We start from the raw sequence: 230,686 nt of genomic DNA on the forward strand, positions 1-230,686 counted from the left end.
ACGAACCAGTGATTGAAGTTGGCCCGTTCAATACTCCGGGCGGAGTTGTTCCGCATCGCGTTGTCGCTCTGCTCGAGGTTGAGGGCGCCGGAGATTACCTGCCTCCATATTCGGGCAACCTCGACATCATGACTGCTGCAGCCTTGCGCGTCGGCGAAGCGATTTCGATTCACAAGTCAGGAGCCAACGCATGAGCACGCCAACTACACACCGCGACTTCCGTCTGATTGACTCAACCCTGCGCGATGGCTCGCACGCTATTAGTCACCAGTACACCGAAGACGATGTCATCAGCATTGTGAAAGGCCTAGACGCAGCAGGCGTTGAAGTCATTGAGATCGCTCACGGTGACGGCCTGGGTGGTTCTAGCTTCAACTATGGCTTCTCCAAGGTTGATGAAAAGTTGCTGATTGCGCGTGCCTGCGAAGCCACGACGAACGCAGAAATCGCGTGCTTGCTGCTGCCAGGCATTGGCATCGCCGATGACCTTCGCGAAGTGAAGGAACTTGGTGTCAATGTTGCACGCATCGCGGTGCACTGCACTGAAGCAGATATCACTGAACAGCACATCAAGGTTGCGAAGAAGCTCGAGATGGAAGCCATCGGTTTCTTGATGATGTCGCACATGAGTACCCCAGAGGATCTCGTGAAGCAGGCTCTGTTGATGCAGTCGTACGGCGCAGACACGCTGTACATCGCCGATTCAGCAGGCGCGATGACCACTGAAGATGTTCGTCGTCGAGTCAATGCACTCGTAAGTGCCCTTGAGATCCCTGTGGGTGTACACGCACATAACAACCTTTCCATGGCAGTTGCGAACTCGATTGCTGCTTATGAAGAAGGTGCCAAGAACCTTGATGGCACGAGTGCTGGGCTTGGCGCTGGCGCGGGTAACTGCCCAACTGAAATCTTGGCTGCGGTGAGTACCAAATACGGCATTGAAACCGGTGTGAATCCACTGGCGCTGATGGATCTGGCTGAAGAAATCGTTCGTCCAATGATGCCGCGCCAGCAAGTCATTGACCGTGCTGGTCTCATCCTTGGCTATGCCGGCGTGTACGGCTCGTTCCTCCTGCACTCGCAGAAAGCCGCAGAGCGCTATGGAGTCAGTCAGGCCGAGATCCTGTTAGAGCTTGGCCGCCGCAAGGTTGTTGGCGGTCAGGAAGACATGATCATCGATGTTGCGCTCGAACTTGCTCGTGCGCATGCTGCCCAAGAAGGTCAGTAACCGTAAAGGAGCGGTGTATGAGTGATCTAGATCCGCTAGTCAGACTTCTGGCGATTGAAGACATTCGTGTGCTGCGGGCCCAGTATTGGCGCTTTGTCGATACCAAGGCATGGGAAGAATTCGGGGAGCTCTTCACTCCAACCTGCTATTTCACTAATCACGAATCCAATTACACATTCGCTGGCAACGATCAGATGCGAGATCAAATTCGCGGGATTCTTGGTGAAGTGTTTACCTTCCATGCTGGCCATCAAAGTGAAATAACAATTCTTGACGAAACCCATGCAAGCGGTATTTGGGCAATCAGCGATTACCTGGTGTTCCCCGAGCATGTTGAGTATCCAGCGGACCCGGAAATCAAAACCATACGAAGTGTCGGTTATTACTTTGATACCTACGAAAAAGTCGATGACCGCTGGTTATTCGCGGGCATCGACTTTCATCGCATGCGTACTGACAAGCAGTAGATGTAACTGGCTGGTTAGAGACCCAACGCCTTTGCTTTAGCGGCAGTGAACTCATCATCGGTGAGGATTCCCTGCTTGTGTAGCTCAGCAAGCTGGGCAACCTTGGCAAGGGAATCATCTTCAGCTGGAGCGGCTACTGCATCTGGTGCGGCAGCGCCTGTTGCTGCTTGTTGTTCTGCAACCTTTTCGTTGTAAGCCAATGCTTGGCGTTGTGCAACGCGACCTGACACAGCTGTTGCGGTGCCGGAAATCACTGCTGTGCGTGCTGCTACTCGTAGAAGACCCATGATCGTTCCCTTCGTAAATGTCGTGTGTAATTAACGTGCGAGGATTTGCTCTGCTGCTGCAGCAGGAATTCGAATCTGATCGATCACTACAGCATCTGCTTCGCGGATTGCATCGACAAACTTCGAAGCCCAGGTGTTCTCGTAGGCAACGGCTAGAGCTGAGCTATTCACAGGGATGTCTTCAGCAATTTCATCTGCATCATCCAGACCCAGTGCGCCAGGTGAGGCAATTGTGACACCGGCTACTGCAGCACCTAACTGCTCATCGAAATCATGGAACTCAAGCGCAGTAGTCACTCCATCGGCATCTTTCATGATGAACAGGAGATCAAGAATGTGAATGGTTCCGGAATCAACGAGCTCAATGATCGCCGGGGCAATTTTGCCGCTGAACTTATTGCCAGGAAAACCGATAATGATGACGTCTACGGGGCCCATGGAATTCCTCACAGTGGTGATGGTTGGCAGGCGAACTGTTCAGCACTGCACGATGAAATGACTGTAACCCGTGGGTCGATGGCCCCGGAAATGCGGGACAGGGCACCAAATGGTGCATTGGGGTGAGTAACGGGACTCGAACCCGCGACATTCGCGACCACAACGCGACGCTCTACCAGCTGAGCTATACCCACCATGAAGCCAGCCGAAGCCACCCTCACCCGCTTGCGCGGAGCACTAATACTAGCGGCAGGGTTGATGGCCCCAAATCCGGCTCAGATCTGGTTGCTGACGTCAGCCGTGATCGACCACATGCCGTTGGCCGATCTCCTTTGCGGCAGCAGTCTCTAGCCCAGGAGCTGGGATGAATACCGCTTCGCGGTAATAGCGCAGTTCAGCGATTGACTCACGAATGTCACCCAGGGCTCGGTGGTTGCCATGCTTTTCTGGCATGGAGAAGTAGGTGCGCGGATACCACCGGCGGACCAGTTCTTTGATGCTGGAAACGTCAACGAGTCGGTAGTGCAAGTAATCATCAAGTTCTGGCATGTATTTGGTGAGGAAGCCTCGATCGGTATACACACTTGAGCCAGCCAACGGCGCTTTCTTGGGTTCGGGCACATGCTGCATCACATAAGCCAGCACCTGAGCCTGTGCATCTTCCAGTGCAATGCCGTTGGGAATTTCAGTGATCAAATCCGATTCAGTGTGCATGTTGACCACAAAGTCATCCATTTGTTCAAGCGCTGCATCGCTGCACTTGATAACCAAGCTAATGCCGGCGTCAAGTTCATTGAGTTCGCCATCAGTAACGATTGCTGCAATTTCAACGAGCTCATCCTTTTCAGGATAAAGCCCAGTCATTTCGCAATCTATCCACACCAAGCGGTCACTGTTAGCCATGTGCTCAGGGTAGTGGAGTGGTGTTACGCAGCGTCGTCCTCATGTGCTTCTTCTGTCACGACGACCACAGGCACTGTTGCTCGGTGCAACACACTGTGGCTCACGGAACCAATAATTGATCCCACGACAGCACCGTGACCTCGAGTGCCCATCACAATCGCGGCTGCTTCAGGTTCTGCACTCAAAATGGCATTTGCGGGCGTAGTGCGAATAACTCGCGTTTCCAACGTGACATCTGGGTAGCGTGCTTCGTAGCCAGCGAGCAGTTCAGCAGCAAGGCGAACCTCTGTGTTGGCAATATCGCCAATTTGAATGGGCACTGGCGTGTTTGGCATCACGATGAGATCAAACGACGGAACATCCCAAGCGTGTACTGCAAGAACACGAAGGTGATGTCGGCTTGCGTAGTCAAAGGCGAAATCAACAGCAGCATGTGACGCTGCACTGCCGTCAACCCCAACCACAACAGCAGTGGCATCGATCACGCGATCATCGCGGATGACGGCAACGGGGCAGTCAGCATGGGTAACCAGCTGCTGACTGACTGAGCCAAGGAGGAGTTCCTTGAAACCTCCATGCCCACGTGATCCAACGACGATCAATGCAGCGCTTTCAGATGCAGCAAGCAGAATCCCGGTAGGTGAGCCCACTTGTACGAGGGTTTGAATATCAGCCGATGGCAAGGTTGCAGCAAACGCGTCGAGCGATGTTTGCGCGCTCGTACGAATCTCATCGAGCGCGTCCAGCGAAATCGGTGCGCTAGGCCCCCAAGCACCGCTGCTGCTCATCGGTGGAACGGTGGCATGGATCACGGTGAGCCCTAGTCCACGGGTCTGGGCTTCACGTGCAGCCCATCGCGCAGCACCCAGTGACGGTTCGCTTCCATCGAAACCTACGACGACCCGATTGTGGAACATTGTGATGACCTCCATGAAGCAGTGTTTCAGTTCCTGAACAACCCCGCGAGGGGAACTAGGCCCCTTTGGTGGGGACTAATGACCTCATCTTGCCGCTTCGTTAGCCTTCTCGTATGGCAGATCTCGTGTATCGCCCACTTGTTTTCACAGCCAAGGGGCTTTTCAAATCCCTTGGCCTGAAATTCGACATCGTTGGCCAAGAGAACATCCCGACAACCGGCGGTGCAGTGCTCGCTATTAATCACATCAGTTTTCTGGACTATGCCTTTGCTGGTCTTCCAGCAGATCGTGCCGGGCACCGCCGGGTGCGCTTCATGGCTAAAGATGGAATTTTTAAGAACCCAGTCGCTGGCCCGTTGATGCGATCAATGGGGCATATCTCTGTGAATCGGGATGCGGGCTCTGATGCATTTCGACAGGGTGTGCGCGCGCTTAAAGATGGAGAGCTGCTCGGCGTTTTTCCCGAAGGCACGATGAGTCGGTCCTTTGAATTAATTTCATTCAAAAGTGGCGCGGTGCGCATGGCTGCGATGGCCCAGGTGCCGATCATTCCGATGACTGTTTTTGGCGGCCAGAGAATTCTTGGGTACGGGCATAAAGATCTTTCGCGAGGCAAAACAATCGGTATCACCATTGGTGCGCCAATTCAGGTGGAAAAGCGTGCAGATGTCCATACCGAGACCGATCATTTGAAGTCAGTGATGGGCTCGCTCTTGGATGAAACGATAGAAAGGTATCCAAGAAATTCAACTGACGACTTGTGGTGGTTGCCGCCTCGCTTTGGCGGTACTGCTCCAACGGTTGAAGAGTTACGCAATAAACGCTCGCACTCGTCCGATACTGCTGAGGACAACGACTAGTCTGACTACAGGCGTAGAGGGGGCTGTATGAGTAAGAGCACCACGAATTTCATGTTGTCCATCGTGGCTCCGCTTGTGTTCATCGCAATCATTTTGACCGCGGACACAATTGAAGGACCGAAAACGGCGTACGTCGGCGTTCTCGCAGTCGTGCCAATGTTCGCGGCTGTGTTCGGCACGATTTGGACCACGGCGATTATTTCGCTGATCACTGTGTTGTCTGCCTGGGCTTTCGGGCACTTTGCCAGTGATGGAAATGTTCAAGCTCAGACTGTTCGATTGATCATCATCTCGATTGTCGGACTCCTCGCAATCTACGCAGTGCGCCTGCGCATGATCAGGGAAAAGGCCTTGGTCGCAGCTCTCCAGGAAGCCGCGTTCGCATCTCAGATGCGCGAGTTAGCTGACACGGATCAGCTCACGGAGTTGCTGAATCGTCGAGGTCTGTTGTCTCGATTAGAACGTGAGTCCGCACGAGATAGAACCTTGATCATTATTGATCTCGATAATCTCAAAAAAGTGAATGATGAGCATGGCCATTTAGTTGGCGACAGTTACATCAAAGCTATTGCCGGGCGTTTAGCTGGATCCATTAGCAAGACTGATTTTGTTGGTCGTTGGGGTGGCGACGAATTTCTCGTAGTAGTCAATGCCGCCGCCGACGAAGCAGAGCGCATCATGGCGCGACTACAAAATGTCGTGACAAGAGCGGACATCACCACTGATTCGCTCAAGATTCCGGCTTCCTTTTCGGCAGGGGCTGCGCTCTGGAATCCTGGCGAGTCCATTGATGATGCATTGCGCCGTGCAGATGCGGCTCTGTATTCAGCAAAATCCCAAGGACGCAACACGGTGGTCTTCGCCAATTCGCTGTAAGCGATCCTTTCGAGAATTCCTTGTGAATGTGTAGCGCAAATGCGGTGGGGACCGTACGGTCAGCAGGTGACCAATTTCGCCCCATCTGTCCCGGCTGACTTCCCTCGCACCTTAAGCGCACTTGTGGCCAGCGGCTACCAGTCGCGCACGGTAAAGCAAGAGATGCAAGCAAACTTGCTGACTCGCCTTCGCGAAGGGGTGCCGAGCCTGCCAGGAATTGTGGGCTTTGAAGACACCGTGATCCCTCAGGTTGAGCGCTCGATCCTGGCTGGCCATGACTTGGTGTTGTTAGGTGAGCGTGGCCAGGGCAAGACTCGTTTGATCCGCACGTTGACCCAACTCCTTGATGAGTGGATTCCCGTTGTTGAGGGCTGTGAAATCAATGATGACCCGCTAGAGCCAATTTGTGCTGGATGTCGTCGCAAGGCAGCTGAGCTCGGTGATGACCTGCCCGTGTCTTGGCGTCATCGCAGTCAGCGCTTTGGTGAGAAGCTGGCAACACCTGACACCTCGGTTGCTGACCTCATTGGTGACGTTGATCCGGTCAAGGTTGCTGAAGGTCGCAGCCTTGGTGATCCAGAGACTGTGCACTACGGGTTAGTGCCTCGCACGAACCGCGGCATCTTCGCAATGAACGAACTTCCTGACTTGGCAGAGCGCATTCAAGTTGCGCTTCTGAATGTTTTGGAAGAGCGCGACATTCAGGTCCGCGGTTATAACCTGCGTTTGCCGCTGGATTTGCTCGTTGTTGCAAGCGCAAACCCTGAGGACTACACGAACCGCGGTCGCATTATTACGCCGTTAAAGGATCGCTTCGGTGCTGAGATTCGCACCCACTATCCGCTGCTCCTTGATGATGAAATCGATTTGATTCGCCAAGAAGCCAATGTGCAAGCTGTGATCCCTGACCACATGTATGACGTTGTCGCTCGATTCACTACTGAAGTTCGCACGTCCTCCTCCATTGATCAACGCAGTGGTGTTTCAGCACGCTTTGCTATTGCGTGCACTGAAGCGCTGTCGGGCGCAGCTCTACGTCGTTCAGCAATTACCGGCGAAAAGGATCCTGTCGCTCGCATCGGCGATCTCATGGGTGTTGTTCCAACCTTGCGCGGCAAGGTTGAGTTTGATGTCAGTGAAGAGGGTCGCGAGCAGGAACTCTTAATTCATCTTGCACGTAAAGCAACAGCAGAAACGTGGCGTCAGTTGCTCGGCGGTAATGACATTCGCCCCGTGTTGACTTCGCTTGTTGAATGGTTTGACGAAGGCAATACCTTGCAAACCGGCGACATCACGCCTGGCGCATCCCTGCTTGGCGAGCTGGGTCAGTTCGAGGGTCTTGGCAAATTAATGCAGACCGTGGAACCTGAATTAGCCGAATCCTCGGGCCTTGCGGCAGCATGTGTGGAGTTTGCCATTGAAGGACTATGGCTAACCCGACGGATTGATAAGGACGCAGTTGATGGGGTCATTCGCTACGGAGCCTCATGAGTCGATTTCAATATGGGTCCTTCCATGACGGCCCAGATCCCTTAGCTGCCCCAGTTGATGCTGGCGGTGGTGTGGATGAGATTGGCCGACGTCTCCTTGACGGGCAGTCATTAACCGATGCCTTTCGCAACATGTTTCGCGATGGATTGAATAATCGTGATGGTTTGCGCGACATGTTCCGCAAAGCCCAGCAGCGTCGCAAAGAGTTAGAAAACTCAGGTCGCATGGATGGTCTGCTCACCGACTTGCGTCAGTTACTGGATGACGCGCTTACCCAAGAACGCGCGGCGCTCTTTCCGGATCCGTCAGATGATGCACGTTTTCGTGAAGCGATGCTTGACACAGTTCCTGATGAAATCGGTCGCGCAGTTCAGCAACTTTCGAATTACGACTGGCAGTCACCGCAAGCCAAGCAATCCTTTGATCAACTCAAAGATCGCCTGCAGCGAGATGTTCTAGATCAGCAGTTTAAAAACATGACGCAGAGTATGAAGCAGATGAATACTCCTGAATCTAAAGCTGCGATGAAGGAAATGATGCAAGACCTCAACGCCATGCTGGAAAAGCATCGGCGAGGAGAAGATGCAACAGATGATTACGAAGCCTTTAAAGAAAAGCACAAGGATTTCTTCCCAGATGCGCCAGAAACTCTGTCGGAATTTATTGATGAGCTAGCGCGTCAAGCTGCTGCGATGCAGCGCATGATGGATTCACTCAGCCCTGAGCAACGTGCCGAGCTTGCTGAAGCAATGGCAGAGGCATTGGCGGACATGGGCTTACAGGATGAGATGTCACGTTTGCAGGAGAACCTTCAAACCATGCGTCCTGAATTCTCCTGGTCTGGGCAACAGCGCATGGGTGGGGATGAGCCGCTGGGCTTGCCTGATGCAACACAAGCACTTGCCGAATTGGCTGATCTCGAATCGATCATGGATCAGCTTTCCGATAGTGATGCTCGAGCCAATCTCGATAATATTGATGAAGCGGCTGTGGCCCGTGCCTTAGGTCGTCAGGCTGTTGATGATCTGCGTGCCATGCGTGAGATCCAAAAACAGTTGGAAGATGAAGGTTTCCTGCAACGCGATGGCGATCGCCTGGAACTCACACCAAAAGCTGTGCGACGTATTGGTCAGACAGCATTGCGCGAAGTTTTTTCTTCGCTCGATGCTTCATCAAGAGGTGACCACAGTGTGCATCGCACAGGTGCGGCGGGTGAGATCACCGGGATGACTAGGCCTTGGCAGTTTGGTGACGAGCAACCCATCGATGTGGTGAAGACGGTTCGCAATGCAGTGAATCGCAAAATAATGAGCAATTCTGCGACTCTTTCTCTTTCTGCAGAGGATTTTGAAGTTCACGAAACAGAAACGCGAACACGTGCAGCGGTGGCGCTGTTAATAGATCAGTCCTTTTCGATGGTGATGAGTGATACCTGGCGTTCAGCTAAAACGATGGCGCTCGCCTTACATGCGCTTGCACAAACTGCGTATCCACTTGATGCGCTAGAAATCATCTCCTTCGCCAACATTGCACAAGTGGTGAAGCCACATGAGTTACCTGATTTGGAAGCCAGCTACATCCAAGGCACAAATTTGCATCATGCATTGATGCTGGCTGGTCGATTCCTTGATAAACACCATGGTGCTCAGCGAGTAGTCATGGTTGTGACCGATGGTGAGCCAACGGCTCACATTGATGACGAGGGTTACTCGAATTTCAGTTGGCCGCCAAGTGATGAAACGATTGCCCTCACCGTGGCTCAGGTGGATCTCATGACTTGTCGTCGAGTTCCCATTTCTTGGTTCAGGCTTGGTGATGACCCGAGTTTGGAACGTTTCTTGGATCAAATGGCTCGACGCAATGGTGGGCGAGTGTTGGCCTCGTCAGGCGAGCGACTTGGCGACTATGTCGTGAGTGACTACGTGCGCGCACGCGGTGCCAGGTAGTTCTGGTAATTGTCCGGATACTGACTACTGTGTTCATGTGACCACAATTCAGCCACTTCCAGATCGCATTGAACGCTTTACGTTGCTCTCTCAAGCACTCGTTGCAAACCCTTCTTGGGATGAGCTCACAAGGCTATTAGCCTTGCGAATATTCGACTTTTGGGGTTGCGAGGAAGTGCTGTTGTACGGCATGGACCCACGTGGGACGCTTCAATTGAAGTCTTCATACGGTGTTGTCGACACCGGCCGTGTTGCTGAAGTTGCGCTTGAAAATAACCCGGAATTGGCTTCTGTCCTGTCCTTTGGCCGGACAACATGGGTCGTGGATGCAAGCGAGGGTGATGAGCTCGTTCCTGCAGTATTAGGAACGCATCACAAAGGTGGCGTGGTGATCGCGCCACTCAATCGCGTCAATATTCCCGAATACGTGCTTATCGTCACGTTCAAGGAGGCGCTGCCAGAAAACCCCGCAAGTGCGCCGTTCATGTCCTCGATCGTCAGTCTGCTCGAATTGCGAGTAGCGATGGCCAAGGGATCCAATGCTCGTAAAACTTTGGTGAGTGCGCCAGAAGGCGAAGTCGAATTCACTGAACGTCAACAGCGAATCTTGGAACGCATGCAAGATGGCAAGACAAATAAGTCGATTGCTCGCGAACTTGGTTTCAGTGAATCAACAATTCGTCAAGAGACGTTGCGCTTGTATCGCAGCCTCGGTGTGAACTCACGCGAAGATGCAGTAATCGCAGCGCGAGTCAAAGGATTATTGGATCCGCAAGCAGGTTAAAGGGTTGGCTAGTTAAAGGCCCGATAGGTCACGTAGATCGAAACACCAATGAGTACAGCCTGAAGTAGGCGGGTGGCGGCTTTCGGCGACAGTCTTCGCAGGAGTTTGCTACCAATAGGTGCGCCGATCAATCCACCTACACCCAAAACGAGCCCTGTAGTCCAATGAATATCTGCGTTATTAATGACGTGCCCTAGGAGCGCGGCACCGCTGGAAAACATAATCACCGCAAGTGACACGCGTGCTGCAACTTTGATCGGCGTATTGAGCCAAAGAATTTGCAGCGGCACTGTGATGAGTCCGCCTCCGATTCCAAAGAGTCCAGCGAGAAATCCGCCAGAGCCGCCTGTCACGGCGATTTGTCCGACGGATGCATCATTGGTCTGCTGGTCATGTTCTTCAGCCGCTGCGCCTGTACGTCGATTTGTCAGGATGACGTTGATGATGTTGAGCGTTGCAAAACCTAGAAGTAACGCAGCATCTGGAAGGTGGTGGGCTACCCAGGCGCCAACCGGCGCAATCACGATGGCAGGGATGCCGATCATGATGGCTCTGCGCCATGGCACCTGGCGAGCTAGCGCATTGGTGATGGTTGCGGAGGTTGCAGTCACAAAGACACCGATATTGCTGGTTGCAACTGCGGCTACGGGGGTCAGGCCGCTGACCATCAAAATGGGTACAAAGAGCATGCCGCCGCCGCCGCCGGTGGACCCGGCAAGAACTCCTGCTGCAACCGCTACGAGGAATTCCAAGGCAAGCTGCATGTGAGTAAAACTAGTGGGTCGCCAGCTGGGCACTCCTAGGGCATAAACCGGCCAGATTTCTTTGAAAATTCCCCAAGTTTTTTTGCTGAGAACAAGATTCTTAGAAATAAGAACGGTATTCTCAGTCCATGGCTACCGATACCAAGCACCCCTTTACTCCCGAAGAACTGCAGCGACTGACGGTTTGGATGGACTCAGTCAACCGACCAGGCGCCGGGGAAACTCCAGAACTCACCAAGATTTCAGGTGGTTCCCAAAACGAGTTGTATCTCGTTGATCGAGGCGGTGAGCGCCTCGTGATGCGCATTCCACCACGCAACTCAGGCCGCGCTGATGGCATCAAGCGCGAGATGACCTTCCTTGCTTCGCTCAAGGGAACAGATGTTCCTCATGGCGAGCTCGTTGTTGGTTGCGAAGACGCTGACGTTTTGGGGATTCCGTTTTATTTGATGAAGCAGATCATTGGTTGGTCTCCGGCTGGCGGCGATGGTTGGCCAGAGCCGTATAAGTCTGACTTGAGTTTGCGTCCAGCACTCGCGTACGCATTAGTCGAGGGCTGCGCACTGCTGGCCAAGGTTGATTGGAAGGCACAAGGCCTTGAAGGTTTTGGTCGTCCAGACAACTTCCATGATCGCCAGGTCAGTCGGTGGATTTCCTTCCTTGATGGTTACAAGTTCCGTGACCTGCCAGGCCTTGAAGAAGCAACCGCCTGGCTCGATAAGAACAAGCCACGTTCATGGGAGCCCGGCATCATGCACGGCGATTACCAATTCGCCAACATCATGTTCACCAATGATGTGCCGGCAAAACTTGCTGCCGTTGTCGACTGGGAAATGACCACCATCGGTGATCCACTGCTTGACCTTGCATGGGCCCTTGGATCACTTGCTCCAGATGCAGCTGATTCCAAGTACATGCGTTATCTCGATGTCACGGGAATGCCACCGCTAGAGGATCTTCTTGCGCATTACGAAAAGATCAGCGGACGCAGTACCCAAGACTTCCCTTACTACCTCGTGCTTGCACGTTGGAAGTTAGCGATTGTTCTCGAGATGTCTTATGCACGCATTGTGAAAAATAACATCGACAATGCGGCGCTTGCCTCATTTGGTCCACTGGTGTTGGAACTCATGAGTAAGGCAGCTGAGCTCGCAGCAACCATGCCGGATGGTGTGAAGTGAGCAGCTACCTTGACAACTTGTTTAGCCTAAAAGACAAAGTCATTGTCATTACCGGCGGAAGCCGTGGCCTTGGTAAGGAAATGGCGTACGGCTGTGCGCAAGCCGGTGCTCATCTTGTAATTGCGTCGCGCAAAATCGAAAACTGCGAAACCGTAGCCAACGACATCGCCGAAAAATATGGCGTTGAAACAATGGCTTATGCACTTCATGTTGGCCGCTGGGATGCGATTGAGCCGTTTGTTGATGCAGTGTACGAACGCTTTGGTCGCGTCGATGTGTTGATCAACAACGCAGGTATGTCACCTGTGTACGAAAAGAATTCAGATGTCACTGAGCAGATGTTCGACAGCGTGATGAACCTCAACTTCAAGGGGCCGTATCACCTCACGGCACTCATGGGTGAGCGGATGGCAGCTGCTGGCCGCGGTTCCATCATCAACGTGAGCTCATCAGGTTCAATTCGCCCTTCACCAACAATCATTCCTTACGCTGGTGCGAAGTACGCCTTGAACACCATGACTGAAGGGTTTGCAAAAGCCTTTGGCCCGGCTGTTCGAGTGAACACCCTGATGTCAGGCACGATGATGACGGACATTTCTAAAGCATGGGATGTTCCATCCATGACCGCAGGAATGCAGAACACCACCTCACTCAAGCGCATTGGCGAACCGCACGAAATTGTTGGTGCGGCCATCTATTTGGCTTCTGATGCTTCGACTTACACCTCGTGCGCGACCATTCGCGTCGATGGTGGCATGTACTAAATCAGCGAGAACGCACAGACTTCACACATCACACAAGGAGAATGACATGGCAATTGATTTCGAGGTCGATCCAGACTTCCAAGAACTTCTTGACTGGACCAAAGAGTTCGTCAATACCAAGATTAAAAAAGTTGACCTACTTTGGCCGCATGACATTTACAAGGACATGACTCCGCAGCAGGCCGCGATCATTAACCCGCTGAAGCAAGAAGTGCGCGATAAGAAGTTGTGGGCTTGTCACCTTGGGCCAGATCTCGGTGGTCAGGGCTATGGACAGCTGAAGCTGGCCCTCCTGAATGAAATTCTTGGAACCTCACGTTGGGCTCCACGTATTTTTGGTACCCAGGCACCTGATACGGGAAACGCAGAAATTCTTGCTCACTACGGAACTGATGAGCAGAAGGCCGAATACCTCAAGCCACTACTTGAAGGTGACATCGTTTCCTGTTTCTCAATGACAGAACCACAAGGTGGCGCTGACCCAGGTGTATTCACCACCCGTGCAGTGAAAGACGGCGACGACTGGGTTATCAACGGCCGCAAGGTGTGGTCATCAAATGCTCGCTGGGCCAAGTTCTTCATTGTCATGGCTGTCACTGATCCTGATGCTCCTGTAGTGAGTCGCATGACCATGTTTGTGGTGCCAGCAGACACACCAGGCATCAACATTCAATACAACTTCGGCATGGCTGGCGAAGGTCCAGACGATGTATCTGAAGCATTGATCAAGTACGAAAATGTTCGCGTTCCGCAGTCAGCAATCCTGGGCGGTGTTGGTCAAGCATTTGCTGTTGCTCAGACTCGCTTGGGTGGTGGCCGTGTGCACCATGCAATGCGCACCGTGGGTAACTGCCAGAAGGCACTCGACATGATGGCCGAGCGTGCACTTTCCCGCTACACCAAGGGGACCTTGCTTGCGGAGAAGGAATCAGTGCAGCAGATGATTGCTGATACCTACATCGAGTTGCAGTCATTTCGACTGTTGGTTCTTCACTGCGCTTGGAAGATCGACAAGCTCAATGATTACAAGAAGGTCCGCATGGACATTGCAGCGATCAAGGTGCAAACCTCACGAGTAATGACTGAAATTGGTATTCGTGCAGTGCATCTTCACGGTGCTATTGGCACTTCGCATGAACTGCCGCTAATGGGCTTCTTGAACTCCGGCATTGTGCTTGGTTTGGCAGATGGTCCAACTGAAGTTCATCAAGTGACCGTTGCTCGCCAGTTGCTGCGTCAGTACAAAGGAACCGACAGCGTGTGGCCTTCGGAATTGATTCCAAATCTCAAGGCTGAAGCTGAACTGGAACTCCTCGGAGAAGTCTTCACACAGACCGTTCCTGAAAACTAACAATGAATTGATGTAAGCGTTCGCTCATGAGCGGGTGGAATGTGTGAACATTCCACCCGCTCATTGCTTTCTTCAATACCATTCGCGTATGCGTGCATTGGTCTGTGAGCAATATGGTCCGCCATCAAGTTTGGTACTCAAAGAGCTACCGGATCCTGTTGCCGGCCCAGATGATGCGGTGGTTGCGGTTCGTGCAGCGGGGATTAATTTCCCCGACTTACTGATCATTGAAAATCTGTATCAAGTTTCCATTCCTACGCCGTTCATCCCTGGCAGTGAGTTTGCTGGTGTTGTACTTTCAGTTGGCTCAAACGTCACGAATGTTCAACCCGGTGACTTAGTGATGGGTGGATCCTTCGTTGGCTGTTTTGCTGAACAAATTTCAGTGAAGGCGTCATCACTCAAACCGATACCAACAGGGCTCAGCCTGCATCAGGCCGCTGCTTTTAGTGTTACCTATCGCACCGCCTACCACGCCCTTGTCACCATCGGTGAACTCAAGGCAGGGGACTGGGTAGTTGTGCTTGGTGCTGCTGGTGGTGTGGGTACAGCAAGTGTGGATATCGCTACACGTTTGGGCGCGAAAGTAATTGCAGTTGCTTCTAGCGACGAGCGCCTGCGTGTATGTGAAGAACTCGGCGCTGTCGCCGGCATCAACTACACCAAAGAGAATCTCAAGGATCGCATCAAATCAATTACCGGCTCAGGTGCTGATCTGATCATCGACCCAGTTGGCGGAAGTTACGCCGAAGAGTCATTTCGCGCGATTGCCTGGGGTGGGCGCTTTGTTGTGGTGGGATTCGCCGATGGTGAGATTCCAAAGATTCCTTTGAATTTGCCGTTGTTGAAAGGTGGCATCATCAAGGGTTTTGAAATCCGCACTGTTGCTGAGCATTTGCCTCAAGAGGTCGCTGAAGGCGACGCAAAACTTGATGAGATGACTCAAGGTGGATTAGCGCCGCATATCTCCAAAGTCTTTAGGCTTGAAGATGCCAGAGAAGCTCTGGAATTTATTGCAACACGTCAGTCAACCGGCAAAGTGCTTATTTGCCCGTAAAGAGTTCAAGGCACTCATCGGGAAAGTCGAGCATGAGGTGATGTCCTCCACCTTCAATTGCAATCACATCCACATCAGTGGTCGCGATTTCAACAAAGTAATCAGCCTTATCTTTACCGGACACTGGGCTATCTGTGCCGTAGACGAATGTGACTGGCTGTTTGATCAACGGCACTCGTGAGTTGATGTATTCGTCATACGGCTCAGTGATAGTGCTCCAGTCATGACGCCATGACCACCCCTGATCACGCTCCACTACTGAATATTCAGCAACAGGCAAGAGCACATCCATGCCAGGTTCAGGCTGGGCCGGAACTAAGCGAAAGCGAGCAAGTGCATCTTCCTTTGTTGCGTAGTACTTAGGAGTGAGAAGTGGCTTGCGATCTGAATACATCGCAATTTCTTCAGGGGAGCGGATATTGCCATCAATCATGATGAGTTCACGTACAAGTTCTGGATTATTTGCTGTTAACGCCAAAGCTACGCGCGACCCCATACTGTGGCCGGCAACCAGTGCTGGTTCGTTGCATTCCGTTCGCAAAATTTCAGCGAGCTCATTTGCCCAGATCTCAACGGTGTATCGCTCGCGGTGATCACTGAAACCGTGGCCGGTGAGATCAACGGTGATGACGCGCCAATCCTTTTGCAAGGCATCGAACATTCGATAGAACCAAAGTTGATGCGCGCCTGCGCCATGTACGAGTAAAAGATCACGGGTGCCCTGGCCATTAACGGCGTAGCGCACAGTTGCTCCTTCGACCACAACGCTGCGGTCTAGTTCATAGTTCGTCATTGAGTTGTGTTGATTCCTCGTAAGCAAAAGTCAACGAGGCGATCGCTGTCTTCTTGGGTTGGGCTGGTGTGTGCGTTCATATGGGTGCGCATGGTTCCCATGGATGTTTCTCGGATGAGCGCTGCGTCGCGCACTGGATCGGAACTGCCGAGTTGTGTCAAAGGTTCGATGAGCAAATCTTGCAAGGCGATCGTTGCTTCCTGGGATTGCGAATCAATGCCACCGCTATTCACCGCAAAAATTTCAGCGACGGCTGCGCCTTGTCGAGCTGCAATTTGGTGCGTGGCTTGTGTCAAAATTCCGCGAATCCATAGGTCAATCTTTTTGGCAGGATCGTCGACCTTGGACATGCGATGGTCCAGATATGCGTGTACTCGGCGCAGGCCGCGGGCCATGACGGCCTGCATGAGATCGTCTTTACCGTTGAAATATCGGTAGAAAGCTTGGTTCGAAGTTCCAGCTTCAGCCACGATGTCTGCGACTCGAGGGGCGGATGGAGCAGAAAGCTCGGCAACCTTGAGAGCGGCATCCAAAATGGCTTCAACATCGCGCACGGCATCGTCGCGCAGTGGCTTCAGGGCCCGATCAACCGCTTGTTCTACGGGATCATCAGCAGCGGTGGACACTGCCCAATTATGGGGCATTTGGGAGCAGTTCGGACGGGAATAGATTTGCCCTTGAGATAGTTGAATGATAAACTACTTTCAACGAAAGGACCTCCCATGGCCGCCATCACCGCAGATCCCCTGACCCTTCCACGCCTTGCTGTTGCATCCCCAGTGGCTGAGCAGCGTCAGGTCAAAACTGTTGTCACCGCACCCCAGGCCTTTGAGGGCGAAGGCTTCCCGGTGAAGCGTGCCTTTTTTGGTCTCAGTCAGGCTGACCTTGACCCGTTCATTCACATGGATCAAATGGGTGAAGTTGAATACGCGCCAGGTGAACCAAAAGGCACTCCATGGCACCCACACCGTGGCTTTGAAACCTTCACCTATCTCATTGATGGCCAGTTCATTCACCAAGATTCCAATGGCGGTGGCGGACTCATCCTTGATGGCGGTACGCAGTACATGACAGCCGGCAATGGCCTTTTGCATATTGAAACTCCGCCAGCTGCGCTCGTAGAAGCTGGAGGGTTGTTCCACGGATTGCAGTTGTGGATCAACTTGCCCCGCGCGAAAAAGCGCATTGATCCGCAATACCAAGATCTTCAGGGCAAGGATTCAGCGCTGATTACCAGTGCTGATGGTGGGGCAATTCTTCGTGTGCTTGCTGGTGAAGTTGCTGGTCACAAAGGCCCAGGTATTTCACACACGCCGCTATCGATCGCTCACCTCACCCTTGCACCTGGTGCGCAGATTGATATTCCATGGAGCCCAACGTTCAACTCGATCGTCTACGCACTTGCAGGTCAAGGCACTGTTGGCTTAGAGCAGCGCCCATTGCATTCAGGTCAAACTGCAGTGATGGTTTACGGAGATACCTTGCGCATCACGGCCAGTGAAACTCAGGAATCACGTTCACCAAACTTTGAACTCTTCATCATTGGTGGTGAACCACTTCGTGAGCCTGTGGTTGCATACGGTCCATTTGTGATGAGCACCAAAGAAGAAATCGTCGAAGCCTTCGAAGATTTCCAAGCTGGCAAGTTGGGTGTCATTCCCGCAAACGCGATTCAGCCTCACCGGGCTTAGCGATGAATCAAGTAGAACTTCTCAAGCCTTGGGAAGTCGCGCTTGGGCCAGATGAAGGCTTGCCGGTTCGTCGAACGTTGCCCACCCGCCGTCGTTCACTCATTGGTGGATGGTGCTTCATTGACCATTTCGGCCCGCAGGAAGTCAGCCTTGGAAAAGGTATGCAGGTTGGCCCGCATCCGCATACGCAGTTACAAACGGCAAGTTGGTTGTTTTCCGGCGTTATTGAACATCGCGATAGTGCCGGAAATGTTGCAGTAGTGCGACCAGGCGAACTCAATCTCATGACTGCGGGCAAAGGCATTAGTCATTCGGAGCGTTCCTTGCCGGAGAGCAGTGAACTTCATGGGGTTCAGTTGTGGGTTGCTTTGCCGAGCACAGCGCGATTCGCTAATCCGGGGTTCGAACATTTCATTCCGGATGTCACTGCGTTTACTGGTGGAACTGCGCAGGTGTTCTTGGGGGAGTTGCTCGGTTCGAAATCACCGGTTGCCACTCATTCGCCGCTAGTTGGTGCTGAATTGCGAGTCGATTCAGGAACATCTATTGAGTTAGCGGTCAATCCAACTCATGAGCATGGCCTGCTTGTGGATCGCGGTGATGTTGCATTGAACGGTGAAGCCGTGCCAGTACATCATCTTGGTTATCTAGCACCCGGATATTTAACTGTAACGATTACTGCTGAGAGTGATGCACGGTTGTTACTCATCGGCGGTGAACCACTGGGTGAAGAAATCGTGATGTGGTGGAACTTCATTGGTCGAAGCCATGAAGAGATCGTTGAATATCACCGATTGTGGCAAGCAGAAAACATGAACTTCACGACGCAGCCTGCGGATCATCCATTTTTTGGTTGGCCAAAAGGAGAAGGTCAGGAACCAATCTTGGCTCCTGACCTTCCACCCGTACGTTTAAAAACTCGCAGCTAGTTACTTCTTCTTGCCCGCTAGGAAAACCTTTGCGCCAGGAAGCTGAGCCTTTGGTAAGCCGAGCACGTGCTGCGCGATGATCGTGCGGAAAACCTCAACAGTTCCCCCATAGGTAGCAGTTCCTTGAGCAAAGCGATGTGCGTATTCAATATCGCCGATACCGATGGACCCTTCAGTATTCATGGGAAGAAGCCCCACTGTTCCCACGAGATCTTGAAGTTGTGCGGCGTTTTTCACCAGAACGTCGGATGCTTTAACGCGACCCATGGGGCCTGGTGTGCTGATGCCAGCTTCGTAATCAACCATTGCGGCACCTAGGCGTTCGCGAACACGAATGTCTTTCGCGAGCAGTTCGCCATCGGCGTTTGTGTTTTTATTCGCCCAGGTCGCAACTTCATTCATTGAGGCGCCAAGAACCCGACACATGCCGGTTCCCACTGACACGTCAGTCAGGCCACCATTCATGTCAAGCCCAATGCTGTGTTCTTCATCAAGGGGACCATGGAGAACCGTCCAGCCATTATTTTCCCCACCTACGCGCATGGAGTCACTCACCTGAACATCTTCGTAATACACGATGTTGGTGCGCTCACCACTGAAGGTGCGAATGGCTTGAATGGTGACGCCCTCTGATTTCAAGGGCACCAAAAACATGGTGATGCCCTTGTGCTTTGGTGCTTCTGGATCAGTGCGGGTAATCAAGAAGGTGTAAGTAGAGATATGTGCACCAGTTGTCCACATCTTGGAACCGTTGATGGTCCACATGTCGCCATCGCGAACAGCCCGAACTTTCGCGTTGGCGATATCAGATCCACCATCTGGCTCTGAGTAGCCAAGGCACATCACAGCTCGGCCAGCTGCGCATTCTTTAAGGATGGGATCGGCAATAACAGGATCCATGTATTTGCGTACTGCGGCCATCGGGAGAGATGACGTTCCTTGCATCATCATCACTCGTGCATCTTGACGAATGAGTTCCAGTTCCATGATGCGCTTTTGCACTGGGCTGAAGCCGGCGCCGCCTTGTTCAACGGGTAGTTCTGGATAAAGCCAGCCACGTGCACCAAGGGCTTCATACACCTTGGGGTTGAATCCACTACCTGTTTCATGTTCAAGTTGGAATACGTCGGGGGTGAAAATTTCAGCGAGGAAGCTGCGAATCTCCTGCTGCAAGGCGCGGTCTTCTGCACTGAGTTCTACGAGTCCGAAATCCATGGGAGTCTCCTTTTCTTATTCGTAAACTACTTGACCGAAGCCAAGACGCTGTCGCCAATAGATGCCAAATGTGCACTTGGATCGCCGGCAATTGAGCCCCAACCCTTTGCGCGTAGGAAGTACATGCTGATGTCGTTTTCGACAGTGAAGCCAAGGCCGCCTTGTAGGTGTGCTGCTTGTTGCGTGCCATGGGTTGCGGTGTTTGACGCATAGACAAGTGCAATGGCAGGAAGTTCTGGTCGTTCGTTAGGAGCAAAGTCCAGGTACCACGCAGCCTTGCGAGCGATATTGCGGGCACCTGCAATGTTCGTAGCGATATCAGTGAGCGGAAATGCCACGCCTTGCAGAGTTGCAATGAGCACGCCCATGGTTTCGCGGGTCTTCGTGAACTCCACCGTGAGTCCAAGTGCGTATTCAGTAATGCCTACGAGTGCAGCCGCCGTAAGCACCATGCGTTCATCATGTGCGCGGGTATAGATGCGATGAGCTTCAGTTCCAGTTGCAATGACTGTGCGCTGAGTGACTGAATCGAAATCCCACCAAGCAAGCGGGGTTGAACCTTGATTAGCAACATGGGCAAACGGGGTGTCTGCGCTCAACAACACGAGATTGTCGCCGACTAGAGCGATCACATCGCGAGCAATTGCTCCCGCAGGAACCAATTGCTTTGCACCGGCAACAACAGGAGCACTAGCCAGAGCAATGATGCGAGAGCCATCTGCGGCACCAGCAAGAACTTCTGCAACCGCATCATTTTCGGCTGCTGCAAGAGCTCGGGACGCAACGATGTGCTCGATGAACGGCACAGGTGCGATTGCTCGGCCAAACTCTTCAGCAACAAGTTCAAGTTCAACCATGCCGGCACCATCGCCGCCTGCAGATTCAGGCAGCCCCATGGTGGTGGTGCCCATTTCTACGAGGCGATCCCACAATCCTTGATCAAACCCAAGTGGTTGCGATGCGCGCACGAGCGAGGTTGGGCACTGATCGGAAAAGAAATCACCAAAGGCAACGAGCACCTCTTGGCTGACTTCTTCCAGGGTGTAGTCATTTCGGCGTAGTTCAACAAGATCCACGAAAATCCTCCATCAGTACTCGCCCCCAATTGTGGTGGACGGATGGCCTATGTGCGTGTGGTTTGCAAAAGGCGCAGGGCAAGGATCTCAATGAGCGCTGATTCCGCAAAGAGTGGGGTCGTTGATTTCAGGCTAAGGGATTGCGCTGCAGCGCTCACTTGATCGGCCAAGACGCCAGGGAAGAGGGTGAAGGTTGCCATGTGTGGCGCAAGCCCGGTTCGAGCCTGAAGTTCCAGCGCAGCGGTCTTCAAGAATTCACCAGACTCGGATGCCGCCGCAGCGACAACTTCGCGGCCAGTGGCCTGCATCCAGGCGGCAACTAAATCTCGCATTGCATCTTGGGCCTGCTGGCTTCGCCCACTGGCCCAAGCCACGACCACTGGTGCAGCGTCGGGAATTTGGGCATCAAGAGCTAAAGCCAGGGATAGATCTAGGCCCACGGTTTCACCAACGGTGATGGCCAGGCGACTGTCACGCTCAGCGGTGGTAACCGCGGCGGGAATGTCACGAAGTGCATGCGCAGCATTACTCAAAAGCAAAGGAAGCACGACAACTTCTTGGAGTGACCCAGCATCGCGTTCTCGACCAATTGCAGCGGTGAGTGTTGGCCAGTTGTGATCAAGATAAGCGGCTCGAACAATTGGACCATTGAGAGAAGTTTCAAGACGGGTTGCAACATCTTCAACAGCTGTGCTTGATCTTGGATCAGGGCTGCCGTGCGCCAGCAGAACTACTAAAGGCGACATGATCTATTGAATGCTGTTGGTGAATGATGGTTCGGCAGCAAGAAGATGAGGAACGGTCACAACATCTCCAATGACGATTACCGCTGGGTTAGTAACTCCAACATCAGAGGCAATCGCGGCAATTGATTCCAAAGTTCCAACAGTTACGCGTTGTTGAGGCGTCGAAGCTTTTTCAATCAAGGCGACAGGTGTGGACGATGACTTTCCGCCAGCAATCAATCCAGTAGCGAGTGCAGGAAGGGTTGCAACGCCCATTAACACCACGAGTGTGAGATCAACTTGAGCCAGAGCAGTGAGATCGTTGAGTTGATGGCCTGTGATCACTGCATAGCCGTTGGCCAAGCCTCGGTGAGTGACGGGAATTCCTGCAGATGCTGGGCCTGCAACTGCCGAGCTAATGCCTGGAACCACATCAACACTGACACCAGCATCTATGCACGCTTGCACTTCTTCTGATCCGCGACCAAACACAAAAGGATCGCCGCCCTTAAGTCGAACGACGCGCTTACCAAGCAGGGCACGATCAACAATCACGGCGTTGATTTCATCTTGATTCAGCGTGTGATGCCCTGGGCGCTTTCCGGCTTCGATGAGTTCAACATCTGGAGCCAAGGTTTCAAGAAGCGAGGTTGGTCCAAGGCGATCGAATACAACAACATCAGCTTTCGCCAGTTCGCGTCGCCCGCGAACAGTGATGAGTTCTGGGTCTCCTGGGCCGCCGCCAATGAGCACAACATGACCTTGGGTTGCGCGCACGCGACGAATTGGGAGCGCACCAACGGTGAGTTGGTCAGCAATTGCATCGCGAATTGCCGCTGCGCGGCGCGGATCAGCATTGGCAGTGACGGCAACAGTGACATCGTCAACACGTGTGGACGCAGGAGTCCAAGCTTGTGAGAGCAACGCTTGATCAGCACGAATGCACCACGTGCCTTGGGCATCCGCCTCAGCGGCGACGAGTTCATTCACATCGGCGAGGTTTGTTGTTGCATGCACCAGCCAAGCTCCAACGAGGTCGCCGGTTTCGAATGCACGACGATGCAGTTCTACTTGATGAACTTGTGCAAGTTCTTCAATGCGCTGATTGATCACAGGGGAGATCACCACAATGTGTGCGCCGGCTTCAATCAGAGACGTGATGCGTCGTGCTGCAACTGTTCCTGCACCAACCACCACAACACGCTTACCTGCGAGGTTGAGCGAAATTGGGTAACTACTCACGTGTGCAACCCGCATTCGGTCTTTTCCTTGCCAGCCCAACGACCTGAGCGAGGATCTGCGCCAACTTCAACGCGAGCAGTGCAAGGAGCGCAACCAATGGATGGGTATCCGGCGTACATCAGTGGATTAACAGGTACGTCATTTTCCAATGTGTAGCGAAGCAGATCCTCATCAGTCCAATTAAGGATTGGTGAAATCTTCAGAACACCACGCTTTTCGTCGAATTCAACAACTGGAACGTCTTCACGATGAGGAGCTGCTGCAATGCGTAGCCCTGTAATCCAAGCTTCGTAGCCCACAAGTGACTCTTCCATTGGCTCGACCTTGCGAAGTTTGCAGCAAAGATCTGGGTCGCGATCCCAAAGATTTTCACCGTACAACTCATCTTGTTCCTGCAAACTCATCACTGGGGTGATGGTGAGCAAGTTGATGTTGGTGCGAGCAACAAGATCATCGCGTGTTGTCAGTGTTTCTGGGAAGTGGTAGCCAGTATCGAGGAAGACAACCGGAATCTCAGGTGCAGTTGCGGCAATGAGATGTGAAATTGTGGTGTTGGCCATTGCTTGGGTTGCAACGACGCGACCAGCAAATGAATCAGCTGCCCAGCGAATTACTTCAGCCGCATCCGCGCCCTGCAAGCCGGCAGTCGCGTAACGCGCAACTGCTTGCAGAACTCGTGCATCGCTGCGCTGGGCAATGCTCATCGAATTGCCTCGTCATCCGCGCGAAGTGCCCATGTGCTGAACGCTTCATCGTTTTCGCGTTCTGCGACAAAGCGGCTAAACACGCGCTCGACATAGTCAGGAAGGTCATTTGCAGGAAGACGCAAGCCCTTCACTGTGCGACCAAAGCCTGATTCTTGACCCAGGCGTCCACCAAGGTGAATCTGGAAACCTTCAACATCGTTGCCATCGGCATCTAGCGCGCGAATGCCCTTAAGGCCAATGTCAGCAACCTGAATGCGTGCGCATGAGTTCGGGCAACCATTCACATGTACGGCAAGGGGCAAAGTGTTTTCTGGGAAACGAGCTTCAAGCTCGCCAACAAGTGCCGTTGCGCGGTCCTTGGTGTTCGTGATTGCCAACTTGCAGAACTCCACGCCAGTGCAAGCCATCGTTGAGCGACGGAAGGCTGACGGGTAGACCTCAAGACCGATACCTGAAAGACCGGTTGCAAGCGCATCAACATTTTCCGATGCAACATTGAGCACCACGATCTTCTGGTCTGCGGTGAGATGCACTCGATCTGAACCTGCAGCTTCTGCAAGATCTGCAAGAGCAAGTAAACGCTCACCAGACAGACGACCAACAGTTGGCGCAGCACCAACATAATTGCGCCCGTCTTTTTGTGGAAAGACGCCAACGTGATCGCGCATTCCGGTTGCAGCAGGGGCTGGACCGTCAGTGAGCTTGCGGCCGAGGTATTCAGACTCGAGGACTTCACGAAACTTCTCTGCGCCCCAGTCAGAAACCAGGAACTTCAAGCGGGCTTTGGTGCGAAGGCGGCGGTAACCGTAATCGCGGAAAATCTTGACAGTTGCGTGCCACACATCTGGAACTTCTTCGAGTGATACCCAAGCGCCAAGGCGAACCGCAAGGTGAGGGTTTGTAGAAAGTCCGCCACCAACCCAGACGTCAAAGCCTGGGCCATGTTCTGGGTGAACGACACCAACGAAAGAGATGTCGTTGATTTCATGCGCAACATCCAGGCGCGGTGAACCACTGATTGCACTCTTGAACTTGCGAGGCAGGTTTGCAAGTTCTGGATCGAGCAGGAAGCGATTCAAGATTGCTTCGATTGCTGGAGTGCCATCGATGATTTCGTCGACTGCTACGCCTGCAACGGGCGAACCCAAGATCACGCGCGGGACGTCACCACAGGCTTGCGCACTTGAGAGACCTACGGATTCCAAGCGGCGCCAAATTTCTGGCACATCTTCAATGCGAATCCAGTGAAGTTGAATGTTTTGACGATCAGTGACATCTGCAGTGTTCTGCGCGAATTCAACTGAGATGTTTGCGATGGTGCGCAGTTGTTCAAGGGTCAGACGGCCACCGTCTGAGCGAACGCGCATCAAGAAGTTGGAGTCTTCCAGATCTTCTGGCTCTAGTTGTGCAGTGCGTCCGCCATCGATTCCTGGCTTGCGCTGGGTGTACAGACCCCACCAGCGAAGGCGGCCGCGAAGGTCGTCGCTTGGAATGGAATCAAAGCCCTGCTTGGAATAGATGGTTTCGACGCGCTCACGAACAGCCAGGCCATCACCCTCTTGCTTCATCTCCTCATTTGGGTTGAGAGGAGAGTTGCCATCAACAGCCCACTGGCCATGGGATTTGGCCGGACGGGTCGGACCGGTGGTGGTGGTCATGGCATTCCTTCGTGGGGTTGGTGGTGCGCAGGGGAACAGGCTCGACAGTAATTCGCACCTGTCAGGACTGTCTACGACAAACCCGACACATGCGAAGCCTTTGCATGAGGGCGACGTACGCTGAATCCATGAGAACAACGTTGAATATGAATGGCCGGATTGCAGCAACCTTGGTCGCGGTCGTGGGCCTCACCTTGAGCCTTGGGGCAGTGGCGGCATCGGCGGCATCGCCAGCGCCACTTAAAGGCACGCAATGGACTGTGGTGACCTACCCAAGTGCCACTGGCCAGCAAACTCCCGGCACCACCGGGGCAAGTGCGGCCACCTTGAATTTTCGCGCAGGCGGCACGATCAACGGATTCACCGGATGTAACACCTTTAACGGCACGTATCGCCAGTCCGGATCATCGCTGACCTTGGAACTTGGGCCGATGACCATGAAGGCATGTGTTGGACCGATCTCAGTTCAAGAAGCCGCAATCATGAAAAACTTCCCGAAGGTGAAGTCATTTGTGAATACCGGCAATCTCACGTTGAAAGATGCCAAAGGCAAAACTCTCTTTGTGTACAAGACCACAGCAGTTGGTTTGCCAGGCACGTCGTGGCAAGCAACAGGTGTAAATAACGGCAAGCAGGCGGTTGTTGGCGATGGAAACGTTGCAATGATCACTGCAGCGTTCAGCGCAGATGGAAAACTCACAGGTAAGGGGGGTTGCAATAACTACACAACGACCTACACCTTGACTGGCAAAACTGGAATCAAGATTGCGCCAGCTGGCGCGACCATGATGATGTGCCAACCTGAATCGGTGATGGCCACTGAATCCCAGTACTTCGCTGCATTGGCAAAGGCTGTGACCTATGTTCGTGAAGGCGGCAAGCTGACATTGCGCGATGCTGCTGGTGCAATTCAGGTGACTTACGTTTCGCAGTAGTGCGCGATTCAATCGGGACATAAGTAAGGCAGTAAATAAGTCAGGCCGGGCAAATTCCTTGAATCGCCCGGCCTCACTCTTTACTTATTCAATGGGTTAGTCCTTGAAATGTCCAAGTGCTAATCCGTTGCTGTTCATCAACACATTCCAGTTTTCATTGCTGTGCATCCAATTGAAGTTCGTGCGTGGTGGATTGAGCAGGCTTGGAGCAATAGCTGTGCCAGCTGGGAAAGTGGCTGTCACGGCAACCTTGTAGTCACTCTTTGCTTTATCAAGCAATGTTTGGGCCGTTGCTCGAGTTGTATTCAATTGTGTTTGTGCTGCGGCCTTTGCTGTTGTTAGTGCTGCGGTGAATGCTGCAGCCGCCTGATCGCGAGCTGCCTTAGCCGCGACAGTGTCGGTGTTGGTGTCTTTTGCAAATTGATACGCATCCTCACCAATGGCAAGCGCCACACTTGGCGCACTCATCGCTGCGAGTAGATCGCCTTGAATTTTCACTACTGCTGAGCGCAGTGTTTGATTTATTGGTGCAACTATTGTCAAGTAGTTCTTGCGTGCCCCGGAAATTGCCGTGAACTGCCCTGGTGACAGTTTGATCCGTGCAGACACGAAACCTGAACTATGTGACGAGTTTCCTGAGTTGCCATTGCCTTTGCCTCGACCATGATCATCAGCAAATGCGCTCGTCGCCGCTAAAGGAATTGAAATCGCGATTGATGCAACTGCCGCAGTTGCAATAGCGCGTGTTGTCTTGTTCATGTGATCCCTACTTTCTTATTTGCCCCTCAGCTGCAGTGTGTGACGGGTTGTCTTTACCTGAAACCAAGAAATGGCAAAGTCGAGGTAAAGCGAAGGAATCGAATTTCCAGATCATGAGGAAACCTTCACATTCACAGGCGTTTCACATGATTGTGCGAGATCACTCCCAAAGTGGCTCAACACACTTCGGCCTAAGAGTTTCCTACCGAGAGTGAGCTGAAATGCACGTTTGGAAAATTGCGGCAAGCGCGATGGTTGTGACAGGAGTAGTAGCCACTGGGGTAATCGCTTCACTTCCTGCTAGTGCGGCGCCGGGTGATTCACGAACCTTTGGCGTGCGCTGCGCATTTAGTCACACGAACACCACTGATGCGATTGTTATGCCAGGTATGAGAAACATGAGTCATCAACATGAATTCTTCGGTAACATCACGACTAACGAACTCACTTCTGGTGCAACGCTGCTCGCAGGTTCAACGACCTGCGACGATTCCAATGACCGTTCGGCATATTGGGTTCCTGCGCTCTTCAATAACGGAACTCGTGTAGCCCCTGTCGCAATGAGCGTGAGGTACGACTCAACAAATGCAGGATCGACCACCGCATTTCCTGTTGGCTTCAAGGCTGTGTCAGGTCGCACCAACCAAACTGCTGCATGGGGTTGTGGTGCACCTGGCGTAGAGCCGACCTTCAGTGCTGACGTGGCAAATGTTCCAACCTGCGCAGGTGAGCAGCATTTAATTGCTCAAGTAACGTTCCCAAATTGTTGGGATGGCACCAGTGTGGATAGCGCGAATCACATGGCTCCTCTGGTGTTTGCAACCCAAAATTCAAATGGCTCGTTGACGTGCCCAAGTGACCATGCAGTGGCTGTTCCCAAGGTGGTGCTGCAGGTTCACTATCCCCGTTCAGTGGTGGGTGGGGCAGCGGTCACATTGGCAAGTGGTGCTGCATCAACCTTGCACGGCGACATGTTTGAAGCCTGGAGTGGCTCAAGCCTCACCAATCGGCTTCGCGTTCCTCGAGTAGATGCGCCTGCTGATCAGCGGCCAACTCCTCGGCCCGCAGATCAGCGTCCGATGCCAGGTGCAGGTGGGCAACGTCCAATGCCTATGGCAGGTGACCTTCGCCCGGCACCGGCTCCTGCAGGACAGAGCCCAGCCCCTCGTCCGGCTTTGCGCATCGCCTAGTCAAATGCGTCACACAAAGGCGGCAGTTCCTCACGAGGACTGCCCCCTTTGTGAGTGATAGATATGAATTACGAAAATTCATTGACGAGAGGGGCAGCGCGGCCTAAGTTTTGGCCATCCCCTGCATGAGCCCAAGGAGCCCCGATGAGTCACATCACGCCACCGGTATTTGATGCCGATCAGCACATGTACGAAGCAGCCGATGCGCTGACCCGTTACTTGCCTGAGCAGTACCAGTCCGCAATTCAGTTTGTCACGATTGGCCGCGCTACTCGCATCGCTGTCAATGGTCGGATCACGGAATACATTCCAAACCCAACCTTTGACCGTGTTGCTCGTCCGGGTGCTCATGAGGCGTTCTACGCAGCTCAGAACCCAGAAGGTCTATCCCTCAAGGAAATGACCGGCCGTGGTATCGATGCAATGCCAGAAATGCGTGACCCAGAGTCACGCGCAAAGCTCCTTGATCAGCAGGGTGTAACGGCGACCTTTAACTTCCCAACCTTGGCGAACTTGGTTGAGACCAGTGCTGCTGAAGATTACGAACTCACGGGCGCTGTTATTCACGCATTGAACCAGTGGATGGCCGAGCAGTGGACCTATAACTACAAGGATCGCGTGTTCTCAACACCCGTAATCACCTGTGGAACTGTGGAAGGCGCACTCAAGGAATTTGAGTACGTGATGTCCAAGGGCGTCAAGATGATCGTGATGAAGCCAGCACCAGTGTTTGGACCAAAGGGATGGCGTTCACCAGCACTTCCAGAGTTTGATCCATTCTGGCGCGAGGTTGAAGCATCAGGAATTCCTGTTGCCTTCCATGGCAGCCAGCCACCGTTGGATAGTTATGTTGATACGTGGGAGCCTCGTACCTCGAACAACTTCATGGGCATGGGCACGTTCCGTCGTGTAGTGCTTGGTCACCGTGAAATGTCAGACATGGTCGCCAGCCTCATCTGCCACGGCACCTTCACTCGCTTCCCTAACCTCAAGGTGATGAGTGTGGAAAACGGCAGTGACTGGATCAAGCCACTCTTTGATGACCTCACCACCATCTACAAGAAGATGCCACAGGGCTTCGAAGAACATCCACACGATGCCTTCCGACGCAATATGTGGGTCAGCCCATTCTGGGAAGGCAAGGTCAACGACCTCATCGATCTCGTTGGTAAAGATCGCGTGCTCTACGGCTCAGACTGGCCACACCCAGAAGGCCTTGAAGAACCTAACGGCATCTACAAGTATTCAGATCCGATGACTGATGACGTGACCTATGACTTCATGGGTGACAACGCTCGTCGTTTGATGGGTATGCCAGTGGTCAACCCAAAGGGTGATTACCTCAAGGTGTAGCTCAACGTAAATAAGGCCCGACTCTCGTTGAGAGTCGGGCCTTATTCGTTTCAGACAACGGGCGCAGCAAGGAACCTCTTATCCGCGCGGATCTCCAGGAATTTGCACATTGGTGAAGCGCATTGGTGCACCGAAGGTGTCATGTGGATCTGCGATCAGGGTGTGTTCGTCACGAGCGATGATCGCAATGTTCTTTGACGCTAGGAATGCCTCTGCTCGATCAAGATCAAGTACCTTCCAGGTAACCGCATGGCACATGTCGCCATTGCGTGAAAGATCTTGACCAGCGATTGAATCCGGTTCAAGTGGCTGAGCAATTTCAACAATGGTGTTTTCGCCCACGAGCACATACACATTGCGTGTTCCGGTGAGATCTGAAGTCGACTCGTGCAGAAGCTTGCCTTGCAACACATTGGTGAACAGGTTCGTCGCCTTGTCGATGTCGGCAACAACAACGGTCGCGTAGGCCATGCGAACAAGCCCGAGTGGATATTGCTCCCAGGCTAAATCGTTGAAGTCGGGGGAGAAGCGTGGATCAGTCGGAATGATGTGTGGGAAGAACTCCAGTTGCGTATGTGTATCGCGTGGGTGAGTAAAGAGTGAGCCAGCTGAAGGGCGTTCAGGTAGTGGCACGCCACCATCGGTGACGACTCGAACGCCGAGATCTGTCATCTGCTGCCATGCGGCGCCTACATCGTCGAGATACCAAGCAAGTGAATGCCAGTGACGACCAAAGCGGGAGTAGAATCGGCCAACAGGCATTTCTTCGGCACCAGGAACCTTGCTTGCCGCCATTGGTTCGATGATGGCATCACCAATCACAATCAGTGAAGCATCGCGCTTTTCAATTTCCGAATAAGCATTGTCCATAATGCCGCGGATTGGCTGAAAGATTTCGTCATACCAAGCATCGAGCTCGGCTAGATCATCTGAAATATGGATGATGTGAAAGAGCTTGCCGATTGTGAATGTCATCGTGATTCTCCCGTGCGGCTAGTGGCCTAAGCGATGCATCGGAAGATACCCATAACTCGCCTATGTGAGCAGGGAAACGAAAAAACCCAAAAAGAATTGTGAGGCGAGTAAAGACTGAAGCTGGTGAGAACGTTCTAAATCTCACTTAAGCGCGAAACAACGCGTGAAGCAAAGCGTTCCACCCATGCTGCCGGGTCTGGAGCAGGTGGAGATACCCATACCTGATCAACACCCATTGCTGCGTAAGCCTCCATTTGCGTAAGGAAGGCATCAACATCAGGATCTTGACCTGGTGCTCCAGTGGTAATGGTTTTGTGCACAGTTGCTGGATCTCGCCCGATATCTTCGCAATGTTGATTCAACACATTGATCTTGTGCTCAACTTCTGCTTGATCGAAAGCAAAGAGGTTGCATGAGTCTGCGTACTGAGCGACTAAACGCAAGGTTTTCTTTTCCCCTCCGCCGCCAATCAGAATTGGTGGGCGTGGTTGCTGAATCGGTTGTGGAACGCAAATGGTTTCAGTGAGTTGATAGTGCTTGCCGTTATAAGGCCCATCGTTTTCGCTCCACATTTGCAAACAAATCTGGAGTGTCTCTTCTAGTCGTTCAAAGCGTTCAGCCACTGGAGGAAATGGAACACCGAGCCCTAGGTGTTCACGTTCATACCAAGCCGCGCCAATACCAAGTTGCGCTCGACCTTGTGACAAGACATCGAGAGTGGTGACAGTTTTGGCGAGTAGGCCTGGGTGGCGGTAGGTCACACCAGTGACGAGTAAGCCAAGAGTGATAGTGCTGGTGTGTGCGGCAAGAAATCCCAAGGTGGTGTAACCCTCGAGCATGGGATCTTGAGCAGTTGCAAGTTGTTCCATCTGGAACCAGTGATCCATTACTGTGAAAACCGAGCAACCGCCAGCTTCAGCGGCGCGTGCAGTTGCTGCGATCGTTGATGCCATGGCTGCTGAGCCGCCTGGCAAGGTGAAGTTTGGGTTGTGGATCGCGAGTTTCATGTTGCAAGACTAGGTTCGAATGGGAAGCCGGAGGGCGCAATTACTGAAGTTCTCGCACGAGATCACCGAGATTGAGGCTTTTCCAATTCTCAATCAGGTTGGTCATGGTGTGCAGCATGACTCGGGAGGTATATAAATCCCGGAAAATTGGGTCGCGCGGTCCAGAAACAGCATCGATATCTTCAATATCGCGGGCGATGGCCACAGGTGCGGCCATGGAGATTCCGAAGTTGGTGGCCAAGGAGAGGCGAACATGCAGACTCAACTCTTCAGGGGAGATTTGGTCGTCGCCCTGGGCGTTAAATTCTTGAACAAAGGCCGCAAGGATTTCATCGAGATTTTCAGCCCAGACCTTTGGATCTGCGCACCCAAGGGCACCGCTCACTACTTGAGTAAAAGGCAGGACTCCACAGTTGGCCCAGTCAATGAAGCCGCAGTCAAGCGAGCCATCAGGAAGACGTTCAAACCAGCAGTTGTCGATGTTGCCATTCCAATGAGCAAAGGCAACAAACTTGGGGCGGCCGCTTTGCAGAATTTCTTGAATGCGATCACGCGCAAGAAATCCATCAGCCACAAATGCTAAGAAGTCTTCGCGTAGCCCTGCATCTTGGAAATGCGTGGGAAAGAGTTTTGGGTAACGCTCAATGAAATCGAACATGCGGTGAGCGCGCTGCATCGTTTGCTCATCGGAAACCTGCGAACGAAATTGTGCTGCGCCAGCTTCAGCATCGGCAAAGAGTTCATCGAACTCGGGTGAAAGTTTCCCTGCACGATGCGCGCCTGAAAGTCGGCCCATGCTGGCAAAGATTGCGCGGTAGTGATCAACAGCATCAGCATCGTCCATGAGGTAGTCCATGCACTTTGGGTGCGGAACTTCAACATTGCCTTCGCCATAGGGAATGAGTTCGGTAATTAGAAGGCCAGTTTCAGAAACGGGTTCGAGATCGCCAAACATTAAGAGCGGAACGTTCACTGGGAAATCAGGGGAGCGCGAGAGCAGTGCAAAGTTCACTTCAGAAAGCATCATGTGTTTCGCGCTATCCCATAAAGCGTTGTCGAAGTTGCGCGAGAACTTCACGAAGAGACGCTCAGGAAGTTTTGGATCGGGCTTTTCGTATGAAACGGTCAAGCGAAGCTTCTTGCCACTGCCACCATCAAAGAATTCTGCGGAATCAATGATCTCCACCACACGATTGTTCTCAGCAAGTTGGCCTGACGCGCGAAAGGCGTAGGTGAGGAACTCGGTGCCGCCTTCAAGGAGTGCCTCTGGATCGGCCGGGATTGACAGGCCGAAGTTATCGCCAACTACCCAGGATTCCTGCGTGGCTTCATTTTCAGCTGCCACGGGTGAATTCACTGGGACACGTTATCAATGTGTGTTGTGCGTGACCTGAACATTGTGAAAAGCGCGCCCGGAGGGACTCGAACCCCCAACCGACTGGGTAGAAACCAGGAGCTCTATCCGTTGAGCTACGGGCGCCAGTGCTACTTACTGTCTGGCTGCTCTCGCAGCAACATCAGCAGCACGCGCAATTATTGCAAGATCATCATCGGTGTGAGCAGCCGATACAAACCACGCTTCATACGCTGAAGGTGGCAACCACGCGCCGTTTTCCAGCATGGCATGGAAGAAGCGCCCGAACGCTGCGGTGTCTTGGGTCTTGGCATCGTCGTAGGTGTGCACTGGCTTGTCGGTGAAGAAGAAACTGAAGAGATTGCCAGCGCGCTGAGGTTGATTGGCAACCCCGTGCTTGGTGAGCGCATCAGCAATGATCGTGAACACTTGATCTGCCATCGCATCTAGGTGCATGTAGACATCTGGGGTGCAGTTGCGCAGTGTTGCAAGGCCCGCAGTGGTCGCAACAGGGTTTCCGCTGAGTGTGCCTGCTTGATACACAGGGCCAGCTGGCGCAAGAAGATCCATGATCTCTGCATTACCAGCTACAGCAGCAAGCGGCATTCCGCCACCAATCACCTTGCCGTAGGTAAACAGATCAGGAGCCCAACCTTCACGAGTTCCTTCAATGCCCCACCAGCCATCAGCTGAAACGCGGAAGCCGGTCATCACTTCATCAAAAATGAAGACAGATCCGTATTGCTTGCACAGTTCACTAATTCGCTTGTTGAAACCAGGTGGTGGCGGAACAACGCCCATGTTTGCTGGAATAGCTTCTGTGATCACTGCAGCGATTTCATTACCTCGCTGAGCAAAAACTTCTTCAAGGGCTTTCACGTCGCCATAAGCGAGGGTGATGGTGTCTTTCGCCGCGCCTTCGGTTACGCCAGGGGAGTCAGGAAGACCAAGGGTTGCAACACCAGATCCAGCAGCAACCAACATTGAATCCGCGTGACCGTGATAGCAACCCGCAAACTTCACAATGACATCGCGCTTGCTCTTTGCGCGAGCGATACGAAGAGCAGTCATCACTGCTTCAGTTCCTGAATTGGTGAAGCGCACCTTTTCAACGGCATTCACTCGACTCACAATTGCTTCTGCGAGTTCAACTTCTGGCGGGCAGGGAGCACCAAATGAAAATGAGTTCATTGCAACGTTTGCTACATCAGAAACAACATCTGGGTGAGCGTGACCGAGGATTGCTGGACCCCATGCGCCAACGAGATCAACGTATTCATTGCCATCAACGTCAGTAATACGTGAGCCCTTGGCTTTGGCAACGTAGGGAGGCTTGCCACCAACAGAGCGGAAAGCGCGAACCGGAGAACTTACGCCTCCTGGGATAACGGCTTGGGCACGCTCGAACCAACGTTCTGATTTATTCACAAGGTTTACCGATTCAGCAAGTGAGCAACTTCCGTTGCCCAGTAGGTGGCGATGATGTCAGCGCCTGCGCGCTTCACTGATGTGAGAGTTTCAAGAATTGCGCGTTCGCGATCAAGCATGCCCGCGGCTGCTGCGGCTTCAATCATTGATGATTCGCCAGAAACCACGTAGGCCGCAACGGGAACATCAACTTCGCCACTTACTCGGGCGATGACATCTAGGTAGGGAAGACCTGGCTTGACCATCACGATGTCTGCGCCTTCAGCGACATCAAGACGTACTTCGCGAATTGCTTCCATAACATTGCCTGGATCTTGTTGATACGACTTGCGATCCCCTTCGAGGGAAGATTCAACGGCGTCGCGGAATGGTCCGTAAAACGCTGACGCGTATTTAGCAGCGTAAGCAAGAAGAACCGTGTCGATATTGCCTTCAGCATCAAGGGCTGAGCGCACTGCGCCAACTTGCCCGTCCATCATGCCGCTCAAACCAAGAATGTCCGCGCCTGCATCAGCAAGGGTGATGGCCATGCGTTGGTATTGCGCCAAAGTTGCGTCGTTGTCAACGTTGCCGTGGGCGTCGAGCACACCACAGTGGCCATGGGTGGTGAATTCATCAAGGCAAAGGTCCGCAATCACTGGAAGTGAATCGCCAACTTCAGCTTTAGTCCAACGAATTGCGTCAGCCAAGATGCTGTCGTGCGCACAAGCTGCCTCGCCATTGGCATCTTTATTGGCAGGAACCCCGAAAATCATGACTGAGCCAACGCCAGCATTCGCTGCTTCATTGACTGCGGCTTTGAGGGAGCTCTGAGTGTGCTGAACCACGCCTGGCATGGATCCAATGGCAATCGGTTCGCTCGCGCCTTCACGCACGAATACAGGCAGGATCAGATTTGCTGGATCAAGATGAACCTGACGCACCAAGCGACGCATGCCTTCAGTGCGACGCAGGCGGCGCGGGCGCTCGTGGATGTTCATAGTGGAATCAGCCTAGACCCCGGGGATCGTGGCCAAATCTGCTCGGGGGTTGGGGCAGCAGGTGCCAGAGCACAGGCCAGCAGGGGTGCTTCGGGTAGTGCCGTCATAGAGGGCGTCTTCCACCACATCCGCCAATGCCGCTACGAAATCCTTATCAATCCCTGGGGTGGGGATGCGCACGAACATCAGGTTGGCTTCTTCGGCGGTGGCCATTGCCTCGTTATCAAGATCCCAGATGACTTCCATGTGATCGCTGATGAATCCGATGGGCACGACCACCACTGCTGTGGTTTCCCCTGCGGCACCGAGCTCGCGGATCACGTCATTGATGTCTGGTTCGAGCCAAGGATCTGTAGGGCGGCCACTGCGTGATTGGAAGACCAATCGATGAGGTGGCTTCATCAACGTGCTGATGTTCACCATTTTCATCATGTCGTTCATGACTTCTTCATGTTGACGGACGTATTCGCCAGGTTCAACGAATGGTTCCGGGCCTGACTTCAATGCAGAGTCAGTAGGAATGGAATGCGTAGTGAAAAGAATCTGAATTGCCGGCTCAAGGTGATTTTCTGAAATAAGAAACTTCAATGCATCAATAAGCACGCTTGCTGGCTTCGTGCGAAATCCAAGGCGATTGCCGTATGGGTGCGCCATTGAAATGTTGATATCACTAGAAGTTTCAGTGAGGGCCTTTGCGATGTTCTCGCGATATTGGCGACACCCGCTGTATGAGGAATACGCACTTGTGCCGATGGCCAATACGTTGGTGCGTTCATCGGCTTGCATGTCGTTGATTGCGTCTACGAAGTACGGCTTCCAGTTGCGATTACCAAAATAGATCGGAAGGTTGACGCCGCGATCCTTTAATTCATGTCGAAGTTCATCGATCAAATCAAGGTTTTGTTGATTGATAGGGCTCACGCCCCCAAAGCGAAAGTAATGCTGTCCAACAACCTCTAGGCGTTCTCGCGGAATGTTGCGACCTGCAGTGACATTTTCTAAGAAAGGAATGACGTCGTCAGGGCCTTCTGGCCCACCAAATGATGCAAGCAGAATCGCGTCGTAGGTCATTGCAGGCTGGCAACCCAAGTAGCCGCATCAACACGGCGACCGGTGAAGAAAGGAATCTCTTCGCGAACATGCAGGCGAGCCTTTGCTGAACGCAAGGTGCGCATCATGTCTACGATTTCGTCAAGGTCATCTGATTCAAGAGCAAGAAGCCATTCGTAGTCACCAAGCGCAAACGCGGCAACAGTGTTGGAAAGAATCCCACCAAAATCACGGCCCATCATTCCGTGCTCGAACAGCATTTCGCGGCGCTCATCTTCAGGGAGCAAGTACCACTCGTATGAGCGCACGAATGGATAGACCGAGATCCAATCCTTTGGTTCCTTGCCGAGCATGAATGAAGGTACGTGTGACTTATTGAATTCAGCTGGGCGATGCATACCCATGCCTGACCATGTCATTTCCAACGATTGACCAAGTTGAGACTGACGAAGTTCGCGAAGTGCTTGCTGAATGGCATCTGCTGTTGGCGCATGCAGCCAAGTCATCACATCTGAATCGGCGCGTAGCCCTGAAATGTCATAAAGACCGCGCACGGTGATGTCACGGGATGCCCAGCTTTCAAGCAAGGTGTTGAACTCTGCAAGAGCAGACTCTTCTGGGCGGTAGATGCGCTTGAACGCGGTCCAGCAGGTGTAGCGAATGGTTTCATTTGCCTCGCGTGCTGTGAGCTTTGGTTTAGATGCAATGCGGACATCAGAAGTAGTCATGGGGCTAGTTTCTCACTTCGTTCATAGTGGCGCGCGCTTGGCTAATGGTGCCAGCCAAACCGTTGCCGGCAAGACCTGCAATTGCTAAAGAAAGGCCTTTGGTTTGGGCTTCGGCAGCCTTGAGGGCTGAAACCTTGGCTCGATGCCCAACACGAGGGTGAACAAGTGAACCAGTCCAACGCGCAGCGTGCGTGGTTTCGAAGGCCGGAAGAGATGCCCCCAAGAGAAGTTCAAGATCTGCATGGGCGATCGTTGGCAGATCTTCGATCCTTTCCTTAATCACGCCATCACGACCATAGGAAAGTCGAACCACATGACGGCCAGGACCATAGGCCTGGCGAATCCATTCCCATTTCGCTGATGCGTGCGTGATCGCCTTGGCTTGGATCTTGGGAGTGCTTGGTGCGATAAGAGCACCGGAGCCCAGCGGGTCTTCATCCAGAAGTGGTGTTGAGACAACTGCGGCGAATACAACGACGTCACCACCAGTGATCCGTGAGAGCGGCTCTTGAATTGCGGGAATTGATGACAACACCGGCGCTGCTGCGTGTGCAGCAAGGGCAACAACGGCATGTTCCGTTTCAAATGCTTCCGATTTTGTCGTGATCGTCCATGTTGCTCCGCTAGCACTGACATCACTCACTGGCGTATTGACGATCAATTCAACATTCATGTGTTCTAGATCGGCAACTAGGGCATCGATGAGTTGTGACATCCCACCAACAAGTCCGTTCACTGCGGCACCGGGTACTCCTGAGGCTGCGCGAATTGCTGCAGCAGCATTTGCAAGTCCGCCGTGTTTTTGTGTTGCCGCTGTAATGCCCGGCATCAGCGCTTCTGCTTCAGCAAGATCAGGGTGCAATGCATGTACGCCGCCTACAACTGGCGTAGTGATGTAATCAGTTACTTCGTCACCTAGACGCGAGCGCACAAGTGCACCAAGAGTGAGTTCGGGATCCCAGTTCGTTGGTACCGGTTGTGCGTCAAGTTCGGCAGCACGCTGAGCAGCTTCTTTACCAATGATCGCCACGATGTCATCAGCAAGGGGATTTGTGGGAATTCCCAAGAGTGCATGCGGCATCGGGAAGGTTCCTTGGGGAACAACTAGGCGTGAATCAGATCGACGAGGTGCAATCACTTGATCGCCAAGGCCGAGCTCTTTGATCAGATCAAGAGTTTCTGGCCGAGCGATTGCAAAGGCTTCAGCGCCAACATCGACGGTCACGCCACCGAGTGTTAATCCCTGAATTGCACCACCGAATCGATCGCTCGCTTCAATGAGGCATACAGATTTTCCTTGAGTTGCCGCTGTGCGCGCAGCAACAAGACCGCTTATTCCGCCGCCAACAATCACGACATCAAAGCGACGAGCCAAGGTTCTAGCCTTCCTCGTGAACGAGAGCAACCATGCGAGTTAATACATCTGGATCAGTTTCAGGTGGAACGCCATGGCCAAGGTTGACCACGTGGCCAGGCGCGCTCAAGCCGCGTTGCAATACATCGCGAACATTGGCTTCCAACGCTTCCCACGGGCCACTGAGAAGTTCAGGATCAATGTTTCCCTGCAACGGTGTTGTTCCACCGAGCATCTCGTTTGCAACATCAAGAGGGGTGAATTGATCAACACCAACCACGGTTGCACCAACATCGCGCATTGCAACAAGCAAGTGACCAGTCTTGGTTCCAAAGTGGACTCGTGGAACAGGAAGGTCATCAACCATGCTCATTACCGCAGCGGAATGTGGTGCAACAAATTCCGTGTACTCATCAAGTGTGAGTGCGCCAGCCCATGAGTCAAAAAGTTGAAGTGCGCTGGCCCCAGCGATTGCCTGTGTGCGTAAAAACGTTCCAGTGACACGAGAAACCCATGCGAGCAATGCATGCCATGTTTCTGGCTCATCACGCATCAGTGCTTTTGTATGCAGATATTCGCGCGAGGGTCGGCCTTCAACTAAATATGAAGCCAACGTGAATGGGGCACCCGCAAAACCAATCAAAGGAGTGGTGTCGAGTTCTGCAGTAACGATTCCCACAGTTTCAATGATTGGCGCGAGTGCTGCTGGATCGAGTTCAGGAAGATTGCGCACTTGCTCGGCAGTGCGAATTGCTTCGCCCATCACTGGGCCAACGCCAGCAACAATGTCGACATCAATGCCGGCAAGCTTCAGTGGAATCACGATGTCGCTAAAGAAAATTGCTGCGTCAACCTTGTGGCGGCGAACGGGTTGCAAGGTGATCTCTGCGGCCATGTCTGGCCGAAGGCAGGAATCCAGCATTGCGGTGCCTTCGCGTAGCGCACGGTATTCAGGTAGTGAACGACCGGCTTGACGCATCATCCAGATCGGACGCGTGGCTGGTCGCCCGCCGCGGTAGGCCGTAATTAATGGTGAGTTCGCGGTGCGCCCAGAAATGAGCGGATGCTCCAAGGGAAGGGCGTCGAGGGAAGTCATGGCATCAACTTAGTTGCGGGCACGCTTGCGAATCACACAGGTGAGGCGAGCAGTGCAAGTGAGGTTGCCCTCGTCATCGGTAATGACGATGCCGTAGGTGGCGGTGCTACTGCCCTCGTGGATTGGGGTAGCCACAGCATGGACAGATCCGGTTCGGACCGCTTTGTGGTGGGTGCAGTTGAGCTCAAGTCCAAGGGAAACGCCATCTGAGCCAGCGTGCATCCCCCCTGCAATGGAGCCCACGGTCTCAGCAAGGGCGGCATTGGCGCCTCCGTGAAGGAGGCCGTACGGCTGAAGGTTGCCCATGACTGGCATCGAGGCCTTCACGCAACCTGGCTCCACGTGGGTAATGACCATACCCATGCTTTCCATCAAGGTGCCGTCTATCTGCGGGTAGGGCAACTCTGGTGCGGTCATGGCGCAAGTCTAGATCGTGAGGGAAAGTCGGCTTGAATGTCCACATCTAGGTCATGGGTCACACTTCCCGCACCGCGGGCGCGCTTGAGGCCAATTCACCGTAGAATCCGGACATGGTCATGGTGATGCTTGGTGCAAGCCACCATGACGTCACCCTTGATGAAGTCAGTCGCTTGGCATTAGCCACCGAAGGGTTGGCTCCTCGATTAACCGCTGCTAGTGCGGACATCAAAGGCGCAGTCGTTCTCTCCACGTGCAATCGCTTTGAAATCTATCTCGACCTCGAGCGCTTTCATGATGCAGTTGAACTCACGACATCTTCTGTTGCTCAAGCCGCTGGGCTTGATTCAGGTTTCGTTGTCGACGCGATGCGCGTCGTGGTTGGCACTGCCGTTGGTCAGCACCTCTTCTCCGTTGCCTCTGGTCTTGAGTCCATGGTCGTTGGCGAAGATGAGATCGCCGGCCAGGTGCGCCAAGCATTGGCGACGGCGCAAACTGAAGGCACAACGTCCCCAAGCCTTGAACGCTTAATGCAACGTGCACTAGCAACTTCGAAGTCAGTAACCAGCTCTACGGGCTTGGGCGCTGCTGGGCGTTCAATCGTCAGTGTTGGTCTTGATGTTGCTGAGCAGCGTTATGGGTCTGTTGCTGGTCGCCGTGCTCTTGTGCTTGGCACAGGTTCGTATGCTCGGGTTGTTACCGCTGCTCTACAAAAGCGTGGTTGTGTTGACATTCAGGTGTACTCATCATCTGGACGTGCAAATCAATTTGCACAAAATCGAGAAGTCTCGCCAGTCGGCCCTGAAGGATTGGTCGCCGCAGTTGCGAGTGCAGACATCATCGCTGCGTGCAGCGGGTCTGCCGAGTACTTGATCAATCGTGAATTGATGGAACGCGCACATGTCCTTCGCGATAAGACTGCTCACCCAGTTGTACCAATCATTGACTTAGCACTTTCGCCAGATATTGATCCCGATGTCACAACTTGCGAATGTGCGGATGTGATTAATCTTGAAGTGATTCGAGAATTTGCTCCGCGTGAACATTCATCGGCAATTCTTGAAGCTCAGGACATCGTGCTTCAAGCTGTCTCGGAGTTTGAGCTCTCAGAGTCAGGCCGCACCGCTGACCATGCTGTTGTCGCGATGCGCCAACACGTGATGTCGATCATCAATGAAGAGTTGGAACGCATCAGTACTCGCGTTGATGCAGAAACCGCAGAAGAAGTAGCGCGAGCACTCCACCGCGTTTCAAATTCCATCTTGCACACGCCATCGGTTCGTGCTCAGGAACTTGCACGCACAGGTGAGTTCGCTGACTACCAAAAGGCAATCCACACGCTCTTTGGTATTGAACTCGATGCCCGCGGCTAATCCGATTCGACTCGGCACGCGCGCCAGCCTTCTTGCTCGAACCCAATCAGCAACAGTGGGTAATGCGCTTGCTGCAATTACTCATCGCGAGTGGGAAGAAATCCTTATTCGCACTCCTGGTGATGACACCACGACTTCGCTGAACCAACCTGGTAACCCAGGTTTGTTTGTTTCAACCTTGCGTCGCGCACTCATTGCTGGTGAAGTGGACGTGATCGTGCATTCATTCAAAGACTTACCAAGCGCACCTGAACCTGGCATCACGCTTGCAGCCGTGCCGCTTCGCGAGGATCCGCGCGACGTGTTGGTGTGTCGTGATGATTTGACCTTCGCAACCTTGCCACATGGTGCAAAGGTTGGCACGAGCTCGCCGCGTCGCGCTGCAATGTTGTTGGCGCAACGCCCAGACCTTCAGATCGAACCGATTCGCGGCAATATCGACACCCGCATGCGCAAAGCAATTGACGGCGACGTTGATGCGGTGGTATTGGCCTACGCCGGCATTGCGCGCATTGGTCGGACGGAAATGATCAGCGAGATTCTTGATCCGCTAGAAGTAGTGCCTGCACCAGCTCAGGGCGCTCTTGCAATTGAATGTCGCTCAGGCGATGAGTTAGAAAGCTTCATAGCTCAACTACAAGATCCAGTCTCGCGCATCACCACTGCAGCAGAACGCGAAGTCCTGGTTGGTATCAATGCTGAATGCACCACAGCAATCGGCGCCTATGCAACCTTTGATGGTGCGCAGTTGGTGCTCACTGCAGAACTCTTTGATCGTGACGAACGGTCGAGAGTGCATCTGCGTGAATCACTGGCAGTAACCGATGTGATGCAAGCCAGAGCGATGGGCTTGCGTGCGGCGGCGGAGCTCCTTCGACCGAGTGAACATAAGCCCGTGTTGTTAGTGCGCGCGAGTGATAACGAAGCTGATGCGTCAGCGTTGAAGTCGCTGGGTATTTCGTCAATCACTGACTCCTATTTACACATGACTCAATCTGCATCGAGTGTTGATGCGAATCGCATGCTCGCCCAGTTGCGTGTCGGAGTCGATTGGTTTGTTGTGACGTCGCAAGTGGCGATACCAAGTTGGGCCAATTTGGTTGGTCGAGATGAACTTGCAACAGCATTCAAGGATGCAACTCAACGCGGCATGAAAATCGCAGTGGTTGGTGCAAAAACAGCCGAAACAGTTCGTGCACTCGGCGTTGACGTTGATCTCATTCCGCGCGAACCATCCGCTGCCGGCTTACTTAAGGAAATGCCTGACGGTGTTGGTTCAATTCTTTTTCCGCACGGCAGTATCGCCATGCGTGCACTTCCTGATGGCTTAAGTGCTAGTGGTGCAACAGTTCACGAAGGTGTTGTGTACGAAACAACAGTTGTCGCGCATGTGCCTGTATCGACTTTGTTGCTCGAACAAGATCACATCGGCGCGCTGATTCTGCGCTCACCAAGTGCTGCACGCGCTGTGCATCAGAAATATGGCAGCGCTCCGCAAGTTCCTGTCGTCGTTTCCGGGCCAACAACAGCCGCTGCTGCAACTGAACTGGGTTTTCACGTCGCTGCGATCTCGGACTCGCCGGCTGCCGAAGACATGGCCGCAGCCATTCATCACGCTTTGAATTCATAAGTTATCCACCGAGTCCGATTTTCCCGGATCTCATCCACAGATTCATTTTGCCCATAGCGATGGGTTCACCCTTTCTCGCACAGTTGCGCCATCGAGAACACACTCGGTTCGCACCTTGGAGGATGTATGCACGACATAACTTTGACGGTTGTTGGCAACGTAGTCAGCGATGTCTCACTTCGATTCAGTTCAGCAGGTGATCCGGTCGCCTCGTTCCGCATCGCTTGCACCCCACGTCGCTTTGATCGCACCACGGATCGGTGGATCGATAGCGATACGCATTACTTTGGCGTGAGCTGCTGGCGCGATATGGCACAAAACGTCGTTCAATCGGTTACCAAGGGGATGCCGGTGGTGGTGCACGGACGCTTGCGATCCCGTGAAGTGGAACGTGCTTGTGGCGATGCCAGCCACAAGATTCGTTACCAAGATATTGAAGCTCGCTCCGTTGGGCCAGACCTGACGCGGGGCGTTGCAGCCTTCACTCGAGTGAAGCGGCAGTCAGTAGTGGAAAGCGAAGAGCGACTCATTGCTGATCTGCAGGGCGCAGCCTTGGCACTTGCCGAGGTCGATGACATCCCGGAGGGCGTCGACCCGGAAACCGGTGAGTTGCTAGAGGACTACGCCCGAATCGCGGCAGATCAGATGGAATCCATCCCCGTTGGAGTCTGATCAATCTGCCCAAAACTCGGCCATAACCGCTGGGCCGTTAGGCTCACCGGTTATGGCCGAGTTCATTTACACCCTCAGTAAGGCACGCAAAGCACACGGCGACAAGGTTGTGCTTGACGATGTGACCCTCTCGTTTCTCCCTGGCGCCAAGATCGGCGTGGTGGGCCCAAACGGTGCTGGTAAGTCCAGCTTGCTGAAGATCATGGCCGGCATGGACGACGTTTCCAATGGCGAAGCCAAGCTCCACGAGGGATTCACCGTGGGTTTCCTCCAGCAGGAACCAAAGCTCGATGAAACCAAAACAGTCCTAGAAAACGTGCAAGACGGTGTTGCCGAAACCAAGGGCATGGTTGATCGCTTCAATGCGATCTCCGCTGAAATGTCGAACCCAGACGCAGATTTCGATGCACTCCTTGCTGAAATGGGTCAGCTCCAAGAAGCTATTGATCACCGCAATGCTTGGGATCTCGATGCTCAGCTTGAACAAGCCATGGATGCACTTCGCTGCCCAGCGCCAGATTCAGAAATCGGCGTGCTTTCTGGTGGCGAGAAGCGTCGCGTGGCGCTCTGCCAGCTCTTGCTTCGTCAGCCTGATCTCCTACTACTCGACGAACCAACCAACCACCTTGACGCTGAGAGTGTGAACTGGCTGGAACAGCACCTTGAGAAGTACCCAGGCACCGTGATCGCGATTACCCACGATAGGTACTTCCTGGACAATGTTGCGCAATGGATTTTGGAACTCGACCGCGGTCGCGCCTTCCCGTACGAAGGTAACTACTCCACATACCTCGATACCAAGGCAACCCGTTTGAAGGTTGAAGGTGCCAAGGACCTGAAGCTGCAAAAGCGTTTGACCGACGAACTTTCTTGGGTTCGTTCGAATGCCAAGGCTCGTCAGACAAAGAGCCGTGCTCGTCTTGGCCGCTACGAGGAAATGGCAGCAGAAGCCGACAAGGCACGCAAGCTCGACATGGAAGAAATTCAGATTCCACCTGGCCCGCGCTTGGGTTCAGTTGTTGTTGAGGCCAAGAACCTGACGAAAGCCTTCGGCGATCGCATTCTTATTGATGATCTTTCCTTCACACTTCCACGCAACGGCATTGTTGGTGTGATCGGACCTAACGGTGTTGGTAAGACCACGCTCTTCAAGATGATCGTGGATGCTGCAACTGGTGGCACCGACGTTGATGAGAAGCCAACGAGTGGTGAACTTAAGGTTGGTGACACCGTCAAGCTTTCATACGTTGATCAGAACCGTGGCGGTTTGGATCCAGAAAAGAATGTCTGGGAAGTTGTTTCTGACGGTCTTGACTGGATCAAGGTCGGAAACGTTGAAATGCCTTCCCGTGCCTATGTCTCGGTGTTCGGTTTCAAGGGCCCAGATCAGCAAAAGCCATCACGCGTACTTTCCGGTGGTGAGCGCAACCGCTTGAACCTCGCGCTCACGCTGAAAATGGGTGGCAACCTGTTGCTGCTTGACGAACCAACGAACGACCTCGATGTTGAAACCTTGGGTTCTTTGGAAAACGCACTCCTTGAGTTCCCTGGATGTGCTGTTATTACCTCGCACGATCGCTGGTTCTTGGATCGCATCGCTACGCACATTCTCGCGTACGAAGGTGATTCACAGTGGTTCTGGTACGAAGGAAACTTCGAGAGCTACGAGAAGAACAAGATCGAGCGTCTAGGTGCAGAAGCGGCTCGTCCGCATCGTGCGACCTACCGCAAACTCACACGAGGATAAACATGACTGTTGTTCGAATGATGATGCAACGACGCATTGCTGATCTTGATGGCCAGGGCCATGTCAACAATGTGAAGTACAGCGAGTACATCCAAGAGGCGCGGGTGAACCTAAAGAATGTGCTTCTTGGCGACCTTGCACCTGGGTTCTCACAGGTTGTTGCAAAGATGGAAATCAACTACAAGGTGTCACTGCTTCATGGCTATGAGCCAGTGCCACTTGATGCTTGGGTTTCCCGCATTGGAAACAGCTCATACGACATTTCCTATGTGCTGTATGACGAGCAAGGGCGCGTTTCGCTCACCGCAGTGGGAACCATGGTGTCAACGGGCAACGGTGGTTCGCGCCCTATTCCAGAAGATGTTCGAGCAATTCTCGAATCACATCTGGAAGCTCCTGCGAAGTAATTCCTTACTTCGCGCGCAGCCACACCGCAGTTTCTCCACCGATCACTACATGTTGACCATCTGAGGTGTCGAGTACTGCAACGGCATCACCTGAAGTCGCAAGCACTTCAGTGCCCAAATTTGCGGGTAAATGAACGAGGTCATCGCCAAGATTGATGACGGAAACAACCGCAGTTGCAGTTTCGCCTCGTTGGAAGGCTAAGACTTCTGGATTTCGTGCATCAAGCCACTGCAATGGGCCCTCACCCAAACTTGGTTCGGCTTTACGTAACGCAAGCGTGCGGCGATAAAAGTTCAAGGTTGAATCTGGATCATCGCTTTGTTGCGCAACCGTCAGCTCAGCCCAATGTGCAGGGAGCGGCAGCCAAGATTCACCATTTGCGCTGAACCCAAAACTTGATGAGCTGGCATCCCAAGGAAGTGGCACGCGGCAGCCATCGCGCTTGCCATCAGTACCGCCACTGCGTAGCCAAGCGGGATCTTGGCGCACTTCAGGAGCCAGATCTGTGACTTCCTCAAGTCCGAGTTCTTCACCTTGATAGATGTACGCAGAACCTGGAAGCGAAAGCGCAAACAAGGTTGCAGCGCGCGCCCGAGCAAGTCCGCGCTCAAGGTCTGGTTCACCATCGACAATCGGTGCTAAGCGAGTGCGATGCCGAATCACATCGTGATTGGACAGCACCCACGTTGGGGGAGCGCCGACCTTTGCGTGCGTCGCAATTGTCTGGTCAATCACTTCATGCATCTTTATTGCATCCCACCCAGCTTGCAGGTAGTTGAAGTTGAAGCAGGTATGCAATTCATCATTGCGTAAATAGAGCGAGAGACGCTCTTCTGTTGCCACCCATGCTTCACCGCAGAAGACTCGCTTGTCGGGGTACTCGTCAGCGATTTCGCGCCAACCTCGGTACACCTCATGCACGCTGTCTTGATCCCAGTAGGGGCGCAATAATTCAAAATCAGGATTTGATTGATCAAGAACAACATCAGGGAGCGCAGGATCTTTGCGCAGGCCATGCGCAACATCGATGCGGAAGCCATCAACACCAAGGTCAAACCAGAAGCGCAAAATTGAATGGAACTCTTCAATGACTTCAGGGTTTTCCCAGTTCAGGTCAGGCTGTGATGTATCGAAGATGTGCAAGTACCAATATCCAGTTGATTTTCCCGCATATTCAAGCTGAGTCCAGCCGGCTCCGTGAAAGACACTTGTCCAGTTATTCGGCGGTAACTCTCGGTTGGCACCCTTGCCTTCTCGAATCATGTAGCGATCCCATGAGGGTGAGCCGGGAGGGTCATTCAATACTTCTTGGAACCACGCATGATCAACGCTCGTGTGGTTAGGAACTAAGTCAAAGAAAACTTTGAGGTTTCGCGCATGTGCTTGATCAAGCATTTCTTTCACTTCATCAACGGTGCCCAAGCGTGGATCAATGACTCGGTAGTCAGCTACGTCATAACCGCCATCATGTAGAGGTGATGCGTAAAACGGTGAAATCCACAAGGCGTCAATGTTGAGTGACTGCAAGTAATCCAAGCGGCTGATGATTCCTTGAACATCACCCATGCCATCGCCATCTGCATCCACAAACGAGCGAGGATAAATCTGATAAATGACGGCGTCACGCCACCAGTTGGGATTGTTCATCTCAATCCTTAGCTTTCAAAGGGTGATGGGCGATCGTCATAAATGTTTTGCATGCCAAATGCTGCAGCAACGAAGTACTGCCAGAGTTCTTCTTCATGCGCAGCGGGAAGTTTTTGTTCAACAAGTGAATCGTGCATCAGGCTCAGCCAGCGATCACGCGCAATGGAATCAACAGGAAATGGCGCATGGCGCATGCGCAATCGTGGATGACCGCGTTCGTCACTATAGGTTTTTGGTCCGCCCCAATATTGCTCGAGGAACATCAACAGGCGCTGTTCTGCTGGTCCAAGGTCATCTTCGGGGTACATCGGACGCAGGATTTGATCCCGAGCCACGCGCTCGTAGAAGGCGTGAACCAAACTCTGAAAGAACGCAGCACCACCGAAGAGTTCATACGGAGTGGGCGCTGTGCTCATTGCCTTATTGTGCCTGATTCCTCTGTAAACGTTTGCGCCTGCTCCACGATTCGTCTGGCCATGGGTGGAAAGACAAAGGCATGGAATGGGGCAACAGCCCACCAATAACTGTGGCCCGCGAGTCCGCGAGGCCAAAACACCGCCCGTTGATGGAGGACCGAACCGCCATTGGCTCCAGGTTCCACCCGAAACTCAAGCCAGGCCTTTCCTGGCATTTTCATTTCTGCACGTAAGCGGAGAAGCGATGGGTAGGTGCGTTCTTCAACGCGCCAGAAATCGACCGGTTCACCAACGAGCAAAGTGTTGGGATCGCGGCGTCCTCGACGTAAGCCCACCCCACCAATGGCTTTGTCAAAGACTCCACGCACCCACCACAGGAAGTTGGCCGCATACCAACCGTTGTCACCACCAATGCGCTCGACAGCGTGCCAAAGTTCCTCAGGTGTAGCGGTTGATTCCACAACGCGAACGTCGTTGTAGAGAGTTCCGCCTGACCACGATGGATCAGTAGGTAGCGGCTCACTGGGTGTTCCGCTCAGTGATGCACCACTCCATCGAGTAGTAACTTTCGCATCACGAATTCGAGTGAGTGCTCGTCCGACAGCATCCGCAAAGGTCAACAACCCGCCTTCGGGATCAGGGATGTACTGCTTAATGTCGTCATTAGTGCACACCGCGGGATGGCGTAATGAACGCACGAGTGGGCGAGCAATTGATCGTGGAACAGGTGTGACCAGATTGATCCAGTGGCTAGATAACTGAGGCGAGAGCAAGTTGATCGGCAAGATGATGCGGCGGCGAAGACCAGCTACTTTGGCGTAGGTCTGCATCATGCCTTGATAGGTCATCACATCAGGTCCGCCGATATCGAAGGCCCGACTGACTTCAGGTGGAAGCGCTGCGCTTTCTACTAGGTATCGCAAGACATCGCGAATCGCGATGGGTTGAGTTTTCGTGCGCACCCAGCGAGGTGTGATCATTGCTGGCAAGCGTTCAGTCAGGTAGCGCAACATTTCAAATGACGCCGATCCTGAACCAATAATGACTGCAGCTCGTAATTCGATCATCGGTACTCCGCTATCGCGCAGAGTTTGACCAACATGAACCCGCGATCGCATATGCGGTGACATGTCGGCTTCATCAAGAACTGGTGCGAGTCCGCCGAGATAAATGAGTTTGCCCACGCGTTGTTGTTTGGCGGCGTCGGCAAAAACTTTGGCCATCGCAACTTCGCTCGCTTCAAGATCAGGACCTTGTTGCAAGGAATGTAAAAGGTAGTAAGCAACATCAACATCGTTCAGTGCGGTATTGACTGCATCAGGATCTAAGGCATCGCCCGTAACAATTTCAACCTGTTCGCTCCAAGGAATATCTCGAAGTTTTTCAGGTGACCGCGCCAGCACTCGGACTTCATAGCCTTTGGCAAGAAGTTCAGGAATCAGGCGCCCGCCCACGTAACCAGTTGCACCGGTCACCAGGCAGCGAGTCATGTGTGAAGACTATGCGCTACTCCGCTGCTCCTTGCATGCCCGTCCATTTGGCCATGAAAGCAAGAGTCTCGGCCGACTCTTCAATGGACTTGCTCATTGAGCGAGCTCCGTGGCCAACGTTACCTTCAGTGCGCAGCAGGATCGGGCGTTCGCCAGCAGTCGCATGTTGAAGGGCGGCAACCATTTTGCGTCCGTGCATTGGATCTGTGCGAGTGTCATTGTCGAACACGGCAATCATGGTGGCTGGATAGTCCGAGCCTTCTTTAACGCAGTGATACGGCGAGTAGTTGATGAGCCAATTGAATTGTTCGGCATCATCGGGATTGCCGTACTCCACGGTCCAGGTCGGGCCAAGTTCAGAGGTGACATAGCGAATCATGTCGAGCAACGGAGCTACACAGACCACGGCATTGAAGAGCTGTGGTTGTTGAGTCATTGCTGCGCCGACAAGGAGCCCTCCATTTGAGCCGCCATAAATGGCAAGTTGCTCAGGGGTTGTCCAACCTTCATTTGCCAGGTATTGCGCAGCAGCGTGGAAATCGTCATACACGTTCTGCTTCTTATCGAGCATGCCATCGCGATGCCACTCTTCGCCTTCTTCGCCACCGCCGCGTAAACAGGCAACAGCCCACACGCCTCCGGCTTCAACCCACGCAAGCGTTGCGGCTGAATAGCCAGGAGTCATCGGAATACCAAAGCCGCCATAGCCATAGAGCACCGTTGGGCGAGGTCGATCGGGAACTTCAGTCGGCGCAACAATGAACATGCGCACTTCAGTGCCATCTTTTGACTTGTAGGTCACGAGTGATGAGTGCACCTTTGGCACTTCAACTGCTCCCGGAGGCGCTGCATACAACGTGACCTCGCGCGTGCGAGCGTCGTATTGATACACGTGTGGCACGGTTGCGTGATCGGTGTAAACAAACCAAATGACCGGGCCGCCGTTGATGTGCTCAACTGGGCCGCTAGTGGCTCCGGCTCCTGGTAGCGGCACGTTTTCAATGAAGGTGCCATCGTCGGCACGATGAATGGCAAGTTCGCCAACGCCATGGCGGGTCTTGGCAACCATCATTACTGGAAACTCAAGTTCATCGCCATCAAGAATGGCGAATGAGTCAAACACAGCATCAGGATCTTCTGGAATGAGATCGGTCCAAGATGAAAGATCAGTTGGATCAGCTACTGCAAGCTTGGCTCGTGGTGCATCTCGGTCCGTGGTCACAAAAATGCGGCCGTCGCGCGCAAAGGAAAGTGAGGTCTGTGCATCAACGTCGCCTTGCACCAAAGTGAAGGCCGGATTTTCTGGATCTGATTGAGAAAGGTCTGCAACCCAAAGGTCATTTCGCGGTTCGGTGCCTTCTGATGCTGTTACTTCAAGCCATCGACCATCAAGGCTCACATGAACGCCGTAGTAGTTGGTCATATTCATGCCGGCACCAAAAACCAAGATGTCTTCATTGGTTCCAACGTGATGCAAGTACACGCGACGATGGAAATTTTGTTCTGACTCTGGCAGGAGTTCAGGTGCAATGCGGCGCACGTAATAGAACGCCTCGCCTCCAACTAACCATGCAATTGGTGAGAAGCGGCAACGATCAAGTGGGCCGTCAATAGTTTCTCCCGTGGCTACATCCATCACGTAAAGCACTGACTCTTCTGTACCGCCTTCGGAAATCTGGTACGCCAGACGATCTCCTTCCTTGGATGGCTGCCAACTATCCAGCGTGGTTAAGCCATCTGGGTCCAGGGCCATTGGGTCAATGAGTACTCGCTTGATGCCGTTTTCAAGTACGAGCAACGAAGCAAATTGCTCACCGGGATTACGGCGCATAAAGAAGGTGCGATCGCCGCGGTAATACGGAGGTGAAATCGTTCCCGCGCCCAACAGTTTTTGCATGCGATCGGCAAAGCCATCGCGGGTTGTCCAGGTTTCGCGCTCGGCATTCATGAGGATGCCTTGCTCGGCAACCCACGCAGAGGTCTCGGCGCTATCGGCGGTTTCTAGCCAGCGATAAGGGTCGGCAACCTGGGTGCCGTGGTAGTTGTCGGCAACAGTTGAACGGATGGCATTTGGGTACTTGGGCGTCGTCACGGACTCACCATAGGCTGCTCCCGTGGCGAAGTTGCATGACCTCACGGCACTTGAGCAAGGAGAGGCGATTGCCCGCCGCGAAATTTCAGCGCTTGAGCTCACCAATCACTACCTTGACCGAGCCGACCAGTTCGATGCGACCGTAGGAGCCTTTGCTCTGCGCACGCCAGATGAAGCGCGCGAGCAGGCTGCTGCGGCAGATTTTGAGCGCGATCGAGTAGGCCTCTCGCTGCTGCATGGAGTAGTGATTCCGCCCAAGGATTTGAACGCCTGGGCTGGGGTGCAATGTCGGTTGGGTTCTGCGGCGTATCACTTCATTCCAGATGCTGACGATCATGTGGTGATCCGGATGAAGGAAGCGGGATTCGTCTTCACTGGAAAAACCAACACTCCTGAGTTGGGCTTGCCTTCGTACACCGAGCCTGACGTGGCCCCACCTGCTCGGTCACCCTTTGCTCTTGCGCGTACTGCAGGTGGATCAAGCGGCGGCGCGGCATCCGCAGTTGCCTCAGGGCTTGCAGCCGCTGCCGTGGGATCAGATGGTGGTGGATCAATTCGTATCCCGGCAAGTTGTTGCGGCCTAGTGGGAATCAAGCCAAGCCGGGGTCGAGTATCTAACGGGCCAAGTGGTGAAAGCGTTGGCGAACTTGGAGTGCAAGGGCCGCTGGCCCGCACAGTTGCCGATGCAGCTGCGATTCTCGATGTCCTGAGTGTGCCGTTTGTGGGCGATGAGCTTCGGGCACCGATGTTGGCCCGGGGAAGTTCCTTTCTCTCGGCTGCCGGTGGCGAGGTTCAACGATTGCGGATCGGAAGATTTGCAAAGCCCATCATTGCTCATTGTTCGGTAGATGCCGAAGTGCTGCATGGGTATGAGGCAACATCGCAATTGCTTGAATCCCTTGGTCACGAAGTAATCGACATGGAAGTGCCTTTTCCTTCAGATATTTTTTCGTATTTTGAAATTCTGTGGAGTTCACTTACCGCAGCCATTGAGTTTGAAGATGAGCAATTCGCGCAATTGCGGCCACTCACCACCTGGTTGTATGAGAAGGGTCAGCAGGTATCCGGTGTGCAGCTGGCGCGCACGGTTACACAATTGCGAACCATCGCTCGCACCTCTATTCAGCACATGAGTATGTTCGATGTGATTCTCACACCGACGCTTGCTCAATTGCCTCCGGCAATCGGTGCAATGCGAAATGATGCCGATCCTGAAGCTGATTTCCTTGCACAGTGTGAATTCACTCCATTTACGTCACCTTTTAATATGACTGGTCAGCCAGCAATTTCCTTGCCTTTACATTGGAGCAATGAAGGCATTCCTATTGGAATGCAATTCATTGGTAGACCCTTTGATGAATTCACCTTGATTGCGTTAGCCGCTCAACTTGAGCAAGCACAGCCTTGGAATGACCGACATCCGGAAATGTGGTGAGGAACAGCAATGTCTGAACTCTTAATGACTCCAGAGCTCGTGCAACTGGCTGATGCATGCGGTGTTGCAACGCAGTATTGGGGTCAGGCAGGTGAACGGGTAGTCATCGCTCCGGAAACTTTGCATGCGGTGTTGGGATCACTTGGCTATGACACCAGTTCAGCAAGCGCGATCAACGCATCGCTTGACGGAGTGCGCACTCGCGACTGGCGCCGCATGTTGCCTGCATTCACGGTTGGAGTGCAAGGTCAGGAACGTCGATTGTGGGTGCATGTGACACATGGCGATCCCGTCAGTGTCTGGGTTGAAGCTGAAGATGGATTCCGTACTGATTTGGCGCAGATGGACTACTGGGTTGAGCCCGTTGAGATTGAGGGCGCACTTATTGGTGAGGCGAGTTTCGCGATTCCCGCCGATCTTCCCGTTGGTTATTACTCGATTCACGCTTCGTCATTGGATCGAACTGCTACTGCTCAGATGGCAATGACTCCGGCGCGCTTGCATCCTGAAGTCATCGCAGGGGAGCGCCAGTGGGGATTTATGGAACAGCTCTATGCAACACGTTCACGCAACTCGTGGGGTTTAGGTGATCTTCACGATTGTGCTGATGTTGCGACCTGGAGTGCAAAGGATTTCGGCGCAGGTTTCTTGCTGATCAATCCATTGCACGCGGCTGCACCGACGAAACCAATGGCCCCGTCTCCGTACCTTCCAGTTTCTCGGCGTTTTTCCAATCCGATCTATCTACGTATTGAAGATCTTCCGGAGTATGCGGAAGCCGGCAAGAAAATCCGCAAGCGTATTGAGGAATTGGCCAAACCCCTACGTGCGATGAATTCCAGTGCGGAGCTGCTTGATCGCGATGCAGTGTGGGCAGCAAAGCGCGCGGCACTTGAAATGTTGTTCGCCGAAGGGCTCACCAAGAAGCGGGCTCAGGAATTTGCGAACTACTGCCAGCGTGAAGGTCAAGGGTTAGTGAACTTCGCGATCTGGTCAACGCTGTGCGACGTGTATGGCAGTAACGGATCAACGTGGCCGTCGGAATTTCACGAGGTAACGAATCCTGCGATTGCACAATTCGCAGCTTCACGGTCCATAGACGTTCAATTTCATATGTGGATGCAGTTTGTTGTTGATGAGCAACTCGCGCGCACCCAAACGGCCGCGAAATCAGCGGGCATGGCGATTGGCATCATGCTTGATCTGGCAGTTGGCGTTCACCCCGAAGGTTCGGATGCTTGGTCGCTGCGCAATGTACTTGCGCAAAATATTGGTGTCGGTGCTCCTCCGGATATGTACAACCAACTTGGTCAGAATTGGCATCAGCCGCCTTGGCATCCAGTTTCATTGGCGGAAGCTGCTTACCTCCCTTACCGAGAATTACTGCGCGCAATGATGCGGAACGCTGGTGGGTTGCGCATCGATCACGTATTGGGACTCTTTCGCATGTGGTGGGTGCCGAGTGGCATGCAAGCCGATAAAGGAACGTTCGTGCGCTTTGATTTCGAAGCGATGATCGGGTTGCTCGTACTCGAAGCGCATCGCGCGGGTGTGCTCGTGATCGGTGAAGATCTGGGAACAGTTGAGCCTTGGGTCCAAGATGTTTTGCGAGAGCGTGGAATTCTAGGTACGTCAGTGCTCTGGTTTGAAAGTGGCGACGATGGTTGCGCACTTGCACCCGAACATTGGCGCAAGGAAGTGCTCGCAAGTGTCACTGTTCATGACTTGCCACCTACTGCAGGTTTCTTAAGAGATGAGCATGTGCGCATCCGTCACGAACTTGGGTTACTAACCCGCTCGGAAGATGCCGAGCGCACGGATGCAAAATCTGAGCGTGACGATTGGGTGAACATCCTGCGAGATCGCCAGTGGTTGGGCCAGGAAAATCAGGCGATTTCTGAAGTGGAGCTGGACGAAGTGGCACTTGCCTTGCATCGAGCCTTAGGCGCATCTCCAGCCAGACTCGTCGGCATTTCATTACCTGACGTGATCGGTGATCGTCGCGCTCAAAACCAACCAGGTACTGATCAGGAGTACCCAAATTGGCGCGTTCCGATGACGAACGCAACAGGTGAAGTGATGTTGATAGAAGACCTGCAAGCCAAAAGTGCACAGGCGCAGGCCTTCGTCAACGCATTGTCAACGCAGTGAAGTAATCAGTTATGCACGATCGCGTGCTTGCGCACGAATCGAACGTTCAACACCATCGCGGCCTTCACTGACCAAACGTCGACCAGCTGGTCCCAGATCGTTTGCAGCCGCGCTTGCGAGCAACTCGTCAGTGAGTCGAAGTGTTTCTGCATCCGCAAGCAAGAACGGATACAAGCCAACAGTGAGTTCCTGAGCAATTTCGTGTGTGCGATCGCGCCACATGCGCGCGATCTCAACAAAGTACTTTTCCCGGAAGTTCACAAGGAGTTCGCGCTGCTCAGGTTGTACAAATCCAGCCAACGTGGCGCCAATGAGCGCGTTTGGCAGATCAGTGCGCTCGAAGAGATCGTTCCAAGCGATGTTTTTTGCTTCCAGTTCTGGGCGAGCAGCAAGAGCATGTGCAGCATGCCGGCGCCCGGTGGCAGTGTCATCGCTCTTGAGTTCGGTTTCAACTGCCGCATCACCCAGTTTTCCTGTAGTGACAAGCCGATCGAGCATGAACCAACGAAGATCGGTATCAACGGCGAGCCCTTGCCACACGATTGATCCATCAAGGAGACCGGCAACCACTGCCAAGTCAGCATCTGAACGCGCAGCACCAATAAACGAACGCGTAAATGCGAGTTGATGATCGCTTCCGGCAACTGCAGTTTGCGCCGATTCGCGTGTTGCTGCGGCTAGGCGATCGTTGTATTCATTGCGGTGATCAGCGCTGGCGTATTGATCAATCGCACTCTTGAGCTGACGAAGCACGCCTTGCACAACACCGATATCTGATTCCGTTGCGGTTCCGCTGAGCACCAGCGCGAGGTAATCGCCAGTTGAAACTTCAGCATCGCGTGTCATGTCCCAAGCCGCGCCCCAGATCACAGCACGAGCAAGTGAGTCATCCATGTCGCCGAGATGAGCAACTGCGGTAGCCCATGAACGTTCATCGAGACGAATCTTGGCGAAAGTGAGGTCACCATCATTCAGCAGCAATAAATCTGGCTGCTTCACGCCAACGAGTGCATCAATGGCGGTTGTTGCACCAGAAATATCAACTTCTAAGCGATCGCGAAGCACGAGGCGACCGTTGTTGAGGTCATACAAGCCGATGCCGAGGCGATGTGATCGCAAGGTTGGCGCGATGCCAGCTGGTGAGCTTGGTGGTTCTTGCTCGACGACGACGCTCGTGAAGTTTCCCGAAGCATCAACAGTGATGAGTGGACGCAGCAAGTTCACGCCGCTGGTGCGTAGCCATTCATCAGTCCATGATGAAAGATCGCGCCCCGACGTTGCTTCAAGTTCTACGAGCAAATCAGGGAGTTGCGTGTTCTTCCACGCGTGCTTGACGAAGTACTGCTGTAAGCCCGCCAAGAATTCAGCTTCACCAACCCACGCCACCAATTGACGCAAGGCTGAAGCGCCCTTTGCGTAGGTGATGCCGTCAAAGTTCACGCGAACTGAATCAAGGTCGACCATGTCGGCAGCAATCGGGTGCGTTGAAGGCAACTGGTCTTGGCGATAGGCCCAAGCCTTGCGCTGGTTAGCAAATGTTGTCCAGGCATCGTTGTAACGAGTGGCGTGAACATTTGCGTAGTGAGCAGCCCATTCGGCGAAGGATTCATTGAGCCAAAGGTCATCCCACCAGGTCATGGTCACTAAATCGCCAAACCACATGTGTGCCATCTCGTGCAAAATCGTGTTGGCGCGTTGTTCATAGGCCGCATCAGTTACACGTGATCGGAAGATGAGATCTTCCAGGAACGTTACGCAGCCTGCGTTTTCCATTGCACCTGCATTGAACTCTGGAACAAAGAGCTGGTCGTACTTTCCAAATGGGTAACCCACTTTGAACTGCTCTTCAAAGAATGCAAAACCTTGTTTCGTGATGAGCAAAATGTCATCAGAGTCCAAGTACTGCGAAAGGGACTGGCGGCAGAACACGCCAAGCGGGTAGGTGCCATAGGCGCCTTCGTACACATCCTCAACCTTGAAGTACGGGCCAGCAACTAGTGCGGTGATGTAAGTAGACATGCGTGGAGCAGCAGCAAATTCCCAACGAGCAACGCCTTCTCGCACAGGAGTTGGCTCAGGGCTCGTGCTGTTGGAAACCACCTGCCAATGTGCTGGTGCTGTGACGCGTAATTCAAAGGTTGCTTTGAGGTCTGGCTGTTCAAAACATGCATACATACGGCGAGCATCTGCTGATTCAAACTGGGTGTAGAGGTAGGTCTCGTTATCCACTGGATCAACAAAGCGATGAAGGCCTTCGCCAGTGTTCATGTAATCGCCAAGAGCGGCGACAACCACAGTGTTTTCTGCCTGCAGATTTGGCAGGTGAATACGAGCACCGTCAACGGCAGTTTCGAGATCAAGGGCTACGCCATTGAGTTCAACAGCTTTCACGTTGGCGATGTGATCAAGCCACGTAGATGATCCTGGAGTGCGGCAAGCGAAGGTCGCCGTTGTGGTCACTTCGAAGGTCTCGCCCCTGCCAGTGAGGTCAAGATCAACCACGTAGCTGTGGGAGTCGATGACCTTCGCGCGGTCGGCTGCTTCTGCTCGGGTGAGGTTCTCGTTGTTCGCCATATGCGGATCCTGCCACCTAGAGATGTCGGCTCGGTTACGGTGTCTGGCGTGAGTACCCCTGTTGATTTTTGGATGGACCCTTTAAGCCCGTGGGCTTGGGTCAGTGCCCGATGGCTCGAAGAAGTCCAGACCATGCGAGATATCAAGGTGAATTGGCATGTGATGTGCCTAGACATCTTGCATGAGAACGATGAAGTGCCACTGGCGCAGGATTTCCGTGCCTGGATGAAGAACACCTGGTTGCCTGCTCGCGCAGTGGAAGCGGCCCGTGCGCAACAAGGTGATGAAGCAGCTCGTGCACTCCTGTTTGCCATTGGACGGATGAGCAACGTTGATCGCAATCGCGATCTGCCGGGCGTCATTGCAGCAGCCGTTGCCGAATGTGGTCTGCCGGAAAATGTGGTGCAAGCATCCATGACCAACGAATTTGACGCTGCAGTGCGAGCAAGTCACGAAGCGGGCATGGCTTTAGGTGGCAAAGATGTCGGCACGCCAATCCTGGCAATCCCTGGCCCTGACGGGACGCCTGTTGGTCTCTTTGGCCCAGTTGTCACACCGACGCCACGGGGCGATGCGGCGGGTCGACTCTGGGATGGCGTCCTCTTACTGGCTCAAACCCCAGGCTTCTATGAACTCAAGAAAGAACGAACGGCGAAGGTCTGGTGCGACTGATGAAGGCGACTTTTTGGTTTGATCCGATGTGCCCATGGGCCTGGATCACCTCGCGCTGGGTTCTCGAAGTAGAGAAGGTTCGCGATGTTCAGGTGAACTGGCAAGTGATGTCACTCGGCGTGCTCAATGAAAACAACGACGTACCTGCTGAATATGCAGAACTCATCAAGCGGACCTGGCGCCCAGTGCGCGTGCTGCATGCAGCGGCGCAACAACAAGGCGAGCAGGTGTTGTTGCCGCTCTACACCGCCATGGGTAACCGATTCCATCTAGAAAAGCAAAAAGATGTGGACGTGGTTATTGCCGCCGCACTTGCTGAGGTTGGACTGGATGCAAGTCTGGCTGCGGCAGCTGACAGCACTGATTTCGATGAGCTGGTTCGTGCAAGTCATGCGAATGCTGTTGCGATGTCGGGCAAGGGTGTGGGAACGCCGGTTATTGCCATTGATGATCTTGAAGGTAACTCTGTTGGTTTCTTTGGCCCGATCATGACGCCAATTCCCCGCGGTGAAGCCGCTGGAAAAATGTGGGATGGCTTCGTTCTTGTTGCGCAGGTTCCTGGTGTCGTTGAAATTAAGCGCACCCGATTCGACGGGCCAAAGGTCGATTAGTCGAACTCACGCCCAGATTGTTGGAAGGTTTCCTTTTACCGGCCAACGATCGGCTACTCCATTAGCGATGCGTAAGGCGCCAGCTAAAGCAGCGAGTGCATCAAGTGCGTCATCAACTGGAACGTCACTGGGGGCTTGCTTCATGAGCAGCGCACATGAAGTGCCCAGAGTTGTGAGCCATGGGTCAAGCGCGCGCATGCGAGCACCTGCGCCTGCAGCGCTCTTCTTAGAGGGAAGTACTGAGCCTTCAAGGGCAGCGAACACCAATTCCGGGAAAACCTCGTATAGGCGCTTATCGGGAAGTAACGCATTGACAGCAAGCACACGCTCAGCCAACGCCATTGCTTGACGGGAAACGCCTTTACCCGTGAGTTCGATGCTTAAGGCTTGAACTTCATCATTGGGTGCCGCAAAACCAAGCTCAAGGACGGCCTTGGGTGGAGTCATAAACACTCGTGAACCAGCCTTGCCCATTGCGGACTTAGCTTCAACATCACATATGCGCCACCCTTTGATTGCAAGGTGGATGGGAATGTCGATGCCGATGACATCTAAGCCGTCGAGTTCTTGGGGTAAATCATGAATGCCACATGTGCGCCACACAATGTGGTTGTCGCGCAAAATAGCGATGACCCAACCTTTGGCATAGCCATCAATGCCGGCCAGAGATTGGGTCATGCGTAGATCATTGCAGTGAAGTGAAGGTCTTGTAGCAGCTACTCAACAGGTTGAAGCTCTTCAGGATGTTCATGGCCGACCAGTGGCGAGAGTTTGACTTCCTTTAAGAAGAGCGCGAGCACGAATGCTGCGACCATGAAGGGGAATGCCACGATGAAGATGTGGCTCAATGCGCCGGCGTAAGCAACGAGCACGATGTCATGAAGTTTCGCCGGCAGTGACGCGATAGTTGAGACCGCATTGGTCATCGCGGCGACATCAACATTGGAGCCACCTGGGATTGCTGCTTCGATGTTCTTCGTTAACTGTGAAGTCATCACCGCACCAAAGATTGCAGTGCCCAACGTGCCGCCAATGGAACGGAAGAAGGTGCTTCCGCTGATGGCAGTACCTACTTCACGTACGTGCACTGAGTTCTGCACAGCAAGCATGAGCACCTGCATCGTTGAACCCATACCCAAGCCAAGAATGAAAAGGCCCAGAGCGATGTACCAGTACGGCGTATCAACGGCGATGCGACTCAAAATCAACATTGCGCTCGCTGCAGCAAAGGTTCCAAATATCGGGAAGGCTTTGTAGCGACCCAGCTTGGAAGTTAAGCGCCCAACAACAAACGATGCTGATGCCATACCGGCCATCATGGGAATCATCTTGAGCCCTGCCTGTGTTGGTGTCACTCCTTGCACAATCTGCAAGAACACCGGCATGAAGATGATCGCGCCAAACATCGCTAGTCCCACGAGGAAACTGATGGCACTTGCGACGGTGAAGATCGGGTTCTTGAAAAGTGACATTGGCAGGATTGGTTCAGTGGCGAAAAACTCTCGCCAGACAAAGCCACCGAGCAACATCAATGAACCTGCGATCATCGAAAGAATCGTGGTTGAACCCCATTCGAACTTATGGCCGCCCCATTCAACGACCAACAGCAGCAAGCTGACGCCAGAAACCATCAGTACGGCACCTAGGTAATCAATCTTGTGTTTGACGCGTTCGGTTGGGACGTTGAACACTGCAGAGATAACGAAGAGTGCAACGATGCCAAACGGAATGTTGATGTAAAAGATCCAACGCCAGTTGAGCGACTGAACAAAGAAACCACCAAGAAGTGGACCCGCAACGCTAGAAAATGCAAACACAGCAGTGAAAAGACCTGTGTAACGGCCGCGCTCGCGTGGGGGAATGACATCGGCGATGCTCGCCATTGCCAGCACCATGATGCCGCCGCCACCCAAGCCTTGAATTCCGCGCGAAACGATTAACCATTCCATGCTGTGGGAGAAGCCAGCGAGGAACGACCCGGCGAGGAAGACAGAAATTGCAATCTGCAACATGATCTTGCGGCCATAAAGGTCAGAGATCTTTCCCCAAATAGGTGTTGAAGCTGTGGAGGCAAGAAGGTACGCAGTGACCACCCATGAAAGCGAACTCAAGCCATTGAGATCACTCACAATTTGGGGGAGTGCAACTGAAACAATTGTTTGATCAATTGCTGCAAGGAACATCGCAAGCATCAACGCGATCATGATCCAGCGCAAACGTGCACCGGTGATGCGATCTTCTGCTGGTGCGCCTTCTGCGATCAGTGCTGCTTCTGGATCAGGTGCAAGACCTGGGTCTAGGTCTTGCTCAGTGTTACTCATGCGTGCTCCGATTCATTCAGGGTTCGATCAAAATCATGAACAAATTTGGCAAGAAGTTCGCCGAAGGTGATGCGTTCCGTTTCTGACCAGTCTTGTGTTACTTGTGCAAAGTTTTCGGTGCGAATTCGCACTCGTTCGTGTAGGAGTGCCAAGCCGCCATCAGTAATGGCAACCCATTGCACTCGACGATCATGTTCATCTGTGGTTTTCGTTACCAGGGCGTCATCAACCATGGAACAGATATGTCGACTCACGGTGGATGGGTCGAGCTGGAGGTAGTGAGAAATATCTGCCGAGCGCATTGGGCCTTCCAGAGCCAGCTTGCTCAGCATTGCGCTGACCGTGGCTTGTTCCTTGGCGCCAGGGCTCACGCGCTTGGCGGTCATGATGAGTTGGATCAAGCCCACAGATATGAGTGAGGCCGACGAATCACCTGCAGCCTGGGTAAAAAGCGCTGTTGAGCGCTCCAACATTGAGATAGTTGGTTGCGTCATGCAACTAACTTTACATTCGTGCGTGGCCCAAAAGAAATGAGGGCCTGACGCAGGGGTGTTATGCACGGCAATACAGCCAAGAAGTGCGGTGGAGCGGGTGACCGGGATCGAACCGGCATGACCAGCTTGGAAGGCTGGGGCTCTACCATTGAGCTACACCCGCGTGACCAGCCAAAGCTGGACTGGGAAAGTGTAACGACTCCCAGGTGGAGCGCGAACATTCGTCCCGATTGGGGCGAAATTGGCCCTGGGTTAGGGGATCCAACTCGCGTCCTCTATGCTCAGATGTCCGCATTTACCGGGGTGTAGCGTAGTGGCTAGCGCGTCTGCTTTGGGAGCAGAAGACCGCAGGTTCGAGTCCTGTCACCCCGACCAATACCCCGTGCTTTCAGCACGGGGTTATTAATTCCCAACAACCAGGAGTAACCGCTGTGAAGAGCACTGTTGAGACCCTCTCGCCTACCCGAGTCAAGCTCACCATTAAAGTTCCTTTCGATGAGCTCAAGCCAGCGTTCGATGAGGCCTACGCCGCAATCGGCAAGCAGGTCAGCATCCCTGGTTTCCGTAAGGGCAAAGTGCCAGCTCGCGTTCTCGAGCAGCGGGTAGGTCGCGGCGCAGTTATCGACGAAGCGGTCAACAATGCAGTCCCGCAGCATTACGAAGATGCACTTCGCGAGCACAAGGTTGTTCCCGTTGCTCGTCCAGAAATTGACGTAACGGAACTCAAGGATGGCGAAACTCTCTCGTTCACCGCTGAAGTTGATGTTCGCCCAGAGTTTGATCTTCCAGCTTTTGACTCAGTCAAGGTTGAGGTTGCAAACGCAACTCCAACTGATGAAGACATTGAAACTCAGCTCACATCACTGCGCACCCGCTTTGCATCGTTGAAGGATGTAGAGCGCGAAGCGGTTGATGGCGACGTGCTTTTGGTCGACATTGCGGGTGAAACCCCAGAGGGTGACACAGTTGAAGATCTCGTAGGAAACGCACTTTCCTATGAGCTTGGCACCGATGGCATGCTCCCTGGCTTTGACGACGCAGTGCGCGGCGCGAAGAAGGATGGCGAAATCACCTTCACCTTCACCCCACAAAATGGTGACTGGACCGGCATTGAGCTCGTTGTTCACGTCAAGGTGCAGTCGGTACGCGAGCGTGAACTTCCAGAACTCAATGATGACTTTGCTCAGTTGGCCTCGGAGTTCGACACGGTTGCCGAACTTCGTGCAGACGTTGCTGAGCGCCTGGTGAAGATGAAGAAGCTTGAGCAGGCTGGCGAAGCGCGCGAGAAGACCCATGAAGCCCTCTTGGCCTTGATTGATATTCCACTTCCAGAGAGCGTGATCACTGCTGAAGTTGACGATCACTTCTCCGATGGCCACGGCGGTGACGATGCGCACCGCAGCGAAGTTGAAGAGCAGGCACGTACGGGTCTGAAGAGTCAGTTCATTCTTGACAAGATCGCTGAAGCTGAAGAAATCTCGGTTGGCGAATCAGAGCTTTCAGCATGGTTGATGCAGAACGCACCTCGCTATGGCATGGCACCTGATCAATTCGCGCAAGCGTTGGTTCAGGCCAACCAGGTTCCAATGGCGATCCAAGACATTCGCCGAGGCAAGGCACTTGCTGCGGCAATGAAGCAGGTCACCGTGGTTGATGCTGATGGCAATGCTGTTGACCTTGAGGCCTTGGAAGCAGAACTCAACGAAGGTTTCACTGACGCTGAGTAGTTTTCACATGTTTTCGTTACGTGGGTGTCGCCTGATGGCGGCACCCACGTTTCATTTCATTTGGCTAGCGGCGAACACGAGGCCATCTAGGGAAGTTCTGCCCCCCTTCACGGGTTAGGGTCAGAACAGTTCCCTTCAGGAGGTTCGCGTGAGTAACAGTTTCTCTGCACCGACCAGCCCATTCATGGCAGGTGGCGGTGGCATGACAGGTTTCGGCGACATGCTCGATGAGCGGTTGCTTCGTGAACGCATCATCTGGCTCGAAGGTGAAGTGCGCGATGAAAACTCAAACCGCATCGCAAAGCAGCTGCAGGTGCTTGCGGCTGAAGATCCAGAACGCGACATCACGCTCTACATCAACTCCCCAGGTGGATCAGTCACCGCGGGCATGGTCATTTACGACACCATGCAGTTGATTCCCAATGATGTTGCGACCATCTCCATGGGCCTTGCCGCATCAATGGGTCAGTTCCTGCTGTGTGCAGGCGCAAAGGGCAAGCGATACGCAACACCAAACACGCGCATCATGATGCACCAGCCACTTGGCGGTATCGGTGGCACCGCGTCTGACATCAAGATTCAAGCTGAGCAAATGTTGTTGCTCAAGAAGCGCCTTGCTCAGTTGATTGCTGATCACAGTGGCCAAGATCTTGCAACGATCGAAGCTGATTCTGATCGTGATCGCTGGTTCATGCCAGAAGAAGCAAAGGCTTATGGCCTCATTGACCACGTGTACACCTCTGCTGCTGATGCGCCTGCATCATCGAAGAAGAGCGCAAAGGGAGAAGACAAGTGAACTACCTAAATCCCCAAAGCCGTTACATCCTTCCTGAGTTTCGTGAGAAGCACGCCAATGGTGAACGCGTTCACAACCCGTACACCAAGTTGTTTGAAGAGCGCATCATTTTCTTGGGTGTGCAAATTGATGACGCATCTGCTGACGATGTCATGGCGCAGTTGCTGTGCTTGGAGTCCATGGATCCAGATCGCGATATTCAGATCTACATCAACTCACCTGGTGGCTCATATACCGCGATGACCGCGATTTACGACACCATGCAATTTGTGAAGCCACAGATTCAGACCGTCTGTTTGGGTCAAGCAGCCTCAGCGGCGTCGGTGATCTTGGCAGCAGGAACGCCAGGTAAGCGTTTTGCGCTTCCACACGCACGCGTGTTGATCCATCAGCCGTATACCGAAGGTGGCGGTCAGGGTTCAGACATCGAAATTCAGGCCAATGAAATTCTTCGCATGCGCGCAGAGATGGAAGGCCTGTTAGCTCACCACACAGGCCGCACGCCTGAGCAGGTAGCCAAAGACATTGATCGCGACAAGATCCTGACTGCGGCTGATGCCAAGGAATACGGTCTGATCGATCAGGTCATCGCGTCACGTAAGGCCTAAATCGCCACAACCTGCACATGGGTTGCAGCCCACTGCGTGTTATTTCTGCGCAAAGGGCTTCAGCAAGGTAGCGTCAGCGTGGTTGGATCGCGAACTTCTGAAAGGGCATAGGCGTGGCACGCATTGGCGAGAGCGGAGACCTGCTCAAGTGTTCTTTCTGTGGAAAGAGCCAGAAGCAGGTTAAAAAGCTCATCGCTGGTCCAGGCGTCTATATCTGTGACGAATGCATTGATCTATGCAATGAGATCATCGAAGAAGAATTTAGCGAAGCCGTTGAACTTGGCCTTGGTGAACTTCCTAAGCCACGCGACATCTTTGAATTCCTGGATCAGTACGTCATCGGCCAAGAGGTTGCTAAGAAAGCGCTTTCTGTAGCGGTGTACAACCACTACAAGCGTGTGCAAGCTGGCGAGAATGCTAAAGATGATGCTATTGAATTAGCAAAATCCAATATTTTGTTGCTTGGCCCAACTGGTTCAGGCAAGACCCTTCTTGCTCAAACGCTTGCACGCATGTTGAACGTCCCGTTTGCGATTGCTGATGCAACTGCGCTTACTGAAGCTGGTTATGTCGGTGAGGATGTTGAAAACATTCTGCTGAAGTTGATTCAGGCTGCCGACTATGACGTCAAGAAGGCTGAAACCGGCATCATTTATATTGACGAAATCGACAAGGTTGCTCGCAAGAGTGAAAACCCGTCAATCACCCGCGACGTTTCAGGTGAAGGTGTTCAGCAAGCGCTATTGAAAATCATCGAAGGCACCACAGCTTCAGTTCCACCACAGGGTGGTCGCAAGCATCCGCATCAAGAGTTCATTCAGATCGACACCACAAATGTGTTGTTCATTGTTGGCGGAGCTTTTGCTGGACTCGACAAAATCATCGAACAGCGCCTTGGTAAGAAGTCCTTGGGCTTCACCTTTGATCACTTAGGTGAAGAGCGCTCAGATGTTGATGCCAATGATCTTGACATCTACAGCCATGTGATGCCAGAAGACATGTTGAAGTTCGGCATGATCCCTGAATTTATTGGCCGCCTTCCAGTGTTCACTGCAGTAAACAAGCTTGATCGTGCAGCGCTTGTGGCGGTGTTGAGTGAGCCAAAGAACGCGCTCGTCAAGCAGTACATGAAGCTCTTTGATCTCGATGATGTTGAACTTGAGTTCACGCCAGCAGCACTTGATGAAATTGCTGATCAAGCATTGGCTCGTGGCACTGGTGCTCGTGGGCTGCGCGCAATCTTGGAAGAAGTGTTGCTGCATGTGATGTATGACGTGCCTAGCCGTACCGACATCGGCAAGGTCATCATTACTGATGCAGTGGTGCGCGAAAATGCGAACCCAACATTGGTGCCTCGCGAAGAAGAGCGCGAAGAAAAGTCAGCGTAATTTTGACGTGAGCTTGGCCTGATTTACCTGTTCGGACATATCGATTGATGTCCGAACATGGCCAATAAAAGTCGTCCCTCGATCACCAGACATTGCTACCTTGGCGGGTGTCGCCTTGTAGTTGCTCTGGGATTTCTGGGGGGCATTCCAGAGCAGCTACAAGGCGATTGAACTATTGCTCAACAGGTGCAAGAACCACTGATACTTCGATGTGTTCGGCAGAAGCAAAGTTCAAGGATTCAATCGAGCCGGCAGCCTGAAGATCCTTGGCGGCAAGTTTCAAGCGACCCACAACTTGATCGTTAGCAGCGATCGTTGCTGTTTCAATAGCTGCACGCATGCTTACTTTCGCATCAGACTTCGACTTTCGAATCTGTGAGAGTGCTTCAGCAATATCAGCAACCATGGCTGCATCGCCATCACCAGCAAGCCTTGCCAGTGCAGCGGCATCTGGCCAAGGTGAACGGTGAATGGTGCCCTCTTGCCACCAGCTCCACACCTCTTCGGTGACAAACGGCAGGAATGGTGCAAAGAGCTTCAGGAGCGCATCAAGGGTGGTTGCCAAAGCTGCCTTGGCAGACGCTGCACCAGCAACATCAGTCTCGCTATATGCACGAACCTTTACGAGCTCCACGTAGTCATCTGTGAAATTCCAGAAGAAGCTCTCAGCAACTTCTAGCGCGCGTGCATAGTTGAAATCTTCGAAGGCATTGGTTGCCTGCTCAACAGTCTTGGCTAATTGCGCCAACAACGCTTTGTCGACGGCTTCGGTAATCGCAGCATCATTTTGAGTCGCATGTAAACCAAGCACGAACTTGCTTGCATTCAAAATCTTGATCGCAAGACGGCGACCAATCTTCATTTGGCCAACATCAAACGCAGTGTCAGTGCCTGGTCGGCCTGATGCAGCCCAGTAGCGAACGGCATCCGCGCTGTATTCATCAAGCAAGCCCATAGGTGTCACCACGTTGCCCTTTGACTTGCTCATCTTCTTGCGATCTGGATCAAGGATCCAGCCAGAGATGGCAGCGTTCAAGAACGGCAATCGATTGTCTTCCAAATGACTACGCACCACGGTGCTGAACAGCCAAGTGCGAATAATTTCGTGAGCCTGTGGGCGCACATCCACTGGTGAAACCCGAGCCCAAAGGTCTGGATCGCGCTCCCAACCACCGGCAATCTGTGGGGTGAGCGAAGAGGTAGCCCAGGTATCCATGACATCCGGATCACCCATAAAGCCACCAGGTGCATTGCGCTGATCTTCAGCGAAGCCAGCGGGCACATCAGTGCTTGGGTCGATAGGCAGATCAGCTTCCTGCGGCATCATGATTTCGTCGTAGATTGGATTGCCTTCTGCATCCAAGCGATACCAGAGTGGAATAGGCACACCAAAGAAACGCTGACGCGAAATCAGCCAGTCACCGTTGAGGCCCTCAACCCAGTTTTCATAACGCACCTTCATGTGCGCTGGGTGCCACTTGAGTTCGCTGCCCCGAGCAACAAGATCAGCGCGAAGCTTTGGATCGCGACCACCATTGGTGATGTACCACTGGCGAGTGGTGACGATTTCCAGAGGCTTATCGCCCTTTTCAAAGAACTTCACTGGGTGAGTGATCTCGCGTGGTTCGCCAACAATGTCGCCATTTTCATTCAAGCGAGAAACGATGCGTTCCTTGGCTGTGTGACTCGTTGCGCCAGCAATGTGTTCGTATTGCGCGATTGCTGACTCAGTCGCAATCCATTCAGGAACTTCACCAATGATGCGGCCGTCCCAGCCAATGATTGGTCGTGTTGGCAGTTGAAGTTCACGCCACCAGATCACGTCAGTAAGGTCGCCGAACGTACAAATCATCGCAATGCCCGAACCCTTTTCAGGATCAGCAAGTGTGTGAGCCAGAACTGGCACTTCAACTTCAAACAGTGGTGTGGTGACCGTGGTGCCGAAAAGTGGTTGGTAGCGCTCATCATCTGGGTGCGCAACCAAAGCAACACACGCAGCAAGTAATTCAGGTCGAGTGGTCTCAATGAAGACCTTCTCTTGTGGGTTTGCTGTGGTTGGGAAGCCAATGCGGTGGTACGCACCTGGGCGTTCGCGGTCTTCGAGTTCAGCTTGAGCAACTGCTGTGCGGAAGGTGACGTCCCACAACGTTGGCGCTTCTGCTTGGTAGGCCTCGCCGCGCTTTAAGTTACGAAGGAAGGCAAGCTGACTAACCTGCTGTGAATTGCGCCCAATGGTTTGGTAAGTGTGCGACCAGTCGATTGACAACCCAAGGCGACGCCACAGATCCTCAAACACAACCTCATCTTCAACGGTGAGCTGCTCACATAGTTCAATGAAGTTCTTGCGGCTGATCGGAATTTGCTGCTTGGCATCTGGAGTTGCTGGGGGAGTGAAGTCTGGGTCGTACGGAAGGCTTGGATCGCAACGAACGCCATAGAAGTTCTGCACGCGGCGTTCTGTTGGCAGGCCGTTGTCATCCCATCCCATCGGGTAGAAGACCTCAAACCCGCGCATGCGCTTATAGCGAGCCATGCAGTCGGTGTGGGTGTACGAAAACACGTGACCAACGTGGAGGGATCCACTCACGGTTGGTGGAGGGGTATCGATGGAGAAAACCTGCTCGCGGGTCTTGGTGCGATCGAAGGTGTAGTGACCTTGGCTATCCCAGACGCCGGCCCATCGATTCTCAATGCCGTCGAGGGTGGGCTTTTCAGGTACGCGGGTGCCGGTCATGGTGGGCAATCTTATTAGCGACCCAAGGCTCCATAGACTGCTACGTCGTGAGCCGTTCCAGTGAAGCAGAGTCCAGTGCCCTAAGTGAGGTCTGGCGAAACCTGCTGGGTCGGTGGCCAGAAAGTCAGCTTGAGCCCTCGCTTTCTCGCATCGCCTCACTGACCACGCTCTTGGGTGACCCACAAACCGCCTACCCTGTGATTCACGTGACGGGCACGAATGGCAAAACCTCGACTGCTCGAATGATCGAAATCATGCTGCGCTCTTATGGGCTTCGCACTGGTTTATTCACCTCGCCGCATTTGATTGATCCACGTGAGCGAATCTGCCTTGATGGTGAGCCAGTCGATGCAGATCGCTTCTTACATGTCTGGAACGACGTTGCTCCATATATCGACATGGTTGATTCCAATTCCCTTGCTGATGGTGGCCCACAACTCTCATTCTTTGAAGTGATGACTGCTTTGGCGTTCGCCACCTTTGCTGATGCGCCTGTAGATGTTGCGATCATTGAAGTTGGCATGGGTGGATCGTGGGATGCCACGAATGTGGCTCATGGCCAAGTTTGTGTGATTACTCCAATTGCCCTTGATCACCAAAACTATCTAGGTGACACCATCGAAGAGATCGCTGCCGAAAAAGCTGGCATCATCAAGCCTGACTCCTATGCAGTTCTTGCTGGTCAGGATGAAGCAGCAGCAGCGATTTTGAGCGCGCGTGTTGCTGAAGTTGGTGCGATTGCCTTCCGTGAGGGCGTTGATTTTGGTGTCGTTGATCGCCAGATTGCAGTGGGCGGACAAATGCTGAGTTTGCTTGGTATTGGTGGGCAAATTGACCAGGTATTCGTACCCCTGTTTGGTGAACATCAGGCGCGCAATGCTGCAGTTGCCTTGTGTGCAGTTGAAGCATTTATGGGTGCAGGCAAGCCGCCAGTTGAAGATGATGTGATTCGTGCTGGCTTAGATCAAGTAACTTCACCGGGGCGTTTGGAGATTGTGCGTCGCACGCCAACAGTTGTTGTTGATGCTGCACACAACCCAGCTGGTGCTGTGGCGCTTGCGCATGCGCTCGAGGATTCATTTGAATTCGCAACGTTGATCGGCATCATCGGTGTACTTGAAGATAAAGATCCCATGCATTTCTTGATTCCTCTGGAACCAATCCTTTCGACAGTCATCATTACTGAGCCGACCTCACCGCGCGCAATGTCAGCCGATGCATTGGCATTGATCGCGAATGAAGTTTTTGGTGAGGATCGTGTTCAGGTTGCAGAGAATCTTTCGGAAGCCTTAGATCGCGCGGTAACCCTTGCTGAAGCCGACGCTGTGTACGGCGGTGGCGGAGTGCTTGTCACAGGTTCTGTCGTTCTGGTTGGTGAAGCAAAGCAGTTGATGCAAAAAGGAAGGCGGCATCCTCAGTGAAGGTGCTTTGTTCAGCAACATTGAGTCTTGAAGCCATCGTGGTGTTCTTGGGCGTAGTAGTCGCCGGAACCAATGGCGATCACAGCAATACCGGGTTGATTTTCACTCTTGGATTCACTCTGATGGTTGTGCTCTTCTTGGCAGTGGGAACTCTGCGTCGCCCATGGGGATTGACCTTTGGTTGGCTTTTGCAAATTCCGGTACTGGCCCTTGGTTTCCTCGTGCCGCTCATGTTCGTGATGGGTGGGATTTTTGTGGTGCTTTGGTACGTGGCCATTCATCAAGGCAGTCGTATGGACCTACTCAAGGCCGAGAGGGCAACCCAAAATCCACCGGTAGGCTAGAACTTCATCAATTTCTTGAATAAGGAGCAACATGTCTGAGCGCACCCTGGTGTTGGTTAAGCCTGATGGCGTCGCACGTGGTCTTGTCGGTGAAGTACTCGCTCGCATCGAGCGTAAGGGCTTCAAGATTGTTGCTCTTGAAATGCGGACCTTGCCAAAGGAAATTGCAGAAGCTCACTATGGCGAGCACGCTGACAAGCCATTTTTCAAGAACTTGGTTGATTTCATCACCGGCGGACCGCTTGTTGCCGCAGTGATCGAAGGCGAAGCTGCCATCGTTCAGTGGCGCAACATGATGGGTGCAACAAACCCAGCAGCCGCCAACCCAGGCACCATTCGCGGTGACCTGGCTACTGAAATGCAAGAGAACGTGACCCACGGTTCAGATTCACCTGAATCTGCAGCACGCGAAATTGCGCTCTTCTTCCCAGGTCTATAAATCATGCGTCCCTCCGTGCTTGGACTTGGTTTAGGTACAACGGTTGGCGGAGTTGTTGGTGCCAAAGCGCGTGGGGCAACTCTCGTGCCGTGGCCAACAAAGGTGCGAGATGCATTTCCCAGCGCGCTTGGTGGATTAACCGGAACGCTCTCGGGCGTTGGTGTTGATCTGTTGATTGCTGCAGCTCGCCGCCCGCAACGCATTCCCGCAGCACTTGTTGCTACAGCAGGAATTTTCGCTGTTGCTGGCGTTGCTGGAAAGTATGCAGCGGGCAACGTATTTGCTGGTCTCGCTGATAAAAGTCGCGCGCTTGATCCAGGTTTCGCGGATGCACCTGCTGATCCATTGGTTACAGGATCTGCCGCGTCGGCTGTTCCACATCAGACCCTTGGTCGAGAAGGTGCACGTTTCGTAGGAACGGTGACTTCTGCCGAAGATGTGGAATTCGTAACTGGAAACGCTCGTGTGATCGAACCTGTGCGCGTATTTATTGGTGTGGATTCTGCACCAACAGTTGCCGAGCGCGTTCAGCTCGCGATGGAAGAGCTGCATCGCACTGGGGCCTTTGATCGCGCGAATCTTTTGATTCAGGCACCTGCTGGTTCGGGGTATGCCAACAGCACTCCTGTCGATGTGTTGGAAATCTTGACTCATGGTGATGCGGCATCCGTTGCTATTGGTTATGGATTGCTCCCGTCATTCTTGTCATTGGGCAAGGTCGCGATCGCATCACAAACCCAGCGCGAACTTCTTGATGCGATCGTTGCTGAGCTGCGTGATCGACCAACCAAACCTCGCTTGCTGCTGTATGGCGAAAGCCTGGGCGCCAAGGTGCAAGAAGCCGCTGTTCCTGCGGGTCTGCTTGATCTCGATGCGTATGGGATCGCTCAAGCGTTGTGGGTCGGCACCCCAGGCGGCAAGGTTGCAGATGAGTTCCATGCACGTTGCGCGGATTCTTCCATCACCGTCGACAATCCATCACAAATACCTACAGACCTGACAAATCGCCCACGCGTGTGGTTCTTGGAGCATGACGGCGATCCTGTGGTGCGTTTTCGCCCTGAATTGCTCAATGAGTGCCCATTTTGGCTTAAGCCAAATAAGCCTCGAGGCCGCAATATCCCCGAAGAGATGACGTGGAAGCCGGTCGTGACTTGGGCGCAGGTGCTCGTAGACGTGCTCTATGCCACCGATGTGAAGCCAGGGGATTTCAAAAGCCTTGGTCACGATTATCGGGCCGATCTTGGTGCCGTGGTCACCGCCGCATATGCCCTTGACGCCTCACCGGAGGTGGCCGATCGCCTCGAAACTCGCCTGCGCGAGCTCGAAGTAGCTCGGGCAGCCCGGATTGACGGTGCTGCCTAATCACGGGCAGGTGCGTAAGATAGGCAATTCGACCACTTTGGAAAGGGCCACTTCCCCATGGCTTCAGCTTCGTCTTCGTTCGTCGGCCGCGATATGGCCGTCGACCTAGGCACGGCCAATACCTTGGTCTACGTGCGCGGTCGCGGAATTGTGCTCAATGAGCCTTCCGTTGTAGCGATCAACAATCACACTGGCGGCATCTTGGCTGTTGGCTCCGAGGCCAAGCGCATGATCGGTCGCACCCCGGGCAATATCGTGGCGATTCGGCCACTCAAAGATGGCGTGATTGCAGACTTCGACACCACTGAGCGCATGCTTCGTTACTTCATTCAAAAGGTGCATCGTCGTCGTCATTTGGCTAAGCCGCGTCTGATTATTTGCGTTCCGTCAGGTATCACTGGTGTTGAACAACGTGCGGTGAAAGATGCCGGTTACGCAGCTGGTGCGCGCAAAGTGTTCATCATTGAAGAGCCAATGGCCGCGGCAATTGGCGCGGGCCTGCCCGTGCACGAACCAACGGGCAACATGGTTGTTGATATTGGTGGCGGTACTTCTGAAGTTGCTGTGATTTCCCTTGGCGGCATTGTCACGAGTTTGTCCGCGCGCGTTGGCGGCGACGAGCTTGATAACGCCATCATCAATTATGTAAAGCGTGAGTACTCATTGATGCTGGGTGAGCGCACCGCTGAAGAAATCAAAATGGCAATTGGCTCTGCTTTCCCTATGCCAGATGAACCACATGCAGAAATTCGTGGTCGAGATTTGATTACAGGTTTGCCTCGCACCATCGTGGTGTCTGCTGAAGAAATTCGTCGAGCAATCGACGAACCAGTCAACGCGATTGTTGCTGCTGTGAAAGCAACCCTTGACCGCACACCACCTGAGCTTTCCGGTGATATCATGGACCGCGGCATTGTGCTCACTGGTGGTGGCGCTCTCCTTCGTGGCCTCGATGAGCGGTTGCGACATGAAACAGGCATGCCAATTCTTATCGCAGACCGTCCATTGGATTGCGTTGCGCTTGGTTCAGGTAAGTGCGTTGAGGAATTCGACGCCTTGCAAGCAGTTCTCGTTTCCGAGCCACGGCGATAGGGCGGCTGGTCAATAGACCTGCCGTGCATTCACGATGTTTCAGCGCCGCGCTCGAGTGGTCATCGCCGTACTCATTGTGATCAGTTTGACCTTCGCAATCCTTGATTTGCGCGGCGGGAAAGGTCCGTTTGCAACGTTCCGTTCCGTCGTGGGCACAGCGCTTGGCGGTATTGAACGCGCTGGAGCAACCGTGTTTTCTCCAGTGCTCGCTATAGGCGACTGGTGGGGAACTTGGGGTGATCAGCGCGAAAAAATCAGCGAGTTGCAAGCGCAAAATCAGGCGCTGAGTGATTTGGTTCGTCGCAGTGCCGAAGATCGTGCTCGTGCAAATGCACTTGATGGATTACTTCGTGTTGCAGGCGCGGGTCGCTACCGCATCACACCAGCTGAAGTGATCGCTGTTGGACCAGAACAAGAATTTAGTTGGACAGTCACCATCGATATTGGCACGCAAGATGGCATTGAGCGTGACATGTCAGTAATAAATGCAGATGGACTCGTTGGTCGAGTATCGGCAGTACATCGCACGACATCCACGGTCATGCTGATCGTTGATCCGTCGATGTCCGTTGGTGCCCGTATCGCCGGCAGCCAAGAGGTCGGCATTCTTTCTGGAACTGGCGACCAGAACTCACTGGAATTTCAGATGTTGGATCCTTTAGCTGACGTAGAAATCGGTGCAGCATTGGTCACGTTTGGTTCTAAGAACGGTAAGCCTTACGCCCCGGGTATTCCGATCGGCGAAGTAACTGAAGTGCGTGGCACTGCAGGTCAGCTCACACGTGTAGCAACGATCAAACCATTCGCACGAATGTCTGCATTAAGCGTTGTTGGTGTCGTGGTGCGTCCGCCACGTACTGATCCACGTGATTCTGTTCTGCCTGATCGCCCAAAGTCGCCAACTCCTACGCCAACTCCTACGCCGTCATCTTCTCGAGGCGCGGGTTGGTCAGATGTCACTCCGGCTCCTTCGCCAAAGGCATCCTGATGTGGGCGCGCCAAGTCATCATTTTGGTGGTGACATTCTTCGTTGCCTTTCTCTTTCAAAATGCGTTTCTTGGTCGCTTGGGATTGCCAGGATCCACTCCGGATTTGATCCTGGTTTCGGTGATTGCAGTTGCTCTGGCCTACGGCTGGGAAGTCGGCATGATGTACGGCTTCGCTGCAGGCATTTTGGTGGACCTTGCGCCATCAACTGAAGGTGTGATCGGGGTCAATGCTCTGCTGTTTATGGCAGCCGCATTCTTTGCAGGTCGACTTCTTGACCCACGTGATCGCACCGTGCCGCTCCTGATTGGCCTGACAGCAGGCACTGTTGGTGCAGTGATCCTGGCTCGAGGCGTCATCGATTCGGTGCTTGGGCAACCCACCGTGGTGTGGGGGAATATGGCGGGGCTGATTCTCAGCGGTGCCATCTATGCCGGGTTTTTAGCTCCCATTGTCGTGATGCCTTTGGTGTGGGTGGTGAAGAAGTTCACTCCTGAGGTTGCAAAGTGATGATCATAGGGAGCGTCAATGGAACCGCGGTGACCTGCGATGAGTCACAGTTCCAAGGAAACCAGTGCCAAGTGAATGGAGGCTGCAGTGCGTGACCGCTCAATGCTGCGTCTCATGGTGCTCGGCGTCTTGGTTTTCTCATTGGTGATCACATTATTTGCTCGACTTTTCTATATTTCAGTTATGGAAGCCGCCGAGTATTCCTCGGCATCGGCGAATAACTCTGTGCGAGAAATCGTTCGACCTGCCGTTCGTGGGCTGATCCTTGATCAAGCTGGTCGGCCTATCGTTTCCAACCGCACAACGCTGGAAGTAACTGTTGATCGTGTGACCTTGTCACGCGAAAAAGATGATGGTGAAGCAGTCTTGAATCGATTGGCTCTATTGCTGAATACCCCAGTTGAAAAAATCAAGGACCGGCTGAAAACCTGTGGCACTGAGGGCGCCAAATCACCCCCTGTGTGTTGGAACGGATCTGCTTATCAACCAGTGCCCGTCGCGAACGGCATTGATACGCAAACTGCAATCAACATCATGGAGCGTTCGACCGACTTCACTGGTGTGAGTGCTCAACTGCATGCCAATCGCATTTATCCCGCACCTTTTGGTGTGAATGCCGCACACATTCTTGGTTATCTTGGGCCAGTTACTGAGTCCCAGCTTGAGGCTCAAGGAAGATCAGATGCTTATGACCGACTTCGGCGGACAGACGTCGTTGGTCGATCGGGTCTAGAGGCTCAATACGACGACACCCTTCGTGGCAAGCCAGAGGTGACATCACTGGCAATTGACACGTCGGGAAATGTCACCGAAAAACTCGGTGACAACGCCGCAACGCCAGGTAATTATTTGGTCTCGACTATTGATGCACGGCTGCAAGCTGTTGTTGAGTCTCAATTGGTAAATGCCGTGCAGCGGGCTCGATCGCAAGGCTATCCAGGTAAGTCGGGTGCGGCTGTGGTCATAGATGTGACTAATGGAAATGTTCTGGCGATGGCCAGTTACCCAACATACGATCCAGCAATTTGGGTAGGCGGAGTCACGAGCAAGCAGTACAACGAATTGAAGCGATCTGATTCGTTGTCTTCGAACGCTATTCAGGGAACGTTTGCGCCAGGTTCTACCTACAAGGTGGTGAGTACCGCGGCTGCTGGTGCGTCCAACATGAATCTTGGTGGGTATTACGGATGCCCAGAGCAATACAAGGCTGGTAATCAGACCTTCCGTAACTTCGAATCTAAAGGCTACGGAACAATTTCACTTGCGCGGGCACTTGAAGTGTCGTGCAACACCGTCTTCTATAGCATCGCTGACACCATGTGGAAGCGCGGTGGTGGATTGGATGCTGATCGCACTGCACCAGACCCAATCGCGAACATGGCGAAGTCCTTTGGTCTTGGTACAAAAACGGGTGTCGATCTGCCAGGTGAATCAAACGGACGTGTGGCAAGCCGATTGTTCAAGGCTGAAAACTGGGATGCCAAGAAAGACAGTTGGTGCGCGAATGCACTTGATGGATATTCAGAAACCCGAAAGACCAACCCAAAGCTTGCTGATTTCTACACCGCGCTTGATAAGGAAAACTGTGCTGACGGTTTCCGTTGGCGTGAGGGCGACGCACTGAATGCTGCTATCGGCCAGGGTGACACCGCTGTCACCCCATTGCAGATGGCCATGGTCTATTCGGCGATTGCAAACGGCGGCACTGTCTATCAACCTCAGGTGGTGAAAGGAATAGTTGGGCCTGAAGGCAAAGTTATTGAATCCTTCAAGCCAGTGGTGAAGTCAACTGTCGCAGCGCCGAAATCAACCATCGCGTTTTTGCAGCGCGCACTACCGGGTGTGACCTTGCGTGGTTCAGGTGAAACGCCATTCGCTGGCTTCCCACTTGCACAGATTCCAGTGGCTTCGAAAACAGGCTCAGCGCAGGTCACGGGTAACAAGGTTTCGACATCATGGTTCGCATCATTTGCACCAGCGAATAATCCGAAGTACGCGGTAGTGATGATGGTGACCGAAGGTGGCACGGGTTCGAAAACATCCGGGCCAAGCGTGCGAAAAATTTATGAAGCGCTGTTTGGAGTGAACGGAAAATCAGTGAACCCAGCAAAGAGCGTCTTGGTTGGTGGCGCTCCGAAGCTTGAACTCCCTAAGGTTCGAACAGACGGCACACCAGTTGCGCCTAAGGGTAAGAATTCGGGAGTGCGCGGATGAGTTTCCTTTCGACCATGAGGTCTAGTGATCAGCGCTCCTTTCCATCTCGCCAAGGTGGCGATTACCTTCGCGACCTTGACTGGGTGCTGCTTGCAGCGGCGGGTGCCGCCACTGTCTTGGGATCACTATTGGTGTGGTCTGCTAGCAAGGCTGATTTAGCGTCACCAACTGATCCTCAGTCGTATCTCAAGAAGCACTTGATCAACGTGGTTCTTGCCCTCATCTTGGGATTCATCGCTTCACGCTTAGAACACAGATGGCTGCGCGCTTACACGCCAGTAATTTATATCGTCTCTGTATTTACGTTGCTGCTCCCATTCGTTCCAGGTCTTGGCACAAAAATCGCGGGAGCTCGAGCCTGGATTCAGCTGCCAGGCGGCTTCACGATTCAACCCTCTGAATTTATGAAAATTGCCGTCATCTTGATGATGGCTGTGATTTTGGCGGAGAAAGATCGAGCGAATGAAGAACCAAAAGATAAAGATGTTCGTTTAGCACTCATCGTTGCAGTTATCCCGCTGCTCATTATTTTGTTGCAGAACGACACGGGCAGTGTGTTAATCCTGGGCTCGGTCACCTTGGCGGTGATTGCCGTCAGTGGTGCGCGAACGAAGTGGGTCGCGGGCCTTTTAGTCAGCACCGTGGTTGGCATTCTGTTAGCCATTCAGCTGGGCCTGCTCAAGCAATACCAAGTAGATCGACTGACCTCATTTATCAATCCGACCGCTGATGCCGGATCTATCGCCTACAACTCAACTCAGGCGCGCATCGCGATAGGTGGCGGCGGCTGGTTTGGGTTTGGGTTATTCCATGGCCCACAAACCCAAGGGCGCTTTGTCCCCGTGAATGAAAGTGACTTCATTTTCACAGTTGCTGGCGAAGAGCTGGGGTTCATCGGTGCTGCCATTTTGATTCTGTTGCTTACCATCGTGCTATGGCGGGCGGTGGTGATCGCGATGAAGGCTGACGACATGTATGGCCGATTGGTGGCAACCGGCATCGTGGCTTGGCTTGCCTTCCAGATGTTTGAAAACATTGGCATGGCCCTGGGCATCATGCCGATCACAGGAGTTCCGTTGCCCTTTGTCTCGGCCGGAGGCACGTCGATGATGGCCACCTGGATAGCCATTGGGCTGTTGGAGAACATTCGTCTCCACAGCCAGCAGCAATTGCCTTAAATGAAAGGCAAGTAGACTTCCCAAGTGACTGTCATGGATGCGCGTGTAAAAGGTGCTTCGATCTTCAATGAGATTGAAGCGCTCCTGCCTATGGTGTCCAAGCCAATTCAGTACGTTGGCGGCGAACTCAATGCAGTAGTCAAGCCGTGGGAATCAACTGATGTTCGCTGGGCGATCATGTATCCCGATGCCTACGAGGTTGGTGCACCCAATCAAGGTGTCCAGATCCTCTACGAAGTGATTAACGAGCTTCCAAATGCATTAGCTGAACGCACGTACTCCATCTGGCCAGATCTAGAAAAGCTCATGCGCGAAGCGGGCGTTCCACAGTTCACTGTTGATGCGCATCGATCCGTCGGCGATTTCGATCTTTTCGGACTGTCATTTTCAACCGAGCTTGGCTACACCAACATGCTCACGGCAATTGACCTTGCTGGTATCCCTGTGTATGCCAAAGATCGCACTATTGATCATCCAGTCGTGATTGCCGGCGGTCACGCCGCTTTCAACCCTGAACCCATTGCAGATTTCATTGACGCAGCAGTGATTGGTGACGGAGAAGAAGCCGTCCTTAAGCTCACTGAGTTAGTGCAGCAGTGGAAAAACGATGGTCAGCCAGGTGGGCGCGATGGCTTGTTGCTTTCAATTGCCACGTCAGGTGTTGCCTACGTTCCCAAGTTTTATGACGTTTCATATTTGCCAGACGGTCGAATCCAGCGAGTAGTGCCAACGAATCCTGATGTGCCATGGCGCGTTGCCAAGCACACACTCATGGACCTTGATGCGTGGCCATACCCAAAGGCGCCACTCGTTCCGCTTGCTGAAACTGTGCATGAGCGCATGAGCGTGGAAATCTTCCGTGGATGTACTCGCGGTTGCCGCTTTTGCCAGGCAGGCATGATCACTCGTCCAGTGCGCGAGCGCAGCATCTCGACAGTCGCTGAAATGATTGACAACGGTTTGTGTAAAACCGGCTACCAAGAAATTGGTTTGCTTTCGCTCTCAAGTGCGGATCACTCTGAAATTGCAGAGATGTCAAAGGCTTTGGCTGACCGCTACGAAGGCGATCAAACCTCGCTTTCCTTGCCAAGTACCCGTGTTGATGCATTCAATATTGATCTCGCAAATGAACTTTCTCGCAATGGTCGCCGAAGTGGTCTGACTTTCGCACCTGAAGGTGGCAGTGAGCGCATGCGTAATGTCATCAATAAGCAGGTCACTGAAGAAGATCTCATTCGCACGGTTTCTACTGCTTATGGAGCGGGTTGGCGCCAGGTGAAGTTGTACTTCATGTGTGGTCTGCCGACAGAAACAGACGAAGATGTTCTACAGATTGCAGCGCTTGCTCGCGAAGTTATCCGTGCAGGCCGCGAGGCTGCAGGCACGAAAGACATCCGTTGCACGATTTCCATTGGTGGCTTCATTCCAAAACCACACACGCCTTTCCAATGGGCTGCACAACTTGATCATGAAACAACCGATGCGCGCCTTCGTAAATTAAAGGATGCAATTCGCGCTGATAAGCAATTCGGCAAGGCAATTGGCATGCGTTACCACGATGGAAAGCCTGGAATCGTTGAAGGTTTGCTTTCACGAGGGGATCGCCGCGTTGGCAAAGTGATTCATCAGGCGTGGCTAGATGGTGCACGTTTTGATGGCTGGAGCGAACACTTCTCCTATGACCGTTGGATGAGTGCCGCTGAAGTGGCCTTCGCTGACGAGAGTGTTGATGTTGATTGGTTCACGACCCGTGAACGTCAACAAACTGAAGTGTTGCCTTGGGATCACATTGATTCTGGCCTGGATTCCGAATGGCTTTGGGAAGACTGGCAGGCAGCTATTGCAGAAACTGGGGTTGGCGATTGCCGCTGGACTCCGTGCACGGATTGTGGCGTTTGCGATCAAATGGGTACTGACATTCAAGTTGGTCCAACTGGCATCACTGAACTACCGATGCCAATCGTGCGCCCAAGCGTGGTGAACTAAGTGGCACGTACCGCTCCGGTGCGCGACTTCGCACCAACCGTTCAAAAGCTGCGTCTGAAATACGCCAAGCGCGGTCGTTTACGTTTTTCTTCACATCGCGATTTTCAACGAGCCTTTGAACGTGCCTTGCGTCGCGCAAATGTGCCCATTGCATTCAGCACAGGTTTCTCTCCCCACCCAAAGGTTTCGTACAACAACGCTGCTCCGACTGGAACGGCAAGTGAGGCTGAGTACATCGAGATTGGTGTGACGGTCCAGTGCGATCCCGATCGAATCCGCCTGGCCCTTGATGAAGCCTTGCCGCCTGGCCTAGACATCGTGGATGCAGTGGTGTCAAACACGCCCGACTTCGCTGCTCGATTAGAGGCCAGCCAGTGGCGCCTGGAATTCCCCGGTGTGGGGCAAGAAGAGCTCGCCAAGGTGGTTGAACTGTTCATGTCGCAAGGTGAAGTCCTCGTAGAACGCCTCATGAAAACCGGAATTCGCACCTTTGATGCCCGCTCAGCGGTCGTATTTGCGCAAGTCCTGGATCACGAGGCGACTCCTGGCGATCCAGAGTGTGCGATACTCACCTTGGTTGTTCGGCATAGCACTCCCGCTGTACGACCTGACGATGTTCTTGCCGCGCTGCGGCGAGTGGCTGACCTCGTGCCGCCCACCCCTGTAAGGGTGACCCGGCTGGCGCAGGGACCACTTGCCCCCGATGGCCAAGGCGTAGGAGACCCCTTCGCCCTTGACCGCGGTTAGCGAGAGCCAAGAGCCCCATGGCTTTGTGTGTCGCCCTCGGGTGGACACACCTGATTGGCGAATTGCATTTGCCACCGAAGGAGACTCGACCCAATGGTCGACAACGAAAACCCCAATTCCACTGATTCAGACACCCCTGCTCCACGTACTCGCCGCCGGGCCGCCAGCCGTCCCGCTGGCCCACCGGTTGAGGTTGAGGCCGTTATTGAACAGGCGCCTGCCAAGGCACCAACGAAGAAGGCAGCACGCGCTCCACGCAAGACCAAGGCTCAAGCAGCACAGGCTGACCTTGAGCAGGCCGCAGAACAGGTAACAGAGCAGGCTGCTGAACAGGCTCCAGCAAAGGTAACGAAGGGTGGCCGCGCGCCAATCGCCGCTGCCTTTGTCGCACCAGTGTTTATCGCTCCCGAGCCAGTCCAGGCCCAAGAAGGCGAAAAGCCCAAGAAGTCGTCCAATAACCGTCGCGGCAAGGCCAAGCCTGCTGAAGTCAGTGCCGAAGAGGCCGCTGAATCAACCGCAACTGAGGGTGATTCAGCTGATGAGGCCAACGCTGATGGCGATGAACTTGGCCAAGATGGTCAGCCACGTCGTCGTCGCCGTCGCGGTGGCCGCGGTCGTCGTAAGCGCACGGGTGAAGGCAATGACGAGTCAACTGAAGAGTCAGACACGAGCGACGAAGCAGGCGCGGAGTCTGAAGAAGATGCTGATGCAGTTGAAGGCGAAACCGAAGAGCAGGCGGCCTCTCGCCGTCGTCGTCGTCGCCGTCGTCGCGGAAATGATGATCTTGAGCCTTCGCCTGACGATCCACCTAACACTGTGGTCAAGGTGCGTGAACCGCGTGCCAAGGGTGACGATGTTTCTTCAATGCGCGGTTCAACGCGCCTTGAAGCAAAGAAGCAGCGTCGACGTGAAGGTCGCGAAGCTGGCCGCCGCCGTCCACCAATTTTGACTGAGTCTGAATTCCTGGCACGTCGCGAAGCCGTGAATCGTGTGATGGTTGTTCGTCAAAATGGCGATCGCACCCAGATTGCAGTTCTTGAAGATGGCGTTCTCGTTGAACATTACGTCACGCGCGGTTCATCAGGTTCACTCGTCGGCAACGTCTACTTGGGTCGCGTACAAAACGTGCTGCCAAGCATGGAAGCTGCGTTTGTTGACATTGGTCGCGGTCGTAACGCGGTGCTGTATGCAGGCGAAGTGAACTGGGATGCAGCAGGCCTAGAAGGTCAACCAAAGCGCATTGAACTTGCCATGAAGTCGGGCGATCCAGTGCTTGTGCAGGTCACCAAGGATCCTGTTGGTCAAAAGGGTGCGCGCCTGACAAGTCAGATTTCCTTGCCTGGTCGTTTCTTGGTGTACGTGCCAGACGGTTCGATGACCGGCATTAGTCGCAAGCTTCCTGACACCGAACGCTCACGCCTCAAAAGCATCTTGAAGCGAGTTATGCCAGAAGAAGCCGGCGTGATCGTTCGCACCGCTGCTGAAGGCGCTCCAGAAGAAGCGCTTGTGCAAGATGTTGAGCGTTTGAAGGCTCAATGGGCTGACATCAGTACGCGCACGGAAAACGCAACACCGCCTACTTTGCTTTACGGAGAACCTGATCTTGCGATCAAGGTTGTTCGTGACATCTTCAATGAAGATGTGAACAAAATGGTGGTTGCTGGTGGCGATGCTTGGGCAACCTTGCAGGAATATGTCACTGCAGTAGCACCTGATCTTGCTGATCGCCTTGAGCATCACGTTGGTAACACTGATGTCTTTGCTGAGTACCGCATCGATGAGCAGCTCGCAAAGGCACTTGATCGCAAGGTCTGGTTGCCTTCAGGTGGCTCGCTTGTGATTGACCGCACTGAAGCAATGACTGTGGTTGACGTCAACACCGGCAAGTTCACTGGTCAAGGTGGCAACCTCGAGCAAACAGTGACCAGTAACAACCTTGAAGCAGCTGAAGAAATCGTTCGTCAGCTTCGCCTTCGCGACATCGGCGGCATCATCGTCGTTGACTTCATCGACATGGTGTTGGAAAGCAACCGAGATTTGGTGCTTCGTCGACTTGTCGAATGTTTAGGTCGCGATCGCACTAAGCATCAAGTTGCGGAAGTCACCAGCCTTGGCTTAGTTCAGATGACCCGTAAGCGCATTGGTTCAGGTTTGATTGAGTCGTTCTCAACGAACTGCGAAACCTGTAATGGTCGCGGTATCAAGGTGAACCTACATGAGCATGATCACCTTGAATCACCAAAGAGCCGTCGCCCTGCAAATGCTGTCGATCCAGCAGATGTTGCAGCGCGTACTGTTGCACCTATGGAACCTGAAGAAGATGTGACAAACGAAGCAATTGAAGCAATCAAGGCTGAAGCACATGCTGAAGCCGCTGCTGATGAAGCTGCGTATGAAGAAGTTGCCCATGCAGTTGCAGTAGATAGCGACTCCGCGGACGCGTAATGACATCGACTGAACGCGAACTCCTTATTGACAATGTCAATGGAGTTCGCGTTTTGTCATTGAACAGACCTGAACGACTCAACGCGTTTACTGCACAGGCGTATTTCGGTCTAGCAGCAGCACTCGAAGAAGCTGCCGTTGATGACACTGTCGAAGTGGTGTTACTCAAGGGTGAAGGGCGCGCGTATTGCGCAGGTGTTGATCTGTTTGCTTTGGGTGAAACTGACAGTGGCGAGTTCAGTCGCGGAATTAAGACTGTGGTGCTGGCGCTCGCAAACTTCCCAAAGCCCATCGTTGCTGCGGTGCACGGTGCAATCGTGGGCTTTGGCGCCACGATGCTCTTGCACGTTGACATCGTGCTGACGGCTGATGACGCCCGTTGGCGCTTTCCTTTCACTGAGCTTGGCACCGGGCCAGAGGCGGGCAGTTCCTACATGTTGCCCAAGATCGTGGGGGAGCGCCGAGCAGCGGAACTGTTGATGACCTCACGCTGGGTCAGTGGCCAAGAGGCTGCTGAGCTGGGTTTGGCAACTGATGCCGTGCCAGCTGATCAGGTCCATCAGATGGGCCTGCTGGTGGCACAAAAGCTCACCAGCCTCAAAGGAGCGGCCTTAGTGGAGACCAAGGCCCTCATGCGCCTTGGTTGGGCCCAGGAAATCGCGGGAGCCATTGATCGAGAGACCAAAACTGCTGGGGAAATAGGCCGCAAACTTGGTGGGGGCGGCTTTGCATGGGGCGCTCGTTAGGGGCCAGTTTGACCCATTGAGTGCCTCTTGCGTACTCTTAGGACCCGGACATTTGTGTCCGCGTGTGTTTCAGGTTCGAAACCGCAGAATTACGAGGTAGGAGTACGTGGTGTACGCGATTGTGCGCGCTGGCGGCCGTCAGGAAAAGGTCGCAGTTGGCGACGTTGTAGTGCTGGACCGGGTAGCCGGAGCTCCAGGCACCTCTGTTGCATTGCCTTGCTTGCTTATGGTTGATGGCACCTCGGTGACCACCGATTCCGCAGCTCTTGCCAAGATCAAGGTTTCGGCCGAGATCATTGAGCACAAGCGCGGGCCAAAGATCGACATTTTGAAGTACAAGAACAAGACCGGTTACCGCCGTCGTCAGGGCCACCGTCAGGAGCTCACTGCCGTCAAGGTCACCGAAATCGCGACCGGGAAGTAGTGAACTTAAATGGCATCCAAAAAGGGCGTATCCAGTACCCGTAACGGCCGCGACTCCAACTCACAGCGTCTTGGTGTCAAGCGCTTTGGTGGGCAAGAAGTCAACGCAGGCGAGATCATCGTTCGCCAGCGCGGCACCCACTTCCACCCGGGCAACAATGTTGGCCGCGGCAAGGACGACACGTTGTTTGCACTTTCAGCAGGCCGCGTTGAGTTCGGTTCACATCGCGGTCGTCGCGTCGTGAACATCCTGGCGCAGTAGTTTCGCACTTCGCGCAGTACCAATCTTCGAACGAGGCGAGCTACGGCTCGCCTCGTTTGTCTTTGGCCCCACCGGGTCACATACGTAAGGATCAGTTATGACCACCTTCGTCGATCGCGTGCAGTTGTACGCGCAGGCGGGCGATGGTGGCAATGGCTGCGCATCGATTCTGCGTGAGAAGTTCAAGCCCCTTGGCGGCCCAGATGGCGGTAACGGTGGCAAGGGTGGCGACATCATTCTTGAAGTCGACCCACAGGTCACCACGCTTCTTGAGTTCCATCACCGTCCGCATCAAAAAGCTACCAACGGCAAACCAGGCGCGGGTAACAACCGCCATGGTGCCCAAGGTAAAGACGTAGTCCTCAAGGTCCCATCCGGCACGGTTGTCACGACCCAAAGCGGCAAGATTCTTGCTGACCTCGTGGGCGCTGGAATGTCATACGTGTTGGCCCAAGGCGGTCGCGGTGGTCTTGGTAACGCAGCGTTGGCGAGCCCTCGTCGCAAGGCTCCAGGTTTTGCGTTGATTGGCGAACCAGGCGATAACCGCGATGTTGTTCTTGAACTGAAAACAGTTGCTGACGTTGCTCTCGTGGGTTTCCCAAGTGCCGGTAAGTCCAGCATGATCGCGGCTTTGAGCGCTGCGCGCCCAAAGATTGCCGACTACCCATTCACCACCTTGGTGCCAAACCTTGGTGTCGTCACCGCTGGCGACACCATCTTCACTGTTGCTGACGTTCCAGGTTTGATTCCGGGTGCAAGTCAGGGCAAGGGTCTTGGTCTGGAATTCCTGCGTCACGTCGAACGCTGCAGCGTGTTGGTGCACGTTCTTGATGCAGCAACCTTGGAACCAGGTCGCGATCCTCTTGATGATCTTGATGCCATTGAAAAGGAACTTGAGCTCTATGGCGGCCTTGCTGATCGGCCACGCATTGTGGCAATCAACAAGATCGATATTCCTGATGGGCGAACGATGGCCGAGCTCGTTCGGCCAAGTTTGGTTGGACGCGGTTATCAGGTGTACGAAGTGTCTGCTGCAACCCACGAGGGTTTGCGTGAATTGACCTATGCAATGGCAGTGCTCGTTGCGAAGGCACGTGCAGCAGTGGTGCATGAAATTGCTCCACGCATTGTGATTTCTCCACGCGCGGTCAACGAAGAAGAATTCACCGTGGTGCAAGAGATCGACGGCTTCCGCGTACGCGGCGCACGCCCTGAACGTTGGGTTCGCCAAACTGACTTCAGCAATGATGAAGCTGTCGGCTACTTGGGCGATCGCCTGGCTCGTTTGGGAGTTGAGGCTGAGCTCATTGAGCAGGGCGCAAAGCCTGGTACGGCAGTCATGATCGGTTCCGAAGAAAACGCGGTTGTGTTCGATTGGCACCCATCAATCCAGGCCAATACTCGTTCAGAAGCTTCGCCACGTGGCACCGATGTGCGTGTACATCTGGGCGAACGTCAACGCAATGAGGACAATAGCGTTTATGACGACTGAGGTACGAGGTGCGATTGCTTCGGCGTCGCGCATTGTCGTCAAGGTGGGGTCGTCATCACTGACCCGCCGTGATGGTGGCATCAACGAAGAAGCGATTACCAATCTTGTAGCTCAATTAGCCAAGCGGCGTTCGCTTGGTCATCAAGTTGTTCTCGTATCCAGCGGATCCATTGCTGCAGGTTTTCCAGTACTTGGATTAACTTCGCGTCCTCGTGATCTTGCAACACAGCAAGCATCAGCCAGCGTGGGTCAGGGCATGTTGATTGCTCAATATTCAACTGCATTTGCCGAGTTTGGTCTGACGGTGGGGCAGGTGTTGCTGACAGCTGAAGATGTCACACGTCGTGCGCATTACGGCAATGCTCAGCGCACACTGTTCCGCTTACTTGAACTTGGTGTTGTGCCAATCGTGAACGAAAACGACACCGTTGCAACGGAAGAAATTCGGGTAGGCGATAACGATCGCCTCGCGGCTCTCGTTGCGCATGTGGTGCAAGCTGATGCGCTGGTGCTCTTGTCAGATGTTGACGGTTTGTATGACGGGCCGCCTTCGCAAGGTGGAGCGAAACTTATTTCGTCGGTGAAATCACCAGCAGATCTCCAGAGCCTGACCATTGGTGGTACTGGAGATGCCGGCATTGGCTCTGGCGGAATGTCTTCAAAGGTGGAAGCAGCGAGCATTGCTACCTCGGCTGGAATTCCGGTGTTGCTTACCTCGGCCGCGCTTGTTGAGCAGGCACTGGGTGAGGCCCAAGTAGGCACCGCATTCGCCCCAACCGGTGAGCGTTCATCAACGCGATTGTTGTGGTTGGCGCACGCCACCACAGGAACCGGGCGACTGCACCTAGATGCGGGAGCAGCTCGTGCAATCACTGAGCGAGGCTCATCATTGTTGCCAGCCGGGATTACGGCGGTTGAGGGCGATTTCTCTGCCGGTGACCCGGTAGATCTCATTGATCATGAAGGCAGTGCCATCGCCCGAGGTCTGGTGAATTTTGATTCAACTGAAATACCGCCACTTCTGGGTCGCTCCACCAAGGAATTGGCCGCGGAACTTGGGCCTGCATATGAGCGTGAGGTAGTCCACCGCGACGATCTTGTATTGCTGCGCAATTAGGCTTGGCGTATGACGAACGAACGCGAACAGGTACTCGACGTTGCTCGCCGTGGGCGAGCAGTAGCCAATGCTGTTCGCCAACTGACACGGCATGAAAAAGATGCAGCGATCCTTGCCATTGCTGATGCACTTGATGCGCGCACGCCGGAGATAGTTGCCGCCAACGACATCGATGTTGCTCGCGCCCAAGATGCCGAAACACCAGAGGGCATCATTGATCGTCTGACATTGAATGACAGTCGAGTTGCTGCAATTGCTGATGCACTTCGTGAAGTTGCTGCTCTTCCGGATCCATGTGGTGAAGTTGTGCGCGGTTACACCTTGCCAAACGGTTTGCAGATTCGCCAGGTACGCGTCCCCATGGGTGTCGTAGGCATGATTTATGAAGCTCGTCCGAACGTGACAGTCGATGCGGCTGGATTGTGTTTAAAGAGTGGCAACGTTGCTCTTCTGCGCGGTTCTTCATCAGCGGCGACCACGAACACCGCACTCGTTGAAATTATGCGCGATGCGATTGTTGAGCGTGGTATCCCGGCAGACGCGATTCAACTCGTGCCTGGGCTGACTCACGAATCAACGAAGCATTTGATGACAGCTCGAGGATTAGTGGACGTATTGATTCCACGCGGTGGCGCTGCGCTCATCAATAACGTGGTTGAAAACTCCACGGTTCCTGTCATTGAAACTGGCGTGGGGAACTGTCATGTCTACATTGATAAAGATGCAGACATTCAAAAGGCCATCAACATCATCGTGAACAGCAAAGTGCAACGTCCAAGTGTGTGCAACGCGGCTGAGACCCTGCTCGTGCACAAGGACATCGCTGACACTTTCTTGCCGCTGGCCGCTGCGGTACTCCATCAAAATGGCGTGACCTTGCATGCTGACCAGCGCGCATATGACCTCACTGTTGGAACTGGAATCCCGGTCGAGCATGTCACGGATGAGGACTGGGCACTTGAGTACCTGACCTTGGATTTGGCCGCAGGGGTGGTGGATTCCATTGATGAGGCCATCGCGCATATCCAGCGCTGGAGCTCAGGTCACACTGAATCCATCGTCACCGATAGTCAGGCATCAGCCGCCAAGTTCGTGGCTGGCATCGATTCTGCAGCCGTCATGATCAACGCGTCCACTCGATTCACTGATGGTGGGGAATTTGGGTTTGGGGCTGAAATTGGCATCTCTACCCAGAAATTACATGCTCGTGGCCCCATGGGATTGGCCGAATTGACCACAACCACCTACGTAGTGACGGGTGACGGGCACATCCGAGGGTAGAAGTCGCTAAAGTAGGGATGCTTATTATTTTGGAGAGGATTTAGTCATGAGTGTTTTCGCAAACTCGAATGCGATTGCAAATGAGGCAGCAGCCCATAGCGATCAAATCTCTCCCTACTACTTTGGCTTGTTCACCTTTGTAGCTCTCGGCGCCCTGCTTGTGGTCACCATGATGCTCAAGGTTGACAACTAGCCACCCATGACTTCCCGACGCCTCGGCGTCTTCGGTGGCACCTTCGACCCGATCCACTCAGGTCACCTCATCGCTGCCGCATCAGTTCGCAATGCCTTGGAACTTGAACAAGTCATCTTCGTACCGACTGGTCATTCTTGGCACAAGATTCCCGGCCCGCTGGCTCCTTCAATGGATCGCTTAGCCATGGTGGATTTGGCTTTAGCTGATTACGAACACTTCTCGTCCTCAGATGTCGACATCAATCGGCTTGGCCCGACCTACACCGTTGACACACTGACAGATCTGCAAGCCCAATATGTGCAGGAATTTCCTGACGATGAATTCACGTGGTTCTTTATTACGGGTGCAGACGCGTTGACTGAATTTGCGAGCTGGAAAGACCCTGAAGAAATCCTTGCTCGCGCACAAATGGTTGGTGTGAGTCGACCTGGATTCACCGTTGCTCCTGGTCCGCTGTTGAGTGGGCATTCTGTCGTGATTGAGGCGCCGACTCCAGATATTTCATCGAGCGATATTCGCCAACGGGTGCGAGAGGGTCGAAGCCTTGAGGGACTTCTACCAATCGATGTTGCGCAATACATTGATGAGCACAATCTCTATCGCGATACCCCTGCGGGAATGTGATGCCACAACATCAATCACATGTTCGTCGCTGGATCATCTTGCTAGTCGTGGTCGCGATTGTTGCCGCGGGTGCCGTGTTGTCAGCGATACTTGGAAATACCGGTTCACCAGTTGGTAAGCCTACGGCGACTCCGCGACCGTCAGTCACGACGCCGGTTGTGAAGCCAGCTGTGAAAACGCAACGAACTCTGCTCATTCAAGTTCGTGACGACGACCGACACGTTATTTATTCGGGTCTGTTCGCAACAAGTATTGGCAAAGCCAATGGCGCTCGCATGCAGCTACCTTCCGGTTTGCTCGTGCCAATTCCAACGTGGATTCCCTTGCGCCTCACCGGAGATGCCAACGACACGTTACAAAGTCAGCATGCAATTGAAGAGTTACTTGGCGTTGATGTAGATATTTCCTTAGTGCTCGATCGACTTGCCCTCACTGGTCTCTATGACGCAACGCTTGTGCCGGTCATTGCGCAAGAAGCGAAGGCTTCATCGGACATTCATCAGTGGATTGTGAAGGCATTGATCAATATGCCTGAGAAGTCTGCTGACGCAGGGCAAGTGGTCCTAAGTCTTGGTCATATGGCTCGATCTAGTGCATCGAATATCGATCTGGTCGACCTACTCATCGCGGTGCGCGCAGATGCTCGAGCCAAGAAGTTGACCTCCGTGACGATGCCAGTAGATCAGGTGCGAGCAACAGGAACTGCCGTTGCCAAACCAGCGGCAACTAATTCGGTTATGCGTAAGTATTTTTCGCGCACTTTGCTGTCCCCTGGGCAAGCCGTGAGCCCACGCATTGTGCTGACTCCAGCTGGTGCCTCTGCGGCTGCGATCGCTGCGGCAACTGAATCGCTCATTGACGCCGGGATGACCGTGATCCCTGGTCAGCCGATCAGTTCTCGTGGGCCGTCATCGATCCAAGTGCCAGATTCAAATGTGAGCGCACTCATCGGGCGAAAGGTCGCCATCACGCTGAAGTTGTATCCCGAGGAAGTTCGGCGAGTGAAGAGCTATGTCGTGGATGCTGAAGTCCTGCTGGGATCTGACGCTCCGCAACTGTGAGAGGCTTAACCCGAATATTGACCACCTGAGAGGAACATCTTGAGCGCGACAGAAGCAGCCAAGAAATTGGCAATTGAGGCAGCGCTAGCAGCCTCGGACAAACTCGCTCAAGACATTGTTGCGATCGACGTCAGCGAAGCCATCGTCATCACTGACGTATTTGTGATGGCAAGTGGCGCGAATGAACCGCAGGTCAAGGCAATTGTTGATGCGGTTGAAGAGCGCTTGTTGAAGTTGGGTGAGAAGCCACTGCGCCGCGAAGGTGAGCAGCAAGCTCGCTGGGTCCTGCTTGACTACGGCGACATTGTGGTCCACGTGCAACTTGCGGAAGAGCGCATTCACTACGCAATTGAGCGTTTGTGGAAAGACTGCCCAGTGATTGAACTTCCTGCTGAAGTGAATTTGCCACGTGAGGTTAAAGGATCAACTGAGTGACCCAGCCACGTCGCGTGGTGTTTTGGCGTCATGGTCGAACCGATTGGAATGCAAGCGGCAGATTTCAAGGCCAGGCTAATTCAGATCTTGATGAAGTTGGTATTGAACAAGCGCGTGCTGCATCTGTTGAGTTGGCAAAGCTCAAGCCAGCTGTGGTTATGTCATCTGACCTCAAGCGGGCGCATGACACCGCAAACTATCTTGCTGCAGTGATCGACAAAGAGATCATTGTGGACGCAGGGCTTCGCGAAACCGATGTTGGTGTGTGGCAAGGGATGCTGCGCGCTGATATTGAACGCGAACACACCCAAGATCTTGCGCAGTGGATTGCTGGTACCAATATTCGCCCGGGGCTTCACGGCGAAACGAGAACTGAAGTAGCTCATCGTGTGCGCGCTGCCGTTGATCGGGGGCTTGCGAACCTAGGGCCGGGCGAAACCATGGTCTGCGTAACTCACGGAGCATCGGCAATGTCAGGTGTTGCCTCACTACTCGATCTGCCTTTAGACATGTGGCCTGTGTTTTGGGTGATGCCCAACTGCTCGTGGTCCACGGTGATTGAAGTGCCCACTCCTGCCGGTGGCAATTGGCGCCTGCTGGAGTACGCCAACCGAGTGCCAACCAGCTAGGGGCAAGGATTGCGGCAGCCCCGCTTTGGGTATGCTTTTAACTCCCGTGCTGGCCTAGGCCAACACATAAGGGGCTGTGGCGCAGCTGGTAGCGCACCTGCATGGCATGCAGGGGGTCAGGGGTTCGAGTCCCCTCAGCTCCACCAAACCGGGATCTCTACGGTGGGTTGATCAACGGCATTGCATGGGATTGGTAGCCCGAAGTGAAACAGGTCAGGATGCCCGAGTGCCATTGTCGGAGGGACGATGCTGGCGTATAATTAGGGCCAGATGATCCGTCGTGGTTGATGCGAAATCCCGTGACGTCGATCAGAGTCCCCGCCGCTCAGAGCCTGGGTTCCGGTGAATTGTCGGCATGCAGCCATAGGCTGAGGCCGGTCTCAGAGGGGAATATTCAATAAGTAGGAGGACGTTCAGTGCATTCAGTCACGCCATCTCAAATTGTCAGGGTCGCTTGCGGCTCTGTTAGAGGTGTCTGCGTGGCTAAAGCTGACTGCACGATCCAGACCTGGTCGCGGGATTAGTTGCCGAATGAGCAACCAGTCGAGACTCACCGCACATCAGGCGAAGTATTACGCCCACGAGCTGCAGCGCAGCTATGCGAGCGATCACGTCGGCAAGCTGGCCGGCCTGCTATTTGACGCGCAAGTGGAGCCCAAGCCGCATCAGATTGATGCGGCCCTCTTTGCTTTGCAGACCCCGTACCTGCCGGGCGTGATCCTGGCTGACGAGGTCGGGCTCGGCAAGACCATCGAGGCGGGCATCGTCATCACGCAGTACTGGGCCGAGCGTAAGCGCCGCATCCTGATCATTTGTCCGTCCAGTCTGCGCCAACAGTGGCAGCAGGAACTCATGGAAAAGTTCCTTATACCGAGCACTCTGCTCGACTCCAAGCTCAAGGATGATCAGCTTGCCCGCACTGCCCAAGATGGTGGCAAGGTGCTGATCTGCTCATACGAGTTCGCGCTCCGCCATGAAACTAGCCTGTTGCGCCAGTGGGACTTGGTCATTTGCGACGAAGCTCACCGCCTTCGCAACTTCTATACAGGCCGTAACAAGGCGCCCGAGACCATCAGCCACATTGTGCGCGAAGCCAGCAAGACGCTTCTGCTCACCGCCACCCCTTTGCAGAACCGGCTCGAAGAACTCTATGGCCTGGTGTCTGTATTCGACCCCGGCTACTTCTATTCACTCGATGCCTTCCGCGAGCGCTACGTCAAGACCAAGGGTGTTGGCGACAATGACGACCTCGTCGATCGAGTGGCCGCCATCAGTAAGCGCACCCTTCGCAGGGATGCCGACAGGTACATCCACTTCACCAAACGTCTGCCTCTCACAGTGGAGTTCATGCCCAGCCCCGATGAGATCAAGCTTTACGGTCTGGTCAATGACTACCTCCAGCGTGAAGAACTGTTCGCCTTCACCAACTCGCAGCGTCACCTGACTGCGCTCATCATTCGCAAGCGTCTCGGCTCATCCACCTATGCGGTGTCCAGCACATTGGAGAACATCGCCAATCGCTTGCAGGCTGAGCTGGAGGCCGGTGTTCGTCGTGACAGTCGCGGTGGCTTCGTCATGTCTGCCCTGCAGGAGGACGAGCTCACTGACGAGGAACTTGAAGAGATGGAAGAAGGCGACACCACGCCGACGGGATTCGATCCCGCCGCTGGTGAGCAGCTCAACAGTGAGACTCTCGAAGCCATGCGAGCCGAGATCGAGGAACTCCGCAACTACGCCGACTTGGCCCGCTCCATCACTGTCAACCAGAAGGCCGTCAAGCTCAGAGAAGCACTCGACAAGGGCTTCGAACGTCTGCGCGAACTCGGTGCGCCCGAGAAGGCCATCATCTTTACTGACTCCACCAAGACTCAGGATTACATCGCTCGCGCTCTCGCGGAAGCTGGTTTCGGCGATGGCATTGTGCAATTCAACGGTACAAACAGTTCACCGGAAGCTAACGGAATCTACCGCGATTGGCTGATCGCCAACAAGGATGGCGACGTCGTCACCGGCATTCCGGCAGCCGACCGTCGCAAGGCACTTGTCGATTATTTTCGGGACCACGGCACCATCATGATTGCCACCGAAGCCGCAGCCGAAGGTATCAACCTGCAGTTCTGCTCGATGGTGGTCAACTACGACCTGCCCTGGAACCCACAGCGTGTCGAGCAGCGCATCGGTCGCGCCCACCGTTTTGGCCAGAAATATGACGTGGTTGTCGTGAACTTCTCCAACAAGGGGAATCTGGCCGAGGCTCGCATCCTCGAACTACTGGCAACCAAGTTCCACCTATTCGAGTCAGTGTTCGGTGCTAGCGACGAGGTGCTGGGCGCCATCGAGGACGGCTTCGACTTCGAAAAGATCATCAATAGAATCCTCAGCGACTCGCGCAGCGATGCCGAGATTGACAAGGCTTTCAAGGAGCTCGAAGAGCGTTACGCAACCGAGATCAGTGCTGAAATGGCCGCAGCCAAGGCCAAGGTTTTCGACAACCTCGACCCGAACGTTCAGGACCGCTTGAAGGAGTACGACACACAGTCCGGACAAGTGCTTAACAAGTTCGAGCGCCTGCTGTTGGCCGTTACCAAACGTCAGTTGGGTGACTACGCCACGTTCGAGGGAGATGGCCGCCACTTTGTACTCAATTCAGCTCCAGTCAGAGAGACGAAGACGGGCTGCTACTACTTTAAGTCCGAACCACTGGAGAACGCCCACCAATACCGCTTCGACTCGGAGCTTGCTCGCTATGTAGTGGAGTCCTCCAAGGCCACAGACACCCCGAGCCGGGAATTGACATTCAGCCTCGGTCAATCTGAGCGGACCAGCACCGCCGTAAGGAAACTTGCTGGCCAATCCGGCGAGCTGACCGTCAAGGTCGTCACGTTCAGCATGAAAGCTAAGAACGACGACATCAGCGAGTCCTACATGCTTGCCGGTGCCCTGACCGACGACGGCACATGGCTGGACCACGAATACGCCGCCGACATCCTCGACCTCGCCTGCATCGACGAAGGCGCGGAGGCAGTCATCGACGAGAGCAAGTTCGTCGAACATTTGGCCGAGCGCCGCGAGCACTTGGAGAAGGAAGTCCAAGGTCGAAACTCCCGCTACTACGACCAGCAGGAGGAACTGCTCTACCGTAATCAGCAGGACCGCCGTGCGGAGTCCGAAGGCAAGATTCGCGAGTTCAAGGCCAAGGAGAAGGAAGCCCGAAAGGCCGCTAGGGCGACTGATGACCCGATGGAGCAACTCAGGTGCAAGAAGGAAGCCCGCAAGTGGTCCGAGCGTGCCGAGGAGGAAGACGAAGATGCTCGCGTCGCCCGCAAGAAGATGCGTGAGGACGCAGACCGCTACCTAGAACTGATCGAGCAAGCGCTCAAGGGCACCCAATCCATCGAAGACTTGTTCACCATCCGCTGGAGGATCACGCCATGAGCATTCGGATGTCCCCGATAGCGTCGCCTTGGCCGCTCGACCAGAGGACCACGGACACGCAGAGCAATTATCAAGTAATACAAGGAACCCAAATATGAGTAGCACAGACGACATCAATGAGACACCGGGAACCACGCCGAGATTCAAGACAGAGCTGGCGGCAATGTTGGCGGAATTGATGCCCGAGGCCATTGCCGATGGCAAGGTCGATGTCGAGAAGCTCAAGGAGCTTCTCGGTGACGACGCGGGTGACGAACGCGAGCGCTTCGGGTTGTTCTGGCCGGGTAAAAAGCGCGCCTTGCGTGCAGCGCAAGAACCCACCACCGCCACCTTGATGCCTGATTTCGCGAACAGCAAACATTGGGACACCACCAAGAACATCTTCATAGAGGGTGACAACCTCGAAGTGCTCAAGATTCTGCAGAAGCACTACCACGGCAAAATCAAGATGATTTACATCGATCCGCCTTACAACACCGGCAAGGACTTCGTTTATCCCGACAATTTCAAGGAAGGGCTCGCGACCTACTTGGAGTGGACTCGTCAGGTCAACGATGAAGGCAAGAAGGTCAGCACCAACTCAGAGTCCGAAGGTCGCTATCACTCTAACTGGCTCAACATGATGTATCCACGTCTCAAACTTGCGCGGAACCTTCTGACAGACGACGGACTCATCTTTGTATCGATCGATGACAACGAAGTTGCGCACCTACGGAAGCTTTGCGACGAGGTATTCGGTGAGGGTAACTTCGCTGGGCAATTCGTCTGGAAGAAGGGCGGAACTGGCAAGAATGATTCCCAGTTTGCAGTCGTAGAGCACGAATACGTACTGGTTTATGCGCGCAGAGCCCTCGAGGCCTCGTTCGGTCTTGATGCGGATGCGAAGGTCACTACGTCTTACAACCAGCAGGATGAGCGAGGCAAATATTCGCTTGTTCGACTTGATATGCAGAACCTTCAATATTCAGTCTCACTCGACTATGACCTTGTGGGGCCTGACGGCGTTGTCTACAAACTCCAGCACAAGAACTCTGATCGGCCCAATGCCATTTGGCGCTGGTCGAAAGATCGCGTGCAGAGGGAAATGGACCAACTCGTATTCAAAGATGAACATGTTTACACGAAAAACTATGAGAAGAATGGTGCGAAAGTCCGAACCCTTCTTGCAGATGAACGGTTCGGTGTCACTCGCACCGGCAAAGCCGAAGCAGAGGCGGCAATAGGACAGACTGGAGTGTTCGACTTTCCGAAACCTGTCCGCCTAGTTCAGTATCTTGTTGAGATCGCAACTGATAGTGATGAGATAGTGCTGGACTTTTTCGCAGGGTCTGGCACCACTGCGCATGCGGTGATGGCCCAGAACGCCAAGGATGGTGGTTCCAGACGTTTCATCCAGGTTCAGCTTCCAGAGCCGACGCCCGAGGGCTCGGAAGCCCGAGCGCTCGGATACAAGTTGATTTCCGAGATCAGCCGAAGGCGCATTTTGGGCGCAGGAGATCTCTTGCGCAGAGATCTCACCGGCCAATCGGTAGATGTTGGTTTCAGAGCATTTGGCCTAACTGACTCGAACCTTGCTAAGTGGCATGTAACAAGCGACACTGATTTACCGGCGCTTGAACAGAGGCTTCTCGATCTCCGAGACAGTGCGGCTAACGAAGCATCCGCCGATGCGCTGCTAACCGAAATTCTGCTCAAGCAGGGCTATTCGCTTACTGAGCAGATTGGGGACGTTGAGGTCCAAGGTCTTTCGCTCAAGTCAGTTGGTGATGGCATCGTGCTTGCCTATCTCGATGAGCACACCAAGCCGACGCTGACGCAGCTCCGCAAGGTGGTCGAGCAGCAGCCAGCCCGTTTAATCATTCTTGAGGACGCCTTCCATGGTGATGACGAGCTGAAGACGAACCTTGTTCAGGAATGTAAGTCGCGAGGCGTGGAACTCTGGACGGCCTGACATGGAATTCAAATTTGATGCCCATCAGCAGTATCAGCAGGACGCCGTTGCTGCTGTAGTAGACCTGTTCGACGGTCAGCCCGCTGATGCCTCCGCGCTGGAAGCAACCCTGCATGGTGTTGTGCCCGACTCTGGTGACCAGCTCAGTGCCTTCGAGATTGCCAGCGAGGTCGGTGCGGTCGGTAATAACCTGCTGCTCGACGACGAAGCCATCCTTCAGAACTTGCAAGTCGTGCAGGACCGCAACGGCCTCGAAGTCGTCGGTGAACTGGCGGGTGGTGCTCTCGATTTCGACATCGAGATGGAGACGGGCACGGGCAAGACCTACGTCTATTTACGCACCATTTTCGAATTGGCCAAGCGCTATAACTTCACCAAGTTCGTGATACTCGTACCGAGCGTTGCCGTCAAGGAGGGTGTGACCACCAGCATCAAGTTGATGACTAAGCATTTCCAAGACCTCTACGCCACACCTTTCGACGCCACCGTCTACTCGGGCAGTAGTGCCGAGGAGGTTCAGCCATTCGCTACGTCCACGAGCGTGCAGATCATGGTCATGACCATCGATTCGCTGCGTGGCGACAAGAACACTCGTGTGATCCACCAAACCCGAGACAAACTCAACGGCTTGCGTCCCATCGACTACCTGCGTGCGACCCACCCAGTGGTCATCATGGACGAGCCGCAGAATATGGAGTCCCTGCTTAGCCAGTCCGCCGTGGGCGAGCTCAGCCCACTCTGCACACTTCGCTACTCGGCAACACACCGCAAGACCCGCAATGTCGTCTACCGACTTGATCCGGTCGATGCCCACGACCTTGGCTTGGTCAAGCAGATCGTGGTAGCCGAAGCACTGCAGCATGGAGCCGACGCTGGCCAGTACATAAAGCTCGCCTCGGTCAAGAACGACAAGGGCTTCGCTGCTCGGATGGAACTGGCTTGTCGCAAGGAATCCGATGGCTCAATCGAGCGCAAGACCGTCAGCATTAAGAATGGCCAAGACTTGGCCGTGGTGACCGGCAACGCTGCCTATGAGGGCTGGCGGGTCAACGAGCTGACCATCGAGCCGGAAGCGGTAGAAATATTTCCATATGGTTGGCTCCAGGCCGGTGAGACCATTGGTGGCTCCAATCACGCGATCTACCGCGAGATGATTCGCGAAACGATTCGTGAGCACTTCCGCAAAGAATCGCGGCTCCGCGAACAGGGCATCAAGGTGCTCAGCTTGTTCTTCGTAGACAAGGTCGCGAGTTTCCTCGGCGAGGGCTACAACAACGACACCGCAGACGGGCCGTTTGTGCAGTGGTTCGACGAGATCATGAATGAAGAGCGCACCAAGAACCCGATGTGGGGCGAACTGCTACCGGGCGATGCTGTCGACTATCGCCGTGCATACTTCGCCTCCATCAAGGGCAAGAAGGGTGCGCCCGACACCTATACCGACACCAGCGGCGCGTCCAAGACCGACGACGACGCCTACGACTTGATCATGCGCGACAAGGCTCGCCTGCTTGACCAGAACGAACCTGTGCGGTTCATCTTTAGCCACTCCGCCCTCCGCGAAGGCTGGGACAACCCCAACGTTTTCCAGATCTGTGCGCTGCGCGAGATGGGCGAAGCCGCTGAGCGTCGTCAGACCATTGGTCGCGGATTGCGTCTGCCTGTCAATCAGTCCGGCGAGCGCGTGCCCGACCAAGGAATCGCCCAGCTGACTGTGGTGGCCAACGAGTCTTACCGAGAGTTCGCTGACAGTCTGCAGAAGGAATACACCGCCTCCGGCGTGAGCATCGGGCTGGTGCGACCTGGAGAGTTTGCCAAGATCATCGTTACATCGACAGCAGAAGACGGTCTTGAGAAACTGCTGGGCTTCAACAACTCCAAACTCATCTGGGACGAACTTCTGGCCAAGGGAATGGTCGACAAGGAAGGCCGGGTGACGGCCAATTACCGTCCCGAAACCCTGGGCTTCACGCTCGGACTGTCCCTACCGACACCGTCTGATTTCTTCTGGCCACAGGAAGATGAGATTCGGGTAGTGCTCGACAAATGCAAGATCGAGCGTTTTGTGAAGCAACAGCGCAAACGGCGCACGCGCACCCTCAACAAGGAGATCTACACCACGCCTGAGTTCGAGGACTTCTGGCGCACCATCGCTCAGCGCACCACCTACCGCGTGGCTCTCAATCGGGATGAAGTCATCGATAGCGCAGTCAATAGGATCAAGATTGAACAACCCATTCCACCGCTACGAGTCCAGGTCACTCGCGCTGGCGTGAAACTCGTGCGTGGTGGCACCAAGACCAACGAGACCGCTTCGCGGTCTGCCGAGCTGTCGGGGGCCTATCAACTTCCGGACATAATCGGCGAACTGCAGGAAACCACCTCGCTCACTCGCAAGACGCTGGTTGATGTCTTGACTCGCTCCGGCAAGCTGGGGGAATTCATCGGCAACCCCAACGACTTCATTGCAATGGTCAAGCGCAACCTTCAGAACGTACTCGCCGCTGCCGTGGTCGAGGGCCTGCAGTACGAGAAGATCGGCGGCTACGTCTATGAGCTTCGTGAGTTGCAAAAGGACGGACTGGAGGAACGCGACCTGTTCGTCGACAGGCTGTACGAGGTTCAGAACAAGCAGAAGACCGACTTTGACTACATCCAGATCGACTCCGATGGTGCCGATGCGCCGGAACGTCAGTTCGCCGAACTACTCGACTCCCGGGAGGACGTCAAACTGTTTATGAAGCTGCCCGACAAGTTCAAGATCGACACGCCTGTCGGTAACTACAACCCGGACTGGGCAATCATCAAACAGGTAGATGGCAAGGACCGCATCTACATTATCCGTGAGACCAAGAGCACGCTCGACGAGAGCAAGCGCCGCCCCACCGAGAACGCCAAGATCAAGGCCGCTGCCAAACACTTCGAAGCTATCGGCATCGGCGCCGAGGCCGTCGACTACGCCGTTGGTGTTCCCGGGAATTGGGACTTGTGATGGACGACCTGGAGCAATGCTTACCGGAATGGTCAACGAGTGGAGACGATTTGAGCCGGGCTCGGCCTCGATCTCCCTTCAAGGACGCGCACGGAGAGAAGTTAGAGCGAGCTCACATTCGCATTGACGAGTTGCTCGAACGTGCGCTTGGCCCGAGGGCTGGAGGCAGGTTGTGAACGGCGACCTGTACTTCTCGCAGATCTTCAAGAGCGATCCTGAAGTGTTGGAGTCATACGGTGCTCTCGACGTGAGCCTGCTATCAGACTTGCCACTCTTTATCGACCCATTCCTGCTGTTTCACAGCGATAAAACGAATTATCAGCAACTTCATGAGGACATCATCAAGTACCTCACCTTCCTGCGAGACAAGGCGAGCACTGGCCTTAATCCAGGGCTGATCAGGAACCTCTATCGCTTCCAAGAGGTCAAGCAGAATTGGCTCGGCTTTACTTATCTTGGAAATAGCGGTCATGGTCTCGGAGACGACTTTGCGAAGGCTCTCCATGAGGCTCTTAGTTCCATTCTCGCTACCTTCGGCAGCGAGACCATTACGCATGGCCCGCACTTGGAGAAGCTGACTCTCATCAAAGAGGGCGTTGGACGTGACAACATCAGCGACTTCACCACTAACCTCATCAAGGGCTTCTTACTCGAGTACACCCAGACGTTCGCTCGCGAGCACCTAGCCGATGAGTACTGCGACAATTTCAGCGTGACCCGAGCGGTGTTCAATTACGCCACCGAGGCTTGGGCCACCAAGACGTACTACCTGCCGAAGTTCAATGGCGACTTTGTCCTACTCACGCCGACCGACATCCTGACGCGCGATGACACATGGATTAGCCGCAGCGACATGCTTGGCAAGTTCGACCGCCTTCCCGAGTCGATTTCAGATGATCAACTTCGGGCGCAGATCAACAACTACTTCGGGTCTCGTCTCGGTGATCGGCCTTCCAAGAAGGAGCGAGATGCTGCGGCGGCAGCGACCATTAGAGAGTTTCCCGACCTCGTCGACCGCTATATACGCATCCAAGAGGATGATGGCGATAAGGCCGTCAGCGCCAGTAATGACAAGCGTGTTGAGACGCAGGCTCTGCTTGTTCACATGGTCAAACAGGTCGTTGCCGACTCTGGCATGGCCCGCGTCCTCTCACAGGGAGGACTGAACAGCTATCAGGATGCCGTGCAGCGCGTACTCGGGTTTAAGCAGTATGTCGAAAACCAAGACGGCTGGAAGCTCATCAACAAGCCCGGACAGTTGAAGCCGTTCTCCCGCGAGAGCGACGTCCAGTTGTTCTTTGGTCTCATCTTCTTCGGTACCGCTTTCGACATCAACCGCGAGCCAAACAACGGGCGCGGCCCAGTCGACTTCAAGGTAAGCATGGGCGCTGCCGACAAGACATTGATTGAATTTAAGCTTGCGAGTAACAGTCAGCTCAAGAGGAACCTGCAAAAACAGATAGAGATCTACGAGAAGGCAAATGGCACCCGCACCTCCGTGAAGGTCATCATTTGCTACACAGAGCAAGACCAGGTGCGTGTTGCGGCAATCCTTGATGAATTGAAACTTTCGAATGAGGAGTCAGTTGTCGTCATCGATGCTCGCTCAGACAACAAGCAGTCAGGGTCGAAGGCATAGTGATGGATTCAGCAAAGCGAGCTTCAAAGCAACGAGTGGACTCCCGCCTGCGCGAGTGCTTGACACGACTCTGTTGCCTGAGCGCTGGAGGTTACTAGTGACACTTGCGCAAGATCTTGTTTCATGGGTGAACGAGCGACCCGACTGGCAGAAGGCCGCGATTGCCAGGTTTTGCCGAAATGAGGAGTACTCCAGCGACGAGCTATCTGCTCTCACCGACCAGCTGGTCGCGGGTACGGTTTCTGCGGCGCCCGACATCACCGTGGACGACATCCCAGGAGCATCCAGTTCAGGTGCCCGAGTGGTACTTAGTGCTCTGCGCGACGTAGTTGGCGTTAACGCGCTGCTATTGAACCAGAACCTCACCTTCGCAGACGGCGGTCTCACGGTAATCTACGGCGACAATGCCAGCGGCAAATCTGGCTATGCGAGGTTGCTCCGCGAGGCTGTCACTGCGCGTGTGAAGGGCGATCTCCTCGGTGACGTCTTCTCTGAAGGCGAAGCGGAGCAAGCGGCGACCGTGGACTACAAGGTCGGCGATCAATCGCATGCGTGGGCGTTGGGTGACGATCAAGCACAGGAACTTACCTCGGTTCGATTCTACGACGTGGATTGCGGAGACGACTACATATCGAAGGCTGCGGAGATCACCTATCGGCCGTATACCTTGACGTTGCTGGATCGTCTACAGGCTCTCTGTCGTGAGTTGCAGGCGGAGCTTGATCGAAGACTCGCATCAAACCAGCAAGCCCATCCTGACTTGCCGGAGCTGGAGGAAGGAACAGCTGCTGCGACGTTCATCGATGGACTGAGCAAGGACACGACAACAGAAGCGATCGCCGTAGCTGCCAAGCTGACGGACGACCACACCGAACGCCTTGCTGCCAAACTGCAAGAGAACGTACGCCTGAGTGCAAGCAATCCGAACACCGAGAAGGCTCGCCTCAGCGGCATTGCCGCTAACTGGGTGTGCGTGAAGAACCACATTGACGAATTGGCAAGTATTGTCACGCAGACTGCTCTGGACGCCGTTGTCTCTGCCAAGAACGCTGCCGCCGATCTACTCAAGGCAGCCCAGATCGCCTCAGCTGAGCAGTTCAAGGCCGAGCCCCTTGAGGGTGTCGGTTCAGAGACGTGGCGGGCTCTCTGGAGTGCAGCCAGGGAGTTCTCGGCTGCTGACGCTTATCACGATCACGAGTTCCCCAATACGGATGCTGATGCGGTCTGCGTTCTCTGTCAGCAGCCGCTCTCCGAGGAGGGAGCGGATCGACTGACCCGCTTCCAGAGTTTCGTAGCCGACACCACCTCCCGCGATGCGGACATCGCCGACGGGAAAATGACCGAGTTGCGGTCTGTATATGTAGCGCTTCAGACAGTCCCAAGCGCGGTAACGGAGTCCTTGGCGAGGCTGCAGGCTGACGGCGAAAACGTCGAAACATCCAGACTGTGGGTCGCATCTGCCACGGAAGTGACCGCCAAAGTCGTGAAGTGGATCGACGGTTTGCTTGAAGCGATGCCGAGCCCAGCGTCGGCAGCACAGACCGAGGCGATTGAAATGCGACGCCAGGCCGCTGCAGCCGCTGCGGAGGCGATCGATGCTGAGACGTTCAACGCAACGCTGACAGGACTGCAGTCTGAGATTGCAGAACTCAAGGCTCGCGGTGGCCTGTCGGCTGCGTCGAGGAGCGTAGAGCAGGCAATCGCTAGCCTCAAGGATCGAGACAAGTTGGATGCAGCCAAGCGGCAGACGCTGACGACCGGCATCACACAGAAGGCGACAGACCTCACGACTACTTATGTAACGGCTATCGCTCGTGACCAGTTCACGCGCGAGGCCGAGCGTCTCGACCTTCAGCGAATCACGTTGAACCCCGTTCGGGGACGTCACACTTCCACACTCGAGCATCAGCCAGAGCTGCTGGGTGCAACTATCCGCGTGAGTGTGACGGAGGTATTCAGTGAGGGCGAACAGACGGCTTTGGGGCTGGCGGGCTTCCTCACCGAGGTGCATCTCGATGAGTCCAAGTCCGCAGTCATCTTCGATGACCCAGTTTCGTCGCTGGACGCTGGGCGACGCTCCAAGGTCGCGAAGCGCCTCGTCGAACTAGCGACGGAGCGACAGGTGGTCGTGTTCACTCACGAGATCACCTTCGTCAACGAGCTGATGAGGAAAGCCAAGAATCAGTCGCAGGGCCTCACCCCGAGGTCAATCCAGCGATCGGGTGACAAGCCCGGAAAGGTGTCAGACAAGTTCCCTTGGCAAGCACAGGATGTTCCACAAAGGGTCAACGAACTCCAAGTCGATCTCGCTCGCATCAAGCGAGAGAAACCGAACATGGATGACGAGGAGTACACCAAGCAGGTGTGCTTATGGGCTGGCCGTCTCTCCGAGACCTGGGAGCGCGCTGTAAACTTGGAGATCGTGAATCAGCTCGTTGACCGCGGTATGAATAAGGTCCAGCCGCTGATGCTCAAGATTCTCCCCAAGTTCGACCAAACTGACCACGATGAGTTCCAGAACGGATATTCCCAGGTGTCGAGTTGGGCAGCGCGACACGACAACGCGCCCGAGGAGAACTACCAGGCACCTACTGTTGACGAGCTTGAAGCCGAACTCGAACGACTCAAGACGTGGCACGGGCGCGTGAAGGGTTACAGGAACTAGGCCAGGCCGACCTGGAGGTAGCGGTCGACCTTGGAGTGGGAGAAGCCGGTGCGCCGGGCGATCTCGCGTATTGGCGGCCCAAGGGAGTGCAACTCGGTGATCTGGGCTAGTAGGCCGACATCCAGGCGGAGTCTGCGGCTCCCGTCCAGCTCTACCCCTGCTCGCCGCAGAGTTGCGACTACGTTGCTGCGACTGCAACCTATCTCGGCCGCGAGCTCGTAGGTCGTGGCTCCTTCCGCGTACCTGGCTACCAGGCGTGTTACGTCGGCGTCAGTCAGCCACCTTGGGCGCTGGCGCAGCTCAGTGGCTACAGGTGCGTCAGAACCGCACAGCGGGGATCTTTGGGGCTCTTCGGATGGCCAAGAGTCCCGTGCCCACAGAGGTCGCCATTTTTCTGCGTCACATATGCTCAGTGCCACCAAATTCCAAAAACTTTGAGACGGTCCCATCTTTTCAAGGTTATGTGTTCAGGTTTGGTAAAAAGGGCATCCCTCAGTTTTGTTTCAGGCGGGATGCGGCGCACAATGAATGGGTGACCCCATGGCTGACTGCGCATGTGATTGCTCGAGCGCTAGTGGTCATGATTGCGACCTTCGGTCTGGTCGGAATGCATCAGATGTCATCAACGGCTATGAGTCTTGAGTCCACAGCGGCAGCGAGCGGCCAGAAGCAGTTGTCTACTCACGAACTTCCAGGCATGACGTACTCGGCTAGTTCTGAGCATGAGTCAGAGCATTGTGACGATCAAGGCGCGACCAGTGATCATTCTTGCAATGCGATGACCCATGGTTGCGCATCAACAACCAATGCGGACTTCACCCTTCCGGCAAATACAGGCAACTTCGTGACTGACATCTCAAAGTCCTGCATACGTGTTGGTGTTTTTGGAGTTGTCCAGGCTTGTGGAGATCCACCTGATCTCCATGCCCTTTCAATCTCACGGACATAACAGTCAGGCAATGCCTTTTCTGTTATTACCCATGTCTTTGAAAGGTTTCAAATAATGATTGTCAACAAAAAAATCGCTCTACCCATTGCTGTCATCGGTGCATCTGCTGCACTTATGCTTAGTGCCTGTTCAAGCCAGGATGCGGCATCAACTTCAGCCACAACTAGCGCAACTTTGCAACATTCCACTGGGCAATTGGATGCACCCGTGATCGTCAGCGCGAATGGCACACTAGAAAGCACGTTAACTGCGCAGGAATCACAGATTCCTTATAACGGTTCTACCCGTTGGGCTATGACCTACAACGGAAAGGTGAACGGACCGACCTTGCGTGTACGTCCAGGGGACAAAGTGACGGTTCATTTGATCAACAAGCTCAATGAACCAACAAGTCTGCACACCCATGGACTACATGTGTCGCCGAAAGGCAAGTCCGACAATCCATTTGCAATCGTTGAGCCGGGTCAGAGTTACACGTACCAGTACTCAATCCCAGTAAATCAACGTGCTGGCACCTATTGGTATCACCCGCATCCCCATGGCCTGACCGCTGAACAGGTTTCTAGCGGACTTTCAGGTGCGATCATCGTGGAAGACAACACAGATGATGCGCTGGCCAAGGTGAGTACTGATCGAGTGCTCGTGGTCACTGACCCCGCAATCGTCCAGACAAATCCAGTATCAAGTTCCTCATCTTCATCTTCAGGTGGGATGGGTGGCATGGACATGGGCAATATGAATATGGGCTCGTCCGGTGTCGACATGATGACCCAAATGCGTGGACGTACAGGTCCAAAGTTGCTGACCAATGGACTCGATGGGGTGGTGCTTACGGGAAGCAATGGCAAATTAGAACGTGTGCATATCGTGAATGCAACATCGTCTACACGTATTCGATTCACGTTCACTGGCGATTCAATGATGCAACTTGCTACGTCTGGTGGACGCTTACAACGTGCGAAAAAGGTTTCAGGTATTGAACTTGCACCAGGCGAACGAAGCGAAGTTGTGCTTATCCCGAATTCATCGGGGGGAGAGCTGCAGGCTCAGCGATTGAGTAACGAAGGCAATGGTGGTCAAACAGGAGCTGTTGAGTTGATTGCAGAGGTGGAAGCAAGCGCTGGTTCCGACGCAGCAACCTTGCCTGCAACATTGACGAGTGATAAGCGAGATCTGTTCGCCAAAGATGTCACCGTTGCAAAGACGCGTGTTATCACCCTCATTGGTCATATGAATCCAACGATCGATGGGAAACCGTTTGATCCATCAATGGTGAACATCACTGCAAAAAAGGGAACTGTTGAAGAGTGGGTCATTGAAAACACCACTCCGATGCGCCACCCAATTCACTTGCATACCTGGGGCCTTCAAGTTCAGGGCACCCAAGGTTGGCAAGACATCGTTGATGTTCCGGCTCACTCAACGGCCGTGGTGCGCGTGGAATTTGACGACTTCACTGGGAAAACCGTGCTGCATTGCCACATTCTTGATCACGAAGACACTGGAATGATGGCTGTCATAAAAGTTGTCTAAGTGATGCAGTTGAACCTGAACAATGCGTTGGGGGTTTGCCTATCGAAGTTAACCCCCAACGCATTCTCATTTTCCTTATCGCAGCCGCGCGCAAAATATAGGCTGCCGAGGTGAGTGAATTTACAGACGTTGAGCAATTCGAAACACACATTGCATCACCTCGTGGCTTCGGACAGGCGTACGTGCGTGAGGGTGTTGGAGGAATGCCCCTGGTCTGTGTTCACGGCTGGCCGTACACAAAGTATCTGTATTGGAAAGCCATTCAGCCGTTGGTTGATGCTGGTTTTGAAGTCATCGTTCCTGACTTACGGGGATTCGGTGAAAGTGATTTCGCTCCCGATGGATTTTATGACGGACCCTCACATGCAAAAGATTTGTATTCCCTAGTTCATGACGAGTTGGGTCATGAATCTGTGGTGTTGATGGGCGGTGATCTGGGAGGTTCAGTGATTCAGGAAATTGCAGCGAGATACCCAGATTGGGTTGACCGAATGGTGCTCTTCAACTCACCCTTGCCCTACCTCAAATCTGAGATGGCTGGAATTACTGGAACTCGCACTGCTCCTGAAAATCTTGATTACTACGAGCGGCAAGGCAAAGACCCTGATGGTCTAGCCAATGAACTAGATACTGCGGAATTGCGTCGCCAATACATTGCTGAATTTTTCACAACGCGCAACTGGGCACATCCCGGTGCCTATAGCGCTGAAGAAGTTGCCTTCCATACGCAGCCATTTGGTGATGCTGATCGGTTGCGAGCGAGTTTCAATATTTATGTGGCCGTGTATGACGAAACAAAAAGAAGTGAAGCTGCTATTCGTGGCAAGAATGAGCGCACGAAAACGTTAATCCTGTTCGGTCCAAGTGATCAAGTGATGTATCCGGCATTCGATCTCATGGCTCAAGTCGTTTTTCCCAACCACGTAGGCCCAATAGTCCTGGAAGAGTGCGGACACTTCGTTCCTTGGGAAGCGCCAGAGGAATTAGTTCGTACCACTGTCGCGTTTTGTGACGACTTGTTGATGTAGTGGAAAGGTTATTTCACAACCCGGTAGTGCTCCAGAGTTGGATCAGTTGCATAGGCAATTCGCACGCCGGCAAGCTGTGATGCTTTGAGACCGGTGATGATTTCCTCCGTAAGAATCTCCCCGGGTGCAACCACTGCAACGCCTGGTGGATATGGCGCAATGAGATCAGCGGAAATTCTTCCTGCTGCATCGGCCCATTGCACGAGTTCAGTAGGCGCGAAGTACGCATCGCGCATAGAAATGCCCACCTGTGGAACGACTGACCAGCTCAATGCCGTTGCGCTTGGTCGAGGTGTTGTGGCTAGTGTTTTGAGAATCGGAATCAGTACATCTGCTGCGTGATTGAAATCAGCTTCTTGATCAGCGAGCGTTGCAAGGAACACCAAGGTGTCGCGGTCAGCCATTTCTACCCGGATGCCTTGTTCGATGAGTGCTCGTTCGATGTCCACACCTGACGCGCCAAGTTGATTTGCGCGCAACACAATTTTGACCGGATCGAAACGACCAGCAGGGAAGTCATCAACATTCAAGAAAATTTGTGGATCAAACTCGGCTTGTACGCGAGCTTTGAAGGCATTGACGTTTGAGATGAGATAGCTGAGTAGTTCTTCACCGCGCGTTTCCAATAACGCGCGACACCCGTCGATTGAGGCCAGTGGTGCACCTGCGGGCGAAGTCGTGTGAGTGGTTTCGAAACTCTGCTCTAGTCGATCAGCATTGAGAAATTCAGTGCGCGCAACAAGCAACGCAGATGCGCTGTAACCCGGAAGGGTTTTATGCGTGCTGGTGATGAGTGCATCCGCACCGAGTTGTATTGCGTGCGAAGGCAATTGGGGATGGAAACCAAAGTGGCCGCCCCAAGCGGCATCCAAGATCACCGGAATGCCACGTTCATGTGCCCGGGCAATGAGCGGTGGCAGATCAGAGATCGTGCCGAGATAGCCAGGCTCAGTCAGAAGCAGTGCAATCGGATCGCGATCGAGAGTCTTTTCAAATTCAGTAACCGAAATACCGATTGGCAAGCCTGTTGCTTCATCAATCTCTGGCGACATCCAAATTGGTTCTAATCCGGCCAGTACGAGCGCACTCAAGACCGAACGGTGAGCTGTGCGTGAGACGGCGATGCGGTCGCCTGGTTGGCCGAGCGCAAAGATGATTGCCTGATTGGCGTGGGTTGATCCGCCAGTTGAAAAACGAGCCCAGTCGCCGCCCCACGCAGCCGCAGCAAGGCTTTCGGCCTGCCGCAAAACCTGATTGGTCAGCTTGATTTCATCGAGTCCGCCATAAAGGGGAGTGTCAACATCGACGAGCTTGCCCAGGCCAGCATCAAGGTGTGCGGCCTGCTGCTTGTGGCCTGGAATGGTGAACGGAGTGCGAACAGTCTCAAAATACGAGAGGTACGCATCTAACAAAGGGGCGCTGTAACGCAATTCACTCACGCTCCGAGGGTAACTTCTCGGCCGAAGCACTGCACAACAAGCCTTAGACTTTCCCCATGACGGTTGAAACTTCCCTCGTCCAAGAGCGCCGGTTGGTGACTCCCATTCCTGGACCTAAGTCAGTGGAAGTTCTTAAACGTAGATCAGCAGCAACCTCAGCTGGGCTCGGCATGGCCATCCCAGTGGTCATTGAGCGTGCCCACGACGCAATTCTCCAAGACATCGATGGCAACTGCATCATCGATCTTGGATCAGGCATCGGTGTGACAAACGTTGGTAACACGAACGACCGAGTAGTTGCGCGCGTAATCGATCAGGTTCAAGCAATCACGCACACCTGCTTCACAGTTGCTCCATACGAGAGCTACATCGAAGTCTGCGAAATCTTGAACGAGATCACTCCAGGTGATCATCCGAAAAAGTCGTTGCTGGTGAATTCAGGTGCTGAAGCCGTTGAGAATGCGGTCAAGGTCGCGCGTCATTACACCAAGCGTCCAGCTGTGGTGGTGTTCGAACATGCTTACCATGGCCGAACGAATCTCACGATGGCGCTCACGGCAAAAAATATTCCGTATAAGGAAGGCTTTGGCCCATTCGCAAACGAGATTTACCGCGTGCCTTTCCCTTACTTGTACCGCTGGTTAGGTAACCCTGCGACGATTACTGAAGATGCGTTGAATGAAATCACGCTGAAAATTGAAAAAGAAATTGGCGCACACAACGTGGCTGCCATTTTGATTGAACCGATTCTCGGCGAAGGTGGTTTCCTCGTTCCGCCGGTAGGTTTCTTGCCTGGTCTTGCACAATACGCAAAAGAAAACGGCATCGTGTTCATCGCAGATGAAGTGCAATCAGGCTTCGCTCGAACCGGTGACATGTTTGCTGTTGATCATGAAGGCGTAGTTCCTGACATGATGACGATGGCCAAGGGCATTGCCGGTGGTCTCCCGCTTGCTGCAGTCACTGGCCGCGCTGAGATCATGGATTCGGTACATGCGGGTGGCTTAGGTGGCACGTACGGCGGCAATCCCGTTGCTTGCGCTGCAGCGTTGGGCACTCTTGAGAGTTACTCCCAAGACAATCTCATTGAGCGTGCACAGCACATTGGCCAGATTCTCAATGAGTCACTCACAATGTTGGCGAGCACGTACCCAATCATTGGCGAAGTGCGAGGGCGCGGAGCGATGCAAGCAATTGAACTCGTGCATGCAGGTTCGAAGGAACCAAATGCCCAAGCAGTTACTGATGTTGTCACGTACTGTCAAAGCAAGGGCGTACTTGTGCTCACTGCAGGCACCTACAACAACGTGATTCGCTTTCTTCCGCCATTGGTTATCACGGATGAACTTCTGCGTGACGCCCTTGGTGTGCTTGAAGAAGCATTCGCCTCATTGAGCTGAGTGTTTACGCCTTGCTAGGTACTGAAGTTGGTTCTGGCAATATTTTCTTGTCAGGCCAAATCGCCAATGCCGCAATGGCGATGATCCCGGCAACGATAGTTTCACCTAGGCGTAGTGGCGCAGTGGACGAAAGTTTGTCGCCATCCATGTAGAGCACGGTGACAATCAACGTGGTGGTGCCAATTACGCTGATGAGGTAATTCGAGGTAATAAACAGCACTGCCAGTCCGCCGGCAATCGCAGTGAGCGGAACAAGCCACTGGCCTTGGGCGTGCACCCAGTCGATGTAAGCAATCACCACGATCAGGCCGGCAAAGGTGCCAAGAATCCGCGAGAGTACGCGCCGCACGGTTCCAAGTTGCCCGGATTGAGTCACCCAAGCAACGGTCATTGGCAGCCAATATTGATGTTGAAGGCCGGAGACTTGGGCTATTGCTGTCGCTACTGTGACAGCAATTGATAATCGGATTGCATGATCAACATATTGATCATGCCAACGCAGATGTTCGCGAACCCGTGGAATGAACGGTGGACGTCGCTTGAACTCACGGATGAAAATTCGTGGATCGGTGATCAAATATGGGCCAATCATCACTAACGCCTGCGAAAGGCCGCCCACGGCAATCAGTGAAGCTGATAGCCATGGTGACATTGCGGTGTCTGGGCCACCGAAATAGACAGTGAAGTTCACCAACGCGAAAAGGGCAATTAATCCGGCGCGAGGGCTGGCTGAACCTGCAAGTCCCGATCCGGCTGCAACGAGTGCAGTGGCGATGAGCCCGAGCCAAAACACATCGGTCAAAAATCCGCCGAGCAATGTGGCCAGGAACAGCCACATGGTGGTCCAAAGCATGGTGCGCCAGCGATGGCCTGTTTGTTCGCCGGCCTCAGCCATGCCTGTGAACAGGGAACCCATGGCTAGTGGCAACGCGTAATGCACGTTGTCGGTGAAGAAACACCAACTCACCAAAGCGCCCACCACGATGCCCACCCGAATGGCACCGATCCAGTTCAGGCTGCGCTCGAGCCGGAAAACATTGAGATCTTTGGTGTCCACGGCTGCATTCTGACGGGTCCGTCGACCATCGGTAGGCTTAGGTCCCTTGAACTGCGAGAGGAAATCGTGAGCCAGTCCCCAATTGAGCCTGCTGTTTATGACTTCGAGGCAATCCAGGAGCGTTGGCTCCCGGTCTGGGATGACCTTGCTCCATTTCGCTCAGGTCGCGCTGATGACCCTCGCCCCAAGAAGTACGTCTTGGACATGTTTCCTTACCCATCAGGTGACCTCCATATGGGGCACGCTGAGGCGTATGCCCTCGGCGATGTTGTCGCTCGCTACTGGGTTCAGCAGGGCTACAACGTCATGCACCCGATTGGTTGGGACGCCTTCGGTTTGCCGGCAGAAAACGCAGCAATCAAGCGCGCTTCAGACCCTATTGAGTGGACGTACGAAAACATCGAACAACAAAAAGTTTCAATGCGTCGCTACGCATGTTCCTTTGATTGGGATCGCGTACTCAACACTTGCGATCCTGAGTACTACAAGTGGACCCAGTGGTTCTTCTTGCAAATGTATGAGCGCGGCTTGGCCTATCGCAAAGACAGCGCAGTTAACTGGTGCCCAACCTGCCAAACGGTACTGGCTAACGAGCAGGTCGTCGGTGGATTGTGTGAGCGTTGCGACTCAACCGTCACCAAGAAGAAGTTGAACCAGTGGTACTTGCGTATCACTGACTATGCAGATCGTTTGCTTGATGACATGAAGCAGTTGGAAGGTAACTGGCCAGAAAAAGTGCTGCTCATGCAGCGCAACTGGATCGGCAAATCAACGGGTGCTGAAGTGCTGTTTGAAATTGAAGGTCGCGCAGAACCAGTAACGGTGTACACCACGCGCCCCGACACTTTGTTTGGGGCAACCTTCTTTGTCGTTGCTGCTGACTCAGACTTGGCTGCAGAGCTTGCAGCTGGCACTACCGCTGAGGCTGCATTCACTGAGTACCTTGCTGAAGTTCGCAAGAGCAGTGACATGGATCGTCTTGATTCAACACGAGCAAAAACGGGTGTGTTCCTTGAACGTTATGCGATTAACCCAGTTAATGGTGAGCGTATTCCTGTGTGGGCTTCGGATTACGTGCTCGCGGATTACGGAACTGGCGCAATCATGGCTGTTCCCGCCCATGACCAACGCGACCTTGATTTCGCGAAGACCTTTGATCTTCCGATTCGCGTTGTGGTTGCAAGCGAAGAAGATCCTGCTATCACAGGGGTTGCCACCGCTGATGACGGTGCACATGTGAACTCCGGCCCGCTTGATGGCTTAGGTAAAGAAGAAGCAATCGCGGCGATGATCGCAGTGCTTGCAGAGCGCAATACCGGCAAAGAAGCGGTGAACTACCGCCTGCGTGACTGGCTGATTTCGCGCCAGCGTTACTGGGGCGCACCTATTCCGATCATCCACTGCCCATCTTGTGGTGAAGTTCCTGTTCCTCTTGAACAGCTTCCAGTGGTGCTTCCATCGGCTGAAGGCTTAGATCTCAAACCGAAAGGATCCTCTCCTCTTGGTGCAGCTACCGAGTGGTCGCATGTTGCATGCCCAAAGTGTGCTGGCCCTGCTGTTCGCGATACCGACACGATGGACACGTTCGTAGATTCGTCTTGGTATTACCTGCGCTACCTCGACCCACATAATGAAACGGCAGCTTTTGATCCAGAGCTAGCCCGCGAATGGCTTCCTGTTGATCAATATGTTGGAGGCGTCACCCACGCGATCTTGCATTTGCTGTACAGCCGTTTCTTCACCAAGGTGTTGAACGACATGGGCTTGCTTGACTTTGATGAACCATTTACGCGCCTGTTGAACCAAGGCATGGTCGTGATGGACGGCTCAGCGATGAGTAAGAGTCGCGGCAACTTGGTCCGTTTGTCAGATGAACTCAATGCCCATGGTGTTGATGCTGTTCGCTTGACGATGGTCTTCGCTGGTCCGCCAGAAGATGACGTCGACTGGGCCGATGTGTCGCCAAGTGGATCGAAGAAGTTCTTGGCACGCGCTTGGCGCTTATCTGGCGATGTCACAAGCGCTACTGATGTTGATTTCACCAAGGGTGATCTTGCTCTTCGCAAGGCAACGCATAAGGCAGTTCATGATGCACAGCAAGCAGTTGAAACCTTCCGTTTCAACGTAGCAATTGCTCGTGCAATGGAACTCGTGAATGTCACTCGTAAGGCGATCGACACTGGGGTTGGTGCCGCTGATCCTGCTGTTCGCGAAGCGGCGCAAGCTGTGGCAATCATTCTTTCCTTGGTTGCGCCTTACACCGCGGAAGATATGTGGATGCGCCTTGGCCACGAGCCTGCAGTGGCACTGGCTGGTTGGCCAGTGGTTGATCCAGCTTTGTTGGTTGAAGACTCGGTTATCTGTGTTGTACAGGTTGCGGGCAAGGTGCGCGAGCGTCTTGAGGTTTCACCTGACATCAGTGAAGCTGACCTTCGTGAGCAGGCACTTGCTGCAGTTGCAGATGCAATAGCTGGCCAAGAATTGCGCACAGTGATTGTTCGGGCCCCAAAACTGGTCAATATCGTGCCTGCGTAATTCATCCACAGGCAAGCGACTTGCTGGATCTCATCCACAGGCGGTGCGCGAGCACTGTGTTGCGCACGGTGAATTCCTTACCGTGCGCGGATGGCTCCTTCGATATCTGATCGCCTCGCTGGAATAGCTCAGCAGTGGTTACCGCCGGTACGAGCGGAACACTCTTTGCCACTTGTGATGCCCGATACTGCGGTATCGCATGACGGTGGTCAGAGCATTGATCGCAAATCGTGGAAGGTTTTAGGTGCAATCGCGGCCCTTGCCTTCGTTGCCATGGCATGGTTCTGGTTTCGGGGTCAGCCGCAACACGTAGATTCAATTCCTGTCACTCCAACTCCCTTATTTTCAGCAAGTGGTGCGGCCGGTGTGCCCAGTGCAACGGGTGAGGTTGTCGTCCATGTTGCGGGAGCGGTGCGCAAGCCCGGGTTGAAACATCTCCCGATCGGCTCGCGCGTTGCCGACGCGGTGAGCGCTGCTGGGGGAGTAACCAATGCCAAGGCGCAAGATTCAGTCAATCTTGCGCGAACACTCATTGATGGTGAGCAAATTGTCGTTGGAGCAGATGGTGGATCAGCCAGTTCTGCCAACGGATCTCACAGTGGCGGCAAGATCAGCCTCAATAGCTCCAATCAGCAACAACTTGAATCCCTTCCTGGTGTTGGGCCTTCGCTTGCGCAACGCATCATGGAATACCGAAGTTCCCATGGAGGCTTTCGCGCGGTAGATGATCTCGACGATGTGCCCGGCATTGGGCCTGCAACCTTAAGTCGGCTCCGACCACTTGTTTCGATGTGAGAATTTCTGGCATTGCGCTGCCATGTCTTGCATTGTGGGGCGGTGCCCTTGCGGTTGAACTCCTATGTATCAATACAGATCTGGTGCCATTCACCGCGTTGGAGATCTGTTTTGCAATCGTGCTTGCCGTTGGCGCACTGAGCGCGGTGCGAGCCTTACTACTCAAATTGTCTGTTCCAACGAAAACTATTGCTGTGACTCTTGGCGCTTTTGTCGGCGTGAGTGTGGCTGTTTTTCATCTGAATGCGCTGAAGAGCGAACCGTTGCGTACGTGGGTGAGCGAGCAGCAGTCAGTTGACCTCGTTGGGATTGTGCAAAGCGAAGGTAAGGAAGATCAATCAGCCAATGCGCGGTTGTGGAGTCAAGAGCCGCAGGTGAGTTGGAGTATTGCCAGCAGTTGGGTTGAATTTCGAGGCGAACAGTGGCGCATCGAATTACCAATATCGGTGAAGGGTCCGTGGCAACCGCCACCTATCGGGTCACTGGTCAAAGTGCATGGGAAATTGACCACGGGTGAAGCACCGCAGACTGCAGCGCAGTTGCGAGCAAATAGGGACCCTGTTGTTTTGGCTCCGCCTGGAATCATCGATGCCAGCGCAAATTCCTTACGTGCTGGATTACAGCGGGCATTAGTTGGTCGACCGGTTGATAGTGGTGCGTTAGTAGCAGGTTTAGCAATCGGCGAGCAGTCGATGCAACCACAGGAACTCAAAGATGCAATGCGCACAGCGGGGCTGTCGCATCTCACTGCAGTTTCTGGAGGCAATTTAGCAATCGTCATTGTGATTGTCGTGGGTGCTACGCGACTACTGCGATTGAAGTTGCCCGTTCAAATCATCACCACCCTTGTGGCACTCACGTGGTTTGTGATCCTCGTGCGCCCTCAACCTAGCGTCTTACGTGCTGCAGTGATGGCGACAGTGGTACTCGTTGGAATGTTCAGCGGTGGGCAACGAAGAGGCATTGCTGTGCTTGCGGTTTCGATCGCGGTACTCATTGTCATTGCGCCAGCTTTGGCGATTTCGTGGGGCTTTGCGTTATCGGTTGGTGCTACCGCAGGCCTCATTCTTTTTGCGCCGACCATGCTCGAATGGATCCAGCGGAAATTTCCAGCAATGCCTAAAACCCTTCAAGATGGTCTGGCTGTGACGTTAACTGCTCAAATTGCAACCCTGCCCATTGTTATCGCGATGGGAAGTTCTGTTGGCTTAGCCGGAGTTCCAGCAAACGTGCTGGCAATGCCCGTGGTTCCTGTTATTACGATTCTGGGACTACTTGCGGCAGTACTCAGTGTGGTGTTCATGCCTGCAGCTGTATTCGTTGGCGTTGTTGCGAGTTGGCTGGCTTCATGGATTGCAAATGTTGCATTCTGGTGCGCGAATCTTCCGTTCGCTGTGGTGCCATGGCCAAGCGGCATGGCAGGGGCTGCATTCTTTGCGGTGCTGATTGCTGTGGTGATGTTTGCGCGCAAGCGCGTACACCAATTCTTTCCCAGTGGCATTCCAGCGATCCTGCAATGGGGATCAGCAACAATTGTGCTTGCGCTCGTGCTGTTCATTGTGTTCTCAAGTTCAAGTCGACGGTGGCTGCCCGCCCAATGGGTACTTGTTGCCTGCGATGTTGGTCAAGGTGACGGTGTTGTACTTCGCACGGGCGATCAAGCCGCGATGGTCATCGATGTGGGGCTACAAGGCGAGGTGATGGATCGCTGCCTTGATGATCTGGGGATCGCGGTGATCGATGCGTTAGTCATCACGCATTTCCACGCAGACCATGTCGGTGGTTTGCGCGGTGCATTGCGGGGTAGGGAGTTGAGAGCTGCATTCACTACATCACTCAATGAACCGGAAAGCCAGGCTCGCGAAGCACGAGCAATGGTGAATGAACGTGGTGTTCAACTGGCGGTGTTGCATTCGGGTGTCTCACAACAGTCCGGCTCAGTGATGTGGAAAGTTCTGTGGCCCAGTCGTCTCATCGATGATGAGCCAAATAACGCGAGCATTGTGTTAATCGCTGATGCGGGTGGGCTTCGTTTTGTGCTCCCCGGAGACATCGAGCCCGAAGCCCAGGCGGCGGTGATGGCTGAAAATCCTTCCCCGGGTGCGCAAGTTGCCAAGGTTCCCCACCACGGCAGTCGATATCAGGATCCAGCTTTTGCTCGTTGGACTGGGGCTTCGCTGGCCTTCGTCAGCGTGGGCGAAGGCAATAGCTACGGCCACCCTGCGGCGAGCACGGTAGCCAATTGGCAGGCTGCCGGAGCACAGGTTGTCCGCACTGATCAGCAGGGCAGTCTTGCCATTTGGCGCCAACCTGACGGCACAATCGGGCTCTTGGGCCAGCACGGATGAGTCATGGCATGCTGTGATCACCATGGCTAAAACTGCAGTTTCGATCCCGCGCATCACCATCGCGATCGGAAATGAACCGCTGCTCATTGATCGAGTCGTTCGCACAACACTGAAGCAGCTGACTGCCAATGAGGGTGAACTGCAAATCACGACCTTGGCCGCCAATGGTGATGATGCTGCTGCGCTACTACGCGAGGCTTCAAGTCCGAATCTTTTTGGTGAGAACACCGCAGTTGTTGTGACCGGCATCGACCAAGCAACCGATGAACTTGATGGCGTGCTGCGTGCCTTCGCCGAAGATCCAGCCGATCACGCGTGGTTAATCCTGACTCACCCTGGTGGCGTTAAAGGCAAGAATCTGCTCGATACTTTGAAGAAGAGTGGTGCCGAACAGATTGCCTGCACACAACTCAAGGGTAAAGAGCTTCGCGGCTATCTCACGAAAGAAATCGCTTCATACAAGCGAGCGATGACCGACGAAGCCTTGTCGGCGCTCATTGATTCTGTCGGCACAGATCTACGCCTGCTCACTGGCGCTATTTCACAGCTCACGGCCGATGTTGAGAACAATCCCATCGGGCTTGATGATGTGCACGATTACTTTGCCGGCATCACAGGCGTCACTGGTTTCGCGGTAGCCGATGCAGTCTGGGATCGCCGGCCAGCTGAAGCCCTGCGTTCCCTTCGTTGGGCTATGCGTGACTCCGGTGACATCTCGGTGCCAATGGTCATGGCTCTTGCTTCTGGATTGCGCTCCATTATTCGAGTGGCTGCAGCTGGGCCTGGAACTTCTGAAGCCGATGTTGCTCGGCAGGCGGGAGTGCCACCTTGGAAGGTCAAGGCATTGCGTCATCAATGGGCGGCATGGAGTGGTGATCAGCGCCGGCTCGCAGCAGCTGCTGTTGCGTTAGCGGATGCTGATGGCGCTGCTAAAGGTGGCGTGGGTGAGGGAACAGCCCTTGATCCTGAGCAGAAATTACTTGCTCTGGAACGGCTCGTTTTACTGACATCGTCAAAGGGCGCGCTCTAGAGTCCAAACATGTTCAACCTTGCAGGGCATTGCGCGTTAGTCACTGGTGCTGGTCAAGGTGTGGGTGCGCAGATTGCTCGAGTGCTTGCTGAGCAAGGCGCGACTGTTCTTGTCAACGATCTTTTCCAAGACCGCGCCGAAGTCGTTGTTGAAGAGATTCGCAGGTCTGGCGGTAGCGCTGCACCGCTTGTTGCAGACATTACGAAACTCCATATCCTTCAAGACCAGATTGATCAGGTAACCAGTGGCCTGGGTTGCGCGGTAGACATCTTGGTCAACAACGCAGGTATCCCAGCTGAAGGTATTGAATTAGCTCGCTTTGTTGATTCTGATCCGGCGCAGTGGTCGCGACATATTGAACTCAATGGTTATGGCTTGCTGAACGCAACCTACGCAGTTCTCCCAAAGATGATTGAAGGAAAGTGGGGGCGCATCGTCACCATCACTTCTGATGGTGGGCGAGTAGGGGATGCGGGTGTTGCGGTGTACGGAGCAGCAAAGGCAATGGGTCCAGGGTTTATGCGCTCACTTGCGAAGGAAGTTGGATCAGCCGGTGTGACCTGCAATTCAATTTCTTTGGGTTCCATTGCGAATCCAAATCAACAACTTGATGCTGAGCGATTAGCAAAAATGAATAAGTTGTATGCAACCCGCAGACGCGGAACACCGGAAGACATTGCGCCAGCAGTGTTGTTGCTTGTGTCAGATGAAGGCAGCTGGATTACTGGTCAAACCATTCCGGTCAACGGCGGATACGCAACCAGCTAGTTACTTGGCAACAATTTTGAACACGATGATTGCAGTGACCACCACAATCAAAAATGCCACGTAGCCAATTGCGCGCAAAATTGATGCGCCACCCGATCGCGAAGCGATGAAGCCGATTGAGCAGACGAAGGCGAGCAGTAAGGCCTCTGAAAGCCACAATCCATCGACGCCGAAGAACAGCACGGGCACGCTTGCTAGTGCCGCAGCTGTTGCAGCTCCCGCACCTTGCGCAAGGAGTAATCGCGAGAGATTGTGGTGGACCTCTCCGCGATTGACGAATTTACTGGAAAGGCGAAAGGCGACCTGATGGGCCAAAAGGAGTGCAATGGTTGTTGCCAAAATGAATACGACGAGCTGGACATGGCTTTGTTCTGAGTTTTCGGGAATCACCAGGAGCACGGCGAGCAATGAAAGATTGATGTAAATCGCCATCGTGACGCCCTCGTGCCATTCTTCGTGGCGACTCTTAGGTCCGTCAATGATCGAACTCATGTTGATTCCTTGTCGTTCAAGCAAAAGACCCTCAGGTCTGCCAGTGCAGATCAGAGGGTCAGTGCAGATGGGAAACCCCATCAAAGGTTTTAGAGAGCAGCAGCGCGTGATGCGATTGCTGACTTGCGGTTTGCTGCTTGGTTCGCGTGGATAACGCCCTTGCTTGCAGCCTGGTCGAGCTCGCGGGTTGCAGCCTTTGCCAAATCCTTAGCTTCTGGCTTGCCTGCATCAGCAGCGTCACGGAACTTGCGAATGGCGGTCTTCAGGCCACTCTTCACAGCCTTGTTGCGCTGACGAGCCAACTCGTTGGTCCGGTTACGCTTAATCTGCGACTTGATGTTCGCCACGGTTCTACCTTTACTCGAATCTGATGGATCCTTGAATCCGCAGGAGGCGGTCATCCAAGGGTGAAGCAGTCGCCTAGGCTACCGGCTAGGTGCCCAAAGCACCAAATGACCCCATAACTACCCCGAAGGACCACAGTGCCAGGACCGCAGCCCGGAGCAACAGACCCTTCGGTCATCCGGAATTTCTGCATTATTGCCCATATTGACCACGGCAAATCCACCCTGGCCGACCGAATGCTCCAGGTCACGGGTGTGGTCGATGACCGCTCCATGCGGGCCCAGTACCTCGATCGCATGGACATCGAGCGTGAGCGGGGCATCACGATCAAGTCTCAGGCCGTTCGCCTGCCCTTCAAGAGTGATGACGGCGTTGAGTACGTCTTGAACATGATCGACACCCCAGGTCACGTCGACTTCACCTACGAGGTCTCTCGCTCCTTGGCTGCCTGCGAAGGCGCAATCTTGCTCGTTGACGCTGCCCAAGGCATCGAAGCCCAGACCCTGGCCAACCTGTACTTAGCCCTTGAGAATGATCTGACCATCGTCCCGGTGCTCAACAAGATTGATCTTCCGGCTGCGCAACCAGAGAAGTACGCCGCAGAGCTCGCCCGCATCATTGGTTGCGATCCTGCTGAAGTTCTCCTGACCTCGGCCAAGACTGGCTTGGGTGTGCGCGAGGTAATCGAGCGCGTAGTTCAGACGATCCCGGCGCCTGTTGGTGATGCGGATGCTCCTGCCAGGGCCATGATTTTCGACTCGGTGTATGACACCTACCGCGGTGTTGTCACGTATGTGCGTGTAGTTGACGGTCGCATTGGAACGCGCGACAAGGTTTCGATGATGTCGACCGGTGCGGTGCATGAACTTCTTGAAGTTGGTGTGATCAGCCCAGAGCCTGTTCTTTCCAAGGGTCTTGGTGTTGGTGAAGTGGGGTACCTCATTACTGGCGTGAAGGATGTTCGTCAGTCGCGTGTGGGTGACACGATCACCACTGCGCAAAAGGGTGCAACGCAATCGCTTGGTGGCTACCGCGATCCAAAGCCAATGGTGTACTCAGGTTTGTATCCAATTGACGGATCTGATTACCCAGAACTTCGCGATGCTCTAGACAAGTTGAAGTTGAATGACGCAGCGCTTGTGTATGAACCAGAGACCTCGTTGGCGCTTGGGTTCGGTTTCCGTTGCGGCTTCCTTGGACTCCTTCATATGGAAATCGTTCGCGAGCGCCTTGAACGCGAAGCAAATCTTGAATTGATTTCAACCGCACCTAACGTGATCTACCGCTTGGTGCGTGACGATGGTTCTGAATACATCGTCACGAATCCAAGTGAATTCCCGGATCAGAAGATCGCCCATATTTACGAGCCCATCGTTAAGGCGACGGTTATTTTGCCAAGCGAATTCGTGGGCACAGTGATGGAGCTATGTCAGCAACGTCGCGGAGTAATGCTTGGCATGGATTACTTGTCTGAAGATCGTGTGGAACTTCGTTACACCCTGCCAATGGCTGAGATTGTGTTCGACTTCTTCGATGCATTGAAATCGAAAACAAAGGGCTACGCCTCGCTTGATTACGAACTTAGTGGCGAACAAGATGCAGACCTGGTGAAGGTCGACATCTTGCTGCAAGGTGAAGCTGTTGATGCTTTTAGTTCGATCGTTCACCGTGATAAGGCAATGAGCTACGGCACGATGATGACGGGCAAGTTGAAAGAACTCATTCCTCGTCAACAGTTTGAGGTGCCTATTCAGGCAGCGATTGGTTCACGAGTCATAACGCGTGAAACTATTCGAGCGATTCGTAAAGACGTGCTCGCGAAGTGCTACGGCGGTGACATCTCTCGTAAGCGCAAACTTCTGGAAAAGCAGAAGGAAGGCAAGAAGCGCATGAAGATGGTTGGCCGTGTGGAAGTTCCGCAAGAAGCCTTCATCGCGGCCCTTTCGACCTCTGACGCACCAAAGAAGTAGTCATTGTGAGCGACACCAGCACGCTGTCGCTGTATGTGCACGTGCCTTTTTGTTCTAGTCGTTGTGGCTATTGTGATTTCAATACCTATACGGCAACAGAACTTGGCAATTCCGTTAGCAGAGATACGTTCCATGAGGTGCTAGCCAAGGAAGTGCGGCTTGCCGCTGAGCAACTTGGCGGCAGCCGAAAGGTCAGCACCGTGTTTGTCGGTGGTGGCACACCAACGCTGCTTGGATCGCAGGGTTTGAATTTCGTGCTCAATGAAATCAAGCAGTCCTTTGGACTGGAAACAGATGCTGAAGTCACCACTGAAGCTAACCCCGATTCAGTTACTCCTCAAATGTTGAGTGAACTACGCGAAGGCGGATTCACTCGAATTTCCTTTGGCATGCAAAGCAGCGCACCGAAGGTGCTCCAAATTCTGGAGCGCACCCACACCCCTGGGGCAAGTGTGCAAGCTGCGAAGTGGGCGACTGATGCTGGTTTTGCGCACGTCAACCTTGATTTGATCTATGGAACTCCTGGCGAAAGCGATGATGAACTCATTGCGTCAGTTGAAGCAGCACTCGAAGCAGGCATTGACCACCTATCTGCTTACGCATTGATCGTTGAAGATGGAACAGCGCTGAGTCGCAAAATTCAACGTGGTGAACTGCCGATGCCTGATGATGATGTGTGTGCTGATCGATATGAAATCATCGATGCGCGCATGCAAGCTGCCGGTTTACCTTGGTATGAAGTGTCGAACTGGGCAAAGCCCGGTAGCGAATGCCAACACAACCTTGCCTACTGGCGTAGCCAAGACTGGTGGGGCATTGGCCCGGGTGCGCATAGCCATGTCAACGGCAATCGTTGGTGGAATATCAAGCATCCAAGCCCGTATGCCGAGCGCATAGCGCAATGGGAAAGCCCAAGTGCGGGAACCGAAGTGCTCACCACTGATCAAGTGCAGATGGAAGAAGTGATGCTAGGTGTACGGCTTGCTGAAGGCATTGCGTTAGACACAGTGAGCATCGATCGCGTGAATGACCTCGTTACTGGCGGTCTGGTTGATCCAACTGGTGTTGCCAAGGGGCGAGTTCAACTCACGCTTGCGGGTCGATTGCTTGCTGACGCAGTTATTCGCGATCTGCTCAGTGACAAAGGAAATTAGTGACTAAGAAACATTGACGCCTGTTGCTCGCTGAATTGAAAGTTGCACGTCATTACCTGCAACGCATGAAATGACATGACCGCCAGCTTTGCGATCCGCAGTGACTCCATGCAGATGTAATCCAGGCGCGCCGACGCCTGCGAAGTCAGCCCCGGTACGGAAACCAACCAGCACAGCTTTGCGTGCACCAAGTGGGAAGAGCGTTTGCTTTGCAACAACATCAGCCAGTGGAAGGTAGGGCTTTGATTGAGCTGGAACACTGCGAGTAACAAGGTCAGTGAATGTGCCGCGCACCCGAACGGCAATCACGCCGCTAGTTGTGTTCGCCAATGTATTCACCGAGTTGACCAAGTTTGCGCAGGTTGTTCCCGGTGGAACTGGCCCTGATGTGTCGGGCTTAAAGGTGATGGCTTCGAAGAATGGTGTGGATTGCGAACCGTCGATCGTTTGTGGCAAGCCATCAGTGCTCACGCGATACATCTGTCCGCCAACAAGCACTAACTCACCATCAAGTCGATCGAAGGTGCCAAGACCCAAGGTTTGACCATGCCAAACTGAGTTAATCGGAGCAACACCGTCGTAATTGGGTGCGATGAGCGAGTCGTAGGTGCCGATCTGGACCACCCGATTGGCATCGCCGGTTGCGGCGAAGGTCGCAGGAGCAAGCGCGGCACAACCAACGAGCCCAGCGATAGTTGCGATGACGCTTCGGCTGCGACGGTTCATGCGGCTCCTTTGATAAGTCGATTCTGAACTTGTGGTCGTAGCGTAGAGGTGTACCAAAATTCATAAAAGTGGTACACTTTTCCCATGCCAACGACCCGTCAGCGCTACCAAATCACTGAGACCGATGCGCTAGCTGAGTGCCTAGATAAGGCTGCAGAAAAGTGGCCAGACGTTGCGCGTTCAAAGTTGCTTGTGCAGCTCGCACTTGCTGGCGCTCAGGTGTCTTTCGAGAGTCCAGTTGAGCGGGCACTGAAAGTACAAGTTGCTTTGACAAAGCTCCACGAAAGCCTCGGGGATCTTTACAAAGGCGTCACGGTCGAAGAGATTCGGGGGGAGTAGTCGCAATGATCACCTTGGACACCAGCACCTTATTGGCGATCCTCAATGTCGATGATCCGCATTCGCGATTGGCACAGATCGTGCTCGTTGCTTATCAGCCGCCGTTTTATGCTCACGAAGTTAATGTCGCTGAAACGTTAGTTCGCGCGATTGGTCATGAAACTCAACTCAGTGACATCAAGGCCTTTTATGACGAGTTCGTGGCGATTGTTGGGTCAGATGGTTTCGAGGGTGCGCTGAGAATTGCTGAAATTAGGGCAGCAAGTTCTCTCAAGATTCCTGATTGCTTCCCAATTGATGTCGCCGCCGAAACATCGAGAGTATTGGCTACCTTCGATCAAAAGATGGCCGCGGCCGCCCGAGGCCTCGGGCTTGAAGTAGTGCCCATCTAACGCCGTAGGATTGGCACTCAAGATTGCTGAGTGCTAACGCTGGAGGTGAGCATGCTGGAGGACCGTCGCCTAGCTGTGCTGCGCGCCATCGTCGAGGATTACGTCTCCACGCACGAGCCCGTTGGTTCAAAGGCGCTCGTGGAGCGCCACAGCCTCGGCGTATCGCCCGCAACCATTCGCAATGACATGGCCGCCCTTGAAGATGAGGGCTACATCGCTCAGCCACACACCAGCGCTGGTCGCATCCCAACCGATCTTGGTTACCGCCTCTTTGTTGATCGCATTTCAGATGTGAAGCCAATGTCTGTTGGTGAACGTCGCGCAATTGAGCAGTTTCTGACCGGAGCTGTCGATCTTGACGATGTCATGGTGCGCACTGTGCGCCTGCTTGCCCAAGTCACGCGTCAGGTCGCGTTGGTGCAGTACCCATCGTTGACTCGCAGCGCCGTTCGTCACGTTGAATTAATCCCAACGAGCGCCACTCGCTTGTTGCTCATTTTGATAGCCGACTCTGGCCGTATTGAACAACGCCAGATTGACGTAGCCATTCCGATAACTGAACAAAACCTCAGCGATATTCGCGCGCGTTTGTTGAACGATGTCATGGGTCAGTCGTTCTCTTCACTTGCTGACATTTTGGAAACTTTCACTGAGCGTTGTGATCCAGAACTTCGTCGTGTAGCGGCTGCGGTTGTTGCAACGCTCCTTGATGCGGCAACTGAACATGTTGATGAGCGCATCGTTATTGGCGGCACCGCTCACCTTGCTCGCTACGGCGAAGAGTTCCCGATTGCAATTCAGCCAGTGCTTGAAGCCCTTGAAGAACAAGTGGTGTTGATGCGCTTGATGGGTGAAGCTACCAGCGGTGTGAGTGTGCGCATTGGTCAAGAAACCGAAGTTGAAGGTCTTGCCTCCACATCCGTTGTGACCACGCGTTACGGGCGCCATGGTCAAGAGCTCGCATCACTTGGCGTTGTTGGCCCCACACATATGGATTACCCGGGCGCTATGCGCTCAGTACAAGCCGTTGCGCAATATGTCACTCGAATCCTTGAAGAACAGTGAGTTGAACCTTGAGTACTGATTACTACGCACTGCTTGGCGTAGAAAAGAGCGCGACTCCCGACGAGATCAAGAAGGCTTATCGCAAACTTGCTCGTGAGTTGCACCCTGACGTCAACCCTGATCCTGCCGCGCAGGAAAAGTTCAAGACTGTTACCGCTGCTTACGAAGTTTTAAGTGACGCTGAAAAGCGCCAGATGTATGACATGGGTGGAGATCCTCGCCAAGGCGGTGCTGGCGGATTCCAGGGCGGCTTTGATTTCGGCGACATCATGGACGCGTTCTTTGGTGGAGGTGGCGGTGGGCAACGAGGTCCACGTACTCGCGCACGCCGCGGTCAAGATGCCTTAATTCGTTTGCAAATTGATCTACAAACAGCTGTCTTTGGCGCAACCCGCGATATCACGGTCGATACTGCAATTGCTTGCGGCGCATGCACAGGCACTGGCATGGATGGCGATAGCGAGCCAGTGGTGTGTGCCATGTGTAAAGGTCGAGGTGAGTTGCAGCAGATGCAGCGTTCCTTTATTGGCAATGTGATGACGTCACGTCAATGCCCGAACTGCGACGGCGTTGGCACCACCATTCCGCACCCATGCCATGAGTGTGCGGGTGCGGGTCGTGTGCGCTCACGATCAACGAAAACGATTCAGATCCCTGCAGGTGTTGATACGGGAACACGTATCAAACTCACTGGAGAAGGTGAAGCCGGACCAAATGGTGGTCCAATTGCTGACCTTTACATCGAGATCATTCAAATTGAGCACCCAGTATTTGAACGTCACGGCGATGAGTTGCACTGTGCAGTCGAAGTTCCGATGACTTCGGCTGCGCTGGGGGCGACTATCACGTTGAACACTCTTGATGGCGAAGAGAAGCTGGATGTTCGCCCCGGCACTCAATCAGGGGAACAGCTCGTTCTTCGTGGCAAGGGCGCTGCGCGATTGCGCGGCGGGCAACGTGGCGATTTGCACGTGCACCTTGAAGTTCGCGTACCGACAAATCTTGATGCTGAACAAACCGAACTTCTCAAGAAACTTGCTGACCTGCGTTCTGAAGATGCAGTGCGAGTCAGCGGTGAGCAAGACGAAAATAGTGGCGGCCTGTTCTCGCGCTTAAAGGATGCGTTTAACCAAAAGTGACACCACCACTGCTGTTTGTTTCTGACCTCGCTGGCGTAGCCGTTGGCGATCAGATTGCATTGCCAACTCAAGAGGCTCGACATGCTGCAGCGGCCTTGCGCATGAGCACGGGAGAAATTCTTTTCGTTGCTGACGGTCAAGGTCATCGTGCTCAAGGCCGAGCCATTGTCGAAGGCAACGATGTCACCGTTGATGTCACATCAGTTGAGGCAATCAAGCGCCCAAACCCAACCTTCACCGTGGTGCAGGCATTGGCGAAAGGTGATCATGGCGAGCTGGCGATCGATCTGATGACCCAGGTTGGCGTTGATCGGATCATCCCTTGGTCGGCCTCACGGTCGATTGTTCAATGGAAGGGTGATCGCGCTGAGAAGTCGCTCACGAAATGGCAGCTGGCGGCTAAAGCTGCAACTAAGCAGTCACGTCAGGCTTGGAGTCCAGAGATTTCGCAAGCGCTGAGCACCAAGGAAATTCTTGCGCTTATTCCAAATTTCACTGCCACCTTCATTTTGCATGAAACGGCCAGACATCCGCTGGCTGGCGCTGCGTTGCCAAGTTCAGGCGAGATTTGCTTGATCGTTGGCCCGGAAGGCGGAATTTCAGACGAGGAAGTTGCAGCCTTTGAAGCCGCTGGCGCGCAGGTTGTCTCGTTAGGGGATTCAGTGCTGCGGGCATCCCTTGCTGGCGCCATTGGGGTGGGCGTTCTCAGCACTCGCCTTCGTTGGGCCCATGCACCTTCACAAAACGTGGAAGGATGAGGTTTGTGAGTGATTGCTTGTTCTGTCGCATCGTGGCTGGCGAAATACCGGCCGATGTCGTTATGCGAACCGACGAAGTTGTTGCCTTCCGAGATATCAACCCGCAGGCTCCAGTTCACGTTCTCGTGATTCCGGTTGATCACCATGCCAATGTGGCCGAACTTTCTGCCAATGCACCACACCTCACCGCCAAGGTGCTAGATGCTGCAGCCGCAGTAGCCGCGCAAGAGGGTCTTGGCGATCAGTTCCGATTGGTCTTCAATACCGGAGCAGAAGTTGGGCAATCAGTTTTTCATGTGCATGGGCATGTGTTAGGCGGAAGGGATTTCACATGGCCACCGGGGTAAGCGCATGAGTATTCCAACACCGAAGCCTCGTTCAGAAGCACGCATCACCATTCCCAACTCGCAGCCAATGGTTGCTCTGCTTGGTACGAGTGACGCCTACCTACGTTTGATCGAAGCTGCATTTCCTGCTGTTGACATCTTGGTTCGCGGTAATGAAATTGTGATGGCCGGTGATCCCATTGAATTGGGAATTGCGGAAACATTGCTCGGCGAAATGATGGCCGTTTTGCGCACAGGTCAGTCGTTGACACCAGAAACCGTGGAACGCAGCATTGCACTCCTTCGTAGCGGTTCAAGCCCAACTGAAGTATTGACCCAAAATATTCTGAGTAATCGTGGTCGCACGATCCGTGCGAAAACCTTGAATCAGAAGCGTTACGTCGATGCGATCGATAACAACACCATTGTGTTTGGCATCGGGCCTGCGGGAACTGGCAAGACTTACTTAGCTATGGCAAAGGCAGTCCAAGCTTTACAGGCAAAGAAAGTCACTCGCATTATTCTGACGCGCCCAGCTGTTGAAGCAGGCGAACGCCTTGGCTTCTTGCCGGGAACATTGTCGGAAAAGATTGATCCATACTTGCGCCCGCTCTACGACGCGCTGCACGACATGATTGACCCAGAATCAATTCCACGGTTGATCACAACGGGCACCATTGAAGTTGCGCCCCTTGCATACATGCGAGGCCGCACACTCAACGATGCATTCATCATTCTCGATGAAGCTCAAAACACTTCAGCAGAGCAAATGAAGATGTTCCTGACGCGTCTTGGCTTTGGTTCCACCATGGTGATCACTGGTGACGTGACCCAGGTCGACTTACCTGGTGGCGTTACCAGTGGCTTGCGAGTCGTGAGCGAAATTCTTGAAGGCGTTGATGATGTTTCATTCTGTCGCTTGAGTGCCGGAGACGTAGTGCGCCATAAGTTGGTCGGTCGCATCGTTGAGGCCTATGACCGCTACGACCTGTATCGGCAAGCATGACCCTCACGCTTGAAAACGAGACCGACTACATCGTTGATCTCCAAACCCTTGAACAGCAGGCACGATTCCTCATCGGTGCTCTTCGACTTCATCCAGAAGTTGAGTTATCGATCACCATGATCGATACAGATGAAATGGAATCCCTCCATGTCGAGTGGATGGACGAGCCTGGTGCCACTGACATTTTGTCGTTCCCTATGGATGAACTGCGTCCAGCTGATGAGCCAGTTGAAGGTGTGCTTGGCGACATCGTGATCTGCCCAGCATTCGTTGAGTCTGAAGTGCAATCCCATGGAATGGCCTTGCCTGAGCGCATTGAATTTCTCCTTGTGCACGGAATGTTGCACCTGATCGGTTATGACCATGCCACCCAAGAGGAATACGACGCTATGTTTGCTTTTCAAGACGAACTTTTAGCGCAATGGAAATCAGTGAATCAGGGGAGCGAACGTGGCTAGTGCCTGGTTAATCGCTTTGGCGGTAGTGCTGGTGGTGTGTGCCGGTTTCTTAGTCAGCATGGAAACTGCGATTGGCCGCGTTTCGCGCTCCCGCATTGAAGAAATTCGCAAAGAAAAGCCGAAGGCGGCCGATCGACTCCTGCGTTTACTTGAAGACCGTGCTCGCTATGTGAACGTGCTGCTCTTCCTTTCCACTGTTGCGACAGTGGGAGCAACCGTTATCGCAAGTTACGTATGCGTTGACACCCTCGCTCTTGGGCACGGCTGGTCTGTTGGTGGCGCACTCCTTACTGCTCTGGTGATCATGGTGGTGGTTTCGTATGTAGCGCTGGGAGTGGCTCCGCGCACGCTCGGTCGACAACATGCTGATCGCATTGCCTTACGTTCTGCCGGACTCATTCGCGGGCTTGCCACAATTTTGGGGCCAATTACGACTTTGCTGATTGTTTTAGGTAATGCGCTCACCCCAGGCAAGGGATACCGAGAGGGTCCCTTCGCTTCGCAAGCCGAGCTGCGCGAGCTTGTTGACCTTGCTGAAGCCGATGACCTCATCGAAGACGATGAACGTCAAATGATTCATTCAGTGTTCGAGTTGGGTGACACTTTTGCTCGTGAAGTCATGGTGCCGCGCACTGAAATGGTCGTGATCGAGAGATCCAAAACCTTGCGGCAAGGTCTCTCGCTGGGTTTGCGTTCTGGTTTCAGCCGAATTCCGGTGATCGGCGAAAATGCAGATGACATTGTTGGTGTGATCTACCTGAAGGATCTCGTTCGCCGGGTATTTGATCATCGCGAGGCTGAAGATGGCGAACGAGTTGAATCACTCATGCGCTCGGTGTTCTTTGTTCCGGACAGCAAGGCTGTTGATGAACTCCTCAAAGACATGCAAGCAGCGCGTGTTCACCTGGCGATTGCTGTTGATGAATATGGCGGCACTGCTGGTTTGGTAACCATTGAAGACATTCTGGAAGAAATTGTCGGAGAAATCGCTGACGAGTACGACACCGAAATGCCTGAAGTCACTGAACTGGATAGCGGTAGTTACCGGATCAGTTCACGCATGCATGTTGACGATGTTGCGGAGTTGTTGTCAATCGAAATTGATGCAGACGAAGAAGGAATCGACACAGTTCTTGGCTTAATGGCCAAGCGTCTAGGGCGAGTTGCAATTTCTGGTTCCTCAATTACTGAAGCTGGCTACACGTTCACCGCTGAAACCTCAGGTGGTCGACGAAATCGCGTGAGCTCAATTCGGGTTGACCCGGTGGTGGTCGAAGAGAGTGACGAAGCGTGAGTGAGCTGAGTGCGGAAGATGCCAAGTTAGTGACCTTGGCTCGTGGTGCTCGCGGCCGCATTGGCGCAACCCAAGGCGCTGCTGTGCGCGATGAAATGGGTCGCACCTATGCAGGTGCCACTGTTGATCGTCCGAATCTGAAGCTCTCAGCCCTTGAGTTAGCAGTCGCACAGGCAATAGCCGCTGGCGCAACTGGTCTGGAATGTGCGGTTGTTGTAGGCGGAACAGATATCGATGCGGCTTGTGTCGTTGATCTTGGTGGAAACGGAGTCCCGGTGTTGCTGTGTGCACCTGACGGCTCCGTTCAAGAGCGGCGGGAGTCGTAATGGAGCATCACAGTGGGTTTGTTTCGATCGTTGGCCGCCCAAACGTAGGCAAGTCAACGCTGACCAACCGCATCATTGGTCAAAAGATCGCGATCATGTCTTCGCGGCCGCAAACCACGCGTCGCATCATTCGAGGCATTCTCACTACTGAAGATGCGCAATTGATTTTGGTTGATACACCGGGCTTACATCGCCCGCGCACGCTTTTGGGCGAGCGCCTCAATGATCAGGTTCGCGAAACTTGGGCAACAGTTGATGCAATTGGTTTGTGCTTGCCAGCTGACGAACAGATTGGGCCGGGCGATCGATTCATTGCTGGCCAGATCGTGGAGCTTGGTAACAAGCCAATCGTGGTGATCGTGACCAAGGCGGACAAGGTCAATCGTGAAGCTTTGGCGGAGCGTTTATTGGATGCGCAACTCTTGGGTGAACAGCTCGGGGTTTCCTGGGCTTCGATTATTCCGGTGTCGTCAAATAATGGTGAAAACATTGACGAACTAGTGGCAGTTTTCACCAAACTGTTGCCGGTTGGGCCAGATCTTTATATCGACGGTGAAGTCACTGATGAGCCGCTAGAAATCATGATTGCCGAGCTCATTCGTGAAGCAGCACTTGAAGGTGTGGAAGACGAATTGCCACACTCCATTGCTGTCACGATTGAGGAAATGAGTGAGCGCGAAGATCGCCCGGCGGATAAACCAATGATGGATATTCACGCGAATCTCTTCGTTGAGCGCGATAGTCAAAAGGGCATCATCATCGGTAAGGGTGGATCTCGTTTGAAGCATGTTGGTGCGAAGTCGCGACAAGGCATTGAGCATTTAGTAGGCATGCCCGTGTATCTCAATATTCGGGTGAAGGTGGCTAAGGATTGGCAAAAGAATCCAAAGCAGCTGCGAAAGCTTGGGTTCTAAGAGCAACCTAGGCGTGGCAGCCCTGTGAGGGGAACTTGTCAGAACACAATGTCCTGTGCCGCTTTATCGTGACGAAGCCATCGTGCTGCGCACCCAAAAACTGGGTGAAGCCGATCGCATTGTCACGCTCTTAACCAGAAACAACGGTCGAGTCCGCGCAGTTGCGCGAGGAGTGCGTAAAACTTCAAGTCGAATTGGTGCTCGCCTTGAACCCTTTAGTCATGTTGACGTGCAGTTCTATGAAGGTCGCAACCTCGACAATATTTCGCAGGTAGAAATCATCGATCCGCATGGAGCGCATCTCACCAGCGATTACGGGCGATGGACCACGGCCAATGCGATGGTGGAAACAGCAGAGCGCTTAACTCCTGTCGAACGAGAGCCGTCGGTGCAGCAATACGTGCTCTTGCTTTCAGGACTGCGATCCCTTGTTTCCGGTGAACACGATGCACCATTGATCTTGGATGCCTACCTCCTTCGCTCGCTCTCAATTGCCGGTTGGTCACCATCCTTTGACGAATGCGCACGTTGTGGAACCGCTGGGCCGCATCGAGCCTTTTCGGTCACCGGCGGCGGCATGGTGTGTAGTGAGTGTCGCCCGCCAGGCTCGGCTACCCCTTCCATTGCTGCCGTGGCTCTTCTTGCTGCATTGCTGAGTGGAGACTGGTCCGTTGCTGATTCCAGCGAAGTGAGAGAACGTCGCGAAGCCAGCGGACTTGTGGCAGCCTTCCTGCAGTGGCACCTTGAGCGTGGCTTGAGATCATTGCCCCTTGTTGACCGTGACGATCGAAAGCTTGGTTCATGAAGAAGCAGTTACGCCTGCCACCTGAGCATCCAACGGGTGTGAAGCCACCGAAGTTGCAGTCAGAGTTAATTCCTAAGCACGTAGCGATTGTCATGGACGGCAATGGTCGTTGGGCTAAGGAGCGCGGATTGCCGCGCACGGCTGGGCACGAACAAGGTGAAGCAGCGCTTCTTGATTGTGTGCATGGTGCTTTGGAACTTGGCATTGGTCATATTTCTGCCTATGCCTTCTCAACTGAGAATTGGAAGCGATCACCTGAAGAGGTGCGTTTCCTGATGGGCTTCAACCGTGATGTGATTCGCCGCCGTCGCGATGAAATGAATGAGATGGGCGTGCGTATTCGTTGGGCTGGGCGCCGGCCGAAACTGTGGGCCAGTGTGATCAAGGAACTTGAAGAAGCTGAAGCACTCACAGCAAAGAACAAGAAGTTGACGTTGACCATGTGTGTGAATTACGGCGGCCGTGCTGAAATAGCCGATGCTGCAGCCGCAATGGCGCGCGATGTGAAGTCAGGAAAACTCAATCCGGAAAAAATCGACGAGCGAATGTTTCATCGCTATCTAGATGAGCCGGATATGCCAGATGTTGATCTCTTCGTGAGATCTTCGGGTGAGCAACGCACCAGTAATTTCCTGTTGTGGCAATCTGCGTATGCAGAACTGGTATTCCTTGACACCCTGTGGCCTGATTTTGATCGGCGCCACCTGTGGCATGCGTGTGAAGTGTTTGCTTCACGTGACCGTCGTTATGGCGGTGCAGTGCCAAATCACCTGCCGCCGAAGTAACAGCGGCAAAACTAGCGCGAGCATTGGGCGCAGAGCCCAAAGAGTTCCATAGTGTGGCTTACTTCAGTAAATCCATGGGTAGATGCCACTTCGTCAGCCCAACGCTCAACTGTTGGTCCGGTAATTTCAACGGTTTTGCCACATTGACGGCACACTAAATGGTGGTGATGCACGTTGCTGCATTTGCGATACACCGCCTCGCCATCATCGCTCGTGATGGAATCAACCTCACCGGCATCGGCCAGTGATTGCAAGGCGCGATACACGGTGGTTAAGCCAATAGATTCGCCGCGCCCTCGTAACTCATCGTGAATTTGTTGAGCAGATCGAAAGTCATCAAGGTCAGTGAGGAGTTCGGCAACTGCCGTGCGTTGCTTGGTTTGACGCTGCGGGACACTCATGCCAATTCCTTACGGCGTCGACGAATAGGAACAGCAATGAGTGCCAACACTGCGAAGCAGGCAAGGGCCAAGATCACGATTGCTGGGCCTGGTGGCACTTCAATGTAGAAAGAGCCAGCAAGGCCGGCGATGCTGGCAATCAAGCCGATGACCACTGCGATCACGGCAGTTGATCGAAATGATCGAGTCAGTTGCTGTGCTGCTGCAACCGGAACGATCATGATTGCGCTGACGAGCAGTAAGCCAACAACGCGCATACCAACAACCACGACGATTGCAGCAAGCACAGCCATGAGTGTGCTCATCACGCGAACCTTGATGCCTTGCACTTGCGCAATATCTGGATCAAGGCTCACCGCGAAAAGTTCGCGACCAAAGATTGCCAAAATCACAAGGACTGTCACAGCAAGTGCAATCAACGCCCAGATGTCGCTGGCTGCAACCGTTGAAAGGGAGCCGAAGAGATAGGAGTTCAGTGACGAAGATGCTTTACCTGGAGCAAGGCTCGCGAACAACACGCCGCCGGCGATACCACCGTAGAAAAGCAGAGCGAGTGCAACGTCTCCGGCAGTGCGGCTGCGGTTGCGAATGAACTCAATGAGAAAGGCGCCAAGGGCTGCGGTGACCATTGCAGTGGGGACAGGTGCAGTGCCAAGCAAGAACGCTAAGCCAACGCCCATGAGTGCGACGTGGCCCATGCCGTCACCAAGGAGTGCCAAGCGACGCTGCACGAGAAACACGCCAATGAGTGGCGCAATTAGGCCAACGAGTGCGGCTGCAATGAGCGCGCGCTGCATAAAGTCATATTCGAGAAATGAAATCATGGCTGCATTCCCACCACTGGCGGTGCTTGATCAATGATCGCATCGTGATGATGGTGATGATCGTGCGCGAATGCATTTGGCACTGGGGGAGGGCCGTCGTAACCAACAGAGTGATGCTTGCTGGCACCTAACACGATTGCGCGGGTCACCAGGTGTTCGATGTCATCACATTCATGGGTCACGATGATGATGGTTTTCCCTGCAGCTTTGAGTGCAGCAAGTATCGCAATAAGTGCTGCGACGTTTGCTTTGTCCAAGCCTGCCGTTGGTTCATCCATCACTAACACATCGGCGTTTGTCGCCAAAGCTCGTGCGACAAGTACGCGACGTTGTTGACCACCAGAAAGTGTGTCGAGTCGATCGTGTCGACGACTGAGAAGGTCGACCGCGGTGAGTGCATCAGTAGCCGCCTGCTTTTCAGTTCGTGAAAATGGGCGCCAGCGATTACGTGGGCGAATGTTGCCGCTCATCACGGTTTCCCAAACGGAAACCGGAATGCTGCTGGCCCCTGGCAGGCGCTGTGGAACTAACGCAAGGCGTTGCCAGTCTTTGAAGCGGCGCACCGGGATTCCGAACAGTGAAACTTTGCCGTGATCGATCTGCTGTAGGCCCAAGATGGTGCGCACCAAGGTGGTTTTGCCACTGCCGTTGGGGCCAAGCAATGCAATGAATTCGCCCGCATGGAAATCAAGGGTGACATCTTCAAGGACGTGCTCACCGTCGAATTCAACGCAGAGGCGCTCAATGGAAATGATGGGTTGATTCATGAACACTGCTGCCCAACTTTGAGGGTGGCCAAGTTTTCCTTCATGACACTGACGTAATCGCCGGTGGCGCCAGCGACTAATCCTTCAAGTGGATCAAGCATTGCAGCTTTTGCGCCTGTTTCCGCGGCAATTGTTTCTGCGACCTTTGGGTCAACGAGTGTTTCGTAATAAATGGTGGTGACCTTGTTATCGCGCACGGCCGCAGCAACTTCACGCATACGTGCAGGGCTTGGTTCTGCTTCAGGGTTCAGGCCTGAGATACCAATCTGGGTAAAGCCAAATGCTTTGGCCAAGTAACCGAAAGCATCATGTGACACCACGAGCTTGTCAGATGCACACTTGCCCAGTGCGGTCTTGTAATCACGAGTAAGTGCGGTCATTGCTGTGGTTAATGCCGCGGAACCTGAAGTGAAGGTGGAGGTAGCGGCCGGATCAATAGAGGTGAGTCGCGCTGCGATGGTCTTGCCAATTGCCGACATATTGGCGGGGTCTAACCACACGTGCGGGTCCGCGCCCTCATCGCCAGTCAACATCGCGATATCTGCTGTGACATCTATGGATCGATTTGCTGCTTGCTGCGCAACAGCGTCGTCAACTGCTGGTTGGAATCCTTTGACGTACAGCACGAGATCTGCCGATGAAATTTCAGCCACCTGTGCGGCGCTGAGTTCTAGATCGTGCGGTTCAACGCCGGGCGCGGTCAGGTTGGTAACGGAAACTGCTGAGCCACCAACCTGTGAGGCTGCGTATTGCAATGGATAAAAGGCGGCGACAACGTTGACCTTGCCAGTCGTTGACGAGGCAGACGTATCTGATGAAGAGCAGGCGGCAACGAGGGGTAGACCTAGCAGTAGGGCACTGGCTCCAAGGAGGACGCGGTTTCGCATCCCGCCAATTTAGGCCTTAATGAAAACGATTGTCAATTTCAGTTTAGAAGTTGCCCATGAATTTGAACACCGTGATGCCTGCGGCGGCAAGCACCACGACGAGGCGAATAAAACGTGCTTGCCCTGGCAACACCGGCCAAGCCAGCACGAGCAACCATGCCAAAAACAGTGTCACGATGGAAAGAAAGATTCCGCCGAGCCAAGCCAGATCGCCAGTCTGGATCAAGCCTAAGAAGAGGAAGGCCGCCATCAACACCACGATGATCCACTTGGGCATGCGGGTCAGCATGATCATCAGCGGTAAGGATTTGCGCTCCATCGCGGCGCGGCCTGGAGTACTTGGGCCACGAACACCCTTAGGCAGGTTGCTTGAAGGCTTGGCCATGATTCCTCCGATACATGCCCCACGCGATAGCGTCGAGGGGTGGATCAATTCGTGAGTGACTCTAGTGCGCCCATTCTGGTGGTGATGAACCGCTTTCGGGTGGCAGAACACCAAGCTGAGCAATTTGCGCAGGACTCTCGAGTTGCACTGGCCACCCTGGCCGAAAGCGTGGGATTCATTGACGGGCTCATTGCCCAGTCCACCGATGAAGCTGAATTACGCATGATCACCACACGTTGGGTCAACGTGGGTTCCTACCGACGAGCACTTTCTCGTTTTGAAGTGAAGATGTCGGCCATCCCGCTGTTGAGCACAGCAATAGACGAATCCTCTGCCTATGAAGCTGTGCAGGTAATTGCTAATGGTCAGACCAGTGATGTGACATCAGGGCGCGCTGCTGATGCTGATCAGATCGGGTTAGGACACGCATCAGCCCCGGTGGTTCCACCAATTCTTAGCTAGCCTCGTAGACTCGCCGCACCCGCCGACAACCAGCCGGATTGGAGCGCCAAGGGCGCCCCGGATAAGGAGCGCCTCATGGCCGCCGATCGTGTAGATGCAGTAGTCAACCTTTGTAAGCGACGTGGATTCGTCTTCCCGTCCTCAGAAATTTATGGCGGCACCCGCTCCGCTTGGGATTACGGCCCCAATGGCGTTGAGCTCAAAGACAACGTGCGACGTCAGTGGTGGCAATACATGGTTCGCGGTCGCGAGGATGTTGTTGGTCTTGATTCCTCGATCATCTTGGCTCCTCAAGTGTGGGAAGCATCAGGTCACGTCAACGCTTTCGTTGATCCGCTGACCGAGTGCAAGAAGTGCAACCGCCGCTGGCGTGCCGATCAGTTGATCGAGCAATATGAAGACAAGCACGGCAAGTCACCAGCAAATGGCCTCGCCGACATCACCTGTGCCAACTGTGGCAATAAGGGTGAGTTCACCGAACCTCGCGACTTCAACGGCATGCTGCGCACCGCTGTTGGCCCAGTTGAAGATGCGGGTGCAATTCACTACCTGCGCCCAGAAACCGCGCAAGGCATCTTCGTTAACTACTTGAACGTGATGAATGCAGCTCGCAAGAAGCCACCATTTGGCATTGGTCAAACTGGCAAGAGCTTCCGTAATGAAATTACGCCAGGCAACTTCATTTTCCGTACACGCGAATTCGAGCAGATGGAAATGGAATTCTTCGTCAAGCCAGGAACTGACGAAGAGTGGCAGGAATATTGGATGCAAGCGCGCTGGGATTGGTATGTCGATCTTGGTTTGAACCCAGAAAACATGCGCTTCTTTGAACATCCAAAGGAAAAGCTTTCGCATTACTCAAAGCGCACGGTGGATATTGAGTACCGCTTCCGTTTTGCAGGATCTGAATGGGCTGAACTTGAAGGCATTGCGAACCGCACTGACTTTGACCTCACCACCCATGGTCAGCATTCAGGCACTGATCTTTCTTACTTCGATCAAGAAGCTAACGAGCGCTGGACTCCGTACGTGATTGAACCTGCCGCAGGTTTGACGCGTGCTGTGTTGGCGTTCTTGCTTGATGCCTACGACGAAGATCAGGCACCTAACTCAAAGGGTGGCGTTGATACCCGCACGGTGCTGCGTTTCGATCCGCGTCTTGCTCCAGTGAAGGTCGCGGTGTTGCCGCTCTCGCGTAACGCTGACCTTTCACCAAAGGCCAAGGATCTTGCAGCTGAATTGCGCAAGCGTTGGAATGTTGAGTTCGACGATGCTGGTGCCATTGGCCGCCGTTACCGCCGTCAAGATGAAATCGGAACGCCGTTCTGTGTAACGGTCGACTTCGACACCCTTGATGATCAGGCGGTTACTGTGCGTGAGCGCGACACCATGCAACAAGAGCGCATTGGGCTTGATGCAATCGTGGGTTGGTTGGCTACGCGCCTTCCGTCTTGCTAAACCTTCACACCGGCTAAATGCCGTGATAATCTGCTAATGCTGGGCTGGCCGTAAGGCCCTGGTCCACCCTTTAGGCGGGGATATCCCCCGCCTAATTGCATTTGCGGGGGCGCTCATGCGTGAACTGAGTATCTTCATTGACGAGTCGGGGGACTTCGGCGCGTTTCAGGTTCATTCGCCGTTTTACATTCTCAGTCTCGTGTTTCATGATCAAAGCGATGACATTTCAAGTCACCTAGCGGTTATTCATAAGGCACTGAAGGATCGCGGCTTTCCTGCGGACCATGCAATTCATACTGCTCCACTAATACGCAGGGAGCGTGACTATCGCTGGCTCGATGTGTCGGCTCGCAGATCTATCTTCCGTGTTCTTGTCGACTTTGTGCGCTTATCGGAAGTAACTCACCATTCATTTGTGTTCTCAAAGCGAGAGTTGATGAACTCTGATGGTCTCATCAGTGCGATATCTCGCGAGTTGGGATCAATGATTCAAAGCCAACGCAAGTACTTCAGCGAATGGGACAGAGTCGTCATTTATTACGACAACGGTCAAAAGGAATTAACGAATATCGTCAACAGCGTCTTCAATGCTCATTTGACAAATGTTGAAGTGCGAAAGGTTGTTCCATCGCGTTACACCCTCTTCCAGGCAGCAGACTTGTGCTGCACACTCGCGTTGCTACACAAGAAGATCGAATCGATTGGGCTATCGAGTTCCGAGCGAGATTTCTTTTCAACAGCGACAAGCAGTGCTGAGCGAGCATTGAAAAAGGGATACTTCAAGACGATGAATCGAAGGCTATTTAGAGGCTAATTGCGGGCGTTATCCACGCGATGTGGGGTGTTTTGGGTTGAATTACGTGCGTCGGATTGGGAGGAATGGGCCTTCGTCTGGCACAATTCTCTAGTCGAACCAACGAAGCCTCGTGACGTTCACAGCCCAATTTCCGAACCATTCACGAGGAGACATAGATGTCTGTGTTCAAAGCCGATGGCACCCCTGATTTCAAGGTTGCCGATCTGAACTTGGCCGCATTTGGCCGCGACGAAATCCGCCTTGCTGAGCATGAAATGCCAGGCCTGATGGCAATGCGCAAGCAGTTCGGTGAAAGCAAGCCGCTGAAGGGCGCTCGCATCACCGGATCACTTCATATGACTATCCAGACCGCAGTATTGATCGAGACCCTTGTTGATCTCGGTGCTGACGTGCGCTGGGCTTCATGCAACATTTTCTCAACCCAAGATCACGCAGCCGCAGCAATCGTTGTTGGCCGCGATGGCACCGTTGATAAGCCAAACGGTGTTCCAGTGTTCGCCTGGAAGGGTGAATCACTCGAGGAATACTGGTGGTGCACTGAGCAGATCCTGATGTGGCCAGATGGCAAGGGTCCAAACATGATCCTTGACGATGGTGGCGACGCAACGATGCTCGTGCATAAGGGCACAGAGTTCGAAGCAGCTGGCTTGGTTCCAACGCCCGATGCAAACACTTCAGAGGAATACGCAGTAGTTCTCGAAGTGCTTCGCCGTTCACTCACCGAAGATCCAACTCGCTGGACCGTCATTGGCGCAGGCATCAAGGGTGTAACCGAAGAAACCACCACCGGTGTGCATCGCTTGTACGAAATGATGCGCGAAGGCTCATTGATGTTCCCAGCGATCAACGTCAACGACTCTGTTACCAAGAGCAAGTTCGACAACAAGTACGGCTGCCGTCACTCATTGATCGACGGACTCAACCGCGCAACTGACGTCATGATCGGCGGCAAGGTTGCTGTTGTCTGTGGCTTCGGCGACGTCGGTAAGGGTTCTGCTGACTCACTTCGTGGTCAGGGTGCTCGCGTGATTGTGACTGAAGTTGATCCAATCTGTGCGCTTCAGGCTGCAATGGATGGCTACCAGGTTTCACGTCTTGAAGATGTAATCGGCCTTGCTGACATCTTCATCACTGCCACCGGTTGCTACGACGTGATCAACAAGGATCACATGGCAAACATGAAGCACCAGGCAATCGTTGCCAACATTGGTCACTTCGACAATGAAATCGACATCGCTGGCTTGACTGCAATCCCAGGCATCGTGCGCAAGACCATCAAGCCTCAGGTTGACGAGTGGACCTTCCCAGATGGTCACACCATCATCATGTTGTCTGAAGGTCGCTTGATGAACCTTGGTAACGCAACTGGTCACCCATCATTCGTGATGAGTAACTCGTTCACCAACCAGGTGCTTGCTCAGATCGAGCTCTTCACCAAGCTTGATCAGTACCCACTTGGTGTGTACGTGCTTCCTAAGCACCTAGATGAAATGGTTGCGCGCCTTCACCTTGATGCGCTCGGTGTTGGTTTGACTGAGCTCACCAAGCAGCAGGCCGAGTACCTCGGTGTGGATGTTGCTGGCCCTTACAAGCCGGAGCATTACCGCTACTAAGCACTAAACGAACAGTGTGGCCCGCCTCAGTTACTGAGGCGGGCCACACTCATGTTGCGGGCCTGAATGGCGTGAAGGAAAACCGCCATTTTGAGGTGGAAATTTTTCCCTGGATTGCCTGACGACCGGGCAACCTGCTGTCAACGTTAGCGCTAGTAGCGCTGTTGGAGGTACGTTCACCATCCTGAACTCAGGAGCGGGCACTTGCGCTGTCAGCTCATCGGGCACCGCAAGCGTGGTCACATGGACGTCATCCAATGGTGCAGATTCACCTAGTTCAAACCCAACAACTCTGGCCGCTGGAGCAACACTCACGGTCACGATGGCCACAACGGGCAGTGAAACCATCATCATCTCGAACAACCGTATTTACCGCTATGCATTTACTGTTACAAGCGGTGGTGGCGGCGGCGGATCTTCGTCAGTGCGCTCAACTGTCTCAGCACCAGCAGACGTTATGCAGCAGGTTGGCATGCCCGCAGACGGCAAGTGCTCTTCAATCGTCGATGCAACCTTGAACTGGGCCGGCGTTTCAAGCGGCGGTTGGGGAACTTCATGGGCACAGTGGATGAACGGTGGCAAAGGTGGCGCAGTGTGCAACCGTGCGCTCTTCTACGACCTTCGTTTAAGCAAGTGGGGCGTTCGCGCTTAATCGTTTTACTTCAAGGATCGCGCGCTCACTTCCAACGGGCGCGCGATCCTTCTTTTTTGCACACGACAATCCCGTACTTAGTTGTGTTGATCTTCTTACCTACGTCAGCAACCTTGCAGAACCTGCCCGGGACTGGGCTTGATGCTGCGTGAGCGGGCGCTGCTGCAAGTGAAGTCACAGAAAGTGCGAGAAGTGCTGCAATTGCTGCGCTAGAGATGCGCTTCATGATTCTTTTATCGTCACGATGGATACGTTCTTCCCGCCAGCTTTCGCCTTGGCAGTGGTGATGCTCTTGCCTGGGATGTTTTGATTCGCATCAAAAGTCGAACCGATGCGTGCTTCCATGCCCAGCATGGCCTGAGCCGCAGGGTTGGCCATCACGATTGCGTTTTCGTTCGACACAATCATGATGCCTTCATCCATTGAGGATGCGATCTGGGTAAACGGTTCAGTATCAAGATTATTGCGATCTTGTTTACGAGCTTTTTCGCTGGCATTGGCGCGGTTTATAGCCCGTTCGGTCATTAATGAGAATGTACCGATCAAGATCGTGACAAAGATGGTGATCGCAAGTTCAGCAACAACGAGAACCTTCCAGTTGTCATTAGCTTTTTTGGTCGAGAGGTCTCCACCAAGGTGAGCTGCAGCAATTGAATTACCAAAGTCAGTGTCAGCTAGTTTGTATTCCTTGGTGTTGAGCACTGCTGTCACTGCGCTGCCGTTGTTTGGGCGGGCGAGCGCCGCATTGACCGCCTTCTGAGCAACGTTGGTATAGATCAACATCGCTGCTTGCATCTCTTCAAAGCCCGCTGCATGCTGCGTTGTGATCTTTCCGAAGGCTTCAGTGAATCCTGGATCCAAGTTATCGAGGGATGACTGTAAGTGCTGTCCGGCATCGGGAACGTAGTTCGCTTCGGCAGCAGTGAGTTGGAAGCGAAGCGCATCGCGATTGGCCTCAACGTCCTTCAGGAGCAGGCTTTGCTTTTCATAGCCATGGATAGTGTCGATGGTCTTATTGGACTGGGCAAACCAGAACATTCCAATAATTAAGGGGAGAACAGTGAGCACCACAAAGGTGATGCGTCGACGCACCTGATTGCGTTGGTTGCGTGACGCTGCGTTGCGATCTCGTTTAGCTGCCATCCGACTCACGTGCCTCCCTCGTGGATTTCGGCAGGTTATCCGCTTGAGAGGGCAAGTGGGGCAGTTTTGGGGTGATCCGTAACGATTCGGGAGCAGTCAGCCCCTAGCTCTGGGCTTGGTTGAGTTGAGGTGGCACGATGGAGTCATGACTCCTGTCGCACCACAAGGCTCGCTCGGGAAAGTGCTCGTTGTTGATGACGATGCAGCACTTGCCGAGATGTTGGGCATCGTGTTGCGCCAAGAGGGCTTCACGCCTTACTTCTGCGGTGATGGAGCAAAGGCACTTGACGCATTTCACGCGGTTGCGCCAGATGTGGTGCTGCTCGATGTGATGCTGCCAGGCATGAATGGCATTGCGATTTGTCGAGCAATTCGCAAAGAATCCGGCGTTCCAATTGTGATGCTTACTGCGCGTACCGACACGACTGAAGTTGTTGAGGGCTTGGAATCTGGAGCCGATGATTACATTGTCAAGCCATTCAAGCCCAAGGAACTCGTAGCTCGTTTACGCGTGCGCGTGCGCCATGTTGAAGTCATTCCGGCAGCAGAGCTAGCTATTGGCGATTTGGTGATTGATGTCAAAGCGCACAAAGTCACCCGTGCAGGCGAAGTGTTGTCACTGACGCCACTTGAATTTGATCTTCTTGCCTGCATGGCACGCAAGCCAGATCAGGTGTTCACCCGTCAAGAGTTACTTCATGATGTTTGGGGATATCAGAATGCAGCCGATACTCGCTTAGTGAATGTTCACGTTCAGCGTTTGCGATCAAAGGTTGAGCATGATCCGGAAAATCCGGTGTATGTGCTGACGATCCGTGGCATTGGTTATAAAGCAGGGCCGGCTTGATCTCGCACTTTGATGTGTGGCATCGCATTACCGGTCATCTGCAATGGGCCGCACCGCCATTTCGATGGATGCGAAGCCGGTGGCGCAAGTCATTGCTGTTGCGCATCACCGCACTCACCTTCGCGGCTTCGGTCATCGTGCTCACTGTTTTAGGTTTCTCCCTGCTCAGCAAGGTTTCAACGGGATTGATGAGTACCAAAGAACAGTCATCGCTTTCAGAAGCCTCAGCTGGGCATATTGAGGCGCAGCGGGTAGTTGAAGCAGCCGATGCTGCTCCAACTGCGCCATCACCTGCACGGCTTGTCGATGCGGTGGTGGCAAACCTCGCCTCGCGCAGCGGTTCACCAGCGCAATTCGATGTGTTGTTACTTGCCGCTGTTCCTGGTCAGCTACTTCCAGAGCGTGGCACCAACCTTGTTTCCACTTCAAGTATTGATCCAGGCCTACGAATAGCAATTGCAGAAACCCGTACTCAATCGTGGGCTTATGCACCCATCAACTACATCGATGGCACCACTGTTCCTGGATTAATCGTGGGGTCGCCGCTGCGCATCCCATCGTTGGGAGAGTACGACCTCTTCTATCTCTTCCCACTGACGCAAGAACAACAAACCCTTGATCTTGTTCGTTCATCGGTATTAGTCACAGGCGCCTTGCTGCTGTTGTTGCTCACCATCATCGCGCGAATCGTCACACGGGTTGTAGTGAACCCAGTTCGGCGAGCAGCGCACACCGCGACATTGCTCGCAGATGGCCATTTATCAGAGCGAATGCCGGTGCGCGGTGAGGATGACCTTGCTCAGTTAGCGACAACCTTCAATGACATGGCTGCCAGTTTGCAGCAGCAGATTGGCCAACTCGAAGAGCTATCACGAGTGCAGCAGCGCTTCGTGTCTGACGTATCGCATGAACTGCGTACGCCACTGACCACTATCCGCATGGCTGCGGACCTGATGTTCGAGAATCGCGAGGATTTCGATCCCACGACCGCTCGCGCGGCAGAACTTTTGCAAACTCAGCTCGATCGATTCGAAGAAATGCTGACTGACCTTCTTGAAATTTCACGTTTCGATGCAGGTGTTGCAGTTCTTGAGCTTGAAACTTTTGAACTTGAAGATTTGATTACTCGCGCAATTGAAATTGCTGAACCACTTGCATCGCGAGCGGGAACTCCAATGGAGTTGCTGATCAAATCTGAAACCACTGCAATGACTGGTGATCGACGGCGTATCTATCGTGTGGTCCGCAACTTGCTTGAAAATGCGATCGAGCATGGTGAAGGCAAAAGCATTGAAGTGTCCATTGCCGTGGATGCGGAAGCTGCTGCGATCACTGTTCGCGATCACGGAGTTGGGCTACGCCCAGGCGAAGCAACACTTGTGTTCAATCGATTCTGGCGCGCTGATGCTGCGCGTGCTCGCACGACCGGCGGCACAGGCCTTGGGCTCTCCATTGCTTTCGAAGATGCCCGACTTCATGGCGGTTGGCTGGAGGCCTGGGGTCAGCCAGGTCAGGGAACCTGCTTCCGCTTGACCATTCCTTTGGTGCCAAATGAACCGCTGTCGCATTCGCCACTGCCACTCATTCCTGCGGGATTTGAGGATGACGACTCAGTAAGCGCAACGACGACTACTGGTGTTCGCCTTGAAGAAGTGCGCCTGCCACCTGCAGATGCGTATCGCTTCGGCCCTAAGGCAGGTCAGTGATGCGTAAACAACTTCTGATTGTGGGTGCATTCGCGAGTTCATTGCTGCTGTCCGGCTGTGGCCTGCTGCCGTGGTCGTTAACTGCGCAGGTTCCGACCTCCAGTTCCGTGCAACAGGGCAATGCCAGCGGCGCAGACTCAGATGATCAATTCATTCGTGTCATTCCTCAAGCGCCACGGCGAAATATGACCGCTACGCAACTTGTGCAAGGTTTTTTGGATGCCTCAGCTGCTTCAGAGTCGGATCACTCCGTTGCTCGGATGTATTTGACGTCAGAAGCTGCAGCGGCGTGGGAACCAAAGTCCGGAGTTCAAGTGTTTAAGGGCACCCCAGAGCTCACGTCGGTTGGCACAACAGTCGTCTTCAATGCCCAACTAGAAGGTCAAATCTCCAAGAGTGGCAACTACTCGATTAACCAAAATGGAAAGCAGCTCAATGCAAAGTTCTCACTTGTTCGCGACAATGGCGAATGGCGCATTGCCGCACTGCCTCAAGGGTTAGAGCTTTCAACGGTAGACGTGCAGCGTGCCTATCGCGATCTTTCTGTCTACTTCTTTAATCCTCAGTTCAGCACCTTGGTTCCGGATTCGCGCATGATCGCCGTTCCGGGTGATGGTTTGGCTGCAGGTCTCATGCAGGCGTTGCTTGCTGGGCCAAGTGAGTGGTTGGCGCCAGCGGTCAAGGATGCATTTCCTTTTGGTGTGGGCCTGAATTTTAATCGAGTACCGATTGAAAATGGTGTGGCAACGGTGGATCTCACTGCTGATGCGAGCTTCGCAAATGATGCAGTTCGCCGTGAGATGGCTCAACAGATTGTTTGGACTCTTCGCCAAGTGCCTGAGATCCGTGCAGTCACGATCACTGCAGGTGGTCAGGCGCTGTCCGTCCAAGGTGTGCCCAATCCAATACCTCGCGATCAATGGCCTGAAATTGATCCGTCTGGTCTTGCACAAGGAACGCAAGCGATCGTTTCGAAATGGACGGGTGTTTACCAACTCACTCGCATTGGCACGAGTCGCTTGGCGGGTGTTCCACCAGTTGCGAACTCTGCATTCACTCAAGTAGTCACAAATAAGAGTTCGGGGATGCTTGCAGGGCTCGATGTGCTCGGCCGTGTGTGGAGTACTCCGTTGGATTCAAATCCAACATGGTCAAAGTTGCCCATCACTCAGGTGATTCAGTGGATTGAATTTGACCCTCTTGGTGGTTTGTGGATGCGCGATGTCAATGGTGGCTTACAGGTGTGGGATGCGCCAGGTCCATTGAAATCAATTCGCACAATTGGTCTGCCTGTTGGAGCCAGTGTGGTGAAGGCAGTGCCTTCTCGTGATGGCACGCGAGTCGCGCTTATCGTCCAACGTGGCAAGACAAGCGCGCTGTATTTAGCACGCATTGAACAAGCCATTGATACAGGTAAGCGAGCACTTACTGGGCCTATCCGGATTGCCGGGTCAGTGGGCTCAGTTATTGATGTGGATTGGTCGAGCGCGAATTCCTTGGCGTTCATCGGGCGCAATGGTCCAGGTGCGCTACAAGCCTTCGACGTGGACTTAGCTCTGGGCACACTCGTACCCCAAGGAGGCCCAGATAAGCCGGACGCTATTGCTGCTGCACCTGGTTTACCAGTGTTGGTCTCGGCTAAGGACGGCCTGATCTATCAGTTTGATGCGGGTGCTTGGTCTTCTCGGTTAAACGCTTGGTCGCCGTCTTACCCGAGCTAATTCAGCACTTCCGATGCCGTAATAAATATGTTACGGTTTATGAGGAGGAAGTGATGACTAATAGTCGAGTTTTCTGGAAAGACTTAGAGCAAGACCTGCAAGATCCAGAGTTTGTGCGTGAGTACGTTGCGGAAACCATTCGGATCGCCACTATCGATTCTGTTATGAACGCACTCGAATCCGCGCGCACTACTCTTGGACTGTCCAAGGCAGAGCTCGCTCGAGCCGTGCAAGTGGAGCCGGCAGCGATGCGTCGGATGTTTTCAGTTGAACAACCAAATCCGACGCTTGCAACGCTGTCACAAATTGCTGCGGCACTTGGGATGAGGGTGACTCTCGAACCATTCGATACCGCAGATGAGCGCGCGATCGCTGAACCTTTGAGGAGCGGGCAAGTGAGAGATGTTAAAAGACTGGTTCGTCAACTTGAGGTTTTTCAAAACCGATCACTTTCGCCTTTGCATTCCTAAATAATCGAGCGTGGGTTTTGGTTGAAATATTCCACGCCAAGGTTGCGGATCTGGCGATACTCTCTTTCACTCAGTTTCGTCCGAAACGGTTTGTCTCGCCCATCGATAACAACGAGTAAAGGCATTGTCTGCCCTATGCCTTCGTAATCAAGCAAGCAAAATAGTCTGTAGTGATGTCTCTTTGGGCCACTGAGGCGAATCTCGAACCATCCGCTCATTGATCCTCGCATCGCCTCCCAGTAACCACCTCCTGAAAATTGGTTCGGAGGAGCAGATGCAACTGCGATGAGCACAGCGCGGTTAACTCCATGCAATGGCAATTGAATTTCTGTGTATAACTCCTTGGCAAGCTGCAAGTTTTCCACAGGCAAAAGCAAGTGAATTGAATTTACTGTTGTGATATCTGATCATCGTTCATGCTTGTTCGCACCCATGAGTTAGTACGCAACTTTGCAAATGACTGCCTCGATGTCGTGCTCTCACGCGCATGCGTGCATTGCGATCGACCAGGTTCGTTGATCTGCGAACCGTGTGCGTTATTGATTCCTCCGACTGCCGAACAGCGTGAGTTTCATCATGAGCTTTGGTTTGGCGCTTCATATGAAACAACCGTGCGAGAAATGATTAATGCGCACAAGGATCATGGTGCTCGGGCACTCACTTCAGATCTTGGATTGCTTCTTGCGCGTGCAGTGTGGTCAGCATCTGTTTCAAGTTCTTGTGCGCGTCCAGTCGTTCTTGTTCCCATTCCTGCTCATCGATCGTCCTTACGCAAGCGAGGCCGTGACACAGTTATGGAGATTGCTGCAGATGCAGCTGCTCAGGTTTCTGTGCGCGGAATTCCTTGCGTTGCTCGGTCATTGCTTATTCGGGAGATTGAAACCAAGCGCAATGCAGGGCGCTCTCTTCGAGAACGGCGAGACATCGCTGGAACCTTCGGTGTTCGTGATTCGAGGGTGATGCCTTCGCGAGTGATCGTTGTTGACGACATTGTCACCACTGGTGCAACAGTCAATGAGGGAGTTCGCGCACTAATTCAGTCAGGAATTGGTGTGGATGCAATTGCTTGCGTAGCCAGCACGCCATTGTCTGATCAGGTCGCTTAGGTAAGACGGGTAATTCCCTCTTGAACGCCCTTAACCACGGCTTCCATGCGTGATTTCGCTGGCAGCTTTTCCAGAATGCTGCGCACATGATTCTTTACGGTGTTCTCACTGATGTTCAAAGTCTCAGCAATGTCGCGATTGGAAAGCCCAGCAGCCATTGCATGCAGCACTTCGCGCTCGCGCTTGGTCAGCTGCGGTCCGCTCCACACTGGCCCTGAAGTTGCTTCGATGAGATCTTCGGGAACAAGATCGGCAAACCAGCAGTCCATTAATTGACCGCGGTGGCTCAAGCCTCGACGCATGATCTGATTGTGAACCGAGAAGCCAGAGGCTTGGGCAACGGCTCGGGCCGCTTCATTTCCGATGAGTGCTCGCCAAGTAATCACGTTGAGCCGAAGGGAACTAAATCCCCATCGGCAGGCCAGGCGCACCGCTCGGGTCGCAATCCCTCGCCCACGAAGTTCTGGGGCAACCAGGAACCGAACTCGGGCCGAGCCTTCTGTCTCACGTTCTAGGTGAACTGACCCACACCAGCGGTCATCGGTATCGGCAATCACCCAGGTCGGCTCATCCCACCAGTGAACAAGGTTGGTCACTTTCATGATCCAGGCACGAGCATCTTGCTCGGTGTAGGGGCTTGGCAGGTTGGTCCAGCGGGCCACTTCTGGGTCCTGGCCGCCCAAGGTCATCGTGGGGATGTCGTGGGCCTCTGGTAGGCGCAGGAGCACCAAGCCGTCAGTCAGGGTCGGCGCATTCCGGCTAATCGAAGGTCGCGACGAGGAGGACACAGCGGGCAGTCTTGCAGGCAGGAGGTCCCGGCTGGGCAGGTCCCCTACGATGGAGTGCCCAGCAGGCTTCCTTGCTTGGGGCTCCACGAAGGAAAGGTCGCATCACCGTGCGAATGCTCGACAAGCTTCTGCGTGCCGGCGAGGGCAAGACCCTGCGCCGTTTGCATGCCATTGCCGATGCCGTCAACGCGATTGAAGAGAACTACATCGCATTGAGCGATGCGGAACTTCGCGCCCTGACCGACGAATACAAAGAGCGCTACGCCCAGGGCGAGAGTCTTGATGACCTCCTTCCAGAAGCGTTCGCAACCGTTCGTGAAGCGGCCAAGCGCACCTTGGGTCAGCGTCACTTCGATGTTCAGATCATGGGTGGCGCTGCGCTACACATGGGCAACATTGCTGAGATGAAGACCGGTGAAGGTAAAACTTTGGTTGCAACCCTTCCTTCTTATCTCAACGCACTCGCTGGCAAGGGTGTGCACGTTGTAACCGTCAACGATTATCTCGCTGAGCGTGACTCAGAGCGCATGGGTCGCATCCATAAGTTCCTTGGGCTTGACGTCGGCGTAATCCTTTCTCACATGACGCCAGTTGAGCGTCGCATTCAATACAACTGCGACATCACCTACGGTACGAATAACGAATTCGGTTTCGACTACCTGCGCGACAATATGGCTTGGAGCAGCGAAGAACTCGTGCAACGCGGTCATCACTTCGCAGTAGTTGACGAAGTTGACTCCATTCTCATTGACGAAGCTCGCACCCCGTTGATCATTAGCGGTCCTGCTGATCAAGCAACAACTTGGTACGCAGAGTTTGCTCGGATCGCCAACATTTTGAAGCCTGATGTTGACTATGAAATCGACGAGAAGAAAAAGACCGTTGGCGTTCATGAGTCAGCGATTGATGTCGTTGAAGACCAAATCGGTATCGACAATCTTTATGACACGGTCAATACACCTCTCGTGGGCTACTTGAATAACGCGATCCGCGCCAAGGAACTCTTCAAGAAAGACCGCGATTACGTGGTGATGGACGGCGAAGTGTTGATCGTTGACGAACACACTGGCCGTATCTTGGCTGGTCGTCGCTATAACGAAGGCTTGCACCAATCAATCGAGGCCAAAGAAGGCGTCGAAATCAAGGCAGAGAACCAGACTCTGGCTACGGTGACCTTGCAGAACTTCTTCCGTCTCTACGGGCGCCTCTCAGGTATGACTGGCACAGCAATGACCGAAGCCAACGAGTTCTCACAGATTTACAACCTTGGCGTGGTCCCTATTCCTACGAACCGCGACATGGTTCGTCTTGATAAGGCCGACGTTATTTACCGCACAAATGAAGCCAAGCTTCAGGCAGTGATTGCTGACATCGTTCAGCGTCACGCAAAGGGTCAGCCAGTTCTTGTTGGTACGACTTCGGTTGATAAGTCAGAGCACTTGAGCAAGTTGCTTCGCCAAAATGGTGTTCCTCATGAGGTGTTGAACGCGAAGCATCACGATCGCGAAGCCCAGATTGTTGCGCAAGCAGGTCGTAAGGGTGCTGTCACGGTTTCCACCAATATGGCAGGCCGCGGCACCGACATCATGCTCGGTGGTAACCCAGAAACGATGGCTGCTGCAGCTCTGGCTCAGCGTGGTCTTTCACCAATTGACGATCCCGATGCTTACAACGCCGCTTGGGGTGGGGCGCTTGAGCAAGCCACCGCGGCAGTTGCAACTGAGCATGATGAAGTGATCGCTGCCGGTGGTTTGTATGTACTGGGAACAGAGCGTCACGAATCACGCCGTATTGACAACCAGTTACGTGGTCGCGCCGGACGTCAGGGTGACCCAGGCGAATCACAGTTCTACCTGTCACTTGAAGACGACCTCATGCGCTTATTCAAGGCAGACATGGTTGACGCATTCCTGCGTCGCTTCAATGTGCCAGACGATGTGCCAATTGAGGCAAGCATGGTCAGCAATGCAATTCGCAGTGCTCAAGGCCAGGTTGAAGCGCGTAACTTCGAAATCCGTAAGGATGTGTTGAAGTACGACGATGTGTTGAATCGCCAACGTTTGGTGATTTATGCAGAACGTCGCCGGGTGCTTGAAGGCGAAGATATTGAAGAGCAGGTGCGCTCGTTCATCAGTGACACCACTGAGGGCTATGTTCGTGGAGCAACTGAAGTGGGCTACCCAGAGGATTGGGATCTTGAACAGTTGTGGACGGCGCTGAAGACTCTTTACCCAATTCAGGTCAGCATCGATGAAATCATTGAAGCCAGTGGCGGAGATCGCAATAGCCTCACCACTGAGTTCTTAGTGCGTGAGCTCGTCGAAGATGCCGAAGCCTCATATGACGAGCGCGAAGAATCCTTAGGCGAAGAAGTCACGCGCGAACTTGAACGTCGCGTAATTCTCTCGGTTCTTGACCGCAAGTGGCGTGAGCATCTTTACGAGATGGATTACCTGCGCGACGGTATTGGTCTTCGTGCCATGGCTCAAAAGGACCCATTGATCGAATACCAGCGCGAAGGTTTCGATCTGTTCAACGCGATGATGGACAGCATCAAGGAAGAGACCGTTGGTTACCTCTTCAATGTTGAGGTTGAAGTTCAAGAAGCCGGCGAAGGCATGGTTGAGGTCACCACCGACGGCGCCGAAGTTGTGTTGGAATCACATCCTGAAGTGATTGCACCAGGGCTTGCACCGGCTCGCCCAACGCATTTGGAATACACCGCTCCAAGTGAAGATGGTGGCGTGGAGCATGAATCGATTGATCTGCCAGTTGAGATTGATCCAAATGCATCACGCGCAGAGCGTCGTCGCCTCGAGCGCGAAAACCGCAAGCGCACGTAATTCGCGTCGATTGCCTTGGGGTTAACCCAAGGCAATCGCGGTTACCTGCCAAGCATTATTGGCTGACTCAAAACGCATGGCTACCGCTTTGCCGCGCCCTTCACCAACCAACACTGCTGAAGTTTCAGCAACGCCTGGCGCTACTGGACACACTCGTATGGCACGTACCTGTTGAAGGGAACGAGCTGCAGCTCGCGCATTTCTGCCGTGAATGGCGCTGGGATGCAATTGTGCTGCCTTGCCTCGCGCTGCAAGCACAGCGAGTTCGCGCTTTTCCACCCAACGTGACAGTTGTTGAGCCGGGCGATCACCGGAGGCAACTTCCGCGATTGCTCGTGCCATGCGTGCCACCCACATTGGTGGAGGAACGGGCGGCCCACCTGGCAGTGCTTTGGGATCCGAACCCGTTACGTCGCTGGGTGCATCAGACCCAACCAAGCGCAGATGCCGAGGAATAGGTGGCACGGCTGTGATTCCTGGCGCTACTTCCCACACCAGTGGCAATGCGAGTTGCTCACCCTCGTAGCGCATGTCAGCAACACGTGGCATGGGTAAGCGATCCAACAACGTCGACACGGCGGGCTCCTTGCCGCTCGGCCGCGGTCGGGGGTTCGCGGGTACCTGATCTTTGAGTTTGCTTGCGTTTGGTGCTGTTTGTAGTTCTACGTTGTTGATGCACGCACTGTCAATGGGGTGTGGATGACGACGAACCCCTGTGGACAAAGGATTTGCCAAACCATGCACCTGCTCTTCACTGTTCATGATTGTGGTGTTCCCTTGGCAGCGATCGGCTAAACCGATGCATGGTTTTCTTGACACAACCCAAACATTTCCCGGGGATATGTGGCAGGAGGCCCAAGCTGCGTTGCAAGTAGAACAGACATGGGCATTACTGGCGGACGCTGATGCTGTTGCACAATCAGAGTTATCTCAAATTTCTTTACTCGATGGTTTGCAGCCTTCATCGCACCAGATCACGATTGTGTGTCTCGGTGGGGAAGTGGTCAAAGGAAATGTCGTCGAAATTGGCAGTGATTTCATTGCATTAACAAATATCGATCGCCAAGAAATCGCAATCAGCTTCAACGCGATAATTCGCGTAAGTGGCTTACCTACTCGCTTAATTGCAGAGACGCAGATAAAGCCCGCTTTAAGCTCGCGAACCTTGCGCATGTGGTTGCGTGACAGCTTGAATCAAGAAATCGAGTGCACCACCAGTGATCGATGGAAGTTGCGAGGTCGAATTTCTTACGTGGGTGCAGATTTTGTGCGAATGGCAGATCGTGAAGGTGACGCATGCAATATCGCAATGCAAGGGATCGCTGCTATTCGTCGGTGAATGCAACTTCTGCTGTAAACGGATGCTCGCAAACAAAGGCTTGGGTTTGGTCATACATGCGGGCGATGTAAGCATCCAGTTGCGACATCTCAATCCGCCACTGGCCTCGCCCGCCAACCTTGATGGCCGCAAGCTCACCATTGCGCACGAGTGCATAGCTTTGTGCAGCAGAAATATTCAAGATCTCGGCAACGTCGGCCAAGGTAATGAATCGCGCTCGCGAAGTAGTCACGTCGGCATTGTGCCAAGAATCCAATAAAACAAAAGTCGTTATCCACAGACCATTTCGCTGTGGATATCCATTCGCGGATCTCCTTGTTTTGACTCATCGTTAGGTATCGATGAAGGAGAGAAGTCATGACAAGCTTTGCAATCAGGCGGTCAGGGTCTGCAAATGATTTTCAGCACGGGGTGGTGGCCTCGCACAAGAAATGGCGAGATACCCGCATCTGGGTTGGCCTAGGGTTCATCATCGCGGCAATGTTCATTGGTGCCTTCGTGATGTCTTCAGGTGGATCAACCAGCACCGTTTGGCGCGCCACTCGCGATCTACCTGTTGGCGCCGTGCCTGAAGTTGAAGCAGTGACAGTCGCGCTAGGTGAAGCTGCGACAACGTATTTGCCGACTACTGAATTGCCGCAGGGGCGAATGAAACTGCCTGTTGCTGATGGTGGATTCTTGCCCCGCAATGCCGTTGGTGCGGCAGTACCGTCAAATTCCAGGCTCGTCACGATCCCGGTTGATCCCATGCGGGTGCCTGTAGGGCTTGCTGCGGGAGATGTTGTTGATGTGTGGGCAAGTGCTCCGAAGGTCAATGAAGCATCCTCGTCAATTCCTACCCAAGTGTTGAGCAATGTTCTCGTGGCAGATGTTGATCGCGAGGCAAGCGGTATGGGTGGTGAATTGCCAGTGGTGCTCGATATTGCTGACTCGCAGGCAGCGCAACTTATTGGTGCAACCCGTGCAGATATTTCACTCGTACTTGTACCGCTACCTTCGCAATCCTTTTACGGCGAAATATCGCAATGAGTGAGATTCCGATCATCGTTGCTGCACCTACGTGCGTGCATGAATCAGAGCTTGTACGCAAGGCTCCTCAGTTTGGGATGCGAGTAATTCGCCGACCACTAGATGCCGCTGAACTCCTAGGTATTGCATCGATTGAAGTGTCCACTCCAGTGCTGATTGGTGTTGCTCTTCCACGGTTGGATCCCGCGGTTGTTGAGCTCTTACTGCGTGGGAACAGAAGGGTGATAGGCATTGCCTCCAGTGTTGAAGAAAGACAAGAGTGCATTCGCCTAGGTATCCCCGCGGTGGTACAGGCGGAAAATTCATTGGATATTTGGCCAGAAATAGCAGGACATCTCGGTGTGACCTCAACCAACAGCAATCAGGCCCAGGAGATTGAATCGTCTGGTTCTGGGGTGTGGTCAACGGGGGCGTGGGCGTACGAGACCCCAATGCTTCAGGAGCCTGCACCGCTGAATGCATATGTACGATCGGGAACAGTGGTGGCGGTGTGGGGTCCGCAAGGCGCACCTGGGCGCACGCTGACAGCGCTTGCAATCGCACGAATCCTGGCCGCACAGGGCAATCGCGTCTGTGTCATCGACGCCGACACTGTTGCCCCCGCGATGACTTTGCTCTCAGGCATTGTTGAAGATGCAAGCGGCATTGTTGTCGCTTCTAGGTATGCGCAGCGCGGATCGCTCACGCATCAAACGTTCATGCAATTAGCGCGTCCCATTGACGCAAACTTTTGGCTTGTCGGTGGGATTAGTCATCCTGATCGCTGGGAAGAGCTTGATGCACGGGCTCTGCGCGATGTTCTCGAGGTTGCTCGATCAGTTGTTGATTTCATCGTGGTTGATATTGGCTTCGGTCTGGATGCTCCATCACAAAGTGCTGGTTTGCTCGATATTCCTCGCTATGCGAGCGCAACATCGGTACTGCAACAAGCCGATGCTGTTCTTGCAGTGACCCAGTCATCGCCGCTTGGTATCGCGCGATTCTTGCAACATCTCCCTACCGCACAAGGTCTGTCGAGTGGAACGCTCACGTTAGGCGTGCGTGCTGCTGAGAACCACAGTGTGCCGTCAACGGTGAAAAGTTTGCGAACCTACGGATTGCAGCATCAGATTCTGGGGCTGCCATCAATCGCTACCGCGGATGCTGGGCATTGGTTTGCGTCAAAGGGCGGTTTCTTGCGCAGGAAGAAGGATCAATGGCGTCAATTAGAACGCTGGTGTGCAACCGTAAATCAAGGGGAAGGAAGCACAACAATCAAAGTCCCGACTCTGGCAAACTTGTAGACAGCTGCGGCAGCTTCTTCTGAAAGCCGTACGCACCCGCCTGCAGCAATTGGCAAGCCTAATTGTTTGACTGAATGCATCATGGTGCCGTCGTAATACTTAGGGATTGCATGCAAGCCAATCGGCGACTTCGTGTCGGGTCCGTACGTGAAGCGCACCATGTGATTGAAGGTCACTTTGGAATTTGGATTGAAGGCTTTCGTGCTCTTTGAAAACACGTGGTACGTGCCAGCCTTTGGGCGATCCCAACGACCAACGACGGGGTAGCGCGCAACCACCGTGTTGTCAGCTTTAATCAGCCACACAGTCATCAACGCCTTGTCGTAGACAACTCGCTTGGTACCGGCATGCAGCAAATCATTGGGATATGTAGGAACCCATTTGGCCTTCTTGGTGCGCGACGCAGGCCGCGGCTTATGAGTGGGGCCTGCAGTTGGCGTTGCTGATGGTGTGGAGTTCGTCGCAACGGCTGTGGACGGGGCTGGGCTGGCATTCGTGGCATTTGCTGAATTCGCGGCCACCATCACGACGCCTGCGCCGAGCACTGCAGCGCTAGCAATCAGTGCAGCGCTGATTTTGACCGTGCGCCGTGGGGAAGTCATAGCTCTTTTGTACCTCGAGTACGGGTGAAAAATTGTCTCCCACGCTCAATGGGTGTGGTCAATGCTCGCGTAACCACGTCTGGGCGAACTCTTGCTCTTTGCGCAGATAGCGCTCAGTCTGTTCCTTCGCGAGGTTTTCTACCTTGCCGCCCATGAATGGAATCGCAGCCTTGAACTCACCTTCGGTGGTCACAATCGTGTGATCTGCTTGCGTGGTGATTGCTGCCGAACCGACAAAGGTCAGGGGCGCGCTGAACGAAACTGAGAAATCGCCAAGACATTGACCTAGGAATTCGGGTTGCCATATTTGGGTCTCAGTGACGGTCAGTGTTTGACCCACAATGGCAAGCGCGAATGCGGGCATTTCTGAGGGAAGTGTTCGTGTGATTGTTGCTGTTACCTGGCCGTTGGGTTCAGCGACGATGGAGTGTTCAACCGAGATGGCTCCAGTTGCCAGCGCCCGAGCCTGAATGTATTCAGGGTCAAGGATCATCGCTCGGACGGTAGCAAGGTCTGCCTCGTACATTTGCGTGTAGTTCATCTTTGTCGCCATGCGATTCCACCTCTCAGCGGTTAGCCTAGACGAATGAATGACATCGTTACTGAAGCACTAGCCAGTCTTGATTCAGATACGGATTCTTCCCAGAGGAGTCTTGTTCGTCATTCATTGAAATATCTATCTTGGGAAGATTCGCAAGGCCTCACTCCTGCGCAATTTGTCAAACACCTCGAGCATCTGCGTGCTGTCGGTGATATCCGTCAAGCAGATCGTGCTGTTGTGGATGTGCGCGAGTTGGGTGATGCGGAAATCACGGTTGTCTGTGTGATTACTGATGACATGCCTTTTGTTGTCGATTCGGTCATTAGTGCGCTCACGTTAGAAGGAAAGAGCCCACGACTTGCTCTCCATCCCCAATTGTGGGTTCGACGCGATGCAGCCGGGCAGCTCCTTGAAATTCTCGATGCCGACCCAATGGGTGTGGCTCCAGCTGATGCACAACTTGAATCCTGGACTCTCGTAGAACTACAGCGCGATTTCGTACACGAAGACAACACGCGAACAGCGAATCATTTGCGAGAGGTAATGCGTGATGTCCGTGTCGCATCGCGTGACTGGCAGGCAATGCGAAGTAAGGCTGTGGAGCTGTCGCAGGAATTGCGCAACTACCCAAACCAGGCATGGACGCAGCTGGATACTCGTGAGGCAGCAGATTTTCTTGAGTGGCTGACCGACGAACATTTCCTTTTTCTGGGCTATCAAGAAAATGATCTGATCCAACTCGGCTCAGGTGAAGCCTTACTACCTGAACCAGGTAGTGGATTGGGCATTCTTGGCGATGCTCACGCTGGCACGAACACTGAACCAGTCACGTTATCTCCGGTGGCTCAAATTCACGCGCATGACCCTGTTCCGCTGGTGCTCACCAAAGCAAACTCGCGTTCAACAGTGCATCGATCTGCCTATTTAGATTACGTCAGCGTGCGCAAAACATCTCCCGATGGAACTGTTACAGGGGAACGCCGATTCCTTGGCCTGTACACCGGCCGTGCATACGCCGCAAACGTCACTGATATTCCAGTGTTACGCGCTCGCATCGCTGAAGTGCTCATTGCACTTGGATTAGCGCCCAAATCACACAGTGCTCGCGATATTGGGCAGATGATTGAGACGCTCCCACGCGATGAACTGTTTGCGACAAACACTGAACAACTTGTTGAGTTTGCCTCAACCACGATGCATCTCACCGAGCAACGCAAAGTTAAAACTTATTTTCGGATCGATGATTTTGGTCGCTACATTTCTGCCTTCGTATTCTTACCCAAGGATCGATACAGCACGGATGTGCGAATCCGAATCCAAGAATTAGTACAGGAGTTCTATCAGGCGTCCTCTGTAGATTTTTCGGCCCTCGTTGGAGATGAGTCGCATGCGCGACTGCATTTCATTGCGCATGTGCGCGATGAAGTTCAGTCAGATGCACTGGATGTGCAGGCCCTTAATCGTTCGATAAGACTTGCTGTGCGCACGTGGACAGATGACTTCACTGAGATTGCGGTGGCAAGGCTTGGCTCCCGCGAAGTCTCATCGTTTCTTCAGCAGTTTGTTGACGCATTTCCTGAAAGCTACCGATCAAGCACGCCTGCATCCGTTGGAGTATCGGATGCATTGTCGATAGCTGAACTTGAGTCTGGCGACATTGCGATTGAAGTCAATAGTTTTGGCAATGCTGGCCAACTTGAAGTGAAGTTCATTCGCACAGGTGATTCGGTTTCCCTGTCGGAAGTGTTGCCACTATTACAAAATTTTGGCATGACAGTTCTTGATGAGCATCCCTTCGAAATCAAGCGCAAGGGCTCGAGTTCAAGTTGGATCTTGCGCTTTGGTGTGCAGCCTCCGATTTTGAGTGAAGGATCAACCTCAAGTACTGACCAGAATTTGGTTGAAGCGATTCGAGCTGTCTGGTTTGGCCAGGCGGAATCAGATTCATTCAATGCCTTGGTGCTATCAGCCGGCCTCACCTGGTCTCAAGTTGCTGTGATCCGGGCATATTCAAAATACGTGCGTCAAATCGGTTCAGCCTTTGGTCAGGATTACATTCAAAGTGTGGTGCGCGCATATCCACACATTGCTCGCATGCTCATCGAGCTCTTTGCATCGCAATTTGATCCGGCATTGACCATCGACCGAGATCAACAGCGCGTACTTCGTAGTCTTGAGTTAGAACAAGCTTTTGATGATGTACCGATTCTTGATCACGACCGCATTCTGCGAAGGTTTCTCTCACTGATTTTGGCCACGTTACGCACTTCTGTGTATATGCCAGCATCAACCAATGCCATTCCTCGTGCTTTTGCATTCAAACTCAACTCACGTGACATTCCTGAATTGCCATTGCCTGCCCCGCTCGTAGAGATTTGGGTGTATTCGCCTCGGGTAGAAGGAGTACACCTTCGGTTTGGTCGGGTTGCTCGCGGAGGGTTGCGATGGAGCGATCGGCGTGAGGATTTTCGAACTGAAGTGCTCGGATTAGTCAAGGCACAAGAGGTCAAGAATGCAGTGATCGTTCCTGTCGGTGCCAAGGGTGGGTTCGTTCCTGCAATGCTGCCCGATCCTCAAAAAGATCGCGAGGGATGGCTTGCTGCCGGCAAGGCTGCCTATCAGGAGTTCATTTCTGCGCTTCTTGACCTTACGGATAACTATCGCGATGGACAGGTGGTGAACCCGAGCAATGTGGTGAGTTTGGACCAAGCAGACCCATATCTTGTTGTTGCAGCTGATAAGGGAACCGCAACATTCTCAGATATTGCCAATGCCATCGCGTTGGAACGCGGTTTTTGGCTTGGTGATGCCTTTGCAAGTGGTGGATCTGTGGGTTATGACCACAAGGCCATGGGCATTACTGCACGTGGAGCCTGGGTATCTGTGCAACGTCATTTCCGTGAACTGGGAATCAATACGCAAACGGATCCAATCACGGTGGTGGGCATCGGTGACATGAGCGGCGATGTATTCGGCAATGGATTAATGCTCAGTGACCAAGTGCGACTCATCGCTGCGTTCGATCACCGCGATATCTTCATTGACCCAAATCCGGATGCATCCGCGTCATTTCGTGAACGCACCCGGTTGTTTGCTCTTCCACGATCGAGTTGGGCAGATTTTGACAGTCAAGTGATCTCCGCTGGGGGAGGAGTCTTCTCACGTAGCGCAAAGTCCATTGAACTGTCTGATGTTGCTTGTCAATCACTTGGATTGGTAGGCGATCGTCGCACGTTTACTCCTCATGAAATTATTCAAAGCATTCTTCAAGCGCCCGTAGATCTCTTGTGGAACGGCGGTATTGGCACCTATGTAAAGGCTGCATCGGAATCCAGTCTCATGGTTGGCGATAAAGCCAATGATGCGATCCGCATCGATGGCTCGCAGCTTCGATGCAAGGTTGTAGGCGAAGGCGGTAACTTAGGTTTCACACAGTTAGGGCGTATAGAAGCGGCATTGAATGGTGTTCGCCTCAACACCGATGCAATTGATAACTCTGCCGGTGTGGACACTTCGGACCACGAAGTGAATCTTAAAATCTTGCTGGACACATTAGTTCGATCATCCTCGATGAGCGAGGATCAGCGAAATAGTGTGCTGCGTTCACTGACGAATGATGTTGCGGCTGCAGTTCTTGAAGATAACTACGGGCAAAATGTTGTGCTGGGCAATGCTCGGGCGGCTTCAAGCACTCTCATCAATGTTCATCAGCGCTTTATTCGCGATCTTGAACGACGAGGGCTACTTGATCGCACAGTTGAATTTCTGCCAACTGACGAAGCTATTGAAGCTCGACGCCTTGCCGGTATTGGGTTGACCTCACCTGAACTTGCAGTGTTGTTGGCATATTCGAAAATTGCATTAGCGGCGGATTTGAATGCTGGAGATATTGCTGCAGACCCTTGGTATGAGTCTGCATTACTTTCTTATTTTCCCGAAACTATCACCAACCAGTTCCGCGATGCCGTGTTGACTCATCAATTACGTAGCCAAATCATCACTACTGTGGTGTGCAACTCAATCGTGAACACCGGTGGAATCACGTTCGTGTATCGCGTGATGGAAGAAACTGGGGCGTCAGCAATTGAGACAGTTCATGCTGCGCGTGCAGCTTTGGAAATCTTCGACATCCCACGGTTGATCTCCAGCATCGATGCGCTCGACAATCAGATTCCAACCAACGCACAGGATGCCTTGCATTTAGAACTGCGCCGACTTCTTGATCGCGCTACCCGTTGGATCCTCAATTCACGCAGCAGTCGTTTAGCGCCTCAGAGCATTGTCGAAACCTATCGACCTTTGGTGGAGGAATTTGCCGGGTACGTGCGCGGACACCTGCCATCGGGGATGGTGGAAGAGGTGGGCACACGTGCCCAAGCACTGATGAACGTCGGTGCTCCTGCAGCATTAGCAATTGAAGTGAGTTCGGCACTGGATTTATTCGTATTGCTCGACATCGCACATATTGCGCAACGCAGCTCCATCAGTCCTGACCGAGTGATTCCCGTGTACTTGGCAGTCACTGAGGCCTACGGAATTGATCCGTTGCTGACGGCAATATCAGCGCTTCCTCGTGATGATCGTTGGTCGTCCTTGGCTCGACATGCCTTGCGGGCCGATCTTTATCAAGCGACTGCGACCTTGACCGAGCACGTCTTAACCATGGATCAAGGATCGCCGGCACTCACGATTGCATCGTGGGAGGGGCATTACGGCGCGAGCTGCGATCGGGCAAAGGCCACGCTGATTGAAATCGCTTCTGTGGAGCGACCAGATATCGCCACGTTATCTGTGGCGCTTCGGGTATTGCGTACCTTGATAAGTCAGACCTCATAATTTTTCAGTGATTCTGCAGATCCTTTGCAGATACCGCGGCTGCCCTTGGCTTTCAGGGTCAGAGAGTTACGATTGACGAATTGCTTGAAGTTTCATCTATCTACCCCGTTCCGCCTACCCCCAATGGAGTCATCGTGAGCCTGCCGCCCCTGGTGGATGCCAATGTCGATCTCAGCGTCGACGAAGTGCGTCGCTACAGCCGCCACTTGATCATTCCCGATGTCGGCATGGCCGGCCAGAAGCGTTTAAAGAATGCCAAGGTGCTGTGTGTTGGTGCAGGTGGTCTTGGTTCACCCTCACTGATGTATTTGGCAGCCGCGGGCGTGGGCACTTTGGGCATCGTCGAATTCGACGTGGTCGATGAATCCAACCTGCAGCGCCAGATCATTCACGGTCAAAGCGATATCGGGCGCTCGAAGGCTGAAAGCGCTCGCGACTCCGTTAAGGAAATTAATCCTCTGGTCACCGTGAACTTGCACGAAGAGCGTCTTGATTCATCTAACGTGATGGAGCTGTTCGCTCAATACGACCTCATCGTTGATGGCACTGACAACTTTGCAACGCGTTATCTGGTCAACGACGCATGTGTACTGCTGGAAAAGCCATACGTATGGGGCTCGATCTACCGCTTCGATGGCCAAGCCTCCGTGTTCTGGGCCGAACATGGTCCTTGCTACCGCTGCTTGTACCCAGAGCCACCTCCACCAGGCATGGTTCCTTCATGCGCTGAAGGCGGCGTGCTTGGCGTGCTGTGTGCATCCATTGGTTCGATCCAGGTCACTGAAGCAATCAAGTTGATCACTGGCATTGGCGAAACCCTGCTCGGTAAATTGATGATTTACGACGCACTTGAGATGAGCTACCGCAAGGTGAAGATCCGCAAGGATCCAAACTGCGCAATCTGTGGCGACAACCCAACGGTCACTGAACTCATCGACTACGAAGCCTTCTGTGGTGCGATTTCTGACGAAGCTGCTGAAGCCGCAATGGATTCCACGATTTCAGTGAAAGATCTCAAAGGCATGCTGGATGCGCGCGAACGCGGTGAAGCTGACTTCGTGTTAATTGATGTGCGCGAACCAGGTGAATATGAAATCGTTTCGATTCCAGGTTCAATTCTGATTCCTAAGGGTGCATTCCTTGATGGTTCAGCACTGTCAGAGTTGCCGACAGACAAGCAGATCGTGCTGCATTGCAAGCTTGGCGGTCGGTCGGCTGAATGTCTTGCAGTGGTGAAGGGCGCAGGGTTCTCTGACGCCGTTCACGTCGGTGGCGGCGTGCTTGCTTGGGTCAATCAGATTGAGCCAGACAAACCTTCGTACTAACCTTTCACAACAGACAACAACGGCGGGTTCCTCGTGGTGAGGAACCCGCCGTTTGTCATGTTATTGGGGTGCTAAGCCGGCATCTTGGAAATCAAACTTCTTATGTGAGCCATCGCAATACGGCTTCTTTGCCGAATGCCCACAGCGGCACAGGAAGGTTTTTGTGGTCTGGCGTATGAGCTCGCCGTTGGCATCAAGAAGGTCAACTTCGCCCACTACTTCGTATGGTCCGTTTTCGCACACCGTGACGGTGACGTTGGTTGCATCAGTCATAGCCACATTGTGGCCTACGAGCCGGCCTTAGCCGGCAACAATGTCACCTTCGGCTGAAGAAACTTCAATACCCAAACCCTTGAGGTACTCGGTGGCGGCATCGAGATCTGACGCTTCACCTTCAAGATCAAGAATCATCCAGCCCACATGCTGCTCAATATTGGCCCGACGAATGTTGGGAATCACCTGATGCTGCTTGACCATCGTGTAGACGATTGGTTCGGTCACGGTTTCTGGACCAAAGGTGAGCTGCAAGTGGCGATGAGTCGTCATGAGGCCATCTTATTAGGCCAGTACTAGAGCGCGCCACGCTTCGTGAGGTAGCTAAAGGCCCAGTAGCCCGGAACCGTGGGAATCCAGAAGGTGACCAATCGGTACAGCAATACTGCGGAGAGAGCAATGCCACCATCAAGGCCAGCCGCGGTCAGGCCCGCGGTGAGTGCGGCTTCAACGGCGCCCAAGCCGCCAGGGGTTGGAGCAGCCTGTCCAACAGTTGCACCAACGAGGTACACCACGGCAACCATGGCGATACTCATATCGCCGCCGAACGCTTGGATGCTGGTGTAGAGAACCCCGATGTAGGCGAGGTTCAAAATGATGATGCCGCCGACACCTTCAAGAAGTTTCTCTGGGCGTTGCGCAACTGTCAGCAAGCGCGGGCCAACCTCGCGAAGCATCGGTGCAACGCGGTCATTGGCAATGCGACGCACCTGTGGAATCGCAAAGAGGGACACCACCACCACAGCGATGATGACTACAGCGATCACGACAATGCGTGACGGCTTAAAGGTGAAGTCCGCTTGTGTGCCGGCAGCAAAACCAAACCCGAGCAATAAGAGCATGTGCATGACAAACGCCATCACCTGTGACACAGCAACACTGGCGCCAGCAAGAGCGGGATTCAAGCCAGCTCGCTGCAAGAAGCGCATGTTCACTGCAACTGCGCCAAGGGTTGGAGGGGACACCAACGTGGCAAAATCGCCAGCAAGTTGGGCCATCGTGGTGCGCACTAACGGGATGCTTTCTGGAACAAAGCCGGCCAGAGACCATGCGGCACCAACATAGGTAACCAAGCTGAACAGAAGTGCCCCAAGGGCCCAACGCCAGTCGGCAGTTTTGAACAGTTGCACAAGATCAACGTCAGCAAGTTGGGTCAGAAGTACGTAACCGGCAACAGTGCCAACAACAGCAAGGACCAAAGTCTTTGGTTTAACGCGTTCAAGTTGAATCTGTTCAACAACTTCATTATCTGGGCCGATCTCAATCAGCAGATCACGAAGTTGAACCATGAGGCCCTTGTGCTTACGCACTGCCTTGCGCGTAGGTGCCGATAGTGCCACCGGTTGCAACGCAGGGAGTGCCCGCGAAAGCCCAGCGGTACCAAGCACTGTCCGCCCAGTGCTGACCGCACGCTCGGGGCTGGTGAGCATGGCCAAGGTCACCAAAAGTTCGGCTAGGTCAATGCGCATGGAGACGTCTCCAGCAGCAACTGAACCACCATCGTGACCAACGAGCCAAAGAGTGTCGTCATCTCCACGAACTAAATGACTGGCGTCAAGGGCGCGATGACTGACCTGATGTTCATGCAGGGTGCGAATTGCGCGCCAGGCTTGTTCGAGATCACTGTCGGTAACCGTGTCAACTTCTGAAAGAGGTTGGCCTTCAATGTATTCGTAGGCAAGCAGGTACGAGTCTTCATTAATTTCTGAAGTGACAAGTAAGCGTGGTTCAGGGGCGCCAGCAGCTTGGGCTGCGTAAGACGTCAGTGCTGCGTGATCAACTGCGCGACGCATATTGAACCGACGACTTGATTGATCCTCGCGCAAACGCACCGCTGTCCAGGCAGCCTTTGCGATACCTGCGCCTTCCATGTCGCGGTCAAATACGGTTACGCGCATTACTGCACCATTGCGGGTAACTGCCTGGTAGCGACGGCCGCGACGAGTGGTCTCTTGAGCCATCAGGGAAATCACTGGGAACCCGCCGCGTTCCAAGGTTTGCGCGATGGCAACACCTGATGGGCGCGAGGTTGGTGTACCTAGGGCATAGCGCAGGATTAGGCCGATTCCCCAGCCAATTGCGATTGACATGATCAAACCGGCAATGGCAATGGCAGAACTCAATACCGTGACGATCGTGACTGAACCAATCACGATGATGCTCAGCACGCTCCATGGCCGTCGATTCATCAGACGTGCCACGGTGATGAAAGCGATCAAGCCGCCAAGGATTGGCGCCGTTGATGCGCCGCCGGCACTTGCGGAACCGGTGAGAGCAGTGAGCAAGCGAGGTGAATCAATTGCCGAGATGGCACTGGAAAGGGCTGTCAAAAAAATGATCGTGACGAGTAGGGCCAACAGTGAGTCAAAGAGTTGGCGCATGCGTTTGCGAGCGACCAAGGAAATCGATGCAGCAATGGGCAAGCCAAGGGTGCCAATGCCACCAATCACATTGAGGACAAGCACCACGAAACCTGGCAACAAACTCGCTGTGCTGGCAAGGTCTGAATCCAAACCAGCGCTCGTGCTCGAGGCAAACCAGGCGATCAGAACAATGCCTACGGTGACCGCCAAAGCCAGCACAAATCGAGCTAAATCCAATGGGCGATGCACGCGAAGAGGGATGACACCATCTTCAATAATCAACGTTTGCGACGCTCCGCCGTCAAGGCTGAGGGGATCGTTTGGCCCGTCGTCGAAACGTACGGGCGCGTCGGTCACGGCACCATGGTGTCAGATGGGCCCAAATGCCGGTGGGGAACCCGTTCGGCGGCGTCACGGAAGTCAGACCGAAGTGGTACGAATGCCTCATGGCAGTCATGGGGCGGGATCGAGGGCGAACGGCCTGGCATCTGGATCTTGAGCCTTTGCCGCCCGCCGTTGTTCCTGTTCTTGATGAGCAGCAGCAAGCGGTGGTCGACCATCGTCACGGGGCACTGCTTGTGCTTGCGGGGCCTGGCACAGGCAAAACCACCACGATCGTTGAAGCCATCGTTGCTCGCCTGACTGATCCTGTTGAGCCCATTGCTCCCGAGCAGGTCTTGGCCCTGACGTTTGGTAAGCGTGCCGCCAGTGATCTGCGCGATCGCCTCGTTGGTCGGTTAGGTGGCGGAGTGCTGCCAGCCGTTGCCACGTTCCACTCCTTTGCTTTTGGCTTGCTTCAACAAACGGCAACTGCGCAGGATTACCGCGAACCACCTCAGTTGCTCTCCGGTGCTGAAGAGGATGTGCGCATTCGTGAGTTGCTGATGGGAGCCGTAGAAGACGGCACGATCGATTGGCCCGATGATTTGGCTGGCGCAGTGTCAACCATTGGTTTGGCTAATGAAGTTCGCGCCGTGCTGGCAAAAGCCAAGGTGCTGGGTATCACTCCCGAACATCTCGAACGTTTAGGCCTTGAATCACAACGCCCTGCCTGGGCTGCGGTTGGTCGGTTAGCTGCACAAGAAGCCGATGTCATGGAATGGCAAAACGTACTTGACTATGTCGAACTCTTAAGTGCAGCTGTTGCTCGCGCACGCAGCGAACATGTTGCGCCGACCTTGCAGCAGCAATACCGATTGATTTGTGTTGACGAATATCAAGACACTGATCCACTCCAGGTTGAACTCCTTCGTGCGTTGGTCGGCCCAAACACCGCAGTGATTGCGGTTGGGGATCCTGATCAATCGATTTATGGATTTCGTGGCGCCGACCTTGGTGGCATCTTGCGCTTCCCAGAAGAATTCGGCAGCGCGAATGCACCGGCACCGATTGTGGTGTTGCGTCATACCCGACGGTTCGGTCCGCAAATCCGTGATGCAGCAACGCGCATCATTGAAAAGGTTCGTCTGACGCACATTGATCCGCAATTACTCGCGGCGCATCGCAATCCGGTTTGTGAAGGTGAATCAACGCCTGATGCAATCCGTGTTGAAGCCTTTGATAGTGATTTAATGCGATCAGCCGGAATTGCGGCTCAGATGCGCACGATGCATTTACATCAGGGTGTGCCGTGGTCACAGATGGCTGTGTTAGTTCGCAACAGTCAAGACATCGCTGGAATACAACGAGCACTCGTGCAGGCCGGTGTTCCGGCTGCTATTGCAACGGATGAAATTCCATTGCGAGCCGAGCCAGCAATTGCGGTGCTGTTGCGAGCCTTGGAAGTTGCCGTGCGCCCAAGTGCGGTATCTAGCGCTGATGCACTCGAGCTGGTGAGCGGCCCGCTCTGCGGCGTAGATCCAACGCGGTTACGTGCGCTGGGTCGCGCTTTGCGTTTACAGGCGCGTAAGGATGACCCAACTGTCACGCCGGCTCCCGCCGATGAATTGCTTCGTGACGTATTACGAGGAACTAGGTCACTTCCTGACGATGAAAAACTCGTTGACATCAACGCAACCTTGCAGCAATTCATGAAATTGATGAGCGATGCACATCAGATGATCGAACGCGGTGCGGCGCCCGCAGAAGTGCTGTGGTTGTTGTGGTCAGGTCAATGTGCTGATCGCACGCGCGCGCATGGGTGGCCAGATCGCTTGCGCAGACAAGCCCTTGATGGTTCCCGGTCTGCTGATCACGATGTTGATGCAGTGATGGCGCTATTCGATGCTGCTGAACGTGCTCAACAGCGCTATCGCGGTGTGGTTGGCGTTCGCAACTTCGTCCTTTCACTTCAAGAGCAGCATCTTGCGGCTGAGCCTGTGTCTGAACGAGGTGTGCATGGAGATGTGGTGCGTGTGCTCACCGCTCACCGTGCCAAGGGTCAAGAGTGGGATGCGGTGTGGATTGCTGGCACCCAAGAAGGGCAATGGCCAGATCTTCGCCCACGTGGCAGCGTGTTGGAATCTGATCGCTTAACTGCGCAAGGAGTTGGTCCTGCTTTGAGTGCCAGTGCATTGCTGGCTGAAGAACGGCGCTTGATGTATGTGGCCCTCACGAGAGCGCGACGCCAATGTGTGATCACCACATTGCAAGTTGCTGAAGATTCTGGAACGCAACCAAGTCGTTTCTTGAATGAACTTGAAGTGCCATGGGTGCAGCCGGATCGACGCCCTCGTTACACAACCTCACTGGCAGCGCTTGTCGGTCAGTTGCGAGAGATTGCAGCCGACCCACAGCGCTCGCCGGCAATTCGCCATGCAGCGCTGCGTAAGTTGGCCGATTTGGCTGACGTCTTTGACGATGAAGGCAGCTCGCTTGTTCCTGCCGCCGATGTAACTCGATGGTGGGGCATGCGGGAAGTGAGTCATCGCGATGCACCTATGCGTGATGAAGCCAAACCCGTGCATTTGTCAGGAAGCGCGATTGACTCCATTGAAGCCTGCCCACTGAAGTGGTTCTTGGAGCATGATGTGCATGCTGAAGTGCCGCGTGGTGAAGCGACGAAATTTGGCAGCGTGATTCACGCGGTTGCCGATTACGTAGCAAAAGGTGAGGTACCCCAAGATCTCGATGCGGCTGATGCCTGGATTGATCGTGTCTGGCGTGACTTGCGATTTGAAGCACCCTGGCAAAGTGCGGCGGAACGAGCCATTGCTCGTGAGGCCATTGCTCGTTTCTTGAACTATCACTTGGCGGCATCGCGCACGCTCATAGCTACAGAAGGCGAATACACCGCTGTCATCGAAGTACCAACACCTGATGGTGGAACTGCTGAAGTGCAGCTACGTGGCTTCATCGATCGTGTTGAACAAGATGGCGATGGCAAATACCTGCCCATTGATCTTAAGAACATGAAGAAGCCGCCCGGCGATAAAGAAATCCCTGAGCATGCTCAGTTGGGCGTGTATCAACTGCTGTTGCGCCAAGCGGGCTATGAAGTCGGCGGGGCGGCCCTCGTGCAGTTGCGTGCCGATGAAAAGGGGAGTGCTGAGTTTCCCAAGGTGCAAAAGCAAGATGCTTTGCCCGAAGAATCGCCAACCTGGATTGAACTCAAGCTTGGTGATGCAGCACAAACCTTGCGTGATGAGGCCTTTGATGCTCGTGAAAATGATCTTTGCAAGTTCTGCGCCTATCGCACGAGTTGCCCGACGCAAAAGCAAGGCAAGCAGGTGGTGTCATGAGTCGTGAACTGACACGTCAGCAAGTTAATGCAGTGATGGGCGGGGGTTTTGAGTTCAGCGAAGAGCAGTGGGCAATCATTAGTGCTCCCCTTGAGCCATTCGTCGTTGTTGCAGGTGCAGGATCCGGTAAAACCACATCAATGGCTGCCCGCGTTGCCTTCTTGGTGGGTAGTGATCATGTAGCCGCGGAACAAGTACTTGGACTGACCTTCACGAATAAGGCTGCAGCATCCCTTGGTGCAAGCATGCGCAAGGCGTTGCGCAACCTTGAAGCCAACGGGCTACGCCCTACTGGCCCTGATCTTGGCGAGGATGAAAGTGTTGCTGGCGAACCGTCAGTTCAGACGTATAACTCCTTCGCATCACGAATCCTCAGTGAGCACGGCATTCGACTTGGTCGTGAACCAGGCGCTCGATTACTCAATGAAGGTTTCCGTGAACAGTTGGCTTATCGCGTGGTGTGTTCAAGTGCATTGCCACTTGAAGAATTTGGTAAAGGTCCAGATTCCTTAACCAAAGACCTCCTTAGTCTTGACGACCAGTGCAGTGAACTTGATATCACTCCTGAGAAGTTGATCGAGTGGGATACCCAACTCATCAACGACATGAATGGTGTTGAGCTATCCGGCGGAAAGTTCCTGAAGAACGCTGCTGAGATTCGTGAGACCGCAAAGAAGCGCCGTCATTTGGCACGTCTGGTCCTGGAATGGCGCGCAGCTAAAGAGCGTCACGATGTTATTGATTACACCGACCAAACGCGCCTTGCCTTGGAGTTAGTACGTCGATTCCCTGAGGTTGGTCAAAGTGTGCGTGAGCATTTCCAAGTGGTGCTCCTTGATGAATATCAAGACACCTCAATTGCGCAGCGCAAGTTATTGCAAGCGCTGTTCCCTGATGGGCATGCAGTCACCGCAGTCGGTGACCCGTGTCAGGCTATTTATGGCTGGCGTGGAGCAAGCGTTGACAACATTGACAATTTTGATCAGCACTTCCCAGCCATTCGTCAAGGGAAATTGGTGCCTTCGGCACGCTTCAAGTTGAGTGCGAACCGCCGATCTGGTTACAACATTTTGAAAGTCGCCAATGATCTGTCGCGCGGCTTGCGTGATTTCCACACCGGCATCGAAGAGTTGCAATGGGCGGATTCAGATAAGGGTGCTGGCTTAGTCACCATCGGGATGTTTGAACGTTCATCGGATGAGCGTGCCTGGGTCGTGGAGCGCATTGCCAATATTGGTGAAGGTCTGCAAGGCAAGTGGGGCTCAATCGCAATTCTGGCCAGCAATGGCAAAGAATTAGCCGCCTTTGATCAGTTACTCCAACAGCGCGGCATTCCCACCCAATTGCATGGCGCAGCGGGATTACTGAATCAACCAATCGTGATTGATGTGCGCAGCATGCTGCAGGCAGTTGTCGATCCCATTGCCAACGGCGCTCTTGTGCGGTTACTCAGTGGCCCTCGCTGGGCCATTGGCGCTCGGGATTTATTTGGTTTGGGTCATCGTGCTCACGTACTGGCACGCGGTGATCAAACGGCGAGCCCACAAACCGTTGCGCAAGCCCTGGACGCAGCTGTCGCTGGCGCTGATCCTGTTGAAATGACATCACTGAGTGATGCCACCATGGATCTCGGTGATCTTTCGAAGTATTCACCCGAAGCGGTGCATCGGTTTGCTGAGTTTGGCGAGGAGCTTCAATATCTACGTCAGTATTCCGCGGAACCACTTCCTGAATTTCTCACCCGAGTGCTTCGTGTTACGGGCCTAGACGTTGAACTGGCAATGGCAAGTGCACAAACACAGTTGGCCTGGATGACCTTCGCAAAGTTGGCTGCAGAATTCACTGATCTTGACGGTCGTTCGACGGTCAGTGCTTTCTTGCGGCGCTTAAGTGATGCGGAACGCTTTGACGTTGATCTCAAGGTTGATGTGGTCCAACGCACTGATGCAGTGCAACTCATGACCATTCACAAAGCTAAAGGTCTTGAGTTCCCGGTGGTGATTGTTCCTGGTTTTGTGGAAGGCGCGTTCCCTGGCGGTAATTCACGCAGTCGATGGTTGAAGAGCGCATCGGTTATTCCTTGGCACCTGCGCGAGGATAAAACGGACGCGCTGGTGAGTTACCCATCGCGTGATCGCAGCCCGTCAACCAAAGAAGTTGATGAGTACATCGAGGTATTGCGCGAGCACGACCTTCTTGAAGATCAGCGGTTGGCGTATGTGGCGCTCACTCGTGCAGAGAACACATTGATTGCAACAGGTCACTGGTGGGGCCCAACACAGCAAAAGCCTCGTGAGCCAGGCAGATACCTCGATCAAGTTCGCATAACGAGTACTGAATTCGATGAAGCCATTGCGCATTGGCATGAACTACCTGAGGATGAAAAGAATCCATATTTAGAAGAGGTGGAAGGGTTTGCTTGGCCTGCGCCATTGGAGCATCCATTCAAAGTTCGGGAATTGGCGAGGTTGGTTCACGAGGCAAGCTCGCACGTAGTTGCCGAGTTATCAGAGGCAGAAGCTGCTCTCGTTGCCCAATGGGATGACGACGCGCGCGTGCTGATTGAAGAGGCGCGCAACATGCGTGAACCAGTTGTGGACGTTGCACTCCCGGCCTCTGTTTCGGCCAGCGTGCTGATTCGTGCCATGCGTGAACCCGAACTTCTTGCCCGCGATCTTGCTCGCCCAATGCCGTCACCAAGTTCGGCGGCATCATCGCGCGGCACCGCCTTCCATGCGTGGGTGGAAACCCAATACGGGCAACAGTCCTTACTTGATCCCGATGATTTACCGGGCAGTGGTGATCAAGACATCGTGAGTGATGAGCAGTTGGTGGAATTAAAGGAAGCCTTCAGTCGCAGCGTATTTGCACATCTGACGCCGGTTGCAATTGAACAACCATTCGCCATGGTGATCGGTGGGCGAGTGGTGCGTGGCCGCATCGATGCTGTTTTCTCCACGAATGGTCGCTTCGACGTTATTGACTGGAAAACAGGCAGTGCCAAATCCGCAGATGAAATGCAGTTGGCGTTGTATCGATTGGCTTGGTCACGTATTGCCAATGTTCCACTTGATCACATTGATGCAGGGTTCTTGATGGTGCAAAGCGGCGAAGTGCTGCGACCAACACTGCCAGACCTTTCACATCTGACGTAGTAGCTCTACTTTTCCGCAACCTCAATTGGTTCTGCGCCATCAGTTTCATGCTTGGCGACAGCAATTGCGGCGCCTGCCTCTTCTGTTGGTGTTGGTCGAACACCAATGAGCTTGCGCATCCATTCGCGCGCAGGTTCTTCAATGAACTTCCACATCAGCCAAGCGATCACGAGTGCGCCGATTACTAGGCCAATCACGCCCAGGGTGTAGAGGGCACCGCCATCAATACCAGCAGCCTTCATCCCCGCGCGCCACAAGCCGAACCACACCAAGTGGGTCATGTAGAGGGAGTAGGAGATAAAGCCACCGAGAACGAGCGTTTGAGTACCAAGGGTTTTGGTCAAGCCGCGACGTGAAAGTGCAAGCGCGCCAATCCAAGCGATGAGTAATGGAACTAAGAGCAGGTGGAAGTACGGAGGCAGTGGTTCGGCATCCTCGCCAAGATTGATCTGAGGTGGTTGGGCGGATGGAAGGTTTGCCAAGAAAACAGTGCCCGCGATGACCAATATTGGCAAGATGATGGTGAGCCAGGTTGCAATGCGTTCGACCTTAGGTGCTGGATCACCGGTGAGGCCCGGATGCATGCGTGAAACAACGAGATAGGTAATGCCACCGGCGCAAAATTCGGTGAGCACGCGAATCGTGGAACCCCAGTTATTGGTGTAGTAGGAATCCGTCGTGCTGAGGCCGTAAACGATCAACGGAATGAGCACAACGACCCAGGCAACGAGCAATCCCCATGTTGGCAGCGAGCGGCGAAAGCGCCACAACACCAACACGATGAATGGGAAGAGTAAATACGCCAACCACTCCATTGACAGTGACCATGCGACAAAATTCCATCCGCGTTGTGGTTGTGATCCCCACTCTTGCACCATGAACAGGTTCTTGATGAAGTCCCAAGGAGTCAGCCAGTCGCGATTCAGAGCATCACCAGTGACCTTGGCTTGGGCAAACACGGCAAGGCCTGCGACTACCAGCATCACCAAGTGCACGGGGTAGATGCGGCCAAGACGCAACCACAGGAAGAATCCTGAAGTCTTGGTCTTGAACCTTTCTCCCATGCGTTCCAAATAGGTGTGCGCGAGGATGAATCCAGAAAGTGCGAAGAAGAGATCGACACCTAGACGGCCCACACGGAAGAAGTCCGAAAGGATGGGAATGCCGACGATCCCAATCTGATCGAGCGGGCCTTGAAGGTGGTAGAGCAACACCCATGCAGCGGCCAAGAAGCGAACGCCGGTTAACTGGCGAATAAAGATGTTCACAAGCACTCCTGTCGAATTCCTAAGCCCTGATCGTGGCACGGCAATAGGCTCACTCCTGTGACGAACACCCACCTCTTCGATGATCTGTTGTTCACTCGAGCAGGGTTAGACCGGGCTACGCATTTGCGCACCGATGATGAGTTTCTGGCAACGTTGCTCACCGCTCAATCAAAAGCCATCTGGGTGCATCGTGGGGAGTCACCATTGGATGTGGATTCCAATGACCACGAACTTGCGGTGATTGATGGTGAACACGTTGCTGCATTTATCGATGGTGACCATTCTCGGATCAGTTTCCTTGGCCTTGATGCCAGCGGTAACGCATTCATTGCGGTCCACCTCAACGAGCGCGAGGAACTCAGCGGTGAGCAGTTGTGGGTGGGATTGCGTGAAGCGCGCAATCTTCCCGACCTACATGCCTCGGCATTCGTTACGGCAGTTGGTCTAGATAACTGGCGAAATAAGCATCAGCGGTGCGCGGTATGTGGTGACGAGCTCGTGGTGACTCAAGCCGGTTGGACCCTGCATTGCGCGGCTCACGAGATGGATCACTTCCCACGCACCGATCCGGCGATCATCGTGCTCGTGCGTGATGCTGATGATCGCGCCATGCTTGGGCGTCAAGCAAGTTGGCCGGAGGGTCAAATGTCGACCATTGCTGGGTTTGTTGAACCGGGTGAATCCGCTGAAGATGCAGTTCGCCGCGAAGTCTTTGAAGAAACTGGCGTGATCATCGGTAAATCAAATGAAGCGCTGACCTATTGCGGAAGTCAGCCCTGGCCATTCCCGGCTTCGTTAATGCTGGGTTATCAAGCTCTCGCGGAACGCAATGAGATCAACGTGGATCAGCATGAGATTGCTGAAGCGCGGTGGTTCACGCGTGATGAAATGCGAACAGCATGTGAAAGTGGCGAACTTAAACTTCCGCCAACGACGTCGATCTCAAGGCAACTGATCGAGCGGTGGTTCGGTGAACCATTGCCTGGGAACTGGTCACGCTAGAGCGCAGCGAGCTTTTCTTTGACCTGAGCCAGTGATGGGTTGGTCATTGCGGTGCCATCGGTGAACACGATTGTTGGAACGGTCTGGTTACCACCGTTGACCTGCTCGACTAGCGCTGCAGCGGCCGGATCTTGCTCAATATCGACCTCTTCGAAGGTGATTCCTTCACGGCCGAACTGAGCCTTGAGGCGCTGGCAGTAGCCGCACCATGGGGTGCTGTACATGATCATGAGGACACGGTAACCGGTGCAGCAGGTGTCGGACTAGGGCACTACCGTGCGAGGAATGACCCCAGAGTCCATCCTTGAGGCGCTCGATGACGAGCAGCAGGCTGTTGCTGCTGCCGTCCACGGGCCGGTCGTGGTGCTCGCCGGGGCAGGAACTGGGAAAACCCGAGCCATTACGCACCGCATTGCCTATGCGGCAGCCACAGGCGCGCATGAACCACGCCGCACACTGGCGGTCACCTTCACTACTCGTGCAGCAGGAGAGATGCGTTCGCGTCTGCGTGAGCTTGGAGTTGAGGGCGTAGGAATACGCACCTTCCACGCAGCGGCCCTTCGTCAACTGCGCTACTTCTGGCCGCGTCTATCCAGCAATGAATTCCCGCAGTTGTTGCCAAGCAAGGCACGCCTCGTTGCTGAGGCTGCAGCATCGTGTGGACTTTCAACCGATCAAGCCCTAGTGCGAGATCTTGCATCGGACATTGAGTGGTCCAAGGTTCATGAATTGGAAGCCAGTGATCTTGGGCGCGATCCAAAGTCATTTATACGCACGTGGAGCATGGATGTTGGCGATGTTTCGCGCACATACGCCGCATACGACGACCTCAAAGCACGCCGCGGCTATTTAGATTTCGAAGATGTACTCCTGGTCACAGTTGGTGCGTTGCGTTCGCGCCCAGATATTTTGGATGAAGTGCATCAGAACTATCGATGGTTCACTGTTGACGAATACCAGGACATCAACCCTGTGCAACATCGCCTGTTGAATTTATGGCGCGGTGATCGTGACGACGTATGCGTGGTTGGCGATGTCAGCCAAAACATTTACTCATTCACAGGTGCCTCACCCGATTTCCTCATCAACTTCCGAAAAGAATTCAAAGATGCTTCTCAAATTGAACTCGTGAATTGCTACCGCTGTGCTGAACCAATTGTTGCCGCAGCAAATGCAGTGATTGCCCAAGCGTCGACGCCGGCATCACTTCAGTTGCGCGCAGTGCGCGCGGGCGGCGTAAAGCCCGTGGTGAAGGCATATGACGACGATGTTGACGAGGCCACATCCGTTGCCGAAGAAATCGCAGATTTGATCGCCAAGGGAACCTCAGCTAAAGACATTGCGGTGCTGTTCCGCGTGAATGCGCAATCTGCTGAACTTGAATCAGCACTCACCGAACGCGGTGTGCCAATTATGTTGCGCGGTGTTGAGCGCTTCTTTGATAGAGCAGAAGTGCGTGAAGGCGTGACTCGACTTCGTGGTGCAGCACGTGCTGGTGGAAGTGCAGGAGCGCTCGGCGATGAAGTGCGAGCCGTGCTTGGTGCTGCAGGTTGGGCAGATACTCCACCCAAGGGTGGCGGAGCTGTACGTGAGCGCTGGGAGTCACTCTCTGCACTTGTTGCCCTTGCTGATGAACATGCTGAACTTGATTTGTCCGCCTTTATTGGCGAACTTGATCGACGTGCCGAAAATCAGCATGCACCGGTTGCTGATGCAGTAACCCTTGCTTCCTTGCACTCAGCCAAAGGTTTGGAATGGAGCGCGGTATTTATCGTTGGTTGCAGCGAAGGGCTATTGCCGCTGCAATACGCCGAAACCGATGAAGCGATTGAAGAAGAGCGCCGTCTTTTCTATGTTGGGGTAACCCGCGCTAAGGATCTCTTGCAGTGTTCATGGGCGAAGGCTCGTCAACCTGGTGGTCGATCAAGCCGTCAGCCAAGTCCGTTCCTGCGTGCGTTCAGTGCGAGTGGATCAGCAGCAGGTGCTTCAGCTCGGGTGCAGTTGGGATCAAATAAGCCGCGCAATGAGCGGGTGCGTAAAGGCCCGGCGAAATGTCGTGTGTGTAATAAGGCGTTAGTCACTGCCCAAGAGCGCACCCTTGGGCACTGTCACACCTGCCCAGTGGATCGTGATGAACACACCTTTGGCGCCCTTCGCCAATGGCGGTTGTTGCTCTCACGTGAACGCGAAGTACCTGCGTACGTCATTTGCACGGATGCGACCTTGTTGGCCATTGCCGAACAAAAGCCTGATTCGCTTGATGAGCTCGCTGAAATTCCAGGCATTGGCCCGGCCAAGCTGGCTGAGTTTGGTGAAGACATCCTGGGCGTGATCAAGGCCCAGAAATTGCAAAATCCGGTATAAAAGTATTGCAAAGTCCGGTATAAAAGTGTTGCAATTTCCGGTATAGTTTTCTTATGGTGTACCTCAACCGGGCAGTCGATGCTGGAGTCGCGGAGCTCTTATCAGCCATGGGAGGTGTACTTCTCGAAGGCGCAAGGGGTTGCGGAAAAACGTCTACCGGGTTGCATCATGCCCAAAGCAACGTACGGCTCGACACGTCTGCGGAACTCAGGCAGCTGGCATCTCTCAACCCAGGGGCTCTACTACAAGGGGCCGTCCCCCGGCTAGTTGATGAGTGGCAATTAGCGCCAGAACTTTGGAATGTTGTCCGGCATGAAATCGACACTCGACAGCTCAAGGGCCAATTCATCCTTTCAGGATCGTCCACTCCTCCTGAAGATCCATCGCGACATTCTGGGGCAGGAAGGATTGGTCGAATTCGAATGCGTCCGATGTCACTTGCTGAAAATGGGCAGTCAACTCATCGAGTGTCGCTGGCAGATATGCGTGCGGGTGCCGCGGTTTCTGGGACGAGCGCATTGACGTACCGCCAGTTGGCAGATATTTCTGTGACTGGCGGATGGCCAGGCTTGTTGAATGCAACTCCGCGTCAAGCGTTGGCATTTAATCGTTCATATTGCGAAGATCTGTGTGCAACTGAAATTCAACAAGGTTCGGGCGTGCGTCACGATCCAATTCGGATGCGAAGGTTATTGGCATCTGTTGCTCGAAATATTTCAGGAGAAGCAACGATGCAAAGTCTCGCATCTGACGTAGCGGGTGATGGAGCTTCGTTTACAGCTGAAACAGCACGAAGGTATTTAGATTCGCTTGCCGCAATTTTTGTATACGAAGAACTCCCAGCATGGAGTGTTGCTTTACGGTCAAAATCTCGATTACGTTCCAGTGCGAAGCTGCACCTTGTTGATCCTGCGCTTGCGTGCGCTGCACTCAACATCAATTCGGAAAGACTCGCTGGCGATCCCGAATTCTTCGGTCGGATTTTTGAATCAATGGTTGTTCGTGATTTGCGAGCACTTGCCAGTGCGGATGGCGGCGTTGTTTATCACTATCGGGACAACACTGGATTGGAAATCGATGCGATCCTCGAGTACCCAGACGGTTCGTGGGCTGCTATTGAAGTGAAACTTGGAAATTCTCGAGTCGGTCAAGCAGAAAAAAATCTCATGACATTGAGAGATGCGAGGGTAGACACCGACAAGGTTGGTCCACCATCGTTCCTCGCTGTGATCACCGGCACTGAACATGCGTATACGTTGCCATCTGGGGTGCATGTAATCCCTTTAGGAGTGCTGGGGGCATGAGTTATCCCAGGTATTTCTAGGTTTGTTCGTAACCCGGAACCCACTTCTCAATTTCCCCGCGCATTGGCACAGTTGCTCCAAGTTGGCACAGCACACCGATGCCGCCGAGCCACACGCGATGAATAAGTGCATATTCAGGTGGCAGGTTGAGTTTTAAACCAATTGTGAAGTCAGGGTCGCGAAAGTCGCTGGTGCGGTTGAACTGGGCACGCATCCACTCGCGAGTGAACGTGAACTCTTCAAAGGTGCTTGGTTCAACAAAGGGATCTAAATATTGCAGAAGTTGCTCAGGATCTAAGTCAATTTTCGTTTTGATGAAACCTTCTTCACGCAAACCTTCAACAACCGTGTCAGCATCGCCGAGTTGGGCTACGCGCAGCAAAGTTCCCATCGGGCGAGGTAGTCCATCGGGAAGGCGTGCCACGGCACCGAAGTCCAATGCGCAGAACTTTCCTTCGGGCGTGATGCGGTAGTTACCTGGATGTGGATCGGCATGAAGGAGCCCAACACGGGCCGGGCCAGAAAGTAAGAAGCGGATGTATTGAGTTCCTGCAAAATCTCGTTCTTCTTGAGTGCCGTCTTTAATGACCTTGGAAAGCGGTGTGCCGTCTATCCATTCGCTGACCAATACATGCGGGGATGACACCACCACGTGTGGCACGACAACTTCTGGATCACCTTCATATGCATTTGCGAACTCGCGCTGATTATTTGCTTCGTTGATGTAGTCCAGTTCTTCGATCATGCGCGATTTAAGTTCATCGATGAGTGGCTTGATGTCCATGCCTGGAATCCACGAGGCTGTCATTTTGCCTAGGCGCGCCATTTGGTTGAGGTCGGCTGTCAATGCTTTATCAGCGCCTGGATATTGCACTTTGACTGCAACTTCACGTCCGTCATGCCAGATGGCTTTATGTACTTGGCCAATCGATGCTGATGCCGCCGGCTTGTCATTAAATTTTTTGAAGCGCTTGCGCCAATCGGGGCCGAGTTCTTTTTCCAAGATTTCATGCATGCGCTTGGCTTCCATCGGTGGCGCGGAATCTTGAAGTTTGGTGAGCGTCTCGCGATACGGAGCGGCAAATTCCTCGGGCATAGCTGCTTCAAAGATGCTCAAGGCCTGACCAAACTTCATGGCCCCGCCTTTGAGTTCACCCAAGACTTTGAAGAGTTGTTCAGCAGTGCGTTGTTGTAATTCGGCGCTTACTGATTCAGCGCTCTTGCCGCCCACGCGCTTGCCAAGGCCCAAGGCAGCGCGACCCGCATATGTAGCAGGGAGCGATGCAACCTTCACGCTGCGTCGGATTGAGCCTTTGGGCAGTTCAACCATGGAGCCATTGTCACCCTTAGATGTTTACTCGATGAGCCCACCCTCAAGAGTCCACTGACATTGACACAGCGGGTGAGGTAGGCGAGGTTCAATCCGCACCTCGCATTCGGGTAGACGTAACTCGTAGGACAGGTTCTTCCATTGGGTATGCGTCAGGTTCCTGTCGGTCCAAGCTCGCGCAAGCTTGCCTACATACGTAGCTATCAGCGAGGTTAAGAGTCGATCGATCGGAGCATTGTTCACTTTGGTGATGGCGTGCGTGAGTTGTAGTGAGACGTGCGGCCACTGTGGATCAGCGTCACGGGTATGGAGATAGGCGCAGCGCAAGCAGCTGGTCTGGCCGGGCATAACGAGGGGACCTGCAACAGCGCGGTCGCCATAGCTTGCAACGAATAGGTGAGCGCTACTTGGGAGAGCGACTTCCACTGAGGCAACTTCACTACCAATCACTGGGTGTGAACCAAGGATCACGGTGAGGTCTGCGGTGAAAGGATCTGCTGTGAAACTCAGGCCAGCTGCACAAATGGCCTGCTCAACGCAATCGCGCAGATGTGAGGGTGGTCGTTGATTCGCAGGTGTAGTGAGGTGCACATGCGTGCGGTGACGTTGGTCAATGAGCGCATGAGCAAGGCCGGGGTTGCCGAAAGTGAGCAGCGCGGCACCATGGTCAGGCTCGCAAGCAGCACGCGCGATCGGGTCCATGTATCGCCAGCTCGTGGGCAGTTGGGATGCATCATCTATTGCGCCTGCGTGAGCTGCCATACGTAATAACGCTTGGGCGCGCGAGGGAGTAAGGCCCAGTGCGCTGACCTGCTCCTGGAGTTGTGCCATCGTGCTCAGACCGCTGAGGGAGAGCAACCACGCCGCTAGGGGTTGATCAAGCGGGGTCACGATGTGCCTTCTACCCTCACCGATTTGGGCTAAACCATCCGATCGCCACAGCAGTGGGCACTGGGATCGGTAGCGCGGGCGGGCCTGTGGGTGCGTGAGCCAGTGGTCAGTCATGGGAACACCATGGGCAGGCAGCCCTGTGGATAACCAGATGTGACCCACAGGCCTTATGCGGTATGAGCGTGAACAAGTGTCCGTTTTGATACGAATTAATATGAAAAAATCTGTGAAACACGCTCAATCCCTAGGCGCGGTTTCAGGGGCAAGTGGGCCTGCGTGCCCTACTGTGGAACTCGCCCGCCTAGCGGGTAGCCGCGATCCACGCGGTATTTGATACCCCACGTGGGTCATGACAAGAGGAGAGCCACATGGCTGAAGAGAGCTACACCGGCGAGGCTTACTGCGTGAAGTGCAAGGCAAAGCGCGAGTTCACCGGTCACGTTGAAGAAACCAATGGTCGTCGTTTCGCCAAGGGCATTTGCCCAACGTGCGGCACCAAGGTCACCCGCATTTTGGGTAAGGCTTAATCGAACTTCGTCAGGGCGGGACATCTTCGGATGTCCCGCCCTGACGCATTCGGGTTACGGTTCTTGTATGAGCAACATGCCTTTCGGGTTCGGTGTCGGCGGCGACCCCAATCAGCCCTTCGATATGGCTTCTCTTGGTGAAGCCCTCCAGCAATTTGGTCAGATGCTTTCGCAAGCACCAACGAACTCGGGCCCAGTGGCCTGGAATGTGGTGCAAGACGTTGCACGTAAGGCATTGCAGACCACCGGTGATCCAGTTGTCGCTGATGCTGAACTGCGATCAGTGATAGCAAGCATCGAGCTCGCCAACCATTGGCTCGATGAAGCGTGCACCTTCCCTGAAGTAACCGTTGCTCCCCAGGCGTGGAGTCGTGCGCAATGGCTTGAAGCAACACTTCCTGTATGGACTCGCATCGTTGAGCCAGTAGCAAAGCAAATGCAAGGAGCAATGCCCCTTGATCAATTGCCAATGGAAGTGCCTGAAGAAATGAAGGCAATGCTTGCCCCGATGATGGGCATGATGCAGCAGCTCAGTGCAGTTGCCTTTAGTAATCAACTTGGCACCTCGCTTGCTGCGCTTGCGCGCGAAGTGGTGAGCGCATCTGACATTGGTATTCCGTTGACGGAAAATGCTGTTGTTGCATTAGTGCCAAGTAATGCAACTGCCTTCGGTAAAGGTCTTGAAGTTTCTGCTGACGATGTCCGTTTGTACTTAGCGCTTCGCGAATGTGCGCATCAACGTTTATTTGCACATGTGCCTTGGTTGCGTGCTCGTGCGATTGGTGCGATTGAAGCGTACGTCGCAGGTCTGCGAGTAGATCAAGGCCGCATGCAGGAGTTGATGCAAGACGTCGACATCTCCAACCCAGAAGCGTTACAGGAATTGATGACCTCTGGGTTGATGCAACCTGAAGACACCGAGGAGCAGCGTGCTGCGCTGACACGCTTGGAAACCTTGCTTGCTGTTGTTGAAGGTTGGGTTGATGACGTCGTCACCACGGCAACGAGTGAACGGATGCCATCGGCGATTGCCTTGCGCGAAACCATGCGTCGCCGTAGGGCTGCTGGTGGTCCGGCTGAAAAAGCCTTCGGTTCGTTAGTGGGCTTGGAATTGCGGCCACGCTCCCTGCGAGAAGCAGCCACGCTGTTTGCTGCCCTTCGCAGCCAAGGCGGGACCGAAGTTCGTGACGCACTGTGGGGTCATCCAGACCTGCTCCCTGATGCCGAAGACCTCACTGATCCGCTGGGGTTCATTGAGCGTTCACAGGCAAGCGACGAGTGAAACTTTTTTTCGTCCACAAGGTGTGGGCAAGGTTTTCCCTGCTCAGTCCAGTGTTTTGCTGACTGGACTCGCATTCGTCCACAGGGTTATCAACGGCTGCTCCACACCTATCCACGGGTTATCAACTGGTAATCCCCAAGGCTGTCCACAGGTCGAGGGACACGTCGGCCATTTTTGATTGACTCCCGCTGCTGGTCTACCTAGGTTTGCGCCCGACCCCCGGGGATAACGAGCCACCATGCGCAAGGGGAAGGCACATGGTGCGCGGCGAGACCTTGGGGGTCTCTTCATTTCTTGCCCCCGAGATGCCTTAGGTACGGTAAACACATGGCAGCGCTGATGTGGTGGTTAATCCCGCTTGGGGCAACGGTGTTCGCGCTGGGCTACGCGTTCTATCGAGGTCGCCCGGATCGCCCGATGGAGGGTGCTGAAGGAATGGAAACCTTGCGTGCTTTCCAAGATGCGATGGAGCGCCCACTTCCACCAGAGGAATCGGTCGACCCAAATGAACGGCGACCCTGATGAGTAGCTTCTTGAAGTCGCCGATGTCCAAGCGCGCTCGTGTCTTGTTTATCAGTGGCATCAGCATGATGGTGCTGCTCTTGATTGCGCTGTTACTCCCAGTTCCGTTTGTACGTATGGCTCCGGGCCCGACGTTCAATGTGATCGGTGAACGTGACGGTAAGCCGATGATTGAAGTAAGCGGCACCACGACCTATCCAGTTACCGGTCAACTACGCATGGTCACTGTGATGGAATCGGGTGGTCCTCGAGGTGGGCTGACGTTCGTTACTGCAATTGCTTCATGGTTTAACGCTGACGATGCCGTTGTGCCTCGTGAGTTGGTGTACCCCGATGATGTTTCTGGTGACGATGTGAAGTCACAACAAGCTGCAATGTTTAGTTCATCTGAAACTGATGCAATTAGTGCGGCGATGAACTATCTCGACGAACCAACATCACAGAAAATCATCGTCGCGGGTGTTGGTGGCGATGCGCCTGCTACGGGCAAGCTTGAACCAGGCGATGTGATTCTTGCGGTCAACGGAGTCGCAATCACAGACACAAAGCAAGTATCAACACTGATTCAAGCGCAACCTGTTGGTACAACGTTTACGTTCACTGTTGAGCGCGATGGCAAAACGCAAGATGTACAAGTGACGTCCGCTGTAAATCCACAAGACAACAAGACTCCTTATATTGGAATCAGCGTTGGCGTAGTGAACGTTCCCAACTTTGATGTGAAGTTCAACGTTGATGGAGTGGGCGGCCCAAGTGCAGGGTTGATGCTGAGCATTGGGTTGATCGACAAACTCACTCCAGGGGATCTTGCTCAAGGCAAAGACATCGCTGGTACCGGAACGATTACCCCTGAAGGGGCTGTTGGTTCGATCGGCGGTATTCGGCAAAAGCTTGCCGGTGCAAAGAAAGCGGGTGCGCAGCTCTTTTTGGTGCCTGCGGGTAACTGCGCCGAAGCACAGGGTCATATTCCAGATGGATTGGCTGTTACCCCTGTGAAAACCCTCACTGACGGGATGAATGCCGTGGAGAAGTGGACGAGCGGGCAGATGGTTCCAGCCTGCCCTGTGCAGAAATAGCACTCTGACATAGATTCAGGGAGTGGCTTTTAACTTTCCAGGCGGTTCTGCTCCTTCGACTCCATCTGAGGGCGGTGAGCGAAAGCGCGGTGCACTGTTTCCGACCATCATCATCTTGGGTGTGCTCGTTGTTGCCTTCGTGATCTTCACCGGCTTCTACACCGATCTGTTGTGGTTCGACTCCCTAGACATGTCGTCTGTATTCACCACGCAGATCTATACCAAGGTAGGTCTGTTCCTTGCCTTCGCTGTGGTTATGGCACTTGTGGTCTTTGCAGTGATGTGGTGGGCGTGGAAGACCCGGCCAGAGTTCCGTGGAATGACACCCGAGCAAGCAAGCCTTGAGCGTTATCGGGATGCCATCGAACCATTTCGCACTCGTGTAGCAATTGGTATCGCCATTGTGATGGGACTGTTTGCAGGCTTTGCTGCAGCGGCTGAATGGGATGCCTTCTTAATGTGGCGCAACGCCACTGAATTTGGTCAGGTTGATCCGCAGTTCGGAATGGATCTTTCATTCTTCATTTTCACCCTGCCATTCATTCAGTACCTCCTTGGCTTTGGTTTTGCGGTTCTTCTGCTGAGTTTGATTGCAGCGGTAGTAGTGCAGTACCTCTATGGCGGTTTGCGTTTGCAGCCAAAGGGCGATCGCGCCACAGGGGCCGCTCAGACTCAGGTTTCGATTCTCATTGCCCTGATCCTTTTTTTAAAGGCAGTCTCGTATTGGTTCGATCGATTCGCCCTTGATACCCAAAGTCAATCCCTGGTGACCGGCTTTACTGGTTTGAAGTACACCGATGTGCACGCAGTGTTGCCGTCGCTCAACATCTTGACCTTCGTCGCACTCATCGTCGGTGTGCTGTTCCTCTTTAACGCATTCAAGCGTTCATGGCCGTTGGCATTCATTGGTCTTGGCTTAATGATCTTGACCAGCATCGTGGTCGGAGTTCTGTATCCGTTGGTGATTCAGCAGTTCCAGGTTCGTCCAAGTGAGCTTGTAAAAGAGCAGCCATACATTGCGCGAAATATTGATTCAACTCGTGCGGCTTACAACATCGCGGATTCTGATGTAGCGGATTACCCAGGCACCGTTGCGCCGCCAACCGCAAAGGTCATCACAGCAAGCCAAGGAACACTCAGCAATATTCGGTTGCTGGACCCAGCTCTGGTTTCACCTACCTACAACCAGTTGCAGCAGATTCGCGGCTACTACTCATTCAATGACAAGCTAGATATTGACCGCTACAACCTCACAGGCAAGAAGGTTGATGGTGCTGTTGTGGCTGTGCGAGAGATCAACCTCAACGGCATTAACGCAGGTCAGCGCAACTGGACCAATGACAAGACGGTGTACACGCACGGCTATGGCTTCGTGGCTGCGTATGACAACACTGTTCAGGATTCAGGTCAGCCAGATTTCTTCGCCAAAAACATTCCGCCAGTGGGCGCCTTGCAAGCTGAGCAACCACGCGTCTACTTCGGTGAAAACTCTCCGCTCTACAGCGTGGTTGGTGCACCAAAGGGCCAGCAGCCAGTTGAACTGGATTACCCAGATGATGCAAGCCCAACGGGCCAGAAGAACTACACCTACCAAGGAAATGGTGGTGTGCCGATTGGTTCTTTCTTCAATAAGTTGCTCTTTGCCACCAAGTTCCAAGATGGAAACCTGATTCTCTCTGATCTGGTGAACACTGATTCGCGAATCCTGTACGAGCGCGATCCATTGACACGCGTTTCGAAAGTTGCCCCATGGCTCACCTTGGATCAAGATCCCTATCCAGTTGTTGCTGATGGACGCATCAAGTGGATCGTGGATGGATACACCACTTCCAATAACTATCCGTACTCAAGCCGGGTTTCACTTTCAAATGCGACGAGTGACTCACTGAATACGCGAACTGTTGGTAGCGGTATTACCCCACTGGATCAAATCAACTACATGCGCAACTCTGTGAAGGCTGTTGTTGATGCCTATGACGGCACTGTGACGATGTATGAATGGGATTCAACGGATCCAGTGTTGAAAACCTGGATGAAGGCCTTCCCTGGCACGGTTACGCCACGGGCCCAAATGGATGCCGATCTCTTGGCGCATGTGCGCTATCCGCAAGACGTATTTAAGGTGCAGCGCACAATCCTGAGTCGTTATCACGTGACGGACGCATCAACCTTCTACAACGGCACTGACGTGTGGAATGTTCCATTTGATCCAACCATTGCCACAGCTCAGGTTTTCCAGCCTCCGTACTACTTGACGCTGCAAATGCCTGATCAAAAGTTGCCGACGTTCTCGCTGACGACAACGTTTTCGCCGCAAGGGCGACAAACGCTCGCTGGCTTCATGGCAGTGAGCTCTGATCCATTGAAGGATTACGGCAAGATTCGAGTGCTGCAACTTCCAAGCAACACCACGATTCCTGGGCCGCAGCAGGTGCAAAATGCCTTTGAATCAGACCCAACAGTTTCTTCGCAACTTTCATTGTTGCGTCGTGGTGGATCTGAAGTCGATCTCGGCAACCTGCTTTCGCTGCCATTCAACAATGGTTTGCTCTATGTCGAGCCGGTGTACTTGCGAGCATCAGCAGATGGTTTCCCTCTCTTGCAGAAGGTTCTTGTTGGCTATGGTCAAAACGTGGCCCTTGAAGACACGCTTGTGGCTGCTCTAAACAAGGTATTTAGTTTGAGTCCAGGCGCTGGAGTTGAATCAATTCCGAGCACTGGTGATCTCAAGCCCGAAACAACACCAAAGCCACAGCCAACAACCTCCTCTGATGGAACCGCGGCTAGTGAGCTCAGTGCTGCGATCGCCGATGCGCAGCGCGCCTATGAAAATGGGTTGGCCGCATTGAAGAACAATGACTTCACGGCCTATGACCAAGCTCAGAAGCAGTTGGCTGCAGCACTGAAGCGTGCAGCAGCTGCCGAAGCCAAGCTGACGGGTAAGGCCTCGGGTCAATCTGCGTGACAGTTACGCCAGGTAGTTCGCACTATTGGGATACGCGGTATTCCGATAGTGGTTGGCGTGATGTGAGTTGGTTCCAAGAAACCCCGGAGCCTTCGTTCACAACAATTAAACATGCAGCGCCCAGTAATGATGCTGCGATTGTTGATGTCGGTGGGGGAGCATCGCTTCTTGTTGACGCACTTGTTAACGATGGATTTACCAATGTCACTGTTGTTGATTTAAGTGAGCAAGCGATCAACACGGCGCGCGAGCGCGTAAGCAATCTGAATGCAACCTTCGTTGCAGCAGATGTGCGCACATGGCAGCCGAATCAAACCTTTGACGTGTGGCATGACCGTGCGACCTATCACTTCCTCACGGAGTCAAGTGATCAGCAGCAGTACTGGGATCTCGTGCGAGCCAGCCTCAAGTTTGGTGGCACCTTGATCATTGCGACCTTTGCAGAAGATGGGCCTGAAATGTGTTCAGGGCTGCCAATCCAGCGTTATAGCGCCAAAGAACTCGTCGATGCGATGGGTGAGGGCTTTAAGGTCACCGAAACCATGCGTCAAACCCACGTCACACCAACTGGTGGCGAACAGAAATTCATCTGGGTGATCGCGACACGAACTCATTAAGGCTCGCGTCCAAAAACACGCGCGCCAATTAATCAGTGTGGTGGTCTAAATCGGCATGCTGATCATGGGCCCCCTTGGTTGGATCAGCATGAACCATTGCCGTGGTGAGTCGAGGAATTTCATGAATGAGTCGATGCTCAGTATCAACAGCGATTTGATGAGCTTGCACAATCGTGAGTTCGTCATCAACGGAGACGCAAACATCCGCACGTAAGGTGTGGCCGATCCAACGCACGCGAACTTCTCCAACAGCATTCACGCCCGGAGTTCCTGCAGCGACCCCTTCAACGCGATCGACCAACGCGGGATCAACGCAGTCCATGAGTCGCGAATAAATTTCGCGTATTGCATTGCGCAGTACGAAGAGAATCGCGATGGTAATGATGAGGCCAATGATCGGGTCAGCTTCAGGAAATCCAAGGCCGATGCCAACCGCGCCTGCAACGACTGCAAGGGAAGTAAATCCATCAGTTCTTGCATGAAGCCCATCGGCAACAAGTGCTGCGGAACCGATCTGTTTGCCAACGCGAATGCGATAGCGCGCAACAAGTTCGTTGCCTAAGAACCCGATTACTCCTGCAGCGCCGACAAGCCAAACATGCGCGACCGTTTGTGGATGAAGCAAACGTTGGATTGCTTCATATCCTGCGATGACAGCAGACAGCGCAATGAACAACACAACTGCAATCCCGGCGAGATCCTCGGCTCGGCCATAGCCGTAGGTGTAGCGACGATTCGTGGCTCGACGACCAAGGGTGAAGGCGATTGCGATGGGCACTGCGGTGAGTGCATCAGCGAAGTTATGAATGGTGTCACTCAGTAGTGCGATCGAACCGGTGAAGGTCACCAGCACGGCTTGTAACACCGCAGTCACTATGAGGGCACCGAATGAAATCAGTAGCGCGCGCATGCCCTTGCGGCTGGTTTCTAGTTCAGAGTCCATGGACACGATCGCATCGTGGGAATGGGGGGCGATGACGTGCTGAATTCGTGCCCATAGGCCAAGGCCGTGTTTGTGGGAGTTGCCGGGCTCATGGTCGTGCTCGTGAGCGTGTTCATGATCAGCGTCATCGTGCATCCGTGGATCCACTGTGGGCTCCTTGGGTAGGAAGGCTGCTCTCAGTATGAACCCTGGCCTCGATTTGGGGACCAGCCCCAATTGCCGTATTGTTGCCCAAGCCGTAATCGGCCACCGCGGGGTGGAGCAGCTCGGTAGCTCGCTGGGCTCATAACCCAGAGGTCACAGGTTCAAATCCTGTCCCCGCTACGAAAGTAAGGTTCAAGACCCCCTCATTCAGGGGGTCTTGTCCTATTTTGACCCCATTTTTGGGGCCCCCTTACAGGGGTTTATCGGCGGTTTATGGGCGGTAAATCGGCGGCCCGCAGGGGCACCGTGCACCCCTTGCCCCCTGTGCACCCCCCGGGGGTGCACCTCACAAAACCACATCTTGGGCCCGTGCTTTGCACCGCGCCCCGGGGCAGCCCTATGCACCGTGCATCCCCTTTTGCTTTCGTCTCGTCCCCGGCCTCCGCCGTGTCGTCCAGCCCTAGCCCACCTGGACCACACCGAAGGAGAACCCATGAACACGCCAGCACCCGTCCTACAACTTGCGAGGTACCAAACCGCGCGCGGTACGCAAGAACGTTGCAAAGGTGGTCGGCCGGCCAACTGGAATGAGCGAGCCGTGGGCAGAACTCTTCGAGCGAGCCGACGCGTTGACGATCGACGCCCGGGCCACCCAGATCGTCCCCTATTGGGTGTTCCCACCGGACGACGTCACCGTCGCGGGCATGGCTCGAATCGAACGCCACCTCCCGATCACTCCGTACAGCCGCGAGTCTTCGCGGCTCGAACCGCTGATGGCGAGCCTGGCCTACTACCGGCTGGCATTCGGGCAGCCGCGACAAGAGGAGCTCGTCCGACACGTACTCGGCCGTATCGAGGATCCCGCCATCCGTGAAGCTCTCGCGGGGATCCGGGTCGACCTCACGCCGCCCACGCGCAAGTCGTTGTGAGCGCCGACTCCCGCGCCGACCTGGCTGGTCGGAATCGCCACAGGCCGCGTTCGACGTGTTAGCCGGATCTGCAGCAATCCCCTCGACCCGGCGGGGCTCTCGATACTCACTGCGAGAGGGCAGGCTGCGCATCCTTGCTGATAAGATCAACTTATGACTCTGCTGGCCGAGTACCGCGACGCCCGCCGCGACGAAGACGTCTCGCGGCTCCGCCGTGTGCTCGCACTCCGCGCCATGGTTGTCACCGGCATGAGTCAACGGCAGATCGCCGAGGCAATCGGCATCACCCAGCCCGCGGTTAGCCAGCAACTCAAGTTCGCGCCTGAACTCAACATCGTCCACCCTGAGGTGCTCCTTGAAGCCGCCGCACCGATCCTCAAAGCCCTCGCCGCGGACCACGGCTACTCGCGACTCGCAGTCTTCGGGTCCGTCGGGCGCCACCAGGCTCGGCAGGACTCCGACATCGACCTGATAGTCGAATCACCCGAGAAGACGTCATCGTTCGGCTTCATTCGGTTCAAGCAACTCATCGAGCAGGTTCTCGGCCGCGACATCGACCTAATCGACTACGGCGGACTCAAGTCGAAGATCGATGACGATATCCGTCGTGAGGCGGTGGCGCTGTGATGGAACGAAAGGCAGCCAAGGAACTGCTACACATCCAGGGCTGGCTGCAACGAGTAGGCGAGATCGTCGAACGCGGCAAGGACGCCTACCTCGCCGATGACCTGCTCCAAGAGGCAGGCGACTCTTTAATGATGAAGCTCGGCGAGGCCGCCAACCGGCTATCCAAGCTTGGCGTCCTTGCGCCCGACCGAGTCGACTGGGCGCTCGCTGTCGCCAACCGCAACTTCATCATCCACCAGTACGATGAGCTCAACCGCGCCCTAACCTGGCAAACGCTTTCCGTCGACCTTCCCGACTGGAAGGCTTCTCTCCGGTCGTTGTTCGCTGACGCTGACACTGCGCTCTCCGACGAAGCTGAGGGGGCATCGTGACCGAAGTTCGCGTGAATGGAGTGCCCCGCAAGTCTCTACTGAGTGGCCCGGCAGTCGGGATCAGCCCGGACCGGCTCCGCACCATCGTCCAGGACTGCCACTTGAACTTCCTAATCGGAGCTGGGACGCCATCGGCGTACTTCGGCGTCCTGGGCAACATCGAGGATGCTCTTTCGCAACTCGCCGAGTCGACGGCTGATGAAGGTGTGAAGGCAATCGTCAGGGCATCCATCCAGGCGCACTTCTTTGACTCGGTCCTTGCGCCCAACCTAGAGGTGATCGAACGAGATGCCAGCACAGAGGAGGTCCTGACTTCCTACGCCAAGTTTCTCCAAACACTGAACCGTATCCTCCTCAAGCGCCATAGCTCGATCCTCGCCAAGCAGGTCAACGTCTTCACGACCAACGTCGACATGGTTTTCGAAGTTGCTTTCGAGCAGATGGGCATCGACTTCAGCGACGGTTTTAGCGGGAAGATTCGCCCACGCTTCGACCTGGGAGACTTCAGTACCATCCGCTTCCGCTTGGCCAGCAGGTTCGAGCAGCGGTCCGAAGTCCCCGTGTTCAACCTGGTCAAGATGCACGGTTCGGCAGGGTGGCTGCAAGAGGAGCGCTCCGCCGGGAAGGTTGAGATCATTTTCGACCACGGCCTCTCGCTAGTAACCGAGACCAAGGCCGCTTTGAATGCTGCGCGAGCTGACCTCATCACGATCGCCAGCAGGGACGATCTCGACACTGACGCACTGATTGCCAAATCCCCGCCAGGTGCCGTCCCTGCGACTGTCACTTCATTCTCGGAGTCCTACGCCAAACTGGGCATCGTCAATCCGGACAAGCAGAAGTTCGCCACGACGGTTCTCAACGAGACCTACTACGAGCTGATCCGGCGGTTCGCGAACGAGTTGGAGAAGGAGAACAGTGCCCTCTTCGTCCACGGGTTCTCTTTCCGCGACGAGCACCTCCGCGACGTTGCCGTCAGGGCTGCGCGGTCCAACCCGACGCTTCAGGTGATCGTTTTCTGCTACTCGCGCGGCGATCTCGCGAACTACCAGAAGTTGATACCAGATACTGACATCAAGAACGGGAACATCCAGTTCGTACTGCCGCCGGAACCCGGCGAGGACGAGGATGAGCGGGTGGCGACGCTGGACGTCGTGACGAGCGCCTACTTCGAACCGATCATCGCCGACAAGTTCCCCGAGGCAGCCCAGCGAATCGAGTTGGACATTCGTGTTCCGAGCGAAGAGGGGACCGGTGTTTGAGGGCGAGTTCTTGGAGCAGGACACCGTATTCCGGGTGGGCCGAGTCGTCTCGGTTGAGGGCCGGCAGGTTCGGGTCGCTGTCGACAAGCTCAAGAATAGTTCTCATCTGCTCTTCCAAGGTGGCATTGTCAGGAACGTCGCTGTTGGTAGCTACCTCAAGATCGTGAAGGGCTTCTCGGAACTCATCGGGAAGGTCGACGGTGAATTCGTCGCGGAGGATAGGGCAGCATCAGCGATCTATCGCCGCGGAGTGGACCCGATGTTGCGACAGCTCCAAGTGAGCCTGATCGGTTACATCGAAGGTGGGCGCTTCGAGCGCGGAATTCGAGAGATGCCATTGCTCGACAATGAGTGCTTCATTCTCACGGAGGCCGAGTTCGGTCTTATCCACACCTTTGTTGAAGATTCCGACACGCCAATTGAGATCGGCACACTCGCGATGGAGCCCACGCAGGCGGTCTCCGTCGGGGTCAACGCAATCTTCGCAAGCCATATCGGGATATTCGGGAACACTGGTAGCGGGAAGTCCTACACGCTGGCGAAGATCTACCACGAGCTTTTCGTGCGGTACGCCGACCTGCGAGGTTTCCGGCAGCGCTCGCAATTCGTACTTATCGACTTCAATGGCGAGTACCTCAATCGGGACGACTCCGACGGAGATCTTCGGTCCACGTCTGTCGTTACTGGGGAGGCCAACAAGCGCGAGTATGCCCTCAGTACCCGCTCGCAGTCAGGGCCGAGACTCCCGCTTCCGTCGAGTGCTGTGAGCGATCTAGCCTTCTGGACGGTCTTGCTCGATGCGACTGAGAAGACGCAGGCCCCGTTCCTCGGGCGAGTCCTTTCCAGTGACTACTGGGATCGCCGGATTGACGATCCTGCCGATCTGCTCACCGTCCTCGGCGACATGGTTCTGCGGGCCACGAAGAGCAGCGACACGACACTGGATCGCCAGACGGTTTTCAACCTCCTTTCAGAGGTTCAGACCTGCCTCGGGTCGTCGCCATCCCGGGAGTTGGCAGACCTGATCGACGAGTTCCAGCGCGATCTCCATTACAACGCCACGTACCGAAAGTTCTTCTGGGGATCCTGGAGCAACTCGCCGATCGATCCGGACCATTCGTCGTGGCCGAGCCTGACGAGGGACAAGGTCGCTGGGCTGTCCGTTGACTTCTCAACGATCGAGCCTGGCATTGATTTGATCCGATTCAAGATTGTTCTTCAGTACTACAGCGACATCATCAGCGGATTCGCTAACCGTGAGCACCTCGGGCCACTGATCAAGCGCCTTGAAACCCGGGTCCCGGACATCAAGAAGCTCATCGTTGTTGACGACGACGAGAAGTACGAAGAGCCATTGATCGTCGTCTCGCTTCGAGACGTCAACCTATCGATGCGCAAGGTCATCCCGATGTTGCTTTGCAAGCACCTGTATGACCGGAAGAAGGAGACTGATCCGGCGAACCAGCGCCACCTCAACCTGATTATCGACGAGGCCCACAACATTCTGTCGCTGGAGTCGTCACGCGAGAGCGAGGCGTGGCGGGACTACCGTCTGGAGACCTTCGAGGAGATCGTCAAAGAGGGACGAAAGTTCGGAGTCTTTCTCACGCTGGCGAGTCAGCGCCCTCACGACATCTCACCAACGATAATTTCGCAACTTCACAACTACTTCCTCCACCGGCTTGTGAACAACCTCGACGTCCAGGCGATCGAGAAGGCGGTTGCCTACCTAGACCGGGTTTCCTTCGAGCAGCTCCCGATCCTGCCAACGGGTGTCTGCATAGTCGCTGGCGTCTCGGCACAGATACCAGTGATCGTCAAGATCAGCCACCTGCCGCCCCAGTCAGAGCCGAACAGTCGAACGATCTCGCTTACGTCGGAGTGGCTGAAGCCTCTCCCCGCGGAGGAGGGCAACGAAGACCTCAATGACGATGACATTGGGGGAACCAGCTCAGCATCCCCGTGGGACGACGATGAACCGCCCTTTTGACGATGATCAAGCACGCCGCCGCCGCAGGGCGCTCTCAGGGATCGACGGCGCGGTGGCGAAGGCGCTCGGGCAGACCGACTTCGTAAAGTCCCTGGGCATTACCGACTGGGCCAAGAGGTACCCCGATCTTTTCGCCACTACATCGACGATTGCCAAGATCGCCGGATTGCAGTCGCAGTTCGCGGGACCGGAGAGTCCTTTCGCCAAGCTCGCGGCGGCGCAGGCGGGCTTGGCTGGTTCAACCAATGCCCTGGCCAAGATCGCCGAACAGGCGGCAGCGCTCGGCGCAAACAATGCCATTGCGAAGTTGGTGGAGCAGTCGAAGCTGACTGGGGCAGAGAGCGCGATTTCCAAGATTGCCGAGCAGTACAAGGGCCTCAGTGGTGTCAGCGAAATCGCCAAGGCGAATCAAGCAGCGCTCAACGCCGCGGGCATGTCGAGTGCGATGGAGGCTGCTCTCGCCTCAACTCGTGCGATGCCAGAGATCAGGGCTCTAAGTGGCTACGAGTTCACGTTGCAGTACGCCGACCTCTTGAAGAACGCCACGGCCTTCACTAGCGCCTTCGAGCAGCACCGGGCTCGGATACTCGAGCTGACGAAGCACATCGGAAAGGTGGGCCTCTCGTTCCTGCCGCCGAACTGGCAGGAGGTCGGCTTTCCGGACAACCTCGAAGAATTACTTCTTGATGAGGGTCTCCCGCTCGCTTGGGTGCCACCGCAGGAGATCCTGCAGAAGTTGTTTGCCGCCAAGACAGCGGGGCAGCGTCGACAGATCATCAGCGCGAACAGGAAGCGGATCACTGAGGCGTGCATAACCGAGCTGGAGGCAATCAGATTCCGCGACAAGGCCCGGCAAGTGTGGGTTGATGATTTTGCCTTGGAGGCTGCCTACGCCCTTCGCGATGGGCGGTGGCGAGCCAGCCAAGCTCTCAGTGCGAACCTGCTCGATTCGGTGCTGAGCAACGCGATCGAGAAGTCGGCCCATGACGAAGTGAAGAACAACAGGAAGAAGATCGCCTGGGAGACCTACCCGGTGAAGCCGGCCCTCGTGCTCGGGGCCCTCTATGGGATTCACGCGCAGTACTTCCCGAGCAAAGGCGACCCCATTCCAACGAGGTTTTCTCGGCACGCTTCGGTCCACGGAGTGTCGATCCAGCAGTACAAGCAGGTCAACGCGGTGATCGCCCTTATGCACGTCGTAGGCCTGCTGCGCCTAGTTGAAGACGAGAGTCACCCGGTTAAGGGGCGAAAGAAGCGCACGAAGTAGGACTTCGCTCTGGTGCAGATGGAGTACGACCTACACATTGAAGCTGTCCTGAGCCAGCGCGAACCGTACCGGGGCTTCCCAGATGGGAGTAAGCCAGCCACGATTTGTTCACAGGCCATTGAGGTGTCGATAGCGTCCCGCTGCCGCATTGAGTTTGCCCTGTTGCCGGGTGCGTCCCGGACAACTGCGGTGCACGGGGCGAATATGCCCAAAGAGGAGGATTCCCGATGCGTGCCGACTATTCGTGGCTTCCTGACCACCAGCTACATGTTGCTTACACGCTCGCTCACGCTGACTGGCTAATCGATCAGGCTGGCAACGTACTCATCAACTACCTGCGGCCTGGACCATTCGAGTTCGCGAACGTTCGAGATGGCGAAAGCGAGCACGTGAAAATCGCGTCCGTTGCACCCCTCCCGGAGGCGGTAGCGAGACTCGCCGCCGATGCCCTCAACCAACTTCGAGCAGCTCTCGAGCACACGGTATTTGCTGAGGTCGAATTCCGGCTTGGGCGCACGCTTAACAAGCGCGAAGCCAGGTCTATAGAGATGCCTGCATTCACTAAGCCGGACGCGTTCCTTCAGTGGATGACGCCTGTGCGGACGACGCTCCTAAGGACCCCGAACGACGGCGCATCGTTGACGCGAAGGATTGAGGCCTTGCAGCCCTTTCACCGTCAAGACTTCGATTGCCACCTACTTCGCGTCCTGACGGAGCACACGAACTCTGCGAAGCACAGAAGCCCGGCGGTTGCCGCGACGCTTGTGGGAATGGTGGTTCCTGACCGGGCACATCCCGAACTGAGTGTGCCCGCTGCGCCGGAGCGGGCGGCCGAAGTCGGCGATGTGATCGCAAGCGCTCCGGTCGGCGAGATCATTCCGCTGTCGGTCTGGCCGAAGGTCGCAATGCGTCGACCTCATGACGGCTCGTGGCACGTGCTGATGAACGAACTCGGCATGTTGGGCGAATGGGTTCGAAGCGTCGCGGTTCCACACCTGATCCTCGGATACTCGAGCGTAAATCCGCTGCCGCCTCAACTTGACACCATGATCGGACACAGGGACAAGCGCGCCGCGCTCGCGTCCGCCGGGCGCACGCCCGCTGCCACGCGATCGGCGAGACGGATCCAGGCGGAAAGTCTTCGTCCGGAATTGGTGGACATATTCGTGGAACTCTCGGTCCTGCCACGCGAAACCGTGAGCCAGTGGTTTGAGGCCATCAGCGATGACGACTTGCTTGGCATTCAGGATCGCATTTTCGTTGCAGCCAATCGGGGTCACGGGGGCAGGGCCCTAGCGGAAACTGTGCGAGATCTCAGTGCTAGCGCATCAGTCGAATATCCTGACATTTTCCAGTGACCGCCGATCTATCGCTGGGCCCCGACACGACAGGTCGCCGTCCGGCGACGTCACCGGATCGCATAGCCGAAGCCGATCCAGGCGACACTTTGAAGAGATTCGGTACCCAACGGATGCACAAACAGGGTGAAGCGAGAACAATCGCAATAGGCGCTCTCGGGAACTCCGCGAACGTCCTTCTGTGATCAGGCTGGCGACTAGAAGTGCAGGTCTGAATCTGCTTTGAGATCCATGTCAGGCCCCCATGCGACATTCTTGCCATGAGCGCATTCGAAGCAAAGAATTTGGCCCTAGCCATCGCCAACCTCTCTCAAGCATTCGTGGAGTTAGCGAAGTAACGAAGGCTGGCGTGCCATTTGTTGAGTCTGGGCAGAGGAGAAGCGATGGCACGTCGACAGGCTCGAGCCCGCACGACTCCGGGCGAGGCGGCTGCGGGGTATACGGAGTTGCTCGCCAACTACCGCCGGCAGCCCATCAAAACAGTGCTTGAGAGTTCAACGATCTCGTTTCAGGAGTACAGGCGCCGTGTTCGACGCTATCGGCCTTCGAATCTCTTGCCTGAGTTGGCTGCGCTCGCTACTTCGGGCGGCATCACGGGTACTCCGATCGTGGAGTCGGTCGGCGCACGATCTTGGGCGATAGCTATGGCTGCGCGCGAGTCAATTCTGTGGGGCAACGACTATCAGCGGGCCGATGTCACAAGTGACGCATTGCGTGAACTATTCAACGCGAGCAACAACATCTTCGAATTTGATCGGGAGCCGGATGACTCGGCGGCCGATGACGTTCTCGGGCTGCTTGTCCGGCTTGCGTACCAGCAGTTCGCTTCGCAGCAGTCGGAATTTCAAGAGGTCACACGTTCGCACTCGATGCTGGTAGAGGGCACATCCGAGATCGCATTGGAAGTCCTAACTGAGCAGTCGTGGACGGACATCCTTGGAGGGCCCCTCGGGCAGGTCGTCGGTGCGACGTTCTTCCTTCAGGCCGCCGCTCGCGCCGGTCGCGGCTGGATCGACCTTGACGAACTGGATCGCGAAGATCTGCGGCCTATCCTCGATCTTTGGCCTCGAGAAGTCATCGATCGCAGGGCGGCAGACCTCACCTCCACCTTCGATGAGTTCAAGTCCGCATACCGATCAGTGCGTCTGCCTCCCGCGGGCTTTGAGCGATACGCGTACAACCCGCTGGTAAGGACGCCATTGATTCGCATGCCTGATGGTCGGCTGCTCGCTCCCCAGCCAGACTTGATTCTCGCGACCGTCAGCACATCTGGCCTCTACTACGCAGGGGGCCGGGTCTACGGATTCGGAACCGCATTCACGAGCGACTTCGGCCGCCTTAACGAGAACTACGTCGGAAAGCAGCTTCGCGCTATCGACTCAGGCATTGCTGTGCATCCTGAGGTTGTGTATCGCGACCGCAAACAGGAACTGCGGAGTGTCGACTGGTTTCTGGATCTTCCGGGGGTTCTAGTGATGTTCGAGGCCAAGGCGGGACGGCTCGACGCGGTGGAGCGCGTGGCGGTGCAGGATTACCTTGAAAAGACTAGGGAGGTAGTCGGCAAGGCGATCCGCCAGTTGCAGCGATCGAGCGACGCAATTGATGCGGGGCGCCCCGAGTTCGCGCACCTACCCGCGGGCAAGCCCCGCATCGGCATAACCGTTACGGCCGAGCCGTACCACTTGGCCAACAGTCCCATGGTTCGAAGCCACCTTGACGCGGCACAATTCCCGACTTTGACAGTCTCGCTGCGCGAACTGGAACACTTCGCGGAGTCACGCCCGATGAACTTGAGCGCCAGCTCACATTCATCGCCACCGATCCAGAGCGTTCCACTTGGGACTTGGAGAACGCGCTCGACTTCTCCAAGGCGTACAGGCGCAATCCGGTCCTTCAAGCTGCATGGGATGCATACCCTCGCGCGAGTCGCGGCTCAGCCTGACAATCACTGTCCCGATGAGGCCGATTGGAACAGGCAACTCAGTCGCACGTGAGAGTTCAGGGCGAGTCGATATCGGACTTGGTATCCGATGCAGCGGACAGTTCTCTCATGGCTGCAGGCGCTATCTCACACAAGAGCAAGCAAATCTCACCAGATTCATAAGTCGGGATATTTCTAGGGCAAGCGCACGTGCCTTACACCGTCGTCGTGGCAGCTCCCGTCCGTACAACTCCTCGGAGCAAGGGCGGGTATCTTCTTGACAGGTGAAAGGAGCAGTCGCATGTCGAAGTCAAGCTTCCTGCTTCCGCAAGTCACGAGGCAAACGTTTCATGTCACCCACTCGCTGAGGATGTTCTCGCAGTTGCCAGAGCAGTTTGAGCGGATGCGCTACCGCGGCGATCAGCCGTATCCAGGTCAGGACTTGATTCAGTCGGCGCTGCAAGAGTCGTGGCTAGTACACGCAAGGCTGCTAATTGAGTTTCTCGGAATCATCGGTAGACCAAACAGCCGTGACTTCAGTTCAGCGATGTTCGATTGGGAGTTGCCCGAGGGCGATTACCAAGACCTCAAGGATGTGTGGACGGACGCATCGCAGCACCTAGTGCATTTCAGCAAGAACCGCGAACCCGAAGACACCTGGGCAATTGCCCAAGGTCGCTATGACGTGGAACGAATGGCCACCGTCGGTGAACGTGTCCTTGCCTTGTTTGGTGCTTTCGTAGAGAGTCCGAACGAAGAACTGGACAAGGTGCGTGCGCAATACAGGCCAGAGGTGGAGCGAGCCAGTGCGCGCATAGCCGAGCTCGCGGACCTGAGAGAGAGCGCACGGCTTGACGCGGTCGCGCTTCAAGCGCGAATTACAGCTGGTCAGGCACCTGATCTCTGATCGAGCAAGCATTGACTGCAAGTCCCTCACCCGGTAGGGGAAATGCCTGCTGCGCGGCAGGATGTGCCTGTGACTCCCATACCTGTGGCAATTGTCGACCAACCATTTGACTGGGTGAGCCTCGTGGCCAGCGGTGCAACAACGATCGCAGCAGTCGTCATTGGTGGGTACATCACTTTGCGCGTCGCCAAGAGAGGTGAGAATTTCGCAATCACTCGCGAGCAACGTTCTATGTGGGACGGGTGGGCGGATGAATTGAATGACGTAGTCAATTTGGAAGTTATCGGCGCACTTGGGAAATGGGTGGCGCCGGCCGCAGAACTTTGGGATAACCTCCAAGAGCAACTCAAAACCCCGGATGCCACAGGACATGTTCCGAAGGAGATCGACGAGAGGCTGCAACAGGCCTGGCATGAGTTAGCCCGGATCTCAATTCGAATATCGGACTTGTGCGTGCGGCTGCTCTATCGGCCAGGAGCTCCTGCCAGTGACCTGAGCCCTCTCCATGCGGCAGTGAGCAGATGGGGTCAGGCGCGAGACGCACTAATTCTACTTGTAGAGATGAAAGACGGTCCAGACGAACGCACACGAGTGGTCAATCCTCCCGACCGCACCCAGATCAAGGCCGCAGCTGACGGCTTTATGTGGGCATCTCAGGCACTTACGCGCGCACTCACAGACCTGTCGGCTTCACCTTTGGTGAGTAGCGCTCCCAATCCTCGTCCCGATGCAGCTGAAGTAGATCAGAGACAGAGTTGAGCGGAAGTAGGCGACCGCAATCTCAAGCAGACTAGATCCAGACATCAGTCGACATTGCTGGGACGTATCGGATTCCCTATCCGATACACGACCAGATTTCCTTACAAGCGCCTGCTCCATCTCACACGAAATTGGCCTCATCTCACGGGAATTCTGCGAACGTCCTTATGTGATCAGGCTCGGGACTAGAAGTGCAGGTCTGGTGTCTTGCAGAGGAGGGCGAGCAAGCTCGCCAGGTGCTTGGCCGCAACCGGTCATGCACTACCAACGGTGTTAAGGCCTCGGTACTCTGCACGTTGGCGTGAATCAGCCGCGCGGGCGACTCAACGAGCGTCAATCAGACCGACAGCGTTCCCTCTCGAGTGGTCTACAGCGTCAGTTGTCCGGCTCCTCGTTGGGGCAAGTTCGGCGATCGCACGGGGTGGCGGGTGCACGGCCTGAGCCCGGATGTCACGCTAGCGTCGTGGATGCTCAAGAGACCGCTCTCCTGACGCAGATCGAGTCGACGTTCGCTCGTCTTGATGACTGGCACAAGCGGGGTGAACAGCAAGTCGAAACCCCGCAGGCAGGTTCGGACCTTTTCGAGGACGACAAGTCATGGACTCATAATCCCATCAGTGAGATCGCGCGAGTGTCCCTTGCGCTCAGCGTCGATCACCTCGGGCTCGTTCGGGTGATGCTCGATGCAAGGCAGCTATTCCCGAGCGCCCCCTTCACAACCCTTCGCGGTGCGTTGGTCGGGGCAGCGCAAGCAGTATGGGTACTCGGGCCGCCAAATAGAGAGACGCGAATCTCTCGCGGGCTAGCCGTGATCGCAGAGGAGTACGCGCAACTCGCCAAGTTCTATAACGCAGTCGACGAGTTGGATCCACACACGATCCCCGCCGATCAGTGGTTGTGGCTCCGAAGCCGACGCACGGCGCTCGACGCGGTTAGAGGCCGGCACGCGCCGACAAAGCTTAATCAGACACAGATGATTGAAGAGTCGCTCGACATCGCGTTCCCTTCGGATGCAGAAAAGCGCAAGTCGGGCCGACTGCTATGGCGACAGATGAGCGCCGATGCCCATCTTCTCGGCTGGGCAGTCTCGCAAAGGACAAGCGTTCTCGTAGCTCCTGGGAAGCACGATCAGCTTGCTGTCCTCGCCGCGGCCGGATCTCTCCAACATCTGAGCGAACCGTTTCTCTGCGCGTTCGAACTTGCGAAGCGAGGTTGGTCCCTCTTCGACCAGCGGTGCGAGGCGGCCTGACAACTACGCCCTCGACGGCTCCCTCGCCCGAGGCCGATTCAGCGGATCTCTAGTCGTTATTCCCGGCATAGCGAACACCGTCTGGCCCACGCTCGATCCCGCAACTGCAGGAACTACCACCAAAGAGTCATTGCTCGTGCGTAGGAACGAACGGTGTTAGGCGACCTATCGCACTGGCGGAGGTATTCCAGGAATCGCTCAATTTCAGGAACATGCAAGTGGTCCGCGCCGAGTACCGTCCAGGTGATATCGCCGCTGCCTACGTGGACACGCTGCATTCTGACTCGTGCAGTCACTGTAGCCATTGCCACGCAACAACCTTGCTCCTCTCTTGAGCCCTTCCTATGAAGCCACGCCGGGTGGTCGCGTCGGGCGTTGCACACTTCAATTTCTACTAGCGGAACACACCAGAGGCATTCACCCGGATTGTGCCCTTGGATACAGAGTTTCTCGTTCCCGGGAACGCGCCGTGTCGGACTGTGGGACGCAAGCCGGTCAGGAGCCCCGAGTGGGCCTTTCGCACTCGCCAGTTGCGACGCAAGGCAGGAGTCGCCTACCTTCGGCCATTCTTCCTTCGCTTTCGCGAAATACGGTTCCGACCTCCCGCCGGAACGCCACTCTGTTTGGTGAATACAAGGGAGCTGAGTGCGAGGTCTTCGCATGGGATCACGGGCAGTGTGCTTGAGACGCTTAGAGGTGTGACCAGTGGATCGCTTGTCACGATCGCTCCGACCACTGTCCACGATTGTGGATTGGGGTCCCCAACCAGGTCCTGAACAACCGCATGGACATTGTGTCGCAACCAGTCGAGCCGCCGACTATGTAGCTCGACTGTTGACTTCTTGCCCTTCTTCCCTGTAAATAGCTTCTCTAGTTCACTCGAGAGTTCACTAGGCGTCCGCGCGATCTCGAAGTCCTTCGCCTCGATCGCAATGAGCGTGCGAGATGCTGCGTGGACTCCCAAGACATCAATGTCTCCGAGATCCTTACCGCTTTCGTCTGCAATCCGCCGTCCAGCGATCTTGTTGACGGACAATCTCGTGGTGATCCCCAACTGCTGAAGTCGCACCGAAACGGCTCGAGCGAAGCCCTGATTGATGGCGCCCCTGGCCTGCGAAATGCACTGCTGCATTTGTACAGTCTTCGCACGACCCTGCAGTCGACCTGAAAGCATGTTCTCCAGCCAGTAGGGACCAAGGCCGTAGAGGCTGCGAAATCCAAAAACCAATTCGTCCCCTTGGAGGACCAACGGTCGTCTGACATACGCCATGTCGCGATTGAAGCGCCACGGCAAGGCGTCTTGCCCGATCTCCAAGAAGGACGACCTCGCAGTGAGGGTGATTCCAGATAGGACTGCAGACACGAGGTCCTCTGAGACTCCGCGATCCGCGGCTATCTGCCTGACGGCCCCCGCGCGAGCGATCCTCGTGACGGCATCTGCCGCGGCCATCTCAAGGAGACCGCCACACACTTCACGCAGTTCGGAAAGGGTGAACCCAAATTCTGCGCGCATGGCTTCCGAGCTGCTATCGATGAAAGCAGAGACATCGAAGTCATCGTCATTGGTGACCTCTGCGTCGCTGAGCGCTTTGCGAATGCTTCGGGTGCCTGAGTTCGCAGCGTACCTGTCGATGGCTGCCACAACTGGCTCGTCGCGACTTTGACCCAGCCGACCTGAATCAAGGATCGAAATCTCGAAGTCTGCGAGCTTGTAGTAGAGGAAGTCGGATGCCGTAGCTCTTTCCACTATCTCTCTTGCTAATTCCAGCAGCAGGTAGTAGTCCAGGCGCGTGACACTGCGATGTCCCGCCGGAGGTTGTGCGGCTGCGTACTCAATCAGAAATCGATTGGCTCGCTGCGAAGAAGCACTCTTCGTTCGTTGTTGCACGAGATCTGAGACGGTGTCGGACTGCTCGCCGAAACAGGCCAACCTGGACCTCAGCATGATCGCGTCCACTTTCGCCACGTGAAGCAGGGACTCATTTTGTGCCACTAGGAAATCCATCAGGCCTGCTGATTCGAACAACGCGACTTGGGTCTCAAGTCGTTCGAAGAGATGGCCGACAGCATCATTGAGCACCCGCACTCGGTCTTCCCCCTTGAGTGCGCCGTTCGTAAACTGCCCTCCGGTTGGCGAACGGAGCCACTCGCCTAGCTCGTCGAGGACCTGAGCCGCGACCTGATCATGACCGCTAAGGGCGCGAGGGAGTTGAGCCGCCATCATGTCCGGCGTGGTGTCTTGACTGAATACATTGAGCATCCGCTTGGCACCTAGAGGAGCCACCGAGTCGAGTCTTGACGACAAGTCATCCACGGGGACGCCGAACAGCTCCACGAGCAGGACGGCCACAAGTTCACGTTCCGCAGAATTCGTAGTCTCTTGAAGAAGCGCTAAGAATGTGTCGCCCAATTCAATGATGATGCATTGACCATCCCTAACGACCGTTGTCGCAGATGCAGATTGCGACGTTGCGGCGAAGGCGCGCGTCCAGGCCGTTGGGTCCTCCAATTTCACGACGAGATCGACTGGTCCGTGCTGATCGGGAATTGGATACGTGAGCGAGATCTCGCGAACCCAATAGGCAGCGCACTCAAGCAGGGTCGCCTTCAAGTCTGCGAGTTCGGGCTCGATCACGTCAGCGGCAATAAAGATGACGTTGTCATCCAGTTCCAGCACGAAACCGAAATAGGAACTTCCCGGCACGGTATGGAAGATCTCTGGGGCATCCTTCGCGTAGACACGTTGCGCTTGCAACATAGGTGCATTTGGCCCTGGAGGTATAACTCCATGACGATCGGTCTCGACAATATGCTTCTGGCGAGGAAAGAACCCATCTCCTGGCTGAAACACCGTAAAAGTTGGCGGTGCGTCGTCGGAAAAGTAGAACGACTTCTTGAGATCCACATAGGCGCTGTACTCGTCAAGGACTGCAGCACTAATCGCTGACCCTTGGCGCTGTTCGATTGCCTGCGCAAACAGCATTAGCCCGAGAAGTCCATCCGATTCCTGGTGGAATATGACTTCGAGATCGTCAGATCGAGCAATGAGCATGGGATCCATCCCGTCAACGTTTGGCACTCCCCAGAAGGCAGAACGGCCTGGACTGTCAACGATGACGAGGTGAAGCAGACCCTCAGCCGAGCTATACGACACCCTTGCGTCGGGTGCCACTAAGTCGCATATGCGATCCAGTACTTCACTCGTGTCGTATCGGCCCCACACATCTTCGATATCCCAATCGATGAGGGGGTCAGTAGCGAGAATCAGATGGAGATCGTGGTTGTCGTCGATCGCTATGAGATACCTGCTTAGACGATCGGTCTCTTCGAGGAGGGTTGGAGCGCTGACAGACGGTAGGAGTCTCATGACGCGTCGGAAAGCTGATTGCCGCCATCGCTTTCCTAGTTCTTCAAGCAGGCCAGCCTGACCTGCGAATCGTAGGAGATGGAAGCGGATGGTGATGAGGAGATCTAGCGGCAGAACGACCAGATAGCCGTCCCTTAGTCGAAGAAAGGGCGTGATATAGATGCGATCATCCATGGTTTCGTGGGCACATGGCTCAAGCAGTTCGCCAGCATCAAGCGCGAACGTATCGACAACCTGGAGTAGCCACTCTCCCTGAGCGTTCAACGCTTCATTAGAGAGAAATACAGCCTCAGTTAGGACTTTCAGGTTCTCGGCGCTCGGCACATCGATTGGAGTTCCTGGTAGTCGCCCAGGCACGGTACCTCGGGAGAGTCCTGCCCCCATAATCACCATGTCACTAACTGTGAGGAGGGCCCGAATCAATTGGCGTGTGGGGCCAATCACGTCAGCGGGCATCCATCGCTCGCGAAATATCGCATCGATCAGGTTCTCCAGGTCTGCAACTGTGCCTTCTCCTGTGCCTGATGAAACGAGGTATGGACCGCCCGGGAAGCTGATGCTTTGTACTAGAACTTCCGAATACGGATCTTCTTGGCTCGCCACGCTGTCGTGGCCAAAGTCTTCGCGCTTCAAGAGCGATCGGATGGCGCTTGGGCTCAACGACGATGCCTCTTGGTCGTTCAATGCCATCCCCAATGCCGCGAGTCTGTGTAGCCGTACGAGGCGCGAGGCGTTTTGAGGAATGAGCATGAGAGCTGAGGCGGCTTCTACGATGGACGGGCCGTCCACATGCTTGGGCATGTTGTCTGTTCGAAGGCCGTTCACGGGGCGATCTTGCCAGCCATTGCATAGTCAGAAGGGTTTGAATTGCGCGGGACTCTCACTCAGACAAGGTATTGGGATCGTCGCCAGGACGATCACGGGGCAGAGCTTGAGTCGTACGCGGGCTGACGCTGAATCGATATTCCCATTCGTGTGGAGCGCTAGTGATACCTCATCCAGCCACGAGATGGTCGAACGCCGGACATCCCCGACACCGCAAGGCGAGTGCATCGCCTATCGCGTCCTTGACGACAAAGGGCAGATAGCGCGTACGCGATAGCACCTCAACGAGTGTTCGGCCACTCTTGACGCCGCTGAGGTCGCTCCGATTGCAGTACCGGATAGACGGTCGCCTGAACAAGAAGGCAAAATTCGCGAACGAAACTACGACGGACAAGTGGACTGCGACACAGGCACTTGTCGGGCGAGCCGGCGCGACCATGCGCCCGTGGGCGTCAGTTCACGCCCTCTCGCGTGATAGCATCGCTGGTATGTCTTGGGTTCGGTCGAACTTTAGCCTGAGGTCCGGGCCTGGCTCGAGGGGTTGACGGGTGCTTAGTTCGGCCATGCGGCGTTCTACCTTGACTTGCTGGCCGAGCGAGGAGTCCTGCTCTCCGAGCCGTACACCAAGCAGTTGGACGGCAAGTTGCGGGAGCTTCGGTCGGATCTTGCTCGACAGGCGATGCGGATCAGCTACTGGATCGCTCCGGGTCGTCGGATCATTCTGCTGACGGTCTTCGCGAAGACTAAGGACAGGGATCGCGCGCAGGTGGCACGGGCGAAGAAGGCGATGCTCGCTTGCATGCAAGCCGAGCACTATGTGGATGAGGAGGAGTGATGGTACGCACGTCTTGGGATGACATGAAGGCCGCTCGCGCGGGCGACTCGGCAGTCGAGGCCGCTTACGCCGCAGCCAGGCTCGCGGTCGAGCTGGGGGAGCAGGTTCGTTGTCTACGCGAGGAGCGCGGCTGGAGCCAGCGGTACCTGGCCAAGGTCACCGGAATGACCCAGCCCGCCGTCGCCCGCTTCGAGGCGGGCGGCACGACGCCGACGCTGCCTATCCTTGAGCGCATCGCGAACGCCTTCGACTCCACGCTCTCGGTCCAGCTCAAGCCCAAGGCCGTCGCCTGAACTCGTCATCGAAAGTGTGCGAGGGGGGTGCAGGCTTGCACCCCCAGGGGGGTGCAGAGGGGGGTGCAAAAGTGGCCGTTTGTGAGGGGATCTTGCGGTGCACGCAACCCAAGAATCGCAGCCTTGTTTTGTCTCCCCGCTACCAAATAAAGGATCAAGACCCCCTCACACAGGGGGTCTTGTCCTGTTTTGACCCCATTTCCTGCTCCCCGCCACAGGGGTTTATTTACAGTTTATGGACCATTTATGGACAACTTGTGGGGGCAGTAAGCCCCGACTGCCCTGCCTGCACCCCATGGGGATGCACCTCACAACACTTCGTCTTTGGCCGGTGCCTTGCCCCGTGCATAGGGGCAGCCCTGTGCACCACGCATTCCCAATACCTCCGTGCACGCCCTCGGTCTCCGCCGTTTCGTCCAGCCCTCGCCCCCCCCCTGGACCACCTCAAAGGAGAACCGATGAACAGCACCGCCAAAGTCTTACAACATGCGAGGAACCGCACGACATCCGCCGTTGACAACTCAACGTCCGATCTCCGCCCGTGGGTTAGCGCGTTGATCGACGCCTTACGCCTGAAGGAGGTACGGCCAATGGCACACGTCATCGTTGATGTCACCGATGAACTGAACCGCTCGCAGGCCGCTGACGCCTGCGGAGTCAGTGTGGACACGATCAAGCGCCGACTCAAAGTCAACGCCTTCCCGCACGCCCGGCAGATAGGACTTGAATGACAGTGGGTCATCCCCGTGAGAGACCTCATCAACGCCGGCCTCCTGCCTGCCGCCGCTCTGACCTCGACGAGTAAGACTGCACAGGACCTCGACATCGGGATGCCGCGACCGCCGATTGCTATTGGCGGGAGCGCTCAGATCGCTGAGGCACTTGCCGAAAACCGGGGACTGCGTGCCGAGCTGGCTCGCGCGCAGGACGAGATCGCGTTCCTACGTGGACTAATCAAGAACGAAAGGGCCGCCTGATGGCCCGGCCATTGAAGGGCCGCGTGATGTTACGGGGAGGCAAGTTCCAGGGCTCAGTCCCCAAGGCCAAAGGATCCACTGAACGCCATTACGAGGTCTTCGACGCCAAGGCGCAAGCCGAGGCATGGTGCGCACTGGCCGTTGCCAACCTCCAGGCTGGCCTTCCTCTGCCCTCCAGGCGAGCAGTCCTGGGCGAAGGCGATCCCGATGTCGCCACAATGAGCAGGCGATCCCTACCCAAGAGAGCTCTGGCTCGCCCATTATCGGTAACCGAAGTCGCCGACGACTGGTTTCACGAGGTCTACATTGACGGGCGCAGCGGCGGCGCGGAGCGCGCAAAGAATGTCCGATCCATACTTAACCGCCGCGTCGTGCCCTTCTTGTTAGAAACGCTCGACGACTCTCGGTTGCTGACGCGTGAGAAGTACCGCGCGTACTTGGCTGCACTGGGCAGACCATCCACCGAACCGGTGCAAGGCATGAGGACAATTCGCGGTTTGAACTTTGCATACTCGTTCGGCTCCACGGAGACCGCGCGCCGGAATTCCCAATTCAATCGAATAGCTCACCGAGAAATCCCCCGCGGCGCTTGCCTGATTTACTGCCATACTTGCTATCGCCATGGCCGGAGCCGCGCCCATCGTCGTAGGCTGATTGTCCTTGATATTGGGCGTTGTTTGCTCGAGACCCATATGCGGACTCCTCTGCAGCAATTAGCCGATCAAATTCTCCGCGGTCAAGGAATATGACCCTGCACTCAGTGCATTGATCGATTACTACGCCGTTGCGTTCGTAGGTGTGCATGGCTGCCTTGCACTTGGGGCAAGCCATCGGCATGGCGGTCTGATTCATAGATGCTCCATTCAGGGCGAGTTGGGTGAGATTTCGCAAGCACCATATGACGGTTGGCGAGGATCAGTGCAGCTCGACTATGGAGCGAGACAGTCAGCAATTCCCTCGGGGTCCAGTGGAACCAGCCCGTGTGACTTAAAGCCCGAAGGGTGAGCGTTGCAGGTCCACACATCACTAGTCGCTCACTGGCTCGTCACGGAATCGTCGCACCCATCAACGCCGATGATTGTGTCCGTAGACCGCTGGCGCTCCATGGCATCGTGATGACTGGATTCAGTTTCCCATTTCATTTGTCTAGGGCCATTCGTGACCAGTCCCGTGGCCAAAAGTACGACGCCCACAGTGATCAGTGCGTCGGCGAGATTGAATGTTGCGAACCACCCTGTGTGGAAGTAGTCAACAACGCCTTGACCGTCGAGCCGATCGATGAAATTGCCTAGAGCTCCACCAAGCAACAGGGCTGCGCCGGCAGTTGAGACTGCGTTCAGAGTTCGGGCGCGCAAGACAAGCAGTATGAAGCCGCCACTGATGATGATGCCTGTGCCTATCGTGACCACTATCGGCGGCAGCCACGATCCGAGGCTGAATGCGACACCAGGGTTGTAGGCGAGTTTGATGTTGATGAACCCAAGGTCGATTGAGGAGCCGTTACTGAGGCTCTCGACGACGAGCGTCTTTATTGTCCAGTCCGCCAGTATGGCCAGGCCTGCGACGGACGAGATCAGGGCGATTCGTGGGCTCACTCTTGCGTTTACCGAACGCTGCGTCGGAGCGGCGTTTCGAAGGTGCGACTTCCACCGATCAGTTCGCCGAGCAAGCCACGAGAGGCTGTGGTTTTCCTCGCGGGGTATCATTGGTGCGCTCTTGTGGCTTGTTGGAGGGACGGTGTCGCGGCTTGCGCATGCATCAGTCCGCGTGCTCTGCCTGCTCGTACACCGTTGGCGATGACCACGACTTCGGCGAGTTCGTGTACCAACACGACGGCGGCAAGGCCCAGGACGCCGAACAACGCGATGGGGATCAGGATTGTGATCAGGGCAAGTGAGAGGCCTACGTTCTGCAGCATGATTCTTCGCGCGCGTCTCGCGTGCGCAAATACTTGAGGCAGGTGCCGAAGGTCTTCGCCCATGAGGGCGACGTCGGCCGTTTCGATGGCGACGTCGGTGCCCATGGCCCCCATCGCGATGCCGAGGTCTGCGGTGGCTAGTGCCGGGGCATCGTTGACGCCGTCGCCTACCATCGCCGTTGGATTCTGGGCGGTGAACTGCCGCACTGCTGCAGCTTTGTCCTCTGGTCGCAGGTCCGCGTGGACGATGTCGATTCCCGCTTCACGGGCCAAAGCCGTCGCGGTGGCGAGGTTGTCCCCAGTAAGCATGGCGATTTGGTATCCGTCGCGTCTGAGTGTCGCGATGACATCTGCGCTTTCTGGTCGGAGCTCGTCGCGCACGGCGATGGCGCCGATTAGTTGTCCGTCGCTTTCGACCAACACTGCAGTGGCACCTTCGTGTTGCATACGGTGGATGACATCGCCCAGGTGCTCGGATTCGATCCATCCGGGTCGGCCTAGTCGCAATTTGTGACCATCACGTACGCCGGTGATTCCGGCTCCTGGCACCGCCGCAACTTCGTCGGCTGGTCGCACGATCGCAGCCGAGGCGAGGATCGCCCGCGCGAGTGGGTGCTCACTACGCGACTCCAAAGCAGCAGCGACGTCAATGACCTGCTCAGAAGTGGCGTCGCCGGTCGCGACGACTTCGATGACCTCAGGCCGGTTGCGGGTGAGCGTGCCGGTTTTATCCAGCGCAACGGTACGAATAGTTCCCAAAGTTTCTAGTGCTGCGCCGCCCTTGATCAGTACGCCCATTTTGCTTGCAGCGCCGATCGCAGCGAACACAGTGACTGGTACCGCAATCGCCAAGGCGCAGGGCGAGGCCGCCACGAGCACCACCAAGGCCCGCTCGATCCACAATTGCGGATCGCCAGCGATGCTCCCAACGATCGCTATGAGGGCAGCCATAGCCATCACCGCCGGCACTAGCGGCTTGGCGATGGTGTCTGCCAAGCGTTGACTGGCTCCCTTGCGGGTTTGCTCCTCTTCGACGATCTTCACGATCCTGGCCAGTGAGTTGTCCTCCGCCGACGCGGTGACGCCAACTGTCAGAGTGCCGGTGCCGTTGATGGACCCGGCGAATACCTCGTCGCCCTCGGCTGCTTCGACCGGCACGGACTCACCGGTGATCGCCGACACGTCCAGGGCCGTGCGACCGGCGCGGATGATCCCGTCACTGGCCAGCCGTTCCCCGGGCTTCACCAGCATCGAATCGCCGACGCGCAGTTCACCCGAGTTGATCACCAACTCGACACCGTCACGGATAACGGTCGCCTCGTCTGGCACTAGGTTCAGCAGCGCGCGCAGACCGTGCCGAGTCCGCGCCACGGAGTACTCTTCCAGGCCTTCACTAATTGAGAACAAGAAGGCGAGCATCGCTGCTTCGCCGATCTCGCCCAACAGGACGGCACCGACTGCCGCAATCGTCATCAACGTACCCACGCCGATCTTGCCCTTGACAAGGCGCCGCAGCGTTGAAGGCACGAACGTGTAGGCGCCCGCCAGCAGCGCCAGCGCCTCAAGAAGGTGGACGATCCACGATGCGCCGTCAACCAGATTGGTTATCCATGCTCCCAAGAGGAGCAAGCCGGATATGGCCGCGAACCTGATCTCGCTGATTTGCCAGAGCTTCTCCGGCGCCTGGTCGCCCCCATCCTCCTGTCGACGCGGTTCGTCGTCGTCACAACCGCATGCCTGGCTCATAGCTGTGCCTGCGACTGCGCGTTCAAGTTTGCGATGGGGCCATAGCGCGGGCACAAGGTGACGGCGTTACCAGTGACCGCAAGTAGTCGCTCGGCGGCGCTAAGGAGGTCCAAGATCTGCGCATCAGCCTTCAAGGAATACATCGAGGACCGTCCTTGCACACGCACGGTGACCATGCCGCATTCCAGCAGGCAGCGTAAGTGCGCCGACACCGTCGACTGCGCCAGTCCCAGGTGCCCGGTCAGGTCGCGCACGTTGTGCTCTCCAAGCACAAGATGACTCAGGATCGTGAGTCGGGCAGGGTCGCCCAAACTACGAAATAACGCAGCAGCGACAGCCAGCGAACTTTCTTCCTTCGATGGCGCATCCAACTCGGGAAGCGCATCGAACGCCAGAGGTATCATCGTCATATAGCGATAATACCATCATTGGACGATTCATCAAAACAGAGAACTTATGGCCGAGGGTTGAGCATGCCGCTGAGCGAAGTCTGCTCACCGAGGCAGTCCTGCCAAGTGGACGTACGTTTCGTGATGGCCTGATTCTCAAGAACGCACATTGAACCAGGATGATTACTCCCCATACCGGCCCCAGCGAGCAACTCGCCTTGGAACGTATGACTGGAAGCCTTGATGAGCGACATTCGTACCACTACGCCGGTCACGCGCGGCAAGCAATATGCGAGTTCGAAGACTCCGATAAGCAGCCCGAGTCGATTTCGTGTCTCGCATCCCCATTGGCTTTCGGTCAGGTCGCCCATTTGAGGGCGGATACTCTCTTCGCCAGGCGTGTGGACATATCGAGGATCGATAGGCTGCGTAGATCGAATTGCTCAACTCCGACTGCGCTGCCGACGCAACCGCGACAGACCGATACAAGCAAGGGATGCCGCGGCGAAGCCCACAAGGAGCCATTCGATGCGAGGGGCCCAAGCAGTGGCCAACGTCTGTTGTTTGGACAACGCGATGCGTTCGACAAGCACTCCGGATTCGTTCGCCGCAATGCTCGTTCGGATCGAGCCATTCGGATTGATCACTGCGCTGATGCCACTCGTCGCAGCCACGACTACCGATCGCCCATGTTCAACAGCGCGGACCTGTGACATTGCGACCTGCTGCTGCAATTGGGCGGTGCCCGCGTAGGTGGCATTGTTCGTTTGCACGACAATCACCTGGGCGCCTGCGATGACCACATCTCGCACGATTGAGTCGTAGGCAACTTCGAAGCAGATGACGTCACCCACCGTGGTGCCTGCGATTTCAAGTACTCCGGGAGCGTCACCAGCAATGAAGTCACGGGGCACGAGCCGAAAGCGGTCAAGGAGACTTCCGAGAAGCGAGCGGAAAGGGATGAACTCGCCAAACGGCACGGGATGACGCTTTACATATCTCGCACCCGGCCCTGTAGCCGGATCCCAAACGATTCCAGAGTTGGCTACACGCGATGGATCATTGGGCGCATCGACAACAGCGCCGACGAGAATCGGCGTGCCGACAGTGCGAGCTGCTTCGTCGATCTGACGTCGGGCCAAGGGATCCCTGAACGGATCGATGTCCGTGGAGTTCTCCGGCCATACGACAAAGTCAATTTCAGGGCGCGAGCGCAATCCGGTTCGGGTCAATTGCGTGTGATTCGCCAGGACGGCCCGTTTTTCGCCCATTGCTGAGAGGCCGACACCTGGCACGCCGCCCTGTACGACCGCAATAGTGACCTGATTTTGGGTGCTGGCAGCATTGCTGGCGACGTAGCCAAATGCTAGGAGTGTGGACAGCGACACTGAGCCGATGGCGACAACCATTGTCGTTGCCCAAGGTGGTCTACTGCGTCTGTCCAGGAGCAGGTACACAACGGCGCAGGCGACAAAAGCCAAGGCGTAGGCGAGGCCGGCCGGACCAACGATTGAGTTCAAGGGCAACAGTGGGCCGCCGGCTTGTGAGAAGGCCAACCGGCCCCACGGAAACCCGCCCAGTGGGATCGCTCCGCGGATGGCCTCACTGGCAACCCACAACGCGGGAACAACGACTGGCCACCAGACAAACCTTTGAGCAAATGATTGGGCGACGAATAGACCTATCCACCATGCACTGCAGATGGCAGTAAGTGAAATCCAGGCATCAATGCCGACCACACTCATCCATGAGAGGAGAGGACCGAAGAACGCCACTCCTGCAATTGCTCCATAAGTTGCAGCCCATAGTGGTCGGACCTTGCGAGTAGAGAGAACGCAAAGCAAGACCGCGATTGGAGCGATCCACCACCAAGCAAGTGGTGGAAACGCACATGCCATCGCCAAGCCCCCTCCCAAAGCGGCGAGCGGGCGCCACAGCAAAAGCGCGAGGCGTGGGTTCACCTGACGTTTGCGAGTCTGGGAAGTATCAGATTGATTGCCGTGACGCGGAATAAGCGAGCCAAACAAACCCGTCGACATCAAGGCAGTTCGCCTCCGTCCACGGGCGAAGGCAGACGTGATTGCGAGCATGAACGAGAACTACTCGGCCGTGCCATTGTCTCTGGATTCACGATCACTTCTCGGATGCATCTGGTGAGTGCACCTGGCCGGCGGATTCCAGGGCCTGCTCGACAAGGTCGAGATCCTCAGCAAGCACGCCGATGTCCTTATCCTCGAAAGTGGAGGTGCTCATAATTCCAGCAAGTTGGAGAACGAAATCGCCATCCTTCAGCACGACCTTCACCCATACCCGCCGGCGACGAATGAACAGGGACATCGTCAGGCCGACAATGGCAGCGGCAGCGGAGAACAACGCGATCTCCTTGCCAGGATCGGAGGCGATCTGGAAGGAGGCCCAGCGCTCGTAGCCTTCGAAGCTCACGGCGCCTGAGCCATCCGGCAGCTCCCAGCTTTGGCCAAGCTTGAGTTGCTTCAGACCAATCTGCTTCATCTGGTCCTTCACGAGCCGGTAGACGCTCTGGGGCGCTCCAGAGTCCAAACCCAGATCGCCCTTCCAAGCCGACATAAATACGGCGGGATCGTCAGGAGCTGGAAAGCTTGAGTACGGCCCCCGCACTGCATCCAAAGCTGCAGTCGGCAGGAACAAGCCCTGGATCCCAAGTTGTGGCGTGGAGTCGGGGACCTTCACTACGCCGGGCTCCTGCAGGGGCTTGGCGTCGGACTTGGTGAGCACAGCAGTACCGCCAGCACTCATCGTGGCGGCGGCCGTCACCGCCACGAGACGCCGCTTGCCACTGGCAAAGGAGGCAGCAAAGGCGACCATCGCCATTGCCAGGGTGAGCATCGACGAATAGATCGCCACATTGCTCATCTGAGCCAGGGACTCAGGATTCATGATTCCTCCTTTGATGGAGCTGGGCGTAGCGCCTGCCCGTCGGCGACAAGTGCCTGTTCAACGAGGGCGAGATCATCAGCAAGAGCACCGATGTCCTCATCCTCAAAATTCGACGTGCGCATGATTTGGAGATTTTCGAATGGTCCTGATGATCATTCGATGGCTGGTATCGCTGCGCAAGTGCAACCTGACCCCTAATCGTCATTCTTGACTGGCTTGGTATTGCTCGGCGCGAGAATTCATGAAGGTTTGATCAAGACGACGAGCGAACTGTCTTGACCAAACCTTCATCAATTTGCGTGCGTACTGATGCGCCGCGGAGGCAGACTAGGCATGTGCGCGACAGTTCGGCCCACCGACATGGGGAGGCCCTCGATGAGGGCTGGTACGGAGATGGCTTCGGCCGGAATACAGGCAGTGCGCTCGTCTTGCTGAGGCCGTTTCCCTGCGACTCGTGGGATGACCTACATCGGCTCGACATCCTCGAAGCGTGTTCAGCCCTTGAGCAAGTGATGCAAGCCCGCAGCGCATGAGGATCACTCGTAGCTTGATAGTTGGAGGAGCCGCTGTCGCTCTGGTTGGGCTGCTGGCGGGCTGTAGCGGGTCCACCTCCTCGGCGCCGATTGACAGCCAATCAAGTTCTACTGCATCTTCTGGCCAAACCGATTCGGCAAGCGTGGGATCAGATAATGACATTGCCTTTGCGCAGCAGATGATCTGCCACCATCAGCAAGCCATGACCATGGCAGATCTGGCTCTGGCGAAAGCCTCGACATCTGAAGTTCGCTTACTGGCCAAGCAAATCAAAGCCGCGCAGTCACTCGAGATCGCCATGATGGCTCAATGGTTGACCGATTGGGACGCACCGATTTTGCCGCCCAGCAGCCCGCCAGGACATGACATGGGCAACATGGCAGACCCGAGGTCTTCAGGCATGATGAGCGACGAGGAACTATCACTACTGTTGAAGTCAAAAGGCTCGGCTTTTGATCCGATGTGGTTGCAAATGATGATCGCACACCACCAAAGCGCCATCGTGATGGCAGACCAAGTGCTCGAGTCCACGACGAACCCAGACGTGCGCGATCTCGCTCGAAAGGTCATTGAGGGACAGACCGCAGAGATCGCCACGATGCAAGAACTCTTGTCCCAGTGATTCGCACCAGCCGCGCTCACAAATGCGAAGCACTGGACCGCACACCAATGACGATCTAGATGACTCGGCCTACGCCGCTGAACCTTTCCCGGTACCAAGGGCCAAGAAAATCAATAACCTCCACGCCATCAGATGGGTTGGAGGCACTTACCATCTTGCCGTTGCCCACGTACATAGCCACGTGGTGGGCTCCTAAACCGAAATAGAACACCAGATCACCAGGTCGGATATCGCTGACGGGGACGCGTTTGGTTTGGTCCCATTGCGTATAGCTGAGGGGGGTGAGTCCAATTCCAGTTTGTCCCCAAGCTGCCGTGGTCAATTTGGAGCAATCCCAAGAAGTGGGCGGATTGGCGCTGAACGAGTATGGGTCTCCAACTTGGGCGAGTGCGTACTTCACTGCGAGTTGAGCACGTCGACTACCGGTTGCCCCGCCATTGCCTTGTACAGTCGATGATGAGTCCTGACCATTGCGCGAAGTCTGTGCCTTCTGAAGCGATCGGGCGGCGGCAAGACTCTCTGCGCGCTTTTTCCTCTCAATTTGGGCGAGGCGTCGTTGATCCTCCAATTGCAGGCCAGCAAGTACATTCTGGGCTTGAGTAAGGCGAGATTCGAATTCGCTTTGCGCGGCAGCCTTTTCGTTCCGGACATCTTGGGCGATCTTCTTCTGGCCAGCAAGTTCTGCTTGTGTCTGAGCTACGCGAAGTCCGGTTGTTTGCATACGGCGTATTTCATCTACTTGTCGTTGCTGCAGTTGAGCCAATACTGATGCTTGACTCAGGAAAGCAACGGGATCATCGGCCATCAGGACTTGCAGCGTGGAATCTGGTCCTCCACTCATGTAGACATTTCTTGCCATGTCCTCAATTGTCTCGGAAGCCAAGCGAAAATCCCGTTGTTCACGCGCAGCGCGTGCCCCGACAGACTCAATGCGTGCCGAGATGCTTGTGAGGCGCTGTTGGGCTCCTTTTGCGCGCTCGGAAGCTTCTGCCGCCTGCATCTGGAGATCACGCACTTTGGCCTGGACCTGCTCTAAGTTTGCCTCGGGTGCTGCTACAGAACTGGGCAATACCGACACGCATAGACTGAGAGCCATCGCGCCGACTACAACAAATCTCTTAGTGCGCATCAAGCCATGATGCCTTCTGTTCAGAAGTGATTCCGGCGTGGGAAGATCAAGATTCCATCAAGTTCGTTACCAGCCGGTAGGCATGGTGTCCAAGTTCACAATCAATCTACGGTAGATGCGGCTGCCTATTGTGGAATTCGAACTCGTTGAGTGATATCCGAGTAGACGTCAGATTCGATCTATTGGTGCTTGCATCCGTCGTACAGGGCTCAGGGGCGATAATGCGAGTCCTTTCGATCTGGGGCGTGGCCTTGAAGAATGAAAACTCCTGCTTGAATAGCCGGACCACTCCGCGAGTTGCCAGATGGGCCGCAGCGCTACTCGGCGGTGTTCTCATGACTAGTGCATTCCCGCCTCTCGGCTGGTGGTGGGCATCGATTCTGAGTATTGCCTTCTTAGCTGCATCGACTTTTCGTGCAAACCTTCGATGCTCGGCGCTGTGTGGTGCGCTCGCCGGTGCGGCATTCTTTGGACCCTTGCTCGTGTGGATGCGGGTTGTGGGCACTGATGCATGGGTCGCTTTGTCGCTCGTCAATGTGCTTTGGTGGGCAGGACTATTTATGGCACAGTCACTCGCTCAGCGACTTCGATGGTGGCCAGTCCTTGTTGCTTGCCTCTGGGTAGCGATGGAGTCGTTGCGGGGTGCAGTTCCACTTGGCGGCTTTCCTTGGGGAAGGATTGCCTACGCACAGGTGAGCGGGCCGTTGTTGCCGCTCGCTGCTGTGGTTGGAGCGGCGGGGCTGGCGTTCTTGGCAGCCCTTGCCGGGTGCTTGACATGTGAGTTCGCCCGGCGGGCAGCGCTGGGCGAACGCAGCGTCATCCTTTGTGCGCCAGGGGCTTTACTTATTGCTGTGCTCATCATTGCGTCCGCTGGGCTCATTGGCCTCCCGGAGCAGGCTGCGAGAGTCACTGTCGCCGTCGTGCAAGGTGGGACGCCCGGCGACGGCCTGACGGCAATGGGTGAGCGTCGGGCCGTATTGGCGAATCACGTTCGGCTGACTCGCCAATTGGCCGCACTACAACGGGCGGACATCGACTTGATCCTTTGGCCGGAGAACGCTACTGACATCGATCCATTCAGCGACTTGATGGCTCGCAATGCGATAGACGATGTTGTCGACGAAGTTGGGGTGCCAGTTTTGGTTGGGGCTGTGGTTGCAGCGCCAAATGACGCCACCCGTGTTGCGAACTCGGGCATTTTGTGGCTTCCCGATGTCGGACCCACGCAGAGGTACATTAAGCAGCATCCGGTTCCTTTTGGGGAATACATTCCCATGCGAGAAATACTAGGTTCGTGGATCGATCGATTCCGGCTCGTCCCGAGGGATTTCATTTCGGGCGAAAGGGCAGGGCTCTTTGACATCGGAGGCATTGTTCTCGGTGATGTCATTTGTTTCGAAGTTGCCTACGACTCAATCGTTGGCGAAGTGGTTCGCTCAGGAGCGCAATTGCTGGTGGTGCAGACAAACAACGCCACGTATGGGGGCACCGCGCAGTTGCAGCAGCAGGTCGCAATTGCACAATTGCGAGCTGTCGAGTACGGCAGACCGGTGATCGTGGCCGCAACTAGCGGCATCAGTACGATCATTGACGTCGACGGCTCCATCCGCGAATTCTTAGGCGACGGGGAATCGGGGGTAATCGTTGACACTGTGACACCTCGATCGGGGTTCACGATAGCCACAGCGATTGGGGTGTGGCTGCAGGGGATCATTGTCGCGGCGGCAACCTTCGTCCTGGTAGTTGGAGCAGTGGCTCGCCTCAAAGCGACACACGCTCGACGCATGCTTACCGCAGAAGTCGTGGGAACTGGATATTCGGTGTAGAGGCAAGCATCAACTTTGGATGCCTTGGGTTCACTTGAGTCCGACTTATCTCGAAGTCGGACGAGGGTCTACGCCAGGGACCTTAATCAAATCTTCATGGCTTTAATCCGATTTTGCGTTCGTGGGCTCCGATAATTGTGAGGTCGCCGGTTCGGCGGACAGTTGCGTCCGCTGGTTAATAGTGACATTCACGAGAAGGAGAAATACATGAACCACACTCGAAGCGTGATCGTCGGGGGAGCGACCATGGCCCTGGTTGGGCTCCTAGTTGGCTGTAGCGCTACCACATCCTCGATGCCAAGCGACAACCAGTCAACATCTGCAGCGACTTCCGGATCTATGGGAGCCACAAGTGTCGGCTCAAGCGACGACATAGCCTTTGCTCAACTGATGATCCCTCACCATCAGCAGGCCATCGCGATGGCAGATCTTGCACTCACCAACTCGTCGACGCCAGAAGTACTCTCGCTAGCCAAGCAAATCAAGGCTGCGCAGTCACCTGAGATCACATTGATGAGCCAATGGTTGCAGGATTGGGACGCACCGATGTCCATGTCCGGCGTCGAGGGAGGACATGACATGGGGAATATGTCAAGCATGATGGCTTCAGGCATGATGAGCGATGACGAGATGGCGCAGTTGATGCAGGCTAAAGGCTCGGCCTTCGATCAAATGTGGTTGCAAATGATGATCGCCCATCACCAAGGCGCGATAGATATGGCAGACCAAGTCCTCTCATCTACGACGTACCCTGCCGTGCGCGAACTCGCACAGGCTGTTATTGAAGGACAATCTGCCGAGATCGCCACAATGCAAGAACTCATGGGGTGACGCTTTAGGCGCGTTCACAAGCGAATCAATGGGACTTCTTGCCAAAGACCGCAATAGTGACTTAAGCAATTGTGTGAAGCTGATTGGTCGTGAGAGTGCTTCTTAAGTAGGCATCCACACGGGTTCGCGTAGGCTTTGATGAATACTGTGCGTCGCGTGGCCGCGATGCTGCGAAAGCGGCCAATTGCTATATGAGCATGCCAATGGGTCTTAGGGCGTAACAAAGTGGTTGTCCATGTTCGCTTTCGCGAAGTGGGTAAGTTTCCAGCCTGAAATCCAATTTGGGCCGCTAGCGACAATCGTTACCAATCTCGGAGGAGCGGCACGCTACTCCGGTCAGGCAATAAGAAGCCTGATGGCGGTATGCCACAAGCACGTAGAAATACACGAGCAAGGCTGATTGAGGCTTGCCTGCGAGGGCACCATCAACACCCGAACGCGCCGCTGTTGTGGTTTACGTTGAATGCTGCAGTTCTCGACGGGCAGACGGCGCTGTTGCCCTCATCGCATCGGCCGTTTCGTCAGATGAGGTGTCCTCGCTGGATGGTGCGGGCAACTCAGCGGCTGAGCGACAAGATCGCGACATCGAAAGGGCGTTCGGGATCGTCCACGCTGGTTGAGCTGATAATCTGAAGCCCTAGAATTGCTGCCGCTCGCGAGTGCAGCTCAAACGCGTCGGCACTTCCGTGGATCATAATGACCCGGCCATCAACTGCCAAGACTTCTCGTAGCGGAGCCAAACTTCGTGACATTGAATAATCGCCTCCAAGGTAGTAGAGGACTTCTGCCAGTACGAAGCAGTCAACAGATCCAGGGAGTGAGCGATGCAGAGCCTGGCGGTCAGACGCATCGATCACGCTGACGTTGTGCAATTCTCGTGTCCGGTTAGCCGCGATTCGCACGGCTGCCCCGGACACATCTGTACCTACGATGGTAGCAGCAGGCATTCTTTGTGCTAGAGCAATCAGATTGTGTCCGTCGGCGCAACCGACTTCAACGATCACCCGTGCTTTGCAGTCTACGGCAGCTATTAAGTGCGCTTGTTTGCGCTGCTCGTATGGTGCATCTTGGTAGCCCCAAGGGTCAGTTGAAAGCGCGAACATGGTGTCGAAAATCCAGCTGCGCGCTCGATCTCTTGCCTGATCGGGTAGCAGTCCGATGATCGCGAAAGCGGCACGATGGAACTGCCGTCCCGCTCCTTCTCGCGCAGGGCTGTCCCAATCAATTGCAGCAGGCGCAGTTCGGGACGCAACTCCTGCAGCGCCGATAGCCACCAGCAGCGAACCAGACCGCCAAATGAGGACGGCCGCGACTGCGACGGGCAAAGGGATTGCCACAAGTTCTAATCCAGCCACCAATGTCACATCGGCAGGGCCGAACCCCCTGACGCCAGGCACCGCGGCGATGACGAGCCGCGTTACCAAAGCGATAGTCAGCACCTCCATTGCACTGATGTCCGTCAGGCCGGCTGTGTGAGCCACGATCAGCACAACAATGACTATCGCTCCAGCGCTAATGAATTCGCGGATACATGCCGCAGCCAGAAGGGGAATACCTCTCCGTGAGAGGACCGCGCGAACAGCAGGAGATCGAGCTCCAGGAAGTGCAATAATTGCGGCCGCTGCCGACAGGATGATCGCCCCAGCCACTATTGGCACGGAGGGCAGAAGGTGTCCGCTAGCCACGGCGAACGCCAATCCTAAAAGTCCGAATGCCAGTCCACTGAAAATCGCTGTGGCACGCAGAGTCCTGTGAGCCACAGCCTCGAGGGCATCCGAGGGTGCGAAACGATTCGCGGAGGAAGCCCAGACGCGCGATAGCGGCCGGGCGCTTTGGTGGGCACTGGCAACCACAGACTGCTTCCAACTCACCCAAGGTTGGATCGCTCGACGATGGATCACAGCGCCGAACACGTCACCGGTGACCACTGTTGCGGCAGCCGCCGCCAACATGACGTCTGAAGCAAGTGCCAGTTGGGCGGCCTCGGACAGCACAGATGCACTCATCAGCGGACCACCCGTCCCATGCCCTCAAGACAGGCGCAGCACGATGTCTTGGAATTGACTTCCTCGTCGACACGAGTGATGGCAAGCCCCGATTCAATCGGGCCAGTCCCAGTCTTGGTCACAACGTTAGCCTTCAATAAGAATCGTGTCATTGCGAGTCGCACCTGAGAATTCCTTTCGCGTCGCGGTTCTTTGAAGCCCCATTGGTAACCCCAATGCGAAACAGTGTGAGTGTCAGTCGCTAGGTCTTTGGCGCAAGTTCGATCAAGGTTCGATCAAGTTTTGATTTCGGTCATTGGCTAGACAGTGAAGTTGCCGTCCACATCCCTCGCACCCGCAAATCCCTCCGGGTGATCGCCGAAATCATTGCCGACTTCAAGTGTTTGGGGGAGTCGCGATTTCAGTTCGGCTTCAGCTGGCGTTTCCAGAAATGGCGAAAGTTGATTGAAGCGCCCAGTTTCCGTGTCGTTCCTTTGCGGATTCAACTCTTGCTTGCGGTCTAGTTGTGGTCGTGGGCTTGCTCGCACGTTTGACACGCCGAATCTACCTATCGCCATCGACGCCTTTCGGCAGGAGTCGGTGTACTTCATCGAATCTTGACGAGTATTCAGACAAAACGATACGAACATCTAGGAGTATTGGGAATCAGAAGTAGTCGCCTCAACTCCGCGTGAGGATTCAATTGAACATATCAACGAAAGTGACCCTGGTGTCTTTAGCAGGGGCGGTCACCTGTGCGGCAATCGTCGCAGGATTGGGGCTCTCAATCGCAACGGTATTCATTTTGGGCATCACTTTGACCTGTCCAGTGATGGTGTTGGCGTTGGGCAGCGCGCAGGTCTCTTCCAATTCTGCCCGGGCTAGGCCGTAGTCGTCTGGCAACATCCGTTGCCCTGAACCGCACGCTCGCTTCCAAATTCGACCTAGGCGTCCGTTTTGGCACCGCTGCAGTGGTTCATTCGATTGTCGGATCCGGTGCCGTGTTCTTCGTAAGGCTGATGGATCTCTTCGTTGACTCCGATGCTGACGGGGACTCTTCTTCAAGTGTAGAGCAGCGTGATGCTTAACTTAGTGTCGCTGGTTGACGCTCAGATTGGCGCTGTGTATCCCGGAATTGTCACTCGTAGCCAGATTGTCAGTTCTGTCCACAAGCCAGTGATCAGGAGTATTCCTACGACTATCAGCAGGATGCCTCCTGTGCGCGTGATCCACATGGAATGCCGACGCATCCAGCTCAATGTTCCGGCAAGTCGACTAAAACCCAAGGCCAGGGCAATGAAGGGTAGCCCAAGCCCGAGGCTATAAGCCAGGGACAAGGCGGCGCCTCGGGTAGCGCTGCCTTCGATAAATGCCAGTGATTGCACCACTGCGAGAGTGGGACCCATACAGGGTGTCCATCCCAGCCCAAAGACGACACCCAATAGAGGTGCACCCGCTAGCCCCAACGTCGGCGTGCGGTGGACGCGCCAAGCGCGCTGGCTTGTTGGCATCAATCCAAGGAAGGCCAATCCCATGACTATGACGAGTCCACCTAAGATTCGTTCGATAAGTATTTGATATTGAAGGAGGAATGAGCCGAGCCCTCCGAAAGCCAACCCATATGACACAAAGACTGCACTGAATCCAAGAACAAACAGTGAGCTGCCAAGCAGGACTCGTCGACGTTTTCGCGTGGGCTCGCCCAACTCGAACCCGGTGAGTCCTGTCACGTACGAGATGTAGCCGGGAGCTAGCGGCAGTACGCAAGGTGATGCGAAACTCACCAGACCAGCCAGAGCCGCGAGAAGAAGTGCTGGAATTAAGGCACCGTTGGAAATCAACTCACCCACGATGCTCCATTCAGATGTGTGACGGAAGACCAGGCCGATCTAGTCGTCATCTGGCGCGGCACTGGAAGCGCTGGGATTTCGAGTTGGATCGGGTTCTCTCTGTAGCCCCTTGATGAGACCGGTCAACATTGCTTCGGTGACTTTGCCCAAAATGGAAGCGGCGACGCGACCTTGTTTGTCAACCAGCAGGGTTGAAGGAATCGCCGATGGATTGAGGTTACCTGCGAAGCGCAGTACCAGTTCACCTCCGGTATCCACAAGGCTTGGGTACGTGATGCCGAACTTCTTCTCGAAAGCGATCGCTGAAACCGTGGAATCGCGAATATTGAGTCCGACGAAGTCGACTCCAGATGCCTCATACTTTTCGCTGATCCTTTTCAAGATGGGCGCCTCGGCCCGACACGGAGCACACCACGAAGCCCAGACATTGAAAACGATGATGTGTCCGCGGTGATCTTCAATAGACCAGGTGCCCCCTTCCAGTGTTGTGCCCGTGATAACGGGGGCCAATTGGCGTGCGTTGGGATCCTTCAACTGCACTGAGCCATCTGCCGACACATAGTTCTGGTCGCCCGCAGGCGACCCTAAGGATCCTTGGGCATCTCTCCCGCAGGCGGCAAGGAGCATTACTGAGACACCGACTACCAGTCCCAAATGCAATATGCCGGAACGCCTCGGGGCCAGAAAAATCATGAACTTATACCTACGATCACGAGGATCACTGACGCATAGAGTGCGGCTGCTGCAGCGACAGTCATCACAATTAGCCGCCCGAATTTGGTCTTTCGAGGTTGGCTGCGTAGAGGGAACAGCATTTGCCTAGCGAATATGTATGCGCCCAAACCGAAAGCGAGCACACTGGCGCCCGGAACTGAAGTGCTCATCAGCACCATCAGTAGCGTCACGATTGCCAAAATGAATCCCGCTGAGCTTTCCAATAGTTGGGTTGGTATTCGACGAGCGCCAATGCTTCGATCCGATGACCACAGTGCGAATCGACTGCTGGATAGTCGTCCAGTGCAGCAGCCGCCTGCCCAACAGCCCAAGCGACCCAAGGCCATCCCGATCAAAAGCCCTGGCGTTGCCATATTGAGCAGTACGAGCGTTGGGAGGCCGAGCACCCAAGTACCGATCACAAAAGTCGCCAGCGAAGCGATAACGAAACCTTGCAGACACATGCCCGCACCGCTGCGTGCGGCAGCCATAGTGCGAGCTTCAGCCAGGAAATACGCCTTGGCACCAAGGGTTCCCGCCAAGCAGGAGACCAGTGCCAGCCACACGATGTCGATCATTGCAATACCTGCTCTACTGGCGAGCCATGCGAGCAAGGTCGAACCCACGAGTGCACCGATGGCGACCATCGCAGGCCAGGCGCCGATGACCACGCCCGGTGCCGACACATTGATCAACGGTCGAAAAGCAGTAGCGCCAGTGGCTTGCATCGGGGCGATGAGAGGTTCCGCTTGGGCGCGTACGCGCCAAAGTCCCGAATTGGCTTGCGGGATTCGCACCGTCGCGGAGACACGACCAAGCCCACTGGGTATAGCTCTGAGCGTGTGCGAGACACTGAATTGATTTGGTTCATCAGGGGCTGGAGTCATTCCCGGGTCGGCTATTCGAGACGTGACGATTGAGATGGGCAGGTCGAAGGGTGGTCCTGATTCTGGGGTCTCGAAGACAAGGGACACTCCCAAGGCTTGGGGTTCAAGATCTTCAAATACTCCGCAGGAAGTGTCCGTGATCCACATTTTCTTGCGATCTTCGGGCACGTTCCATACTTCCTCTTCAGAAAGAACTCTGGGGCTGCGGCGCGGCACAACATCTTCCCTCGCTGCGGGAGGCACGCCCAATTTGGCGCGGAATTGTGCGACGAGATCATCTTCCACAGGAGGCTTTCTGCCCGCTTGCTGGCGGCCGATCCGAGTAGTGGGATTGGAAGAGGCGGCACGTGGTGAACGATGCTTGGCCATAGCGCCTTTCCGGAAGTACTAACGCGAGGCAACATTTTCATTGGGTTTAGCTGTCATCACTGTGTTGATTTTATGAAGTTTCGGTCAAGATTCCAGTTCGCGCAGCAGCTGATGATGAGCAAGGCGTGCCACGAGGCTCGATTCAGGCCACGAGTACCAGAAACTTCAAGTACGTATCCCAGTCACATCCGGCGTACGGCTCGTACAGAAGGAGCAACCCCGGGTCGGCCAGCAGCGTCAATGCAAGATTGAGTTTGACAGCGGTTTCGCACAGGTCTGCAGCTTCCCGTGATGCCCCATCACGAGCCAGGCCATAGATGCTCGCGAATAGTTCGAAGCGCCCGTCGCAGGTGAGGCGTTCATACAACTGGGGCTCTTGCGGGCAATATCTCGCTGCGCCGCTGCGTTCCACTGTGTTCTCGCCAGGGGAAGTTCGCCCAGAATGATCTTCATTGGGGATTTCTTGTCTGAGCGCGCGTAACTCTCGGTCAAGCCCGAGGCTGAGAGCAGCACTTCATCGTCCACTTCATTCAGGACGCGATCACAGTTGCTTCTAAGGAACGACAGGGTTCGCGGCAGGCAAGCGCAGTCGCTTGAGCAAGAGGGCGTTGATCGCAACCAGAAGGGATGAGCCTGACATCGTGAGCGCAGCGATCTCGGGTCGCAGCATGAGCCCGAAGGCGGGAACGAACAGACCCGCAGCGATGGGTAGTGCCACGGAGTTGTAGCCGATCGCCCATCCGAGGTTCTGACGCATCTTGCGCACGGTGCCGCGACCAATCGAGATTGCGATGGCCACATCCAAAGGGTCCGAACGCATGAGCACTAGGTCAGCGGTTTCAATGGCGACATCTGTGCCTGCGCCGATGGCAATGCCGAGATCGGCCTGAGCCAGCGCCGGGGCGTCGTTGACACCGTCGCCAACCATGGCAACCTTGTCACCCCCAGCCTGCAGTTCGGCGATCTTTGCCGCCTTGCCATCGGGAAGGACGCCGGCGATGACGTCGTCTATCCCCAGGTACTCGGCAATGCGCTGTGCCGTGGCCTCGTTGTCTCCGCTGAGCATGATGACGCGCAGGTGCTGCTCGTGCAGCGCTTCCACTGCAGCTCGTGCAGTTTCGCGAACGGCGTCAGCCATAGCGATAACCGCGACCGTCTGGTGATCGACGGCAACGAAAATCGCAGTGCGACCAGTGCCAGCGAGTCGTGCGCGATGATCCTGAAGTTCATCGGGGATAGGGATACCGACGGACTCCATGAAGCCCCGGGAGCCCACCGCCACAGCACGTCCACCGACGGTTGCTCGCGCGCCCTTGCCCGGGGTGCTGGAGAAGTCGTGTGCATCGGGAACGGCAATACCGTATTCGTTGGCACGCGAAACGATCGCTCTGGCAAGTGGGTGTTCAGACAGCGCCTCCACGGACGCAGCCAGGGCCAGCAGTTCATTCTCGGCGAAGCCAGCCGCGATGACATCGGTTACCTCGGGTGCGCCACGTGTCAGAGTGCCAGTCTTATCCATCACGACGACATCTACATGTGCAGCGGCTTCAAGTGCGGAGGCATTCTTGAACAGCACTCCGCGCTGCGCACCAAGTCCGGTACCCACCATGATCGCAGTCGGAGTAGCCAGGCCAAGTGCGTCAGGACAGGTCACTACGACCACTGTGATTGCGAAGAGCATGGCTTGCTGGACCTCTGCACCACTGAGCATCCACGCCGCGAACGTCACAGTTCCGCCGATGAGGGCGACGAACACCAGCCAGAAGGCTGCGCGATCAGCTAGGCGCTGCCCAGGTGCCTTGGAATTCTGGGCTGTTTGCACCATGGCCACGATCTGCGCCAAAGCCGTGTCGGCACCGACTTTCGTGGCGCGCACCTGCAGCGTACCCGTGGTGTTGACCGAAGCGCCGATCACTGCGGAGCCGATGTTCTTGGTCACCGGCAGGCTTTCGCCTGTCACCATCGACTCGTCGATTTCAGAAGTCCCGATTTCGACTTCGCCGTCGACTGGGATCTTCGCACCCGGTCGAATCAGCAGCAGATCGTCGACAACCACGTCCGAAGTGGGGATCTCCAAGGTCTTACCGTCGCGCAGGATGATTGCTTTCGGAGGTGCCAACTCAAGCAGGGTGCGAATCGCCTCACTGGCGCCTCCTCGAGCGCGCATCTCCATCCAATGCCCCAACAGCACAAAAGACGTGAGCACTGTGGCTGCCTCATAGAACACTTCGCCGCCGCCAGCGAAGGTCACGTAGACGCTGTAGCCCCAGCCAGCCCCTACTGCAACGGCAACCAGCACCATCATGTCCAGAGTGCGCGCCCGAAGGGCACGAAACGCTCCATCGAAGAAGATCCAAGCCGAGTAGAAGATCACTGGGAGGCTCAAGAAGAACGCGAAGACATCGTCGCGCAATCCGAACGGCGCGGGCACCGTGAAGTTGAGCACTTCCCGGCCTATTGGTGACCAGAGCAGGATCGGCACGGAAAGCAGAGCAGCGACGAGGAAGCGTCTGCGCATGTCGGCGACCATCGACGCCATTGACGTACCCGGGTGATGACCGCCGTGACCCATTGCGTCATGCGAACTCATCGGCTGGCTCTTGTCGGTGTGGGCTTGGTGTCCGGTGTGGGCTTGGTGTCCGACGTGGGTGTTCATGCCTGCTGATGTTTGTTGGGAGCCCAGCTCGGCATCATTCGATGCGCTTTTGGTGAAGGCCTCCGGCTCTGCGAGTGGATCGCACATGTGGTCGGGGACTGATGCGCCGGAGCAATGCAGTCCACACTCCCGTACCCATTCGGATAGCTCCTGCAATGTGGTCACCGAAGTGTCGTAGTCGATGGTTGCGGTCTGGGCAGTGGGATTGAAATCTACGTGCATGACACCCGGGCGCTGCCCGAGAGTTTTCTCGGCGACCACTTTAGAGCTAGCCCACTGTTGGCCGCTGGCGACCAAGGTGACTGTGCGGCTTTCGCTCATGACTGTTGTCCGTTCTACTTGTCCGAAGTCAATTGGGCGGGCATCCGCGATCGTCGGTGATCATGCGGAGTGGTTATTGATTGCCAGTCGATCAACGAATGTGCGACCACCATCATTGGACTCGACAACGACATCTCCTACCAGCGCAACAACCTTCTCGTTTAGAGAAGCCAGCGCAGTGGGTTGAGCAGCCAGGTTGCCGCGCGGCGTCCAGGTGAGTCCGTCGTCTGCTGAGAAGTAGATGTTGCCGTCAGTCCCAGCTCCATAGATCCCTGAGTCGGTCGCAGACAGTAATGCCAACAATGGCGCTTCAGCTGGCTGGGAAGTGAATGAAGCACCACCATTGGTGCTGCGGATGAGTCCCTGCTGCGTTGTGCCAATCACGATCGACGTGTTACCGGGGGCCATGGCGAGGTCGAACAGTGGTGGGGTTCCGAGTTGCTTCCAGGTGCGCCCAAGGTCTTCGGTTCGCCAAAGCACGCCATCAGCGGAAGCGATGCCCATCACGATGGAACCGTCGGCAACCAGGCGGTGGAAATCGACTTGTCCCCTCAGTGAGTCCATCTTCCAGGTGCGCCCACCATCAGTGGACAAACCGAGTCCAAGGTCCGATGGCGCCTGCATGTCTGGACCTGGATGCCCTGATGCAAGCCACGTGGTGCCCGTGCGCGCCAAGCCCATCACGTCGAAGACCTCTGCGGTCACTCGCTCCGGTTGCTGTCCTGGCTTCTGACTCCAAAGGCCATCGTGCGTGCCCAGGTAGATGCTGTCGCGGTCGAGCAAGAGATTGTGGACGTGCCCTGTCAGGGAGGCTGTACTTATCGTGTCTTCAGCTGCTTGTGAGGGGCCGGAATCAGGTTGCTCGATGTTCGCTGGAGCGCTGGCAGGCGCTTGCGGTGTGGGGCCGGCGGTTGTCGATGAGCAGGCCGCCAGGAGGGTCGCTGCGCTGGCCGCGCCAAGGACGAGCACAACCGTTCGTCCTTTGACTCTCTGACGGTAGATCATGCGGAAACGAGCGTGTAGCCCGCCTCCACGATGGCGCTATTGATATCAGCGTTCCCAATCTCGATCGCGCTGGTGATATGCACTTGAGAGAGTTCGCCGGCATGAAGGTCGACGTAGACCTCGGTGACGCCATCAATCTTCGTCACCTCTTCGATGACGGCGCTGACGCAGTGGGCGCAAGTCATGCCTTGCACGGCATAAGTGGACGAGCTCATGTTGATTCTCCTTGTACTTGAGTTGGTCTGCCGACCTACTTTGCCAGTAACTGTTTCATGGTGCTGATTTCGGCATTCTGTCCGGAGATGATGGCCTGAGCCATTTTCTTCACATCAGCGTTCTTGGTGGTCTTCAACACCTGCTTGGCATCCGTGATCGCCCCTTGATGGTGCGCGATCATCATCTGCAACCACATCGTGTCGAAGCTGGCGCCGTGTGCGTGCGACAGGTTGGTCATCTGGGTGTCAGTCATCATTCCGGGCGACGTTGAGCCCATGTCCATGCCAGGCATTGTTGAATTTGAGCTCGCGGTCACGGACGCCCCCCAACCCTTGAGCCATCCCTGCATTTTGTTGATCTCTGGCTTTTGTGCCGCCTTTATTTGTGTGGCCAGGGTGATGACCTGCTGAGACTTAGCGTTCTTAAGTGCCAAATCTGCCATCTGAACGGCCTGCTGATGGTGGGGGACC

204 protein-coding genes, 6 tRNA genes and 1 pseudogene (2 of these 211 only partly in view) are annotated in these 230,686 nt (G+C 54.6%); 129 read left to right on the plus strand and 82 right to left on the minus strand.

The genetic code is table 11. The annotated features are described in order from the left end of the window. The 3 genes in view from PHN51_04015 to PHN51_04025 are tightly spaced (at most 17 nt apart) and all read left to right on the plus strand, a layout consistent with a single transcriptional unit that may run on beyond the window. Positions 1 to 194 carry the end of an acetaldehyde dehydrogenase (acetylating) gene (locus PHN51_04015; protein MDD2817945.1) on the plus strand. Its footprint begins 721 nt before the window's first position, so 194 of the gene's 915 nt are visible here — the last part of the coding sequence; the start codon falls outside the window, past its left edge; its stop codon occupies positions 192 to 194. Further along, positions 191 to 1,228, plus strand: coding sequence for a 4-hydroxy-2-oxovalerate aldolase (gene dmpG, locus PHN51_04020; protein ID MDD2817946.1), 1,038 nt, complete (start codon positions 191 to 193; stop codon positions 1,226 to 1,228). The genes PHN51_04015 and dmpG overlap by 4 nt, the downstream gene beginning before the upstream one ends. Positions 1,229 to 1,245: 17 nt before the next feature. Next, entirely contained in the window at positions 1,246 to 1,695 is a 450-nt protein-coding gene (locus tag PHN51_04025) for a nuclear transport factor 2 family protein (GenBank protein ID MDD2817947.1), read from the plus strand. Between the two features lie 14 nt (positions 1,696 to 1,709). Here PHN51_04025 and PHN51_04030 read toward each other — a convergent pair whose 3' ends face one another. The 5 genes from PHN51_04030 to PHN51_04050 all read right to left on the minus strand — a co-directional run bounded on the left by PHN51_04030 (position 1,710) and on the right by PHN51_04050 (position 4,255). Next, entirely contained in the window at positions 1,710 to 1,982 is a 273-nt protein-coding gene (locus tag PHN51_04030) for an SHOCT domain-containing protein (GenBank protein MDD2817948.1), read from the minus strand. 30 nt (positions 1,983 to 2,012) lie between these two features. After that, positions 2,013 to 2,420, minus strand: coding sequence for a DUF6325 family protein (locus PHN51_04035; protein MDD2817949.1), 408 nt, complete (start codon positions 2,418 to 2,420; stop codon positions 2,013 to 2,015). Between the two features lie 118 nt (positions 2,421 to 2,538). Further along, positions 2,539 to 2,614: transfer RNA gene (locus tag PHN51_04040), tRNA-His, on the minus strand. 100 nt (positions 2,615 to 2,714) lie between these two features. After that, the gene (gene orn, locus PHN51_04045; GenBank protein MDD2817950.1) at positions 2,715 to 3,323 is read right to left on the minus strand and encodes an oligoribonuclease; all 609 of its coding nucleotides are present in this window, start codon (positions 3,321 to 3,323) and stop codon (positions 2,715 to 2,717) included. Positions 3,324 to 3,346: 23 nt separating this feature from the next. Next, positions 3,347 to 4,255: a universal stress protein gene (locus tag PHN51_04050; GenBank protein MDD2817951.1), complete on the minus strand. Its 909-nt coding sequence runs from the start codon at positions 4,253 to 4,255 to the stop codon at positions 3,347 to 3,349. 98 nt (positions 4,256 to 4,353) lie between these two features. Here PHN51_04050 and PHN51_04055 point away from each other — a divergent pair, with 98 nt between their 5' ends. From PHN51_04055 to PHN51_04075, 5 genes are all read left to right on the plus strand, one after another. Continuing rightward, positions 4,354 to 5,100: a lysophospholipid acyltransferase family protein gene (locus PHN51_04055; protein MDD2817952.1), complete on the plus strand. Its 747-nt coding sequence runs from the start codon at positions 4,354 to 4,356 to the stop codon at positions 5,098 to 5,100. Positions 5,101 to 5,127: 27 nt separating this feature from the next. Then, positions 5,128 to 5,976 carry a GGDEF domain-containing protein gene (locus tag PHN51_04060; protein ID MDD2817953.1) on the plus strand — a complete coding sequence of 283 codons (849 nt, stop codon included), beginning with the start codon at positions 5,128 to 5,130 and terminating at the stop codon, positions 5,974 to 5,976. 66 nt (positions 5,977 to 6,042) lie between these two features. Further along, positions 6,043 to 7,467 (plus strand): sigma 54-interacting transcriptional regulator, encoded by a 1,425-nt coding sequence (locus tag PHN51_04065; GenBank protein ID MDD2817954.1) that lies wholly within the window; start codon positions 6,043 to 6,045, stop codon positions 7,465 to 7,467. Further along, positions 7,464 to 9,413, plus strand: a complete 1,950-nt coding sequence (locus PHN51_04070; GenBank protein ID MDD2817955.1) for a hypothetical protein — start codon at positions 7,464 to 7,466, stop codon at positions 9,411 to 9,413. The genes PHN51_04065 and PHN51_04070 overlap by 4 nt, the downstream gene beginning before the upstream one ends. Before the next feature lie 37 nt (positions 9,414 to 9,450). Continuing rightward, complete coding sequence (locus PHN51_04075; GenBank protein MDD2817956.1) at positions 9,451 to 10,197, plus strand: LuxR C-terminal-related transcriptional regulator; 747 nt, start codon at positions 9,451 to 9,453, stop codon at positions 10,195 to 10,197. An 8-nt stretch (positions 10,198 to 10,205) separates the two neighbouring features. Here the strand turns inward: PHN51_04075 and PHN51_04080 are convergent, their stop codons facing one another. Beyond that, entirely contained in the window at positions 10,206 to 10,961 is a 756-nt protein-coding gene (locus PHN51_04080) for a sulfite exporter TauE/SafE family protein (GenBank protein MDD2817957.1), read from the minus strand. 128 nt (positions 10,962 to 11,089) lie between these two features. Between PHN51_04080 and PHN51_04085 the strand changes: the two genes are divergently transcribed. The 4 genes from PHN51_04085 to PHN51_04100 all read left to right on the plus strand — a co-directional run bounded on the left by PHN51_04085 (position 11,090) and on the right by PHN51_04100 (position 15,314). After that, entirely contained in the window at positions 11,090 to 12,142 is a 1,053-nt protein-coding gene (locus PHN51_04085; GenBank protein ID MDD2817958.1) for a phosphotransferase family protein, read from the plus strand. Positions 12,143 to 12,159: 17 nt separating this feature from the next. After that, on the plus strand, positions 12,160 to 12,906 hold the full coding sequence (locus PHN51_04090) for a glucose 1-dehydrogenase (protein ID MDD2817959.1): 747 nt from the start codon (positions 12,160 to 12,162) through the stop codon (positions 12,904 to 12,906). A gap of 46 nt (positions 12,907 to 12,952) precedes the next feature. Next, entirely contained in the window at positions 12,953 to 14,257 is a 1,305-nt protein-coding gene (locus tag PHN51_04095; protein ID MDD2817960.1) for an acyl-CoA dehydrogenase family protein, read from the plus strand. Between the two features lie 88 nt (positions 14,258 to 14,345). Further along, on the plus strand, positions 14,346 to 15,314 hold the full coding sequence (locus PHN51_04100) for an NADPH:quinone oxidoreductase family protein (GenBank protein MDD2817961.1): 969 nt from the start codon (positions 14,346 to 14,348) through the stop codon (positions 15,312 to 15,314). On the opposite strand, the gene PHN51_04105 is transcribed toward PHN51_04100, so the two are convergent. Further along, complete coding sequence (locus PHN51_04105) at positions 15,301 to 16,107, minus strand: alpha/beta hydrolase (GenBank protein MDD2817962.1); 807 nt, start codon at positions 16,105 to 16,107, stop codon at positions 15,301 to 15,303. The two genes, PHN51_04100 and PHN51_04105, sit on opposite strands and share 14 nt — an antisense overlap. After that, positions 16,104 to 16,733: a helix-turn-helix domain containing protein gene (locus tag PHN51_04110; protein ID MDD2817963.1), complete on the minus strand. Its 630-nt coding sequence runs from the start codon at positions 16,731 to 16,733 to the stop codon at positions 16,104 to 16,106. Before PHN51_04110 ends, PHN51_04105 begins: the two co-directional genes overlap by 4 nt. A gap of 96 nt (positions 16,734 to 16,829) precedes the next feature. On the opposite strand from PHN51_04110, the gene PHN51_04115 reads away from it, so the two are divergent. Next, positions 16,830 to 17,798: a pirin-like C-terminal cupin domain-containing protein gene (locus PHN51_04115; GenBank protein MDD2817964.1), complete on the plus strand. Its 969-nt coding sequence runs from the start codon at positions 16,830 to 16,832 to the stop codon at positions 17,796 to 17,798. Between the two features lie 2 nt (positions 17,799 to 17,800). Continuing rightward, positions 17,801 to 18,727, plus strand: coding sequence for a pirin family protein (locus PHN51_04120; GenBank protein MDD2817965.1), 927 nt, complete (start codon positions 17,801 to 17,803; stop codon positions 18,725 to 18,727). Here PHN51_04120 and PHN51_04125 read toward each other — a convergent pair whose 3' ends face one another. Genes PHN51_04125 through PHN51_04150 form a run of 6 tightly spaced genes read right to left on the minus strand, consistent with a single transcriptional unit; the run spans position 18,728 to position 25,350 of the window. Next, complete coding sequence (locus tag PHN51_04125) at positions 18,728 to 19,942, minus strand: acyl-CoA dehydrogenase family protein (protein ID MDD2817966.1); 1,215 nt, start codon at positions 19,940 to 19,942, stop codon at positions 18,728 to 18,730. A 26-nt stretch (positions 19,943 to 19,968) separates the two neighbouring features. Continuing rightward, positions 19,969 to 21,018 (minus strand): acyl-CoA/acyl-ACP dehydrogenase, encoded by a 1,050-nt coding sequence (locus PHN51_04130; GenBank protein MDD2817967.1) that lies wholly within the window; start codon positions 21,016 to 21,018, stop codon positions 19,969 to 19,971. A gap of 47 nt (positions 21,019 to 21,065) precedes the next feature. After that, the gene (locus PHN51_04135; protein MDD2817968.1) at positions 21,066 to 21,764 is read right to left on the minus strand and encodes a CbiX/SirB N-terminal domain-containing protein; all 699 of its coding nucleotides are present in this window, start codon (positions 21,762 to 21,764) and stop codon (positions 21,066 to 21,068) included. A gap of 3 nt (positions 21,765 to 21,767) precedes the next feature. Continuing rightward, the gene (cobA, locus tag PHN51_04140) at positions 21,768 to 23,000 is read right to left on the minus strand and encodes a uroporphyrinogen-III C-methyltransferase (GenBank protein ID MDD2817969.1); all 1,233 of its coding nucleotides are present in this window, start codon (positions 22,998 to 23,000) and stop codon (positions 21,768 to 21,770) included. Further along, positions 22,982 to 23,689, minus strand: coding sequence for a phosphoadenylyl-sulfate reductase (locus tag PHN51_04145; GenBank protein ID MDD2817970.1), 708 nt, complete (start codon positions 23,687 to 23,689; stop codon positions 22,982 to 22,984). Before PHN51_04145 ends, cobA begins: the two co-directional genes overlap by 19 nt. Further along, positions 23,686 to 25,350: a nitrite/sulfite reductase gene (locus tag PHN51_04150; GenBank protein MDD2817971.1), complete on the minus strand. Its 1,665-nt coding sequence runs from the start codon at positions 25,348 to 25,350 to the stop codon at positions 23,686 to 23,688. The genes PHN51_04145 and PHN51_04150 overlap by 4 nt, the downstream gene beginning before the upstream one ends. 128 nt (positions 25,351 to 25,478) lie before the next feature. Here PHN51_04150 and PHN51_04155 point away from each other — a divergent pair, with 128 nt between their 5' ends. Next, positions 25,479 to 26,285 carry an META domain-containing protein gene (locus PHN51_04155; GenBank protein ID MDD2817972.1) on the plus strand — a complete coding sequence of 269 codons (807 nt, stop codon included), beginning with the start codon at positions 25,479 to 25,481 and terminating at the stop codon, positions 26,283 to 26,285. Positions 26,286 to 26,381: 96 nt separating this feature from the next. On the opposite strand, the gene PHN51_04160 is transcribed toward PHN51_04155, so the two are convergent. Next, positions 26,382 to 27,044 carry a hypothetical protein gene (locus PHN51_04160; GenBank protein MDD2817973.1) on the minus strand — a complete coding sequence of 221 codons (663 nt, stop codon included), beginning with the start codon at positions 27,042 to 27,044 and terminating at the stop codon, positions 26,382 to 26,384. Between the two features lie 221 nt (positions 27,045 to 27,265). Here PHN51_04160 and PHN51_04165 point away from each other — a divergent pair, with 221 nt between their 5' ends. Together PHN51_04165 and PHN51_04170 are read left to right on the plus strand one after the other, a co-directional pair. Then, the gene (locus PHN51_04165; protein ID MDD2817974.1) at positions 27,266 to 28,234 is read left to right on the plus strand and encodes a DUF1996 domain-containing protein; all 969 of its coding nucleotides are present in this window, start codon (positions 27,266 to 27,268) and stop codon (positions 28,232 to 28,234) included. Positions 28,235 to 28,378: 144 nt separating this feature from the next. Next, positions 28,379 to 29,587, plus strand: coding sequence for an amidohydrolase family protein (locus PHN51_04170; protein ID MDD2817975.1), 1,209 nt, complete (start codon positions 28,379 to 28,381; stop codon positions 29,585 to 29,587). Positions 29,588 to 29,665: 78 nt separating this feature from the next. Here PHN51_04170 and PHN51_04175 read toward each other — a convergent pair whose 3' ends face one another. From PHN51_04175 to PHN51_04225, 11 genes are all read right to left on the minus strand, one after another. Continuing rightward, the gene (locus tag PHN51_04175; protein MDD2817976.1) at positions 29,666 to 30,562 is read right to left on the minus strand and encodes a hypothetical protein; all 897 of its coding nucleotides are present in this window, start codon (positions 30,560 to 30,562) and stop codon (positions 29,666 to 29,668) included. 134 nt (positions 30,563 to 30,696) lie between these two features. Continuing rightward, positions 30,697 to 31,569: an LLM class F420-dependent oxidoreductase gene (locus PHN51_04180; protein MDD2817977.1), complete on the minus strand. Its 873-nt coding sequence runs from the start codon at positions 31,567 to 31,569 to the stop codon at positions 30,697 to 30,699. Between the two features lie 40 nt (positions 31,570 to 31,609). Next, positions 31,610 to 32,926 carry a hypothetical protein gene (locus PHN51_04185; protein MDD2817978.1) on the minus strand — a complete coding sequence of 439 codons (1,317 nt, stop codon included), beginning with the start codon at positions 32,924 to 32,926 and terminating at the stop codon, positions 31,610 to 31,612. A 50-nt stretch (positions 32,927 to 32,976) separates the two neighbouring features. Continuing rightward, positions 32,977 to 33,049: transfer RNA gene (locus tag PHN51_04190), tRNA-Arg, on the minus strand. 9 nt (positions 33,050 to 33,058) lie between these two features. Next, positions 33,059 to 34,351 carry a glutamate-1-semialdehyde 2,1-aminomutase gene (gene hemL, locus PHN51_04195; protein ID MDD2817979.1) on the minus strand — a complete coding sequence of 431 codons (1,293 nt, stop codon included), beginning with the start codon at positions 34,349 to 34,351 and terminating at the stop codon, positions 33,059 to 33,061. Between the two features lie 5 nt (positions 34,352 to 34,356). Further along, positions 34,357 to 35,331: a porphobilinogen synthase gene (hemB, locus tag PHN51_04200; GenBank protein MDD2817980.1), complete on the minus strand. Its 975-nt coding sequence runs from the start codon at positions 35,329 to 35,331 to the stop codon at positions 34,357 to 34,359. 12 nt (positions 35,332 to 35,343) lie between these two features. Continuing rightward, entirely contained in the window at positions 35,344 to 36,402 is a 1,059-nt protein-coding gene (locus tag PHN51_04205) for a ferrochelatase (GenBank protein ID MDD2817981.1), read from the minus strand. Then, a complete protein-coding gene (locus PHN51_04210) occupies positions 36,399 to 37,109 on the minus strand; it encodes a chlorite dismutase family protein (protein ID MDD2817982.1) in 711 nt (236 codons plus the stop codon). The genes PHN51_04205 and PHN51_04210 overlap by 4 nt, the downstream gene beginning before the upstream one ends. 4 nt (positions 37,110 to 37,113) lie before the next feature. After that, entirely contained in the window at positions 37,114 to 38,484 is a 1,371-nt protein-coding gene (gene hemG / locus PHN51_04215) for a protoporphyrinogen oxidase (GenBank protein ID MDD2817983.1), read from the minus strand. A 4-nt stretch (positions 38,485 to 38,488) separates the two neighbouring features. Beyond that, positions 38,489 to 39,559, minus strand: coding sequence for a uroporphyrinogen decarboxylase (hemE, locus tag PHN51_04220; GenBank protein ID MDD2817984.1), 1,071 nt, complete (start codon positions 39,557 to 39,559; stop codon positions 38,489 to 38,491). A 9-nt stretch (positions 39,560 to 39,568) separates the two neighbouring features. Continuing rightward, complete coding sequence (locus PHN51_04225; GenBank protein ID MDD2817985.1) at positions 39,569 to 39,976, minus strand: hotdog fold thioesterase; 408 nt, start codon at positions 39,974 to 39,976, stop codon at positions 39,569 to 39,571. Positions 39,977 to 40,089: 113 nt separating this feature from the next. Here PHN51_04225 and PHN51_04230 point away from each other — a divergent pair, with 113 nt between their 5' ends. The 5 genes from PHN51_04230 to PHN51_04250 all read left to right on the plus strand — a co-directional run bounded on the left by PHN51_04230 (position 40,090) and on the right by PHN51_04250 (position 45,805). Then, a complete protein-coding gene (locus PHN51_04230; GenBank protein MDD2817986.1) occupies positions 40,090 to 41,349 on the plus strand; it encodes a glutamyl-tRNA reductase in 1,260 nt (419 codons plus the stop codon). Beyond that, complete coding sequence (gene hemC / locus PHN51_04235) at positions 41,336 to 42,979, plus strand: hydroxymethylbilane synthase (protein ID MDD2817987.1); 1,644 nt, start codon at positions 41,336 to 41,338, stop codon at positions 42,977 to 42,979. Before PHN51_04230 ends, hemC begins: the two co-directional genes overlap by 14 nt. Before the next feature lie 126 nt (positions 42,980 to 43,105). Continuing rightward, positions 43,106 to 43,651 carry a single-stranded DNA-binding protein gene (locus PHN51_04240; GenBank protein MDD2817988.1) on the plus strand — a complete coding sequence of 182 codons (546 nt, stop codon included), beginning with the start codon at positions 43,106 to 43,108 and terminating at the stop codon, positions 43,649 to 43,651. Between the two features lie 52 nt (positions 43,652 to 43,703). Then, entirely contained in the window at positions 43,704 to 45,398 is a 1,695-nt protein-coding gene (ettA, locus tag PHN51_04245; protein ID MDD2817989.1) for an energy-dependent translational throttle protein EttA, read from the plus strand. A gap of 2 nt (positions 45,399 to 45,400) precedes the next feature. Continuing rightward, complete coding sequence (locus PHN51_04250) at positions 45,401 to 45,805, plus strand: hotdog domain-containing protein (protein ID MDD2817990.1); 405 nt, start codon at positions 45,401 to 45,403, stop codon at positions 45,803 to 45,805. 4 nt (positions 45,806 to 45,809) lie between these two features. On the opposite strand, the gene PHN51_04255 is transcribed toward PHN51_04250, so the two are convergent. From PHN51_04255 to PHN51_04270, 4 genes are read right to left on the minus strand one after another with little or no spacing between them, the layout of a single operon-like run. Continuing rightward, entirely contained in the window at positions 45,810 to 47,453 is a 1,644-nt protein-coding gene (locus PHN51_04255) for a glycoside hydrolase family 13 protein (GenBank protein MDD2817991.1), read from the minus strand. 8 nt (positions 47,454 to 47,461) lie between these two features. After that, a complete protein-coding gene (locus PHN51_04260; GenBank protein MDD2817992.1) occupies positions 47,462 to 47,869 on the minus strand; it encodes a globin in 408 nt (135 codons plus the stop codon). Next, a complete protein-coding gene (locus PHN51_04265) occupies positions 47,866 to 49,359 on the minus strand; it encodes an SDR family oxidoreductase (protein ID MDD2817993.1) in 1,494 nt (497 codons plus the stop codon). The genes PHN51_04260 and PHN51_04265 overlap by 4 nt, the downstream gene beginning before the upstream one ends. Before the next feature lie 16 nt (positions 49,360 to 49,375). Further along, a complete protein-coding gene (locus tag PHN51_04270; GenBank protein ID MDD2817994.1) occupies positions 49,376 to 51,451 on the minus strand; it encodes a prolyl oligopeptidase family serine peptidase in 2,076 nt (691 codons plus the stop codon). A gap of 22 nt (positions 51,452 to 51,473) precedes the next feature. Here PHN51_04270 and PHN51_04275 point away from each other — a divergent pair, with 22 nt between their 5' ends. After that, positions 51,474 to 52,886: an amidase gene (locus PHN51_04275; protein MDD2817995.1), complete on the plus strand. Its 1,413-nt coding sequence runs from the start codon at positions 51,474 to 51,476 to the stop codon at positions 52,884 to 52,886. Positions 52,887 to 52,895: 9 nt separating this feature from the next. After that, on the plus strand, positions 52,896 to 55,037 hold the full coding sequence (malQ, locus tag PHN51_04280) for a 4-alpha-glucanotransferase (protein ID MDD2817996.1): 2,142 nt from the start codon (positions 52,896 to 52,898) through the stop codon (positions 55,035 to 55,037). A gap of 9 nt (positions 55,038 to 55,046) precedes the next feature. Here the strand turns inward: malQ and pepN are convergent, their stop codons facing one another. Further along, positions 55,047 to 57,611: an aminopeptidase N gene (pepN, locus tag PHN51_04285; GenBank protein MDD2817997.1), complete on the minus strand. Its 2,565-nt coding sequence runs from the start codon at positions 57,609 to 57,611 to the stop codon at positions 55,047 to 55,049. A gap of 48 nt (positions 57,612 to 57,659) precedes the next feature. Between pepN and PHN51_04290 the strand changes: the two genes are divergently transcribed. Together PHN51_04290 and PHN51_04295 are read left to right on the plus strand one after the other, a co-directional pair. After that, positions 57,660 to 58,283: a disulfide bond formation protein DsbA gene (locus PHN51_04290; GenBank protein ID MDD2817998.1), complete on the plus strand. Its 624-nt coding sequence runs from the start codon at positions 57,660 to 57,662 to the stop codon at positions 58,281 to 58,283. Beyond that, complete coding sequence (locus PHN51_04295; protein MDD2817999.1) at positions 58,283 to 58,894, plus strand: DsbA family protein; 612 nt, start codon at positions 58,283 to 58,285, stop codon at positions 58,892 to 58,894. The genes PHN51_04290 and PHN51_04295 overlap by 1 nt, the downstream gene beginning before the upstream one ends. Positions 58,895 to 58,900: 6 nt before the next feature. On the opposite strand, the gene PHN51_04300 is transcribed toward PHN51_04295, so the two are convergent. From PHN51_04300 to PHN51_04315, 4 genes are all read right to left on the minus strand, one after another. After that, complete coding sequence (locus tag PHN51_04300) at positions 58,901 to 59,572, minus strand: DUF429 domain-containing protein (GenBank protein ID MDD2818000.1); 672 nt, start codon at positions 59,570 to 59,572, stop codon at positions 58,901 to 58,903. A gap of 38 nt (positions 59,573 to 59,610) precedes the next feature. Beyond that, positions 59,611 to 61,215 (minus strand): MDR family MFS transporter, encoded by a 1,605-nt coding sequence (locus tag PHN51_04305; protein MDD2818001.1) that lies wholly within the window; start codon positions 61,213 to 61,215, stop codon positions 59,611 to 59,613. Continuing rightward, entirely contained in the window at positions 61,212 to 61,709 is a 498-nt protein-coding gene (locus PHN51_04310; protein ID MDD2818002.1) for a MarR family winged helix-turn-helix transcriptional regulator, read from the minus strand. Before PHN51_04310 ends, PHN51_04305 begins: the two co-directional genes overlap by 4 nt. Before the next feature lie 89 nt (positions 61,710 to 61,798). Continuing rightward, a tRNA-Gly gene (locus PHN51_04315) sits at positions 61,799 to 61,872 on the minus strand. Positions 61,873 to 62,008: 136 nt separating this feature from the next. Between PHN51_04315 and PHN51_04320 the strand changes: the two genes are divergently transcribed. The 5 genes from PHN51_04320 (at position 62,009) to clpX (ending at position 66,228) form a co-directional block, all read left to right on the plus strand. Next, positions 62,009 to 62,084, plus strand: a tRNA-Pro gene (locus tag PHN51_04320). A gap of 56 nt (positions 62,085 to 62,140) precedes the next feature. Next, complete coding sequence (tig, locus tag PHN51_04325; GenBank protein ID MDD2818003.1) at positions 62,141 to 63,436, plus strand: trigger factor; 1,296 nt, start codon at positions 62,141 to 62,143, stop codon at positions 63,434 to 63,436. 148 nt (positions 63,437 to 63,584) lie between these two features. Next, on the plus strand, positions 63,585 to 64,232 hold the full coding sequence (locus PHN51_04330) for an ATP-dependent Clp protease proteolytic subunit (GenBank protein MDD2818004.1): 648 nt from the start codon (positions 63,585 to 63,587) through the stop codon (positions 64,230 to 64,232). Next, positions 64,229 to 64,840, plus strand: coding sequence for an ATP-dependent Clp protease proteolytic subunit (locus PHN51_04335; GenBank protein ID MDD2818005.1), 612 nt, complete (start codon positions 64,229 to 64,231; stop codon positions 64,838 to 64,840). Before PHN51_04330 ends, PHN51_04335 begins: the two co-directional genes overlap by 4 nt. A gap of 113 nt (positions 64,841 to 64,953) precedes the next feature. Continuing rightward, a complete protein-coding gene (clpX, locus tag PHN51_04340; protein MDD2818006.1) occupies positions 64,954 to 66,228 on the plus strand; it encodes an ATP-dependent Clp protease ATP-binding subunit ClpX in 1,275 nt (424 codons plus the stop codon). Positions 66,229 to 66,400: 172 nt separating this feature from the next. On the opposite strand, the gene valS is transcribed toward clpX, so the two are convergent. After that, positions 66,401 to 68,962 carry a valine--tRNA ligase gene (valS, locus tag PHN51_04345; protein MDD2818007.1) on the minus strand — a complete coding sequence of 854 codons (2,562 nt, stop codon included), beginning with the start codon at positions 68,960 to 68,962 and terminating at the stop codon, positions 66,401 to 66,403. A gap of 47 nt (positions 68,963 to 69,009) precedes the next feature. On the opposite strand from valS, the gene PHN51_04350 reads away from it, so the two are divergent. From PHN51_04350 to PHN51_04505, 32 genes are all read left to right on the plus strand, one after another. Next, a complete protein-coding gene (locus PHN51_04350; GenBank protein MDD2818008.1) occupies positions 69,010 to 70,383 on the plus strand; it encodes a bifunctional folylpolyglutamate synthase/dihydrofolate synthase in 1,374 nt (457 codons plus the stop codon). Continuing rightward, complete coding sequence (locus PHN51_04355) at positions 70,380 to 70,727, plus strand: DUF4233 domain-containing protein (protein ID MDD2818009.1); 348 nt, start codon at positions 70,380 to 70,382, stop codon at positions 70,725 to 70,727. The genes PHN51_04350 and PHN51_04355 overlap by 4 nt, the downstream gene beginning before the upstream one ends. A 31-nt stretch (positions 70,728 to 70,758) precedes the next feature. Continuing rightward, positions 70,759 to 71,166: a nucleoside-diphosphate kinase gene (gene ndk, locus PHN51_04360; GenBank protein MDD2818010.1), complete on the plus strand. Its 408-nt coding sequence runs from the start codon at positions 70,759 to 70,761 to the stop codon at positions 71,164 to 71,166. A 3-nt stretch (positions 71,167 to 71,169) separates the two neighbouring features. Next, positions 71,170 to 72,531 carry an alpha/beta-hydrolase family protein gene (locus tag PHN51_04365; protein ID MDD2818011.1) on the plus strand — a complete coding sequence of 454 codons (1,362 nt, stop codon included), beginning with the start codon at positions 71,170 to 71,172 and terminating at the stop codon, positions 72,529 to 72,531. A 57-nt stretch (positions 72,532 to 72,588) separates the two neighbouring features. Further along, complete coding sequence (locus PHN51_04370; GenBank protein MDD2818012.1) at positions 72,589 to 73,623, plus strand: rod shape-determining protein; 1,035 nt, start codon at positions 72,589 to 72,591, stop codon at positions 73,621 to 73,623. A 34-nt stretch (positions 73,624 to 73,657) separates the two neighbouring features. Continuing rightward, positions 73,658 to 74,611 (plus strand): rod shape-determining protein MreC, encoded by a 954-nt coding sequence (mreC, locus tag PHN51_04375; GenBank protein MDD2818013.1) that lies wholly within the window; start codon positions 73,658 to 73,660, stop codon positions 74,609 to 74,611. Beyond that, positions 74,611 to 75,120: a rod shape-determining protein MreD gene (gene mreD, locus PHN51_04380; protein ID MDD2818014.1), complete on the plus strand. Its 510-nt coding sequence runs from the start codon at positions 74,611 to 74,613 to the stop codon at positions 75,118 to 75,120. Before mreC ends, mreD begins: the two co-directional genes overlap by 1 nt. A gap of 87 nt (positions 75,121 to 75,207) precedes the next feature. Continuing rightward, positions 75,208 to 77,334: a penicillin-binding protein 2 gene (mrdA, locus tag PHN51_04385; protein MDD2818015.1), complete on the plus strand. Its 2,127-nt coding sequence runs from the start codon at positions 75,208 to 75,210 to the stop codon at positions 77,332 to 77,334. Beyond that, a complete protein-coding gene (locus PHN51_04390) occupies positions 77,331 to 78,512 on the plus strand; it encodes an FtsW/RodA/SpoVE family cell cycle protein (protein MDD2818016.1) in 1,182 nt (393 codons plus the stop codon). Before mrdA ends, PHN51_04390 begins: the two co-directional genes overlap by 4 nt. A 33-nt stretch (positions 78,513 to 78,545) precedes the next feature. Beyond that, positions 78,546 to 80,498 (plus strand): TIGR03960 family B12-binding radical SAM protein, encoded by a 1,953-nt coding sequence (locus tag PHN51_04395; protein ID MDD2818017.1) that lies wholly within the window; start codon positions 78,546 to 78,548, stop codon positions 80,496 to 80,498. Next, complete coding sequence (locus PHN51_04400; GenBank protein MDD2818018.1) at positions 80,499 to 81,245, plus strand: TIGR03936 family radical SAM-associated protein; 747 nt, start codon at positions 80,499 to 80,501, stop codon at positions 81,243 to 81,245. A gap of 93 nt (positions 81,246 to 81,338) precedes the next feature. Then, the gene (locus PHN51_04405) at positions 81,339 to 83,690 is read left to right on the plus strand and encodes an Rne/Rng family ribonuclease (GenBank protein ID MDD2818019.1); all 2,352 of its coding nucleotides are present in this window, start codon (positions 81,339 to 81,341) and stop codon (positions 83,688 to 83,690) included. After that, a complete protein-coding gene (locus PHN51_04410; GenBank protein MDD2818020.1) occupies positions 83,690 to 84,436 on the plus strand; it encodes an enoyl-CoA hydratase-related protein in 747 nt (248 codons plus the stop codon). Before PHN51_04405 ends, PHN51_04410 begins: the two co-directional genes overlap by 1 nt. A gap of 109 nt (positions 84,437 to 84,545) precedes the next feature. Further along, positions 84,546 to 84,860, plus strand: a complete 315-nt coding sequence (gene rplU / locus PHN51_04415) for a 50S ribosomal protein L21 (protein MDD2818021.1) — start codon at positions 84,546 to 84,548, stop codon at positions 84,858 to 84,860. A gap of 9 nt (positions 84,861 to 84,869) precedes the next feature. Continuing rightward, positions 84,870 to 85,121, plus strand: coding sequence for a 50S ribosomal protein L27 (gene rpmA, locus PHN51_04420; GenBank protein ID MDD2818022.1), 252 nt, complete (start codon positions 84,870 to 84,872; stop codon positions 85,119 to 85,121). A gap of 97 nt (positions 85,122 to 85,218) precedes the next feature. Beyond that, positions 85,219 to 86,613 (plus strand): GTPase ObgE, encoded by a 1,395-nt coding sequence (obgE, locus tag PHN51_04425; GenBank protein MDD2818023.1) that lies wholly within the window; start codon positions 85,219 to 85,221, stop codon positions 86,611 to 86,613. After that, positions 86,603 to 87,730 (plus strand): glutamate 5-kinase, encoded by a 1,128-nt coding sequence (gene proB / locus PHN51_04430; GenBank protein ID MDD2818024.1) that lies wholly within the window; start codon positions 86,603 to 86,605, stop codon positions 87,728 to 87,730. Before obgE ends, proB begins: the two co-directional genes overlap by 11 nt. A 9-nt stretch (positions 87,731 to 87,739) precedes the next feature. After that, the gene (locus PHN51_04435) at positions 87,740 to 89,011 is read left to right on the plus strand and encodes a glutamate-5-semialdehyde dehydrogenase (GenBank protein MDD2818025.1); all 1,272 of its coding nucleotides are present in this window, start codon (positions 87,740 to 87,742) and stop codon (positions 89,009 to 89,011) included. A gap of 46 nt (positions 89,012 to 89,057) precedes the next feature. Then, the gene (locus PHN51_04440; GenBank protein MDD2818026.1) at positions 89,058 to 89,204 is read left to right on the plus strand and encodes a hypothetical protein; all 147 of its coding nucleotides are present in this window, start codon (positions 89,058 to 89,060) and stop codon (positions 89,202 to 89,204) included. A gap of 6 nt (positions 89,205 to 89,210) precedes the next feature. Beyond that, complete coding sequence (gene nadD, locus PHN51_04445) at positions 89,211 to 89,831, plus strand: nicotinate-nucleotide adenylyltransferase (GenBank protein MDD2818027.1); 621 nt, start codon at positions 89,211 to 89,213, stop codon at positions 89,829 to 89,831. After that, a complete protein-coding gene (locus tag PHN51_04450) occupies positions 89,831 to 90,892 on the plus strand; it encodes a hypothetical protein (protein MDD2818028.1) in 1,062 nt (353 codons plus the stop codon). Before nadD ends, PHN51_04450 begins: the two co-directional genes overlap by 1 nt. Positions 90,893 to 90,931: 39 nt before the next feature. Next, positions 90,932 to 91,327, plus strand: coding sequence for a ribosome silencing factor (gene rsfS / locus PHN51_04455; GenBank protein ID MDD2818029.1), 396 nt, complete (start codon positions 90,932 to 90,934; stop codon positions 91,325 to 91,327). Beyond that, positions 91,324 to 91,956 carry a histidine phosphatase family protein gene (locus tag PHN51_04460; GenBank protein MDD2818030.1) on the plus strand — a complete coding sequence of 211 codons (633 nt, stop codon included), beginning with the start codon at positions 91,324 to 91,326 and terminating at the stop codon, positions 91,954 to 91,956. Before rsfS ends, PHN51_04460 begins: the two co-directional genes overlap by 4 nt. Positions 91,957 to 92,026: 70 nt before the next feature. Next, positions 92,027 to 92,102 (plus strand) — tRNA-Ala (locus tag PHN51_04465). A gap of 385 nt (positions 92,103 to 92,487) precedes the next feature. Beyond that, positions 92,488 to 95,391, plus strand: a complete 2,904-nt coding sequence (locus PHN51_04470) for an SNF2-related protein (GenBank protein MDD2818031.1) — start codon at positions 92,488 to 92,490, stop codon at positions 95,389 to 95,391. A gap of 94 nt (positions 95,392 to 95,485) precedes the next feature. Then, positions 95,486 to 97,342 carry a site-specific DNA-methyltransferase gene (locus PHN51_04475; protein ID MDD2818032.1) on the plus strand — a complete coding sequence of 619 codons (1,857 nt, stop codon included), beginning with the start codon at positions 95,486 to 95,488 and terminating at the stop codon, positions 97,340 to 97,342. Position 97,343: 1 nt separating this feature from the next. Continuing rightward, complete coding sequence (locus tag PHN51_04480; protein MDD2818033.1) at positions 97,344 to 100,334, plus strand: DEAD/DEAH box helicase family protein; 2,991 nt, start codon at positions 97,344 to 97,346, stop codon at positions 100,332 to 100,334. A 172-nt stretch (positions 100,335 to 100,506) separates the two neighbouring features. After that, positions 100,507 to 101,973 (plus strand): hypothetical protein, encoded by a 1,467-nt coding sequence (locus tag PHN51_04485; GenBank protein ID MDD2818034.1) that lies wholly within the window; start codon positions 100,507 to 100,509, stop codon positions 101,971 to 101,973. Positions 101,974 to 102,070: 97 nt separating this feature from the next. Next, positions 102,071 to 104,638 carry an AAA family ATPase gene (locus PHN51_04490; protein MDD2818035.1) on the plus strand — a complete coding sequence of 856 codons (2,568 nt, stop codon included), beginning with the start codon at positions 102,071 to 102,073 and terminating at the stop codon, positions 104,636 to 104,638. 532 nt (positions 104,639 to 105,170) lie between these two features. After that, on the plus strand, positions 105,171 to 105,587 hold the full coding sequence (locus PHN51_04495; protein MDD2818036.1) for a DUF6153 family protein: 417 nt from the start codon (positions 105,171 to 105,173) through the stop codon (positions 105,585 to 105,587). Positions 105,588 to 105,641: 54 nt separating this feature from the next. Beyond that, complete coding sequence (locus PHN51_04500; protein ID MDD2818037.1) at positions 105,642 to 107,120, plus strand: multicopper oxidase family protein; 1,479 nt, start codon at positions 105,642 to 105,644, stop codon at positions 107,118 to 107,120. Positions 107,121 to 107,230: 110 nt separating this feature from the next. Further along, on the plus strand, positions 107,231 to 108,148 hold the full coding sequence (locus tag PHN51_04505; protein ID MDD2818038.1) for an alpha/beta hydrolase: 918 nt from the start codon (positions 107,231 to 107,233) through the stop codon (positions 108,146 to 108,148). An 8-nt stretch (positions 108,149 to 108,156) separates the two neighbouring features. On the opposite strand, the gene PHN51_04510 is transcribed toward PHN51_04505, so the two are convergent. Continuing rightward, a complete protein-coding gene (locus PHN51_04510; protein MDD2818039.1) occupies positions 108,157 to 109,587 on the minus strand; it encodes an aminotransferase class V-fold PLP-dependent enzyme in 1,431 nt (476 codons plus the stop codon). A gap of 56 nt (positions 109,588 to 109,643) precedes the next feature. On the opposite strand from PHN51_04510, the gene gabT reads away from it, so the two are divergent. Next, positions 109,644 to 110,987, plus strand: coding sequence for a 4-aminobutyrate--2-oxoglutarate transaminase (gabT, locus tag PHN51_04515; GenBank protein ID MDD2818040.1), 1,344 nt, complete (start codon positions 109,644 to 109,646; stop codon positions 110,985 to 110,987). A gap of 4 nt (positions 110,988 to 110,991) precedes the next feature. Here gabT and PHN51_04520 read toward each other — a convergent pair whose 3' ends face one another. After that, positions 110,992 to 112,044, minus strand: a complete 1,053-nt coding sequence (locus tag PHN51_04520) for an FUSC family protein (protein MDD2818041.1) — start codon at positions 112,042 to 112,044, stop codon at positions 110,992 to 110,994. Positions 112,045 to 112,110: 66 nt separating this feature from the next. Here PHN51_04520 and leuS point away from each other — a divergent pair, with 66 nt between their 5' ends. From leuS to PHN51_04545, 5 genes are all read left to right on the plus strand, one after another. Then, positions 112,111 to 114,579 carry a leucine--tRNA ligase gene (leuS, locus tag PHN51_04525; protein ID MDD2818042.1) on the plus strand — a complete coding sequence of 823 codons (2,469 nt, stop codon included), beginning with the start codon at positions 112,111 to 112,113 and terminating at the stop codon, positions 114,577 to 114,579. A 90-nt stretch (positions 114,580 to 114,669) separates the two neighbouring features. After that, complete coding sequence (locus PHN51_04530; protein ID MDD2818043.1) at positions 114,670 to 115,374, plus strand: helix-hairpin-helix domain-containing protein; 705 nt, start codon at positions 114,670 to 114,672, stop codon at positions 115,372 to 115,374. After that, a complete protein-coding gene (locus tag PHN51_04535; protein ID MDD2818044.1) occupies positions 115,371 to 117,722 on the plus strand; it encodes a DNA internalization-related competence protein ComEC/Rec2 in 2,352 nt (783 codons plus the stop codon). The genes PHN51_04530 and PHN51_04535 overlap by 4 nt, the downstream gene beginning before the upstream one ends. A gap of 22 nt (positions 117,723 to 117,744) precedes the next feature. Then, positions 117,745 to 118,752 (plus strand): DNA polymerase III subunit delta, encoded by a 1,008-nt coding sequence (gene holA / locus PHN51_04540; GenBank protein MDD2818045.1) that lies wholly within the window; start codon positions 117,745 to 117,747, stop codon positions 118,750 to 118,752. 9 nt (positions 118,753 to 118,761) lie between these two features. Further along, the gene (locus tag PHN51_04545) at positions 118,762 to 119,520 is read left to right on the plus strand and encodes an SDR family oxidoreductase (protein MDD2818046.1); all 759 of its coding nucleotides are present in this window, start codon (positions 118,762 to 118,764) and stop codon (positions 119,518 to 119,520) included. Here PHN51_04545 and PHN51_04550 read toward each other — a convergent pair whose 3' ends face one another. Both PHN51_04550 and rpsT read right to left on the minus strand, forming a co-directional pair. Beyond that, positions 119,521 to 120,012 carry a hypothetical protein gene (locus tag PHN51_04550; GenBank protein ID MDD2818047.1) on the minus strand — a complete coding sequence of 164 codons (492 nt, stop codon included), beginning with the start codon at positions 120,010 to 120,012 and terminating at the stop codon, positions 119,521 to 119,523. An 89-nt stretch (positions 120,013 to 120,101) separates the two neighbouring features. Further along, on the minus strand, positions 120,102 to 120,359 hold the full coding sequence (gene rpsT, locus PHN51_04555) for a 30S ribosomal protein S20 (GenBank protein ID MDD2818048.1): 258 nt from the start codon (positions 120,357 to 120,359) through the stop codon (positions 120,102 to 120,104). Between the two features lie 135 nt (positions 120,360 to 120,494). Here rpsT and lepA point away from each other — a divergent pair, with 135 nt between their 5' ends. After that, positions 120,495 to 122,327, plus strand: coding sequence for a translation elongation factor 4 (gene lepA / locus PHN51_04560; protein MDD2818049.1), 1,833 nt, complete (start codon positions 120,495 to 120,497; stop codon positions 122,325 to 122,327). Between the two features lie 5 nt (positions 122,328 to 122,332). Further along, positions 122,333 to 123,481 carry a radical SAM family heme chaperone HemW gene (hemW, locus tag PHN51_04565; protein ID MDD2818050.1) on the plus strand — a complete coding sequence of 383 codons (1,149 nt, stop codon included), beginning with the start codon at positions 122,333 to 122,335 and terminating at the stop codon, positions 123,479 to 123,481. A 3-nt stretch (positions 123,482 to 123,484) separates the two neighbouring features. Here hemW and PHN51_04570 read toward each other — a convergent pair whose 3' ends face one another. Next, entirely contained in the window at positions 123,485 to 124,207 is a 723-nt protein-coding gene (locus PHN51_04570) for an acetolactate decarboxylase (GenBank protein ID MDD2818051.1), read from the minus strand. An 84-nt stretch (positions 124,208 to 124,291) separates the two neighbouring features. Between PHN51_04570 and PHN51_04575 the strand changes: the two genes are divergently transcribed. From PHN51_04575 to PHN51_04635, 13 genes are read left to right on the plus strand one after another with little or no spacing between them, the layout of a single operon-like run. Then, positions 124,292 to 124,546 carry a hypothetical protein gene (locus PHN51_04575; GenBank protein ID MDD2818052.1) on the plus strand — a complete coding sequence of 85 codons (255 nt, stop codon included), beginning with the start codon at positions 124,292 to 124,294 and terminating at the stop codon, positions 124,544 to 124,546. Between the two features lie 5 nt (positions 124,547 to 124,551). Then, a complete protein-coding gene (locus PHN51_04580; protein ID MDD2818053.1) occupies positions 124,552 to 124,938 on the plus strand; it encodes a PIN domain-containing protein in 387 nt (128 codons plus the stop codon). A gap of 51 nt (positions 124,939 to 124,989) precedes the next feature. Further along, positions 124,990 to 126,003, plus strand: coding sequence for a heat-inducible transcriptional repressor HrcA (gene hrcA, locus PHN51_04585; GenBank protein MDD2818054.1), 1,014 nt, complete (start codon positions 124,990 to 124,992; stop codon positions 126,001 to 126,003). An 8-nt stretch (positions 126,004 to 126,011) separates the two neighbouring features. Beyond that, positions 126,012 to 127,142, plus strand: coding sequence for a molecular chaperone DnaJ (gene dnaJ / locus PHN51_04590; GenBank protein MDD2818055.1), 1,131 nt, complete (start codon positions 126,012 to 126,014; stop codon positions 127,140 to 127,142). After that, positions 127,139 to 127,900 carry a 16S rRNA (uracil(1498)-N(3))-methyltransferase gene (locus PHN51_04595; protein MDD2818056.1) on the plus strand — a complete coding sequence of 254 codons (762 nt, stop codon included), beginning with the start codon at positions 127,139 to 127,141 and terminating at the stop codon, positions 127,898 to 127,900. The genes dnaJ and PHN51_04595 overlap by 4 nt, the downstream gene beginning before the upstream one ends. Positions 127,901 to 127,905: 5 nt before the next feature. Next, positions 127,906 to 128,247 (plus strand): histidine triad nucleotide-binding protein, encoded by a 342-nt coding sequence (locus tag PHN51_04600; GenBank protein MDD2818057.1) that lies wholly within the window; start codon positions 127,906 to 127,908, stop codon positions 128,245 to 128,247. A 4-nt stretch (positions 128,248 to 128,251) separates the two neighbouring features. After that, positions 128,252 to 129,232, plus strand: a complete 981-nt coding sequence (locus PHN51_04605; GenBank protein ID MDD2818058.1) for a PhoH family protein — start codon at positions 128,252 to 128,254, stop codon at positions 129,230 to 129,232. Beyond that, positions 129,229 to 129,690, plus strand: coding sequence for an rRNA maturation RNase YbeY (ybeY, locus tag PHN51_04610; GenBank protein ID MDD2818059.1), 462 nt, complete (start codon positions 129,229 to 129,231; stop codon positions 129,688 to 129,690). The genes PHN51_04605 and ybeY overlap by 4 nt, the downstream gene beginning before the upstream one ends. After that, positions 129,683 to 130,984, plus strand: coding sequence for a hemolysin family protein (locus tag PHN51_04615; GenBank protein ID MDD2818060.1), 1,302 nt, complete (start codon positions 129,683 to 129,685; stop codon positions 130,982 to 130,984). Before ybeY ends, PHN51_04615 begins: the two co-directional genes overlap by 8 nt. Continuing rightward, on the plus strand, positions 130,981 to 131,310 hold the full coding sequence (locus tag PHN51_04620) for a hypothetical protein (GenBank protein ID MDD2818061.1): 330 nt from the start codon (positions 130,981 to 130,983) through the stop codon (positions 131,308 to 131,310). The genes PHN51_04615 and PHN51_04620 overlap by 4 nt, the downstream gene beginning before the upstream one ends. Further along, positions 131,310 to 132,224 carry a GTPase Era gene (gene era / locus PHN51_04625; GenBank protein MDD2818062.1) on the plus strand — a complete coding sequence of 305 codons (915 nt, stop codon included), beginning with the start codon at positions 131,310 to 131,312 and terminating at the stop codon, positions 132,222 to 132,224. Before PHN51_04620 ends, era begins: the two co-directional genes overlap by 1 nt. 55 nt (positions 132,225 to 132,279) lie before the next feature. Then, positions 132,280 to 133,029: a DNA repair protein RecO gene (recO, locus tag PHN51_04630; protein ID MDD2818063.1), complete on the plus strand. Its 750-nt coding sequence runs from the start codon at positions 132,280 to 132,282 to the stop codon at positions 133,027 to 133,029. After that, positions 133,026 to 133,814, plus strand: coding sequence for an isoprenyl transferase (locus PHN51_04635; protein MDD2818064.1), 789 nt, complete (start codon positions 133,026 to 133,028; stop codon positions 133,812 to 133,814). Before recO ends, PHN51_04635 begins: the two co-directional genes overlap by 4 nt. A gap of 11 nt (positions 133,815 to 133,825) precedes the next feature. Here the strand turns inward: PHN51_04635 and PHN51_04640 are convergent, their stop codons facing one another. From PHN51_04640 to PHN51_04660, 5 genes are read right to left on the minus strand one after another with little or no spacing between them, the layout of a single operon-like run. Continuing rightward, entirely contained in the window at positions 133,826 to 134,215 is a 390-nt protein-coding gene (locus PHN51_04640) for a transcriptional repressor (protein MDD2818065.1), read from the minus strand. Then, entirely contained in the window at positions 134,212 to 135,039 is an 828-nt protein-coding gene (locus tag PHN51_04645; GenBank protein MDD2818066.1) for a metal ABC transporter permease, read from the minus strand. The genes PHN51_04640 and PHN51_04645 overlap by 4 nt, the downstream gene beginning before the upstream one ends. Beyond that, positions 135,036 to 135,806 (minus strand): metal ABC transporter ATP-binding protein, encoded by a 771-nt coding sequence (locus tag PHN51_04650; protein ID MDD2818067.1) that lies wholly within the window; start codon positions 135,804 to 135,806, stop codon positions 135,036 to 135,038. Before PHN51_04650 ends, PHN51_04645 begins: the two co-directional genes overlap by 4 nt. Further along, entirely contained in the window at positions 135,803 to 136,693 is an 891-nt protein-coding gene (locus PHN51_04655) for a metal ABC transporter substrate-binding protein (protein MDD2818068.1), read from the minus strand. Before PHN51_04655 ends, PHN51_04650 begins: the two co-directional genes overlap by 4 nt. Positions 136,694 to 136,736: 43 nt before the next feature. Next, the gene (locus PHN51_04660) at positions 136,737 to 137,078 is read right to left on the minus strand and encodes a hypothetical protein (protein ID MDD2818069.1); all 342 of its coding nucleotides are present in this window, start codon (positions 137,076 to 137,078) and stop codon (positions 136,737 to 136,739) included. A 39-nt stretch (positions 137,079 to 137,117) separates the two neighbouring features. Between PHN51_04660 and PHN51_04665 the strand changes: the two genes are divergently transcribed. The 5 genes from PHN51_04665 to PHN51_04685 all read left to right on the plus strand — a co-directional run bounded on the left by PHN51_04665 (position 137,118) and on the right by PHN51_04685 (position 142,080). Then, on the plus strand, positions 137,118 to 137,540 hold the full coding sequence (locus PHN51_04665; GenBank protein MDD2818070.1) for a hypothetical protein: 423 nt from the start codon (positions 137,118 to 137,120) through the stop codon (positions 137,538 to 137,540). A gap of 75 nt (positions 137,541 to 137,615) precedes the next feature. Continuing rightward, positions 137,616 to 138,998, plus strand: a complete 1,383-nt coding sequence (locus PHN51_04670; GenBank protein ID MDD2818071.1) for a glycine--tRNA ligase — start codon at positions 137,616 to 137,618, stop codon at positions 138,996 to 138,998. 115 nt (positions 138,999 to 139,113) lie between these two features. After that, positions 139,114 to 139,812 carry a DUF3800 domain-containing protein gene (locus PHN51_04675; protein ID MDD2818072.1) on the plus strand — a complete coding sequence of 233 codons (699 nt, stop codon included), beginning with the start codon at positions 139,114 to 139,116 and terminating at the stop codon, positions 139,810 to 139,812. Between the two features lie 158 nt (positions 139,813 to 139,970). Beyond that, positions 139,971 to 141,428, plus strand: coding sequence for an adenosylhomocysteinase (gene ahcY / locus PHN51_04680; protein ID MDD2818073.1), 1,458 nt, complete (start codon positions 139,971 to 139,973; stop codon positions 141,426 to 141,428). Between the two features lie 235 nt (positions 141,429 to 141,663). Beyond that, complete coding sequence (locus PHN51_04685) at positions 141,664 to 142,080, plus strand: hypothetical protein (GenBank protein ID MDD2818074.1); 417 nt, start codon at positions 141,664 to 141,666, stop codon at positions 142,078 to 142,080. Positions 142,081 to 142,105: 25 nt separating this feature from the next. On the opposite strand, the gene PHN51_04690 is transcribed toward PHN51_04685, so the two are convergent. After that, positions 142,106 to 142,306, minus strand: a complete 201-nt coding sequence (locus PHN51_04690) for a hypothetical protein (protein MDD2818075.1) — start codon at positions 142,304 to 142,306, stop codon at positions 142,106 to 142,108. Continuing rightward, a complete protein-coding gene (locus PHN51_04695; protein MDD2818076.1) occupies positions 142,303 to 143,223 on the minus strand; it encodes a PAS domain-containing protein in 921 nt (306 codons plus the stop codon). The genes PHN51_04690 and PHN51_04695 overlap by 4 nt, the downstream gene beginning before the upstream one ends. A 145-nt stretch (positions 143,224 to 143,368) precedes the next feature. Here PHN51_04695 and mtrA point away from each other — a divergent pair, with 145 nt between their 5' ends. The 4 genes from mtrA to PHN51_04715 are packed head-to-tail and all read left to right on the plus strand — an operon-like array spanning position 143,369 to position 147,967. Next, on the plus strand, positions 143,369 to 144,070 hold the full coding sequence (gene mtrA / locus PHN51_04700; protein MDD2818077.1) for an MtrAB system response regulator MtrA: 702 nt from the start codon (positions 143,369 to 143,371) through the stop codon (positions 144,068 to 144,070). Next, complete coding sequence (gene mtrB / locus PHN51_04705) at positions 144,067 to 145,776, plus strand: MtrAB system histidine kinase MtrB (protein MDD2818078.1); 1,710 nt, start codon at positions 144,067 to 144,069, stop codon at positions 145,774 to 145,776. The genes mtrA and mtrB overlap by 4 nt, the downstream gene beginning before the upstream one ends. Then, the gene (locus PHN51_04710) at positions 145,776 to 147,497 is read left to right on the plus strand and encodes an LpqB family beta-propeller domain-containing protein (GenBank protein MDD2818079.1); all 1,722 of its coding nucleotides are present in this window, start codon (positions 145,776 to 145,778) and stop codon (positions 147,495 to 147,497) included. The genes mtrB and PHN51_04710 overlap by 1 nt, the downstream gene beginning before the upstream one ends. Before the next feature lie 53 nt (positions 147,498 to 147,550). Further along, positions 147,551 to 147,967: a helix-turn-helix transcriptional regulator gene (locus tag PHN51_04715; protein ID MDD2818080.1), complete on the plus strand. Its 417-nt coding sequence runs from the start codon at positions 147,551 to 147,553 to the stop codon at positions 147,965 to 147,967. Here PHN51_04715 and PHN51_04720 read toward each other — a convergent pair. Next, a complete protein-coding gene (locus PHN51_04720; GenBank protein MDD2818081.1) occupies positions 147,964 to 148,332 on the minus strand; it encodes a hypothetical protein in 369 nt (122 codons plus the stop codon). The two genes, PHN51_04715 and PHN51_04720, sit on opposite strands and share 4 nt — an antisense overlap. Before the next feature lie 51 nt (positions 148,333 to 148,383). On the opposite strand from PHN51_04720, the gene PHN51_04725 reads away from it, so the two are divergent. Continuing rightward, complete coding sequence (locus tag PHN51_04725) at positions 148,384 to 149,073, plus strand: hypothetical protein (GenBank protein MDD2818082.1); 690 nt, start codon at positions 148,384 to 148,386, stop codon at positions 149,071 to 149,073. Here the strand turns inward: PHN51_04725 and PHN51_04730 are convergent. Next, positions 149,070 to 149,861 carry a GNAT family N-acetyltransferase gene (locus PHN51_04730; protein MDD2818083.1) on the minus strand — a complete coding sequence of 264 codons (792 nt, stop codon included), beginning with the start codon at positions 149,859 to 149,861 and terminating at the stop codon, positions 149,070 to 149,072. The genes PHN51_04725 and PHN51_04730 overlap by 4 nt on opposite strands. Positions 149,862 to 149,974: 113 nt before the next feature. On the opposite strand from PHN51_04730, the gene secA reads away from it, so the two are divergent. Beyond that, a complete protein-coding gene (gene secA / locus PHN51_04735; GenBank protein ID MDD2818084.1) occupies positions 149,975 to 152,704 on the plus strand; it encodes a preprotein translocase subunit SecA in 2,730 nt (909 codons plus the stop codon). A gap of 21 nt (positions 152,705 to 152,725) precedes the next feature. Here the strand turns inward: secA and PHN51_04740 are convergent, their stop codons facing one another. Then, positions 152,726 to 153,280 (minus strand): Rv3235 family protein, encoded by a 555-nt coding sequence (locus tag PHN51_04740; GenBank protein ID MDD2818085.1) that lies wholly within the window; start codon positions 153,278 to 153,280, stop codon positions 152,726 to 152,728. Between the two features lie 139 nt (positions 153,281 to 153,419). Between PHN51_04740 and PHN51_04745 the strand changes: the two genes are divergently transcribed. Further along, positions 153,420 to 154,043: a hypothetical protein gene (locus PHN51_04745; protein MDD2818086.1), complete on the plus strand. Its 624-nt coding sequence runs from the start codon at positions 153,420 to 153,422 to the stop codon at positions 154,041 to 154,043. Here the strand turns inward: PHN51_04745 and PHN51_04750 are convergent. Then, positions 154,030 to 154,275, minus strand: coding sequence for a helix-turn-helix domain-containing protein (locus PHN51_04750; GenBank protein ID MDD2818087.1), 246 nt, complete (start codon positions 154,273 to 154,275; stop codon positions 154,030 to 154,032). The genes PHN51_04745 and PHN51_04750 overlap by 14 nt on opposite strands. A 125-nt stretch (positions 154,276 to 154,400) precedes the next feature. Between PHN51_04750 and PHN51_04755 the strand changes: the two genes are divergently transcribed. Continuing rightward, the gene (locus tag PHN51_04755; GenBank protein ID MDD2818088.1) at positions 154,401 to 155,072 is read left to right on the plus strand and encodes a hypothetical protein; all 672 of its coding nucleotides are present in this window, start codon (positions 154,401 to 154,403) and stop codon (positions 155,070 to 155,072) included. Further along, positions 155,069 to 156,355, plus strand: a complete 1,287-nt coding sequence (locus tag PHN51_04760; protein MDD2818089.1) for a hypothetical protein — start codon at positions 155,069 to 155,071, stop codon at positions 156,353 to 156,355. Before PHN51_04755 ends, PHN51_04760 begins: the two co-directional genes overlap by 4 nt. On the opposite strand, the gene PHN51_04765 is transcribed toward PHN51_04760, so the two are convergent. Beyond that, positions 156,304 to 156,957, minus strand: a complete 654-nt coding sequence (locus PHN51_04765; protein ID MDD2818090.1) for a L,D-transpeptidase — start codon at positions 156,955 to 156,957, stop codon at positions 156,304 to 156,306. The genes PHN51_04760 and PHN51_04765 overlap by 52 nt on opposite strands. A 58-nt stretch (positions 156,958 to 157,015) precedes the next feature. Beyond that, complete coding sequence (locus PHN51_04770; protein ID MDD2818091.1) at positions 157,016 to 157,510, minus strand: DUF2505 domain-containing protein; 495 nt, start codon at positions 157,508 to 157,510, stop codon at positions 157,016 to 157,018. A 33-nt stretch (positions 157,511 to 157,543) separates the two neighbouring features. Here PHN51_04770 and PHN51_04775 point away from each other — a divergent pair, with 33 nt between their 5' ends. Both PHN51_04775 and moeZ read left to right on the plus strand, forming a co-directional pair. After that, entirely contained in the window at positions 157,544 to 162,334 is a 4,791-nt protein-coding gene (locus PHN51_04775) for an NAD-glutamate dehydrogenase (protein MDD2818092.1), read from the plus strand. A gap of 134 nt (positions 162,335 to 162,468) precedes the next feature. After that, the gene (gene moeZ, locus PHN51_04780) at positions 162,469 to 163,659 is read left to right on the plus strand and encodes an adenylyltransferase/sulfurtransferase MoeZ (protein MDD2818093.1); all 1,191 of its coding nucleotides are present in this window, start codon (positions 162,469 to 162,471) and stop codon (positions 163,657 to 163,659) included. Between the two features lie 60 nt (positions 163,660 to 163,719). On the opposite strand, the gene PHN51_04785 is transcribed toward moeZ, so the two are convergent. The 3 genes from PHN51_04785 to PHN51_04795 are packed head-to-tail and all read right to left on the minus strand — an operon-like array spanning position 163,720 to position 166,652. Continuing rightward, positions 163,720 to 163,932: a CDGSH iron-sulfur domain-containing protein gene (locus tag PHN51_04785; GenBank protein ID MDD2818094.1), complete on the minus strand. Its 213-nt coding sequence runs from the start codon at positions 163,930 to 163,932 to the stop codon at positions 163,720 to 163,722. A 27-nt stretch (positions 163,933 to 163,959) separates the two neighbouring features. Continuing rightward, positions 163,960 to 164,205 (minus strand): NIL domain-containing protein, encoded by a 246-nt coding sequence (locus PHN51_04790; protein MDD2818095.1) that lies wholly within the window; start codon positions 164,203 to 164,205, stop codon positions 163,960 to 163,962. Between the two features lie 23 nt (positions 164,206 to 164,228). After that, on the minus strand, positions 164,229 to 166,652 hold the full coding sequence (locus PHN51_04795) for a flippase-like domain-containing protein (GenBank protein MDD2818096.1): 2,424 nt from the start codon (positions 166,650 to 166,652) through the stop codon (positions 164,229 to 164,231). Positions 166,653 to 166,741: 89 nt separating this feature from the next. On the opposite strand from PHN51_04795, the gene PHN51_04800 reads away from it, so the two are divergent. Both PHN51_04800 and PHN51_04805 read left to right on the plus strand, forming a co-directional pair. Continuing rightward, positions 166,742 to 169,975, plus strand: a complete 3,234-nt coding sequence (locus PHN51_04800) for an ATP-dependent DNA helicase (protein MDD2818097.1) — start codon at positions 166,742 to 166,744, stop codon at positions 169,973 to 169,975. Continuing rightward, positions 169,972 to 173,130: an ATP-dependent DNA helicase gene (locus PHN51_04805; protein ID MDD2818098.1), complete on the plus strand. Its 3,159-nt coding sequence runs from the start codon at positions 169,972 to 169,974 to the stop codon at positions 173,128 to 173,130. Before PHN51_04800 ends, PHN51_04805 begins: the two co-directional genes overlap by 4 nt. 5 nt (positions 173,131 to 173,135) lie before the next feature. On the opposite strand, the gene PHN51_04810 is transcribed toward PHN51_04805, so the two are convergent. Then, positions 173,136 to 174,398 (minus strand): acyltransferase, encoded by a 1,263-nt coding sequence (locus PHN51_04810; GenBank protein ID MDD2818099.1) that lies wholly within the window; start codon positions 174,396 to 174,398, stop codon positions 173,136 to 173,138. Between the two features lie 57 nt (positions 174,399 to 174,455). On the opposite strand from PHN51_04810, the gene nudC reads away from it, so the two are divergent. Further along, the gene (gene nudC, locus PHN51_04815) at positions 174,456 to 175,400 is read left to right on the plus strand and encodes an NAD(+) diphosphatase (GenBank protein ID MDD2818100.1); all 945 of its coding nucleotides are present in this window, start codon (positions 174,456 to 174,458) and stop codon (positions 175,398 to 175,400) included. Here the strand turns inward: nudC and PHN51_04820 are convergent. Then, entirely contained in the window at positions 175,397 to 175,630 is a 234-nt protein-coding gene (locus tag PHN51_04820) for a mycoredoxin (GenBank protein ID MDD2818101.1), read from the minus strand. The two genes, nudC and PHN51_04820, sit on opposite strands and share 4 nt — an antisense overlap. A 55-nt stretch (positions 175,631 to 175,685) precedes the next feature. Between PHN51_04820 and PHN51_04825 the strand changes: the two genes are divergently transcribed. Beyond that, positions 175,686 to 177,764 carry an ATP-dependent DNA helicase UvrD2 gene (locus PHN51_04825; protein ID MDD2818102.1) on the plus strand — a complete coding sequence of 693 codons (2,079 nt, stop codon included), beginning with the start codon at positions 175,686 to 175,688 and terminating at the stop codon, positions 177,762 to 177,764. A 107-nt stretch (positions 177,765 to 177,871) separates the two neighbouring features. Then, positions 177,872 to 179,068: a DUF4143 domain-containing protein gene (locus PHN51_04830; protein ID MDD2818103.1), complete on the plus strand. Its 1,197-nt coding sequence runs from the start codon at positions 177,872 to 177,874 to the stop codon at positions 179,066 to 179,068. A 16-nt stretch (positions 179,069 to 179,084) separates the two neighbouring features. Here PHN51_04830 and PHN51_04835 read toward each other — a convergent pair whose 3' ends face one another. Beyond that, positions 179,085 to 180,398 (minus strand): AarF/UbiB family protein, encoded by a 1,314-nt coding sequence (locus PHN51_04835; GenBank protein MDD2818104.1) that lies wholly within the window; start codon positions 180,396 to 180,398, stop codon positions 179,085 to 179,087. A 24-nt stretch (positions 180,399 to 180,422) separates the two neighbouring features. After that, entirely contained in the window at positions 180,423 to 181,403 is a 981-nt protein-coding gene (locus PHN51_04840; GenBank protein MDD2818105.1) for a hypothetical protein, read from the minus strand. Positions 181,404 to 181,657: 254 nt separating this feature from the next. On the opposite strand from PHN51_04840, the gene PHN51_04845 reads away from it, so the two are divergent. From PHN51_04845 to PHN51_04870, 6 genes are all read left to right on the plus strand, one after another. After that, positions 181,658 to 181,816, plus strand: a complete 159-nt coding sequence (locus PHN51_04845; GenBank protein ID MDD2818106.1) for a DUF5679 domain-containing protein — start codon at positions 181,658 to 181,660, stop codon at positions 181,814 to 181,816. 67 nt (positions 181,817 to 181,883) lie between these two features. Continuing rightward, complete coding sequence (locus PHN51_04850) at positions 181,884 to 183,098, plus strand: zinc-dependent metalloprotease (GenBank protein MDD2818107.1); 1,215 nt, start codon at positions 181,884 to 181,886, stop codon at positions 183,096 to 183,098. Positions 183,099 to 183,425: 327 nt separating this feature from the next. Further along, complete coding sequence (locus tag PHN51_04855; protein MDD2818108.1) at positions 183,426 to 183,620, plus strand: hypothetical protein; 195 nt, start codon at positions 183,426 to 183,428, stop codon at positions 183,618 to 183,620. After that, entirely contained in the window at positions 183,620 to 184,696 is a 1,077-nt protein-coding gene (locus PHN51_04860) for a PDZ domain-containing protein (GenBank protein MDD2818109.1), read from the plus strand. Before PHN51_04855 ends, PHN51_04860 begins: the two co-directional genes overlap by 1 nt. A gap of 22 nt (positions 184,697 to 184,718) precedes the next feature. Beyond that, positions 184,719 to 187,661: a UPF0182 family protein gene (locus tag PHN51_04865; GenBank protein ID MDD2818110.1), complete on the plus strand. Its 2,943-nt coding sequence runs from the start codon at positions 184,719 to 184,721 to the stop codon at positions 187,659 to 187,661. Then, positions 187,658 to 188,278 carry a class I SAM-dependent methyltransferase gene (locus PHN51_04870; GenBank protein MDD2818111.1) on the plus strand — a complete coding sequence of 207 codons (621 nt, stop codon included), beginning with the start codon at positions 187,658 to 187,660 and terminating at the stop codon, positions 188,276 to 188,278. Before PHN51_04865 ends, PHN51_04870 begins: the two co-directional genes overlap by 4 nt. Positions 188,279 to 188,306: 28 nt before the next feature. On the opposite strand, the gene PHN51_04875 is transcribed toward PHN51_04870, so the two are convergent. Then, positions 188,307 to 189,368, minus strand: coding sequence for a cation diffusion facilitator family transporter (locus PHN51_04875; protein ID MDD2818112.1), 1,062 nt, complete (start codon positions 189,366 to 189,368; stop codon positions 188,307 to 188,309). Positions 189,369 to 189,471: 103 nt separating this feature from the next. Here PHN51_04875 and PHN51_04880 point away from each other — a divergent pair. From PHN51_04880 to PHN51_04935, 12 genes are all read left to right on the plus strand, one after another. Continuing rightward, positions 189,472 to 189,545 (plus strand) — tRNA-Met (locus tag PHN51_04880). Positions 189,546 to 189,952: 407 nt separating this feature from the next. Continuing rightward, positions 189,953 to 190,294 carry a hypothetical protein gene (locus PHN51_04885; protein ID MDD2818113.1) on the plus strand — a complete coding sequence of 114 codons (342 nt, stop codon included), beginning with the start codon at positions 189,953 to 189,955 and terminating at the stop codon, positions 190,292 to 190,294. Positions 190,295 to 190,447: 153 nt separating this feature from the next. Further along, on the plus strand, positions 190,448 to 190,921 hold the full coding sequence (locus tag PHN51_04890) for a nucleotidyltransferase domain-containing protein (protein MDD2818114.1): 474 nt from the start codon (positions 190,448 to 190,450) through the stop codon (positions 190,919 to 190,921). Further along, the gene (locus PHN51_04895; GenBank protein MDD2818115.1) at positions 190,921 to 191,292 is read left to right on the plus strand and encodes a DUF86 domain-containing protein; all 372 of its coding nucleotides are present in this window, start codon (positions 190,921 to 190,923) and stop codon (positions 191,290 to 191,292) included. Before PHN51_04890 ends, PHN51_04895 begins: the two co-directional genes overlap by 1 nt. Beyond that, positions 191,289 to 192,554, plus strand: coding sequence for an SIR2 family protein (locus PHN51_04900; GenBank protein MDD2818116.1), 1,266 nt, complete (start codon positions 191,289 to 191,291; stop codon positions 192,552 to 192,554). The genes PHN51_04895 and PHN51_04900 overlap by 4 nt, the downstream gene beginning before the upstream one ends. Then, positions 192,523 to 194,544, plus strand: coding sequence for an ATP-binding protein (locus PHN51_04905; GenBank protein ID MDD2818117.1), 2,022 nt, complete (start codon positions 192,523 to 192,525; stop codon positions 194,542 to 194,544). Before PHN51_04900 ends, PHN51_04905 begins: the two co-directional genes overlap by 32 nt. Continuing rightward, positions 194,528 to 195,811, plus strand: a complete 1,284-nt coding sequence (locus PHN51_04910; GenBank protein MDD2818118.1) for a hypothetical protein — start codon at positions 194,528 to 194,530, stop codon at positions 195,809 to 195,811. The genes PHN51_04905 and PHN51_04910 overlap by 17 nt, the downstream gene beginning before the upstream one ends. Before the next feature lie 227 nt (positions 195,812 to 196,038). Beyond that, positions 196,039 to 197,169, plus strand: a complete 1,131-nt coding sequence (locus PHN51_04915; protein MDD2818119.1) for a hypothetical protein — start codon at positions 196,039 to 196,041, stop codon at positions 197,167 to 197,169. Between the two features lie 383 nt (positions 197,170 to 197,552). Next, the gene (locus PHN51_04920) at positions 197,553 to 199,163 is read left to right on the plus strand and encodes a hypothetical protein (protein ID MDD2818120.1); all 1,611 of its coding nucleotides are present in this window, start codon (positions 197,553 to 197,555) and stop codon (positions 199,161 to 199,163) included. Between the two features lie 228 nt (positions 199,164 to 199,391). After that, positions 199,392 to 199,997, plus strand: coding sequence for a hypothetical protein (locus PHN51_04925; protein MDD2818121.1), 606 nt, complete (start codon positions 199,392 to 199,394; stop codon positions 199,995 to 199,997). 69 nt (positions 199,998 to 200,066) lie between these two features. Further along, positions 200,067 to 200,756 (plus strand): hypothetical protein, encoded by a 690-nt coding sequence (locus tag PHN51_04930; protein MDD2818122.1) that lies wholly within the window; start codon positions 200,067 to 200,069, stop codon positions 200,754 to 200,756. Positions 200,757 to 201,219: 463 nt separating this feature from the next. Next, the gene (locus PHN51_04935) at positions 201,220 to 202,005 is read left to right on the plus strand and encodes a hypothetical protein (protein ID MDD2818123.1); all 786 of its coding nucleotides are present in this window, start codon (positions 201,220 to 201,222) and stop codon (positions 202,003 to 202,005) included. A gap of 553 nt (positions 202,006 to 202,558) precedes the next feature. Here the strand turns inward: PHN51_04935 and PHN51_04940 are convergent. After that, positions 202,559 to 206,197 carry a hypothetical protein gene (locus PHN51_04940; protein MDD2818124.1) on the minus strand — a complete coding sequence of 1,213 codons (3,639 nt, stop codon included), beginning with the start codon at positions 206,195 to 206,197 and terminating at the stop codon, positions 202,559 to 202,561. Positions 206,198 to 206,777: 580 nt separating this feature from the next. Between PHN51_04940 and PHN51_04945 the strand changes: the two are divergent. From PHN51_04945 to PHN51_04955, 3 genes and pseudogenes are all read left to right on the plus strand, one after another. Beyond that, positions 206,778 to 207,032: pseudogene (locus PHN51_04945) on the plus strand (type II toxin-antitoxin system RelE/ParE family toxin). A gap of 23 nt (positions 207,033 to 207,055) precedes the next feature. After that, the gene (locus PHN51_04950; GenBank protein ID MDD2818125.1) at positions 207,056 to 207,325 is read left to right on the plus strand and encodes a helix-turn-helix transcriptional regulator; all 270 of its coding nucleotides are present in this window, start codon (positions 207,056 to 207,058) and stop codon (positions 207,323 to 207,325) included. A gap of 590 nt (positions 207,326 to 207,915) precedes the next feature. After that, positions 207,916 to 208,056 carry a hypothetical protein gene (locus tag PHN51_04955; protein MDD2818126.1) on the plus strand — a complete coding sequence of 47 codons (141 nt, stop codon included), beginning with the start codon at positions 207,916 to 207,918 and terminating at the stop codon, positions 208,054 to 208,056. 798 nt (positions 208,057 to 208,854) lie between these two features. Here the strand turns inward: PHN51_04955 and PHN51_04960 are convergent. The 7 genes from PHN51_04960 to PHN51_04990 all read right to left on the minus strand — a co-directional run bounded on the left by PHN51_04960 (position 208,855) and on the right by PHN51_04990 (position 215,393). Further along, positions 208,855 to 209,154, minus strand: a complete 300-nt coding sequence (locus PHN51_04960; GenBank protein ID MDD2818127.1) for a zf-TFIIB domain-containing protein — start codon at positions 209,152 to 209,154, stop codon at positions 208,855 to 208,857. Positions 209,155 to 209,336: 182 nt separating this feature from the next. Beyond that, positions 209,337 to 209,897: a signal peptidase II gene (gene lspA / locus PHN51_04965; GenBank protein ID MDD2818128.1), complete on the minus strand. Its 561-nt coding sequence runs from the start codon at positions 209,895 to 209,897 to the stop codon at positions 209,337 to 209,339. 107 nt (positions 209,898 to 210,004) lie between these two features. Then, positions 210,005 to 211,966 (minus strand): heavy metal translocating P-type ATPase, encoded by a 1,962-nt coding sequence (locus tag PHN51_04970; protein MDD2818129.1) that lies wholly within the window; start codon positions 211,964 to 211,966, stop codon positions 210,005 to 210,007. Next, complete coding sequence (locus PHN51_04975; GenBank protein ID MDD2818130.1) at positions 211,963 to 212,376, minus strand: metalloregulator ArsR/SmtB family transcription factor; 414 nt, start codon at positions 212,374 to 212,376, stop codon at positions 211,963 to 211,965. The genes PHN51_04970 and PHN51_04975 overlap by 4 nt, the downstream gene beginning before the upstream one ends. Positions 212,377 to 212,798: 422 nt before the next feature. After that, positions 212,799 to 214,394: an apolipoprotein N-acyltransferase gene (lnt, locus tag PHN51_04980; GenBank protein MDD2818131.1), complete on the minus strand. Its 1,596-nt coding sequence runs from the start codon at positions 214,392 to 214,394 to the stop codon at positions 212,799 to 212,801. Between the two features lie 94 nt (positions 214,395 to 214,488). Next, positions 214,489 to 215,271: a cytochrome c biogenesis protein ResB gene (locus PHN51_04985; GenBank protein ID MDD2818132.1), complete on the minus strand. Its 783-nt coding sequence runs from the start codon at positions 215,269 to 215,271 to the stop codon at positions 214,489 to 214,491. After that, positions 215,268 to 215,393, minus strand: a complete 126-nt coding sequence (locus PHN51_04990) for a hypothetical protein (GenBank protein MDD2818133.1) — start codon at positions 215,391 to 215,393, stop codon at positions 215,268 to 215,270. The genes PHN51_04985 and PHN51_04990 overlap by 4 nt, the downstream gene beginning before the upstream one ends. Before the next feature lie 554 nt (positions 215,394 to 215,947). On the opposite strand from PHN51_04990, the gene PHN51_04995 reads away from it, so the two are divergent. Then, positions 215,948 to 216,427: a DUF305 domain-containing protein gene (locus PHN51_04995; protein ID MDD2818134.1), complete on the plus strand. Its 480-nt coding sequence runs from the start codon at positions 215,948 to 215,950 to the stop codon at positions 216,425 to 216,427. 55 nt (positions 216,428 to 216,482) lie between these two features. On the opposite strand, the gene PHN51_05000 is transcribed toward PHN51_04995, so the two are convergent. Next, positions 216,483 to 217,556, minus strand: a complete 1,074-nt coding sequence (locus tag PHN51_05000) for an NlpC/P60 family protein (protein MDD2818135.1) — start codon at positions 217,554 to 217,556, stop codon at positions 216,483 to 216,485. Positions 217,557 to 217,891: 335 nt separating this feature from the next. Here PHN51_05000 and lnt (PHN51_05005) point away from each other — a divergent pair, with 335 nt between their 5' ends. After that, positions 217,892 to 219,382: an apolipoprotein N-acyltransferase gene (gene lnt / locus PHN51_05005; GenBank protein MDD2818136.1), complete on the plus strand. Its 1,491-nt coding sequence runs from the start codon at positions 217,892 to 217,894 to the stop codon at positions 219,380 to 219,382. Between the two features lie 207 nt (positions 219,383 to 219,589). Continuing rightward, positions 219,590 to 220,213, plus strand: coding sequence for a DUF305 domain-containing protein (locus PHN51_05010; protein MDD2818137.1), 624 nt, complete (start codon positions 219,590 to 219,592; stop codon positions 220,211 to 220,213). Between the two features lie 557 nt (positions 220,214 to 220,770). Here the strand turns inward: PHN51_05010 and PHN51_05015 are convergent. From PHN51_05015 to PHN51_05065, 11 genes are all read right to left on the minus strand, one after another. Further along, the gene (locus PHN51_05015) at positions 220,771 to 222,219 is read right to left on the minus strand and encodes a methyltransferase (GenBank protein MDD2818138.1); all 1,449 of its coding nucleotides are present in this window, start codon (positions 222,217 to 222,219) and stop codon (positions 220,771 to 220,773) included. Between the two features lie 299 nt (positions 222,220 to 222,518). Continuing rightward, on the minus strand, positions 222,519 to 222,755 hold the full coding sequence (locus tag PHN51_05020) for a hypothetical protein (GenBank protein ID MDD2818139.1): 237 nt from the start codon (positions 222,753 to 222,755) through the stop codon (positions 222,519 to 222,521). A gap of 142 nt (positions 222,756 to 222,897) precedes the next feature. Further along, positions 222,898 to 223,104: a hypothetical protein gene (locus PHN51_05025; GenBank protein ID MDD2818140.1), complete on the minus strand. Its 207-nt coding sequence runs from the start codon at positions 223,102 to 223,104 to the stop codon at positions 222,898 to 222,900. 203 nt (positions 223,105 to 223,307) lie between these two features. Further along, the gene (locus tag PHN51_05030; protein ID MDD2818141.1) at positions 223,308 to 224,048 is read right to left on the minus strand and encodes a cytochrome c biogenesis protein CcdA; all 741 of its coding nucleotides are present in this window, start codon (positions 224,046 to 224,048) and stop codon (positions 223,308 to 223,310) included. A gap of 39 nt (positions 224,049 to 224,087) precedes the next feature. Continuing rightward, positions 224,088 to 224,675, minus strand: a complete 588-nt coding sequence (locus PHN51_05035; protein ID MDD2818142.1) for a TlpA disulfide reductase family protein — start codon at positions 224,673 to 224,675, stop codon at positions 224,088 to 224,090. Between the two features lie 62 nt (positions 224,676 to 224,737). Next, positions 224,738 to 226,018 carry a prolipoprotein diacylglyceryl transferase gene (locus tag PHN51_05040; protein MDD2818143.1) on the minus strand — a complete coding sequence of 427 codons (1,281 nt, stop codon included), beginning with the start codon at positions 226,016 to 226,018 and terminating at the stop codon, positions 224,738 to 224,740. Positions 226,019 to 226,160: 142 nt separating this feature from the next. Further along, a complete protein-coding gene (locus tag PHN51_05045) occupies positions 226,161 to 226,430 on the minus strand; it encodes a hypothetical protein (protein ID MDD2818144.1) in 270 nt (89 codons plus the stop codon). Between the two features lie 141 nt (positions 226,431 to 226,571). Next, a complete protein-coding gene (locus PHN51_05050) occupies positions 226,572 to 228,995 on the minus strand; it encodes a heavy metal translocating P-type ATPase (GenBank protein MDD2818145.1) in 2,424 nt (807 codons plus the stop codon). Positions 228,996 to 229,055: 60 nt separating this feature from the next. Next, on the minus strand, positions 229,056 to 230,000 hold the full coding sequence (locus PHN51_05055) for a hypothetical protein (protein ID MDD2818146.1): 945 nt from the start codon (positions 229,998 to 230,000) through the stop codon (positions 229,056 to 229,058). Then, positions 229,997 to 230,215: a cation transporter gene (locus tag PHN51_05060; GenBank protein MDD2818147.1), complete on the minus strand. Its 219-nt coding sequence runs from the start codon at positions 230,213 to 230,215 to the stop codon at positions 229,997 to 229,999. Before PHN51_05060 ends, PHN51_05055 begins: the two co-directional genes overlap by 4 nt. A 35-nt stretch (positions 230,216 to 230,250) precedes the next feature. After that, positions 230,251 to 230,686, minus strand: partial view of a DUF305 domain-containing protein gene (locus PHN51_05065; protein ID MDD2818148.1) — the 3' portion only. It continues 170 nt past the right edge of the window; only the last 436 of its 606 coding nucleotides appear in the window; its start codon lies off the right edge, out of view; the stop codon is at positions 230,251 to 230,253.

It is taken from the genome of Candidatus Nanopelagicales bacterium (assembly GCA_028687755.1).
GTDB lineage: Bacteria > Actinomycetota > Actinomycetes > S36-B12 > S36-B12 > UBA11398.

Coding starts and splice junctions, on each gene's coding strand:
- dmpG (MDD2817946.1), top strand. CDS start 191: ATGAGCACGCCAACTACACACCGCGACTTCCGTCTGATTGACTCAACC.
- PHN51_04025 (MDD2817947.1), top strand. CDS start 1,246: ATGAGTGATCTAGATCCGCTAGTCAGACTTCTGGCGATTGAAGACATT.
- PHN51_04030 (MDD2817948.1), bottom strand. CDS start 1,982: ATGGGTCTTCTACGAGTAGCAGCACGCACAGCAGTGATTTCCGGCACC.
- PHN51_04035 (MDD2817949.1), bottom strand. CDS start 2,420: ATGGGCCCCGTAGACGTCATCATTATCGGTTTTCCTGGCAATAAGTTC.
- orn (MDD2817950.1), bottom strand. CDS start 3,323: ATGGCTAACAGTGACCGCTTGGTGTGGATAGATTGCGAAATGACTGGG.
- PHN51_04050 (MDD2817951.1), bottom strand. CDS start 4,255: ATGGAGGTCATCACAATGTTCCACAATCGGGTCGTCGTAGGTTTCGAT.
- PHN51_04055 (MDD2817952.1), top strand. CDS start 4,354: ATGGCAGATCTCGTGTATCGCCCACTTGTTTTCACAGCCAAGGGGCTT.
- PHN51_04060 (MDD2817953.1), top strand. CDS start 5,128: ATGAGTAAGAGCACCACGAATTTCATGTTGTCCATCGTGGCTCCGCTT.
- PHN51_04070 (MDD2817955.1), top strand. CDS start 7,464: ATGAGTCGATTTCAATATGGGTCCTTCCATGACGGCCCAGATCCCTTA.
- PHN51_04080 (MDD2817957.1), bottom strand. CDS start 10,961: ATGCAGCTTGCCTTGGAATTCCTCGTAGCGGTTGCAGCAGGAGTTCTT.
- PHN51_04085 (MDD2817958.1), top strand. CDS start 11,090: ATGGCTACCGATACCAAGCACCCCTTTACTCCCGAAGAACTGCAGCGA.
- PHN51_04095 (MDD2817960.1), top strand. CDS start 12,953: ATGGCAATTGATTTCGAGGTCGATCCAGACTTCCAAGAACTTCTTGAC.
- PHN51_04100 (MDD2817961.1), top strand. CDS start 14,346: ATGCGTGCATTGGTCTGTGAGCAATATGGTCCGCCATCAAGTTTGGTA.
- PHN51_04105 (MDD2817962.1), bottom strand. CDS start 16,107: ATGACGAACTATGAACTAGACCGCAGCGTTGTGGTCGAAGGAGCAACT.
- PHN51_04115 (MDD2817964.1), top strand. CDS start 16,830: ATGGCCGCCATCACCGCAGATCCCCTGACCCTTCCACGCCTTGCTGTT.
- PHN51_04120 (MDD2817965.1), top strand. CDS start 17,801: ATGAATCAAGTAGAACTTCTCAAGCCTTGGGAAGTCGCGCTTGGGCCA.
- PHN51_04125 (MDD2817966.1), bottom strand. CDS start 19,942: ATGGATTTCGGACTCGTAGAACTCAGTGCAGAAGACCGCGCCTTGCAG.
- PHN51_04135 (MDD2817968.1), bottom strand. CDS start 21,764: ATGTCGCCTTTAGTAGTTCTGCTGGCGCACGGCAGCCCTGATCCAAGA.
- cobA (MDD2817969.1), bottom strand. CDS start 23,000: ATGCGGGTTGCACACGTGAGTAGTTACCCAATTTCGCTCAACCTCGCA.
- PHN51_04145 (MDD2817970.1), bottom strand. CDS start 23,689: ATGAGCATTGCCCAGCGCAGCGATGCACGAGTTCTGCAAGCAGTTGCG.
- PHN51_04150 (MDD2817971.1), bottom strand. CDS start 25,350: ATGACCACCACCACCGGTCCGACCCGTCCGGCCAAATCCCATGGCCAG.
- PHN51_04155 (MDD2817972.1), top strand. CDS start 25,479: ATGAGAACAACGTTGAATATGAATGGCCGGATTGCAGCAACCTTGGTC.
- PHN51_04160 (MDD2817973.1), bottom strand. CDS start 27,044: ATGAACAAGACAACACGCGCTATTGCAACTGCGGCAGTTGCATCAATC.
- PHN51_04165 (MDD2817974.1), top strand. CDS start 27,266: ATGCACGTTTGGAAAATTGCGGCAAGCGCGATGGTTGTGACAGGAGTA.
- PHN51_04170 (MDD2817975.1), top strand. CDS start 28,379: ATGAGTCACATCACGCCACCGGTATTTGATGCCGATCAGCACATGTAC.
- PHN51_04175 (MDD2817976.1), bottom strand. CDS start 30,562: ATGACATTCACAATCGGCAAGCTCTTTCACATCATCCATATTTCAGAT.
- PHN51_04180 (MDD2817977.1), bottom strand. CDS start 31,569: ATGAAACTCGCGATCCACAACCCAAACTTCACCTTGCCAGGCGGCTCA.
- hemB (MDD2817980.1), bottom strand. CDS start 35,331: ATGAACATCCACGAGCGCCCGCGCCGCCTGCGTCGCACTGAAGGCATG.
- PHN51_04205 (MDD2817981.1), bottom strand. CDS start 36,402: ATGACCTACGACGCGATTCTGCTTGCATCATTTGGTGGGCCAGAAGGC.
- PHN51_04210 (MDD2817982.1), bottom strand. CDS start 37,109: ATGACTACTTCTGATGTCCGCATTGCATCTAAACCAAAGCTCACAGCA.
- hemE (MDD2817984.1), bottom strand. CDS start 39,559: ATGACTTCCCTCGACGCCCTTCCCTTGGAGCATCCGCTCATTTCTGGG.
- PHN51_04225 (MDD2817985.1), bottom strand. CDS start 39,976: ATGACCGCACCAGAGTTGCCCTACCCGCAGATAGACGGCACCTTGATG.
- PHN51_04230 (MDD2817986.1), top strand. CDS start 40,090: ATGGTCATGGTGATGCTTGGTGCAAGCCACCATGACGTCACCCTTGAT.
- hemC (MDD2817987.1), top strand. CDS start 41,336: ATGCCCGCGGCTAATCCGATTCGACTCGGCACGCGCGCCAGCCTTCTT.
- PHN51_04240 (MDD2817988.1), top strand. CDS start 43,106: ATGCACGACATAACTTTGACGGTTGTTGGCAACGTAGTCAGCGATGTC.
- ettA (MDD2817989.1), top strand. CDS start 43,704: ATGGCCGAGTTCATTTACACCCTCAGTAAGGCACGCAAAGCACACGGC.
- PHN51_04250 (MDD2817990.1), top strand. CDS start 45,401: ATGACTGTTGTTCGAATGATGATGCAACGACGCATTGCTGATCTTGAT.
- PHN51_04255 (MDD2817991.1), bottom strand. CDS start 47,453: ATGAACAATCCCAACTGGTGGCGTGACGCCGTCATTTATCAGATTTAT.
- PHN51_04260 (MDD2817992.1), bottom strand. CDS start 47,869: ATGAGCACAGCGCCCACTCCGTATGAACTCTTCGGTGGTGCTGCGTTC.
- PHN51_04265 (MDD2817993.1), bottom strand. CDS start 49,359: ATGACTCGCTGCCTGGTGACCGGTGCAACTGGTTACGTGGGCGGGCGC.
- malQ (MDD2817996.1), top strand. CDS start 52,896: ATGTCTGAACTCTTAATGACTCCAGAGCTCGTGCAACTGGCTGATGCA.
- pepN (MDD2817997.1), bottom strand. CDS start 57,611: ATGGCGAACAACGAGAACCTCACCCGAGCAGAAGCAGCCGACCGCGCG.
- PHN51_04295 (MDD2817999.1), top strand. CDS start 58,283: ATGAAGGCGACTTTTTGGTTTGATCCGATGTGCCCATGGGCCTGGATC.
- PHN51_04300 (MDD2818000.1), bottom strand. CDS start 59,572: ATGACCCAATCTCTGGCCGGCATTGATGGCTATGCCAAAGGTTGGGTC.
- PHN51_04305 (MDD2818001.1), bottom strand. CDS start 61,215: ATGAGTAACACTGAGCAAGACCTAGACCCAGGTCTTGCACCTGATCCA.
- PHN51_04310 (MDD2818002.1), bottom strand. CDS start 61,709: ATGACGCAACCAACTATCTCAATGTTGGAGCGCTCAACAGCGCTTTTT.
- valS (MDD2818007.1), bottom strand. CDS start 68,962: ATGACCGGCACCCGCGTACCTGAAAAGCCCACCCTCGACGGCATTGAG.
- ndk (MDD2818010.1), top strand. CDS start 70,759: ATGTCTGAGCGCACCCTGGTGTTGGTTAAGCCTGATGGCGTCGCACGT.
- PHN51_04365 (MDD2818011.1), top strand. CDS start 71,170: ATGCGTCCCTCCGTGCTTGGACTTGGTTTAGGTACAACGGTTGGCGGA.
- PHN51_04370 (MDD2818012.1), top strand. CDS start 72,589: ATGGCTTCAGCTTCGTCTTCGTTCGTCGGCCGCGATATGGCCGTCGAC.
- mreC (MDD2818013.1), top strand. CDS start 73,658: ATGTTTCAGCGCCGCGCTCGAGTGGTCATCGCCGTACTCATTGTGATC.
- mreD (MDD2818014.1), top strand. CDS start 74,611: ATGTGGGCGCGCCAAGTCATCATTTTGGTGGTGACATTCTTCGTTGCC.
- PHN51_04390 (MDD2818016.1), top strand. CDS start 77,331: ATGAGTTTCCTTTCGACCATGAGGTCTAGTGATCAGCGCTCCTTTCCA.
- PHN51_04395 (MDD2818017.1), top strand. CDS start 78,546: ATGGATGCGCGTGTAAAAGGTGCTTCGATCTTCAATGAGATTGAAGCG.
- PHN51_04405 (MDD2818019.1), top strand. CDS start 81,339: ATGGTCGACAACGAAAACCCCAATTCCACTGATTCAGACACCCCTGCT.
- PHN51_04410 (MDD2818020.1), top strand. CDS start 83,690: ATGACATCGACTGAACGCGAACTCCTTATTGACAATGTCAATGGAGTT.
- rpmA (MDD2818022.1), top strand. CDS start 84,870: ATGGCATCCAAAAAGGGCGTATCCAGTACCCGTAACGGCCGCGACTCC.
- obgE (MDD2818023.1), top strand. CDS start 85,219: ATGACCACCTTCGTCGATCGCGTGCAGTTGTACGCGCAGGCGGGCGAT.
- proB (MDD2818024.1), top strand. CDS start 86,603: ATGACGACTGAGGTACGAGGTGCGATTGCTTCGGCGTCGCGCATTGTC.
- PHN51_04435 (MDD2818025.1), top strand. CDS start 87,740: ATGACGAACGAACGCGAACAGGTACTCGACGTTGCTCGCCGTGGGCGA.
- PHN51_04440 (MDD2818026.1), top strand. CDS start 89,058: ATGAGTGTTTTCGCAAACTCGAATGCGATTGCAAATGAGGCAGCAGCC.
- nadD (MDD2818027.1), top strand. CDS start 89,211: ATGACTTCCCGACGCCTCGGCGTCTTCGGTGGCACCTTCGACCCGATC.
- PHN51_04450 (MDD2818028.1), top strand. CDS start 89,831: ATGCCACAACATCAATCACATGTTCGTCGCTGGATCATCTTGCTAGTC.
- PHN51_04470 (MDD2818031.1), top strand. CDS start 92,488: ATGAGCAACCAGTCGAGACTCACCGCACATCAGGCGAAGTATTACGCC.
- PHN51_04475 (MDD2818032.1), top strand. CDS start 95,486: ATGAGTAGCACAGACGACATCAATGAGACACCGGGAACCACGCCGAGA.
- PHN51_04480 (MDD2818033.1), top strand. CDS start 97,344: ATGGAATTCAAATTTGATGCCCATCAGCAGTATCAGCAGGACGCCGTT.
- PHN51_04500 (MDD2818037.1), top strand. CDS start 105,642: ATGATTGTCAACAAAAAAATCGCTCTACCCATTGCTGTCATCGGTGCA.
- gabT (MDD2818040.1), top strand. CDS start 109,644: ATGACGGTTGAAACTTCCCTCGTCCAAGAGCGCCGGTTGGTGACTCCC.
- PHN51_04530 (MDD2818043.1), top strand. CDS start 114,670: ATGGCTCCTTCGATATCTGATCGCCTCGCTGGAATAGCTCAGCAGTGG.
- holA (MDD2818045.1), top strand. CDS start 117,745: ATGGCTAAAACTGCAGTTTCGATCCCGCGCATCACCATCGCGATCGGA.
- PHN51_04545 (MDD2818046.1), top strand. CDS start 118,762: ATGTTCAACCTTGCAGGGCATTGCGCGTTAGTCACTGGTGCTGGTCAA.
- PHN51_04550 (MDD2818047.1), bottom strand. CDS start 120,012: ATGAGTTCGATCATTGACGGACCTAAGAGTCGCCACGAAGAATGGCAC.
- PHN51_04570 (MDD2818051.1), bottom strand. CDS start 124,207: ATGAACCGTCGCAGCCGAAGCGTCATCGCAACTATCGCTGGGCTCGTT.
- PHN51_04575 (MDD2818052.1), top strand. CDS start 124,292: ATGCCAACGACCCGTCAGCGCTACCAAATCACTGAGACCGATGCGCTA.
- PHN51_04580 (MDD2818053.1), top strand. CDS start 124,552: ATGATCACCTTGGACACCAGCACCTTATTGGCGATCCTCAATGTCGAT.
- hrcA (MDD2818054.1), top strand. CDS start 124,990: ATGCTGGAGGACCGTCGCCTAGCTGTGCTGCGCGCCATCGTCGAGGAT.
- PHN51_04605 (MDD2818058.1), top strand. CDS start 128,252: ATGAGTATTCCAACACCGAAGCCTCGTTCAGAAGCACGCATCACCATT.
- ybeY (MDD2818059.1), top strand. CDS start 129,229: ATGACCCTCACGCTTGAAAACGAGACCGACTACATCGTTGATCTCCAA.
- era (MDD2818062.1), top strand. CDS start 131,310: ATGGAGCATCACAGTGGGTTTGTTTCGATCGTTGGCCGCCCAAACGTA.
- PHN51_04635 (MDD2818064.1), top strand. CDS start 133,026: ATGAAGAAGCAGTTACGCCTGCCACCTGAGCATCCAACGGGTGTGAAG.
- PHN51_04640 (MDD2818065.1), bottom strand. CDS start 134,215: ATGAGTGTCCCGCAGCGTCAAACCAAGCAACGCACGGCAGTTGCCGAA.
- PHN51_04645 (MDD2818066.1), bottom strand. CDS start 135,039: ATGATTTCATTTCTCGAATATGACTTTATGCAGCGCGCGCTCATTGCA.
- PHN51_04650 (MDD2818067.1), bottom strand. CDS start 135,806: ATGAATCAACCCATCATTTCCATTGAGCGCCTCTGCGTTGAATTCGAC.
- PHN51_04655 (MDD2818068.1), bottom strand. CDS start 136,693: ATGCGAAACCGCGTCCTCCTTGGAGCCAGTGCCCTACTGCTAGGTCTA.
- PHN51_04660 (MDD2818069.1), bottom strand. CDS start 137,078: ATGGCCAAGCCTTCAAGCAACCTGCCTAAGGGTGTTCGTGGCCCAAGT.
- PHN51_04670 (MDD2818071.1), top strand. CDS start 137,616: ATGGCCGCCGATCGTGTAGATGCAGTAGTCAACCTTTGTAAGCGACGT.
- PHN51_04675 (MDD2818072.1), top strand. CDS start 139,114: ATGCGTGAACTGAGTATCTTCATTGACGAGTCGGGGGACTTCGGCGCG.
- ahcY (MDD2818073.1), top strand. CDS start 139,971: ATGTCTGTGTTCAAAGCCGATGGCACCCCTGATTTCAAGGTTGCCGAT.
- PHN51_04690 (MDD2818075.1), bottom strand. CDS start 142,306: ATGAAGCGCATCTCTAGCGCAGCAATTGCAGCACTTCTCGCACTTTCT.
- PHN51_04695 (MDD2818076.1), bottom strand. CDS start 143,223: ATGGCAGCTAAACGAGATCGCAACGCAGCGTCACGCAACCAACGCAAT.
- mtrA (MDD2818077.1), top strand. CDS start 143,369: ATGACTCCTGTCGCACCACAAGGCTCGCTCGGGAAAGTGCTCGTTGTT.
- PHN51_04710 (MDD2818079.1), top strand. CDS start 145,776: ATGCGTAAACAACTTCTGATTGTGGGTGCATTCGCGAGTTCATTGCTG.
- PHN51_04715 (MDD2818080.1), top strand. CDS start 147,551: ATGACTAATAGTCGAGTTTTCTGGAAAGACTTAGAGCAAGACCTGCAA.
- PHN51_04725 (MDD2818082.1), top strand. CDS start 148,384: ATGCTTGTTCGCACCCATGAGTTAGTACGCAACTTTGCAAATGACTGC.
- secA (MDD2818084.1), top strand. CDS start 149,975: ATGCTCGACAAGCTTCTGCGTGCCGGCGAGGGCAAGACCCTGCGCCGT.
- PHN51_04755 (MDD2818088.1), top strand. CDS start 154,401: ATGACAAGCTTTGCAATCAGGCGGTCAGGGTCTGCAAATGATTTTCAG.
- PHN51_04760 (MDD2818089.1), top strand. CDS start 155,069: ATGAGTGAGATTCCGATCATCGTTGCTGCACCTACGTGCGTGCATGAA.
- PHN51_04765 (MDD2818090.1), bottom strand. CDS start 156,957: ATGACTTCCCCACGGCGCACGGTCAAAATCAGCGCTGCACTGATTGCT.
- PHN51_04770 (MDD2818091.1), bottom strand. CDS start 157,510: ATGGCGACAAAGATGAACTACACGCAAATGTACGAGGCAGACCTTGCT.
- PHN51_04775 (MDD2818092.1), top strand. CDS start 157,544: ATGAATGACATCGTTACTGAAGCACTAGCCAGTCTTGATTCAGATACG.
- PHN51_04785 (MDD2818094.1), bottom strand. CDS start 163,932: ATGACTGATGCAACCAACGTCACCGTCACGGTGTGCGAAAACGGACCA.
- PHN51_04790 (MDD2818095.1), bottom strand. CDS start 164,205: ATGACGACTCATCGCCACTTGCAGCTCACCTTTGGTCCAGAAACCGTG.
- PHN51_04800 (MDD2818097.1), top strand. CDS start 166,742: ATGGCAGTCATGGGGCGGGATCGAGGGCGAACGGCCTGGCATCTGGAT.
- PHN51_04805 (MDD2818098.1), top strand. CDS start 169,972: ATGAGTCGTGAACTGACACGTCAGCAAGTTAATGCAGTGATGGGCGGG.
- PHN51_04820 (MDD2818101.1), bottom strand. CDS start 175,630: ATGATCATGTACAGCACCCCATGGTGCGGCTACTGCCAGCGCCTCAAG.
- PHN51_04825 (MDD2818102.1), top strand. CDS start 175,686: ATGACCCCAGAGTCCATCCTTGAGGCGCTCGATGACGAGCAGCAGGCT.
- PHN51_04830 (MDD2818103.1), top strand. CDS start 177,872: ATGGGAGGTGTACTTCTCGAAGGCGCAAGGGGTTGCGGAAAAACGTCT.
- PHN51_04835 (MDD2818104.1), bottom strand. CDS start 180,398: ATGGTTGAACTGCCCAAAGGCTCAATCCGACGCAGCGTGAAGGTTGCA.
- PHN51_04840 (MDD2818105.1), bottom strand. CDS start 181,403: ATGACTGACCACTGGCTCACGCACCCACAGGCCCGCCCGCGCTACCGA.
- PHN51_04845 (MDD2818106.1), top strand. CDS start 181,658: ATGGCTGAAGAGAGCTACACCGGCGAGGCTTACTGCGTGAAGTGCAAG.
- PHN51_04850 (MDD2818107.1), top strand. CDS start 181,884: ATGAGCAACATGCCTTTCGGGTTCGGTGTCGGCGGCGACCCCAATCAG.
- PHN51_04855 (MDD2818108.1), top strand. CDS start 183,426: ATGGCAGCGCTGATGTGGTGGTTAATCCCGCTTGGGGCAACGGTGTTC.
- PHN51_04860 (MDD2818109.1), top strand. CDS start 183,620: ATGAGTAGCTTCTTGAAGTCGCCGATGTCCAAGCGCGCTCGTGTCTTG.
- PHN51_04885 (MDD2818113.1), top strand. CDS start 189,953: ATGAGCGAGCCGTGGGCAGAACTCTTCGAGCGAGCCGACGCGTTGACG.
- PHN51_04890 (MDD2818114.1), top strand. CDS start 190,448: ATGACTCTGCTGGCCGAGTACCGCGACGCCCGCCGCGACGAAGACGTC.
- PHN51_04895 (MDD2818115.1), top strand. CDS start 190,921: ATGGAACGAAAGGCAGCCAAGGAACTGCTACACATCCAGGGCTGGCTG.
- PHN51_04910 (MDD2818118.1), top strand. CDS start 194,528: ATGAACCGCCCTTTTGACGATGATCAAGCACGCCGCCGCCGCAGGGCG.
- PHN51_04915 (MDD2818119.1), top strand. CDS start 196,039: ATGCGTGCCGACTATTCGTGGCTTCCTGACCACCAGCTACATGTTGCT.
- PHN51_04920 (MDD2818120.1), top strand. CDS start 197,553: ATGGCACGTCGACAGGCTCGAGCCCGCACGACTCCGGGCGAGGCGGCT.
- PHN51_04925 (MDD2818121.1), top strand. CDS start 199,392: ATGTCGAAGTCAAGCTTCCTGCTTCCGCAAGTCACGAGGCAAACGTTT.
- PHN51_04950 (MDD2818125.1), top strand. CDS start 207,056: ATGAAGGCCGCTCGCGCGGGCGACTCGGCAGTCGAGGCCGCTTACGCC.
- PHN51_04955 (MDD2818126.1), top strand. CDS start 207,916: ATGGCACACGTCATCGTTGATGTCACCGATGAACTGAACCGCTCGCAG.
- PHN51_04960 (MDD2818127.1), bottom strand. CDS start 209,154: ATGAATCAGACCGCCATGCCGATGGCTTGCCCCAAGTGCAAGGCAGCC.
- PHN51_04970 (MDD2818129.1), bottom strand. CDS start 211,966: ATGAGCCAGGCATGCGGTTGTGACGACGACGAACCGCGTCGACAGGAG.
- PHN51_04975 (MDD2818130.1), bottom strand. CDS start 212,376: ATGACGATGATACCTCTGGCGTTCGATGCGCTTCCCGAGTTGGATGCG.
- lnt (MDD2818131.1), bottom strand. CDS start 214,394: ATGTCGACGGGTTTGTTTGGCTCGCTTATTCCGCGTCACGGCAATCAA.
- PHN51_04985 (MDD2818132.1), bottom strand. CDS start 215,271: ATGAATCCTGAGTCCCTGGCTCAGATGAGCAATGTGGCGATCTATTCG.
- PHN51_04990 (MDD2818133.1), bottom strand. CDS start 215,393: ATGCGCACGTCGAATTTTGAGGATGAGGACATCGGTGCTCTTGCTGAT.
- PHN51_05000 (MDD2818135.1), bottom strand. CDS start 217,556: ATGCGCACTAAGAGATTTGTTGTAGTCGGCGCGATGGCTCTCAGTCTA.
- lnt (MDD2818136.1), top strand. CDS start 217,892: ATGACTAGTGCATTCCCGCCTCTCGGCTGGTGGTGGGCATCGATTCTG.
- PHN51_05010 (MDD2818137.1), top strand. CDS start 219,590: ATGAACCACACTCGAAGCGTGATCGTCGGGGGAGCGACCATGGCCCTG.
- PHN51_05015 (MDD2818138.1), bottom strand. CDS start 222,219: ATGAGTGCATCTGTGCTGTCCGAGGCCGCCCAACTGGCACTTGCTTCA.
- PHN51_05025 (MDD2818140.1), bottom strand. CDS start 223,104: ATGTTGCCAGACGACTACGGCCTAGCCCGGGCAGAATTGGAAGAGACC.
- PHN51_05035 (MDD2818142.1), bottom strand. CDS start 224,675: ATGCTCCTTGCCGCCTGCGGGAGAGATGCCCAAGGATCCTTAGGGTCG.
- PHN51_05040 (MDD2818143.1), bottom strand. CDS start 226,018: ATGGCCAAGCATCGTTCACCACGTGCCGCCTCTTCCAATCCCACTACT.
- PHN51_05050 (MDD2818145.1), bottom strand. CDS start 228,995: ATGAGCGAAAGCCGCACAGTCACCTTGGTCGCCAGCGGCCAACAGTGG.
- PHN51_05055 (MDD2818146.1), bottom strand. CDS start 230,000: ATGATCTACCGTCAGAGAGTCAAAGGACGAACGGTTGTGCTCGTCCTT.
- PHN51_05060 (MDD2818147.1), bottom strand. CDS start 230,215: ATGAGCTCGTCCACTTATGCCGTGCAAGGCATGACTTGCGCCCACTGC.